192 protein-coding genes, 4 tRNA genes, 1 other RNA gene and 3 pseudogenes are annotated in these 187,039 nt (G+C 30.5%); 105 read left to right on the top strand and 95 right to left on the bottom strand.

Annotated elements, in window-relative coordinates:
* On the bottom strand, positions 1 to 4,030 hold a 4,030-nt coding region (locus UEQ13_RS05165; protein ID WP_329805300.1), incomplete at its 3' end, for a beta strand repeat-containing protein.
* Between the two features lie 576 nt (positions 4,031 to 4,606).
* On the opposite strand from UEQ13_RS05165, the gene UEQ13_RS05160 reads away from it, so the two are divergent.
* The 38 genes from UEQ13_RS05160 to UEQ13_RS04975 all read left to right on the top strand — a co-directional run bounded on the left by UEQ13_RS05160 (position 4,607) and on the right by UEQ13_RS04975 (position 35,555).
* Complete coding sequence (locus UEQ13_RS05160) at positions 4,607 to 4,948, top strand: cupin domain-containing protein (RefSeq protein WP_329805299.1); 342 nt, start codon at positions 4,607 to 4,609, stop codon at positions 4,946 to 4,948.
* A 42-nt stretch (positions 4,949 to 4,990) separates the two neighbouring features.
* The gene (locus UEQ13_RS05155) at positions 4,991 to 5,551 is read left to right on the top strand and encodes a helix-turn-helix domain-containing protein (protein ID WP_329805298.1); all 561 of its coding nucleotides are present in this window, start codon (positions 4,991 to 4,993) and stop codon (positions 5,549 to 5,551) included.
* A gap of 104 nt (positions 5,552 to 5,655) precedes the next feature.
* Positions 5,656 to 6,201: a helix-turn-helix domain-containing protein gene (locus UEQ13_RS05150; RefSeq protein WP_329805305.1), complete on the top strand. Its 546-nt coding sequence runs from the start codon at positions 5,656 to 5,658 to the stop codon at positions 6,199 to 6,201.
* Between the two features lie 15 nt (positions 6,202 to 6,216).
* Positions 6,217 to 9,147: a response regulator gene (locus UEQ13_RS05145; protein WP_329805297.1), complete on the top strand. Its 2,931-nt coding sequence runs from the start codon at positions 6,217 to 6,219 to the stop codon at positions 9,145 to 9,147.
* Positions 9,134 to 9,568, top strand: coding sequence for a response regulator (locus tag UEQ13_RS05140; protein WP_329805296.1), 435 nt, complete (start codon positions 9,134 to 9,136; stop codon positions 9,566 to 9,568). The genes UEQ13_RS05145 and UEQ13_RS05140 overlap by 14 nt, the downstream gene beginning before the upstream one ends.
* A 126-nt stretch (positions 9,569 to 9,694) precedes the next feature.
* Positions 9,695 to 12,187, top strand: coding sequence for a cation-translocating P-type ATPase (locus UEQ13_RS05135; RefSeq protein ID WP_329805295.1), 2,493 nt, complete (start codon positions 9,695 to 9,697; stop codon positions 12,185 to 12,187).
* The gene (locus UEQ13_RS05130; RefSeq protein WP_329805294.1) at positions 12,153 to 13,271 is read left to right on the top strand and encodes an AI-2E family transporter; all 1,119 of its coding nucleotides are present in this window, start codon (positions 12,153 to 12,155) and stop codon (positions 13,269 to 13,271) included. Before UEQ13_RS05135 ends, UEQ13_RS05130 begins: the two co-directional genes overlap by 35 nt.
* A 106-nt stretch (positions 13,272 to 13,377) precedes the next feature.
* Positions 13,378 to 14,850 carry an OmpA family protein gene (locus UEQ13_RS05125; RefSeq protein ID WP_329805293.1) on the top strand — a complete coding sequence of 491 codons (1,473 nt, stop codon included), beginning with the start codon at positions 13,378 to 13,380 and terminating at the stop codon, positions 14,848 to 14,850.
* A 174-nt stretch (positions 14,851 to 15,024) separates the two neighbouring features.
* Entirely contained in the window at positions 15,025 to 15,726 is a 702-nt protein-coding gene (locus UEQ13_RS05120) for a hypothetical protein (RefSeq protein ID WP_329805292.1), read from the top strand.
* Between the two features lie 184 nt (positions 15,727 to 15,910).
* Positions 15,911 to 16,948 (top strand): glycoside hydrolase family 130 protein, encoded by a 1,038-nt coding sequence (locus UEQ13_RS05115; protein ID WP_329805291.1) that lies wholly within the window; start codon positions 15,911 to 15,913, stop codon positions 16,946 to 16,948.
* A gap of 1 nt (position 16,949) precedes the next feature.
* On the top strand, positions 16,950 to 19,307 hold the full coding sequence (locus tag UEQ13_RS05110; protein WP_329805290.1) for a glycosyltransferase: 2,358 nt from the start codon (positions 16,950 to 16,952) through the stop codon (positions 19,305 to 19,307).
* An 11-nt stretch (positions 19,308 to 19,318) separates the two neighbouring features.
* Positions 19,319 to 19,465 (top strand): hypothetical protein, encoded by a 147-nt coding sequence (locus UEQ13_RS05105; protein WP_329805289.1) that lies wholly within the window; start codon positions 19,319 to 19,321, stop codon positions 19,463 to 19,465.
* Between the two features lie 12 nt (positions 19,466 to 19,477).
* The gene (locus tag UEQ13_RS05100) at positions 19,478 to 19,966 is read left to right on the top strand and encodes a response regulator (RefSeq protein WP_329805288.1); all 489 of its coding nucleotides are present in this window, start codon (positions 19,478 to 19,480) and stop codon (positions 19,964 to 19,966) included.
* 87 nt (positions 19,967 to 20,053) lie between these two features.
* Positions 20,054 to 20,269 (top strand): BON domain-containing protein, encoded by a 216-nt coding sequence (locus UEQ13_RS05095; protein ID WP_329805287.1) that lies wholly within the window; start codon positions 20,054 to 20,056, stop codon positions 20,267 to 20,269.
* A 5-nt stretch (positions 20,270 to 20,274) separates the two neighbouring features.
* Complete coding sequence (locus UEQ13_RS05090) at positions 20,275 to 20,748, top strand: Dps family protein (RefSeq protein ID WP_329805286.1); 474 nt, start codon at positions 20,275 to 20,277, stop codon at positions 20,746 to 20,748.
* A 32-nt stretch (positions 20,749 to 20,780) separates the two neighbouring features.
* On the top strand, positions 20,781 to 21,005 hold the full coding sequence (locus UEQ13_RS05085; RefSeq protein ID WP_329805285.1) for an SHOCT domain-containing protein: 225 nt from the start codon (positions 20,781 to 20,783) through the stop codon (positions 21,003 to 21,005).
* Between the two features lie 10 nt (positions 21,006 to 21,015).
* A complete protein-coding gene (locus UEQ13_RS05080) occupies positions 21,016 to 21,360 on the top strand; it encodes a hypothetical protein (protein WP_329805284.1) in 345 nt (114 codons plus the stop codon).
* Positions 21,361 to 21,381: 21 nt separating this feature from the next.
* On the top strand, positions 21,382 to 21,807 hold the full coding sequence (locus UEQ13_RS05075) for an OsmC family protein (RefSeq protein WP_329805283.1): 426 nt from the start codon (positions 21,382 to 21,384) through the stop codon (positions 21,805 to 21,807).
* 98 nt (positions 21,808 to 21,905) lie between these two features.
* On the top strand, positions 21,906 to 23,165 hold the full coding sequence (locus UEQ13_RS05070; RefSeq protein ID WP_329805282.1) for a L,D-transpeptidase scaffold domain-containing protein: 1,260 nt from the start codon (positions 21,906 to 21,908) through the stop codon (positions 23,163 to 23,165).
* A 5-nt stretch (positions 23,166 to 23,170) separates the two neighbouring features.
* Positions 23,171 to 23,512, top strand: coding sequence for a L,D-transpeptidase family protein (locus UEQ13_RS05065; RefSeq protein WP_329805281.1), 342 nt, complete (start codon positions 23,171 to 23,173; stop codon positions 23,510 to 23,512).
* 107 nt (positions 23,513 to 23,619) lie between these two features.
* A complete protein-coding gene (locus UEQ13_RS05060; protein ID WP_329805280.1) occupies positions 23,620 to 24,084 on the top strand; it encodes a ferritin-like domain-containing protein in 465 nt (154 codons plus the stop codon).
* A gap of 136 nt (positions 24,085 to 24,220) precedes the next feature.
* A complete protein-coding gene (locus tag UEQ13_RS05055; RefSeq protein ID WP_329805304.1) occupies positions 24,221 to 24,979 on the top strand; it encodes an MlaE family ABC transporter permease in 759 nt (252 codons plus the stop codon).
* Positions 24,980 to 24,984: 5 nt separating this feature from the next.
* Complete coding sequence (locus tag UEQ13_RS05050; protein WP_329805279.1) at positions 24,985 to 25,719, top strand: ABC transporter ATP-binding protein; 735 nt, start codon at positions 24,985 to 24,987, stop codon at positions 25,717 to 25,719.
* A gap of 15 nt (positions 25,720 to 25,734) precedes the next feature.
* Positions 25,735 to 26,685 carry an MlaD family protein gene (locus tag UEQ13_RS05045; protein ID WP_329805278.1) on the top strand — a complete coding sequence of 317 codons (951 nt, stop codon included), beginning with the start codon at positions 25,735 to 25,737 and terminating at the stop codon, positions 26,683 to 26,685.
* 97 nt (positions 26,686 to 26,782) lie between these two features.
* On the top strand, positions 26,783 to 28,483 hold the full coding sequence (locus UEQ13_RS05040; protein WP_329805277.1) for an Ig-like domain-containing protein: 1,701 nt from the start codon (positions 26,783 to 26,785) through the stop codon (positions 28,481 to 28,483).
* Between the two features lie 11 nt (positions 28,484 to 28,494).
* Positions 28,495 to 30,507 (top strand): outer membrane beta-barrel protein, encoded by a 2,013-nt coding sequence (locus tag UEQ13_RS05035; RefSeq protein WP_329805276.1) that lies wholly within the window; start codon positions 28,495 to 28,497, stop codon positions 30,505 to 30,507.
* A gap of 300 nt (positions 30,508 to 30,807) precedes the next feature.
* Positions 30,808 to 31,032, top strand: coding sequence for a hypothetical protein (locus tag UEQ13_RS05030; protein ID WP_329805275.1), 225 nt, complete (start codon positions 30,808 to 30,810; stop codon positions 31,030 to 31,032).
* A gap of 11 nt (positions 31,033 to 31,043) precedes the next feature.
* Positions 31,044 to 31,427, top strand: a complete 384-nt coding sequence (locus tag UEQ13_RS05025; RefSeq protein WP_329805274.1) for a hypothetical protein — start codon at positions 31,044 to 31,046, stop codon at positions 31,425 to 31,427.
* A 2-nt stretch (positions 31,428 to 31,429) separates the two neighbouring features.
* Positions 31,430 to 31,861 carry a low affinity iron permease family protein gene (locus tag UEQ13_RS05020; protein ID WP_329805273.1) on the top strand — a complete coding sequence of 144 codons (432 nt, stop codon included), beginning with the start codon at positions 31,430 to 31,432 and terminating at the stop codon, positions 31,859 to 31,861.
* A gap of 97 nt (positions 31,862 to 31,958) precedes the next feature.
* Positions 31,959 to 32,471 (top strand): hypothetical protein, encoded by a 513-nt coding sequence (locus UEQ13_RS05015; protein WP_329805272.1) that lies wholly within the window; start codon positions 31,959 to 31,961, stop codon positions 32,469 to 32,471.
* A gap of 73 nt (positions 32,472 to 32,544) precedes the next feature.
* Positions 32,545 to 32,730: a CsbD family protein gene (locus tag UEQ13_RS05010; RefSeq protein WP_329805271.1), complete on the top strand. Its 186-nt coding sequence runs from the start codon at positions 32,545 to 32,547 to the stop codon at positions 32,728 to 32,730.
* Between the two features lie 17 nt (positions 32,731 to 32,747).
* Positions 32,748 to 33,212, top strand: a complete 465-nt coding sequence (locus UEQ13_RS05005) for a hypothetical protein (protein ID WP_329805270.1) — start codon at positions 32,748 to 32,750, stop codon at positions 33,210 to 33,212.
* A gap of 193 nt (positions 33,213 to 33,405) precedes the next feature.
* Positions 33,406 to 34,053, top strand: a complete 648-nt coding sequence (locus UEQ13_RS05000; RefSeq protein ID WP_329805269.1) for a porin family protein — start codon at positions 33,406 to 33,408, stop codon at positions 34,051 to 34,053.
* A 16-nt stretch (positions 34,054 to 34,069) separates the two neighbouring features.
* Positions 34,070 to 34,222, top strand: coding sequence for a lmo0937 family membrane protein (locus tag UEQ13_RS04995; RefSeq protein WP_329805268.1), 153 nt, complete (start codon positions 34,070 to 34,072; stop codon positions 34,220 to 34,222).
* 22 nt (positions 34,223 to 34,244) lie between these two features.
* On the top strand, positions 34,245 to 34,475 hold the full coding sequence (locus UEQ13_RS04990) for a YtxH domain-containing protein (RefSeq protein WP_329805267.1): 231 nt from the start codon (positions 34,245 to 34,247) through the stop codon (positions 34,473 to 34,475).
* Between the two features lie 11 nt (positions 34,476 to 34,486).
* Positions 34,487 to 34,840: a hypothetical protein gene (locus UEQ13_RS04985; RefSeq protein ID WP_329805266.1), complete on the top strand. Its 354-nt coding sequence runs from the start codon at positions 34,487 to 34,489 to the stop codon at positions 34,838 to 34,840.
* Positions 34,837 to 35,157, top strand: coding sequence for a hypothetical protein (locus UEQ13_RS04980; protein ID WP_329805265.1), 321 nt, complete (start codon positions 34,837 to 34,839; stop codon positions 35,155 to 35,157). Before UEQ13_RS04985 ends, UEQ13_RS04980 begins: the two co-directional genes overlap by 4 nt.
* A 23-nt stretch (positions 35,158 to 35,180) precedes the next feature.
* Positions 35,181 to 35,555 (top strand): SpoIIAA family protein, encoded by a 375-nt coding sequence (locus UEQ13_RS04975; RefSeq protein WP_329805264.1) that lies wholly within the window; start codon positions 35,181 to 35,183, stop codon positions 35,553 to 35,555.
* A 162-nt stretch (positions 35,556 to 35,717) separates the two neighbouring features.
* On the opposite strand, the gene UEQ13_RS04970 is transcribed toward UEQ13_RS04975, so the two are convergent.
* Entirely contained in the window at positions 35,718 to 37,508 is a 1,791-nt protein-coding gene (locus tag UEQ13_RS04970; RefSeq protein ID WP_329805263.1) for a BamA/TamA family outer membrane protein, read from the bottom strand.
* Between the two features lie 180 nt (positions 37,509 to 37,688).
* Here UEQ13_RS04970 and UEQ13_RS04965 point away from each other — a divergent pair, with 180 nt between their 5' ends.
* The 6 genes from UEQ13_RS04965 (at position 37,689) to fsa (ending at position 42,762) form a co-directional block, all read left to right on the top strand.
* Positions 37,689 to 38,219: a hypothetical protein gene (locus UEQ13_RS04965; RefSeq protein WP_329805262.1), complete on the top strand. Its 531-nt coding sequence runs from the start codon at positions 37,689 to 37,691 to the stop codon at positions 38,217 to 38,219.
* Positions 38,220 to 38,340: 121 nt separating this feature from the next.
* Positions 38,341 to 38,730 carry a DUF983 domain-containing protein gene (locus tag UEQ13_RS04960; protein WP_329805261.1) on the top strand — a complete coding sequence of 130 codons (390 nt, stop codon included), beginning with the start codon at positions 38,341 to 38,343 and terminating at the stop codon, positions 38,728 to 38,730.
* A gap of 73 nt (positions 38,731 to 38,803) precedes the next feature.
* Complete coding sequence (locus UEQ13_RS04955) at positions 38,804 to 40,219, top strand: MBL fold metallo-hydrolase (RefSeq protein WP_329805260.1); 1,416 nt, start codon at positions 38,804 to 38,806, stop codon at positions 40,217 to 40,219.
* 91 nt (positions 40,220 to 40,310) lie between these two features.
* Positions 40,311 to 41,222, top strand: coding sequence for a DUF3667 domain-containing protein (locus tag UEQ13_RS04950; protein ID WP_329805259.1), 912 nt, complete (start codon positions 40,311 to 40,313; stop codon positions 41,220 to 41,222).
* A 3-nt stretch (positions 41,223 to 41,225) separates the two neighbouring features.
* Positions 41,226 to 42,029 (top strand): SDR family oxidoreductase, encoded by an 804-nt coding sequence (locus UEQ13_RS04945; RefSeq protein WP_329805258.1) that lies wholly within the window; start codon positions 41,226 to 41,228, stop codon positions 42,027 to 42,029.
* A gap of 76 nt (positions 42,030 to 42,105) precedes the next feature.
* A complete protein-coding gene (gene fsa / locus UEQ13_RS04940) occupies positions 42,106 to 42,762 on the top strand; it encodes a fructose-6-phosphate aldolase (RefSeq protein ID WP_166125065.1) in 657 nt (218 codons plus the stop codon).
* Positions 42,763 to 42,844: 82 nt separating this feature from the next.
* Here the strand turns inward: fsa and UEQ13_RS04935 are convergent, their stop codons facing one another.
* A complete protein-coding gene (locus UEQ13_RS04935) occupies positions 42,845 to 44,248 on the bottom strand; it encodes a TlpA family protein disulfide reductase (protein ID WP_329805257.1) in 1,404 nt (467 codons plus the stop codon).
* Between the two features lie 154 nt (positions 44,249 to 44,402).
* On the opposite strand from UEQ13_RS04935, the gene UEQ13_RS04930 reads away from it, so the two are divergent.
* Positions 44,403 to 46,022 (top strand): ABC-F family ATP-binding cassette domain-containing protein, encoded by a 1,620-nt coding sequence (locus tag UEQ13_RS04930; protein ID WP_329805256.1) that lies wholly within the window; start codon positions 44,403 to 44,405, stop codon positions 46,020 to 46,022.
* A gap of 101 nt (positions 46,023 to 46,123) precedes the next feature.
* On the opposite strand, the gene trmD is transcribed toward UEQ13_RS04930, so the two are convergent.
* The 3 genes from trmD to UEQ13_RS04915 all read right to left on the bottom strand — a co-directional run bounded on the left by trmD (position 46,124) and on the right by UEQ13_RS04915 (position 48,138).
* Entirely contained in the window at positions 46,124 to 46,801 is a 678-nt protein-coding gene (gene trmD / locus UEQ13_RS04925; protein WP_329805255.1) for a tRNA (guanosine(37)-N1)-methyltransferase TrmD, read from the bottom strand.
* Between the two features lie 84 nt (positions 46,802 to 46,885).
* A complete protein-coding gene (locus tag UEQ13_RS04920) occupies positions 46,886 to 47,332 on the bottom strand; it encodes a DUF1569 domain-containing protein (protein WP_329805254.1) in 447 nt (148 codons plus the stop codon).
* Complete coding sequence (locus UEQ13_RS04915; RefSeq protein WP_329805253.1) at positions 47,329 to 48,138, bottom strand: class I SAM-dependent methyltransferase; 810 nt, start codon at positions 48,136 to 48,138, stop codon at positions 47,329 to 47,331. The genes UEQ13_RS04920 and UEQ13_RS04915 overlap by 4 nt, the downstream gene beginning before the upstream one ends.
* A gap of 86 nt (positions 48,139 to 48,224) precedes the next feature.
* On the opposite strand from UEQ13_RS04915, the gene UEQ13_RS04910 reads away from it, so the two are divergent.
* The 3 genes from UEQ13_RS04910 to UEQ13_RS04900 all read left to right on the top strand — a co-directional run bounded on the left by UEQ13_RS04910 (position 48,225) and on the right by UEQ13_RS04900 (position 50,205).
* Positions 48,225 to 49,157, top strand: a complete 933-nt coding sequence (locus UEQ13_RS04910; protein ID WP_329805252.1) for a peptidylprolyl isomerase — start codon at positions 48,225 to 48,227, stop codon at positions 49,155 to 49,157.
* A gap of 122 nt (positions 49,158 to 49,279) precedes the next feature.
* The gene (locus UEQ13_RS04905) at positions 49,280 to 49,645 is read left to right on the top strand and encodes a c-type cytochrome (protein WP_329805251.1); all 366 of its coding nucleotides are present in this window, start codon (positions 49,280 to 49,282) and stop codon (positions 49,643 to 49,645) included.
* 62 nt (positions 49,646 to 49,707) lie between these two features.
* Positions 49,708 to 50,205 carry a hypothetical protein gene (locus tag UEQ13_RS04900; protein ID WP_329805250.1) on the top strand — a complete coding sequence of 166 codons (498 nt, stop codon included), beginning with the start codon at positions 49,708 to 49,710 and terminating at the stop codon, positions 50,203 to 50,205.
* A 117-nt stretch (positions 50,206 to 50,322) separates the two neighbouring features.
* Here the strand turns inward: UEQ13_RS04900 and UEQ13_RS04895 are convergent, their stop codons facing one another.
* Together UEQ13_RS04895 and UEQ13_RS04890 are read right to left on the bottom strand one after the other, a co-directional pair.
* Positions 50,323 to 51,390: a GyrI-like domain-containing protein gene (locus tag UEQ13_RS04895; RefSeq protein ID WP_329805249.1), complete on the bottom strand. Its 1,068-nt coding sequence runs from the start codon at positions 51,388 to 51,390 to the stop codon at positions 50,323 to 50,325.
* 33 nt (positions 51,391 to 51,423) lie between these two features.
* On the bottom strand, positions 51,424 to 51,612 hold the full coding sequence (locus UEQ13_RS04890; RefSeq protein WP_166125080.1) for a hypothetical protein: 189 nt from the start codon (positions 51,610 to 51,612) through the stop codon (positions 51,424 to 51,426).
* Positions 51,613 to 51,834: 222 nt separating this feature from the next.
* On the opposite strand from UEQ13_RS04890, the gene UEQ13_RS04885 reads away from it, so the two are divergent.
* Positions 51,835 to 52,218 carry a nucleoside triphosphate pyrophosphohydrolase family protein gene (locus UEQ13_RS04885; protein ID WP_329805248.1) on the top strand — a complete coding sequence of 128 codons (384 nt, stop codon included), beginning with the start codon at positions 51,835 to 51,837 and terminating at the stop codon, positions 52,216 to 52,218.
* Positions 52,219 to 52,268: 50 nt separating this feature from the next.
* Here UEQ13_RS04885 and UEQ13_RS04880 read toward each other — a convergent pair whose 3' ends face one another.
* Positions 52,269 to 53,333 carry a branched-chain amino acid aminotransferase gene (locus UEQ13_RS04880; RefSeq protein ID WP_407934647.1) on the bottom strand — a complete coding sequence of 355 codons (1,065 nt, stop codon included), beginning with the start codon at positions 53,331 to 53,333 and terminating at the stop codon, positions 52,269 to 52,271.
* A gap of 148 nt (positions 53,334 to 53,481) precedes the next feature.
* On the opposite strand from UEQ13_RS04880, the gene UEQ13_RS04875 reads away from it, so the two are divergent.
* From UEQ13_RS04875 to UEQ13_RS04840, 8 genes are all read left to right on the top strand, one after another.
* Positions 53,482 to 53,976, top strand: a complete 495-nt coding sequence (locus UEQ13_RS04875; RefSeq protein ID WP_329805247.1) for a DUF4920 domain-containing protein — start codon at positions 53,482 to 53,484, stop codon at positions 53,974 to 53,976.
* A complete protein-coding gene (locus UEQ13_RS04870; RefSeq protein WP_329805246.1) occupies positions 53,976 to 54,407 on the top strand; it encodes a hypothetical protein in 432 nt (143 codons plus the stop codon). The genes UEQ13_RS04875 and UEQ13_RS04870 overlap by 1 nt, the downstream gene beginning before the upstream one ends.
* Positions 54,408 to 54,566: 159 nt before the next feature.
* On the top strand, positions 54,567 to 55,094 hold the full coding sequence (gene msrB / locus UEQ13_RS04865) for a peptide-methionine (R)-S-oxide reductase MsrB (protein WP_329805245.1): 528 nt from the start codon (positions 54,567 to 54,569) through the stop codon (positions 55,092 to 55,094).
* 132 nt (positions 55,095 to 55,226) lie between these two features.
* Positions 55,227 to 56,243 carry a type IX secretion system protein PorQ gene (porQ, locus tag UEQ13_RS04860; RefSeq protein ID WP_329805244.1) on the top strand — a complete coding sequence of 339 codons (1,017 nt, stop codon included), beginning with the start codon at positions 55,227 to 55,229 and terminating at the stop codon, positions 56,241 to 56,243.
* 130 nt (positions 56,244 to 56,373) lie between these two features.
* Positions 56,374 to 57,075 (top strand): (d)CMP kinase, encoded by a 702-nt coding sequence (gene cmk, locus UEQ13_RS04855; protein ID WP_329805243.1) that lies wholly within the window; start codon positions 56,374 to 56,376, stop codon positions 57,073 to 57,075.
* Positions 57,076 to 57,435: 360 nt separating this feature from the next.
* On the top strand, positions 57,436 to 59,220 hold the full coding sequence (rpsA, locus tag UEQ13_RS04850; RefSeq protein WP_329805242.1) for a 30S ribosomal protein S1: 1,785 nt from the start codon (positions 57,436 to 57,438) through the stop codon (positions 59,218 to 59,220).
* A gap of 122 nt (positions 59,221 to 59,342) precedes the next feature.
* Positions 59,343 to 59,909: a fasciclin domain-containing protein gene (locus UEQ13_RS04845; RefSeq protein ID WP_329805241.1), complete on the top strand. Its 567-nt coding sequence runs from the start codon at positions 59,343 to 59,345 to the stop codon at positions 59,907 to 59,909.
* A gap of 122 nt (positions 59,910 to 60,031) precedes the next feature.
* Positions 60,032 to 60,661, top strand: coding sequence for a hypothetical protein (locus UEQ13_RS04840; RefSeq protein WP_329805240.1), 630 nt, complete (start codon positions 60,032 to 60,034; stop codon positions 60,659 to 60,661).
* A gap of 123 nt (positions 60,662 to 60,784) precedes the next feature.
* On the opposite strand, the gene pheT is transcribed toward UEQ13_RS04840, so the two are convergent.
* Positions 60,785 to 63,214: a phenylalanine--tRNA ligase subunit beta gene (gene pheT, locus UEQ13_RS04835; RefSeq protein WP_329805239.1), complete on the bottom strand. Its 2,430-nt coding sequence runs from the start codon at positions 63,212 to 63,214 to the stop codon at positions 60,785 to 60,787.
* 160 nt (positions 63,215 to 63,374) lie between these two features.
* On the opposite strand from pheT, the gene UEQ13_RS04830 reads away from it, so the two are divergent.
* On the top strand, positions 63,375 to 65,333 hold the full coding sequence (locus tag UEQ13_RS04830) for a KUP/HAK/KT family potassium transporter (protein WP_329805238.1): 1,959 nt from the start codon (positions 63,375 to 63,377) through the stop codon (positions 65,331 to 65,333).
* A 106-nt stretch (positions 65,334 to 65,439) separates the two neighbouring features.
* The gene (locus UEQ13_RS04825) at positions 65,440 to 65,592 is read left to right on the top strand and encodes a hypothetical protein (RefSeq protein WP_329805237.1); all 153 of its coding nucleotides are present in this window, start codon (positions 65,440 to 65,442) and stop codon (positions 65,590 to 65,592) included.
* Between the two features lie 57 nt (positions 65,593 to 65,649).
* On the opposite strand, the gene UEQ13_RS04820 is transcribed toward UEQ13_RS04825, so the two are convergent.
* Together UEQ13_RS04820 and UEQ13_RS04815 are read right to left on the bottom strand one after the other, a co-directional pair.
* Entirely contained in the window at positions 65,650 to 66,411 is a 762-nt protein-coding gene (locus UEQ13_RS04820; protein WP_329805236.1) for a C40 family peptidase, read from the bottom strand.
* Positions 66,412 to 66,487: 76 nt separating this feature from the next.
* Positions 66,488 to 67,666, bottom strand: coding sequence for an acetyl-CoA C-acyltransferase (locus tag UEQ13_RS04815; protein ID WP_329805235.1), 1,179 nt, complete (start codon positions 67,664 to 67,666; stop codon positions 66,488 to 66,490).
* A 407-nt stretch (positions 67,667 to 68,073) separates the two neighbouring features.
* Here UEQ13_RS04815 and UEQ13_RS04810 point away from each other — a divergent pair.
* From UEQ13_RS04810 to UEQ13_RS04800, 3 genes are all read left to right on the top strand, one after another.
* A tRNA-Ser gene (locus UEQ13_RS04810) sits at positions 68,074 to 68,157 on the top strand.
* 10 nt (positions 68,158 to 68,167) lie between these two features.
* Positions 68,168 to 68,242 (top strand) — tRNA-Pro (locus UEQ13_RS04805).
* A 31-nt stretch (positions 68,243 to 68,273) separates the two neighbouring features.
* Positions 68,274 to 68,347: transfer RNA gene (locus tag UEQ13_RS04800), tRNA-Arg, on the top strand.
* Between the two features lie 462 nt (positions 68,348 to 68,809).
* Here the strand turns inward: UEQ13_RS04800 and UEQ13_RS04795 are convergent.
* The 9 genes from UEQ13_RS04795 to UEQ13_RS04755 all read right to left on the bottom strand — a co-directional run bounded on the left by UEQ13_RS04795 (position 68,810) and on the right by UEQ13_RS04755 (position 74,947).
* Positions 68,810 to 69,289: a hypothetical protein gene (locus UEQ13_RS04795; protein ID WP_329805234.1), complete on the bottom strand. Its 480-nt coding sequence runs from the start codon at positions 69,287 to 69,289 to the stop codon at positions 68,810 to 68,812.
* Between the two features lie 57 nt (positions 69,290 to 69,346).
* A complete protein-coding gene (locus UEQ13_RS04790; protein ID WP_329805233.1) occupies positions 69,347 to 69,736 on the bottom strand; it encodes a nuclear transport factor 2 family protein in 390 nt (129 codons plus the stop codon).
* Positions 69,737 to 69,801: 65 nt separating this feature from the next.
* On the bottom strand, positions 69,802 to 70,641 hold the full coding sequence (locus tag UEQ13_RS04785) for an MBL fold metallo-hydrolase (RefSeq protein WP_329805232.1): 840 nt from the start codon (positions 70,639 to 70,641) through the stop codon (positions 69,802 to 69,804).
* A gap of 138 nt (positions 70,642 to 70,779) precedes the next feature.
* Positions 70,780 to 71,361 carry a Crp/Fnr family transcriptional regulator gene (locus UEQ13_RS04780; RefSeq protein WP_329805231.1) on the bottom strand — a complete coding sequence of 194 codons (582 nt, stop codon included), beginning with the start codon at positions 71,359 to 71,361 and terminating at the stop codon, positions 70,780 to 70,782.
* 131 nt (positions 71,362 to 71,492) lie between these two features.
* Positions 71,493 to 72,047: a glycosyl-4,4'-diaponeurosporenoate acyltransferase CrtO family protein gene (locus UEQ13_RS04775; RefSeq protein ID WP_329805230.1), complete on the bottom strand. Its 555-nt coding sequence runs from the start codon at positions 72,045 to 72,047 to the stop codon at positions 71,493 to 71,495.
* 11 nt (positions 72,048 to 72,058) lie between these two features.
* Positions 72,059 to 72,676: a hypothetical protein gene (locus UEQ13_RS04770; RefSeq protein ID WP_329805229.1), complete on the bottom strand. Its 618-nt coding sequence runs from the start codon at positions 72,674 to 72,676 to the stop codon at positions 72,059 to 72,061.
* 40 nt (positions 72,677 to 72,716) lie between these two features.
* Complete coding sequence (locus UEQ13_RS04765) at positions 72,717 to 73,160, bottom strand: GNAT family N-acetyltransferase (protein WP_329805228.1); 444 nt, start codon at positions 73,158 to 73,160, stop codon at positions 72,717 to 72,719.
* 118 nt (positions 73,161 to 73,278) lie between these two features.
* Positions 73,279 to 74,142 carry a KPN_02809 family neutral zinc metallopeptidase gene (ypfJ, locus tag UEQ13_RS04760; protein ID WP_329805227.1) on the bottom strand — a complete coding sequence of 288 codons (864 nt, stop codon included), beginning with the start codon at positions 74,140 to 74,142 and terminating at the stop codon, positions 73,279 to 73,281.
* A gap of 31 nt (positions 74,143 to 74,173) precedes the next feature.
* A complete protein-coding gene (locus tag UEQ13_RS04755; protein WP_329805226.1) occupies positions 74,174 to 74,947 on the bottom strand; it encodes a hypothetical protein in 774 nt (257 codons plus the stop codon).
* A 144-nt stretch (positions 74,948 to 75,091) separates the two neighbouring features.
* Between UEQ13_RS04755 and UEQ13_RS04750 the strand changes: the two genes are divergently transcribed.
* Positions 75,092 to 75,307 carry a hypothetical protein gene (locus UEQ13_RS04750; RefSeq protein ID WP_329805306.1) on the top strand — a complete coding sequence of 72 codons (216 nt, stop codon included), beginning with the start codon at positions 75,092 to 75,094 and terminating at the stop codon, positions 75,305 to 75,307.
* Between the two features lie 105 nt (positions 75,308 to 75,412).
* On the opposite strand, the gene UEQ13_RS04745 is transcribed toward UEQ13_RS04750, so the two are convergent.
* A complete protein-coding gene (locus UEQ13_RS04745; RefSeq protein WP_329805225.1) occupies positions 75,413 to 77,869 on the bottom strand; it encodes an outer membrane beta-barrel family protein in 2,457 nt (818 codons plus the stop codon).
* A 206-nt stretch (positions 77,870 to 78,075) separates the two neighbouring features.
* Here UEQ13_RS04745 and UEQ13_RS04740 point away from each other — a divergent pair, with 206 nt between their 5' ends.
* Positions 78,076 to 78,783, top strand: a complete 708-nt coding sequence (locus tag UEQ13_RS04740) for a YoaK family protein (protein ID WP_329805224.1) — start codon at positions 78,076 to 78,078, stop codon at positions 78,781 to 78,783.
* On the opposite strand, the gene arsC is transcribed toward UEQ13_RS04740, so the two are convergent.
* Complete coding sequence (gene arsC, locus UEQ13_RS04735) at positions 78,784 to 79,125, bottom strand: arsenate reductase (glutaredoxin) (RefSeq protein WP_329805223.1); 342 nt, start codon at positions 79,123 to 79,125, stop codon at positions 78,784 to 78,786.
* Positions 79,126 to 79,184: 59 nt separating this feature from the next.
* Between arsC and UEQ13_RS04730 the strand changes: the two genes are divergently transcribed.
* Together UEQ13_RS04730 and UEQ13_RS04725 are read left to right on the top strand one after the other, a co-directional pair.
* Positions 79,185 to 80,105 carry a CPBP family intramembrane glutamic endopeptidase gene (locus UEQ13_RS04730; RefSeq protein ID WP_329805222.1) on the top strand — a complete coding sequence of 307 codons (921 nt, stop codon included), beginning with the start codon at positions 79,185 to 79,187 and terminating at the stop codon, positions 80,103 to 80,105.
* Between the two features lies 1 nt (position 80,106).
* A complete protein-coding gene (locus UEQ13_RS04725; RefSeq protein WP_329805221.1) occupies positions 80,107 to 81,138 on the top strand; it encodes an AMP-binding protein in 1,032 nt (343 codons plus the stop codon).
* Positions 81,139 to 81,313: 175 nt separating this feature from the next.
* Here UEQ13_RS04725 and UEQ13_RS04720 read toward each other — a convergent pair whose 3' ends face one another.
* The 6 genes from UEQ13_RS04720 to dnaX form a co-directional block, all read right to left on the bottom strand.
* On the bottom strand, positions 81,314 to 81,739 hold the full coding sequence (locus tag UEQ13_RS04720; RefSeq protein ID WP_329805220.1) for a DoxX family protein: 426 nt from the start codon (positions 81,737 to 81,739) through the stop codon (positions 81,314 to 81,316).
* A 62-nt stretch (positions 81,740 to 81,801) separates the two neighbouring features.
* Positions 81,802 to 83,427 (bottom strand): M1 family metallopeptidase, encoded by a 1,626-nt coding sequence (locus UEQ13_RS04715; protein ID WP_329805219.1) that lies wholly within the window; start codon positions 83,425 to 83,427, stop codon positions 81,802 to 81,804.
* A 186-nt stretch (positions 83,428 to 83,613) separates the two neighbouring features.
* Positions 83,614 to 84,060, bottom strand: a complete 447-nt coding sequence (locus UEQ13_RS04710; protein ID WP_329805218.1) for a DUF2059 domain-containing protein — start codon at positions 84,058 to 84,060, stop codon at positions 83,614 to 83,616.
* A gap of 54 nt (positions 84,061 to 84,114) precedes the next feature.
* A complete protein-coding gene (locus UEQ13_RS04705; protein WP_329805217.1) occupies positions 84,115 to 85,743 on the bottom strand; it encodes an acyl-CoA carboxylase subunit beta in 1,629 nt (542 codons plus the stop codon).
* Between the two features lie 4 nt (positions 85,744 to 85,747).
* On the bottom strand, positions 85,748 to 85,993 hold the full coding sequence (locus UEQ13_RS04700) for a DNA polymerase III (RefSeq protein ID WP_166125112.1): 246 nt from the start codon (positions 85,991 to 85,993) through the stop codon (positions 85,748 to 85,750).
* A gap of 404 nt (positions 85,994 to 86,397) precedes the next feature.
* The gene (gene dnaX, locus UEQ13_RS04695) at positions 86,398 to 87,483 is read right to left on the bottom strand and encodes a DNA polymerase III subunit gamma/tau (RefSeq protein ID WP_329805216.1); all 1,086 of its coding nucleotides are present in this window, start codon (positions 87,481 to 87,483) and stop codon (positions 86,398 to 86,400) included.
* Positions 87,484 to 87,696: 213 nt separating this feature from the next.
* Here dnaX and rnpB point away from each other — a divergent pair.
* The 8 genes from rnpB (at position 87,697) to UEQ13_RS04655 (ending at position 95,786) form a co-directional block, all read left to right on the top strand.
* Positions 87,697 to 88,025, top strand: an RNA gene (rnpB, locus tag UEQ13_RS04690) — RNase P RNA component class A.
* A gap of 113 nt (positions 88,026 to 88,138) precedes the next feature.
* Positions 88,139 to 88,783 carry a DUF47 domain-containing protein gene (locus tag UEQ13_RS04685; protein ID WP_329805215.1) on the top strand — a complete coding sequence of 215 codons (645 nt, stop codon included), beginning with the start codon at positions 88,139 to 88,141 and terminating at the stop codon, positions 88,781 to 88,783.
* A 9-nt stretch (positions 88,784 to 88,792) separates the two neighbouring features.
* Complete coding sequence (locus tag UEQ13_RS04680; protein WP_329805214.1) at positions 88,793 to 90,424, top strand: inorganic phosphate transporter; 1,632 nt, start codon at positions 88,793 to 88,795, stop codon at positions 90,422 to 90,424.
* A 213-nt stretch (positions 90,425 to 90,637) separates the two neighbouring features.
* Positions 90,638 to 91,483 (top strand): DUF2490 domain-containing protein, encoded by an 846-nt coding sequence (locus UEQ13_RS04675; RefSeq protein WP_329805213.1) that lies wholly within the window; start codon positions 90,638 to 90,640, stop codon positions 91,481 to 91,483.
* Positions 91,484 to 91,643: 160 nt separating this feature from the next.
* Positions 91,644 to 94,184 (top strand): zinc-dependent metalloprotease, encoded by a 2,541-nt coding sequence (locus tag UEQ13_RS04670; protein ID WP_329805212.1) that lies wholly within the window; start codon positions 91,644 to 91,646, stop codon positions 94,182 to 94,184.
* A 286-nt stretch (positions 94,185 to 94,470) separates the two neighbouring features.
* Entirely contained in the window at positions 94,471 to 94,845 is a 375-nt protein-coding gene (locus UEQ13_RS04665) for a hypothetical protein (protein ID WP_329805211.1), read from the top strand.
* Positions 94,823 to 95,302 (top strand): helix-turn-helix domain-containing protein, encoded by a 480-nt coding sequence (locus UEQ13_RS04660; RefSeq protein ID WP_329805210.1) that lies wholly within the window; start codon positions 94,823 to 94,825, stop codon positions 95,300 to 95,302. Before UEQ13_RS04665 ends, UEQ13_RS04660 begins: the two co-directional genes overlap by 23 nt.
* Positions 95,295 to 95,786 carry a hypothetical protein gene (locus tag UEQ13_RS04655; RefSeq protein ID WP_329805209.1) on the top strand — a complete coding sequence of 164 codons (492 nt, stop codon included), beginning with the start codon at positions 95,295 to 95,297 and terminating at the stop codon, positions 95,784 to 95,786. Before UEQ13_RS04660 ends, UEQ13_RS04655 begins: the two co-directional genes overlap by 8 nt.
* Positions 95,787 to 95,869: 83 nt before the next feature.
* On the opposite strand, the gene prfB is transcribed toward UEQ13_RS04655, so the two are convergent.
* A protein-coding gene (gene prfB / locus UEQ13_RS04650) for a peptide chain release factor 2 (RefSeq protein ID WP_329805208.1) occupies positions 95,870 to 96,968 on the bottom strand; the annotation gives its coding sequence in 2 pieces (ribosomal slippage) (positions 95,870 to 96,904 and positions 96,906 to 96,968; 1,098 coding nt in all).
* A 46-nt stretch (positions 96,969 to 97,014) separates the two neighbouring features.
* Between prfB and UEQ13_RS04645 the strand changes: the two genes are divergently transcribed.
* Positions 97,015 to 98,043 (top strand): threonine aldolase family protein, encoded by a 1,029-nt coding sequence (locus UEQ13_RS04645; protein ID WP_329805207.1) that lies wholly within the window; start codon positions 97,015 to 97,017, stop codon positions 98,041 to 98,043.
* An 18-nt stretch (positions 98,044 to 98,061) separates the two neighbouring features.
* A complete protein-coding gene (locus UEQ13_RS04640; protein ID WP_329805206.1) occupies positions 98,062 to 98,517 on the top strand; it encodes a hypothetical protein in 456 nt (151 codons plus the stop codon).
* A gap of 36 nt (positions 98,518 to 98,553) precedes the next feature.
* Here the strand turns inward: UEQ13_RS04640 and UEQ13_RS04635 are convergent, their stop codons facing one another.
* From UEQ13_RS04635 to UEQ13_RS04595, 9 genes are all read right to left on the bottom strand, one after another.
* Positions 98,554 to 99,360, bottom strand: coding sequence for an acyl-[acyl-carrier-protein] thioesterase (locus UEQ13_RS04635; protein WP_329805205.1), 807 nt, complete (start codon positions 99,358 to 99,360; stop codon positions 98,554 to 98,556).
* Complete coding sequence (gene miaA, locus UEQ13_RS04630) at positions 99,317 to 100,249, bottom strand: tRNA (adenosine(37)-N6)-dimethylallyltransferase MiaA (protein ID WP_329805204.1); 933 nt, start codon at positions 100,247 to 100,249, stop codon at positions 99,317 to 99,319. Before miaA ends, UEQ13_RS04635 begins: the two co-directional genes overlap by 44 nt.
* Before the next feature lie 83 nt (positions 100,250 to 100,332).
* Positions 100,333 to 101,694, bottom strand: coding sequence for an exonuclease domain-containing protein (locus UEQ13_RS04625; protein ID WP_329805203.1), 1,362 nt, complete (start codon positions 101,692 to 101,694; stop codon positions 100,333 to 100,335).
* A 42-nt stretch (positions 101,695 to 101,736) separates the two neighbouring features.
* Positions 101,737 to 102,405: a YggS family pyridoxal phosphate-dependent enzyme gene (locus UEQ13_RS04620; RefSeq protein WP_329805202.1), complete on the bottom strand. Its 669-nt coding sequence runs from the start codon at positions 102,403 to 102,405 to the stop codon at positions 101,737 to 101,739.
* A 7-nt stretch (positions 102,406 to 102,412) separates the two neighbouring features.
* Positions 102,413 to 103,465 carry a hypothetical protein gene (locus UEQ13_RS04615; protein ID WP_329805201.1) on the bottom strand — a complete coding sequence of 351 codons (1,053 nt, stop codon included), beginning with the start codon at positions 103,463 to 103,465 and terminating at the stop codon, positions 102,413 to 102,415.
* Between the two features lie 78 nt (positions 103,466 to 103,543).
* The gene (locus tag UEQ13_RS04610; protein ID WP_329805200.1) at positions 103,544 to 104,761 is read right to left on the bottom strand and encodes a DUF1015 domain-containing protein; all 1,218 of its coding nucleotides are present in this window, start codon (positions 104,759 to 104,761) and stop codon (positions 103,544 to 103,546) included.
* Positions 104,762 to 104,835: 74 nt separating this feature from the next.
* Positions 104,836 to 105,726 (bottom strand): 3-hydroxyacyl-CoA dehydrogenase family protein, encoded by an 891-nt coding sequence (locus UEQ13_RS04605; RefSeq protein ID WP_329805199.1) that lies wholly within the window; start codon positions 105,724 to 105,726, stop codon positions 104,836 to 104,838.
* A 30-nt stretch (positions 105,727 to 105,756) separates the two neighbouring features.
* Positions 105,757 to 106,203, bottom strand: a complete 447-nt coding sequence (locus UEQ13_RS04600; protein WP_329805198.1) for a hypothetical protein — start codon at positions 106,201 to 106,203, stop codon at positions 105,757 to 105,759.
* A 34-nt stretch (positions 106,204 to 106,237) separates the two neighbouring features.
* Positions 106,238 to 107,203: a Gfo/Idh/MocA family protein gene (locus UEQ13_RS04595; RefSeq protein WP_329805197.1), complete on the bottom strand. Its 966-nt coding sequence runs from the start codon at positions 107,201 to 107,203 to the stop codon at positions 106,238 to 106,240.
* A 100-nt stretch (positions 107,204 to 107,303) separates the two neighbouring features.
* Here UEQ13_RS04595 and UEQ13_RS04590 point away from each other — a divergent pair, with 100 nt between their 5' ends.
* Together UEQ13_RS04590 and pafA are read left to right on the top strand one after the other, a co-directional pair.
* Positions 107,304 to 107,945 carry a protein-L-isoaspartate(D-aspartate) O-methyltransferase gene (locus UEQ13_RS04590; RefSeq protein WP_329805196.1) on the top strand — a complete coding sequence of 214 codons (642 nt, stop codon included), beginning with the start codon at positions 107,304 to 107,306 and terminating at the stop codon, positions 107,943 to 107,945.
* 19 nt (positions 107,946 to 107,964) lie between these two features.
* Positions 107,965 to 109,572 (top strand): alkaline phosphatase PafA, encoded by a 1,608-nt coding sequence (pafA, locus tag UEQ13_RS04585; RefSeq protein WP_329805195.1) that lies wholly within the window; start codon positions 107,965 to 107,967, stop codon positions 109,570 to 109,572.
* Positions 109,573 to 109,642: 70 nt separating this feature from the next.
* Here pafA and lysA read toward each other — a convergent pair.
* Positions 109,643 to 110,848 (bottom strand): annotated as a pseudogene (lysA, locus tag UEQ13_RS04580) (diaminopimelate decarboxylase).
* Positions 110,849 to 111,058: 210 nt separating this feature from the next.
* Between lysA and sucC the strand changes: the two are divergent.
* Positions 111,059 to 112,255, top strand: coding sequence for an ADP-forming succinate--CoA ligase subunit beta (gene sucC, locus UEQ13_RS04575; RefSeq protein WP_329805194.1), 1,197 nt, complete (start codon positions 111,059 to 111,061; stop codon positions 112,253 to 112,255).
* A gap of 375 nt (positions 112,256 to 112,630) precedes the next feature.
* The gene (locus UEQ13_RS04570; RefSeq protein WP_329805193.1) at positions 112,631 to 112,978 is read left to right on the top strand and encodes a hypothetical protein; all 348 of its coding nucleotides are present in this window, start codon (positions 112,631 to 112,633) and stop codon (positions 112,976 to 112,978) included.
* A gap of 51 nt (positions 112,979 to 113,029) precedes the next feature.
* Here the strand turns inward: UEQ13_RS04570 and UEQ13_RS04565 are convergent, their stop codons facing one another.
* A complete protein-coding gene (locus tag UEQ13_RS04565; protein WP_329805192.1) occupies positions 113,030 to 113,794 on the bottom strand; it encodes a TIGR02757 family protein in 765 nt (254 codons plus the stop codon).
* A gap of 165 nt (positions 113,795 to 113,959) precedes the next feature.
* On the bottom strand, positions 113,960 to 114,628 hold the full coding sequence (locus UEQ13_RS04560) for an ABC transporter ATP-binding protein (protein WP_329805191.1): 669 nt from the start codon (positions 114,626 to 114,628) through the stop codon (positions 113,960 to 113,962).
* A 383-nt stretch (positions 114,629 to 115,011) separates the two neighbouring features.
* On the opposite strand from UEQ13_RS04560, the gene msrA reads away from it, so the two are divergent.
* Both msrA and UEQ13_RS04550 read left to right on the top strand, forming a co-directional pair.
* The gene (msrA, locus tag UEQ13_RS04555; RefSeq protein ID WP_329805190.1) at positions 115,012 to 115,662 is read left to right on the top strand and encodes a peptide-methionine (S)-S-oxide reductase MsrA; all 651 of its coding nucleotides are present in this window, start codon (positions 115,012 to 115,014) and stop codon (positions 115,660 to 115,662) included.
* 111 nt (positions 115,663 to 115,773) lie between these two features.
* The gene (locus tag UEQ13_RS04550) at positions 115,774 to 116,073 is read left to right on the top strand and encodes a hypothetical protein (protein ID WP_329805189.1); all 300 of its coding nucleotides are present in this window, start codon (positions 115,774 to 115,776) and stop codon (positions 116,071 to 116,073) included.
* Positions 116,074 to 116,127: 54 nt separating this feature from the next.
* On the opposite strand, the gene UEQ13_RS04545 is transcribed toward UEQ13_RS04550, so the two are convergent.
* The gene (locus tag UEQ13_RS04545) at positions 116,128 to 116,511 is read right to left on the bottom strand and encodes a hypothetical protein (RefSeq protein ID WP_329805188.1); all 384 of its coding nucleotides are present in this window, start codon (positions 116,509 to 116,511) and stop codon (positions 116,128 to 116,130) included.
* A 3-nt stretch (positions 116,512 to 116,514) separates the two neighbouring features.
* Complete coding sequence (locus tag UEQ13_RS04540) at positions 116,515 to 117,705, bottom strand: pyridoxal phosphate-dependent aminotransferase (protein WP_329805187.1); 1,191 nt, start codon at positions 117,703 to 117,705, stop codon at positions 116,515 to 116,517.
* A gap of 116 nt (positions 117,706 to 117,821) precedes the next feature.
* Between UEQ13_RS04540 and UEQ13_RS04535 the strand changes: the two genes are divergently transcribed.
* Positions 117,822 to 119,141, top strand: coding sequence for a PDZ domain-containing protein (locus tag UEQ13_RS04535; RefSeq protein ID WP_329805186.1), 1,320 nt, complete (start codon positions 117,822 to 117,824; stop codon positions 119,139 to 119,141).
* Positions 119,142 to 119,200: 59 nt separating this feature from the next.
* Here UEQ13_RS04535 and UEQ13_RS04530 read toward each other — a convergent pair.
* Positions 119,201 to 119,274, bottom strand: a tRNA-Met gene (locus UEQ13_RS04530).
* Between the two features lie 170 nt (positions 119,275 to 119,444).
* Between UEQ13_RS04530 and UEQ13_RS04525 the strand changes: the two genes are divergently transcribed.
* Together UEQ13_RS04525 and UEQ13_RS04520 are read left to right on the top strand one after the other, a co-directional pair.
* Positions 119,445 to 119,837, top strand: coding sequence for an START-like domain-containing protein (locus tag UEQ13_RS04525; RefSeq protein WP_329805185.1), 393 nt, complete (start codon positions 119,445 to 119,447; stop codon positions 119,835 to 119,837).
* 50 nt (positions 119,838 to 119,887) lie between these two features.
* Positions 119,888 to 120,721 carry an aminotransferase class IV gene (locus tag UEQ13_RS04520; protein ID WP_329805184.1) on the top strand — a complete coding sequence of 278 codons (834 nt, stop codon included), beginning with the start codon at positions 119,888 to 119,890 and terminating at the stop codon, positions 120,719 to 120,721.
* Here UEQ13_RS04520 and UEQ13_RS04515 read toward each other — a convergent pair.
* From UEQ13_RS04515 to UEQ13_RS04495, 5 genes are all read right to left on the bottom strand, one after another.
* Positions 120,714 to 121,274, bottom strand: a complete 561-nt coding sequence (locus UEQ13_RS04515; protein WP_329805183.1) for a YqgE/AlgH family protein — start codon at positions 121,272 to 121,274, stop codon at positions 120,714 to 120,716. The two genes, UEQ13_RS04520 and UEQ13_RS04515, sit on opposite strands and share 8 nt — an antisense overlap.
* Positions 121,275 to 121,422: 148 nt before the next feature.
* Positions 121,423 to 121,698, bottom strand: coding sequence for an HU family DNA-binding protein (locus UEQ13_RS04510; protein ID WP_329805182.1), 276 nt, complete (start codon positions 121,696 to 121,698; stop codon positions 121,423 to 121,425).
* Between the two features lie 161 nt (positions 121,699 to 121,859).
* The gene (fmt, locus tag UEQ13_RS04505; RefSeq protein WP_329805181.1) at positions 121,860 to 122,807 is read right to left on the bottom strand and encodes a methionyl-tRNA formyltransferase; all 948 of its coding nucleotides are present in this window, start codon (positions 122,805 to 122,807) and stop codon (positions 121,860 to 121,862) included.
* A gap of 65 nt (positions 122,808 to 122,872) precedes the next feature.
* Positions 122,873 to 124,756, bottom strand: a complete 1,884-nt coding sequence (locus UEQ13_RS04500; protein ID WP_329805180.1) for a RecQ family ATP-dependent DNA helicase — start codon at positions 124,754 to 124,756, stop codon at positions 122,873 to 122,875.
* Positions 124,757 to 124,765: 9 nt separating this feature from the next.
* Positions 124,766 to 125,302: an ATP-binding protein gene (locus tag UEQ13_RS04495; protein ID WP_329805179.1), complete on the bottom strand. Its 537-nt coding sequence runs from the start codon at positions 125,300 to 125,302 to the stop codon at positions 124,766 to 124,768.
* A 119-nt stretch (positions 125,303 to 125,421) separates the two neighbouring features.
* On the opposite strand from UEQ13_RS04495, the gene UEQ13_RS04490 reads away from it, so the two are divergent.
* Genes UEQ13_RS04490 through murA form a run of 3 tightly spaced genes read left to right on the top strand, consistent with a single transcriptional unit; the run spans position 125,422 to position 127,856 of the window.
* Positions 125,422 to 125,706, top strand: a complete 285-nt coding sequence (locus UEQ13_RS04490) for a DUF493 family protein (protein WP_329805178.1) — start codon at positions 125,422 to 125,424, stop codon at positions 125,704 to 125,706.
* A gap of 2 nt (positions 125,707 to 125,708) precedes the next feature.
* On the top strand, positions 125,709 to 126,545 hold the full coding sequence (locus tag UEQ13_RS04485; protein ID WP_407934646.1) for a DUF4290 domain-containing protein: 837 nt from the start codon (positions 125,709 to 125,711) through the stop codon (positions 126,543 to 126,545).
* Positions 126,546 to 127,856, top strand: a complete 1,311-nt coding sequence (murA, locus tag UEQ13_RS04480) for a UDP-N-acetylglucosamine 1-carboxyvinyltransferase (protein ID WP_329805177.1) — start codon at positions 126,546 to 126,548, stop codon at positions 127,854 to 127,856.
* Positions 127,857 to 127,952: 96 nt separating this feature from the next.
* Here murA and UEQ13_RS04475 read toward each other — a convergent pair whose 3' ends face one another.
* On the bottom strand, positions 127,953 to 128,309 hold the full coding sequence (locus UEQ13_RS04475) for a helix-turn-helix domain-containing protein (RefSeq protein ID WP_329805176.1): 357 nt from the start codon (positions 128,307 to 128,309) through the stop codon (positions 127,953 to 127,955).
* Between the two features lie 133 nt (positions 128,310 to 128,442).
* Between UEQ13_RS04475 and UEQ13_RS04470 the strand changes: the two genes are divergently transcribed.
* The gene (locus UEQ13_RS04470; RefSeq protein WP_329805175.1) at positions 128,443 to 128,610 is read left to right on the top strand and encodes a hypothetical protein; all 168 of its coding nucleotides are present in this window, start codon (positions 128,443 to 128,445) and stop codon (positions 128,608 to 128,610) included.
* 317 nt (positions 128,611 to 128,927) lie between these two features.
* Here the strand turns inward: UEQ13_RS04470 and UEQ13_RS04465 are convergent, their stop codons facing one another.
* From UEQ13_RS04465 to UEQ13_RS04420, 10 genes and pseudogenes are all read right to left on the bottom strand, one after another.
* The gene (locus UEQ13_RS04465; protein ID WP_329805174.1) at positions 128,928 to 129,449 is read right to left on the bottom strand and encodes a hypothetical protein; all 522 of its coding nucleotides are present in this window, start codon (positions 129,447 to 129,449) and stop codon (positions 128,928 to 128,930) included.
* A 162-nt stretch (positions 129,450 to 129,611) separates the two neighbouring features.
* Positions 129,612 to 129,932 carry a hypothetical protein gene (locus UEQ13_RS04460; RefSeq protein ID WP_329805173.1) on the bottom strand — a complete coding sequence of 107 codons (321 nt, stop codon included), beginning with the start codon at positions 129,930 to 129,932 and terminating at the stop codon, positions 129,612 to 129,614.
* A gap of 382 nt (positions 129,933 to 130,314) precedes the next feature.
* The gene (locus UEQ13_RS04455) at positions 130,315 to 131,136 is read right to left on the bottom strand and encodes a carboxypeptidase-like regulatory domain-containing protein (protein WP_329805172.1); all 822 of its coding nucleotides are present in this window, start codon (positions 131,134 to 131,136) and stop codon (positions 130,315 to 130,317) included.
* A 443-nt stretch (positions 131,137 to 131,579) separates the two neighbouring features.
* Positions 131,580 to 133,556 (bottom strand): tail fiber domain-containing protein, encoded by a 1,977-nt coding sequence (locus tag UEQ13_RS04450; protein WP_329805171.1) that lies wholly within the window; start codon positions 133,554 to 133,556, stop codon positions 131,580 to 131,582.
* 298 nt (positions 133,557 to 133,854) lie between these two features.
* Positions 133,855 to 134,367 (bottom strand): hypothetical protein, encoded by a 513-nt coding sequence (locus UEQ13_RS04445; RefSeq protein ID WP_329805170.1) that lies wholly within the window; start codon positions 134,365 to 134,367, stop codon positions 133,855 to 133,857.
* Between the two features lie 94 nt (positions 134,368 to 134,461).
* Positions 134,462 to 134,791 carry a LytR/AlgR family response regulator transcription factor gene (locus tag UEQ13_RS04440; RefSeq protein ID WP_329805169.1) on the bottom strand — a complete coding sequence of 110 codons (330 nt, stop codon included), beginning with the start codon at positions 134,789 to 134,791 and terminating at the stop codon, positions 134,462 to 134,464.
* Between the two features lie 167 nt (positions 134,792 to 134,958).
* Positions 134,959 to 135,504, bottom strand: a complete 546-nt coding sequence (locus UEQ13_RS04435; protein ID WP_329805168.1) for a GNAT family N-acetyltransferase — start codon at positions 135,502 to 135,504, stop codon at positions 134,959 to 134,961.
* A gap of 68 nt (positions 135,505 to 135,572) precedes the next feature.
* Positions 135,573 to 136,021, bottom strand: a pseudogene (locus UEQ13_RS04430) (GyrI-like domain-containing protein).
* On the bottom strand, positions 136,018 to 136,272 hold the full coding sequence (locus UEQ13_RS04425) for a DUF3781 domain-containing protein (protein WP_329805167.1): 255 nt from the start codon (positions 136,270 to 136,272) through the stop codon (positions 136,018 to 136,020). The pseudogene UEQ13_RS04430 and the gene UEQ13_RS04425 overlap by 4 nt, the downstream one beginning before the upstream one ends.
* A 56-nt stretch (positions 136,273 to 136,328) precedes the next feature.
* Positions 136,329 to 137,465, bottom strand: a complete 1,137-nt coding sequence (locus UEQ13_RS04420) for a hypothetical protein (RefSeq protein WP_329805166.1) — start codon at positions 137,463 to 137,465, stop codon at positions 136,329 to 136,331.
* A gap of 371 nt (positions 137,466 to 137,836) precedes the next feature.
* Between UEQ13_RS04420 and UEQ13_RS04415 the strand changes: the two genes are divergently transcribed.
* Positions 137,837 to 138,199 (top strand): cupin domain-containing protein, encoded by a 363-nt coding sequence (locus UEQ13_RS04415; protein WP_329805165.1) that lies wholly within the window; start codon positions 137,837 to 137,839, stop codon positions 138,197 to 138,199.
* A 120-nt stretch (positions 138,200 to 138,319) separates the two neighbouring features.
* Here UEQ13_RS04415 and UEQ13_RS04410 read toward each other — a convergent pair whose 3' ends face one another.
* The 8 genes from UEQ13_RS04410 to UEQ13_RS04375 all read right to left on the bottom strand — a co-directional run bounded on the left by UEQ13_RS04410 (position 138,320) and on the right by UEQ13_RS04375 (position 144,870).
* The gene (locus tag UEQ13_RS04410; RefSeq protein WP_329805164.1) at positions 138,320 to 139,078 is read right to left on the bottom strand and encodes a hypothetical protein; all 759 of its coding nucleotides are present in this window, start codon (positions 139,076 to 139,078) and stop codon (positions 138,320 to 138,322) included.
* A gap of 176 nt (positions 139,079 to 139,254) precedes the next feature.
* Positions 139,255 to 139,800 carry a GNAT family N-acetyltransferase gene (locus UEQ13_RS04405; RefSeq protein WP_329805163.1) on the bottom strand — a complete coding sequence of 182 codons (546 nt, stop codon included), beginning with the start codon at positions 139,798 to 139,800 and terminating at the stop codon, positions 139,255 to 139,257.
* A 132-nt stretch (positions 139,801 to 139,932) separates the two neighbouring features.
* Positions 139,933 to 140,346 (bottom strand): hypothetical protein, encoded by a 414-nt coding sequence (locus UEQ13_RS04400; protein WP_329805162.1) that lies wholly within the window; start codon positions 140,344 to 140,346, stop codon positions 139,933 to 139,935.
* A gap of 162 nt (positions 140,347 to 140,508) precedes the next feature.
* Positions 140,509 to 141,042: a hypothetical protein gene (locus UEQ13_RS04395; protein ID WP_329805161.1), complete on the bottom strand. Its 534-nt coding sequence runs from the start codon at positions 141,040 to 141,042 to the stop codon at positions 140,509 to 140,511.
* A 186-nt stretch (positions 141,043 to 141,228) separates the two neighbouring features.
* Positions 141,229 to 141,672, bottom strand: a complete 444-nt coding sequence (locus UEQ13_RS04390) for a DoxX family protein (RefSeq protein ID WP_329805160.1) — start codon at positions 141,670 to 141,672, stop codon at positions 141,229 to 141,231.
* A 54-nt stretch (positions 141,673 to 141,726) separates the two neighbouring features.
* Positions 141,727 to 143,526, bottom strand: coding sequence for a chloride channel protein (locus tag UEQ13_RS04385; RefSeq protein WP_329805159.1), 1,800 nt, complete (start codon positions 143,524 to 143,526; stop codon positions 141,727 to 141,729).
* Positions 143,527 to 143,615: 89 nt separating this feature from the next.
* Positions 143,616 to 144,284, bottom strand: coding sequence for a DNA alkylation repair protein (locus UEQ13_RS04380; protein WP_329805158.1), 669 nt, complete (start codon positions 144,282 to 144,284; stop codon positions 143,616 to 143,618).
* The gene (locus UEQ13_RS04375; RefSeq protein WP_329805157.1) at positions 144,262 to 144,870 is read right to left on the bottom strand and encodes an acyl carrier protein phosphodiesterase; all 609 of its coding nucleotides are present in this window, start codon (positions 144,868 to 144,870) and stop codon (positions 144,262 to 144,264) included. The genes UEQ13_RS04380 and UEQ13_RS04375 overlap by 23 nt, the downstream gene beginning before the upstream one ends.
* 136 nt (positions 144,871 to 145,006) lie before the next feature.
* On the opposite strand from UEQ13_RS04375, the gene glmM reads away from it, so the two are divergent.
* Both glmM and UEQ13_RS04365 read left to right on the top strand, forming a co-directional pair.
* The gene (glmM, locus tag UEQ13_RS04370; protein ID WP_329805156.1) at positions 145,007 to 146,407 is read left to right on the top strand and encodes a phosphoglucosamine mutase; all 1,401 of its coding nucleotides are present in this window, start codon (positions 145,007 to 145,009) and stop codon (positions 146,405 to 146,407) included.
* On the top strand, positions 146,407 to 147,234 hold the full coding sequence (locus UEQ13_RS04365; protein ID WP_329805155.1) for a hypothetical protein: 828 nt from the start codon (positions 146,407 to 146,409) through the stop codon (positions 147,232 to 147,234). The genes glmM and UEQ13_RS04365 overlap by 1 nt, the downstream gene beginning before the upstream one ends.
* Before the next feature lie 189 nt (positions 147,235 to 147,423).
* On the opposite strand, the gene UEQ13_RS04360 is transcribed toward UEQ13_RS04365, so the two are convergent.
* The 8 genes from UEQ13_RS04360 to truA all read right to left on the bottom strand — a co-directional run bounded on the left by UEQ13_RS04360 (position 147,424) and on the right by truA (position 157,053).
* On the bottom strand, positions 147,424 to 147,852 hold the full coding sequence (locus UEQ13_RS04360; RefSeq protein ID WP_329805154.1) for a VOC family protein: 429 nt from the start codon (positions 147,850 to 147,852) through the stop codon (positions 147,424 to 147,426).
* 88 nt (positions 147,853 to 147,940) lie between these two features.
* Positions 147,941 to 148,426: a hypothetical protein gene (locus UEQ13_RS04355; RefSeq protein WP_329805153.1), complete on the bottom strand. Its 486-nt coding sequence runs from the start codon at positions 148,424 to 148,426 to the stop codon at positions 147,941 to 147,943.
* 61 nt (positions 148,427 to 148,487) lie between these two features.
* A complete protein-coding gene (locus UEQ13_RS04350; RefSeq protein ID WP_329805152.1) occupies positions 148,488 to 149,942 on the bottom strand; it encodes an FAD-dependent oxidoreductase in 1,455 nt (484 codons plus the stop codon).
* 121 nt (positions 149,943 to 150,063) lie between these two features.
* Positions 150,064 to 151,962, bottom strand: coding sequence for an SPFH domain-containing protein (locus UEQ13_RS04345; RefSeq protein WP_329805151.1), 1,899 nt, complete (start codon positions 151,960 to 151,962; stop codon positions 150,064 to 150,066).
* A 331-nt stretch (positions 151,963 to 152,293) separates the two neighbouring features.
* Positions 152,294 to 152,785, bottom strand: a complete 492-nt coding sequence (locus tag UEQ13_RS04340; protein WP_329805150.1) for a hypothetical protein — start codon at positions 152,783 to 152,785, stop codon at positions 152,294 to 152,296.
* Positions 152,786 to 152,967: 182 nt separating this feature from the next.
* On the bottom strand, positions 152,968 to 154,356 hold the full coding sequence (lpdA, locus tag UEQ13_RS04335; protein WP_329805149.1) for a dihydrolipoyl dehydrogenase: 1,389 nt from the start codon (positions 154,354 to 154,356) through the stop codon (positions 152,968 to 152,970).
* 112 nt (positions 154,357 to 154,468) lie between these two features.
* On the bottom strand, positions 154,469 to 156,295 hold the full coding sequence (locus UEQ13_RS04330) for an ABC transporter ATP-binding protein (protein WP_329805148.1): 1,827 nt from the start codon (positions 156,293 to 156,295) through the stop codon (positions 154,469 to 154,471).
* Between the two features lie 23 nt (positions 156,296 to 156,318).
* Entirely contained in the window at positions 156,319 to 157,053 is a 735-nt protein-coding gene (truA, locus tag UEQ13_RS04325) for a tRNA pseudouridine(38-40) synthase TruA (protein WP_329805147.1), read from the bottom strand.
* Between the two features lie 223 nt (positions 157,054 to 157,276).
* On the opposite strand from truA, the gene UEQ13_RS04320 reads away from it, so the two are divergent.
* A complete protein-coding gene (locus UEQ13_RS04320) occupies positions 157,277 to 157,771 on the top strand; it encodes a metallophosphoesterase family protein (RefSeq protein ID WP_091315974.1) in 495 nt (164 codons plus the stop codon).
* Positions 157,772 to 157,897: 126 nt separating this feature from the next.
* On the opposite strand, the gene UEQ13_RS04315 is transcribed toward UEQ13_RS04320, so the two are convergent.
* Positions 157,898 to 158,308, bottom strand: a complete 411-nt coding sequence (locus UEQ13_RS04315) for a DUF4293 domain-containing protein (RefSeq protein WP_329805146.1) — start codon at positions 158,306 to 158,308, stop codon at positions 157,898 to 157,900.
* Positions 158,309 to 158,511: 203 nt separating this feature from the next.
* Here UEQ13_RS04315 and rho point away from each other — a divergent pair, with 203 nt between their 5' ends.
* Complete coding sequence (gene rho, locus UEQ13_RS04310) at positions 158,512 to 160,224, top strand: transcription termination factor Rho (RefSeq protein ID WP_329805145.1); 1,713 nt, start codon at positions 158,512 to 158,514, stop codon at positions 160,222 to 160,224.
* Positions 160,225 to 160,274: 50 nt separating this feature from the next.
* On the opposite strand, the gene UEQ13_RS04305 is transcribed toward rho, so the two are convergent.
* Positions 160,275 to 160,634: a winged helix-turn-helix transcriptional regulator gene (locus tag UEQ13_RS04305; RefSeq protein WP_329805144.1), complete on the bottom strand. Its 360-nt coding sequence runs from the start codon at positions 160,632 to 160,634 to the stop codon at positions 160,275 to 160,277.
* A 121-nt stretch (positions 160,635 to 160,755) separates the two neighbouring features.
* Between UEQ13_RS04305 and UEQ13_RS04300 the strand changes: the two genes are divergently transcribed.
* A complete protein-coding gene (locus tag UEQ13_RS04300; RefSeq protein WP_329805143.1) occupies positions 160,756 to 161,619 on the top strand; it encodes an SDR family oxidoreductase in 864 nt (287 codons plus the stop codon).
* Between the two features lie 61 nt (positions 161,620 to 161,680).
* Here UEQ13_RS04300 and UEQ13_RS04295 read toward each other — a convergent pair whose 3' ends face one another.
* On the bottom strand, positions 161,681 to 164,311 hold the full coding sequence (locus UEQ13_RS04295) for a valine--tRNA ligase (protein ID WP_329805142.1): 2,631 nt from the start codon (positions 164,309 to 164,311) through the stop codon (positions 161,681 to 161,683).
* Between the two features lie 157 nt (positions 164,312 to 164,468).
* Here UEQ13_RS04295 and UEQ13_RS04290 point away from each other — a divergent pair, with 157 nt between their 5' ends.
* On the top strand, positions 164,469 to 164,900 hold the full coding sequence (locus tag UEQ13_RS04290; protein ID WP_329805141.1) for a DUF1573 domain-containing protein: 432 nt from the start codon (positions 164,469 to 164,471) through the stop codon (positions 164,898 to 164,900).
* Positions 164,901 to 164,965: 65 nt separating this feature from the next.
* On the opposite strand, the gene UEQ13_RS04285 is transcribed toward UEQ13_RS04290, so the two are convergent.
* From UEQ13_RS04285 to UEQ13_RS04275, 3 genes and pseudogenes are all read right to left on the bottom strand, one after another.
* Complete coding sequence (locus UEQ13_RS04285) at positions 164,966 to 165,532, bottom strand: YceI family protein (RefSeq protein ID WP_329805140.1); 567 nt, start codon at positions 165,530 to 165,532, stop codon at positions 164,966 to 164,968.
* Positions 165,533 to 165,552: 20 nt separating this feature from the next.
* Positions 165,553 to 166,185, bottom strand: a pseudogene (locus UEQ13_RS04280) (NAD(P)H-dependent oxidoreductase).
* Positions 166,186 to 166,187: 2 nt separating this feature from the next.
* Entirely contained in the window at positions 166,188 to 166,640 is a 453-nt protein-coding gene (locus tag UEQ13_RS04275) for a MarR family winged helix-turn-helix transcriptional regulator (protein ID WP_329805139.1), read from the bottom strand.
* A gap of 178 nt (positions 166,641 to 166,818) precedes the next feature.
* On the opposite strand from UEQ13_RS04275, the gene UEQ13_RS04270 reads away from it, so the two are divergent.
* From UEQ13_RS04270 to UEQ13_RS04260, 3 genes are read left to right on the top strand one after another with little or no spacing between them, the layout of a single operon-like run.
* Entirely contained in the window at positions 166,819 to 167,127 is a 309-nt protein-coding gene (locus UEQ13_RS04270; protein WP_329805138.1) for a rhodanese-like domain-containing protein, read from the top strand.
* An 18-nt stretch (positions 167,128 to 167,145) separates the two neighbouring features.
* The gene (locus UEQ13_RS04265) at positions 167,146 to 169,383 is read left to right on the top strand and encodes a cation:proton antiporter (protein ID WP_329805137.1); all 2,238 of its coding nucleotides are present in this window, start codon (positions 167,146 to 167,148) and stop codon (positions 169,381 to 169,383) included.
* 1 nt (position 169,384) lies between these two features.
* On the top strand, positions 169,385 to 170,212 hold the full coding sequence (locus tag UEQ13_RS04260; protein WP_329805136.1) for a CvfB family protein: 828 nt from the start codon (positions 169,385 to 169,387) through the stop codon (positions 170,210 to 170,212).
* A gap of 90 nt (positions 170,213 to 170,302) precedes the next feature.
* Here the strand turns inward: UEQ13_RS04260 and pyrE are convergent, their stop codons facing one another.
* Positions 170,303 to 170,944, bottom strand: a complete 642-nt coding sequence (gene pyrE / locus UEQ13_RS04255) for an orotate phosphoribosyltransferase (protein WP_329805135.1) — start codon at positions 170,942 to 170,944, stop codon at positions 170,303 to 170,305.
* A 7-nt stretch (positions 170,945 to 170,951) separates the two neighbouring features.
* Here pyrE and UEQ13_RS04250 point away from each other — a divergent pair, with 7 nt between their 5' ends.
* Positions 170,952 to 171,566, top strand: a complete 615-nt coding sequence (locus tag UEQ13_RS04250) for an NUDIX hydrolase (protein WP_329805134.1) — start codon at positions 170,952 to 170,954, stop codon at positions 171,564 to 171,566.
* 70 nt (positions 171,567 to 171,636) lie between these two features.
* On the opposite strand, the gene UEQ13_RS04245 is transcribed toward UEQ13_RS04250, so the two are convergent.
* Positions 171,637 to 173,346 carry a M14 family zinc carboxypeptidase gene (locus UEQ13_RS04245; protein WP_329805133.1) on the bottom strand — a complete coding sequence of 570 codons (1,710 nt, stop codon included), beginning with the start codon at positions 173,344 to 173,346 and terminating at the stop codon, positions 171,637 to 171,639.
* A 137-nt stretch (positions 173,347 to 173,483) separates the two neighbouring features.
* Between UEQ13_RS04245 and UEQ13_RS04240 the strand changes: the two genes are divergently transcribed.
* Positions 173,484 to 174,833, top strand: coding sequence for a DEAD/DEAH box helicase (locus UEQ13_RS04240; RefSeq protein ID WP_329805132.1), 1,350 nt, complete (start codon positions 173,484 to 173,486; stop codon positions 174,831 to 174,833).
* Positions 174,834 to 174,882: 49 nt separating this feature from the next.
* Here UEQ13_RS04240 and coaD read toward each other — a convergent pair whose 3' ends face one another.
* Entirely contained in the window at positions 174,883 to 175,341 is a 459-nt protein-coding gene (gene coaD, locus UEQ13_RS04235) for a pantetheine-phosphate adenylyltransferase (protein WP_166125201.1), read from the bottom strand.
* Positions 175,342 to 175,404: 63 nt separating this feature from the next.
* Complete coding sequence (locus UEQ13_RS04230; protein WP_329805131.1) at positions 175,405 to 176,391, bottom strand: D-alanine--D-alanine ligase; 987 nt, start codon at positions 176,389 to 176,391, stop codon at positions 175,405 to 175,407.
* Positions 176,392 to 176,470: 79 nt separating this feature from the next.
* On the opposite strand from UEQ13_RS04230, the gene UEQ13_RS04225 reads away from it, so the two are divergent.
* Together UEQ13_RS04225 and UEQ13_RS04220 are read left to right on the top strand one after the other, a co-directional pair.
* Positions 176,471 to 177,091, top strand: coding sequence for a PASTA domain-containing protein (locus UEQ13_RS04225; RefSeq protein WP_329805130.1), 621 nt, complete (start codon positions 176,471 to 176,473; stop codon positions 177,089 to 177,091).
* A complete protein-coding gene (locus tag UEQ13_RS04220; protein WP_329805129.1) occupies positions 177,091 to 178,134 on the top strand; it encodes an RluA family pseudouridine synthase in 1,044 nt (347 codons plus the stop codon). Before UEQ13_RS04225 ends, UEQ13_RS04220 begins: the two co-directional genes overlap by 1 nt.
* A gap of 65 nt (positions 178,135 to 178,199) precedes the next feature.
* On the opposite strand, the gene UEQ13_RS04215 is transcribed toward UEQ13_RS04220, so the two are convergent.
* The 5 genes from UEQ13_RS04215 to UEQ13_RS04195 all read right to left on the bottom strand — a co-directional run bounded on the left by UEQ13_RS04215 (position 178,200) and on the right by UEQ13_RS04195 (position 183,337).
* A complete protein-coding gene (locus tag UEQ13_RS04215) occupies positions 178,200 to 178,796 on the bottom strand; it encodes a YkgJ family cysteine cluster protein (protein ID WP_329805128.1) in 597 nt (198 codons plus the stop codon).
* A 178-nt stretch (positions 178,797 to 178,974) separates the two neighbouring features.
* Positions 178,975 to 179,583, bottom strand: a complete 609-nt coding sequence (locus UEQ13_RS04210; RefSeq protein ID WP_329805127.1) for a YkgJ family cysteine cluster protein — start codon at positions 179,581 to 179,583, stop codon at positions 178,975 to 178,977.
* Positions 179,584 to 179,705: 122 nt separating this feature from the next.
* Positions 179,706 to 180,845 carry an endonuclease gene (locus UEQ13_RS04205; protein WP_329805126.1) on the bottom strand — a complete coding sequence of 380 codons (1,140 nt, stop codon included), beginning with the start codon at positions 180,843 to 180,845 and terminating at the stop codon, positions 179,706 to 179,708.
* Positions 180,846 to 180,857: 12 nt separating this feature from the next.
* Positions 180,858 to 182,075: an RsmB/NOP family class I SAM-dependent RNA methyltransferase gene (locus UEQ13_RS04200; RefSeq protein ID WP_329805125.1), complete on the bottom strand. Its 1,218-nt coding sequence runs from the start codon at positions 182,073 to 182,075 to the stop codon at positions 180,858 to 180,860.
* A 119-nt stretch (positions 182,076 to 182,194) separates the two neighbouring features.
* Complete coding sequence (locus UEQ13_RS04195; RefSeq protein ID WP_329805124.1) at positions 182,195 to 183,337, bottom strand: hypothetical protein; 1,143 nt, start codon at positions 183,335 to 183,337, stop codon at positions 182,195 to 182,197.
* A 118-nt stretch (positions 183,338 to 183,455) separates the two neighbouring features.
* Here UEQ13_RS04195 and UEQ13_RS04190 point away from each other — a divergent pair, with 118 nt between their 5' ends.
* A complete protein-coding gene (locus UEQ13_RS04190; protein ID WP_329805123.1) occupies positions 183,456 to 184,478 on the top strand; it encodes a WD40/YVTN/BNR-like repeat-containing protein in 1,023 nt (340 codons plus the stop codon).
* 55 nt (positions 184,479 to 184,533) lie between these two features.
* On the opposite strand, the gene UEQ13_RS04185 is transcribed toward UEQ13_RS04190, so the two are convergent.
* Genes UEQ13_RS04185 through UEQ13_RS04175 form a run of 3 tightly spaced genes read right to left on the bottom strand, consistent with a single transcriptional unit; the run spans position 184,534 to position 186,220 of the window.
* Positions 184,534 to 185,145 (bottom strand): hypothetical protein, encoded by a 612-nt coding sequence (locus UEQ13_RS04185; RefSeq protein WP_329805122.1) that lies wholly within the window; start codon positions 185,143 to 185,145, stop codon positions 184,534 to 184,536.
* 21 nt (positions 185,146 to 185,166) lie between these two features.
* Positions 185,167 to 185,625: a hypothetical protein gene (locus UEQ13_RS04180; protein WP_329805121.1), complete on the bottom strand. Its 459-nt coding sequence runs from the start codon at positions 185,623 to 185,625 to the stop codon at positions 185,167 to 185,169.
* A gap of 52 nt (positions 185,626 to 185,677) precedes the next feature.
* On the bottom strand, positions 185,678 to 186,220 hold the full coding sequence (locus UEQ13_RS04175) for an RNA polymerase sigma factor (protein ID WP_329805120.1): 543 nt from the start codon (positions 186,218 to 186,220) through the stop codon (positions 185,678 to 185,680).
* Between the two features lie 89 nt (positions 186,221 to 186,309).
* On the opposite strand from UEQ13_RS04175, the gene UEQ13_RS04170 reads away from it, so the two are divergent.
* The gene (locus UEQ13_RS04170; RefSeq protein ID WP_329805119.1) at positions 186,310 to 186,960 is read left to right on the top strand and encodes an HAD family hydrolase; all 651 of its coding nucleotides are present in this window, start codon (positions 186,310 to 186,312) and stop codon (positions 186,958 to 186,960) included.
* Positions 186,961 to 187,039 lie beyond the last annotated feature (79 nt).

Raw genomic sequence — 187,039 nt, 5'->3', positions numbered from 1 at the left:
AATAGTAGTACAAAGTACCCACTGTTGTTGAAGGTGGGCTATAAGAAGCAGAAGTTGCTCCAGAGATAGCAGTTCCACCAATAGTGCTATTAGTTGTATTACTAAACCATTGGTAAGTAGGCGTTCCAGTTCCGTTTGTGTAAGCTACAGTTAATTGCGTAGGTGTTCCATTTTCACAAACCGAGCTAGAAGCAGGTTGTGTAGTAATAGCGGGAGCAGCTACAATGATTACTTGAGATACGGCACTAGTTACACTACAACCGACACCGCTTTGCGTAACAATGCAATAATAGTAACGAGTTCCTACAGTTGTAGTAGGAGGTGTGTAAGTACTATTAGTTGCACTGGCGATTATAGTACCTCCCGTATTGCTATTAGTTGTATTGCTATACCATTGATAAGAGATTGTTCCAATACCACCAGAAACACTAATGGTTAAATTAGTTGGCGTACTACTTTGACACAGTGTTTGAGTAGCTATGGCTTGTGTAGTTATAATAGGGTCAGTTACTACAACTACTTCAGCCGTGTTTGAAGTCGTGCTACCACAACCGTTACCACTAAGAGTAATAGTTGCATAGTAATAATACGTTCCAGCAGAAGTAAATGCAGCAGGAGTATACGAACTGTTAGTAGCTCCAGCAATAAGAGTACCACCTGAGTTAGAGTTAGTAGTGATGCTATACCATTGGTAGGTAGCAGTTCCCACACCACCTGTGTAAGCCACATTTAAAGGCGCAATAGTTCCTCCGACACAAATAGATTGTGTAGTTGTTGGCTGAGTAGATATTGTTGGAAGTGAATTGACAATTATAGCGACACATGAATTACTAGTATTCAAACATGAAGATGTACTGGAATCCACAACACCTAATAGGCAATAGTTAAATGTGCCTAAAGTTGAAGTTGGTGCAATTAAAGTAACTGAGCTTCCAGAGGTTGTACTAATAGTTTGATTACTCCCTCCATTTATAGAATATGTAAATGTGTAAGGTGCAACACCATTAAGGCCTGTAAATGTAATAACAGCTGCATTAGAGTTTTGACAAATACTTGCATTCCCTGAAATAGTTGCACTTGGTGCAGGGTTTACTGTTACAGTCAGATTAAAATTACTAGTACAAGTATTTATTCCTACTCCAGAAGTTGCTGTAATTGTATAAATTACATTTATAGGATTACTAGTTGAATTAAGTAATGTTTGACCTATTATATTAACAGGATTAATTTGATTAGAAGCACCTGTGATTCCTGCAGGAGCAGAAACTGTCCAAGTGTAAGTGGTTCCTGATGGTAGAATTATACTTGGTGGATTATTACTTAAGGAAAGATTAAAAGCATTTCCAGAACAAATAGATGATGTTTGATTAGGAATTTGAGGTCTAGGATTAACTGTTACGGTCAATGTAAAGTTGCTAGTGCAAGTAGAAGGAGCTGTACCAGTACTTGCTGTAATTGTGTAGATTACATCGATAGGAGCATTAGTTGTATTAACTAATGTTTGTCCTATAGAACTAACAGGTGTAGTTTGATTTGAAGCACCTGTAATTCCAACAGGACTTGAAACCGTCCATGTAAAAGTGGTACCCAAAGGTATAATTACACTTGGAGGAGTATTGCTTAAAGAAACTGTAAAAGCATTTCCTGAACAAGCTATAAATGTTTGAGTAGGTACAAGTGGAGCCGGATTTACGGTTATCACAAAATTAACAGGAGTACCAACGCATCCGTTATTCGATGGAGTAACAGTATAGGTTACAGTCCCAAATGTATTACTTGGATTGATTAAAGTATTGGCTGGAATGACAGTGCTATTTCCAGGAGTTGTAAAACCAGTAATTCCATTTGTAGCTGTCACAAACCAGTTAAAAATAGTTCCAGAAGCCATACTTGAAGTAAGATTTATAGGAGAAGTTGTTCCCCCTGTACAAATCGTTTGTGTCAAGTTTGAATTCGAGATAGCAGGCATTTCTTTTAAAATAAATGTAAACGATGCTTGATTAGAGCCAGCACAATTACCATTTACTTGTACAGTGATAATATATGTTTTATAAGCTGTAAAATTAATTTGAGGATATTGGCTATTGGCATTTGTTCCACCAACAAAAGAATAATCAGCGGGTGTTACTCCCGGCCCCGAAACTGTCCATGTAAAATTTGTTGGGGCATATGGAGCTACACTATAAGTTGGAGTTGTACTTACTTGATTAAAGTTTATAGTATGACCAGCAGGTGCCGCATCACAAATGGTCAAGGTATTAGGATTAAAACTAACTGTAGGATCTCCAAAAACTTCTATTATTCGAGGAGTAGAAGCGAATGTTCCACAAGAATTGGTGACATTTAAAACAACAGAATAGGATCCAGGTTGCGTAAATAAAATATTAGCGTTTGGTGAAGAGGCAGTTGAAGGAGCAATAAATTGATAACCAGTACTTGTAGCAGGCGTTCCTGATACAGGTGTAACCGTCCATGAATAAACTGGTTCTTGACAAGTGATATTTAAAACATTAGAAGTATTGGTAAATAAAACCGAAGTACCAGCACAAATAGGTGATTGAGGTGAATTTGTAAATGAAGGTGTAGGGGTTGCTTCAATTTTGATGGTTTTGATCATTTCAGTTGTAGTAATACAACCAGCTTCATTTTTAGCTTGTAATTTAATTTGCCAACATCCAACAATATTAACCGCTGATGCAGGAATAACTAAATTGTTACCAACTAGCCAGCTTGGATTAAAAAAGGTATCAATTATATTGTAATCTGTATCATTAGGTCTTTTAACAGACCAAGTGTATTTAGGAGTTGTTAAACAAATACTAGTTCCATATTGTCCAAGAGTTGTTGTGTTTGTTGCTGTTATTGAAGTATTAACACATTGCTTAGCCGGAAGAGTAAAATTAGCGACCGGAGCTCTGCTAGTATTAACTTGTTTTTCTATACCATTTCCATTTTTATAATATTCATTACAATAATTAAGATTAATCCCGGAATTAAAAACTCCTTTATTTAATAAATTTAACTTCACAATAAAGTAACCGCTATTAGGTGCTGTTCCAGTATTACATGAAACATCATTAAATCTATGTGGAATTGTTAAATTATTAGCATACAAATTTAATAATTGAGCATGTGTATAGGTTTCTATGTTAGTTCCATCACCAAAAGTTATAGTATACTTTGAACCCATATAATTTCTAAGAATACCATTCGCATCTGCAGCTATTGAAAAATTAACATTATTTCCAATACAAACTGTTTCACCAGTTGAATTACTTAAAGTAGTTGCACTACCATGAAAAATAAAAATATTTGTAAAGATTGATAAATTATTTGATTGTTTTTTTTCAATCTCAATTCCATAAGTACCAATGGGTAAATTATCTGGAATAACAAATTGACCATTAGAATTATTAATAGGTAAGTTTGTAATTGTAGAATTTGATATATTTATAAGATTAATTTGGTAAGAAAGATTACTGTCATAATTACAAATTACTCCTCTACGTTCACTTGATGAAATTATGCTAGATAATTCTCCAGTAGCTGCATCTATTTTTCCAAAAATATTATTTAATTGTGTACAACTTGATAAACAGTTAAATGTACTTGATCCAACATTTAGCAAAGTAGATTGGAAATTTGGTACTCCAATTCCACCACCACTAATAACAGTAAAAGGATCTGTTATAATCTCCAAAACTGGATTTGTTGATCGAACTCGTAACTTATAAGTTCCAGCAGCTAAACCATTAGGTAATACTCCATTTATGACTGGTACATAAAACTCATTCAAAGTGTTTAACACAGTTGGAGAAGTGAATGCACCTCCAGGATTGGACAATTCTAAAACAAACTGGTTATTCAAATCAAAAACTCCAGTTGGGTTAATAATTACAGAAACACCTGAACCAGAAGTGTAGCTTGCCGAGTTATTAAAACGAATAAAATTAATTTGTTGCGAATAAAGATTAAAGCTAGTTAAAGCAAAAAAGCAGCTTAAAATAATAATCTTGTAAAATTTCCCCATAATGTATGTATTAATTCAAAAATAAAAAGCAAACATTCATATGTTAGAATGTTTTCTAAAAGTCTAGAAATATATATTTCTTTCACCCAAAATTTAGGCGTCTGTAAAAATATGGTGAATAGGAGAGTATTTAATACGGAAATCCGTAAAGACCTGTTTTATTTACATAAAAATAATTTAAAAATGAATTTTCATAACATTGAATACTCTTTGTTAAGTTGGAGTAGCTTATGTAAAATAATAAAGTTATGGTGGTTTAAAATAGGATATGATTGTTTAATTAAAATGGAGCATTCTCAAAAATCAAATCGACAAAATTTGAGCTCTTTTTTCATGCCCGCCATTTAGATCGATGTTTTTTTAAAAGAAAACTAAAAGTAACTTAAAAGTGTTTTTCAGATTAGATTACAATTTATCACAACCCATTTCTATAACTTTAAATTCATTGTCAAATATAAATTTTAACAAGTGTTGAGCATTTAACCAATTATAATCACCACCTTTGTAAGTAGTCAACTCTTTTTCAATACAATCGCTTATTGCGGAATTTGAATTTTAAGAAAAGACTAAAACAAAATGGAAACTTCAGAAGTTGAAAAAGAAAAAGCACATATCATTGTTGAAATCATTCAGTATATACCGAATGCTGTTTTAAGCAAAACTATTTTAAAAAAACTAACGGGAAATATAACCGTTTCTTCCTTTGATGCTGGCGAAGAACTTGCCGAAAAAACATCCCCATTTGATAATTATATTCAAATAATTGACGGCGCCGCTGAAATTATAATTAATGATATAATTCATAAACTTACTCTTGGTCAAGGAATTATTATTCCTGCACATGCTACTCATTGCTTTAACGCAAATGTTCAGTTCAAAATGTTGTCTACCATTATTAAAAGTGGCTACGAAGACTAAAAATTCAATTCGTTACTTGTTAATCCTAATTACAGAAGATAAATGAAACTTTATATCAAATATATGGTAAGTCTCCGCTGTAAAATGGTGGTTAAAGAAGCTTTAGAGAAATTAGGGTTGCACTATGTTATTTTAGATTTAGGAACTGTAGAAGTGATGAAAGACTTAACAGAAGTGGAACGTGAAAAATTGCGTAAAATGCTTTTATTGTCCGGATTAGAACTTATGGATGATAAAAAAGCGATGCTCATTGAGAAAATAAAAAACGTGATCATTGAAATGGTTCATTATACAGATGAACTTCCTAAAGTAAATTATTCCGAATATATCAGTGAAAAATTAGGTTTAGATTACACACATATTTCTAAAATATTTTCCGAAGTTAAAGGTATTACTATTGAGCAATTTATTATCGCTCATAAAATTGAACGTGTAAAAGAATTACTGCTTTATGACGAACTAAATCTTACACAAATCTCCTACATAATGAATTACAGTAGCGTTTCGCATTTGTCTAAACAATTCAAAAAAGTTACGGGTTTAACGCCAAGTTTCTTCAAACAATTGAAAGATAAAAAAAGAATTGCGCTAGAAAATGTCTGAATTGTACAACTTCTTTTAACTTAAGTATAACTATAATCAGTGTAAAAAGTTCAACTTTGAATTAATCAATAAATTAATTTCATTTGAAACTATATATTAAATACATGGTTAGTAACCGCTGCAAAATAGCGGTAAGAGACGAATTGAAAAAATTGGGTCTGCATTTTATTGTCGTAGATTTAGGTGTCGTTGAAATCATGGAAAATATTACCATGGAAAAACGACTGTTGCTAAAACAAGGTTTACTTATTTCTGGTTTGGAATTAATGGATGATAAAAAAGCCATTCTAATCGAAAAAATTAAAAATATAATTATCGAAATGATTCATCATTCAGATGAAGTTATTAAAGTGAATTTTTCGGATTTTTTAGCAGAAAAACTAGATCATAATTATACATATTTAGCCAATTTATTTTCCGAAGTGCAAGGTACAACTATAGAACAATTTATTATTTCGCACAAAATTGAGCGCATTAAAGAATTGATGATTTATGGCGAATTAAATATTACAGAAATTGCTTGGAAAATGAATTACAGTAGTGTAGCGCATTTGTCGAGTCAATTTAAAAAAGTTACCGGACTTTCTCCTTCTCATTTCAAAAATATGAAAGATAAAAGACGAAATCCAATTGAAGATATTGGTGAATAATATTATAAATATAACATGGAAAAAATAAAAAAATCAGAAAGCATCTTGCACAAATCAGACGATTTGTTTTTTGATATGTTTGAAAATAGCGCAATTGGAATGGTTGTTTTTGACGTTGAAACTGAAAAATTTCAATTTGTTAATGCATCATTTCTTAATTTTTTCGGCTATGTTGAAAAAGATATTATTGGAAAAACTTCCTCTGAAATAAGTATTATTACGCCAGAATTTTGCGAAAAAATACTGATGCAAATTGGAAAAAAAGAAGGTGTTAATAATAAAGAGATTGTTTTAAAAAATAAAAATGGAGAAGAATTCTGGTTTTTAGTTTCTGTTCAAATGATTCAATTTCAAGAGAAAAAATGTTCTTTATCTTCGTTTATCAATATTTCAAAATCTAAAAAATATGAGGATGAATTAGTAATTGCTAATAAAAAACTCGCCATTCAATATGAAGAAAAAGAAAAACGAGCCAACGAATTATTAATTGCGAATAAAGAATTAAAACTTAATAATAAACATAAAGAAAAACGTGCGGCTGAGCTAATTATAGCTAATAAAGAATTGTTGTTTCAAACAAATGAAAAACAAAATCGAGCAGATGAATTAGTAATTGCCAATAAAGAATTAGTATTTCAAACAGGTGAAAAACAAAATCGTGCAGATGAATTAGTGATTGCCAACAAAGAATTATTATTTCAAATACGAGAAAAACAAAATCGAGCTGATGAATTAGTAATTGCTAACAAAGAATTAGTATTTCAAACTGGTGAAAAGCAAGATCGTGCAGATGAATTAGTAATTGCCAACAAAGAATTATTATTTCAAACGGGTGAAAAGCAAGATCGTGCAGATGAATTAGTGATTGCTGATATTGAATTGGCTTTTCAAAATGATGAAAAGGAAAAAAGATATATTGAGAATAAAGAATTAGAAGATTATAATAATTCACTAGAAATGGCTTCTCAATATTCATTAAGTATTATTGAAGCTAGTCGCGATCCATTATTTGCCATTAGTCCAGAAGGTAAAATTACAGACACAAATGAAGCAACTGTTCAAGCAACAGACGTTCCAAAAGAAAAATTAATTGGTTCTGATTTTATCAATTATTTCACGGATAAATGTAAAGCAAAAGTAAGTTATGAAGAAGTTTTTTCTAAAGGCTTTATAGCTGATTTTCCGTTAACAATTAAAGACCATAAACTTACAGATGTTTTGTTTAACGGCTCTACTTATAAATCTGCAAATGGGAAAGTTATTGGAGCTGTTCTAGTTGCTAGAGATATTACAGAACAAAAACAATTAGAAAAAGAATTAATTGAAGCCAAAATATTTGCAGAATTAGCCACAAGTATTGCTGAAGATGCTAAATTATCTGCCGAAAAAGCTACACATAAAGCAGAAGAAGCCGTAAAATCTAAACAACAATTTTTGTCTAATATGAGTCACGAAATTCGTACTCCTATGAATGCTATTATTGGGTTTACAAAAGTGGTACTTAAAACAGAACTTACAGCCAAACAAAAAGAATATCTAACTGCCATAAAAATGAGTGGTGATGCTTTAATTGTTTTAATCAATGATATTTTAGATTTGGCAAAAGTAGATGCGGGAAAAATGACTTTTGAAAGAACACCATTCAAATTGAATTTATCAATTAAGGCCATGTTGCATCTTTTTGAGACCAAAATTCAAGAAAAAAACCTGAAATTAATCACACATTACGATAAAAATATACCTGAAGTTTTAGTTGGAGATCCTGTCCGTTTACATCAAATTATTTTGAATTTATTAAGTAACGCCATCAAATTCACTAATAAAGGAAAAATTACGGTTAGTGTTAAATTAATGGAAGAAAATGAGGAGAAAGTTTCTATTAAATTTTCGGTTGCTGATACAGGAATAGGAATTAAAGACACCAAAATTGAAAAAGTTTTCGAAAACTTTCAACAAGCAACCAGCGGAACTTCCAGAATTTTTGGAGGAACCGGTTTGGGTTTAGCCATCGTAAAACAACTAGTAGAAGGTCAAAAAGGAAAAATATTTGTAGAAAGTGTTCTTGATTTGGGAACTACTTTTAGTTTCGTTTTAGACTTTAAAAAAACCAGTGTCGAAGCCGTTTTAGAACCAGAAATTTTAGATTTAAATACGGATGTAAAAGATATTAAAATTCTTGTGGTGGAAGATATGGAACTGAATCAGTTACTTATGAAAACCTTATTAGACGATTTTGGTTTTGAATGTGAAATTGCTTCTAATGGAAAAATTGCCGTCGAAAAATTAAAAGAAAAATCATTTGATATTATTCTAATGGATTTACAAATGCCTGAAATGAATGGTTTTGAAGCGACAGAATTTATCAGAAAAAAAATGAAATTAACACTTCCTATTATTGCTCTTACCGCAGATGTTACTACTATTGATGTGGCCAAATGTAAAGAAGTAGGAATGGATGATTATATTTCAAAACCTGTTGATGAACGATTGTTATATAGTAAATTGATTAGTATTATAAAAAAACCAGTGCTTATTATAGAGCATGAAGTTGGTAAAAGTGCTAAATCAGATACAATCAAATATGTAGATATGAGCTATTTGATTAAATTAACTAAATCTAATCCGAAATTGATGGCAGAAATTATTACTGTATATTTAAAACAAACTCCACCATTAATAATAACTATGAAGAAAAGTTTTTCAGATAGAAACTGGAGTGTTTTAGAAGCAACCGTACATAAAATGATTCCCTCATTTGCTATAATGGGAATAAATCCTGAAATTACCAGTGTTGCAATGAAAATTCAAGAATATGCTCGCAGATTAGAACTTTCTGAAGATTTAGATAAATTGATTTTAAATGTAGAAAATGTTTGTAACCAGGCTTGTATAGAACTTGAATTAGAATTAATTAACCTAAATAACCCCAATGATGAAAAACGATAACAAAATAAAATTATTTCTTGTAGATGACGATGCGGTATTCCTGAAATCTTTAGAAATTCAATTTTTAGATCACGCCGATTTTGAAATTGAAACTTTTGCAACAGGAGAACTTTGTATTGCCAATATATCAAAAAAACCAGATGTTGTTATTTTAGATTTTCATTTGAATGGAATAGATAAAACGGCCATAAACGGACTACAAACATTAGATGAAATCAAAAAAATAGATGCTGATATTCCAGTAATTATTCTTTCTAGTCAAGATAAAATTGATGTAGCCGTACAATGTATACATCACAATGCTTTTGATTATGTTGTAAAAAGTGAAACAGCCTTCGTACGTTTACAAAAAATTATTTCTTCAATATTTGAACTGAAACAAATTAAAAAAGAATTAAATTGGTATATGGACAGAATGTAAGGAACATTATTTTTGAAGTTTAAAAAAAAATAAGAATTTTACAACTTTAAATTAAAATTGTACAAGTAATTTTATGTACTTTTAATAAAATTTGTTTTAATAAAAAAAAGACAAAGTACTACAATTATGTCTGTGAAAAATTTCAATATTAAAGGGTTATCAACTGCTGAAGTAACTGCATCAAGAAGCAAATACGGAAGTAATACAGCTGAGTTTAAAAAAGAAAATATTCTTCTAAAAGCTATTTTGAATTTCCTGCAAGATCCAATGGTTATTTTGCTTTTGGTTGCTTCCGCTATTTATTTTATTAGTGGAAAAATATCAGATGGATTTTTTTTAGCCTCTGCGATTATATTAATTTCTTTAATTTCTTCGTATCAAAATGCCCGAAGTCGTAATGCTTTACAAAAGTTAAAAGACTTTACAAAACCCAATTGTAAAGTCATCAGAAACGGTAAAGTGGTTGAAATTAAAACAGAAGATTTGGTAATAGGCGATAGTTTAATGGTGGAAGAAGGCACTTCTATTTCTGCAGATGGAACTATCGAACATTCTAATGATTTTTCGGTCAATGAATCCATTCTTACTGGAGAATCATTATCCGTTTCGAAAGACAAATCAAGTGACAATAATTTAATTTTTCAAGGCACAACCGTTTCTAGTGGATTAGCCATTGCTACAATTACAGCTATCGGTAGTACTACCAAATTAGGTAAAATTGGAAAAAGTCTCGAAAACATTAAAGAAGAAAAAACGCCTTTAGAAATTCAAATTGGTAACTTCGTTAAAAAGATGGCTATTGTTGGCGCCATCATTTTTTTGATAGTTTGGAGTATCAATTTTTATCATTCCAAAAATATTTTTGATAGTTTATTAAAAGCTCTAACGTTGGCAATGAGTATTTTGCCGGAAGAAATTCCAATTGCCTTTACCACTTTTATGGCTCTTGGAGCATATAAAATGTTCCAAAATGGAATTATCGTAAAACAAATGAAAACGGTTGAAACACTTGGAAGTGCAACGGTTATTTGTATTGATAAAACAGGAACAATCACCGAAAACACCATGAGTTTAGCGAAAATATTTTCGTTAGAATCTAATAAAATAACGGATTTAGAATCAGATTTAAATGAAGAAGAAAAAGCATTAATCACGACTTCAATGTGGGCGAGTGAGCCCATTGCGTTCGATCCAATGGAAGTGGCTTTGCATAAAGTATATGCTAAAATCGTTAAAAAAGATGAGCGTTCAAATTATAAAATGATTCACGAATATCCGCTTTCAGGGAAACCACCTATGATGACGCATATTTTTGAAAGTAAGGATGCAACTATTATTGCTGCAAAAGGTGCTCCAGAAGCATTACTAAATATTTGCAAACTTTCAGATTTAGAAAAAAATCAAATTCAAAATGCAATTAAAGAATTAACGAATGAAGGTTATCGCATTTTGGCTGTTGCCGAAGCTAATTTCGAAGGCAAAAATTTTCCAAAAACCCAACAAGAATTTCAGTTTAATTTTAAAGGTTTAGTCGCTTTTTACGATCCACCAAAAGCGAATATTAATTCGGTTTTAGAACATTTTTATAAAGCTGGAATTTCCGTAAAAATTATTACTGGCGATAATGCGGAAACCACAACTTCAATTGCCAAACAAATTGGTTTTGTTGGATATGAAAACAGTATTTCTGGTGATGAATTAATGAAATTATCAGATGCTGAACTTAAAAAAAGGGTTTCAGAAACAAACTTATTTACCAGAATGTTTCCAGATGCCAAATTAAGAATCATAAATGCCTTAAAATCAAACAACGAAATTGTTGCCATGACAGGTGATGGTGTAAATGATGGTCCGGCCTTAAAATCCGCTCACATTGGAATTGCAATGGGTAAAAAAGGGACAGAAATTGCCAAAGAAGCAGCTTCATTGATTTTAACTAAAGATGATTTATTAAATATGGTGGATGCCATTGCAATGGGTAGAAAAATTTATAGCAATCTTAAAAAAGCCATTCAATTTATCATTTCTATCCATATTCCAATTATTCTAACTGTTTTTATTCCGTTAGTTTTAGGTTGGATGTATCCCTCAATTTTTTCACCTATTCATATTATTTTCTTAGAATTAATCATGGGGCCAACTTGTTCCATCGTATATGAAAATGAACCTATGGAAAAAAACACCATGTCGCAAAAACCAAGACCTTTTACAGATACCTTTTTCAACTGGAAAGAACTTTCTACAAGTATTGTTCAAGGTTTAGTGATCACATTAGGTACTTTATTCGTTTATCAATATGGTGTTCACGCTAATTATAACGAAGCAATTACTCGAACTATGGTTTTCACTTGTTTAGTTACGGCTAATATCTTTTTAACTTTATCTAACCGCTCTTTTTATTATTCTATACTAACAACCATTCAATATAAAAATAATTTAATTCCAATTATTACTTCAATTACTGTTTTTATTACAGCTCTATTATTATATGTGCCACCATTAACAAAGTTTTTCAATTTTGAACATCTAAACGGATTTCAATTGGTACTAGCTGTTAGTGTTGGTTTTGTAGTAGTAATTTGGTATGAAGTTGTTAAAATATGGAAACGAAATTTATAATACTATGACAACTCATTCCTCTTCTTTTTTACAAAAATTAGCACTTGTTTTCTTAATTGTTTTAGGATTATATTTTGCTAAAGATTTTCTGATTCCATTATGTATCGGTGGCATTTTAGCCACACTTTTTCTACCTTTTTGTAATTGGATGCAAGGAAAAAAAATCCCTAATGGATTGGCGGTATTTATTTGCTTTTTTTCTTTACTGTTTATAATTTCAGTATTGATTTCTCTTTTAGGTTGGAAACTTTCTGAATTTTTAGACGATTTTACTTTAATAAAACAAAAATCAGTAGAAATGGGAAATCATTTACAGAAATATGTTTTTGATCATTTAAATATTACCGCTGAGGAACAATTCAACATATTAAAAAATGAGCAGCCTTCTTACTCTAATATTTTTCAACTTATTTTTGGTTCAGTAACTTCCGTTTTTGCATCTCTTATTTTGGTTTTAGTCTATTTCGCCTTTCTATTATATTACAGAAATCACATTAAAAATTTCTTATTGAAATTAGCAAAACCAGATAGACGAGATGAAATGGAGCAAGTTATTTATAATGCCACAAGAGTTTCCCAACAATATTTATTAGGTTTATCTAAAATGATTGTGCTTTTATGGATTATGTATGCCATTGGTTTTGGGATTATTGGTGTAGAAAATGCCATCTTCTTTGCAATACTTTGCGGCATGTTAGAAATTGTACCTTATGTAGGAAATATTACCGGAACCATTTTGACAGTTTTAGTAGCTGCCATAAACGGCGGCAATCCAACTTTGCTTGGCGGAATTGTTGTAGTATACGGAATTGTACAACTTATTCAAGGTTGGATTTTGGAACCATTAATTCTCGGTCCACAAGTAAAAATAAATCCACTTTTTACCATTATCGTTTTGGTAATTGGTCAACTTCTATGGGGAATTCCAGGAATAATTTTAGCCATTCCATTAACAGCCATTTTTAAAATTATCTGCGACCACATTGAATCTCTAAAACCATATGGATTCTTAATTGGCGAAATTTCTGTTCCTAAAAAAAGAGAAGATATCCTACAAAGTTTGAAAAGCTATATAAAGCAATAGTCTTTAAAAATACCTATGAATATCACAACTTTTGATAAAAGTTGTATAACAGAATTGTAAGAGAACCGAATGATATTTGTATAAATAATTTTAAACAAATTTCATTATGAAAAAAGTACTATTTCTTTGTATATGTATGATATATACATTTACATTAAATGCACAAACAGAAGACAAAAAATGGAATATTGGTGTGCATGGTGGTGTTACTCAATATACTGGTGATTTAGGAAGAGATTGGTATCAAACAGACAATACAATGTATGGTTTTGGTGGACTTTCAGTTTCTAGATATTTAGGGAAACATTTTGATGCCAATTTATTACTAACTAAAGGAACAATAGGTTATAATAACGGAACAACAGCTGGTTTTAAATCAGATTTTAATGCCGCAACTTTAAACTTACGTTTCAATGTTTTAACATCAGAATATATAGTTAGACCTTATGTATTTGCTGGAGCAGGTTTCTTTATTTTCGGTAATCAATTGAATTTCCACACAGAAAATTACGACTATATTTTGCCAAGTGCGGGTGGAGGATTTAATTTCAGATTAACTCCAACAGTGAATTTAAACTTACAAGAGTCGTTTTTGTTCTCTAATAAAGACAGAAGAGATGGTGTAGACAATGCTAATGGAGATCTTAAGAAAAAAGATTCTTATTTAACTCACATGGTTGGTCTTACTTTTAATTTAGGTGATACTAAAGATACAGATGGTGATGGTGTTTCAGATAAGAAAGATCAATGTCCAGATACTCCAACTGAAGTAAAAGTTGATAAATTAGGTTGTCCACTTGATAGAGATAAAGATGGAATTGCAGATTATTTAGATGCTTGTCCAGATACTGCAGGTTCAGCACTACTTAATGGTTGTCCAGATAGAGATAATGATGGAGTAGAAGATGCTAAAGATCGTTGTCCTGATCAAGCTGGTACAATTGCTTTATTAGGTTGTCCAGATGCTGATAAAGATGGTGTTGCCGATATGGATGACAAATGTGCTAATACTAAACCAGGTACAAAAGTAGATACTAAAGGTTGTCCAATGGATAGCGATAATGATGGTGTAACTGATGATTTAGATCGTTGCCCAGATGTTGCTGGTGTTGCAAGTTTAAAAGGTTGTCCTGATGCTGATGGTGATGGAATTGCCGACTTAGATGACAAATGTCCAAATGCAAAAGGAACTTTAGCTAACAAAGGTTGTCCAGAAATTGCAAAAGCAGATATTGTTAGAATTACCTATATCGGAAGTAAAATTTTCTTCGAAAATAATTCTGATAAATTAAAAGTAGCTTCTTTATCTCAATTAGATGAATTGTCTAAAATATTATACAAATATGATGGTGCAACTTTAACTATTGAAGGACATACAGATAGTGTTGGTAAAGATGATTTCAACATGACTTTATCTCAAAAACGTTCTGAATCAGTTAGACAATATTTAATTGGAAAAGGTATTTCAGATGCAAGATTAATATCAGTTGGATATGGTGAAACAAAACCAATTGCTACAAACAATACTACGTTAGGAAAAGCTAAAAATAGAAGAGTTGAATTGAAAACAAATTATTAGATATAAAGGTTAAGTTAGGTTTTGTTTTTTGGGAAAGTGGCTGTCAGTTTTGACAGCCATTTTTTTATTCTCATTAAAAATTCAAACAGAAACATGTAACAAATACAAAGAATTATGTAACAAGTAAAAGTTGTAATTCGAGTATTTTTATATAAATATTTAAACATACTTATTATGAAAAAAAATGTATTAAAAGCTGGATTATTTTCAATAATTCTATTAGGAATGGTTTCTTGTGTTAATAAAGAAAAGGAATTAGCTGATAAAAGAATTAATGAATTAGAAAGTTACGTAGATTCTTTAAAAGCAGTATCTGCGGAAGAACGTCAAGCGAATTGGGATCAAATTACTGCTGATTATGAGGCTAAAAATGCAAGTGCCAACGAGGCTTTATTAAGTTTAGAGGAAACGGAGAAAATTGCATCTCAAGAAAAACTTAACGCATCAAATGCAAAATATGATGAAATTAAAGTTACTGTTATTACTAAAAACGAAACAGAAACTGCTACATCAAATGACCCTACAAAACCAGTAAAAGTAAGTCCTTCTCAATTGTTAAGAGACCGTTTATTTGGAGCAGGTAAAATTGGTTCGGACATGAATTTTTCTTGGGTAAATAAAGATAATATTCTTGCTGTATATGATAATTATTTTCAATCATATAAAGCGAATAAAGGTAATTTTACCAGAGAAGATTATGATGAAGCAAAACTATTGTTTGAAGCTTTAGATGCAAGAAAAAACACTGTTGAAAAAGAAGGATTGTCTTCGTCAGATAACGGAAAAATTGCTTCAATTAAAGTGAAATTATCTCCTATGTTTAAATTTAACAGAATGGGTGCAAAAAGTAGAGAAAATTCAGAAGCCAAAGAATAATTTTTATTAAAAAAATAAAGTTATAAAGCTAAAATGTCAATCAGAAATGGTTGGCATTTTTTGTATAAAGAATCTTAAAATATCTGAATTATATAAGTTAATACCATAGTTATATAACTTTTACCATTTTATTTTAAGGAACTTTAATATCTCAAAATATGTAGGAACCACTAAAAAAACAATCATGTTAAACGTTAGAAAAGAAGGAATTATTTTAGAGAAAACAACTTTAGATTTTGAAAACGAAGGTGTGCTCAACCCAGCGGCTATTAAAGAAGGAAATTTTGTCCATTTATTTTATAGAGCTGTACATGAAGGAAATCATTCTAGTATTGGATATTGTTTGTTAAATGGTCCAATTCAAATTGAAGACCGTCATTACAAACCTATTTTAGTTCCGGAATTTGATTATGAATTACATGGTATTGAAGATCCGCGAATAGTAAAAATAGAAGAAACTTATTATTTAACATATACTGCTTTTGATGGCGTAAATGCACTAGGTTGTTTAGCAACTTCAACCGATTTAGTGCATTTCGAAAAAAAGGGAATTATTGTTCCACAAATTACTTATGAAGAATTTAATAAATTGTCAAACCCCGATCCTTCTGTAGATTCAAAATATTTTAGATACAATCAACACAATGGAATTTTAGAAAAAGATGGAATAGAAATACTTGTTTGGGATAAAAACGTAATTTTTTTCCCAAGAAAAATAAACAACAAATTTTATTTTATGCATCGAATTCGTCCAGAAATTGAAATTGTGGTCGCTATTGATAATTTAACTGATTTAACTCCAGAATTTTGGAAAAATTATTTTCTAAATTTTAGTGATTTCGTATTGCTTTCTCCAAAATTTGATCATGAAATAAGTTATATCGGAGGCGGTTGTCCACCAATTGAAACAGAATTTGGTTGGTTGCTTATTTATCACGGAGTTAAAGATAGTTTAAAAGGTTATGTGTATTCCGCATGTGCTGCACTTTTAGATTTAGAAAATCCTCAAAAAGAAATTGCCCGATTGCCTTTTCCGTTATTTAAACCCGAATATGTTTGGGAATTAAAAGGTGAAGTGAATAATGTTTGTTTTCCAACAGGAGCAGTTGTTTTTGACGACTTACTTTATATTTATTATGGTGCTGCTGATGAACGAATTGCTTGTGCTTCTGTTTCATTAAGCGAATTACTAAAAGAATTATTAAATCATAAAGTTATATAGGATGAAAAATATGTATCCAACTACGAATCTAAACAATGATTTCATAAGTACTCTTCAGCTTTCCAAAAAAGAAGAATCTTTACCTGGAATCTTAATTATCACTTCTTATCCACCAAGAGAATGTGGAATTGCGACCTATTCACAAGATTTAATTTTTGCTCTAAACAACAAATTTACAAAGTCATTTGATATCACTATTTGTGCTTTAGAATCGGAATTTGAAAAGCATAAGTATTCCAAAGAAGTAAAATACATTTTAGATACGGATAATCAAAAATCCTATATAAAATTAGCGGAAAATATCAATCAGAATGAAACGCTTTCAATGGTTTTAATTCAGCATGAATTCGGACTTTTTAAAACGAATGAAACAGATTTTATTCAACTAATTCAAACCATAAATAAACCTATAATTGTTGTTTTTCATACGGTTTTACCCAATCCTAATGATGCACTTCAATCAATGATTCAACATATAAATGATAATGTGAATTCGTTTATAGTGATGACCAATAACTCTTCAAAAATATTACAAGAAGAATATCAAATTGATGCGAATAAAATTTCTGTAATTCCTCACGGAACGCATTTGGTAGAACATTCTAATAAAGATGTTTTAAAAGAAAAATATAATGTGGCTGGCAGAAAAGTAATTTCAACTTTCGGATTATTAAGTTCTGGAAAATGTATTGAAACGTCTATTAATGCCTTGCGAACAATTGTAAACAAACACCCCGAAGTTTTATTTTTAGTGATTGGAAAAACGCATCCTAGTGTGGTGAAAAATGAAGGTGAAAAATATCGTAAAGATTTGGAAGACAGAATTACCGCTTTGCAATTAAACAACAATGTTCAGTTTATCAATCAATATTTACCTCTTTCTGAATTGTTAGAATATTTACAATTAACGGATATTTACTTATTCACTTCAAAAGATAGAAACCAAGCCGTTTCAGGTACTTTTTCCTATGCTATTAGTTGTGGTTGTCCGATTATTTCTACTCCAATTCCGCACGCACTTGAAGTGTTAAATGGCGGAACTGGAATAATTATCGATTTTGAAAATGCCCAACAATTAGCGGAACAAGTCAATATTTTATTAGACGATGAGGAATTACGAAAAACTATTTCATCTAACGGAATTCATAAATTAGCACCAACGGCTTGGGAAAATTCAGCAATTGCTCACGCTATTTTATTTGAAGAAATTTGTAATGAAGAAGTGGAATTACATTATAAAATTCCACCTATAAATTTAAATCACTTTAAGAATTTAACGACTGATTTCGCCATGATTCAGTTTTCAATTATCAATCAACCCGACATCAATTCAGGTTATACTTTAGATGATAATTCTAGAGCTTTAGTCGCAATTTGTCAACATTATGAGCTAAAAAAAGAAAGCAACGACTTAGATTATATATATAAGTATTTCGATTTTATAAAATATTGTTTACAACCTGAAAGCTATTTTCTAAACTATGTGGATGTTCACAAAAAATTCACAAAACAAAATTCTGAAAACTTAGCTGATTCTAATGGTAGAGCCATTTGGGCTTTGGGATATTTAATTTCAATAAGCGATATTTTACCTGTCGAATTAATAGAAAAGGCTAAAAAAACCATGCAATTGGCTTTAGTAAATGTTTGTAAAATTCATTCACCAAGAGCTATGGCATTTATCATTAAAGGAATTTATTATAGTAATTTAAAATCCCCTTCAGAAGATAATATTTTGATTTTAAAACATTTGGCTGATAAATTAGTACAAATGTACAAACACGAAAATGATGAAAATTGGCATTGGTACGAAAGCTATTTAACGTATGGAAACAGTATTTTACCAGAAGCTATGTTGTGTGCCTTTTTAGCAACAGATAATGAAAAATATAAAAGCATTGCTAAAACTTCCTTTGATTTTTTATTATCAAAAATCTTCATTAATGAGGTTATAAAAGTGGTTTCTAATAAAGGATGGTTGCAAAATAATAATGATTCCGCAAATGAACAAATTGGTGGAGAACAACCTATTGATGTGTCATATACTATAATTGCTTTAAGTAAATTTTATGATGTTTTTCAAGAAGATGCGTATCTGCAAAATATGGAAATTGGATTCAATTGGTTCTTAGGAAAAAATCATTTGCATCAAATTGTGTATAATCCTTGTACTGGTGGTTGTTATGATGGATTAGAAGATACATATATCAATTTAAATCAAGGCGCAGAATCAACAGTAAGTTATTTAATGGCAAGATTAACAATTGAAAAATATTTTCTAAAAAATGAGAAAGCGATTAAATTATTAAATGCGAATTATATTAAAAAATCGAAAAAAAATAAAAGTATTGAAATTTAAAAATCAAAATTATGGCAACTAAAAAACAACACACTTTCGCACCTAAAAAAAGCGATAAGAAAAAAAATGAAGCAGCGAGTTCTAAAGAAAATTCTGCAAAATCTAAGCAATCGATTAAAAAGAAAATGAATGAATTTGGTGATAACGATTCACTTTAAAAATATACGATCATGACAAATCAAACACAAAATCTATTTATAGTGGAAGACAATCCTGAAAACGCACTGAAATTACATCAGTTTTTAGATACACGATTTGGAACCGTTTTCAATATTTCAACTTTTACGGATGCCGTTACAGCTTTATCAAAAGTGGATGAAAACACAAGCGTTGTCGTTTTAGATTACGACTATTTTGGAGTGGAAGGCAATAAAATTGTTGAGTTCATTAAAAACATCAACAAAAAAACAAAAGTCATTATTCTGTCCAATAACGAAGAAATTTTTACAGCTATCGATTCTCACAGAAATGAAGCGGATAATTATTTACTTAAAGAAAAAGGAGTGAAAAAGAAATTAAGCACCACGCTTTTTGAAATCGTAACCTATCCGGCTAACTATTTGCAAATGAAATATAGCGTCAGTCAGTTTTTTGTTTATCTCGTCTTTTTATTTATCGTAGTTGGCTTTTTAGTTTTTATAGGAATGATTTCTATCTAGGAATTTTAAAACTTTTCAAATAAATTCTATAACATTTTAACCTTGAAAAAGAGGCAACTTTATATTTATAATAATTCTATAAATACGATGAATTTCAATACTGTTTTAAGAGATAAGTTAGCAAACAAATTAAAGGAAAATTTAATTATCGAAAACATCATAATTGAAGTTATTGGTAATGAAGTTAGCCTAAAAGGAATTGTTACTTCTTATGAAGTGAAAGATAAAATTGAACAACTTATTGTAAGTTTTTCAGAAGTTCAAGCTGTAAATAATGAATTAGCCATATTTAACGAAAATTAAAAGAAATGATACCAAAAATTGGATTATCCGAAGAAAATTTAGAAAAAAGCATCAATTTATTAGGTGTTGTTTTATCTGATGAAATGACACTTTACATAAAAACTAGAAAGTTTCATTGGAATGTTGCTGGTCAAAGTTTTATGGAATTGCATAAATTATTTGAATCGCAATATTCAGAATTAGAACAACTTATAGATAATGTAGCAGAACGAATTGGTAAACTAGGCGGAAAAACGATTGGTACAATGAATGAATTTTCATTGCTAACGCGAATTGTAGAACATCCAAATAAATATCCTGTTCAAAATGCCATGTTAACAGAATTATTAAATGATCATAAAACAATAATTTACGAATTAAGAAAAGACATTGACATCTGTAATAATGAATGTCACGATGTTGGAACCGCTGATATGCTAACTGGAATTTTACAACAACATGAAACGATTGCTTGGATATTACGAAGATATTTAAGCTAAAAATTATACCTCAACCATAAAAAATAAAAGAGATGAACTACGAAAATTATTATTACGGAATGAACATTATTTGGTGGGCAATTTGGGTGGTTTTATTGTTTTGGATTTTTGCTATTCCATACGATATTCCCGGACAACGACGTAAAAAAGATTCGGCATTTGATATTTTGAAAAAAAGATATGCAAATGGAAGTATAACCGAATCGGAATACAAAGACAAGAAAGAAATTTTAGAGCAAGAATTTAAAAGATCTTAAATAATTAAAAATGAGCAAGAAAGAACATTTTCCGAAAGCCGCAAACGAACAATTAGATAAAAAAGACGGCTACCCAACTTATCCAGTTGATGAAGATATTTACAATAAATTCAATAAATTCAATAAAGAATTTGATATTGATCCTGAAAATATTTCAAAAAAGAAAGAAATTATCAAAATTGTAAAACATTCTATTTGGAATGAGAAAAATTTCAATCAAGATAAAACGGGAAGCGATTTAGACGTTCCTGGGTCAGAATTAGATGACGAGCAGGAAAATATTGGAAGTGAAGATGAAGAAAATAATCTTTATAGCGGAAGTGACAATCAAACAGATTTAGATGATATCAAATAATAAATTTTAAAAAGCATAACCATGATACGAACTGCAAATGCCCATTGGGAAGGAAATTTAAAAGAAGGAAATGGAACGTTATCAACACAAAGTGGCGTTTTAGAAAATACAAATTATAGCTTTAAAACGCGTTTTGAAGTTGGTGTAAAAGGCACCAATCCAGAAGAATTATTAGCGGCTGCACACGCAGGTTGTTTCACAATGGCCGTTTCTGCAAAACTAAACGCAAAAGGGTTTACGCCAACCAGATTAGATACAGAAGCAACCTTAACTATGAACGATTTAGGAATAGTAAGCATGCATTTAAAAATTTCTGGATCTGTTCCAAATATAAGTGCCGAAGAATTTGCAACCATTACAAAAGATGCAGAACAAAACTGTTTTGTATCTAAAGCATTGAGCATCCCAATTTCTTCAGAAGTGCATTTTGAATTTGAAAATCTATAAACTCAAATGAAATCGCCATAAACCAACTCGTTTGCTTGCAAACACCAATGAAAATAAAGCGATACCATATGACCTTAAAAAACAATAAATATCTACATATGAAAAATATATGTTTACTTTTAACCGTTTTATTTCTATTTGTCAGTTGTAAAAAAGAAACAGCTGACGAAAAATATACGGATTTAATTTTAGAAGATGCCACAATACAAGCCTTTTTTAAAGCCAATCCTGAAACTGAAAAAATAAAAAAAGAAGTAAAATTATTCTATAAAAATAGAGATTTTCAATACGCTTGGTTCACCAAAAACGGAATGACACAAGCCGTGCCCAACTTTCAAAATCAATTGCAAAATTATACGAATGCTTTTAACGACAAATCATTTAAAAACGCGCAATTAGATACTTTAATTACCATTATTAAAATGAGTAATAATGAATCAAAAATTGATGAAAAACAAAGAGAAAATTTAGAATTACTCTTAACCACAACCTTTTTTAAATATTCTGACAAAGCATTTTCTGGAATTAATAAAACACCACGTCAATTAGAATGGTTTATTCCAAGAAGTAAAAAGAATTATCAAGTGATGTTGGAATCTTTAATTTTAAAAGATGCAAACGATACAAATTATGAACCTGTAAATAGTTACTATTCTAAATTAAAAGAAAAGCTTTTATTGTATCGAGAAATCAAGAAAAAAGGCGGATTTCCAACCATTAAAACAGATAAAAAAACAATAGCGATTTCCGAGTCAGATTCGTGCTTACTTCAAGTGAAGCAACGTTTGTTTTTGTCAAAAGACTTAAAAGTAAATGACAAATCCATCCTTTTTACAGAAAGTTTAAAAACAGCCATTTCTAATTTTCAACAACGTTTGGGTTTACCAGAAACTGGAATTTTAAATGTGAATACGATTGTTGAAATGAATAAAACTGTCGATTTTCGAATCAAACAAATGTTGGTAAATTTAGAACGTTTACGATGGGTTCCTATTGAAATTGAAAACGATTATTTATTGGTTAACATTCCAGAATATAAATTACACATTTTTAAAGACAAAAAAATACTTTGGGAAACGAATGTAGTCGTTGGTAAAGAAGCTAAACAAACCACCATTTTTAAGGGACAAATTTCCAGAATTATGTTAAATCCTTATTGGAATGTTCCAAACAGCATTATCAATAGCGAAATTATACCAGGAATAAAGAGAGATAGAAATTATCTGTCTAAAAATAATATGGAAGTCGTTTCATTTAAGGGTGAAGCTATGAATGAATCCAATATCAATTGGAATAATTATACCACAAAGAAAGTTCCTTTTATCATCAGACAAAAGCCTGGAAAAATAACGCTTTAGGCGAAATGAAGTTTCTTTTTCCAAATAGTTATAGTATTTATTTGCATGACACGCCTTCAAAAGGGTTATTTGATAGAAACGAAAGAGATTTCAGTCATGGTTGTATTCGAGTAGAAAATCCAAAAAAATTAATGTTGTATTTGTTGGAAAATGACAAAACCTGGAACAAACAAAAAATAGATAAAATATTAAAAACAGATACCGAAACTGGAATTTCTGTTAAGCCAAATATGCCCGTTTATATCGCCTATTTTACAGCTTGGGTGGATTATAAAGGAAACTTAAATTTCAGAAATGATGTTTACAATTTAGATGAAGAATTAGCCAAAGAAATTTTTGTAGAATAATATATCTATGAATATTACAACTTCTTAATAGAGTTATATAACACTTTAATTGCCCATTATTAAGAATTTTACAATATGAAAAATCATTAGCAATAAAATTTTATATAATGGAAAACGTAACAGAATACAATACAATTAAAGTGTTAAATTCATTAGTAATCATAAATAATGATAGAATTGAAGGTTACAAAACGGCTAGTAATGAAACACGAGAAAGCGACTTAAAAACCTTGTTTTTTGATTTTATTAAAACTAGCGAACATTGTAGAAAAGAATTAATTGCAGAAGTAATTAAACTTGGTGGATTACCAAATGAAGGCACCAGAATAACTGGAAAGTTTTTCCGAGTTTGGATGGAAGTTAAAGTTGCATTAACATGTAACAATAGAAAAGCAATTTTAGATTCCTGTAAATATGGTGAAGATGTGGCGTTAGAAACGTATAAAAATGTACTCATTCAAGAGGTTAATGCAATCAATTCTATAGAGCAGAATATGCTAAACAAACATTATGAGATTTTAAAATCAGATTACGATAAAATTAATGAATTACGAAATAATAGAACAGAGTAAATGTGTTTTTGTAAAGAGAAGAAGTAACTAAAATACTCACCAAAATTTAGTTTTTGGTACTATCAGAAAGCATTTTTTTAACCTACAAGATTTCTAAAAAAGCTTGTAGGTTTTTCTTAATTAAAATAAATAAATGATGCAAACCTACCTTAAAAATATATTTGAAGACACTGGAAATGTAGCTTTGTTTACAGGGAGATTTTTTAAAGAAATAGTAAAACCGCCTTTTCAAATCAACGAATTTTTCAGACAATGTTATGCTATTGGCTATAAATCATTGCCTTTGGTTTCCATTACCGCTTTTATTATGGGTTTGGTTTTAACGATACAATCTCGACCAACAATGATTCAATTTGGAGCTGAAAGTTGGTTACCAAGTATGGTTTCCTTATCGTTAGTTAGAGAAATTGCTCCAGTAATTACAGCATTAATTTGTGCAGGAAAAATTGCATCCGGAATTGGTGCCGAATTAGGTTCCATGAAAGTTACCGAACAAATTGACGCTATGGAAGTTTCGGCTATAAATCCATATAAATATTTAGTAGTTACCCGAATTTTAGCCACCACAATAATGCTCCCAATTTTGGTAATTTATGCCGATTTAGTTGGGGTTTTTGGCGGTTATGTTGGTTTTAATGTTCGCGGAAGCATGAATTTATATCGTTATTTTTCTGAAGTAATTGAACATTTGGAGTTTTTAGATTTGATTCCAGCCGTAATTAAAACATTTTTCTTCGGATTTTTTATTGGATTAATTGGCTGTTATAAAGGATTTAACGCTTCAAGCGGAACAGCAAGTGTTGGAATTGCAGCGAATGAAGCTGTTGTGGCGGCATCACTTTCTATTTTTATTATTGATATGTTGGCGGTTCAAATAACCGATTTATTCTTTTAGAAATCATGGATAGTAAAGAAATTATTTCGATTAAAAATTTATGTAAATCATTTGGAGAAAATGACGTGCTTAAAGATGTAAACTTGACAGTAAATAAAGGGGAAGATTTAGTGGTGTTAGGTCGTTCTGGTTCTGGAAAATCGGTAACGATAAAATGTTTAGTTGGATTAGTGCAAGCCGATAAAGGGGAAATAAAGGTTTTTGATGTCGATATTACGAAATTAAAAAATGAAGAACTTAATAAAATTAGATCAAGAATTGGATTTATGTTTCAAAATGGCGCTTTGTATGATTCTATGTCGGTACGACAAAACTTGGCGTTTACTTTAAAACATCATACAAAAGAAGTAACGGATGATGAAATTGAAAAACAAATCATTGAAGCTTTAACTAATGTTGGTTTAGAAGAATCTATTGATAAAATGCCGTCAGAATTATCAGGTGGAATGCGAAAACGAATTGCATTAGCCAGAACACTAATTATTCAACCAGAAATTATTTTATACGACGAACCTACATCAGGTTTAGATACTATAACTTCCAGAGAAATTAGCGAATTAATTTTGTCTGTTCAAAAAAAATATAAAACCACATCCATCATTATTACACATGATATGGCGTGTGCTAAACTTACAGGAAACAGAATTATGATTCTTAAAGATGGCGTAATTCATGCAGAAGGTACCTACGAAGCACTAGAAAACAGTACGGACGAATGGGTGCGTTCTTTTTTCATTTAATTAAAAAATAATAATATGACACAGAATTCAAATTATACATGGAAGTTAGGAATGTTTGTCATTTTAGGCTTGGCCTTGTTTATGATTACCATTTATTTTATAGGAAGTAACAAAAATTTATTTGGTTCTACTTTTCATTTAAAATCGCAGTTTAAAAATGTAAGCGGTTTAAAAGAAGGAAATAATGTTCGCTTTTCAGGAATTAATGTTGGAACAGTAAAAGATATTGAATTCATTTCAGATTCTGCAGTAGTGGTTAATTTAATTATAAAAGAAGAAGTTCAAAAATATATTAAAACAGATGCAATTGCTAGTATTGGTTCAGACGGATTAATGGGTGATAAAGTTTTGACTATTTCTCCCGGAACTTCATCTAATAAAATAGTAAGTGATAATTCAACAATACGTTCCGTAAAAGCTGTAGAAATTGAAGATTTGATGAAAGGTTTACGAAAAAGTGTTGATAATGCAGAAATCATAACCTTGCAACTTTCCGAATTTAGTACGAAAATAAATAAAGGAAAAGGCGCCTTAAACAAGGTTTTAACAGATGAAGAATTTGCGAAAAGTATCGATAAAATGGTATTGAATTTAAAATTAAGTTCAGATGAATTTCTTGTTTTTACCACAAATATGAATGATAAAAACGGAACATTATCTAAATTAATGAACGATCCAAAATATACTAATTCCATTGAAAAAACATTAAATAATTTAGAAAAAAGCTCTAACGAATTTAATGTCTTTACCAAAAAATTAAATAATGATAAAGGTATTTTGTCAAAATTAGTTGGTGATCAACGATTGGCAACTTCTTTAGATTCTTCTCTTATAAATATCGAAAAAGCTTCTAAAAATATAATCGAAATTGAAGAAGCAGCCAAAAATAACTTTTTGCTTCGTGGTTATTTTAAGAAAAAAGACAAAGCATTAGAAAAGCAAAAAGTCCTACTAAATAAAAATTAAACCTATGAATTACATAAGTTTTTAATGTAATACTACAACAGTAAAAACTACTTTTCGCACCAACTTTGTTTCATATTAATTACTAAAATTAAAAAAAATGAAACAAAAAATATTCTTATCAGCAATTGTGTTATCAATTGTTGGTTTATTTGGAGCTTGTTCAGAAGATGATTTTCAAGAAACTATAGGTATTTGCCCAGAAGTTATAGCTACTAGTCCAACAAACGGAGAAACTAGTGTTGCTTTAAATAAAGTAATTACAGTTACCTTCAATGAAGAAATGAATCCTGCAACAATTAACGCATCATCATTTACAATCGTAAATGGAACTACAAGTATTCCTGGAATCATTACGTATTCTGGAAATACAGCATCTTTTACTCCAACTGGAAATCTAGTGGCTAACAAAACCTATATTGGTAAAGTTTCAACAGCTGTAAAAGATTTAAGGGGAAACGCATTGCAAGAAAACTATATCTGGACATTTAGTACAGGTACAAGTTTACAACCATTAGTAATTTCAACTGATCCTGACAATAATGAAACAGGTGTAGTTTTAAATAAAATTATTACGGCAACTTTCAATACAGCAATGAATCCTACAACTATTAACGGAACATCATTCACATTAAAACAAGGTGTGACTGCAATTGCAGGTGTCGTTTCTTATTCTGGTACAACAGCCTCTTTTGTTCCAACATTGCCTTTAACAGCAAATACACTTTATACAGCAACAATTACAACAGGTGCAAAAAATCTTGCTGGAGTGGCTCTTTTAAGTGATTATGTTTGGAACTTTACTACAGGAATTTTAACAGCTCCTATTGTATTGTCAACAGATCCTTTTAATACGGAAAGTGGTGTTGTTTTAAACAAAATTTTTAATGCTTCATTTAATATGCCAATGGATCCATTGACTATTTCTGGAACTACTTTTACAGTAAAAATTGGAACAACAGCTGTACTAGGTGCTGTAACTTATATTGGTACAACGGCAACGTTTACTCCTTCAACTAATCTTAATAGTAATACTACTTATACGGCTACAATTACAACTGGTGCTAAAAATTTAGCTGGAGTTGCATTAGCCAATAATTATGTTTGGACTTTTAATACGAATACCTCTTTAAATCCACCATTTGTTGATTTAAATTCTGCAGATAGATTTGGAATTTTAGCAGGTGTTGGAATTAGCAATAACGCCGGTTTTAGCGAAATTCACAATATGGATGTTGGAATTAGCCCAGGTGTACGTTCTTCTGTTACTGGATTTCCACCAGCCATTATAGTTAATGGTGCAATTTATGCATCAGATGATGTAGCTCCAGCAGGTGTAGCCGCTATGTTAATTCAAGCAAAACAAGATTTAACAAATGCTTATTTATTCGCTGAAGCAGCAACATCTCCTGCACCAGCTACAGTTTCTGGTGACCAAGGTGGTTTAACTCTTGCTCCTGGAATATATAAATCAACTTCTACATTATTAATTCAATCAGGTGATTTAACACTTGATGCACAAGGTGATGCTAATGCGGTATGGATTTTCCAAATTGCCTCTGACTTTACAACAGTTGGTGGTGCAGGTGGAAGTGTGATTTTAAGTGGTGGTGCTCAAGCTAAAAATGTATTTTGGCAAGTAGGTAGTTCTGCAACTATCGGTAACGGAACTGCATTTAAAGGAAATGTATTAGCCTTAACTTCAATTACGATGGGACCTAACGCAACAGCTGTAGGAAGAATGTTAGCAAGAAACGGTGCTGTAGTAATGACAAGTACTAATATAATTGACAAACCTTAATTCATACCATTATGAAATCAAATTTTAAATTATCAACAGGACCATGCCAAGCGTGGTCCTTAAATAAATTGCCATTGAAAAATTTTATCTTAACAGTTTCGTTGTTTTTAACAACTTTAACGTCAGTTCAAGCACAAGAAGTTCAGTATTCTAATCCCTCATGGTGGTTTGGAGCAGCAGCAGGAGCAAATTTTAATTTTTATAGAGGTTCCACACAAGTTCTGAATGAAAATTTTACACCTCCAACTGCATTTCATGATGGTTTTGGAGCAGGTTTATATTTAGCGCCACTTTTAGAATACCATCGTCCAAATTCAGCTTGGGGATTTATGTTCCAAGCCGGATATGATAGCAGAAGAGGAAAATTCGACCAAGTTATTACGCCATGTAATTGCCCAGCGGATTTATCAACTAAATTAAGTTATTTGACTATCGAACCAAGTATTAGATTGGCTCCATTTAAATCTAACTTTTATTTATATGGTGGACCAAGATTGGCTTTCAATTTAGATAAATCATTTGTGTACGAACAAGGAATTAATCCTAATTTTCCAGCACAAACTCCAAATCCAGATGTAACTGGTGATTTTAGTGAAGTGGAAAAAACCATTTTATCGATGCAAATTGGTATGGGTTACGATATTCCATTATCGTCAGCCAACAGAAAAACTAAGTTTGTTCTTTCTCCTTTCGTTACTTTTCAACCTTATTTCGGACAAAATCCAAGAGCTAATGAAACTTGGAATTTAACAACCGTTAGAGCAGGAGTAGCCTTGAAATTAGGTGGTGGTAAAGCAATTGAAAATGCAAATATTGTTGATGGTGAAGTTCAGTTTTCCGTTAATCAACCAGAAAATGTGTTGGTTGAAAACAGAGTTAGAGAAGTTTTTCCATTAAGAAATTATATCTTTTTCAATGTAGGTTCAACTGAAATCCCTAGTCGATATGTACTTTTAAACAAGGATCAAGTTAAAGATTTTAAAGAAGATCAAGTTCAATTTTCTACTTCAAATACAGTTTCTGGTCGTTCAGAACGACAAATGGCAGTCTACTATAATGTAATTAATATTTTAGGGGATAGAATGCAAAAAAATCCTTCATCAACTATAAAATTAGTAGGTTCTTCTCAGAAAGGTCCAGATGACGGTCGTGCAATGGCTCAAAGTGTAAAAGATTATTTAACTACGGTTTTTGGTATTAATGCTTCTAGAATTGCTGTTGAAGGAAGAACAAAACCTGTTGTAGCTTCAGAACAACCAGGAGGAACTAATGAGTTACTTTTACTTCGTGAAGGGGATCAAAGAGTTACTATTGAAAGTAATTCACCAGAATTGTTAATGGAATTTCAAAGTGGTGATGCACCCTTGAAACCTATCGAAATTTATACAACTCCACAAAACTCAAATCCAGATGATATTGTTATTAATGTGGCTGGTTCAAAAGAAGTTTTTTCAACTTGGTTCTTAGAATTGAAAGATGAAAATGGTAAAGTGAAAAAATTCGGACCATATACTGAAGATAAAGTAATTATTTCGAGAAAATTAATCTTGCAAAGTCAAAAACAAGGTAACTTTAATGTAAAAATGACGGGAACAACTTTAACTGGTAAAACAGTCGTAAAAGATGCAACAGTTTATATTTTACCTTATGTAGCGCCAAAAGTGCAAGAAAGTATTAGATTTAGTGTGATTTATGAATTCAATGAATCAAAATCAATTGCAATTTATGATAAATATTTAACTGAAATTGTAACTCCAAAAATTCCAATTGGTGGAACACTAATCATCAAAGGATATACAGATATTATTGGTGAAGAAAGTTATAACAAGAACTTATCTTTAGCCAGAGCGAATGATGTGAAAAATATCATTGAAAAAAGTTTAGCTAAATCGGGCAGAAATGATGTGAAGTTTGAAGTTTATGGTAGTGGAGAAGACGAAAGTAAAGCACCATTTGAAAACAAATATCCAGAAGAACGTTTTTATAATAGAACAGTTGTGATTGACATACTTCCAGCACAATAAGCGTTTTTAAATTAATAAATTAAAAAGAACAACTAATTAAAGTTGTTCTTTTTTTTGTTTAAAACCTATGAATTTTGCAATATTTCAAATCAATTCTATAACAGTTAGGCTCTTTAATTAAGGTAAATTTGAGATATATAAAAAGAGATAGTCTTAAAGTTTTCAATATCTAAAAAGGAAACAAAACTGTGTAATAATATAGGTTGTTATCAAAAATCAACTGTGTGTTATCTTGACAAATGAGTTTTTAAATTTAGGTATTTAGCTTTTCGACTTTCTCCTTTTTTAATTTCTTAACCTATGAAAACAGAAGCCGAATTAAACAAAAACATTGTTAAAATAACAATGACCATTCGAAATGAATTTCCTGAATTAATGAAATTTATTAACGAAATGCCTGTTACAATTCCAAATTTGGAAAACCCCGAAATAAATAACAAAATTCTTCAAGATTATTTTGATTCTTTAGAAGATTTACTTCGAAAATACGCACCCAATCATAACGGATTTATCAATAATTTTTAAAACTTCAAACAATGGAAACCACAAAAAAAATAGCAATTTATATGGATCATTTTGTAGCAAATATATTTGAGTATAACAATTCAGCTGAAGCTATAAAAACAATAAAATCAGATTTCAATCATTTTGAAAAAGAAAAAATATTACAAAAAGGAGAAAGTCATTTGCATAATAAAGAACAAGATATGCAACAAGTTTTTTATTCCAAACTTAGAGATGAACTTTTAAGTTATAATTCTGTTTTGTTATTCGGAGCTACTAATGCTAAAACCGAATTATTAAATATTTTACAAGCAGATGCTAAGTTTTTGAATGTAGAATTTACTTTAAAAAACACTGATAAACTTACAGAAAATCAACAAATTGCATTTGTAAATGATTGTTTTTATATCAATTAAAAATGAAAGAGATTTATTTCAGCCTGGAAAGAAATTTCGAAGCACTAGTAGCATTAGCCACAAAAGTTTTGGGGAACTCTATAACTTTTATTTTAGCTTGCTGTTTGGTGTTATTTTGGTGGATTAACACCTTATTAAATTCAACAAATTTGCATCAAAATATAGGGGATTTCATCTTCGGGACAACTTTCTTAAGTTTATTCATTATTCAAAAATCATTTAATAAATATTCGGCATTATTGCATTTGAAAGTAAATGAATTAATTTCTTCTCACGAAACGGCAAATAATTCAGTTATGGATACCAATGAGAAAACAGAAAAAGAAATTACAGAATTAGCTAAAGAATATATTGAAAAGGAAGAAGCTTTCGAAATTGCCAATAAAAAGCTAATCGATAAAATTGAAGAAGCCAATACAGATAATCAAATTTAAAACTAGGAATAATATAAGTTTTGTATCAAATTCTGTAACAAGAATAAGTGGTTTAAACCGCACCTTTACATTAATAAAATAACAATATACTTTACTTATGAAAAAAATCATTTTAGTAGCTAGTATGATAATCGGATTATCATTTAGCGCACAAGCACAAAATACTTCAAAAAATGCATTGGGTTTGCGTTTAGGTGATAATGACGGATTTGGAGGAGAACTTTCTTATCAAAGAAAATTAGCTAAAAACAATAGGTTAGAATTTGATTTAGGTTGGAGAAACAGTAATAATGTGGATGCTATTAAATTAGTGGGTTTATACCAATGGGTTTGGAATATTGACGGTGGATTCAACTGGTATGCAGGAGTTGGAGCTGGAGTAGGAACATGGAGTTATGACAATAACTATAACAACAATAATTTTTATTATGGAGATAATGATAATGGAGCATTTGCTTTAATTGCTGGAGACATTGGTATTGAATATAATTTTGATGTGCCAATTCAACTTTCATTAGATTTCAGACCAGAAATGTATTTTAATTCAGATGCTTATAGAGAAAATAGTTTCGGACCAGACATCGCTTTGGGAATTAGATTTCGTTTCTAATACTTATCAAAATAAAAAATCAGAATACGCTTTCAAATTAAGAAAATTCATTCTTAATGTAAAACTTATAAACATGAATACAACAGAATTAAAAGGAGATTGGGAAGTACAAAAAGGGAAACTCAAACAAAAATTTGCTCAACTAACAGATAATGATTTGTTATTTGTAGAAGGTAAAAAAGATGAAATGTTAGGAAAACTTCAAATCACTTTAGGGAAATCTAAAGAAGAATTGCAAAAGTTAATTGAAAAGTTATAATTTCTAAATCATTACTAATGAAGAAATCAATTTTAGTTCTTGCTGTTACTACGTTTCTAGTAGGAAATGTATTTACAAGTTGTAAATCAAATACTGATAAAGAAGAAGATGCCATTGAAAATGTTGAAAATGCAGAGCAAAATTTAGAAGATGTTACAGAAGACATTAATAACGATGCGATCACTAAAGCTAACGATGAAGAATGGCAAACCTATAAAGATGAAGCCAATACAACTATTGCTGACAATGAAAAACGTATAGCTGATTTAAAAATAGCTATGAAAAAGCCAGGTACAACTTTTGATGCTACTTACAAAAAAAACATCGAATCGTTAGAAGATAGAAACGCGGCTTTAAAAACTAAAATTTCAGATTATGAAAATAATCAAACGGATTGGGCTTCATTTAAACGTGAGTTTAGTTCTGATATGAATGAACTTGGTGCTGCGTTGAAAGATTTAACGGTGAATAATAAAAAGTAACTTTCGTTTATCTGAAAATTTCAGAATCAATTATACTTAAAATCTATCCTTCTGTACACTTCAGAAAGATAGGTTTTCTTATTTACTTTCTAAGGTGGGAATTCTATAAATTTTCTGACAAATAGTGTAACACAATTATGTACAAATAAAGCAATCTTTGTGTATAATAATTTAACAATCAAATAAAAAAAAAATGAAAAAATTAAAATCAATAGTAGCCTTAGTCCTTTTAACAAGTTTCTCTCAAGTAGCGTTTTCTCAAACAACAGATTCAGCTAAACTGAAATTTGGAGTTAAAGGTGGTGTGAATTTTTCAAATCTATATACTGAAGATGTGGATGATAGTAATTTATTAACTGGCTTTAATTTAGGTTTATTTGCAAGATTACCAATTACACAAACTTTTGCCATTCAGCCAGAATTATCATACACTACAAAAGGAGCAGAATTAGAATACAATAATGCATTTGTTAATGGAACTTCTACTTTTAAATTAAACTATTTAGAATTACCTGTTTTGTTAGTAATTAATTTAAGTGAAAACTTTAGTGTTCACGGTGGTCCTTACGTTGCATATTTAATAGATGGCGAAGCTACTAACAATTCTCAAGGTACTTTATTTGATGTAGAAAATAATTTAGATAACGATGATTATAACAAGTTTGATACAGGACTTTCTGTTGGTATCGGTTATGATACAAATAAAATTGGATTTGGAGTGCGTTACAATTATGGATTACAGAAAGTAGGTAAAGAAAGAAATTTCAATGGTACAAATTACACCTTTCCTAACGGAAAAAACAGTGCAGTAAATTTATATCTCTCTTACTCAATATTATAAACTAAAATCAAACATTATGAGCAATTTATTATACACAATCGCAATTATTTTGATCATTTTTTGGGCAATAGGCTTTTTTGCTTATAGTGCAGGATCTATCATTCACATCTTATTAGTTATAGCAATTATAGCAATTCTATTAAGACTTATTCAAGGAAGAAAATTATAAATAATCATTTAAATTTAAAATTATGGAAACAGGAAAAACAGCTTTAGGTATTTTATTAGGTATTGGAGCAGGAGCTTTATTAGGTGTATTATTTGCACCAGCTAAAGGATCAAAAACAAGAAGAAGAATTATGGATAAAGGTCAAGGTTATGCTGATGATTTTAAAGGTAAATTAGAAGGTATGTATCAAGATGCTTCTGGTAAATACGATGCTTTATTAGAAGATGCCAAAGAGGCAGTTAATTCAAAATAAAAAAAAGTAAAATGGAAAACAATGCAACAACAATAGAAAAACTGATTGAAAAAGCAGAAATTTATAGCAAAACAACGCTTGAATTATGTAAATCTGAAGCGCTTTATAAATCCGCTGATTTATTTTCTAATTTGGCAGTAAAATTAGCCATAACTATTGTTGTTGTTGTGTTTTTACTGTTTACAAACATCGGATTAGCATTTTATCTTGGCGAATATTTAGGCAAAATTTGTTATGGTTTTTTTCTTATTGGAATAAGCTATTTACTTATTGGAATTATACTTTATATTTTTAAAGATGAATGGATTAAAAATCCTGTTAGTAACTTCATTATCAGTAAAATGAATAATAAAGATATCCTATGAAAATCATAAATCAGAAAGATCAATTGGCTACAAAAATTGCTCTTTTACGCAGTAAACAGACATCAGATTTTTTGCATCTGAAAAACCAATATCACAGTACTATTGATAGTTTTAAACCGATTAATTTAATCAAAAATTCTATTGAGGAAGCTATTACAACTCCAAGTATCACAGCAAGTTTAGTTAAAGGCACTGTTGGTTTCGGAATTAATTACTTGTCTAATAATTTTTTAAATCCACATTCAAGTAATAAAAAAAATACGATTTTAGGAAATGTCTTAAAATTTGTAGTTAAAAATTTTATTGGTAGAAAGTAAAAAAATAATTTAAAAGAATTGGTATGATACAATATTTGCAAAATTTACCTGAAAACATTGTAGGTTTTAAAGCTGTTGGAGAAATTACAGAAAAAGATTTTAGCGATACTGTAATGCCAAAAGTAAAAGAATTAATCGATAAAACAGATAAATTAAATTACCTCTTAATACTTGAAACGGAATTAAATAATTTTACAATTGGAGCTTGGATGAAAGACGTTATGATGGGGATTAAACATCTCACAAAATGGAACAGAGCTGCCATAGTTTCTGATGTTGAAGCCGTACGAAATTTCACAGACTTCTTTAGTTATTTAATGCCAGGAGAATTTAAAGGTTTTGACCACAAAGAAATACAAGAAGCTATTGATTGGGTTTCTGAAAAAAATAAAGAATAAACGCAAAAGAATATTTTTTAAAACATATTTAAATTTTATTGAAAGAAATATTAAATTCTAGTGCTATAGATTGAAATCTTTATTGCAATAAACTTAAAAACCGATTCGGGGGAAATCGGTTTTTTTTGTGCTTATATTTTGGCAATTTCAAATTTGATTTCTTTAATATACAATAAGACTTGGTTTTGCAATTTCAAAATTTTGCAATCCAAAATCGGATGTTGAGATAGAATTAGTTTGAAATATAGAATTTCCAGCTGTAATATTCGGATAATAGGACATTGAAAACTGAAATGAGCTGAATATCAAATAGTCATTACTAATAATTACTCCTAAGCTAATTTGCGAATATAGTTTACTTCTGCTAAAATTAATATCTTTCTGTCCTAACATTCCTGCTGTATAACTTACATACGGATTCAATCTAAAGCCAATAAGTCGCCATGGTGAATAGCCTTGAGATTGAACAGTCATTAATAATTTCTTCGTTCCAAATAATGATGGACTATTAAATCCATCAATTCCATTATTAGCTCCATTTAAAGTAAGTTTATCATAATTCGAATCTAAACGATTGTTTCCTATAATTAATTGTGGTTTAACAAATTGTCGGAACTTCCACTTACCAATTTCTTGCAAATTAGTAAAATACACCAATCGTAAACTAGTTGTAGTTTGATTGGTTTTTCCCATTTCTAAAAAAGTACCAAATTCTAAATTCCCACTCAAATATCCAAATTTAAAATAGTCACCAAGCGCAATTCTGCCACCAGTATAAAATTTATAATCCTCGTATTTTTTTTGATAACCGGTTGTTAAATTATAAACAAATCCTGATGCTACATCTTCCACAATGTTGAAATTAAATATGTATTTGTCTTGTGTGAATTTTCTGGAAGTAATTCCTAAACTTATTAAATATAATTTTTCACTTGAATAAATGTTTAAACTATCTAAATTAATAAATGGTGTTTCAGTAAAATTTCTATTGAAAAATCGGGCACTTGTTACAAAATTTGTAGTTCTACTGTATTCGGAATTTCCTTTAAAAATCTGAAAGGCATGTCCAGCCCAATAATCTTGATAATTAAATTTAGAATTTTGTACCACTTCCACTTGGTTTACATCTAAAGATACATTTTTATTCAAATTTTGACCTAAAGTAACTCCAGCTGCCCATCGTGCAAAAGCAGAAAAAAAAGGTCGTTCAATATTTATAAATTTGGAATAATTTCTATTTAAATCAATTTCATAATTTAATCGGGTACTGATAAATGTATTTCGAATTGTTGGAATAAAATAATTAATACTATAACCATTTTCTTGGCTAGTGAGGCTTTTTGTATAGGAGTTTGAAAATTCGTGACCTAAACCAAAAATATTTTTTTCCTTGAGATAAAATTTCGATTTGCTTGTAGAAGAAGAAACATCAGGAACTAAACTCCAAGAATCTAAAACACGAATAAATACATCTACAGAATCTTCGGAAACTATTTTCATTTCTGTAGACACACTTCTAGTAAATCGTTGACTTCTAACCAATCTTTCCGATTCTTTCACTAAAAGCGTATCTAATGGTTTGTTTTTTTTAAGTAAAAGTAAATTCCTTATGGCTAAGTTTTTAGTTTTTAGATGTAAAAAATTCCCTGCTTTTTGAACAAATATTTTTGGTTTTTGTGTTGAATCACTATCCGAATATCCAAAAGGATCTAAAGTTGTAATTTCAATGTTTCTAATTATTTTTCCTTCGTATTTACTATAATTTTGAGGTTTTATTTTCTTTGGTCTTTGTTTTTTCGGAGCCTTTTTCGCAACTGGATTAAAGATAAGCTTATGAATAAATTTGGTAAACTTTCTTTTTTTAGAATATTTTTCAATATCCCGATATCCTTTTGAAGAATCTTTTTTAATCTCATTTTCTTGCGCACAAGAAAGTTGATAACAAAAAAGCATCAAAATAAGATATAGATATTGGTGTTTAAGAGACATTAAAATTTTAATTGATAAAATTACTGCATAAATATTTAAATTACTATTTTTATGTGAATTATGAAACTTATAAAGGGAATTGTGAAAGTTTAAATTTTGTAAGTCTTTGTAAATTTGTACTATAACAATCTAACAAAATAAGATATGAAATTAGTACTAGTAACTGCAATAACATTTTTGTTTTCAATGCAAATTGAAGCTCAAAATACACAAACTGAAACAAAGACAAAAACTACAACGGTAAAGGATTCAGATGGAACTCATAAAACAGTTAAAACTCAAGTGATTAAAAAAGATCAAAAAGTTGTTTTAGGTGAAGAAAAATCAAATACAATTAATATTCCTACAGTTAATTCTCCTGTAACTGTAACAACTACAACTAAAATAACTAATCCTGACGGAACTACAAGAACAGTAGATGTTGATAGAAGTTCGTATTACGAATCTAATGGAAAAATTTACAAATTAGATCTTGATCCTGCAGGTTATGTTATTACGCATGGTGAAATGAAACCAGCATTATTAAGAAAAACATCTACTAATAGTTATATATTCCGATCTGAAAATAGAACTGCTATTGGTTATTTTGATACAGAAGGAAATTTAGTTGTTGAGTTTTATGACGAAAAGTTAGATATAGTAAATATTGAAAAATACGCAGTGATTAAAAAGTAAGTAAAATTAATTAAAGGTTAGTTTAAAATCGGCTCATTTATTTGAGTCGATTTTTTTTTATTTGTAACAAATGTAACCGTTCTATTTTTTTATATCTGCTATCTTTGTAAGAAAAATAATTATGTTTAAATTCTTTAAAAATTTGTTATCATTCAAATGTCCACGTTGTCACGAAGGAAATTTGTTTATTAATAAATGGTATAATTTTCCAAACGGAAATAAAATGGTTGAGAGATGTAGTGTGTGCGGACAAAGAACAGAAATTGAACCTGGTTTTTTTCAAGGAACAGGTTATGTAAGTTACGGTTTAACAGTAGGTTTTTCTTTAATAACATTTGCAATTTGGGTTTTTGTCACGGGGTATACGCTACAAAATAAAGAGATTTTTTGGTGGTTGCCAATCAATATTTTTTTCTTAATTATTTTGCAACCTTGGATTATGCGTTTGTCAAGAATAATTTGGTTAACTGCTTTTTTTCATAGTGACGATGAATTTTTTGAGAAAAAATAAACTTATGATAATTATCACAATTTTATAAAAAATTACAACTAAATTTGTATTTGATTTTAATTGAAAAATACAAATGAATATAGAACAAATTTATACAGGATGTTTGGCTCAAGGTGCTTATTATATTACTTCAAATGGTGAAGCAGTTATTATTGATCCACTTCGTGAAACGTCTCCTTATATTACAAGGCTGTTAAACGATAATGTGAAACTAAAATATATTTTTGAAACCCATTTTCATGCCGATTTTGTTTCTGGACATTTAGATTTAAGCAAACAAACTGGAGCAAAAATTGTATACGGACCAACCGCAAAACCTGAATTCGACATTATAACTGCTGAAGATAATCAAATTTTTGAAGTTGGAAATATTAAAATAAAAGTATTACATACGCCTGGTCATACTATGGAAAGTACGTGTTACTTACTTATTGATGAAAATGGTAAAGATCACGCCTTGTTTTCTGGAGATACTTTGTTTATTGGAGATGTAGGTCGTCCAGATTTAGCTCAAAAAGCAGCATCTATGACACAGGATCAATTGGCCGGCATTTTATTTCACTCGTTACGAGATAAAGTAATGACTTTAGCTGATGATGTAATTGTTTATCCAGCTCACGGAGCAGGTTCAGCTTGTGGAAAAAACATGAGTAAAGAAACAGTTTCCACAATTGGAGAACAAAAAGAAAAAAATTATGCTTTACGTGCGAATATGACTGAAGCAGAATTTATTTCAGAAGTTACAGACGGTTTATTGGCACCACCAGCTTATTTTGGTATGAATGTAGCCATGAACAAAAAAGGAATACCAAGTTTTTCTTCTATTTTAAATAGCGGAATGAAAGAAATTAACGCTAATGAATTTGAAGTAATTGTTGAAGATTCAGGTGCATTAATTTTAGATACAAGAAATAATGGCGAATTTGCTAAAGGATTTGTTCCTCAATCTATCAATATTGGAGTTAATGGAGATTTTGCTCCATGGGTTGGTGCTTTAATTGCTGATGTAAATCAACCAATTGTTTTAGTTACAGATTTAGGAAAAGAAGAGGAAACTGTTACTAGGTTATCTCGTGTAGGTTTTGATCATATTTTAGGACATCTAAAAGGAGGTTTTGAAGCATGGAAAGCTGCTGGTTTTGATGTGGATTCGGTGAATAGAATTTCTGCGGAACAATTTGAAAAAGAAGTCAAAATTGGTGAAAGTAAAGTCATAGATATCAGAAAAGAAAGTGAATACGAAGCAGAACATTTAGAAGACGCTTTCAGTAAACCTTTAGCATACATAAATGATTGGGTGAAAGATATCAATCCAAAGGAACACTTTTTCTTGCATTGCGCTGGAGGATATCGTAGTATGATTGCCGCATCTATTTTACAAGCGCGCGGTTATAGAAATTTCTCAGAAATTGATGGCGGATTTAATTCAATAGCTAAAACTACAGAATTACCCAGAACAAATTTTATCTGTCAAAGTAAAACGATGTAAAAATTTTACGACAATTATACGTTTACCAAACCGATTCTATTTCTTGAATCGGTTTTTTTTATTTAGTTTTACATCATCTAAATAAAAAGGAATGAGTCACGGTAAATTAAGAGAAGATACAACTTGCCAAAATTGTGGAGATGAAGTAAAAGTACGTTTTTGCCCATCATGCGGACAAGAAAATACTGAAACTAAAAAGTCTTTTCATTATTTGTTTACGCACTTTCTAGAGGATTTAGTACACTACGATAACAGTTTTTGGAAAGCCATAAAGTATTTATTGTATACGCCAGCAACTTTGTCTATGGTTTATCTTAGCGGAAAGAGAAAGCAATTTATGGCGCCAGTTAAGCTTTTTATTTTTATCAACTTTTTCGCTTTTTTTGTTTTTAATGCCTTTGTTTTCCATGATATGGAGAAAGTTGTAACAGAAGAAACAGAAACTAGAAATAGTGATTTTGATAAAAAAAACATATTCAATGATAAAGTAAGATTTGTTGGAAATAGCCCACAAAAAGGTGAAGAAAAATCTTGGATTGATAAAAATATTAATGATAAAATAGCAAAATTAAATAAAGATTATACGCTTCGTCAAATTTATAAAATGATGTTTAATAAAGCTATTGCTAATATTCCCAAATGGATTTTCTTATTTATGCCTTTTTTTGCTTTTGGTTTATGGCTCACACATGATAAAAAGAAATGGTGGTTTTTTGATCATGGTATTTTTACTTTTCACTTTTTCTCTACCTTTCTTTTATTGCTTTCCGTTACTACATTAATTTCTGTTTTAGTTGGATTTATAGGTTATGAATTTAGAGAATGGTATGATTCTATAATATTTATACTTTTACAAGTTATATTTTATAAATCGTATCGAAAATTTTATCAAGAATCTAGAATTAAAACGATTTTGAAACTTAGTTTCTTTTATTTCTTTAATCTGATAATGTTAATTTTTATCATGTTTTTAGCTTTATTACATACTGTATATACCTTATAAAAAATGAAAAAAGTCATACTTATAACTGGTGGTTCATCCGGAATTGGAAAAGCTATCGGAGAATTCTTATTAGATAAAGGATTCATTGTTTATGGAACAAGCAGGAATGCTTCGGCAATCTCAAATTCAAAAATAAAATTAGTCGATTTAGATGTACGAAATTCAGATTCAATAAATGCTTGTATTGCAAAAGTTTTAGAATTTGAAGGAAGAATCGATGTGTTAATCAATAACGCCGGAGTAGGAATTACTGGACCTTTAGAAGAAATTCCGTTAGAAGAAATCAAAAATAATTTTGAAACCAACGTTTTCGGACCTATAGAAACCATGAAAGCGGTTTTACCTCAAATGCGCATTCAAAAAAGTGGTTTAATTATCAATATAACTTCCATTGCAGGTTATATGGGATTGCCTTTCAGAAGCATTTATTCTTCATCAAAAGGCGCTTTAGAATTAATTACGGAATCGTTACGAATGGAAACCAAAACTTTTGGCGTTCATATTACTAACGTAGCTCCAGGAGATTTTGCTACAGATATAGCTTCAAGAAGATTTCATGCACCCGTTATCAAAGGTTCTGCTTACGAGAAAGTTTATCAAACGCAATTAGATATGATGAATGAACACGTTACTGGCGGAAGTAATCCAATTGAAATGGCCATTGCCATTCATAAAATTATCGAAACTAAAAACCCAGAAATTCATTATAAAGTTGGAGCTTTTATGCAGAAATTCTCCATCGTTTTAAAAAGAATTCTTCCCGATAAAATGTATGAGAAAATATTAATGAACCATTATAAATTATAATTGAAACTTGATATTGAAGTTTTAAATCGTAATTTTGTAAAAAGAATACAAGTCAACTTAATTAAATATACAGAAAATGAAATTTTTTATAGATACAGCAAATTTAAAAGACATCGCAGAAGCTCAAGCCTTAGGGATTTTAGATGGTGTAACAACCAATCCATCATTAATGGCTAAAGAAGGCATTACTGGAAAAAACAATATCTTAAAACATTATGTAGATATTTGTAATTTAGTGGATGGCGATGTAAGTGCAGAAGTAAATGCACTTGATTTTGAAGGCATGATTAAAGAAGGAGAAGAGTTGGCAGATTTACACGAACAAATCGTAGTGAAATTACCAATGACTAAAGAAGGAATTAAAGCTTGTAAATATTTTTCAGATAGAGAAATCAAAACGAATGTAACTTTAATATTTTCTGCTGGACAAGCTTTGTTAGCTGCTAAAGCAGGTGCAACTTATTGTTCTCCATTTTTAGGTCGTTTAGATGATGTTTCAACAGATGGTTTAAATTTAATTGATGAAATTCGTCAAATTTATGACAACTATGGTTTCGAAACTCAAATTTTAGCGGCTTCTGTACGTCACACCATGCACGTTGTAAACTGTGCGAAAATTGGTGCAGATGTTATGACCGGACCATTGTCATCAATTATGGGATTATTAAAACATCCCTTAACAGATATCGGAATTGCTCAGTTTGTAGCAGATTACGAAAAAGGGAATAAATAATAATAGTTCTCAATTCAACAAAAAAGGCTCCCGATTTATCGGGAGCCTTTTTTGTTTTATCCTATTGAACTCGTTTCAGTTTCTATTTTAAATTATTTTCAAAATTAACATCAAACATACTTACAAAAGCATCATTTATAGTCCCATTTTTATTTATAATTATGGTTCGATATACTCTGTTGATTACCCATTTTTCTTTTAATTCTTCAAAATCTGTCGCTCGTAATTCAATTGAATTATTATAGTTTTTAGCTTTAATTTCTTTTGTCCAATCTTCTTGTGAATTATGAATATTAATAGCAATGAATTGAATATCTGGATACTTTGCTTTAAGTTCATCTACTTTTTTATGAGAATAAATAGCATGCGTTTCAGCTTGCTTCGTCCAAAAATAAATAATCGTTTTCTTAGTAAGTAAGTCTTTAATTTTAACTTGCTTTTTATTCACATCTAATAAAGTCACATTAGGTAGCACATTATTAGTTTTAAGTTTTTTAATGTTTTCAGCTGTTTGCATTACTTTTGATTTCATTTTTTCATCTGAAACCATCTTAGAATATAAATTAAAAAATTTACCATTATTCACAGAACATTGATCGGATAACAAATACATATTAGCCACGTTATTCATTACTAAATTTTTAACGTATTTGTCTTTAATTAAAGTATCTGCAATTTGTAGTTTTTTAATATTGTTTTCTAAACTCATATCATCTAAATGACCTTTACAGTCTGTCAAAACAATATTGTTTAACATGCTTGTCATGTAGTTTATAAATGGCGAATAATGTAATAAATTTGGTTTGTTTACATCAATTTTACTTCTGTAGCTATAATATGATTTTGGTAATTTTGTTTTGATGCTGTTACCTGTTTTATACTCATGTACAATTGGGAAAACTTCTTTTTTATAAGCATAGTTTAGTTCAATATTTGCTTTTGCAATTTCATCAAATTCTTCAGACCAATTGATGAAAGATTTTCTTTTGTTATATAATTTAGTCGTATTTTGATACGATGAATCTATATATTTTGAAAAAACTTTTTCGTCTTTTTCATAAACGTCAAACATATTGTTTTTCAAATCAATGTCTTTTAAAAACAATTCCATCATGAAATTATTTTTTTCATCACCTCTTCCACAAAACATTAAAGTATTGTCAAAATCATTACAATTTAAACGAACCATAATGCTGTCGTTCTTATCAAAAAATACATATTGATATTCTGGATCATGTTTAAAACTGTATAATCCGGGTGTTAATGAATCGAATTTATGAAAAAACCGATTGTCTTTATCTAAATAAAAAGTATCCATAACTTTATCATTTTTCATAAAAACAACAAAATTATTTTTTGGATTTTCAATTTCACCACCAAAGTAGGCTACATGATTGCTACCTATCATACCATCTTTACATGAGGTCATTGATGTAAGCAAAAAGGAGAGTAAAATAAAATTAATATAAGAGTATTTTTTTAACATAGAGGGTTCTTTTATCATCGTAACAAATATATTTGTTTCAAAATAGTATTCATGTTAACGTAGCGTTAAAAATAGGTAATAGAATAATAAAAATAAAAACTGTGAAAACTCGTTGGTTTTTGTTAATTTTGCCGCAAATTAAAACATAAAATACATGCTTACAATTTCTAATTTATCGGTACAATTTGGTAAAAGAATTTTATTCGACGAAGTAAATACTACTTTCACGCAAGGAAACTGTTACGGAATTATTGGTGCTAATGGTGCTGGAAAATCAACATTTCTAAAAATAATTGCTGGTGAAATGGATCCTACTGCGGGTAGAGTAATTTTAGAACCAGGAAAACGTATGTCGGTTTTAAACCAAAACCACAATATGTTTGATGAATACACGGTTTTAGATACGGTATTGATTGGAAATAAAACATTACACGCCATAAAATCTGAAATGGATGCATTGTATGCAGATTATGATGATAAAAATGCCGATAGAATAGGTGAGTTGCAATTGAAATTTGATGAAATGAACGGTTGGAATGCCGAAAGTGATGCCGCTTCCTTATTGTCAAATTTAGAAATTGGAGCAGAACACCATTATACTGCAATGGGAGAATTAGAAGGAAAACTAAAAGTTCGTGTGTTATTAGCGCAAGCTCTATTTGGTAATCCTGATGTGTTGATTATGGATGAGCCTACCAACGATTTGGATTTTGAAACCATCGGTTGGTTAGAAAATTTCTTAGCAAATTATGAAAATACTGTATTAGTTGTATCGCATGACCGTCACTTTTTAGATGCGGTTTGTACGCATATTTCTGATATTGACTTTGCGAAAATTACACACTATTCTGGAAACTATACATTCTGGTACGAAAGTAGTCAGTTAGCGGCTCGTCAGAAAGCACAACAAAACAAAAAAGCAGAAGAGAAAAAGGCTGAATTAGAAGAATTTATTCGTCGTTTTAGTGCCAATGTTGCGAAATCAAAACAAGCCACTTCTCGTAAGAAAATGATTGAAAAATTAAACTTAGATGAAATTAAACCATCAAGTAGAAGATATCCTGCTATTATTTTTGAAACCGAGCGTGAAGCAGGTGATCAAATTTTAAATGTGCAAAATTTATCAGCGACTCAAGATGGAGAATTGTTATTTAAAGATGTGCATTTAAATATGGCGAAAGGCGATAAAATTGTCGTTTTTTCTAAAGATTCTCGTGCTACAACTGCTTTTTACGATATTTTAAACGGATTGAAAAAACAAGATTCAGGAACCTTCGATTGGGGAGTGACTACAACACAATCCTATTTACCAGTTGAAAATCACAGCTTTTTTGATCACGTTGATTTAAATTTAGTAGATTGGTTACGTCAATGGGTGAAGACTGAAGAAGAACGCGATGAAGTTTACGTTCGTGGTTTCTTAGGAAAAATGATTTTCTCTGGTGAAGAAGCGTTAAAAAAATGTAACGTCCTTTCTGGAGGAGAAAAAGTGCGTTGTATGTTATCTCGAATGATGATGATTAGAGCTAACGTTTTAATGTTAGACGAACCAACAAACCACTTAGACTTAGAATCAATTACAGCATTTAACAACTCTTTAAATAACTTTAAAGGTTCGATTTTATTAACCACTCATGACCACGAATTCGCTCAAACTGTTGGAAATAGAATTTTAGAAATTACTCCAAATGGTGTAATTGACCGTTACATGACGTTTGACGAATATTTAGAAGACGATAAAATTAAAGAATTACGTGCTAAAATGTATTCTTAATTACGATTACAGATTTTAGATTTACGAGTTTAATAGTATAGAAAATCCCGAGTTTTGCTCGGGATTTTTCGTAAATTTAAAATCGTAAATCGTAAATATCTTTATTCTTCCAACAAATCTGGTCGTCTTGCCATTGTATGTTCGTAGGCTTTTTGTTCGCGCCATTTTTCAATTTCTGGGAAATTACCGCTCAATAAAATATCTGGAATTTTCATACCTTTATATTCCGCTGGACGTGTATAAATTGGTGGTGATAATAAGTTATCTTGAAAACTATCGGTTAAGGCAGAAGTTTCATTACTCAACACACCTGGAATCAATCGGAATAAGGCATCGCATAAAATTACTGCACCTAATTCGCCACCAGATAAAACATAATCACCAATTGAAATTTCTTTGGTAATATGCATATCTCGAACACGTTGATCCACACCTTTATAATGTCCGCACAAAATAATTAAATTGCCTAACATCGACATGGAATTTGCCATTTTCTGGTTTAAAGTTTCTCCGTCTGGCGTCATGTATATAATTTCGTCGTATTCACGTTCGCATTTTAGTTGGGTAATGCAATCATCAATGGGTTGAATATTCATTACCATTCCAGCGCCACCGCCAAATTGGTAATCGTCCACACTTTTTTGTTTATTCGTGCTATAATCGCGTAAATTATGAAAGTGAACTTCTACCAAGCCTTTATCAATAGCTCTTTTCATCATCGAACCTTCAAACGGACTTCTTATTAATTCTGGTAAAACGGTAATGATATCTACGCGCATAGTGATTTTGTTTTCTTTGTTTCAGGTTTCAAGTTACAAAGATAAACAACTAAAACCTGAAACTTTAGACTTGAAACAAATAAATTAAACTCCAAATTGTCTTAAATGATGGTCTACATGTTTCCATTGCAAATTATTCCAATCTTCGCCATTCATTTTTCCCCAAAAAGGATGGTTTTTGCATGTTATAGCTTGTTCACCTTGTTGAAATCTTGAAAAATTAGAAATCAATTCGTTTTTAATGGTTTCAAAATCAAAGTTTTCTTCATATTTGAATTCTTTTGCTGTTGGACTGTTTTTAGTAAATTCAGGTTTCTTGAGAACAGAGCCTTTCATTAATCGCCCTAAAATTTTAAAAACAAAAGGTACTTTTAAAGGTTTTTCATTAAACGAAACGAGTATCGCATCATTTATGTGTTTCAACATTTGATCTACACTCATTTTTCCCCATAGCGCTTTTGAGTGCGGAGTTAAAGTGTTTATTCTAGTTAAAATTTCTTGATTGTCAGCTTTGTTGAATATTGATTTCATATTATATATTTTTCTAATTCCCCAACAATTCCATACATCATTGGAATTTTATTTCCTAATTTTTGTATGCGAAATTTGCCTGTTTCATATTCTTCAGTATGACTAAAACAGTTGTAATTTGAATAGTCGAACTCTTGAAAATATTTTATATTAATGTTCTGTTTAAGAAGAGATTGAAATACTTCGCTTAAACTATGATTCCAAGTGATAGTTTTGTATTCAACTTCAGCAGTTCTATCTGCATAAGTTCCTGTTTCTTCTTCAAGAATTGGTTCTGATTTAAAGTAATTATAGAAGACTTCATTAAAATCATTATCGAACATCCAAACGACAGGATGAAATTCAAAAAACACCAATTTACCATTTGGTTTTAAAGCACCTGCAATTACGGAAGCCCATTTATCTAAATCGGGTAACCAGCCAATTGTGCCATAACTGGTATAAACTAGATCATATTTTTCTGTAATGTGTTGCAAAGTATCGTACACATCACAACAAATAAATTCAGCATCTAAACCTAATGTTTCATTTAAAGTCTTGGCTTTTGTAATGGCTTCTTCTGAAAAATCAATTCCAGTAACTTTTGCACCTAATCGAGCTAAAGACAAACTATCTTGTCCAAAATGACATTGCAAGTGTAAAATTCTTTTACCGTTTACATCGCCAAGTGCTTCTAAATCGGTTTGTGGTAACGTGATTTTTCCGTTAATAAATTTTTCTTGTTCGTAAAAATCGGAAGCAACATGAATGGTAACTTTACTGTTCCATGTCTGTTTATTAATTTGAACGTAGTTTTCTGAATTCATTTTGAGATGTTATTTTTTGGTTAAAAACCAATCAAATATAGGTAAAAAAGTAGTAAATTTGCACTTTAATTTAAAAATAAAAAGCAATGCAAGACGGAATTTACGCTAAATTTAATACAGCAAAAGGTGCCATTTTAGTAAAGTTAACTCACGATAAAACACCAGGAACAGTTGGAAACTTTGTAGGTTTGGCTGAAGGTCAATTAGAAAACAAATCAAAACCAATGGGACAACCTTTTTATAATGGTTTGAAATTCCATAGAGTTATTCCTGATTTCATGATCCAAGGTGGTTGCCCTCAAGGACAAGGAACTGGTGGACCAGGTTACCAATTTGATGATGAATTTCACCCAGAATTAAAACATGACAAACCAGGAGTGTTGTCTATGGCAAATTCAGGACCAGGTTCAAATGGTTCTCAGTTTTTCATTACTCATGTTCCAACAAATTGGTTAGACGGTAAACATACTGTTTTTGGTCACGTTGTAGAAGGTCAAGATGTAGTTGATGCAGTAGCTGGAAATGATGCTTTAGATTCTATTGAAATTATTAGAGTAGGTGCTGAAGCTGAAAAATGGAATGCTATTGAAGCGTTTATTTCTTTTAAAGGTGGACGTGAAAAAAGAATGTCATTAGAAAAACAAGCTGCGGAAGATGCAATGGAAAAATTAGCTGCTGGTTTTGAAAAAACAGAAAGTGGTTTACGTTACCAAATTATCCAAAAAGGTAGTGGAGTACAAGCTGAAAAAGGTAAAAAAGTCTCTGTACACTATCAAGGAGCTTTAGAAAATGGTCAAGTATTTGATTCATCATACAAAAGAAAACAGCCAATTGATTTTCAATTAGGAGTTGGACAAGTTATTGAAGGCTGGGACGAAGGAATCGCTTTGTTGAAAGTTGGAGATAAAGCTCGTTTTGTTATTCCATCTTACTTAGGATACGGAAGTAGTGGTGCTGGAGGAGTAATTCCACCTAATGCTACTTTAGTATTTGACGTAGAATTAATGGACGTGAAATAATAGTTAGCAGTATTCAGTTTTTAGTATTCAGTAAGAATTGAGTAAAAAATAAATGTTAAAATCCGTTTCGATACTAAATCGGAACGGATTTTTTTTATATTTGAAAAACTAAAAACTTTAAAATGAAAACAAAATTTATAACTGGCTTATTTGCACTTGTTGTTGCTTATGGATGCACCGCTAAAAAATCAGCTGTTGCTCCTGTTCCTGAAGTAAAGGAAGCGATGGGTATTTCTAAAAATTCTGAAAGCACCGTTGCTGTTATGGTTAAGCCTGTCAATGAAAGTCCGAAAATTACAGCAGAAGTTTTAGCAGAAGGAAAAAGCTTATACGGTATGAATTGTGCAAAATGCCACGAATTATACAATGCAAATAGTTATACTGCCGAAGAATGGACACCAATTGTATTACGTATGCAAAAGAAAGCCAGAATTTCTGATGAACAACGTGAAAAAATATATGCGTATTTAACAACGCCTCAAATGTAATAATTTGTGTTTGAAGGTAATTTAAATTAACTTTGGCTCGTATTTTGCGAGCCATTTTTTATATGAAGAAATTAATTCTACTTTTATTATTTACTACTTTTAGTTTTTCACAAGATGGCTTGCCACATTGTGGTTACGACTTTACAACTTATTTAGTAGCGAATCCTATTGATGCCATCTCAAAAAAAATCATTGATGGGTTACAAATTACTTTAGTTGATAGTAATGGAATGGAAGTGCTAAATACGAATAACGAGTTCAGTTTGATTAATAAAGATAAATCCTTATCGTTTGCAAAAAATTACAAAGTAACTTTAGCAAATTCAGAAGTTAGATGGTTTTATAACATTTGTGAAGATCAATATTTATTACAATTGAAAGCCAATTTCATTCCAGAAGATAATGGTTATGCTGTTAAAATTTCAGATTCTTTAAACCGATATCCCACTACAATTGTTCCTGTTTTCAACAATAATCTATATGTTTTGTGTACGACTAAAGTGAAAAGCTTTGGACCAAAAATGACAAACAATATGATTACTGTGGAGATGAGTAAGTAGTTTTAAACTCTTATAAAGAAGATAATTTGTTCAATTCTTTACGTGAAAATTTTATCTTGGTATCTGTTATTGCGGAATAAAAATGTAAATCATTATTAATGTCAATTTCATCATAAATTATTCCACTGGTTTCTCAACTGGAACAGCAGTACTATCTGTTGCAACTTTTCTTCTTGGTTTTGGTTTTTTCTTTACAATTGGAATGTAAATTTCAGTTTCCCATTTAGAAGGTTCGTTTACTTCTGGTGCCGATTTCTTATAAATTCCCATATAAACAGAAGCTTTGTCTTCTGTGAACTTATTTTCTGCAATATAATTTCTTGCTTTTGACCAAGCATTTTTCATGTGCGAATAATCTCCTTTTAAAATGGTTTTAACAGCTAAAAAGGAATCAAAACTATTGCCTTTAATTTGACTTTCCGGAGTTGTTAAAATCTCATCTCTTACAGGGACACACATCGAATATTTCATCATATTTCCACTTGGACTGTTGTAAAAAATTACAAATGGAACACCTAAAGTTTCAATAGCATTTGTCTTAATAAAGGTTTTCATTGTTTTTAATAAAGCCTTAGATTTTTTAGGAAAATCTTTGACCAAACAAGAATCTTTTTGTTCAATAAATATCGTTTCTGGTCGGTTTACTAAACCTTGTACTTTTATGTCGAAATTACCTAATTCATTAACTAAATAATTATCAATTTTTATTAAACTTTCTTCAATTTGAGGTCCAACATAACTGGTAATACCACCATTTAAAACTGAATATATTTTTTCTTTGAAGGTTAAATCTCCTTTAATAGTTACTAAAGCTAAAGTTCCTGTTTTAGTTTTTTTGAATTTCCAGTGTAAGGTTTGTTTATTGGTACTTTCAATGTAGTCTTGAACAATCGAATCTTTTTGTGCGAAAGTAGTTGCGATTTTGTTATTAGTATCCCATTTTACGAATGATTTTTCTCCAATCGCATTTTCTGAAGTGGTAAATTTTAAATTATCTTCTTTATTAAACTGTTGCCAATCGTTCCAATTTGAAAAATCGTTAACATATTCAAAAACAACTTCTGATGGCGAATTAATTTCTTTTTGTTTGGTAATTTGATAAGTTGCTGGTTGTGTGGCAACAAATACTACAAATGCCAAAAGGAAAAGTAGAAATAAAAGCGTTAAATATTTAAAAATTTTCATTTACCCTGATTCTAAAAATCAAATATAAATAAATTATTCTTTTATGTAGCCTTTAATTAAAAATAAGAATAAAATAAATAGTAAAAATCCTAATAACACCCATTTCACACCTTTATATTGTTGTTTGTGAATGCTTTTGTCTTTTAGATACATAAAAACGATGATTATGATAAAAGCAATTGCAAATAAAATGGCGAAAATAGTTTGTCCTTGTGAAAACATGTTGATAAAATTTTCAACAAATTTAAGGATTACAATATTTAAAATATAATTTTATGGCATTAATATAATAAAAAAGTTTGCCACGAATTTTCGAATCTTAAATTTAAATTAAATGTTAGTTTCGACTAAGTCGTAAATTTATTTGAATAAAATTTTTAAATGTTTTATGAGTTTTTATTCGAGAATTCGTGGCAAAAAAATATAACACAAAAAATAAATGATATGCAAAAACAATTAGATGCTGTAAAATTATTTCATACAACTTATGGATTAGGAGTAAGTACTGATATTAAAGCCGATTTAGGGGAACAAAAAAATAACCTTCGTTTTGAATTGATGAAGGAAGAAAATGAAGAATATTTAGAGGCGGTTCAAAACAATGATATTGTTGAAATTGCTGATGCTTTAGGCGATATGTTGTATATTTTATGCGGTACGATTTTAGAACACGGATTACAACATAAAATTGAATCTGTTTTTGATGAAATTCAGAGAAGTAATATGAGTAAACTTGGCGAAGATGGAAAACCTATTTATCGTGAAGATGGTAAAGTAATGAAAGGTCCAAATTACTTTAAACCCAATTTTGAAGAAATATTGAAATAAAAAAAATGCCTTTGATTGTCAAAGGCATTTTTTATTTTATAAAAGTTGAATTAAACCTTAACAGTCCAGTTGAAAGTGTCTTCAGCTAATTTGTACTGAATATTATTTAATTTTTCTTTAATTTCTAAAGCAAAAGAATCTTCTAATTTTGGTAATTCGAAATATTCATCTCTGAATGAAAAACCAATAATTGGATTAATTACAGCTGCCGTTCCAGCTCCAAAAATTTCTTTTAATGTTCCGTTTTTCGCAGCAGCTACTAATTCTTCTACTAAAACCGGACGAACTTCCGTTTTAATATTATCTCTTTTAGCAATATCTAAAACGGATTTTCTAGTTACACCATCTAAAATTCTTTCAGAAGTTGGCGCTGTTAATAACGTATCTCCAATTCTGAAAAACACATTCATTGTTCCGGCTTCTTCTAATTTTGTATGTGTAGCATCATCAGTCCAAATAATTTGTTGGAAACCTTGATCGTTAGCTAATTTTGTTGGATAAAACTGAGCTGAATAATTTCCAGCCGCTTTTGCAGCACCAATTCCACCATTTGCAGCACGACTAAAATGTTCCGCAATAATTACTTTCACTTCTCCAGAATAATAAGATTTTGCTGGCGAAAGAATTACCATAAAACGATATTGAGAAGAAGGTTGTGCAATTACACCGCTTCCAATCGCAATCATAAATGGTCTAATATATAAAGAGTTTCCTTTTCCGAATTTTACCCAATCTTTCTCAATATTTAATAACGTTTTTAATCCGTCAATAAAGATACTCTCAGGAATTTCTGGCATAGCCATACGAACCGCACTTTTATTAAAACGAGAATGATTTTCATCTGGACGAAATAACCAAACATCATCATTTTCATCTTTGTATGCTTTCATGCCTTCAAAAATAGCTTGTCCGTAATGGAATACTTTTGCGGATGGATCAATCATGAAAGGCTCGTATGCCTTAATTACAGGTTGTTCCCAAGCACCATTTTTAAAATCACAAATCAACATATGATCTGTAAAAGTGTTTCCGAAAGTTAAGTTTTCAAAATCAACTTCATTAATTTTTGAAGTTTCATTTTTAATAATTTTGATATCGTTTGTAATACTATTCATTATTTATAGGTGTGTGTTGTGTTTTTGAAAATTTTTACAAATTTATTAAATAAATTATTCTTGAAGATTCATTTTTTGAATAATTATTAACAAAGTTTACCTTAAATAATTAAATTTGTTTTTTAAAACACTATAAAAATATAAAAAAATGAAAAAAATTATTCTAATTGCTACATTATCAGTTGCTTTAGTTTCTTGTAATAAAAAAGAAGAAACGGTAGTAAAATCAGAATCAAAAATGACTTATGCCTCTTTTGGAGAAAAAATCACAGAAGAAAATGCTGTCACAAAAGACGAAATGTTAGCCAAATATAAATCGTTAAAATCGGGTGATACTTTAAATGTAAAAGTAGCCACTAAAATTAATGAAATTTGCCAAAATAAAGGTTGTTGGATGACATTAGATTTAGGTGAAAACGAAAAAGCATTTGTGAAATTTAAAGGATATAGTTTTTTCGTACCGATGAATGCTCAAAAAAGAGCATCTGTTGTAGAAGGTAAAGCATTTGTAGAAGAAACTTCAGTTGCAGAATTAAAACATTACGCAGAAGATGAAGGAAAATCTGCGGATGAAATTGCAAAAATTACTGCACCAAAAACAGAATATAAATTTTTAGCGCATGGCGTTTTAATTGCGAAATAATGAAGTATTTAGTGTTTGTTATTTCGGTTATGTTTTTGAGTTGTAACTCGAATAAATCGGAAGAGAAAAAAGAAAATTGCGAAAAACCTAAAGAAGAATTTCAAATGTATGAAGCTTCTGAAATGGCGACATTAATGGAACAAATGTATGTTCATAATGCGCAACTTCGTGAAAAAATTATTAAAAATGATTCGCTAGGTAATTTACCTGAATATTTTTCAAAAATCTCTAAAGCTACCATGACAAAAGGTAAAGAAAGAGATGCTTTTTTCAATGAAAAAGCAGCTGTTTTTATCAAAGCGCAATCTGAAATTTATACTTCAAAAAACACCAAAGAAAGCTTCAATGCAATGGTAAATGCTTGTATAAGTTGTCACGAAGTAAAATGTGGCGGACCAATTGAAAGAATTAAAACGTTATACATTAAGTAAGATTTATTTCAAAATCATAATCAAAACCAGAATTCATCTTCTGGTTTTTTTTTATTTCCTATTTTTGTAAAGGCTAACAAAAGTTATAAATTACTTAAAATTTACGGTTTTAAAACCAAGAGCGGAACTTTTTCGTAATTTTATATAAATAACGAAATCATGAGAAATTATTTTATCATTTTATTAGCTTTTAGTTTTGTTTCTTGCAACAGTCAAAATAAAAATGTTGATAAAGCAAAAGAACCTACTAAAGAAATTACTAAAAAATCGGAAACTAAAAAAGACACTATGGATTTTAAAATCGTAAAAACAGATGCGGAATGGAAAGCGCAACTTACACCAGAAGAATATACTGTTTTAAGAGAAAAAGGAACGGAAAGACCTTATACAGGTGAATATGACAAGCATTTTGAAAAAGGAATGTATGTATGTGCGGCTTGCGAAAACCCGTTGTTTACATCTGATACAAAATTCGATTCTCATTGTGGATGGCCTTCTTTTGACGAAGCGATTAAAGGTTCAACGGTGTATCATAAAGATTCTTCTTTTGGTATGATTCGTACAGAAGTAATGTGTGCCAAATGTGGCGGACATTTAGGTCATGTTTTTGATGATGGTCCGAAAGAAACAACAGGTCAACGTTATTGTACGAATTCGGTTTCAATAAAATTCTTACCCGCAAAATAAAATTTTACAAGGCATTTTAATTCATTTGAAATGCCTTTTTTGTTTTACTTTAAAAACAAATAAAACTAAATTTTCTCATTCTAATATATAATTTTATCTTCGCAACTGCGTTATTATAGAATAACTGAAAAAATGCTAAGAAAACTTTTGCTATTATTTATTGTCTTTGTTACGCCTATTTATGCGCAAGTAGGAGGGCAATCGGTATATCAGTTTTTGAATTTAGTACAATCTCCAAGACAAGCAGCATTAGGTGGAAAGACGGTTACTATTGTTGATTATGATGTAAATCAAGCTTTTTTTAATCCAGCTACCATTAATGCAAAAATGCACAATCAATTAGCAACCAGTTATAGTAATTATTTCGGTGAAGTGACTTACGGAACTGCTGCTTATGCCTATACGTGGGACAGACATGTGCAAACTTTTCATGTAGGTGCAAATTATGTGAACTATGGAAATTTTGATGGTTATGATGAATTTGGAAATCAAACCAACAACTTTACAGGTTCAGAAGGTGCTTTGTCTTTTGGATATTCTTATAATATTCCTTGGACTAATTTTTACGCTGGAGCAAATGTAAAATTGATTACTTCAGCTTTGGAATCTTATAATTCATTTGGTGTCGCTTCAGATATTGGTTTTTTATATATTGATGATAAGAATGATGTGAATTATGGTTTGTCATTCAGAAATATAGGTTATCAAATCAAACCTTATGAAACCACAAGAGAAAAGTTGCCTTTTGAAGTTACTGCAGGAATTTCACAATTAGTGGAAAATGTTCCCATTCGTTGGCATTTAACTTTTGAAAATTTACAGCAATGGAAAATTGCTTTCTCCAATCCAAATAGAGCAGAAGGAAGTTTAGATGGAACTACTACAGAAGAAAAAGTTGGCTTTTTAAATAATGCGTTACGACATGTTATAATAGGAGCAGAGTTATTTCCAGAAAAAGCATTTAATATAAGATTGGGATATAATTTCCGTCGCGGACAAGAATTAAATATCATTGATCAAAGAAATTTCTCAGGAATTGCAGCTGGTTTCAGTTTGCGATTTAATAAAGTCCGATTCGATTTTTCTCATTCTCGTTATACTGTAGCCGCTAATTCAAGTGTTTTTGGCGTAATGATTAATTTGGATTAAAAGGGTAAAAGTAAAATTCAAAATGATTCCAGTGGAATCAAATATTTAATAGATAAAATAAAAAATAATAATGATTCCAGCGGAATCAAATATTTATAGTGAGATTCCAGCGGAATCAAATGTTTATAGTATGAAAAAAATTACCATTGCCATAGACGGATTTTCGTCAACAGGAAAAAGTACGTTAGCCAAACAAATTGCCAAACAATTGGGCTATATTTATGTCGATACCGGTGCGATGTATCGAGCCGTAACGTATTTTGCGATGCAACATAATTTTGTTTCAGAAAATAATTTAGATGTTGAAGGATTAAACAAGAATTTATCTAACATCACGTTACAATTTCATTTTAATGAAGATTTAGGTTTTGCAGAAATGTATTTAAATGGTGAAAATATTGAGCAACCTATTCGTACTATAGATGTGTCGCGTTTGGTGAGTAAAATTGCAGAAATATCTGAAGTTCGTGCTAAATTAGTGGAGCAACAACAGCAAATGGGACAAAATAAAGGCATCGTTATGGATGGTCGAGATATTGGAACGGTTGTTTTTCCTGATGCCGATTTGAAATTGTTTATGACAGCAAGTCCACAAACCAAAGCCCAACGTCGTTTTGATGAATTAATTGAAAAAGGACAACAAGTTACTTTTGAAGAAGTACTACAAAACGTTCAAGAACGCGATTATATTGACACACACAGAGAAGATTCTCCATTAGTAAAAGCCGAAGATGCTATTGAAATTGATAATTCTTATTTATCCAAAAAAGAACAATTTGAATTGGTGATGGAGTTGGTGAATGAGGAATTACAAGAGCCAAGTGAAAAGTAAAAAGAGCCAAGTAAAAAGAGCCAAGTAAAAAGAGCCAAGTAAAAAGAGCCAAGTAAAAAGAATCAAGTAAAAAGAGCCAAGGAAAAAGTTAAAAGTGCTAAAAAAAGTAAAAACAGAGCTTTCAATTTCAAACACTTCTCACTAAAATACTATACTGATTTAAAAACTTTATTCTTTTTGCTTTTTCCTTGGCTCTTTTTACTTCAAAATATTTGTATTTCCCAAAAAAGTAGTATCTTTGCGCACCTTTTGGTGGAGTAGAGTTTTCAATTGGTAATCAAATATTTACATAAACACTGTTGTTGTTTTAATCTGCATGAAATAAACTCGAACAAACACAACATACAAAATAATAAACGCATGTCTGAATTAAACAAAGAACAAGAGTCGTTTTTAGCAGATTTCAACTGGCATAACTATGCTGAAGGAATTGATCCTATTGACGCAAACAATCTTCAAGAATTTGAAGATTTAGTAACAAAAACTTTCATTTCAACTTCTGATGAAGAAGTAGTAGAAGGAGTAGTTGTAAGAATCACTGACAGAGATGTTATTGTTGATATCAACGCTAAATCTGAAGGAGTTATTTCTTTAAATGAATTCCGTTACAATCCATCTTTAAAAGTGGGTGACAAAGTAGAAGTATTAATTGATATCCGTGAGGATAAAACAGGTCAATTAGTATTATCTCACAAAAAAGCAAGAACAATCAAAGCATGGGATAGAGTTATTTCTGCTAACGAAACTGGAGAAATTGTTAACGGTTTTGTTAAATGTAGAACTAAAGGTGGAATGATTGTTGACGTATTTGGTATTGAAGCTTTCTTACCAGGTTCTCAAATTGATGTGAAACCAATCCGTGATTACGATCAATACGTAAACAAAACTATGGAATTTAAAGTTGTGAAAATTAATCACGAATTTAAAAACGTAGTAGTTTCTCATAAAGCACTTATCGAAGCTGATATCGAAGTTCAGAAAAAAGAAATCATCGGTCAATTAGAAAAAGGACAAGTATTAGAAGGTGTTGTTAAAAACATTACTTCTTATGGTGTGTTCATTGACTTAGGTGGTGTAGATGGATTAATCCATATTACAGACTTATCTTGGTCTCGTATCAATCACCCAAGTGAAGTGTTAGAATTAGACCAAAAATTAAATGTTGTAATCTTAGATTTCGATGACGAGAAAACAAGAATTCAATTAGGTTTAAAACAATTAAACGCTCATCCATGGGATGCTTTATCTGCTGAATTAAATGTTGGTGATAAAGTAAAAGGTAAAGTAGTTGTTTTAGCTGATTATGGTGCTTTCATTGAAGTAGCTGAAGGAGTTGAAGGATTAATTCACGTTTCTGAAATGTCTTGGTCTACGCATTTACGTTCTGCTCAAGATTTCGTTAAAGTTGGTGATGTTGTTGATGCAGTTATCTTAACTTTAGATAGAGATGATAGAAAAATGTCATTAGGTATCAAACAATTAACTACTGATCCTTGGAATGGAATTACTGAGAAATATCCAGTTGGTTCTCGTCATACAGGTATCGTTAGAAACTTTACTAACTTCGGAATTTTCGTAGAATTAGAAGAAGGAATTGACGGTTTAGTTTATATTTCTGATTTATCTTGGACTAAAAAAATCAAACATCCATCAGAATTTGTTAACGTTGGTGACAAATTAGATGTTGTAGTTTTAGAATTAGATGTTGAAGCTCGTAAATTATCTTTAGGTCATAAACAAACTTTAGACAATCCTTGGGACAAACATGAAGCTGCTTATGCAGTAGGTACAGTTCATACTGGTACTGTTTCTGAAATTGTTGACAAAGGTGCTACTGTAGAATTTTCTGAAGACGTTCAAGGATTCGTTCCAACTCGTCATTTAGAAAAAGAAGATGGTAAAAAATTGAAAAAAGGAGATGCTATTGAATTTAAAGTTATCGAATTTAACAAAGAATTCAAAAGAATCGTTGCTTCACATACTGCTACTTTCAGAGAAGAAGAAGAGAAAAACTTCAAATCTGCTTCTAACGAATCTAGCAATAACAATGTAGCTTCATCTTCAAACAATGCTGAAAAATCTACTTTAGGTGATATCGATGCATTAATGGAATTAAAAGCAAGAATGGAAAAAGGAGGAAACTAATTTTTCAAATTCTTAATCATACTAAATCCCAATCAGAAATGATTGGGATTTTTTTTTTGTCTTATTTAAAACCAATCGAATTGTTTTCTCGTAAATGACTATATAACTTTAAAATCATAAACATGAAAACGAACAAAATTTTATCAGTAGTAGCCTTCACATTTGTATTATTAACTAGTGGAAATGCATTAGCACAAAAAGAAAAAACAGTAATGGTTGGTGGTGCTGCGATGTATCCTTCTAAAAACATTGTAGAAAATGCGGTGAATTCAAAAGATCACACCACTTTAGTAGCAGCAGTAGAAGCAGCAGATTTAGTAGAAACATTAATGACAGCAGGTCCATTCACCGTTTTTGCCCCAACAAATGCAGCTTTTGAAAAATTACCTGCAGGAACTGTTGAAACATTAGTAAAACCTGAAAACAAAAAAGTATTGCAAACCATTTTAACATACCATGTTGTAGCTGGTAAAATGAATGCAAAAGATATAGTTGCAGCTATTAAAAAAGGAAACGGAAAAGCAGTTTTAACAACCGTAAGTGGTGGTAAATTAATAGCTTGGATGCAAGGAAGTGATGTATATATTACTGACGAAAATGGTGGTTCTGCAAAAGTAACAATTGCTGATGTGAACCAATCTAACGGAGTTATTCACGTGATTGACACCGTTGTTACCCCGAAAATGTAATCCTCCCATAGTTTTTATTTAGTTGGAAATTCCATTTTAGTTCATTCTAAAGTGGGATTTTTTTGGTATTTATGGGAAGTTTAAAATTTCAATCCTTAATTTTACAAATAAATAAATTTAGTATGTTTAAAGATATAGAGTTCAAAAAAGCACTTCAAGAATTACCTGAAAAAGAAAAAGACAAACTTATTCTAAGATTGTTGCGAAGAGATATGGATTTGGCAGAAAAATTATTTTTCGAATTGGTAGATACTGATTCTATTGAAGACAAACGCCGTATAATGGAAACAACTATTTCCAAATACATCAAACGTTTTTCTGAAAATTATCATTCTTTGGATTATATAGCTGTGGAACTGCGAAGCATCAGTGGAAAAATTTCGCATCACGTAAAAATAACTAAAGATAAATTTGGAGAAATCAGTCTGAATTTGCAAATGCTAAATGAAACAATTGAGCAAAATTCTTTTTCGTTATCACATTCTAAACCACAGAAATCAACTAAGTTTTATAATTATGTAATTGTACGAGCTTTTAAAATTTTACTTTTAATTCATGCACTTCACGAAGATTTTTTGTTAGATTTTAAAGAAGATTTGGAAAGGCTAGGAGCAAACATCTCTAAAAATGCAATGCTTTTGAAAACGGCAAATTATAATAGTTTAGATGTAAATTGGATGATAGATGCAGAAATTCCTGAAAACATTATTCAAATACATAAAGAAATAAAAGCCGCTGGTTTTTTGAAATAATAAGTTGCGCAAAGATTCACAGAGAAAACGCAGAGATTCGCAAAGTCTTTATAAAATAAAAATCCTTTTAATTTACTTGAAATAGAAGCAAACTAAAAGGATTTTAAAATTTATATATTTCTTTTATCTTAAGACAGCTTCAAACTGAGCTTCAAAATTACTTTGCAATTTGCTCATGATTTTATCAATTTGAACATCGGTTAAAGTCTTTGAAGTGTCTTGAATAATGAAACTTAATGCATAAGATTTCTTTCCTTCAGGAAGATTTTTTCCTTCGTATACATCAAATAAATTTATATCTTTTAATAACGCTTTTTCTGTTTGTTTTGCTACTAAATATAGTTGTTCAAAAGTCACCGTGTCATTCACTAAAAGCGCTAAATCTCTTCTCACTTCTGGGAATTTCGGAATATCAACTAATTTAATTTTGTTTGAAACGTATTTCTGAATCGCATCCCAATTTAAATCAGCAAAAAACACATCTTGTTTCACGTCAAAATGTTTTAATACTGTTTTTTTAATCGTACCGAATTCGGCAATAATTTCGTTACCAATAGCAAAACCAATACCTTCGGCAAAAACATCGTGTGTTACAGGAACCGTTTTTACTTTCGCATCAATGTTTAATTTTGATAAGATGGCAGTAATATATCCTTTAAATAAAAAGAAATCACTTGGTTTTTGAGCCACATTCCAATTTTCAGAAGATGCATTTCCAGTCATAGTGATTGTTAAATGTTTTCTTTCTGTATATTTTCCTTCAATTGAGTGATAAGTTTTACCAAATTCGAATAATTTTAAATCTGAATTTCTTCTGTTTACATTATACGAAACCGCTTCCAAAGCAGAAAACAACATCGATTGACGCATTACAGATAAATCGTTACTTAACGGATTTAACATCGTAACTGTTTCTTCTGAACTTACTTGCTCAGAAAAAGCTACATAATTTGAATTCGTTAACGAATTTGCCATCATTTCATTAAAACCTAAGGAACACAATTGATTCGCAATTATATTTTGTACTTTAAATTCTTCCGTTCTTGATGAATTAGAAACTGAAGCATTAATTTTACTTGGAATTTTAATGTTGTTATATCCGTAAACTCTTAAAATTTCTTCAATAACATCTACTTCTCTTTGAACATCCACTCTGTATGAAGGAATATTTAAACCTAAACCAGCATCAGAAATGCTATTAATTTTGATATCTAAAGACGCTAAAATGTTTTTAATCGTTTCTTTTTTAAGTTCTTCACCAATTACTTTATTAACTTTTTCAAAGTTTAAAACGACTTTAAAATCTTCAATTTTCTTTGGATAAATGTCAACTACATCTGAAGTAATTTCTCCACCAGCTACTTCTTGAATCAACAAAGCAGCACGTTTTAAGGCGTAAGCTGTGATTTCAGGATCAATTCCTCTTTCAAAACGGAAAGATGCATCTGTTGATAGTGTATGACGTTTCGCTGTTTTTCTAATAGAAACTGGATTGAAATATGCACTTTCTAAGAAAATATTTGTTGTAGAATCCGTTACGCCAGAATTAGCACCACCAAAAACTCCAGCAATACACATTGGACCATTTTCATCACAAATCATTACATCTTCTTCGTGTAGTGTTCTTTCTATATTATCTAAAGTTGTAAATTTTGTACCTGCGGCAACTGTTTTTACAATGATTTTATTTCCTTTAATTTTATTCGCATCAAAAGCGTGTAAAGGTTGACCTAATTCGTGTAACACATAATTTGTAACGTCAACAATATTGTTTTTTGGAGTTAATCCAATAGATTTCAATCTGTTTTGTAACCAACTTGGAGAAGCTTTTACAGTAATTCCTGAAATAGTTACACCTGCATAACGAGGGGCTAATTTGGCATCTTCAACATTTACGTCAATTTTTAAAGTTCTTTTATCAACTTTAAATTTACTAACTGATGGTGTAATGAATTCAGTTGTTACATTAGATTGTAATAAACCGGCTTTTAAATCACGAGCAACACCCATATGACTCATAGCATCTGCACGATTTGGTGTTAAACCAATTTCGAAAACTTCGTCTACTTCTATGTTGAAAACTTTACTTGCTGGCGTTCCTGGAACTAAATCGTCAGATAAAACCATAATTCCGTCATGACTTTCACCTAAACCAATTTCGTCTTCGGCGCAAATCATACCATGACTTTCTTGTCCTCTGATTTTACCTTTTTTAATTTCGAAAGCGTTTCCGTCTTTGTCGTATAATTTCGTACCGATAGTCGCAACAGGTACTTTTTGCCCAGCTGCAACGTTACTTGCACCACAAACAATTTGTACAGGAGCATTTCCATCACCTAAATCAACAGTTGTAATTTTTAATTTATCTGCATCAGGATGTTTTTCGCAGGTTAAAACGTGACCTACTACAATACCTTTCAGTCCGCCAGTTACACTTTCAAACGCTTCAACTACTTCTACTTCCAAACCTAAATCGGTAAGTAAAGCAGCTGTTTCATCTGATTTCCAGTCTATTTTAATAAATTGTTTTAACCAATTGTAAGAAATACGCATTTTTCAAAATTTTAATAAGATTGCAAAGATAAGTAATTGATTAGAATTTGAAAGAAATATTGTATACTAGATATTAATATTTTGTTAAAATATTTTTCATTAAAATTGATTTTTAAACTTTTAGTTTTTGTAATTTTGTATTTCGTTTATAAATTTCAAAATGGAAAAAGGTCATCATGGCTTGCACAAACTTTCTGCAGCCGGTTTACTAGTTACGCTAGGTATTATTTATGGAGATATTGGAACTTCTCCTTTGTATGTTCTTAATGCGATTATTGGAAAAAATCCTATTGATTCAGATATAATTAAAGGAGCTATTTCATGTATTTTTTGGACATTAACACTTCAAACTACAATTAAATATGTAATTATTACCTTAAGGGCTGATAATAATGGTGAAGGAGGAATTTTTTCTCTATATGCTCTTATTAGAAAAACTAAAATTAAATGGCTTTTATTTCCTGCAATTATTGGTGGTTGTACCCTTTTAGCTGATGGAATTATTACGCCGCCAATTTCAGTTTCCTCAGCAATTGAAGGAGTAAAAACAATGTATCCAAGCTTTGAAGAAAAGTACATCATGTACATTGTAATTATTGTTTTAACTTTTTTATTCGCTATTCAGCAGTTTGGAACAAAATTTATTGGGAAGTTTTTCGGACCAGTAATGTTTGTTTGGTTTGCAATGTTAGGTGGATTGGGAGTAGCACAATTATTTTCGAATTTAGATATTCTAACGGCTTTAAACCCTTATTATGCTTATAAATTGCTTTCTATTCATGGTGGATATTTGTACTTAGGTGCTGTATTTTTATGTACAACAGGAGCAGAGGCATTGTATTCTGATTTAGGACATTGTGGAAGACAAAATATTAGAATCAGTTGGATTTTTGTAAAAACAACTTTGATTTTAAACTATTTAGGTCAAGGTGCTTGGTTGATTCAACATGATGGACAAACTTTAACGGAAGCAGGAATTACAAATCCATTTTATGGTGTAATGCCAGATTGGTTTTTACCTTTCGGAATTGCTATTGCAACGTTAGCAGCAATTGTAGCTTCACAAGCTTTAATTAGTGGTTCGTTTACCTTAATCAATGAGGCGATTCGATTAAATTTTTGGCCAAAAGTTAAGATTAAATATCCAACCGAATTAAAAGGTCAATTGTATATTCCTTCATTAAACTGGTTACTTTGGGCAGGTTGTATTTTCATTGTAATATACTTCCAAAAGGCAGCAGCAATGGAAGCAGCATACGGTTTAGCAATTGTGTTAACCATGTTAATGACAACTACTTTGTTGAACTTTTACATGATTTTAAAACGATATAATAAGTATTTCATTTTTACAATTATTTCTACTTATGTTATTATTGAAATGGCCTTTTTATATGCTTGTTTGCACAAATTTGGAGAAGGTGGTTACATTACTTTAATTATTGCTTTTGTATTATTTGCTGTAATGACTTGTTGGTATTTCGCTAGAAAAATTAGAAATAGATTCGTTGAATTTGTTAAATTAGATAAATACTTACCTGTTTTAGAAGATTTAAGTAGAGATGAATCTATTGCAAAATATGCTACTAACTTAGTATATTTAACAAGTGCAGATAATAGATACGAAATAGAATCGAAAATTATTTATTCGATTATTAATAATAGCCCGAAGCGTGCTGATATTTATTGGTTTGCTCACGTACATGTTGTAGATGAGCCTTATACAATGGAATACAGAGTTTGTGAATTTATTCATGATGATGTAATTCGTGTAGATTTTAGATTAGGTTTTAGAGTTGCTCCAAAATTCAATAAAATGTTTGCTCAGGTTGTAAAAGACATGCAAAAAAGAGGAGAAGTTGATTTAATAAGTCGATATACTTCTTTAAATAAGCACAAAGTAATTAGCGACTTCAGATTTGTATTAATTGAGAAATTCATGTCTTATGACAATGCATTACCATTTTATGAAAAACTAATTTTAGATGGTTATAACTTATTGAAAAAAATGGGCTTATCTGAAGAAAAAGCCTTTGGATTGGATCCAGGTTCTGTAACAATTGAAAAGTTTCCATTAAAAATTTCGGAAACGAAAGCATTAAAATTAACCAGAATAGATTAAGAATATAAATGAAAAGCCAGAATGTGAGTTCTGGCTTTTTTTATGATTTGTTTTGTTTAAAATAGTAATTAGTTTAAAAATTGATTAATTTTATAAAAAAGAAATCATGGAAAATTCTGTACTAATAATTGGTGTTGTTGTTTTTTTAGTATTTTTTTTAATACTATATTTTGTAAAGCAAAATAAAAAAGATAAAAAGGAATTGGAAAAAAAATTAAACAATGATTACAAAAAAATCGATTATTCTGATGAAGATTAGATTTGTAATATAAATAAAAAAGCCAGAATTTACGTTCTGGCTTTTTTGTATTTTGTTTTATATCACTTTCTTAATCACTCTCAATTTGTGAGTATGTCTTCCAGTATCTACGTTGTAAATTCCTAAGTGGTCAATTCTGTCAATTCTAACTTTTCCTGAAGCGTGAATGATGTAATTGTTTTCCATCATAATTCCAACATGGATGATGTTTCCTTCATCGTTATCAAAAAAGGCTAAATCTCCGGGTTCACTTTCTTCAATAAAACTTAACGCTTCACCTTGTTTGGCTTGTTGCGAAGCATCTCTTAAAAGAGTATAACCGTTTAATTTATACACCATTTGTGTAAATCCAGAACAGTCAATTCCAAAAGGCGTTTTTCCACCCCATAAATAGGGAGCGTTTAAATATAGAAATGCTGTTTTAAGAAGATTTTCTTTTGGTTTTACACCACATTCTTTTTTACCTTCAAACTGAAAATTGGCTGTATTTACTTCATTGATATCTAAGAAATTCAACGAACTTCCTAACGGAATTGGCATGAGTTGATTGGTTTCGTACGAAATGAAATCAATTAGTTCCCCATTTAATACAATCTCTGAATTTTCTAATAAATTGTATTGATTTTCGGTAATTTCTTGAAATTGTTTGTTGTCAATCCAACCTTCGTAAGTATCGAAAGCGGTTTGAATTTTGGTCCATTTAGGAGACGTTTCAATTATTTTAAAAGCATCACCAAATAACAATTGAGAAACCATTTCACTTCTGTCACTGGCTTCACTTCTTATCGGTACAATTCCTAAATTACAAATTCCAAACATGTATAGAAAAATAGAAAATAGAAAATAGAAGTTAGAAAATGAATATATTTCTAACTTCTATTTCTAATTATTAAAATTATGCTCTTTCAATAACAATTGCAGAAGCACCACCACCACCGTTACAGATAGCTGCAGCACCAATTTTTGCATTGTTTTGTGCTAAAACATTAATTAAAGTTACAATAATTCTGGCTCCAGAACAACCAAGAGGATGTCCTAAAGAAACCGCTCCACCATTTACGTTTACTTTATCGTTATCTAAACCTAAGATTTTTGCATTGGCTAAACCAACTACTGAAAAGGCTTCGTTAAATTCGAAGAAGTCTACATCAGCAACTGATAAACCAGCTTTGTCTAATGCTTTTGGTAAGGCTTTAGCAGGAGCAGTTGTAAACCATTTTGGTTCTTGAGCTGCATCTGCGTAAGATTTGATATATGCTAAAGGTTTTAAACCTAATTCGTTTGCTTTTTCTTCGCTCATTAATACTAATGCTGCAGCACCATCATTAATTGTTGAAGCGTTTGCCGCCGTTACAGTACCTTCTTTTGTAAAAACTGCTGCAAGAGTAGGGATACGGTCTAATTTTACATTGGTGTACTCTTCGTCCTTAGAAACGATAATTGGATCACCTTTTCTTTGTGGTACTTCAACAGGAACAATTTCTGCATCAAATTTACCAGCGTCCCAAGCATTTGCTGAACGAGTATAAGATTGAATAGCAAAATTATCTTGGTCTTCACGAGAGATATTATATTCCGTAGCACATAAATCTGCAGAAACCCCCATGGCGTTACCATCGTAAGCATCTGTAAGTCCGTCTTTTTGCATTCCATCTACGAAAATAGTTGGACCGAATTTTACTCCATTTCTTAAATGTGCGTAATGTGGAATTAAACTCATGTTTTCCATTCCACCAGCAACCACAATTTCTGCATCACCAGCCATGATAGCTTGAGCGCCTTGCATTACTGCTTTCATTCCTGAAGCACAAACTTTATTTATTGTAGTACAAACTACATCATTTGATAAACCTGCAAACAAAGCTGCCTGACGAGCTGGAGCCTGACCGTTTCCAGCCTGAACTACGTTCCCCATTAACACTTCGTCAACTAAAGAAGGGTTTAAATTTATTTTATTTAAAGCGCCTTTAATAGCTGCTGCTCCTAATTTAGTTGCTGGTACACTTGATAATGCGCCCATAAAACTACCAATTGGAGTTCTAACAGCTGATACGATAACTACTTTTTTGCTCATTGTGATTTGTTTTATTTTTTGCGAAAGTAACTAATTTTTAGCAAATTTTAAAGGTTTTATTGCTTTTTTAACGTGACAAATGTCCGATTTAAAACGTTGGGTAGCTTGTGATTTTTTCTTTTATTTTGTAAACTAGAGAAATTATTTTGAAGTGTAGGGAGTATCGATAATCGAATTTAATATGTTTTATTCCTATTCTAGTTGTTATTTGCTGTGGCGTTTTGAAAGAAATTGAGGTGAATTGACAAAATTCTGATAACTTAATTAAATTATTAATTTATCTATAATGTTGATATTTAGTAAGTTTGTTTTTTATTTAAAAATATTACATTTTTTTTCTTGTGAATTACAAATTTTGTTCTACATTTGCAATCGCAAAAAAGGATAAGTTCTTTGCAGAATTAATAGGAGAGGTGCCAGAGTGGTAATGGAGCAGTTTGCTAAACTGTCGACGGGTAACTGTCGCCTGGGTTCGAGTCCCTGTCTCTCCGCAATTATCCTCGGGGTGTAGCGTAGCCCGGTTATCGCGCCTGCTTTGGGAGCAGGAGGCCGCAGGTTCGAATCCTGCCACCCCGACAACATTTGGTTGTCAAATGAATAATTTTAAGGTTGCGTAGCTCAGCTGGATAGAGCAACTCACTTCTAATGAGTAGGTCCCAGGTTCGAATCCTGGCGCGATCACAAAGAGTCCCGATAGTTTTATCGGGACTTTTTTGTTTTTATTAAGTTTGAAGTGGGAAGCTGGGAGCGGGGAGCGGGAAGATGGAAGTAGGAAGTAGGAAGTGTTTTGCGTGAGATGCTTTAACTTCGTTGAATCTTCGATTTCAGCATGACAAACTAAGCGGATATATTAAAACGCAGTTGCGAGATATCAAAACGCAGTAAGGAGTTTTACATCTGCAGTAGCGAGATATCAAAACGCAGTAAGGAGTTTTACATCCGCAGAAGCGAGATATCTAAACGCAGTAAGGAGTTTTCTATCCGCAGTAGCGAGATATCTAAATGCAGTAAGGAGTTTTCTATTCGCAGTAACTAAATATCTAAACGCAGTAAGGAGTTTTCTTCGTGCGGAAGCAAGATATCTTCGTGCGGAAGCGAGTTTTACATCTGCAGTAGCGAGATATCAAAACGCAGTAAGGAGTTTTACATCCGCAGTAGCGAGATATCTAAACGCAGTAAGGAGTTTTCTCTCCGCAGTAGCGAGATATCTAAACGCAGTAAGGAGTTTTCTATCCGCAGTAGCGAGATATCTAAATGCAGTAAGGAGTTTTCTATTCGCAGTAACGAAATATCTAAACGCAGTAAGGAGTTTTCTTCGTGCGGAAGCAAGATATCTTCGTGCGGAAGCGAGTTTTCTTCGTACGGAAGCAAGTTTTCTTCGTGCGGAAGCAAGATATCTTCGTGCGGAAGCGAGTTTTCTTCGTGCGGAAACAAGTTTTCTTCGTGCGGAAGCGAGTTTTCTTCGTGCGGAAACAAGTTTTCTTCGTGCGGAAGCGAGTTTTCTTCGTGCGGAAGCGAGTTTTCTTCGTACGGAAGCAAGATATCTTCGTACGGAAGCAAGTTTTCTTCGTGCGGAAGCAAGATATCTTCGTACGGAAGCAAGTTTTCTTCGTACGGAAGCAAGATATCTAAATGGAGTAGGGTATTTTCTTTCCGCAGTAGCGGTTTTAGTAGCGATTTTTATTTAATGGCATTATTTACAGGTTGACTATCTACAAACTGTTCAAAACTAATAATTTTACTATTTTTCAATTTCCAGACATGAGCTACTCTGGCTTCAAATGATTTGCCCGTTTGTTTATATGTTCCGGTATAGGCGCCATAAGCAACGACTTTATCATCACTGGAAATATAATCTTCTGGAGTAAATTTATAATCCATCCATTCACTTCCTAATCTGCTAAAAACATTTTTGGTTATGTTTTCTAAACCAATATAAGTTCCTGCATATGGAAAGCCTTTGGCTTCTGTCCAAGATATATCTTCAGCAACATATTTTGCCAAATTTTCACCGTTTTCTTCCGAAGTTTTTCCTTCGTAAGTGCTTTTTATTATTTCAAGATTTGTCATTGCCTTTTTATTTAAAGAACAGCCTGACAACAGAAAAAGTAGTGTCAGGCTGTAAAAGATTGATTTTACCATTTCATTTCTCCAGTATTTACTTTTGCACCAATTTGTAGTGCTGTTTCAAAAGTAAGTGTTGGATATTTTGTTTTCAAAGCTGTAATTAAAGTTTCTGATGTTTTGTTGTTTTTCAAAGCTTCTTCGTAGAATTGAATATAGCTTTTGGTATGATTTACCGCTGCAATATCAAATGGGGAATTTGAATTGGCGTGAGCAGGAATAACGATTTCAGGGTTTAAAGCAGTAATTTTATCTAAAACTGAAATCCAGCTTTTTCGAGCTTCAGCAGTTTGTGCATCTGCCATCCAAAGATGAAAAGTTGTTCCGAAAATATTGATTCCGCCTACAACTGCTTTGATTGAAGGTATCCATAAAAAAGTTTTATTTGGGAATTCTTCTAAGCCAATAATTTCTAATTTCTGACCTTCCAAATCAATACTATTTCCTTTTAAAACTTGAGGTAAAATTACATTTGACGTAATGTTTTTGCCTAATCTTTCTCCCCAAACTTCTAATTTCTTTTGAGCCGTAGCTTTAATATGTTCTACTGTTGCAGGAGAAGCGTAAGCGGTAACTTCAGGGAAATATTTTTTAAATACTTCCAATCCAAAGTAAAAATCAGGATCGCCATGAGATACAAAAATAGTGGTTAGTTTTTTGCCACTGGCTTTAATTTCTTGTGCTACTTTTTCGGCATCTGCCAAGGTAAATTGTGTGTCAATTAAAACGGCATCTGTTTTTCTTGATACAAGAACTGATGCTACACCAAAACTGTTTTCTGATGCGTTGTAGACTTGAAGTTTTAAATCTTTTGTTTCAATTGTTTTAAAAGTTTGTGCTTGTGATTCCATGTTGAATAAAATTAAGATTGTTAAAAATACTTTTGAAATATTGTTTTTCATATTTTGAAAATTTTCTTATTAATGATACAAAGGTGCGATCATTAAGTATTCAAAAACATTGAACAAGTTCAATAAATGAAATTCAACTTATTTTTTAGTGGAAATTTTTTTTCTGATTTTACTTAAAAATTCATGGCTGATACCAAGATAAGCTGCTATTTGAAGATTGGTAAGTCGTTGGTAAAGTTCTGGATATTTTTCGATAAATTCTGAGTAGCGTTGGTCGGCTGTTTTACTTAAATTATCAATCATTCTGCGTTGTAAAGCGATATGTGTTTTTTGAGTCATTACCCTAAATAGTTTTTCTATTTTTGAAATATTAGTATAGGCAAACTCTTTGTCTTGTTTTGAAATTAGCAGCACTTCACTGTCTTCCAAAGCTTCAATGTATAGATGTGACGGTTTTTCGTTGGTAAAACTATCTATATCAGTAATCCACCAATTTTCCATAGCGAAATAAAGCACTTGTTCCAAGCCGTTATTGTTGATATGATACACTCGAAAAAGTCCTTTGACTACAATACCTTCAAATTTGCAAATTTCTCCTTCCCGTAATAAAAAGTTTTTCTTTTGGATTGTTTTGCTTTGAAATAAACTACAAAAGTCTGTTAATTCTTTGTCTGAAAGAGAGATGTGTTTGGTAATGTTTTGTTTTAAAAATTCTATCATATTGTAGGGGCTTTAAATCGTCACTAACGTTCCTCTTCACTTTATGGTGGTTATGTAAATTTATGACAAAAGATGGCAAGCACAAGAAAAAAACATATAAAATTTGAGATAGTAATGAGTTTTCTTTTTGTTTAAGAAACTCTTCTTTCTTCTCTGTATTTACTTAAAATGATGGCTCTTTGTAATCTTGGTCTGTTGTAGCGTTGCAATAAAACAGGATAAACATTCAATAGAATATTTAAAATTACTAATGATAGAGATTCTTTAATTCCGAAAGTAATCGCCACATAAATAGTGAAGGCTAAAACAATGAAAAAGATGATGATATGGCCTAATTCTGATTGTTTGGTGCGGTATTCTAAATGAACTAACGCTTGTAAATTCTTTTCAACCGGATTGGCTTTTTTATTTAGTTTTTCCCAACCAATTATAACCAATAATTTTCTAAACCAATTGATACCAAAAGCTTCGTATATTTTTCCTTTCTTTTCCCAAGTTTTTTCTAAATAATACGCTGATTTAAATTCTGATTTTAGGGTTTCTGTAAAAAAGAAAACACACATCATTAATACAAAATTCAATATCCAAGCAAATAGAAATCCAAGCATTCCAACTTTGTAAACGAGTCCGTAAACTAATAAAATGGTGATAATTACAGTAAGAGATAGTAGAATATATTTGCGCATTTTTTGATGTTTTAGGAATAAACGTCGAGTATAATTTGTATTTTTCCACTTTCTGATTTATAGACTTCGATTGAACTCAAGTCTAAATCTTCAATATCATGACCCCAAATTCCGTAGTTGCCATTCGTTTCATTTCTGTTCATGATTCCTTCTCTTTTATCAGAAGGAATAGTTTTTATTGTGGCAGTAGTTTCTTCTACAGTGAATATTTCATGATATTTTTTACTAATTTCAAGAATCAATTCTTTTTTTGTAAACCCATTTTTTGAGTTTGTTAAAACTAAGCTTGTAGGTTTATTTAAAGGATAGTCAATAATTATGGTAATTTCTGAATATGGAATAACTATTTCATCGGAATCTATTAGTCTGTCCATTTCACTTTCAGGATTTTCGATACTAATCCAAGGAATAATTCCATCTTCAAAATCCTCTAATTCATCTTCAGATGCTTGAACTCCAAATTCGATTGTTGCTATTAAAGTACCGAGATTATTTTGTTTTTTATTTACTGCTTCAGATTCTTTTTTAGATAAAACAGCATCATAATTTTCTTTTGAATTGAAAAATGGTAAATGTTTACAACTTATCAAAGAAAAACAAGTTAGAAAAATAATTAAAATTGTTTTCATTCAGTATCGTTTTTTAATGGATTATGATGTTTTGGAATTACTAACTATTTGAGATACTTTCCCATTCTTTTTTTGACATTTCGAATTTCACTTCATTTCCGTACATGCCGTTTTTTGTCCAGCCGGATTTGGTGTAAAATTTTTCTGCTCTTGTATTAGGAGAAGTTCCTAACCAAACCTGTTCTTTACCTGTAGAAAAATACCAATCTAGCATTATTTTATGAAGTTGGGTTCCAATGCCTTTGCCTTCAAATTCTGGATCTAAAAACAATGCCCAGATGTTATTTTCTTTTAAGTCGGCAATAGCAAAACCCACAATTTGATTGTCAATTTCGCAAACCCAACCTTTTCCTCGTTCAAACATAAATTCTTCACAATCTTTATCTGTAACCAAATCTGGATTGGATAACATATTTTCCTTTACAGTATTTCTAACAATTTGTATTTGTTTTATATCTTCAATTTTTGCTTCTCTGAATGTCATGTTTTTATTTTTGCAAGGATTACAAATCCACGTTATCGAGTATTATTCTATTACAAAAAAGCGCATAAACTTCTCTATTAAGATGAATATGCGCTATTTTATTATTTAACATTTCTTTTTACAATTCTTCAGCGAATGTATCGTGTTGTTTGAAATCACCCGATTGAAAACCTTTGGTAAACCATTTTTTTCGTTGTGCTGACGTTCCATGTGTGAATTTTTCTGGTTGTACGTGACCTTGCATTTTAGATTGAATGGCATCATCACCTACAGCGTGAGCGGCATCAATAGCTTCTTCTAAATCGCCCACTTCAATTCGGTCTTGGTTGTATTTTGCCCATAAACCGGCATAAAAATCGGCTTGTAATTCTTGACAAACAGATAATTTATTGGCATCTTCTTCACTTTTGTTTTGTTGTGCTTGACGCACTTTTGCCGACGTTCCTAAAACTGTTTGTACGTGGTGACCGACTTCGTGTGCGATTACGTAAGCTATGGCAAAATCGCCACCTTTTGCACCAAAACGAGTTTTTAATTCTTCAAAAAAGTCTAAATCCATATACACTTTATTATCTGCTGGACAATAAAATGGTCCAGAAGCTGAAGTTGCGCTTCCGCATGCAGTTTCTACACTTCCAGAAAACAATCTCATTTTTGGTAAAGGAAATTCACCTAAACCTTCTTCTTTAAAAATTTTAGTCCAGGTGTCTTCATTCATGGCAAACATTGTTTTTGCAAAATCGCCAATTTCTTGTTGTTCTGGAGTTAAATTTTGTTCACCTTCAACAGTAGTTTCTTGCTGTGCAGGTTGCATTTGATTGATTACATTTCCAATTTGCTGCCCTTGTTCGCCACCAAAAGTCATCAATAAAAAGGCAATAATCCCAATTAATCCCCCACCGCCTAAAACGGCTTTTCCTGTTCCGCTCATGCCACGTGTATCTTCTACGTTGTCACTTTTTCTATAATCTCTCCATTTCATAATGTGAAAATTTTAATTTATACTATATATTTTATTCTTGACCAATTTCATCAAAAGCATTTTTGTTTTCAATTGGAATTATTTCATTGTATAACGTGTAATTCATCGTATAGAAATATCCAATAGTAAAGAAAATTCCAATACAAATAGCAAATATTCCTAACATTGCGATTATTAGTGCAAATAGAATACTTAATATTATGGTGAAAGGATGTTTTACAGCTATTTTTGAACTGTTTGCCATGGCATCAGTTGCATTTTGATTTTCGAAAATAATTAACGGAATGGTAAAAATAAATAGAAGTGAAATAAAGGCTTGCATGATACTTCCCACAAGAGGTAAGTTTAAATATATTAAAAGTAAACCAATAATGTTTGAATAAAGTGTTGCTAAGATAGAACTTAATGCAATTGGTTGAAAATAGGGGCTTTTGTAATAATCGAATAAATTATTTATACCAAATTCTTTATTAAGTTTGGCTAAGTGGTTAATTTTATAGAAACCAGCCATAACTGGCGCCATAAGAGCCGCTAAAACAATTCCAATTAATGCGTTCATTACTAAATAGGTGAAATCTGATTCTAAAGTTTGACTTTTTTGTACAAAATCTTCCATTGATGAAATTCCCATGTAGGTAAAAATGGCGAAAAAGGTGATAGGAAGGGCTAATAAAAGCATTAAAATTATTCCAACTCCAGAAACCCAGATGGTTTTTTTGAAAGTTGTAAAACTTTCATCAATAATTCTACCAATGTCTGGTGAGTTGTTTTGTCTGAATTTAGTTTCGAAATTTGAGTTCATCATTTTAGAATATGTTAAATTCAAATTTAGTTTTTTAAAATTAAATAGCAAATGGAAATGTTAATTATCTTGTTTTTCTTTTAGTTTGTGGTTTTGAACAAAAGAATTTTACTTAAATAAAATATATTATTTGTTAAAAATAAATTTATGATTTATCTTTGGACAGAATTCACAAATAAAATTCCGGAAAACATGTTTGAATTTCAACAGTATTTAGGCTTTATACTTTTCTTAACCATTTTAACTATAGGTTTTTGGTTAATGTTTTTTCTTGTAGGATTTGTTCAATATTGGATTGGCGGATCATTAATAGAATTGTACAAAGAAAAGAAAGCAAAAAGATTAGCTGAACAAGAAAAGTAATTTTCTTAGCTTAATAAAAAATCCCGATTCGTACGAATCGGGATTTTTTTATGACCTTTAAAAAAAAACTCCTTCATGAAAGAAGGAGTTAGTTAGGATTATTTTTTAAAATTCACCACCATTTTCTTGATCTTGAGACTTTGGTTTTGGTTCTTTATCACTTTTTTGTTTATTAAAACGATAGGTAAATGATAAAGTAATTTGTCTTTTTCTCCATTGCATTTCTGAATCTGAATCAATTTTTCCTGGAATATAAGTTTCAGATCTTCTAATTCTTGAATTAAAAACATCATTCACATTTAAAGCCACTGTAGCTTTATCTTTAAGTACATCTTTACTAAATCCTAAATTCATACCAAACATTCCTTTTGTGCTACCTTGAGCGTTATTTTGAGGCCCATTATACGTAACATTTGTTTGCCAATCAATTTTTGATGGTAAGGTAATTTTTGAATTTATTCGAGCAAACCAACTTGAAGCAATATTATCAAAGTTTTGTGATTCTTGAATTAAATTATTAGAAATATCATAATAAGAATAATTAAAATTACCTTTAGTTTGTACTCTGAATAAATTGAAATTACTGTTTAATTTCCACCATTTATAAGGTGTGTAATTTAAAGTAAATTCGAAACCTGTTCTGTTTTCTTCTCCAATATTTACAAAACTTGAAGTAGTTATTGGTACACCATCAGGATTTAAGCCTTGAACAAAACGCACCATTTGGAAAGAGTTTTTCGTATAATTATAATAAACAGAAGAACTTAATGTAAATTTCCCCAATTTAGTTAGAAAACCTAAATCAACTGCATCTGTTAATGTTGGATTTAAATCAGGATTTCCTTTAAAGATATTAATATTACTTGAATAGGTGCTAAAAGGATTTAATTGTCTTCCTCTTGGTCTGTTAATTCTTTTACTATAATTTAATGATAAATTGGTGTTATCTGTTAATTCATAAGTAAAGAAGGCACTCGGGAAGAAGTTGTTGTATTTTTTGTTTTTATAAATTGAGCTCGTAATTTGATTTACATCTATATCTGAATCTTCGAAACGTAAACCATAAAGCATACTTAATTTGCTGAATTTCATACCAAATTGAGAGTAGAAAGCATTTACTTTTTCTGTATATTCTAACACATTTGTAAAGTCATAGTTCACTACACCATTATTTAATACGGCATAATCAGTACTCATATTTACAAAATTTCCACGGTATCCAGCTTCAAATTGATATTTAGTTCCAATTGGTAAAACATAATCTGCTTGAATTAAGTTTCTATTTTGCTTTTGATTGTTTTTAGTTAAGTCTGTATTAGTTGTAGAACTTAATGTAGAATTATCTAAAATAGTAGAGTTGCTATAGTTTTTACTGTCTGAAAAAGAAGCATCCACTGTTAATTTATGACCTGTTTTTTTGAAGTTCTTAACTAAATTTGAGTTATACTCTATATTTTCTTCTTTTTGATCTTCAAGGTTTAAACGATTTCTATAAAACGTAAAATTTCTATTGCTATCATAATTGTTAAAATTAACATCTTCTTCGTTATCACCTGAGTTCTTTCTATAGTTTACACTATTTGTCCATGTTGTAGATTTATCTAAATACCAATCGAATCCAAATCCACCATTATAACCTTTATTAATTCTAGAGTTTTCTCTATGTTCTTCAATAAAACTATTTGTGGAGTTATCTGCGTTTAAATATCTTGTATTTACTTTAGTAAATCCAGGATTACTTCTGTAGTTATAACCTTGAGTTGTAAATAAATTAAATTGATTAGTTTTATAATTTAATGTACCATTAACTCCATGATTATCAGGATTTCCTGTAGTTGCCATTAAGGTTCCGTTAACGCCATTGTTTTTTCCTTTTTTCAAAACAATATTCAAGATTCCAGCACCACCTTCAGCATCGTAACGTGCAGAAGGATTGGTAATAACTTCTACTTTATCAACCGCATCTGCAGGTAACATTTTTAAAGCATCGTTTATACTAATTGCATTAGAAGGCTTTCCGTCAATTAAAACTTTAACATTTTCATTTCCTCTTAAGCTAATTGTACCTTCTGGATCTACGGTAACACTCGGAATGTTGCCTAAAACATCACTTACCGTTCCGCCTTTTACCATTAAATCCTGACCAACATTGTAAACTTTTTTGTCTAATTTAATGTCAACTGTAGTTTTTTCGCTACGAATCACAACAGTTTCAATTTGGCTGGATTCCGTTTCGAATAGAATGTTACCTAAATTCGTATCTACAGAAATGTTTTGGTTTAATTTTTCTTGAGTTTTATAACCTGGAAATTCAAACTTGATGTCGTAATTTCCGTTATTTAATTCGATGTTAAAATTTCCATTAGCATCAGCAGTTCCACCATTAACAACTTTTTTGGTGTCTGACTTTGAAACTGTAATAATTGTGAATTCGACAGGTACTGAAGTTTCTTTGTCGATAATTTTACCTGTTAGATTTACTTTTTTTAAGGAAACTTGTGAAAAAGCAGTTGTACTAACTACTAATAAAGTTAAAAATAGAATAGTTTTTTTGAATAACATAGTGTATAATATTTTGCAGCACAAATGTACAGTTAGACATAACAAATAATTATTAAAACTATGTTAAATGATTTTATAAAATTTTCTTTACAAATTGTGAGTTGTAGTTTTAAAATAGATCTAAAATTCCTGAAAAAAATGATTTATTAGTAGTGGAATAATTTACACTATCTTTAAGTATTATTTAAGTAAATAAAAGAAAATAAATGTTCAGACATAAAGGAAAAACCAGAAATTTAAAACACAACATTGGAATAGCTTCTTTGTTGTCTTTTGTGGCTGGAATTGTTAATGTTGTTGGTTTTTTAGCGGTTCAGAAATTAACTACTAACGTTACTGGACATTTTGCATTTATGGTTGATGCAGCTTTTTCATTTCATTTTAATCAAGCACTTTTTTATTTTATTTATATTTTCTTCTTTTTATTTGGTGCTTTTTTTTCCAATTTTATTATTGAAATCACTCAAAAAGTCACTGATAAAAATATTTTTGTAATTCCCGTTTTCATTGAAGCAATACTTTTATTAATTATTGCTTTATTGAATTTTAACTATATTGTTGAACATCCAAATTTAATTGCTTGTTGTTTGCTATTTTCGATGGGATTGCAAAATTCTTTGGTGACAACTATTTCCAATTCAGTGGTAAGAACAACACATTTAACGGGATTATTCACGGATTTAGGAATTGAAATATCTCAGTTATTTTTTTATAAAACAGAAGAACAACGCTTAAAGCTTTTTTCTTCAATTAAGTTAAGAATAACGATTATAACCACATTTTTTATAGGTGGAATTTTAGCTGGATTATTTTTTTTATCCTATAAAATGAAAACCTTATTGATAGCTTCTCTGATACTTATAATTGGCTTAATTGTAGATTATATTAACGTTAAACTTGACGAAACGAAATAATTATAAAACTTTATTAATCAATTCCGTTGGTCTGGCAACTACAGCTTTTTCACCATTGATAACAATTGGTCGTTCTATTAATTTAGGAAATTGAATCATAGCTTCAATAATTTCTTTATCCGATAAGGTTTTTCCTTTGAAGTTTTCTGTCCAATCTTTTTCCTTAATTCGCACCAATTCAATCGGTTTGATATTTAGTTTTTTTATGATGGCTTCTAATTCCTTATAAGAAGGAACGTTATCTAAATAATTGATCACTTCAAAAGGTTGCTTTAAGTTTTCTAAAAAACAAATTCCTTCTCTCGATTTAGAACATCGGTTATTATGATAAATGGTTAACATAAAATATTTTTTTTGCAAAGGTAATAATTGTATTTTAGTGCACTTTAAAAAATCAAAAAATGTATATAGAACAATTACAGAAATTCAAGATTAATTTATGGACGTATTTAGTTATTCCAGTTCTTTTTTTAAGCTTAATGGTTTATAATTATATTTCTACAAAAGGCTTAGATACTGCTGCTATGATGAAAGATATGATTAAATTGATTGGTGTAAATGGTACATTTGTGGCATTGGTTGGTCCACTTTCTTTAATGTTGATAGTGGTTTTCTTTTACAATAAATTTATTCAAAATAATACGATTCGAATTTTAACGACTTCCCGACCAAAAATAGATTGGAAACGAGTATTTTTCTCTTTTGGACTTTGGAGTTTGATTACAATTATTACTACAGTTGTGAGTTATTACAATACTCCAGAAGATTTTGTACTTAATTTCAAACCAAAAGAATTTGCTGTTTTTGTCATTTTAGCCGTGCTTTTTATTCCTTTACAAACCAGTTTTGAAGAATATTTGTTTCGTGCACATATGATGCAAGGTTTAGGTTTGGCCACAAAAACAAGGTGGATTCCGTTAGTTGTGACTTCATTTTTATTTGGAATTATGCATATTGCGAATCCAGAAGTAGAAAAATTAGGAATGGTAATTATGTTCTATTACATTGGAACGGGTTTGTTTTTAGGAATTTTGACATTAATGGATGAAGGTTTAGAATTAGCTTTAGGATTTCACGCGGCTAATAATTTAGTTGGTGCTTTGTTAATCACATCAGATTGGTCGGCTTTTCAAACACATTCTATTTTAAAAGATGTTTCTGAACCCAATGCGAACATTCAAATTTTTATTCCGATTTTGGTGATTTTCCCAATTCTGTTATGCATTTTCGCTATAAAATACAAATGGAGCAATTGGAAAGAAAAACTATTCGGAACTATAAAACCAATTGAAGCGGAAGAATTTGAAACGATTGGAAAGTAATATGAATCAGATTATTCATCCCGATTTTAAATTAAATGGAAAGAGTTTTTCCTATATCGAACTTTTAGCAGAAGCTTTGTATTTAAAAGAAAACGGACAATTATTTGAAAAAAATATTGGCAAATTTCTTTTAGAATGGCTTAATAACGAATCGTTTGTTTTGGTGCACACTTCGGGTTCAACTGGAAAACCGAAACAAATAGTATTGCAAAAAGAAGCGATGATTGCTTCGGCGAAAGCCACAGGAACATTTTTTAATTTACAACCAAAAAATACTGCTTTATTGTGTTTGTCGGCAGATTATATTGCTGGTAAAATGATGTTGGTTCGAGCTATAACTTTAGGATTACATTTAGATGCTGTTGAACCAAATAGCTATCCACTAGAAAATATTAAGTACGATTTTGCAGCAATGGTTCCGATGCAAGTTGCGAATTCTTTAGAAAAACTTCATTTGGTTGAAACCTTGCTTATCGGTGGTACAAAAGTAAGCTATCAATTGGCGGAAAGTATTTTAAAAGCTAATTGTAAAGCTTTTGAATCGTATGGTATGACAGAAACCATTTCGCACATTGCTATAAAACCAATAGGAGAAAAGGAGTTTACGGTTTTGCCGAATGTAAACATTTCCTTAGATGAAAGAAATTGTTTGGTGATTGAAGCTTTAGAATTAGCATCAGATAAAATTATCACGAATGATATTGTAGAAATTTTAAATGAAACCCAATTTATATTAAAAGGAAGAATTGATAATGTAATTAATTCTGGTGGTGTGAAAATTTTCCCTGAAGAAGTAGAGGAGAAGTTAGCCAAATTTATTTCTGTTCGATTTTTTATTGCAAGTTTACCTGATGAGAAATTAGGAGAAAAAGTAATCTTAGTTGTAGAAGGGAATCCTTTTAAAATCGAAAATACACTATTTTCAAACTTATCAAAATATCAAAATCCTAAGGAAATCGTATTTATAGAAAATTTTGTGGAAACGGAAACAAATAAAATAAATAGAAAGAAAACCCTTGAGAATAGGGCATAAAAAAAGTGTCACACTAATAAAAAATCTTGTTTTGTAATTAAATTCTTCTTTTGCAGATTTTTTTCCAGTATGACACTAATAAATACTTTATAACTAATTAATAGTTTAAGTTGATTCGAAAAGTATAGTAAATGTATAAATTAATTATTAAATACACAAACTTTTCGTTAATTTTTTAATGTTCCATTTTAAAATTGTAATCTAATGAGTGTTTTCCGCTTCCATAAAAGGAGAAAAAGACACATAATAAAAGGGCAACACTTGATTGTATGAAGTTCGAAAGAACAAATTCTCCGAAAAAATTAATTAGTAAGGCACATAAAATAATTGGCAATTGAAACCAAATGGACCATCGGGTAAAGAAGCCAAGTATAATCATGAACCCACCAATCATATGAGCCGTAGCTACGTAATGAATAATCATCATTTCGCTTCCATAACCTCTAAACGCGCTTAAAATTTCGCTTAGATACTGCTTGTTGGTAATAAAGGTGGCGCCTTTAATAAATAAAAACACACCTAATGCAATTCTGACAAAATCTAATGGGTAAGACGTGTGTGCGTTTGCCCATTTGTTCAAATGTTTAATAGTAGTAGCCATAGATAATTGATTTAAAATTACAATCTAAGTTACTAAAAATTAATTGATTACGATTTATTTTTTTATTTTTTTTCTACTTTAATAAAAAATTGGTTGGTTTTAACTTCGATGTTTTCCAATTCAATTTTCTTATCAATTTTCATTACTTGTTTCGAATTTGTGGGTTGTAAACGGATTGTTTTTTCATTAACCACAATATCTACAGGCATTTTGAAATCTGAATTTACATTTAGCCATTCGTAACTTAATTTGCTTCCTGATTTAGATAAAACCAGTTTTGGGATTTTTGTAGTGGTTAAATACTGATTAAAAACAGAAGTTAAATCGATACCACTTTCTTTGTTAAAGTATTCGATTACTGTTTTTGTGTCAATGATTTGTTTTTTATAGGTTTCTGAATAATTATATAATAATTTCCACCATTTTACATCATCATTAATAATGTGACGGATTGTATTTAGCATTAATGCGCCTTTATAATACATATCGCCGCTCCCTTCTTTGTTTACGCCAAATTGCGCAATAATTGGTCGATCGTTTCTAACACTTCTAGATTGTCCGTTTACGTATTTTATTGCTTCATCATAACCTTTCACACATTCGATAAAAACGGTTTCAGTATACGTTGTAAAACTTTCGTGAATCCACATATCGGCAATATCTTTACTGGTAATACTATTCCCAAACCATTCGTGACCTGTTTCGTGAATCGTAATATAATCGAAAAACATACCAGCGCCAGTTCCAGATAAATCAGCACCTAAATATCCTTTTTTGTACTTATTTCCGTAAGCTACAGCACTTTGATGTTCCATACCTAAATATGGAGTTTCAACTAATTTATAACCATCTTCGTGAAATGGATATTTTCCAAATTTCGATTGAAAGCAATTCATCATCGGTTTTACATCATTGTCAAAATGTTTTCTGGCAGTTTCTTCATTATAACGTAATACATAATAATCTAAATCTAATCCTTCATGATTGTCGTGAATATGCACATAATCGGCAATATTTACAGTAATATCATAATTGTTGATTGGATTTTTCACTTCCCAATCCCAACGCGTATAACCATCTTTTAAATCGGTTGAACCTAAAAATCTTCCGTTAGACACATTCATTAAACCGTTTGGAACAGCTACCTTTATACTGGCTCCATTATCAGGTTCATCGGTTTGAGAATCTTTACACGGATACCATAAACTTGCGCCAGTTCCTTGTACGGCAACACCAATCCATGGATTTTGTTTTTTGTCTTTTGTAAATACGAAACCACCATCCCAAGGTGCATTTTTAGCAATAATTGGATTTCCAGAATAATTGAAGGTAATGGTTTGAGTGGTTCCTTTTTTTAATTCTTCGGGAAACTCAATGAAAACTGCACCAAAATCTCTTTTATAATCTAATTTTTTGTTCTTCCAAACGATAGATTCAATTTTCATGTTTTCAAACAAATCCACTTGAATTTTAGAGGTGTTATCATCCACTTTAAAAATGATTTCGTTGTATCCAACAATTGATTTTTCATTAGGATTAATTTTGATATCTAAGTTATATTGCAATACATCATAACACGTGCGTTCTTCACGTAAACCACCTTGTAAAGAATCTTTACGAGAAAAATTTTGCGCATCAATTTGATTGAAACCCAAAAGAACTAGGGAAAATATTAGTGTTTTTTTCATTTTAAAAATATTTAAAGTACAAGTCTCTTAAAAAGAATTTCCAAATTAAAATTATAATTAATAGAAAAAAAGAAAAAGCTCTCGGATGTGAAAGCCATTCGAATTTATTTGGTTTGTTTTCTGTTTTCATAAAAAAAAATCTACTAATAAGTAGTAGATTTTTCTATTTTGTTACGTTTGTAAAATTTATTCTTCAATCAATCCTTTTTCTTTAAGTTTTTTAATTACTTTGTCACCTATTGATCTTCCCCAAATTTGTCCAACAGTCATTGATTCTTGTGCTATTGAAGGTAAAGATGCTGTCATTTTTTTTCCAACAGGAGTATTATAGAATGCTATTAATTCATCAATTTCATTTTCTGTGAAATATTTATCATAAATTGGAGTTATTAAATTAACAATATCCTCTGCTTTGACTTCCTTTTTAAATTCATTCCAAAATTCATCAGTTACTTGCGGCATTGATTTTTTGAAAGAACCAATCATAGTATCTAGCATTGAAATTCCTAAATTGGCTGAACCAGTTAGGTTCATTAAATTTTTGATTTTTTCGTTTTTAGAAGCAATATTATCTTGCGAATAAGAGAAAATGGTAAAGATTATTAATATAATTGTGATGAAGTTTTTTTTCATTATTATTAAAATTAATTATTTTTTTGATTGATAATATGAGATGTTTGCAAAAAACTACACTTGTATCACACCTAAATTAAATTTCTTTTCAATAGGCGAGTGGTTCGCTGCTTCAATTCCCATAGAAATCCAAGTTCTGGTATCTAAAGGATCAATGATGGCATCTGTCCATAAACGAGAAGCTGCATAATAAGGTGAAACTTGCGCGTCATATTTAGCTTTTATTTTATCGAATAATTCTTTTTCTTTGGCTTCATCAACTACTTCACCTTTGTTTTTTAAAGAAGCTGCTTCAATTTGTGCCAATACTTTTGCAGCTTGTGTTCCTCCCATAACGGCTAATTCGGCACTTGGCCAAGCAAATATTAATCGAGGATCATATGCTTTTCCACACATGGCGTAATTTCCTGCTCCGTATGAATTTCCTACTACTACTGTAAATTTCGGAACCACTGAATTCGCCACTGCATTTACCATTTTGGCACCGTCTTTAATTATGCCACCATGTTCGGATTTACTTCCTACCATAAACCCAGTAACGTCTTGTAAAAAGACTAATGGAATTTTCTTTTGGTTACAATTCGCAATAAAACGAGTCGCTTTATCGGCACTTTCAGAATAAATTACACCACCAAACTGAATTTCTCCTTTTTTAGTTTTAGAAACTAAACGTTGATTGGCGACAATTCCTACTGCCCAACCATCAATTCTGGCATAACCCGTAATAATCGTTTGACCGTAACCCGCTTTGTATTCGTCAAATTCTGAATTATCCACCAAACGTTTAATAATTTCGTTCATATCGTACTGATCTGTTCGTAATTTTGGTAAAATTCCGTAAATATCTTTTGGTTCTAACGCTGGTTTTACTGGGGTTTCTCTATTGAAACCTGCTTTATCGTAATCTCCAATTTTAGAAACAATACTTTTAATTCTGTCTAAAGCTGCGGCATCATCTTTTGCTTTAAAATCGGTAACTCCCGAAATTTCACAATGTGTTGTGGCACCGCCAAGTGTTTCATTGTCAATTGTTTCACCAATAGCCGCTTTTACTAAATAACTTCCTGCTAAGAAAATACTTCCAGTTTTATCTACGATTAAAGCTTCGTCACTCATAATTGGTAAATATGCTCCACCAGCAACACAACTTCCCATTACTGCAGCAATTTGAGTAATTCCCATACTGCTCATAATAGCATTGTTACGGAAAATTCTTCCGAAATGTTCTTTATCTGGGAAAATTTCATCTTGCATCGGTAAATATACACCAGCAGAATCTACCAAATAAATAATAGGTAAACGGTTATCCATGGCAATTTCTTGCGCTCTTAAGTTCTTTTTTCCTGTAATAGGAAACCAAGCTCCAGCTTTTACTGTGGCATCATTAGCTACAACAATACATTGTTTTCCTTTGATGTATCCAATTTTAATAACCACACCACCAGAAGGACAACCGCCATGTTCTTCGTACATTCCATCTCCAACGAAACCGCCAATTTCAATACTTTTGGCATTTTCATCTAATAAATAATCAATACGTTCACGAGCTGTCATTTTACCTTCAGCGTGTAATTTATCGATACGTTTTTGTCCGCCACCTAATTTTACTTTCGCAAATTTTTGTAGCATGTCTGAAACTAATAATTTGTTATGATCTTCGTTTTTGTTGAAATTAATGTCCATGTTGTTATAAATCTAATTCAAAGGTTTGTCTAAATAATTCTATTGTTGGGTTTAACTCTAAAAAATGTTTGTATTTTTCTTCGTTGGTATAAATTACTTTTGGTTTATAGGTTTCTATAACCGTAATTTTAATTTTGATATCGTAATTACGTAAATTTGTTTTTAAGTAACCAATTAAATCGGAATTGGTGTTTTCAAAATCTTCTTTCGAACCTTGATTTGGGAATTCTAACAATATATTTGTTCCCATTAAAACAGGTTTACTTAATCTCATGTAACTACAAAATAGCTTTTTTCCTTTAGCTTCTAAAATTTCGATATAATCGTTCCAGTGTTTTATGGCGTCTTCTTGCGTGAATGGATCTGCTAAATGTTCGCCAATTGCTACGCTTTCCGTTTTGTTTTGATTCGAAATATCCGCTTTTTGCTTTAATCCTTTTATAGATAAAGAAGAAACTCTTTTACTTGGATTAATAGAAATAGTAGGAGGAAGTTTTTGCTGAATTTGTTCGATTTTCTCCTCAACTTTTTCTTCAATTTTTTGAATGGTTTCTGCAGGAACAACTTTCGCTACAGTTTGTGAAACGATTTCTGTTTGAATTGTACTTGTTGAAGGTTGAATTTCTTTCGCTTTATGGAAGAAATTTGAAGGAATTATAAAGTATTTAGCTTTTTTTTTTCGGCATCATGTGTTAATGAAGCCAATTGCATTAAAGTTAATTCTACAAAAAGTCGTTGATTTTGACTGACTTTGTATTTTAAATCACAATCATTTGCGGTTTCAATTCCAGCTAATAAAAACGCTTGAGAAGCTTTTTGTGCTTGAATAGCAAATTCTTGTTGCGTTTGTTCGCTTACTTCTAATAACTTAAGTGTTGTGGGATTTTTACAAACCAATAAATCTCTAAAATGTGACGCTAAACCAGCAATAAAATGATGTCCGTCAAATCCTTTAGCTAAAATATCATTATAAGTTAACAGTAATTCTGGAATGTTATTTTCTAAAATTAAATCGGTAACTTTAATATAGTAATCGTAATCTAACACGTTTAAGTTTTCGGCAACAGCCTGACGTGTTAAGTTATTTCCACAATAGGAAACCACTCTGTCAAAAATTGACAACGCGTCACGCATGGCACCATCTGCTTTTTGAGAAATAATACGTAAAGCTTCTTCTTCAAATTGCACATTTTGATTTTCGGCAATTCCCATTAAATAGTCTTTCGTATCGTTAATCGTAATTCGTTTAAAATCGAATATTTGACAACGAGACAAAATCGTAGGAAGAATTTTGTGTTTTTCCGTAGTTGCTAAAATAAAAATAGCGTGTTTTGGTGGTTCTTCTAAAGTTTTCAAAAACGCATTAAATGCTGATGTTGAAAGCATGTGAACCTCGTCAATAATATATACTTTATATTTTCCGGTTTGTGGTGGGATTCGAACTTGGTCGATAATACTTCTAATATCATCTACACCATTATTTGATGCGGCATCTAATTCGAAAACATTGAAAGAAAAATCTTCATTTGGGTCGTCATAACCTTCTTGATTAATTTTTCGAGCTAAAATTCTAGCACAAGTTGTTTTTCCAACACCACGAGGTCCTGTAAAAAGTAAGGCTTGGGCTAAGTGATTATTATCTATGGCGTGTAGTAAAGTATTTGTAATGGCCTGTTGCCCAATCACATCTTTAAATGTTTGAGGTCTGTATTTTCGGGCTGATACTATAAATTGTTCCATAGGTAATTCTCGATAGCAAATATAGATTTTAAAAGTAAAAAGTCAAAAGTAAAAAGATAAAAGTTATTAATAAATTTAAAAAAATCAATTTCAACTATTTTTTCAACACAGAATTGAGAAATTAAAGAAATATTAAAAATCAGTTCAAACTGTGTTCTCATAAAAAAAACTTCCAACTTCCAGCTTCCAACTCCTAACTTTAGTTATCTTTGCCGCGCAGACCGCCTTATCGTCCGTATTTATATGGGAGGAAAGTCCGGACACCAAAGAGAAGCATAGCGGGTAACGCCCGTCACTCTGTCTCGTTTTTAGGAACGAAATGGGGGAGGACAAGTGCAACAGAAAGTATGTACAGGTTATGCTGTAGTGAAACCAGGTAAACTCTATGCGGTGAAATTTCAAGTATATCAGCATTTAAGGGTTTCTCGTCCGTTGCTGAAGGGTAGAAAGATGGATTCCGAGAGTAATTTCGGAACTAGATAAATGATAAGGGCTCCGATTCTATCGGAGTACAGAATCCGGCTTACAGGTCTGCATTTTTTTCTTCACGTTTTATTAATAATATGTTAACAATTAATCTACTATTATTAATTACTTAACATTAACTTAACATTGGGTTTCTACTTTTGCAGCGTAATTTAAACAAAACTAAAAGATGGCCTTTAAAAACATTTTAAATTTTTTCTCTCCAAAAGACAAAACTTTTTTCCCATTATTTGAGGAAGCAACAAACAAGTTAACAAAAATGTCTGACGCTTTACATGAAGGTGTAAATGCTTCTAAAGCAGATAGAGAAAGTTATTTTAAAAAGATTGATGAGTTATTTGAAAGCATTGAAAAGATTTCTCACAAGATGAATATTGAATTAAGTAAAAACTTTATTACTCCATTTGATAGAGAAGATATTCATGCATTAATGACTACAATTGAAGATGTAGCAAGTAATTTACAAGAAGCTTCTAATAGAATTAGAATGTATCAAGTTGAAAAAATTACTAAATCTATCAGAAAAATTACTGAAATTAATTTAGAAGCTTGTGGTCACATTGCAAAATCTGTAATGGAATTAAAAGATATGAAAAATTTCAAAAATATTTTTGATTCTGTTAAGAAAATCAACAAATTAGATAGAAAATCGGATTCCGTTTTTGAAAAAGCTGTAGCTGATATTTTCGAAAATGAAACAGATGCTAAAAATATCATTAAATATAAAGAAGTTTTAGCGTCATTAGATAAAGCATCAGATAAATGTAAATCTGTTGCAAGAGTATTAGAAGCAGTAGCTGTTAAACATTCTTAATTAAGTACTATGTTTACATTATTAATAGTAATTATAGTAATTGCATTGTTGTTTGACTTGGTAAACGGATTTCATGACGCTGCCAACTCAATTGCAACAGTAGTTTCTACAAAGGTGTTAACACCAACACAAGCTGTAATTTGGGCAGCATTTTTCAACTTTATCGCCTATTGGGTTTTTGATATGAGTGTTGGAAATACAGTTGCCAAAACAGTAGATGGTTCTGTAATTAATCTTTGGGTAATTTTATCTGGATTATTAGCAGCAACTATTTGGAATTTATTAACATGGAAATTAGGTATTCCTTCGTCATCTTCACATACTTTAATTGGAGGTTTTGCTGGAGCAGCTGTGGCACATGCCGGTTTTGGTGTATTAAATTTAGAATCTATTGGACTTACCGTTTTATTTATCTTTTTAGCACCATTTATTGGAGGTATTATTTCTTTCTTTATTGCCATGGTGACTATACAAAGAAATTTCGCAAAGAAAATAAGTATTTCTATAGCTATTTCAGTATTAACTGTTTATGTTACTTATGCTTTAAAAGACAGTTTAGATATTAAACCAATTATGATTTGGATTATCGGTGTACTTTTAGGTTTATTTATTGTAGTATACTGTTGGTACGAATTAGTACATGGGAAAAATCCTTCGCATACTAAAGAAGGAAATATGTACAAAAAATTACAATTGTTATCTTCTGCTGCCTTTTCATTAGGACATGGTGGTGCCGATTCTCAAAAAGTAATGGGTATTATTTGCGCAGCTTGTATTGTTTACGCTAACGGATACAGAACGAGCCCTGATAAAAACATGCCTGAATTTGTAAAAGAATATAACTTGTTAAATACTACAGAAGTACTTCAAGTAGTTTACAAAAATGACGAAGGTAATATTAAGAAATTCAAACCATCTGTTGGTGTTTTCGGAAAAGACACTTTGTTTTTAGATGGTAAGAAAATTATAGATGTAACTACTGGTGAGAAAATTTATGATGATGAAAAATTAAACGAAAAAGTAGCTAAAACAAATCCGTTTTTAGTTTCTTTAATTAAAGATAAAGTAGATTTAAATAACTTTGAAAAAGCATCTAAAAAACTAACTAAACTTGAAGTTTATTCAGATAAAAAAGAAGTCAAAGATGTTCTTACTAATGAAGTAATTTTTAATGATAAAAATATAAATCATAAGTATAGATATGCTAAAATTTTCGCTAAGTATACTGACAAAGAAGGAAAATTATTAGAAGGTCATAAATTAGAAACGAAAGTAACTAAAGATACTATGCCAACCTGGATTGCTTTCGGATGTTACTTAATGATTGGAATGGGAACTTTAATGGGCGGTTGGAAAATCGTAAAAACAATGGGAACTAAAATTACCAAAGTAACACCATTAGAAGGAGTTTGTTCTGAAACAGCTGGAGCTTTAACTTTATTTACAGTTTCGCAAATGGGAGTACCAGTTTCTACAACTCACACGATTACAGGATCAATTATTGGAGTAGGAGCAACGAAGCGTTTAAGTGCAGTTCGTTGGGGAGTAACTATTAGCTTGTTATGGGCTTGGGTTTTAACAATTCCAGTATCAGCAATTATTGCAGCAATATTATATTACGTAACAACTTTGTTCGTGTAAAAATATAAATCATAAAAAATTTGAATCCGTCCCGAGATAATTGGGACGGATTTTTTTTGTTAAAATTTCTATTGTTAAGAAATTGTAAATTTTATTCTAAAATACTTAAAGATAACTTAATATAAATTATATTATTACTCTAGTTGTTAACATTAAATTTGCACAAATAAAACAATACAACAACTAATTCTTAACACAACAACACAAGTACTAATGAAAAAATTAATTTATCTTAATCTATTTGTTTTTTTTATTTCAAATTTAGGCTATTCTCAAACAGATCCTAAAGCTGATCAATTTAATGGTTGGATTTTTTACACTGGAAATCATAAATTAACTGAAAAATGGGGTTTACATACTGAATATCAATTTAGACGTAGTGATGGATTCTCTAAACCAATGCAAAATCAAATTAGATTAGGAATTGATTATAATTTTACAAAACAAGTTTCTGCTACAATTGGATGGTCATATATTGAAACATCTGCATATGGCGATTTTGCTGATGAAATTCCTGTAAAATACAATAATTACAAATTTAACGAGCAACGTATTTGGGAACAATTTATTATTAAACATGAACATCAAGGTAGATTTCATTTTGATAGTAGATTCAGATTAGAGCAACGTTGGATCGCAAATTTTGTTAAAGAAAACGGAGTAGATTTTACAAGACCTTCTGATGCGTATTTAGCTGCAAATCCAACTATTGAAGACTGGAGATACAGACAAAGAGCTCGTTACCGTTTTAGAGTTCAAGTTCCATTAACAAATTCTGAAATGAAAGATAATACTTTATTCTTTGTAGCGGCAGATGAAATTTTTGCAAATTTCGGAAAGCATATTACAGCAAATGTATTTGATCAAAACAGATTATACTTAGCATTAGGATGGAGATTTACAAAAGATACTAATATTCAATTAGGATATATGAATCAATTTATTGAAAAAGGAGACGGACTTCATAAAGAAAACAATCATACAATGCAAGTTGCGTTAACTCATAATATTGATTTTTCGAAAATGTTTAAATCAGAAAAAAAAGAAGATAAAAAATAATCGTTAATTCAGTTATACAAATAAAAACGCCGATTTCAAATTGAAATCGGCGTTTTTGTATTTAATCAATTGTTAAAATAAACCTAAAATTTTCAATTTGGAGTAACATAAAATTATTTTTTAGACAGATTAGTTAATCATTAACTAACTTTTAAATTTTATGCTTAAAAAATCTCTACAGATTCTTTTTTGTTTTTTCCTTTTAGCAAGTGCAGAAAGTTTCGCACAAAAGAAAGACAAAAAGAACAAGAAAAATGCACCTCCAGCTGCAGCTGAAGCCAAAAAACCAGATTCAAAAAAAGAACCAAAACCGTACAAAAAAGTAATTGATTCTACTGCAGTAACGCAAAAAGGATTAATTGATGTGCACAAAGTTGCCGACAAATATTTATTTGAAGTTTCGGAATCATTAATTGGTAAAGAAATTATGACCATCACAAGATATTCTAAAACACCAGCTGGTGGAGGAATTTTTGGTGGTGAAGAAGTAAATCGTCAAGTGGTTCGTTTTGAAAAAGGAATGAACAATACAATGATTTTGCGTTCTATTACGTATGTAATTATGACGCCAGATGAAAACAAACCCATAACAAAATCAGTTAAAAATTCTAGTGCCGATCCAATTATCGGTATTTATGATATTTTAGCTTATAAAAAAGACGAAGCTGGAAAAGAAAATGTAGCAAGTGTTATTGATATGACAGCGGCTTTCGATTCTGATTTACAAACGTTTTCTTTAAATTCGGTAAGCAAACAATTATTAAGTATTCAAGCTTTTCAAAAAGATAAATCGTTTATCCAATTTGTAAAAAGTTTCCCAATCAATACCGAAATTAGAACAACTAAAACATTTACAACAGTTTCTCCACAAATTTCTAGAAATCCAATGCCAAAAATCGGAGTAGATTTACCTGCTGGTTTAGATGCTGGTGTGGTAACAATGGAATTGAATACTTCATTTATTTTATTACCTGAAAACCCAATGCGTAAACGTACTTTCGATAAAAGAGTAGGTTATTTCGCAAATGGATATGATGTTTTTACTGAAGATTCTCAAAAATCTGAAACAGATATTTTTGCTGTAAGATGGCGTTTAGAACCAAAAAACGCAGAAGATGCAGAAAAACAAAAAAGAGGTGAATTAATCGAACCTAAAAAACCAATTGTATACTATTTAGATCCAGCAACTCCAGATAAATGGAAACCTTTCATCAAACAAGGTATTGACGATTGGCAAGTGGCTTTCGAATTTGCAGGTTGGAAAAATGCTATTCGTGGTGAATATTGGCCCGAAAATGATCCAACAATGAGTTTAGAAGATGCTCGTTTTTCGGTTTTAAGATATTTCGCTGCTGAAATTCAAAATGCATACGGACCAAACGTTCATGATCCAAGAACTGGGGAAATTATGGAATCTCACATCGGTTGGTACCATAATATCATGAGTTTATTACGCGATTGGTATTTAATTCAAACCGCTGCTGTTGATCCAAAAGCAAGAAATAAAAAATTAGACGATAAATTAATGGGCGAATTAATTCGTTTTGTTGCGGCTCACGAAGTTGGTCATACCTTAGGTTTACGTCACAACATGGGTGCTAGTAACGCTACTCCAGTTGAAATGTTGAGAAATCCTGAGTTCCAAAAGAAAAACGGACATACTTCTTCAATCATGGATTATGCACGTTTCAATTATGTAGCACAACCAGAAGATGGTGTAACTGATTTATTCCCAAGAATTGGAGATTACGACAAATGGGCCATCAAATGGGGTTATGCTTATTTTAATGATGCGAAATCTGAAGATGCAGAAAAAGCGTTATTAAATGAAATGACTAAAGAAGCATACAAAAATAAAAGATTACATTTTGGAACAGAAACTAGTCCTTATGATCCTCGTTTTCAAACGGAAGATTTAGGAGATAATTCAATGAAAGCTTCTGAATATGGTATTAAAAACTTAAAAAGAATTTTGCCAAATTTAATTGAATGGAGTAAAGAAAAAGGTGAAGATTATTCTGAATTAGAAGGTTTATACAATTCTTTAGTAGGGCAATTCCGAAGATATATGGGTCACGTGACTAAAAACGTTGGTGGTATTTATGAAAATCCTAAAACGTATGACATGGAAGGAAATGAATATGAAATTGTTCCTTCTGCGATTCAAAATGAAGCAGTTGCTTTCTTAAACGAACAATTATTTAAAACACCAACTTGGTTATTAGATCAAAATGTTTTGGCTAAAATTAATCCAGATAATGGAGTGGAATTAATGAAAGGTATTCAAGATGGAACGTTATCTAATTTGTTATCTTTAGACAGAATGGCACGTTTAATGGAAACTTCTTCTATGAATAAAGCTAACTATTCTATTGATGAGTTAATGAGCGATTTAAAACGCGGAATCTTCTCTGAATTAAAAACTAATACTGCAATTGATGTGTACAGAAGAAATTTACAAAAAGCTTTCGTATCGAAATTAATTGATGCCATTAGTTTAGATAAAAATGCTGTAGCAAATTTTAATGGAAGAAGAATCGTTATCGCAGATACTGATTTACCTTCAATTGCACGTGGACATTTAATTGAATTAAGAAGTCAGTTAAAAGCAGCTAATGCTTTAGCAACAGATAGATTAAGCAAATTTCATATGGCTGATTTAGTAGCTAGAATTGACAAAGCTTTAAATCCGAATAGATAATATTTTATAAAAGCAAAAAGCCGATTTTCTATTGAAAATCGGCTTTTTTATTCATTCTACAATTAGATAAAATAATAATTCCCAACAAAAATTATTAAGTTAATGATTAACTATTTGATATTTTGTAAGAAAATTTCAATATATTTGGAAAGTATTATATTGTAAAAATAATATCTTAGATGGATGTAATTATTATGAAATCCTATGTGTATATTGTTTAAAAGTTAAAAGTAGAGTTAAAATAGTAAAATAAATTTTGATTTTATAACTTATAGGTTATATTTGTATGAAAAAAGCAGTAGTATTGATGAGTGGAAAAAAATACAATTTATGTTGTGATGTAGAATTTTTAGAAGAATTTACTTCATATATATTATTGGATGCTAGTCACTCAAAGGAGTTAAAATTAATTTTTCATCAAATTTGTGAGGGTTTAAAAAGTAAAAAATACGGAGATGAACCATATTCAACTAAAGCATTGAAACCTTTTATGAATAGAGAAAATGATAGAATAATTTGTCATGTAAAAAAACCGAAAAATGAAAAGCAACACATTATAATGGCCGAATTATATTTACATAAGACGACAAATGATGTTAATAAAAAATTAAAAGGTAGATACGAAATAGTCTCAAAATATGAATACGAAATTATTAAATAAGATAAAAAGTGAGTTAAATAATAACTGCTTTGATATTGTTTTTGAATCACAAATGGTTCAAAGTAGAATTATTAGTTCTTTTTTGGAAGTAATTGAAAGTAAGAATTTTACTCAAAAAGATTTGGAGGACCTTACAGGGCTTACACAACCTTTTTTAAGTGGACTTTTCAATAATAGGAAAAAGTTAAATGTAGAACATATTGCTAGACTTCAAAACGCACTAAATATTGTATTACAACCACCAAAATATCTATCTGTTGAAGAACATCATAATACTTATTATCAAGAAGATGAATATTTAGGTTTAAGTAAAATGAATGAATTTTTCAAAAAGGAAATTGAATCAATTTGTCGTAATAGACACTTAATAAATGATAATAATTCATATTCTAAAGAGAAAATTTTTCAAACAAAAAAAACAAGTGTAAAAAAAACTGAACAATATGACTATGCATAAAATATTTAAAAATCAATTATTCAAATCAGACATTATTGTTGAGAGTCAATTCGTAAAAATAATACAGTTTTTCACTCCGCTTGGACAAGATTTTGATTATAGTTCAGAAAATCTAAAACTTGATTATAAATATAATTTATTAGATAGTAAAGATAATAAAAAAGACTTTATAGTACTTTTAGAATTTAGCATTATTGAGAATAATTTTGAAAATGAAGAGGAAAATTGTGTTTTAAATATTGTTGTTGAAGGAATCTATCAACTAAGCGAGAGTGTAATTAGTGACGAAGAAATTGAAATAGCAAAACATTTTGGAAGTTTAAATTTATTAATAAACTTTCTAAGGACTGTGATTTTCAATATCACATCATTTACAGCTAATGGCGGTATTTTCTTGCCTTTAATAAATGTAAAAGAATTTCATCTTAAAAATGCAAAAGATAATAAAGCAAAAAGAAATAAAAATATTAATAGGAAAAAATAATTACATTGACAACGGTTATGTTACAATAACTACATTTATAAAAAAAAGCCGATTTTCAATTGAAAATCGGCTTTTTTTATTTTTTAATCTTCTTCTTTTTGCCCCATCATCATTAGATAAGCTTTTAGAAAACCATCAATTTCTCCATTTAAAACGGCTTCAGAATCAGAAGTTTCAAATCCGGAACGTACATCTTTAATTAATTTATAAGGATGTAATACGTAATTTCTAATTTGTGAACCCCATTCAATTTTCATTTTTCCAGCTTCAATATCTTCACGTTGTGCCAATTGTTTTTTCAATTCAATTTCGTACAATTGTGACTTTAACATTTGCAAAGCCCGACTTCTATTATCATGCTGAGAACGCGTTTCCGAACACTGAATTTGAATTCCTGATGGTTTGTGAAATAATTGAACCTTAGTTTCTACTTTATTCACATTTTGTCCACCAGCACCACTTGAGCGAGCCGTTGTGATTTCAATATCTGCAGGATTAATTTCAATTTCAATCGTATCATCCACCAACGGATACACATAAACGGAAGCAAATGAAGTATGACGTTTGGCATTACTATCAAAAGGGGAAATTCGTACCAAACGATGTACACCATTTTCTCCTTTCAAATAGCCAAAAGCAAAATCTCCTTCAATTTCTAGCGTTACGGTTTTAATTCCAGCCGCATCACCTTCCTGGTAATTCAGTTCTTTGACTTTGTATCCTTGCTTTTCGGCCCACATCAAATACATTCGCATCATCATGCTCGCCCAATCGCAACTTTCTGTTCCACCAGCACCAGCCGTAATTTGAAGTACAGCACTTAGATTATCACCTTCTTCCGAAAGCATATTTCTAAATTCTAAATCTTCAATATTGGTTATGGTTGTATCAAAAATGGCATCTAATTCTTCTTCAGAAACCGCATCTTCTTTATAAAATTCATAAGTCAGTTGCAATTCTTCCGCTAAATCTTCACAACGGGTATAATCATCTACCCATTTTTTTATCGAACGTAAATTTCGTACGATAATTTCTGCTTGCTTCGCATTGTTCCAAAAGTCTGGTGCAAAGGTCTTTTCTTCTTGATTGGTTATTTCGACAAGCTTGGCATTAACGTCAAAGATACCTCCTTAACGCACCAAGGCGATTAATAATGTCTTTAATTTGTTCGGTATTTACCATTTTATTTGTAGTTTTACACAACAAAAATAGACTATTAAAACGATTTATGGAAATTAATTTATTCAGCGATACGGTTACCAAACCTACTCAAGAAATGTTGCAATTTATGTTTAATGCCAAAGTAGGCGATGATGTATTTAAACAAGATCCAACAGTTAATGAATTAGAAGAAACGCTTGCCGATTTATTTGGTAAAGAGGCGGCTTTGTTTTTTCCATCAGGAACTATGGCGAATCAAACGGCTATAAAATTACATACCAATCCAGGTGATGAATTAATTTGCGATAAATGGGGACACGTTTTTTTATATGAAGCGGGTGGAGTAGCCTTTAATAGTGGCGTTTCGTGTAATTTAATTGACGGAAACCGCGGAATGATTACAGCGGAACAAGTCGAAAAAGCTATAAATGATCCAGAGTTTTACCATGCACCTATGACCAAGTTAGTTTGTGTAGAAAATACAACAAACAAAGGTGGTGGCGCTTGTTATGACATGGAAGAATTAAAAAAAATTGCAGCCGTTTGTACCAAGCACAATTTAAAATACCATTTAGATGGTGCTCGATTATGGAATGCTTTAGTAGCTAAAAAACAACATCCAAAAGTTTACGGAGAATTGTTTGATACGATTTCAGTTTGTTTGTCAAAAGGTTTAGGTGCACCAGTTGGTTCCGTTTTGTTAGGTACGAAAGAAGATATGAAACGTGCTTTACGAATTCGAAAAATATTTGGTGGCGGAATGCGTCAAGCTGGATATTTAGCAGCAGCAGGAATGTATGCGTTACAAAATAATATTTCTCGTTTAGAAGAAGACCATAAAAAAGCAAAAGAATTAGGTGAAATTTTAGCCACTTTACCTTTCATATATAAAGTAGAACCAATTGAAACTAATATTGTGATTTTTACTTTAAAATCTGATTTGAATGAAACCGTGTTTATTGATAAATTGAAAGAGAAAAACATCAATATTAGCAATATGGGTCAAGGTAAATTACGAATGGTTACTCACTTGGATTACAAGCAAGTAATGCACGATTATGTAATGGAAACTTTAAGTAAAATTAGTTTTTATTAATCAGTATTTTTTAATTTAATGGAGAATAAAATAATTGCTAAATCAATAAGAAGTAAATCAAATTTCATTACAGTTTTATTTGGTGTAGGGTTTTTTATTTTCTTGATATTTTTATTAGAAAATAATAGTGTTTTAAAAAATGATTACGAGAAAAATATCAGAACAATAGGATTAATATTTATTGTTTTAATAATTTTATATTGTATTTATTATTTACTAAATCATAAAAGAATTTACGTTTATAAAAACTATTTTGAAATAAAAGAATTACTTCGAAAAAGAAAAATTTATTTTTCAAAAATTAAAAAATATTCTTCTGAATATATAGAAGGAGAAGATTTTACTTGGACTGAGCATTATATAATTTTAGATACAGAAGAAAAAATAACTTTAAAAGATTTTGATTATTCTAATTTTAATTATTTTTTCTCTTTTATTGAAAAGAGATTTAAGAAATATATTAAAACAAATTAATCTGAATAAATCTGTTGAATCTGTGTTGCCATCTTTTTACATCTCAACTTCCAAAGCAAAACAACTTTTTCCTTCTTTAGTAATTAAAAATGAAGTTGTTGTATGATGAATTTCAATGGCATCATTATAATTTAATTCTTGTAAATAATTTAAGTTTAGTGCTTTAATTTTATTACTTAAAACAGTTTCTACATTAGTAACATCTAAACACCATTCTAAATATTTGACATTATTAGCGTGATTTACAATATCAACATCAGATAATTGAATTTTTCTTTCGTTTTTAAAAGTAAATTCTTCAGGAATATTTATTTTCTGAATCGGGTTTAAAATACTATCTGTATCAAATTTTTCAAAATGAGTATGCGGCAAAGCTAAAATATCTGGTCTTCTAGTTTTCGTATTAATTACGACCCAAAAGGTTTCGCAACCTACAATTTTCTCCTCATTCAAATACATTTCTAAACAACGAACTGAACGAGAGTTTTCTAAGGTTTTTATCCAAGTTTTAATCGTAATGACATCTTTCCATTTCGGTAATTTCGTAATTTCAATTCGCATTCTACTCAACACCCAAGCTTGATGATGTTGCTGCATGTCTAAATAACTAATCCCACCTAAATCGGCGTGATTTCCAGCAACAATTTGAAATAAATTACAAATTTCCGTATGTTTCAAAAAGCCATTTGAATAGCAATGCTGAAAACCAATTTCGAAATTTTGTTGGTAAATAGAAGTGAAGTCTGGAGAAACGGGCATTTGATTTATGATTTGAGATTTACGATTTACGAATTGGGATTTACGAATTTTGGATTTTTGAATTGATTTCTTGAATGATTTCATTTCTGTCAGTTTCAAAATCAAACCATGTAGCATTTTCAGTTCGTTTGAACCAAGTCATTTGACGTTTCGCAAATCGGCGTGTGTTTTGTTTGATTTGTTCTATGGCAAATTCAAAAGTGGTTTTGTCTTCAAAAAAGTCAAATAATTCTCGGTAACCTACAGTTTGCAAAGCGTTTAGTTCTTTGTGTGGAAATAAATTTTCAACTTCATGAAGTAAACCTTGTTCCAACATAATATCAACTCGTTGATTAATTCGGTTGTACATAATTTCTCTGTCTGCTTCTAATCCAATAACAATAGAAGTAAAATTGCGTTTGTTTTTACGTTTGCCGATAAAGCTAGAATAGGGAAGACCAGAACCGATACAAACTTCTACAAAGCGTTTCATACGTTGCGGATTCTGTAGTGTTTGCGGATTTTCAGTTTCTAGTTTTTTATAATATTCGAAGTCTAATTCTTGTAATTTTTGTTGTAGAAATTCGATACCTAATGCTTCAAATTTTGAATTGATTTCTGTTCGAACATTTTCATCAATATCTGGAAATTCGTCGAAACCTTTTAAAACAGCATCTACATATAATCCAGAACCGCCAACCATAATTTGGATGTTGTTTTTAGCAAAAAGTTCGTCTAATTTTTCCAAAGCTTCTTTTTCAAAATCACCTACCGAATAATTTTCAAAAATCGATTTATTTTGAATGAAATGATGTGGTGCTGCAGCCAATTCTTCTTCAGACGGAACTGCAGTTCCAATAGCCATTTCCTTAAAAAACTGCCGACTATCGCATGAAATAATATCACAACCAAAATGTTGCGCCAAAGCAATACTTAAGGAAGTTTTTCCTATGGCTGTTGGTCCGATAATGGTAATTAAAAAATTTGGTTTCAAGTTTCAGGTTTAAAGTTTAAAAATTTGTTGTTCAAAATTCATTTTTCAGCTTCCAGCTTCCAGCTTCAATCTTCTAGCTCAAATTAAAACTTCATAATTCGCATCACTCTATGTTTTCGGATATAACTTTTGATAATATTGGTGGTATCGCGGTTATTTTGCATCGGAATTAGAATGTTTTTCAGAATTTCGATATTCGTAATTTGATAATTTAAATCGAAAAAACAATAACCTTTATAAACGCCGTTTTCAATGACAACTGCGCTGCGTTCTTCAATAGTTCTACCTTTGTCAACCACAATCATATTGTCGTTTTCAAAACGAGCATCTTTGATGAAGTTTAGTACGCGAGCATTATATATTTCTGGACTTTCTTCTTGAATACAAGCGCCATTACATTCTTTAATTTTATGTTGAAAACAAGCTGTTTTCGTATCGTATAAACCGTTAATTTTCTGACATAAAGTATGATCAGATGTAATTTTAAACAATAAATTTTTTCCTTCTTGCAAGCTTACAAATGAAGTAATTTCTTTCTTTCTACCATCTGCTTTTTCAATGGATAAAGCCAAATAGCCTTGTTCATCCATATGAGAATACATGGCAAAATTGAAAATGCTTTTTCGTTGTGCTCGGTTATAAATAGGTTTGTTGATTTTTATTTCTTCAGATTCTTTCAATAAAGCAATTAATTCCGAACCAGTTTCTTCAAAAGTAACAGCATAAACATCACGTTGAATTTTTTTACTTTTCGAATTGACACCCGTAAAATGTTGGTTCACACGCTTTTTAATGTTTTTACTTTTTCCAATATATATAATATCTCCTTTTTCGTTATGAATGTAGTATATTCCCGTTTTTGAAGGTGTCATTTCTACAATATCCATCAACTTTGGAGATAATCCAGCTTTGATTTCTGTTTTTATGAAGCTTTTTACGATTTCTTTAGTCAAATCTTTCGCCATTAACATTTTCAACAACTTCACTGTTGCTAATGCATCACCACTTGCTCGGTGTCTGTCAGCCATAGGAATTCCTAACGAACGTACTAATTTCCCTAAACTATATGATGGTAAATCTGGTATGATTTTTTTTGCTAATTCCACCGTACAAAGTGTAGGCTTTTTGAAATCGAAACCTAATCTTCTAAATTCTGTTTGCAAAATTCGGTAATCGAAACTAGCGTTATGTGCTACTAAAATGGTGCCTTCGGTAATTTCAATAATACGCTTAGCCACTTCGTAAAACTTAGGCGCGCTACGAAGCATGGCACTATTAATACCTGTCAATTTTACCACAAAAGGCTGAATGGGTTTTTCCGGATTCACCAAACTAATAAATTGGTCAACGACTTCATGACCATCAAATTTATAAATGGCAATTTCGGTAATACCTTCTTCATTGTATTGTCCGCCCGTGGTTTCTATGTCGATTATTGTGTACAAATCAGTATTCAGTTTAATGTTTTTGGGACATTGAAAATTGTCTTATTGATAATTTCTGTTACCAAAGATACTACTTCCAATTCGAACCATTGTACTTCCGCATGAAATTGCGAGTTGATAATCGCCAGACATTCCCATAGAAAGGGTTTGAAGTTTCAAGTTAGAAGTTTCAAGTTGACTATGTTTATCAAAAATGGATTTCAAATGCATGAATTCTTTTTCAATTTGCGCTGTGTTTTCTGTAAATGTTGCCATTCCCATCAAACCAATAATTTTGATATTTTCTAAATTTTTAAAATCTTCGGAAGATAAAATGGTATCTAATTCTTCTTCATTTAATCCGAATTTGGTTTCTTCTTCTGCGATATGAATTTGTAGTAAACAATTAATAACTCGATTTTGTTTTTTAGCTTGTTTGTTGATTTCTTCTAACAATTTAAAACTATCGACACCATGAACTAAACTCACGTATTCCGCCATAAATTTGACTTTATTGGTTTGTACGTGACCAATCATATGCCATTCGATATCTTTTGGCATTTGTTCCCATTTCTCGGTCATTTCTTGGATTTTGTTTTCTCCAAAAATACGTTGACCAGCATTGTAAGCTTCCATCAAATCAGAAACAGGTTTGGTTTTTGAAACCGCAACCAAAGTCACATGAGCTGGAAGTTGGGGTTTTATTTCGGTAAGGTTTTGAGCTATTGACATTATTTTGTTATAAAGTTATTTGATACTCTTTCTCAATATCATTATTAATTCTATTTATATATTCTTTTAAATCTATATCAAGTTCCTTTAATTCAATTTTTTTATTTTCAAATTCTGATTTACTAAATGATAATGTCTCTAAAATTATAGGATTACCTTTTTCGTCATAATCAATAATTTCAATTTTATAATTAACAATCTTATGATTAACGAAGTTAAAAAAAACATTTATTACTCTTGAATATTCATCTATTTGTTTGCCATTTTTATCTTTAACTGTAAAATTAAAGGTTTGATGAGTTGTTGCACTAATTATTTTAGGATTTCTTTCTATTAAATAATCAATAGTTCTTCTTTCTTTAGTTGTTAATGTGTTATATTCTAATAAGTCAATATTTGATCCAAAATTAATATTTAAATTATTACCATCTTTTGTAATATGTTCAAAATAAATTTTTTCATTTTCTTTACTTTTATTAAAAAGTAATTTATGAATAGATTGATTATAAGATATAAAATATAGTTTATTAAAATTCTCAAGAGTATAAACCTTTTGATCATAAAAATCAAAATTCGAAACTCGAAATTTAAAAGTATAATCTAATTCTTTTAAATATATGTTGTAAATAAAATTACCTAATTCTGAAGATTTAGATTCTATTTTATCAACATTATTAAATGAATTAATGACTTTGTCTTTACCATATTTTAAAAATAGAATTTCTACTTTTAAGGAATCTTCTTTTTGAATTTCCTCTGAAAACATGGATTCCTTTTGATCAATTAAAGTCAATGCATCATTAAATTTTTTCAAACCTAAATAATTTTTCAGTTTTAAATCAAAAATACTCTTTTCAAAAATAAAATAACTTGAGCCACAAAAACCTGGAAGTGACTTTTCGTACTTATTTAGATAAAACAAAGATTTTTCAAATTCATTTTTCTGGTAAAATTTTTCGGATTTTGATAAAAACTTAAGACCTTTTTTATAGCTATGTTTTTGCTGACCAATTACTGAAATTGATACTGTTAGAAATAGTAATAAAAGTAATTTTTTCATTTTCATAAATTGAAAGATTCTGAAACAAGTTCAGAATGACAAGATTGTACTTAAACTTCGTAAATCAAAAATCATAAATTACAACTCATAAACCACCAAACCACTTCTAAACTTAGGTTCAATATAAGTTGATTTTGGAGGCATAATTAGATTATTGTCGGCAATGGTTTTAATTTCTGAAATGTTTGTAGGGTAGAGCATGAAACCGACTTCATATTCGCCTTCGTCAATTAAATCTTTAATTACAGAAACGCTTTGTTTTCCTGGAATATAATCGATGCGTTCGTCGTTACGTAAATCTTCTATTCCTAATAGTGGATTTAGAACCGTATCGTACAAAATTTGTGCATCTAAATTTTCTAAAACAGATGTTTCTTTTTGATTTTGTTTATAGAATAACGCATAAAAACTACCATCTAAATACATTCCAAATTCGAACTTGTTTTGTGGTTTCCACAATTCTTGATCTTTAGTTTTGATGATGAAATTATCGGCTAATTTTTTAATGAAATCGTCTTTGGTTAAACCGTTTAAATCGCGAATAATTCTATTGAATTCATAAATTTTCACATTGCTTTCGGCAATTAAAAAACTCATAAAATAATTTAGGTTTTTGTTTCCTAAATGTTTGTCTTGTTCGAATAATAATTCTGCTGAAGCGGAACGATGATGTCCGTCTGCAATATATAGATTCGGAATGTTTTCAAAATGTTCTTGTAACCAATCTATTTCCGATTGTGTATCGATTTTCCAAAGTATGTGTTTTTCTTTATTTGGAGTAGAAAAAGCATAAATAGGTTCGCTCTTTTTTCGTAAAGAAATAAACGTATTAATTTCTACAGAATCTGGATAAGTAATCAAAACTGGCTCGGTATTAAAACCCGTTTGATGTAAATAATCTTTAAATAATTCTACACGATATTGCAACGTATCTTCGTGTTTTTTGATGATATTTTGCTGATAATCTTCCACAGAAGTTCCAGCAATAATTCCTGTAAAAGTCTTGTTTTTAGACTGAATTTCGTATAAATAGAACACTGGATGTTCTTCGGAAATTAAAACATTTTCGTTTTTAAAATCTTGATATTTATGTAAAACCCCTTTAAAACGTTTGTCGATTGTAATTTTTTGAGCATTCGCATACGCAGGATGAATCACGTGTAAAAACGAATACGGATTAAAGTTTAACCAAGCTGCAAGCTCCGCCGAACTATAATCGTCATATGTTCTACAAGTCACCAACGCCACTTTATCTGCTGTGGGACGAACCGCTTTAAAAGGGATTATTTTTGACATATTTTGAGTTGAAAAGGGATAAGTTGAAAGGCAGAAGTCAATAAAACTTATGCCTTTTCTCTTATGCCTTATTACTATTTACTAAATTGAGAAGATATTTTCTCTGCTTTTTTGCTTTCTGAATAATCGTAGAAACCTTCACCAGATTTCACACCTAATTTTCCAGCCATCACCATATTCACTAATAACGGACATGGTGCATATTTTGGATTTTTGAACCCATCGTACATTACGTTTAAGATAGATAAACAAACGTCAAGTCCAATAAAATCGGCTAATTGTAATGGTCCCATTGGATGTGCCATTCCTAATTTCATAACTGTATCAATTTCAGCCACACCAGCTACACCATTATATAACGTTTCGATAGATTCGTTAATCATTGGCATTAATATTCTGTTCGCTACGAAACCTGGATAATCGTTAACTTCTGTAGGTGTTTTTCCTAATTTTACAGATAAATCCATGATGATTTTAGTGACTTCATCAGATGTAGAATACCCACGGATAATTTCAACCAATTTCATAATCGGCACTGGATTCATAAAGTGCATTCCAATAACTCTTTCTGGATGAACAACTTGAGCACCAATTTGAGTAATAGAAATTGAAGAAGTATTACTTGCTAAAATTACGTTATGATCACAAATATCGCTTAATTGTTTGAAGATATTCATTTTTAAAGCTACGTTTTCTGTCGCAGCTTCCACTACTAAATCGCAACCCACAACACCATCTTTCACATCAGTATATGTGATAATATTAGAAATCGTTTTGTGTTTGTCTTCTTCAGTGATACTTCCTTTAGTTACCATTCTGTCTAAGTTAGCGGCAATTGTAGCCATTCCTTTTTCTAATGATTTTTCAGAAATATCAATTAATTTTACTGTGAATCCTGCTTGTGCAAATGTATGAGCAATTCCATTACCCATTGTTCCTGATCCTATTACGGCAATTTGTTTCATTTTTTGTATATATGTTTGTTGTTATTTTGTCTAATTAATAAGGTCTTTAATTTCTGAAATGAAACTTGATTTTATGAACCCTAAATCTTTATATTTATTTTCAATTTCTTGTTTTAATTCTTTAAAATTTGAATGATATTGATTTGATATTTTTGCAATTTTCTTATTACCTTTCATTAAATAAATATACTGATAAGTTCCATATTTTGTTGAAACTTCTGAATTGTGAAAGCCGGTAATTTCTGAATGCTTTAATATTATTGAATCGAATAATCCAAAATATCTATTGATAGTAATGTAATTATTATTAAAAGATATTTTTATTACTTTATGTTTTATCTCGAAAAAAACTACAATTAATCCAATAAGGAGTGAAACGTTCACGAAAATTGCCGCGTTAAAACTTGAAATGCCTTCTCCGAAATTAATTGCAAAATATACTAAAATAGCACAATATGCAAAAAAAAATATAGTCATAAAATATGACATTATTTTAAATTTCGAGTTCATATTATTTCCCAATGCAATCAATAATCTGATAGGCTACTCGCAATGCTTCTGTTCCGTCTTCCAAAGTTACAATTGGAGTGGTGTTATTATTGATGGCATCTGCAAACGCTTCTAATTCGTCTAAAATGGCGTTATTCGGATTTACATTTGGATTATCGAAATAAATTTGCTTTTTCACACCTTCTGCATTTTGTAAAATCATATCGAAATCACCAGGAATTTCTGGTGCATCTTGCATACGAACTACTTCGCAAATTTTATCTAAATAATCGACAGAAATGTAAGCGTCTTTTTGAAAAAATCGACTTTTACGCATGTTTTTCATAGAAATTCTACTCGCCGTAATATTGGCTACACAACCGTTTTCAAATTCTAAACGTGCATTGGTAATATCTGGAGAATCAGAAATAACGGCAACACTACTCGCATTAACTGTTTTTACTTTAGATTTTACCACGCTTAAAATCGCATCGATATCGTGAATCATTAAATCTAAAACCACAGGAACATCTGTACCTCGCGGATTAAATTCTGCCAATCGATGTGTTTCAATAAACATAGGTTTATCAATCATATCTTTCACAGCTGTAAAAGCTGGATTGAAACGTTCTACGTGTCCAACTTGACCTTTAACATTATATTTAATTGCCAAAGCCACAATTTCTTCAGCTTCTTCAACTGTTGTAGCGATTGGTTTTTCAATGAAAATATGTTTTCCAGCTTCGATTACCATTTTGGCACATTCGAAATGTTGAATCGTTGGTGTTACAATATCTACAACATCAACTTCAGCAATTAAACTTTCTATAGAATCGAATTTTTTATAACCGAATTCAGCAGCAACTTTAGTAGCATTTTCTTCAAAAGGATCAAAAAAACCAACTAATTCGTATTTTTCTGACTGATTTAATAAGCGTAAATGTATTTTTCCTAAGTGACCTGCACCTAAAACTCCGACTTTTAACATAAAAATAAATTTCATCAAAAATAGTAATTAAATAATAAAAATTTCGATTTGCTTTTTGAAATTTTAAATCTAATTTTACATCAATAATTTACAACTACAATTGAAAGATACTAACAAACATCAAGGGCTTAGAAATCAGCTTGCAAAGCAATTACAAGAAAAAGGAATTACTGATAAAAACGTGTTAGATGCTATTAAAAAAATACCTCGACATTTGTTTTTGAATTCTAGTTTTGAGGATTTTGCTTATCAAGATAAAGCGTTTCCTATTGGAGCTGGTCAGACGATTTCTCAACCTTATACTGTAGCTTTTCAGAGTGAATTATTACAAATAGAAAAAGATCATAAAGTTTTAGAAATCGGTACAGGTAGTGGTTATCAAACGGCTGTTTTAGTAACTTTAGGTGCGAAAGTATTTACTATTGAAAGACAAAACGAGTTGTTTAAAAAAACATCACGATTGTTACCAACTTTAGGTTTCAGACCGAAATTATTTGTTTTTGGCGATGGTTATATTGGTTTAGAAAAAGAAGCACCTTTTGATAGTATCATTGTAACAGCTGGAGCGCCAATTATTCCACAAGCTTTGTTATCTCAGTTGAAAATAGGAGGAAGATTGGTAATTCCTGTTGGAGATGATGTTCAAATTATGACTTTATTAATCAGAAAAAATGAAACACAATTTGAAAAAACCGAATTTGGTGATTTCAGATTCGTGCCACTTTTAGAAAATAAAAATTAACCATTCAATAAATAAATTAATGAAAAAACTGATTGTAGGATTTTTAGTTTTTAGTACCTTTTTAAACGCGCAAGAAAAACCAAAATTAGTGGTGGGAATTGTGGTAGATCAAATGAAAATGGAGTATTTGTATCGTTTTGCCAATGATTTTTCAGACAATGGTTTTAAGAAATTAATGAAAAAAGGCTTTACGTTTCATAACATGCATTATAATTATATGCCAACGTACACAGCTCCTGGTCATGCCGCAATTTTTACAGGTGCATTACCAAATGTAAACGGAATTGTTGGTAATGATTGGTTTAATAAAGCAATTGGAAAAGAAATGTATTGTACAGATGATGAGTCTGTTACAACTTTGGTAGAAGGAACTGAATCTGAAGGGAAAATGTCTCCGAAAAACCTTTTTAGTACTACAATTACAGACGAATTGAAATTGTCAACCAACTTTAAAAGCAAAGTAATTGGAATTAGTATAAAAGATAGAGGTGCGATTTTACCCGCTGGACATTTTGCAGATTGGGCATTTTGGTATACGAAAACAGGAGATTTTATTTCAAGTTCTTTTTACGGTCAGAAATTACCGGATTGGGCGATTCAATTTAATGGAGAAAAAAACTATTTAAAATATGTTGAAAAAGGTTGGGATTTATTTAAATCGAAAGAAACATATAACGAAAGTTTAAACGACAATAATCCATACGAAGGAAAGTTATTTAAGAAAACGCCATTCTTTCCATATGATATGAAGGAAATGTTTAATAATAATGATGCAGGAGTTTTAAGAACAACACCTTACGGAAATAATTTAGTTGCTGATTTCGCTAAAAAAGCCATCGAAAATGAGAAAATGGGAGCAGATGAAATTACCGATTTTCTTACTATGAGTTTTTCTTCAACAGATTATGTGGGTCACGTTTTAGGACCACGTTCTATTGAATTGCAAGATACTTATTTAAGATTAGACGAAACAATTGCTGATTTATTAACGTATTTAGATAATAAAGTAGGTAAAGGTCAGTATTTAGTTTTCTTAACGGCTGATCACGCTGGTGCTGAAAATGCTACTTATTTAAAAGATAATAAATATGCAGTTGAAAGTTTGAATTCTAAAAATTTACAACAAAGTATAATAGAATTCTCTCAAAAGACTTTCGGTGAAAATGTATTGTTAGATTATTCGAATTTTAATGTGTTTATCAACAAAGAAAAAGTAAAACAAAAAGGATTAGAATTGAATAAGGTGAAACAGCAATTAAAAGAGTTTTTAATGTCACAACACTTTATAAGTAATGCGTTTACAGAAGAAGAAATTCAAAATTCGGGTACCAATAATTCGATGCTACAATTTGTTGCAAACGGTTACGATCCAAAGCAAAACGGAGAATTAGTCTTATTATTCAAACCTGGATTTATGGAATATTCTTCAACAGGAACTACACATGGTTCGCCTTATTCTTATGATACGCACGTTCCTTGTTTGTTTTATGGTTGGAAAATTAAAAAAGGAGAATCTTACAATAAGAAAACCATCACACAAATTGCTCCAACTTTGGCACAGAAACTTAAAATTACGATGCCAAACGGTACACAGTCAGAGGTTTTAGAAGAAGTTTTAACCAAATAATAAAGCAAAAAGCTCATCATATCGATGAGCTTTTCTTTTACTACTAAACAAAAAATATTTAATGAATATATTAAATATTAATCTCTACTTGATTTCTCAATATATCTTCAAAAGTTTCCCTTTCTCGTATTAATACAGCTGCTCCGTTTCTCCATAAAACTTCTGCAGGTTTTGTTCTCGAATTATAGTTCGAAGCCATTGAAAAACAATAGGCTCCAGCATTTTTAAAACTCAAAATATCACCTTCATGAATTTCAGAAATTCTTCTGTTGGTGGCGAAAGTATCGGTTTCGCAAATATATCCTACAACAGAATAATAACGTTCTTTTCCTTTTATATTAGATATGTTTTCAATATGATGTTCAGCGCCATAAAGCATTGGTCGAATTAAATGGTTAAAACCTGTATCAACTCCAGCAAAAACTGTTGATGTAGTTTGTTTTACCACATTTACTTTTGCTAAAAACTGACCAGCTTCACTCACTAAGAATTTTCCAGGTTCAAATACTAAAGTTAGCGTTCTACCATATTCTTTTTCGAATGCTAAAAATCGTTTGCTTAATTTTCTTCCAAATTCTTCAATATCCGTTTCAATATCATCTTTTTTGTAAGGTACTTTGAAACCACTTCCGAAGTCAATAAAATCAAGTGTTTTGAATTGTTTTGCCGATTCAAATAAGATTTCTGCTGCATATAAAAATACTTCCACATCTAAAATGTCTGAACCTGTGTGCATATGAATTCCGTTAATATGCATTTTCGTATTTTCAACAATTCTCAAAATATGAGGCAATTGATGAATGGAAATTCCGAATTTACTATCAATATGTCCAACTGAAATATTAGCATTTCCTCCAGCCATTACATGCGGATTGACTCTAATACAAACTGGAATAGTTGGATATTTCGTGCCAAAATGTTCTAAAACAGATAAGTTATCTATGTTTATTTGTACACCTAATTCAGCTACTTTTTCTATTTCTTCAAATGAAACACCGTTTGGTGTATACATAATTTCTGAAGGAGCAAAACCAGCGTGTAAACCTAGCTGAACTTCTTCTATTGAAACGGTATCCAAACCACAACCTTCGTTTTTTAAGAGCTTTAAAATATTTATATTAGAAAGCGCTTTAACCGCATAATGGATTTTAAAATTTTCAATTTTGCTAAACGCCTTTACTAATCTATTGTATTGTGATACAATTTTGTCTGCATCATTAACTTATAACGGACAACCATAATTTTGTGCTACTTGAACTAAATCTGAATTTTGCATTTAACTTTTTTTTGCAAATGTATTTTAGAATTCCTTCGTAACGAAATAATACCACAAATTAAATTATAAATAAACAAAATGTATTATTTATAACAATAACTATACTAAATTATCAACTTTAGATTTAAAAAGAGCAGTAAAAATTAGTCATTTAAGAATTACTTTATTATTTTTGTCCCACTTTTAAACAAGATTAACTCATACTTAATTATGAACGTACACGAATATCAAGGTAAAGAAATATTAGCAAGCTATGGCGTGCGCATACAACGTGGTCATGTTGCAAACAATGCTGAAGAAGCTGTTGAAAAAGCAAAACAATTAACTGCTGAAACTGGTACAGGTTGGCATGTTATAAAAGCTCAAGTTCACGCAGGTGGTCGTGGAAAAGGTGGTGGAGTTAAATTAGCTAAAAATTTAGATCAAGTAAAAGAAATTGCGGGTCAAATTATTGGAATGGATTTAGTTACTCCTCAAACTTCTGCTGAAGGAAAAAGAGTTCATAAAGTTTTAATTGCTGAAGATGTATATTATCCAGGTGAATCTGAAACTAAAGAATTTTATGTTTCTGTTTTATTAAATAGAGGTAAAGGTCGTAATATGATTATGTATTCTACTGAAGGTGGAATGGATATTGAAGAAGTGGCTGAACATACTCCACATTTAATTTTTACTGAAGAAATTGATCCTTCTGTTGGATTACAAGGATTTCAAGCAAGACAAATTGCTTTTAATTTAGGTTTATCAGGTGAAGCATTTAAAGAAATGGTAAAATTTATTGATTCTTTATATAAAGCTTACATTGGTTCAGACGCTACAATGTTTGAAATTAATCCAGTATTAAAAACTTCAGACAATAAAATTATTGCAGTTGATGCTAAAGTTGATTTAGATGATAATGCATTATTCCGTCATAAAGATTTAGCTGAAATGCGTGATGTTCGTGAAGAAAATCCTATTGAAGTAGAAGCTAAAGAAGTTGGTTTAAACTATGTTGATTTAGATGGAACTGTTGGATGTATGGTAAACGGTGCTGGTTTAGCAATGGCTACTATGGATTTAATTAAATATGCTGGTTTTGAACCTGCTAACTTCTTAGACGTTGGTGGAACTGCAGATGCTAAGCGTGTTGAAACAGCTTTCCGTATTATCTTAAAAGATCAAAATGTAAAAGCCATTTTAATTAACATTTTTGGTGGAATTGTACGTTGCGATAGAGTAGCACAAGGAGTTGTTGACGCTTATAAAAATATGGGTGACGCAATTAAAGTGCCTATCATTGTTCGTTTACAAGGAACAAATGCAGAAATTGCTAAAGAATTAATTGATAATTCTGGAATGCCAATTTTATCAGCGGTTCAGTTTCAAGAAGCTGCAGACCAAGTTAAAGCTGCATTATCAAAATAAGAAAATAAAATATTTTATATATTTGAATCCCGGCTTTGGTCGGGATTTTTTGTTTTTTATTATATGATTTTATAAATCGTATTAATTCGATTAATTTTAGTAAATACTATTCGATGAATCTCTATTTTACTGATTGATAAATTGTTAATTGAAAGTATATTATTCATCCAATGTAAATTTACCAAATAATGCTATTTTTCAATTTTGCATATTTTTTTCTCAATATTTTAATTAAATGCAATTTTATACATCATTTAATTGGAATTTAGTAATTCCATCAATTGCCAATTTTAAATGATAGTTAAGGTTATTTATTTACTTTATTTTAAATGAATTCCGACATAGATTTGTCATGTAAAATTTAAAAATCAAAAAATGAAAAAAATCATCAATTTAGTATTAGTTGTTTTCGTATTAACAACTTTTAATGTGTCTGCAAATAATGTAGCTTCTTTTGAAGAAGATTTACCAAAAGCAGTGAAGGTCATGTCAGAAATGATAAAAAAGAATTTGGAGAATTTCGAATTTGAAAATGAAGCTTTGGTTGATGTTGTTTTTACTGTAAATTCAGATGATGAATTGGTAATATTAAATGTAAAAACAAATGATTTGGAGATTAAAGAATATATAAAATCAACTTTAAACTCAATAAAAATTGAAGATGCAAATTTATACGTTGGTAAAAATTACTCTATCAAAATAAATTTTACAAAAAGTAATTAATATTATTCCTAAATAATAAAGAAAAGAGCTTATTTTGGGCTCTTTTTTTATTTAAAATCCTTCAAAAACACCCAACCCGAAAAGTGCAAAATCATATTTAACAGGATCATTTGCATCTAGAAGTCGTAAGTTAGAATCTAATTCAAACAAAGCTTTGGCGTCATTTTGTTTTCTAGTTAAAAGTAATAATTTACGAGCTACATTTCCTGAATGCACATCTAACGGACAAGATAGTGCAGAAGTAGGAATGGATTTCCAAATTCCTAAATCGACACCATTATTGTCATCTCGAACCATCCAACGTAGAAACATATTGATTCTTTTGGCTGCGGAACCATTTAAAGGATCGGAAATGTGTTTTTGAGTTCTTTGTAAATGTGGAATTTTAAAAAAGGTTTTCTTAAATTCTGAAATACTTTTTTGAGTCGAGTTATTTTCAATATGTTTTGAAAATACGCTTTCTAAATCTGGATTGTTTTTATAAATATGTTGTAAAGCCTTTATGAAAGTAACTGCATCATTGGCATTAAAAGTTCTATGTACAAAATTGGATAGTTTTTCTAAATGAATTTCTTTATGATTCATCACGAAATCATAAGGCGAGTTGCCCATAATTTGCATTAATTTATGCGAATTATTAATAATCATTTTTCTGTTTCCCCATGCGATTGTTGCCGCTAAAAATCCAGCAATTTCAATATCTTTTTTTTGGGAATACAAATGCGGAATTTGAACAGGATCCGAATCAATAAAATTCTTATTGTTGTATAAAATAACCTTTTCGTCTAAAAATTCTTTTAATTCTGATGGGTTCATTTGAAAATAAGTTGGTGAATTTTAGCCCAGATTACCTCACATAACAACAATTTATATAGGTGTTCGGTGAACACTTCGTGTTTGTCAGTGGCATCTCCCGATTTTTCTTCGGGAATATAACGGAAAGCGGGACTATTAGTGTACTGAAAAACGATTTATCTGCTTCTAATTTTGCAAAACACCATCAATCATCACTAATTTTCTGTCAGCCATATTAGCCAATTCTTCGTTATGAGTTACAATTACGAACGTTTGTCCGAATTCGTCACGCAATTTAAAAAATAATTGGTGTAAATTTTCGGCTGTTGTATGATCTAAATTTCCAGAAGGTTCATCCGCAAAAATTACTGCTGGCTTATTGATTAAAGCTCTTGCCACGGCAACACGTTGTTGTTCACCGCCAGAAAGTTCGCTTGGTTTGTGATTGATTCGGTGCGATAATCCTAAATAATCTAATAATTTTTTAGCTTCAATTTCTACTTCATTTTTTGGTTTATTTGCAATGAAAGCTGGAATACAAACGTTCTCTAAAGCTGTAAATTCGGGTAATAATTGATGAAATTGAAAGATAAATCCTAAATTCAAATTTCTAAATTTTGATAATTCTTTATCTTTTAAATCAATAATAGAAGTATCATTAATAATTAATGAACTCGAAACATTATCTTTTTTATCTAATAAATCTAAGGTTCCTAAAATTTGTAAAAGTGTAGTTTTTCCAGCACCAGAAGCGCCAACTATGGAAACAATTTCGCCTTTATTGATTTGTAGACTTACGTTTTTTAAAACCTGTAAATCGCCATAATGTTTATTTATATTGGTCGCTCTAATCATCTGTGAATTTTTATTGATTTTAAAAGGTCATATGGTATCGCATTATTTTAAAGGTGTTTGTTTACACAAACAAATGTATGTTGCGATTTCATAATATCAATTTGTACAAAGAAACAAAGAAATAGTGAATATTAAAACGTTTGAAACACAAATGAAAGTTAAATAAAATATTTTTTTGCCACGAATTAACGAATTAAAAATTGTTCTGTATTTTACTCTAATTTATCCGCCTAAGGCGGAATCGAATTCGTATAATTTAATAAAGAAATTAAAATAAATGGGAATTCGTGAATTCGTGGCAAACTTAACGTGAATGCACAAATCTAAAAGTAAAGTTAAAACGTATATGAATGAAATAATATTAACTAAATTTGATAAAAAAGATGAACTACATTATAGTATTAAGCTCGTTTTTAAGTTTGTTTTCTTGTGGAAACAAAGCGCAAACTGTTGAAAAAAAATCAGAAAATAAAATAGAAAATAAAAAGGTAATTATGAATGATAGCGTACAATTGGCAACATTTGCCGGAGGTTGTTTTTGGTGTACAGAAGCAGTTTTTTTAGAAGTAAAAGGAGTAGAAAAAGTAGTTTCTGGTTTCACAGGCGGATTCATTAAAAATCCTGCTTATCGCGAAGTTTGTAACGGAACGACTGGTCATGCTGAAGGAATTCAAATTACTTTTAATCCGAAAGAAGTGGCATACGAAGATTTATTAGAAATATTTTTCGCCACACACGACCCAACAACATTAAACAAACAAGGAGCTGACGTTGGAACACAATATAGAAGTGCCATTTTTTATCATTCGCCAGAACAAAAAACAAAAGCGGAGAATTATATCCAATTAATTGAGAAAGAAAAATTATATCCAAATCCGGTTATAACACAAATTGAAGAAGCGGGTGTTTTTTATTTAGCAGAAGATTATCATCAAAATTATTACAATCAGAATAAAGAACAAGGCTATTGTGAATATGTAATTGCTCCGAAATTAGATAAATTGAGAAAGTATTATAAGAGTAAGTTGAAGTAGGTTTTTAAATAACACAGATTTGAGAAATTTGATTAATTTGAGAAATCTTTAAAAAGAAACTTGGCATTTAATTTGTATATTAGTATTCCAAATAATTTAAATTACAAGTAAATGAATCAAGAACCACAACCAATTGTTGTAAAGAAAAGTGATAAAAAGACTAAACTTTTATTGAGTCTGATATTTGATGGTATTGGAATGTTGTCTTATGTTGCACCAATTTTTGGAGAATTTACAGATACATTTTGGGCGCCAGTTTCCGGATTACTTTTAGTACTTATGTATAAAGGAACGGTTGGTAAAATTGCAGGATTATTTGGAACTATAGAAGAATTATTTCCATTTACAGATGTAATTCCGACTTTTACAATTACATGGTTTTATACGTATGTTATTAGAAGAGAAGAATAAATAGAAAATCCCGTTTCGATTAATCGGAACGGGATTTTAGTTTGATAAAAAGTTTTAATTTACTTTCTTTATTTTACAATCTATAACTAATTCATCTAAGTTAGAACTTACTCTTAGGAAAAAAACATTTCCTTCAATTTTATAAATTTTAGATTTTACTTTTATAGAACTGTTCGTATCAATCTTATCTCCAATTTGAATTTTTTCATTGCTTAATTCATAAGTACAATCATCTTTCCAAACCAAATCAAAAGAGGCTTTGTAATTCATTTCTTTGCAATATTCAACTTGAGAAGTTTCAGTTCTGGTAATGATTATTTTTCCAAATTCAGAATCCATTTCAAATTTTCCAATATGAAAATCTTTACAGTTCAAATCCTGCGAAGAAACAAAACTTGAAGTTAAGCAAACAAAAAGTATTAAAATAAACTTTTTCATTTTTTAGTTCTTATAAACTTTTAATGCTTCTTTTAATATTTCTACAGATTTAATTAAATCTTCTTTTTTCAAGACATAAGCAATACGGATTTCGTCTAAACCAACACCTGGAGTAGAGTAGAAGCCTGCAGCTGGAGCAACCATTACGGTTTCGCCATTGAAATCATATTCTTCTAAAAGCCATTGTGCGAAATCATCTGCGTTTTTCACAGGTAATTTAGCGATACAATAAAAGGCACCTTTTGGCTTAGCTATCTTAACACCTTCAATTTTTTCCATTTCTTCTACCAAAGTATTTCTTCTGTCTACATATTCTGTAATCACTTCGTCAAAATAACTTTGTGGTGTGTCTAAAGCGGCTTCACTTGCTACTTGCGCATACGTTGGTGGACTCAAACGTGCTTGTGCGAATTTCATAGCAGTTGCCATAAATTCAGCATTTTTTGAAACTACACAACCAATTCTAGCACCACACATACTGAATCTTTTCGAAACCGAATCAATCATAATAGCGTGTTGCTCTAAACCAGGAACGTTTAATACTGAATAATGTTTTAAACCATCGTAAGCAAATTCTCTATACACTTCATCAGCAATTAAAAACAAATCGTGTTTTTTTACAATTTCAGCTAATTTGTTAATTTCTGCTTCAGAATATAAATATCCAGTTGGATTACCTGGATTACAAATCATGATAGCTTTTGTTTTTGGCGTAATTAGTTTTTCAAAAGCTTCCATTGGAGGCAATGCAAAGCCAGTTTCAATTCCAGAAATAACAGGAACAACTGTTACACCACTTGCCGTTGCAAAACCATTATAATTTGCGTAAAAGGGTTCAGGTATAATCACTTCGTCACCGTTATCTAAAGTAGAACCTAAAGCAAACATAAGTGCTTCAGAACCTCCAGTTGTAATAATAATGTCTTTTGTGTCAACAGGTAAACCTTGATTTTTGTAGTAAGCGGAAAGCTTGTTTCTATAGCTTTCGAAACCAGCACTATGACTGTATTCTAAAACCTTAATATCGAAATCTTTCACAGCCTGTAAAGCTACTTCAGGCGTTTTAATATCGGGTTGACCAATGTTTAAGTGATACACTTTTGTACCACGTTTTTTGGCTCCTTCAGCGTAAGGAACTAATTTTCTAATTGGCGACTCGGGCATTTGAATCCCTTTATTTGAAATTTTTGGCATAACTTAAATTTTTGCTATGCAAAAGTGCAAAAAAATAAGGATTAAGTAATAATAATTAGATAAAAAAATACAGGCAAATATTAAAATTCGTACATTTATGTAAATCTTTATAAATTATGAATCTAATTTTAAGATGTTTTCTTCTTTTGTTTCTGAGTTTAAATGTTTTTTCTCAGAATATTTGGGACTATTCTCAAAATAAAAATAAAATTGTAATTCCATTTCAGTTACTTAATAATAGTATCATTGTTCAGCCTAGAATCAATGATATTCAATTGAATTTAATTTTAGATACAGGTTCTGGTTATAATATTCTTTTTGCATTTCCTGAAAAAGATAGTATAGCTTTTAATAATACTTCGAAAATAAAAATTACTGGTCCAGGAATGAACGATCCCATTGATGCATATATTTCGAAAAATAATACAATTGAATTTAAAAACATTTCTTCAAAAAAGTTAGATTTAATTTTAATGTTGGAAGATGAATATAGTTTTACTACGTCTATTGGAATTCCTATTCATGGTATTTTAGGAGCTGATTTTTTCATGGATAATGTTGTAGAAGTTCAATATGACACCAAAAGAATTATTATTTACAGAAAAGAAACCAAAAGATTTTCTAATAAAATTTTGAATTATAAAAAAATACCTTTTGTTCTTAAAGATAAAAAACCATTTATACCTGTAACTATTAATATAGAAGATAAAGAAGCTCAAAATTTGGAACTGTTAGTTGATACTGGATTATCAGATGGATTGTGGATCTTTGAAAAAGAATTAGATATTAAAAACAAGAAAAATATTTCTGATTATTTAGGTGCAGGAATTGGCGGAAATGTTTATGGAAAGAGAGTGAGATTTAAAAACATAAATTTCTCAGATTTTGAATTTAAAGAGCCAATAATTTCTATGCCTGATACTATTTCATTTCTTAAAAAAAACATATTAAATCAACGTGATGGTTCTGTAGGTGGCGAAATTTTAAAACGATTTAATGTTGTTTTTAATTATAAAAAACAAATAATGTTTCTAGATAAAAATAGTAATTTTAATAATAAGTTCTATTATAACATGGCTGGATTTGATATTCATCATAGCGGAGTTGAAGTTGTTGAGGAAAAAATTAATTCTGATTTACCTTTTGGAGGAAAAAATATAACGGATTTAATTTATGATGATCCGAGAGTAAATTTTAAATATTTATTAAAGCCAAGTATAGAAATTTCTTACATTAGAAATAATTCAATTGCAGATATAGCAGGATTAAAAGTAGATGATAAAATTATTTCCTTTAATGGAAAAAAAGCTGTAACCTATAAATTAACAGATATTATGGAGATTCTTCAAACAAGTATAAACAAAACAATTACAATTGAAGTAGAACGAAAAGGAAAAAAAATAATGGTAGAATTACTTTTAAAAGAGGAAATTTGACAATTAAAATCAAATAAAAAACCCTAACATCTTGAATATAAGAAGTTAGGGTTTTAATGTAGCGAAAACGGGAGTTGAACCCGTGACCTCAGGGTTATGAATCCTGCGCTCTAACCAACTGAGCTATCTCGCCATTAATTAGTTTTGCATCTCTCAATGCGGGTGCAAATATATAAATAAATACTTTCTTTCCAAAAAAAATAATAAAAAAAATCAACTATTTTTAATTTGTAAAAAAATCAAAAAAAAAAGACTGCAATTAAAAGTTTTTTTATATTTTGCTGAAAATTTATAAACACATCTATGAAGCCAAAAGTTAAGTACGAACTAGAGTTTCCCATCCACTCTTCGCCACAATTATTGTATCAATATATAATTACTCCATCTGGTTTGTCAGAATGGTTTGCAGATAACGTGAATTCTCGTGGAGAGTATTATACGTTTATCTGGGATGATTCAGAGGAAAATGCCAAACTGGCTTCTAAGAAATCCGGAGAAAAAGTAAAATTTAAATGGTTAGATGAAAATAATAAAGAGACAGAGTATTACTTTGAACTAAAAATTCAAGTAGATGAAATTACGAATGATGTTTCATTAATTGTTACCGACTTTTCTGAAGAAAATGAATTACCCGAAAATAAATTATTGTGGGAAAGTTTAGTTTCCGATTTAAAACACGTAATTGGTTCGGTTTAATTTTAATAAATAAGTATATTTGCCTTGAATAAATTTCAGGGCATTTTTTTATGATTAATTTCGACGGAAACATACAAGACACTAGCAATTTTGCTATCGAAAACAACAGAGGCTTTCTTTTTGGCGATGCCATTTTTGAAACTATTAAAGTAAATGGAAGTAAAATTCTATTTTTAGAAGAACATTATTTACGCTTAATGGCTTCGATGAGAATTTGTAGAATGGAAATTCCTATGAATTTTACCATGGAATTCATGGAGGAAGAAATTCTGAAACTAATTGAATTACAAACAACTAAAGTAAGTAATAGAATTCGTTTTACTGTTTATAGAAATGCAGAAGGATTTTATAATCCAACTTCAAATGATGTGCAGTTTATTATTACTTGTTCGGATTTGCCTTCCGAAAAATATTCCTTTTCTACATCAAATTATGAAGTAGAATTATTTAAAGATTTTCACGTTTCAAAGCATTTATTGTCGACATTAAAAACCAATAATAAGATGATTAATGTGGTAGCAAGCGTTTTTGCTAAGGAAAACGGATTTGAGAACTGCCTTTTAATTAATGACGATAAAAATGTTGTGGAAGCCATAAATGGCAATATTTTTATGAAAATGGGTAATCAATTGATTACACCACCAACTTCAGATGGTTGCTTAAACGGAATTATGCGCAAGCAAATCATTGCCATTGCAAGTAAAATCGAAAATATAGAAATGATTGAAAGAAGTATTTCTCCTTTTGATCTACAAAAAGCTGATGAATTGTTTATTTCGAATGTAATTACTGGAATTCAACCAATTACAAAATATAGAAAAAAGGAATTTACTTCAGAAGTATCTAAAGAAATTACAGAATTACTGAATAATTTAATTAATTAAGCGTAGGATTTTCTGGCGAGTTCGAAAAGTAAATGTATTCGCCACCAATTTCGTTAAGTTTCTCTTTCCAAAAGTTTTGGCTGTTTTTGCCAATGATTTTATTTTGTAGTTCGTTTTCCACAATTATCCATGAATTTTCATTCAATTCATCTTCTAATTGATTGGTATCCCAACCACTATAACCTAAGAAAAAACGAATATTTTCTTTAGAAATTTTACCTTCATTGATTAAATCTTTTGTAGTTTCAAAATCACCGCCCCAATATAAACCATAAGATATTTCTACACTTTCCGGAATTAATTCTGGTACATTGTGTAAAAAGTACAAATTATCTTGTTCAACGGGTCCGCCATTGTATACTAAAAAGTTAGCATCAATTTCAGGAATTAATTCATTGATAGAATAGGTTAGTGGTTTGTTTAAAATAAACCCTACACTTCCTTCTTTAGTATGTTCAGTTAATAAAATAACGGATCTATTAAAAGACATATCATTTAAGATGGTTGGTTCTGCTACGAGTAAACAACCTTTTTTAGGTAACATTGATATCATAAGCCAACTAATTTTAATTCAATTTAAAAAAAATAATTTTACTGAGCAAATAAAATCATTAAAATGTTAATATTTTCATAAATCGATACTGTTTGTCATAAAAAAAGCCTCTTACTAGAAGAGGCTTTTTAAATAAATCAAATATATATTATTTGTTTACAGCTCCGTCTAATTCAGCACCAGCTTTAAATTTTACTACATTTTTAGCAGCAATTTGGATAGTTTTTCCAGTTTGAGGATTTCTTCCATCTCTAGCCGCTCTTTTTGAGATTGACCATGATCCAAAACCTACTAAAGAAACTCTTCCACCTTTTTGTAATGTACCTTCTACACTTCCTAAAAATGACTCTAAAGCTAATTTAGCTGCTGCTTTAGTAATTCCTGAAGCTGCTGCCATTGCATCGATTAATTCTGATTTGTTCATAATTGATAGTTATTAATTGATTAAACATATTTTTCTTAATACAAATTTATACGTATCCTTGAACTGTGCAAGTATTTCCTACTATTTTTGTTAAAAATGTTGATAAATCGGCTGAAATGTTAATAAAGTACCTTTTTAAAGGCGACTTTTTGCTTAGATTGTTATTTTACAAAGGCTTCCGAGCTAATTTGTGTTCCATTTAATAGTTCATGAATTTGCATTTTCTTTTTACCAGGAAACTGTAAACTCTCTATTTGTATGAATCCATTCGCTACAGCAATCTTCATTTCTTTTTTTCCTGAAATTATTGTTCCTATAGAATACGCGTGTGTTTCTTCAATATATTTAGAATCGTAAATTTTTACGTTCCATTCATTTTCGCCATCTTTAATAAAGGTCCAAGCTGCTGGATAAGGACATAAACCTCTAATTTGATTGTGAATTTCTATTCCCGATTTGGTCCAATCAATTTTACAATTGTCTTTATTTAATTTGTAAGCTGTTTTTAAATCCGAATTTTCAGTTTGTATTGTTGTAGTAATATTTCCTTTTTCAATCAACTCTAACGTTTCAAGAACAGTTTCTGAGCCTAAAACCATCAACTTATCGTGAAGTTGTCCAACATTTTCATTTGGATCAATAGCCATTTTCTTATTTAAAATCATGGCACCAGTATCAATCTTATCATCAATAAAGAAAGTAGTTACACCAGTTTCTGTTTCTCCATTAATAATGGCCCAGTTAATAGGAGCAGCACCTCTATAATTAGGTAACAAAGAAGCATGAAGGTTAAACGTTCCTAGTTTCGGCATTTTCCAAACCACTTCTGGCAACATTCTAAAAGCTACTACGATTTGTAAATTCGCATTATAGCTGGCTAATTCCGCTAAAAATTCTTCGTTTTTTAAATTTGTAGGTTGTAAAATAGGTAAGTTTTTTTCTAAAGCGTAATTCTTTACCGCACTCACAGAAACTTTTTGTCCACGACCAGCTGGTTTATCTGGCGCAGTAATGACTGCAGCAATTTCAAACTGACTATTATATATGGTGTCGAGAATACCAACTGCAAAGTCGGGAGTTCCCATAAATACGATTCTTAATTTTTCCATTTTGTGTAAGTTGCTAAGCATTTTTTTGCCACGAAGGCACTAAGACACTAAGATTTTTAATTGTTTTACTTAATTTGATACTTATTAGAAGCGTTTAAAAAGATAAAATCGTTATCTAATAAGTTTTGTAGGGCAAAGATAATTTCTTCTGTTGAAAATGTGAGTGTATTTTCTATTTCATTTGAAGATAAAGCGCCAATTTTTAACAGCTTTTGAATACTTTCTGAAACAGATTTGGGTTTCGATTTATTTTTAGAGGAACAATACGAACAAATTCCGCAAGCTGAAGCATTCTCTTCTCCGAAATAATTCGAAATTAAAAACGATTTACATTTCGAATTATCTGAAACGAAATTGAGCATTTGACGGTATTGTTCGACTTTAATTTGATTCTGATTTTCTAAAACTTTTACAACTCGATTGATGGTATAACTGTCTTCTCGAGGTTCATTATATAAAATCGAAATATCGTTGCTTTGTAATTTTAATTCAATGATTTCTTGCGCATGTAATTTATTCAAGACTTTAATCACTTTATCTTCCGAAGTACCTGATTTTGTTGCGATTAATGCGGTGTTGATAATCGTAACTTGTTCAAAAACACCTGTATAATTTCGTAAAATAATTTCAATAACTGCAGCGTCTTTTACATTCAAACTGCAATATCTAATTACTTCTCTACTTTCTATTAAAAACTGTAAACTCGCTTTGTTACTAATTAAGTTGTTTAGAGTGATAATTCCTTGTCGGTCTAAAAACTGTAAACAAGCAAATGTTTTCATGACAGATAAATTAAACTTCGCACAAAACTGATTCAAATTCAAATAGAAAAGTTCTTGAAAACCTTCACCATAAGCAATTTGAAAATGATTGTTCAAATTTTTATAAACCAAATGCAGAAATTCTTTATTTGGCAAATTCGATATAAAATAATTCTTTAAATTTTCTGTGTTTATTTCTGGAGTCAATAATAAAGCAAACGATTTATTCCCATTTCTTCCCGCTCTTCCGGCTTCTTGGTAATAGTTTTCGATATTATCTGGAATTTGTAAATGCACAACCGTTTTCACATTCGGTTTGTCAATTCCCATTCCGAAAGCGTTGGTGGCGACAATTATTTGTGCTTTTTCTTCCAACCAAAGCTTCATGTTTTTATCTTTTTCCTTATTTGATAATCCGCCGTGATAATAAGTGGAAGTGAAACCTAAATCATTAAAAGTTTGACTATAATCCACACAAGCTTTTCTGTTTTTCACATAAACTATCGAAGGTTCTGGATTTCTTAAGAAAATTTGTTTCAGTTTTCCGAGTTTATCTTCGGTTTTGATAATGTGATAACCCAAGTTTTCTCTTGCAAATGAATTCTTAAAAATCACAGGATTTTCAAGTTGTAGTAAGCTACAAATATCGGATTGAACTCGTGAAGTCGCTGTAGCTGTCAAAGCAATAAAAGGTACGTGAAAGTGTTCTTTTAAAGCGGCGATTTTTAAATAGGCTGGTCGGAAATCGTGTCCCCATTGACTGATACAATGTGCTTCGTCAATAGCGACTAAATTTACGTTTAAGTTTTTTATGCGTTCTAAAACCCAATCTTGTTGCAAGCGTTCAGGAGAAACATATAGAAATTTATAACCGCCAAAAGCACAATTATCTAATAAATTATTGGTTTCTTCGAAAGAAATTCCGCCCGTTAAAGCAATGGCTTTGATGTTTTTATTTTTTAGATTCTCAACTTGATCTTTCATTAATGCTACAAGAGGAGAAATTACTAAGCAAATTCCAGGTTTAATAAGCGCTGGGATTTGAAAACAAATAGATTTTCCACCACCAGTTGGCAACAAGGCAAACGTATCTTTTCCGGATAAAACGGTGTTGATAATTTCCTCTTGAGTAGGTCTAAAAGCGTCATGTTTCCAGTGCGCTTTTAATACATCTAGTGGTTGATTCATTAAAGCGAATTAGTCTTTTAAGCGATTGATAATGAATGCATATCTTTCTTCTACAGAAGTTTTTGGCACTTCATGTAAATCGTATCCGTATTTCATATACGTATCAACTAAAAATTGGTGAATTTTACTGGCTTCTTCATACGTTTCATAACGTGTTTCATCGCTAGTATAAATTTCTTCCCAAGGTGGTAATAAGAAAATTTTATCGTATTTGTATTTTTCGCAAGCTTCAATAAATTTTTCTGGATAAGTATCTCCAATAAAATCCATATACGCTACAACATCTGGAATACCTCTATCTATGAAAACAGGTTTTTCTTCGTTTGTTGCATTTTCATATTGTCTGATTCTTCCTTCTAAAAGTCTTTCGCTAAATAGCATTGGGTTTTCTAAAAATAAGAATTCGGCACCTTCTGCACGAGCTTCTAAGATTACTTCTCTAGAAATTTCCGGATAACAAATATGTCCTTCGTTTTCTAAATGATTAATTAAAGTCGTTTTTCCAGAACTTGGTCCGCCAATTAGCAGTATAATTTTTTTGTTCATTTTGTGTCTTAAAAGTTCAAATGTACTATCATTTTTTTTATTTTGAAAATCTTAATTATTTATATTTTTAAATGAAACATTATAAATGTATATTTGTTCTTTTATTAGCTTAAATTTACATGGATAAAGAGACAGAAGATTTTTACGTTAGATTGAAATCAGAATTAGAAGAATCAACAACTTGGCCAGCCATTTACTTATATAAATTTATTGTTCCAACTAGTGATACCAACATTAATTTAGTTGAAAACACGTTCAATAATTTGGGTGCCGTTATAAAAACTCATTCTTCTAAAACAGGAAAATATACTAGTATTTCTATAAACGTTACGATGCAAGATGCAGATAAAGTTATTGAAAAATACCAAGAATTATCAACTATAGAAGGAATTATTTCATTATAAATATGTCATATAGAAACGAAGACGCCATTAATTATTTAGAATATAACTCGCAAAGGGAACACTTGATTATTCCTGAATACGGGAGATATGTTCAAAAATTAATCGATCAAATTACAGTTATTGAAGATAGAGATAGACGCAATAAAGGGGCGAGATATGTAATTTCTGTATTAGGAAATTTGAATCCGCATTTGCGTGATGTACCTGATTTTCAGCATAAACTTTGGGATCAATTGTTTATCATGTCTGATTTTAAATTAGATATTGATTCTCCGTACCCAATTCCGACAAGAGAAGTGGTGCAATTGAAACCAGATCGTTTAGCTTATCCACAGAATTTTCCTAAATATAGATTTTACGGGAACAACATCAAGTATATGATTGATGTAGCTCGTAAATGGGAAGAAGGTGAATTGAAAAATGCGTTGATTATTGTCATTGCGAATCACATGAAAAAGTGTTTCTTAAGTTGGAATAAAGATACGGTTACGGATGAAGTTATTTTCAATCATTTGTTAGAATTGTCTAATGGTGAATTGAACTTAACGGCAATGAAAGAAGAGCTTTCTACGTCGCATAATTTATTGAAAGTGAACAAAAAACAGTCGAATAAGACGCAGTTTTTTACTAAAAATGATACGACTAATACGAATAGAAATCCAAACAGACCGCCGTTAAACCAAAACAGACCACAACAGAATACCAATAGGAATCCGAATGCACCTATAACTGCAAAACCGAATTCGCCAGATAATACTAAAGCCAATTTAAATAATCCAAATTATAAAGGCGGCAAGAATTTCAAACCAAAAAATAATCCAAATAATAATACAATATAAATGGGAACATTCAAAATTGAAGGCGGTAAGCCCTTAAAAGGAAATGTGCAACCACAAGGTGCAAAAAATGAGGCGTTACAGGTTTTATGTCCTGTTTTATTAACTTCAGAAAAAGTTAGAGTTACGAATATTCCTGACATTATTGATGTGAATAAACTAATTACTTTGTTAGGTAATTTAGGTGTAAAGATTCAGAAAAATGGTCCTGGAGATTATACGTTTCAAGCGGATGAAGTTAATGTGGGTTATTTAGAAACAGAAGCTTTCAAAAAAGAGGGTGGAAGTTTACGTGGTTCTATTATGATTGTTGGACCGTTATTGGCCCGTTTTGGAAAAGGATTTATTCCGAAACCAGGTGGTGATAAAATTGGAAGACGTCGTTTAGATACGCATTTTGAAGGTTTCATTAATTTAGGTGCGAAATTCAGATACAATAGAGAAGACCATTTTTATGGTGTAGAAAATGAAGGTCGTTTAAAAGGGGCTTACATGTTATTAGACGAAGCTTCTGTTACAGGAACGGCTAATATTGTTATGGCTGCTGTTTTAGCGGAAGGAATTACTACTATATATAATGCAGCTTGTGAACCTTACTTACAACAATTATGTAAGATGTTGAATTCAATGGGTGCGAAGATTACAGGAATTGGTTCTAACTTATTGACTATTGAAGGAGTAGAATCTTTAGGTGGTTGCGAGCATAGAATTTTACCTGATATGGTTGAAATTGGTTCTTGGATTGGTTTAGCGGCTATGACTAAGAGTGAAATTACAATCAAAAATGTGAGTTGGGACAATTTAGGACAAATTCCAAACGTGTTTAGAAAGCTTGGAATTACTTTAGAACAAAAAGGTGACGATATTTACATTCCTGCTCATAAAGATGGATATGAAATTAAAACCGACATTGATGGTTCTATTTTAACGGTTTCTGATGCACCATGGCCAGGATTTACGCCTGATTTGTTAAGTATCATTTTAGTTGTGGCCACACAAGCAAAAGGAGATGTTTTAATTCACCAAAAAATGTTTGAAAGCCGTTTGTTCTTCGTGGATAAATTGATTGATATGGGTGCGAAAATTATGTTATGTGATCCGCACAGAGCTGTGGTTATGGGACATAACTTTGAATCGCAATTAAAAGCTACAACGATGAGTTCACCAGATATTAGAGCCGGAATTTCGTTATTAATTGCAGCACTTTCTGCAAAAGGAACAAGTACCATTCAAAATATCGAACAAATTGATAGAGGGTATGAAAGAATAGACGAACGATTAAGAGCGTTAGGCGCGAATATCGTAAGAGTATAAATAAAAAAGCGACAGTGATGTCGCTTTTTTTGTATAGACCTGACAAGTTTTTGAAACCTGTCAGGTCTTTTTATTAGATATACTTTGTATAAAACGCTATTTGATTTCTTCTTGAGTTTGATTGATTTGTTTGGCCAGTTCTTTCAATTGTTTATAGGGCATGGATGTGATGGTGTCATTGATTGATATACTAGATTCTGGTTGTATCAAGTTGTTTAAGGGATGGTCTTCTGAAATTTTATGGTTTGGATTTTCTTTGTAGGTTAAGATGTCGCTTGGTTCGCAAATAAGTACTCTGCATAATATTTCGACGTGATCTAAACGGAATGTTCTAGATTGACTATTTAATATGTTTTGAGCAGAATGAGATGATATACCAGCTTTTACTAAAAAGTTGTGAGGTCTCTCGATTCCGCGGGCTTTAAATATGGGTGCTAAGTTGAAATAAAGCATATAAGTTATGTTAGTTAGATTAATAGTACTGCTAAAATATAAAAATATTTTACAAATACTACCAATAATTTTTATAAAAGTGGGAATAAAGTAGTTAAAAGTGGAAATATTTACTCAATAAATAGAAATATCGGTGCAATTAATAGAAATATCGGTGCATTTAACGGAAATATCGGTTCATTTAATGGAAATGTCGGTGCATTTAACGGAAATGTCGGTGCATTTAATGGAAATATCGGTCCATTTAATGGAAATATCGGTGCATTTAACGGAAATGTCGGTGCATTTAATGGAAATATAGGTCCATTTAATGGAAATGTCGGTTCAATAAATGGAAATAACGATGCATTTAACGGAAATATCTGTGCATTAAATGGAAATAACTATTCAATAAATAAAAATGAAATTATAAAAAACGGAAATGGAATTGCATTTTACTCGATTGTAAATTGCAAATTTTTATAGTTAAAGAACGAACGCGAAAGGATTCGCGCACGAGCGGGAGGGAAAAGCTCAAAGTCAGGAGACTTTGCGCAGCGGAAATCGGTGCAATCAGTTTTTTAATATAGGAATGGGCACGAGCAAGATACTCGCGCTAGCGAGGGCTGTTTTTTTATATCATAAACCAAAACCTTCATTAAAACAATCAACTTCTTTTAAATCATGAATTGGAAATATTTTTCCAGTTTTTGGGTCCGCTTTCCATGCTTTTACAACGTTTTTAAAATATTCTTCATCATTATTATAACTATTTTTAATAACAGCAATAATTTGACTATTATGTATGTCATTTATGCAACATTCACCCAACACAATGTTTTCATTTTTTTTTAAATGGTTAATCAAGATAGTATCTACTATTTTGCTTGATATTTTTTTACCATTTTTTAGTTTCTCTTCTAGTATTATAAGATATTTATTTTTGTCAAAATATTGAGAAACTGCGAATTTATATTCATGTGAAGATTTTCCTTCATAATCTATCATTGATTCCGCTTGATATTCAAAATCTTCTAATTCAGGAATTTCATTAATTTGATTATAAATTTTTCCTTTGAGTAAATTTGTGTCTTTCTGAATTTCATTTTTACAACCCAAAATAATAATTGTATAAAAAAATAATGTAAGTGTTTTAGTCATAGTTTTTTTTAAATTGCTGATAATGTTCCGCCGTTTGCAAAGGTTGAGAAGTTAGGAAACTATTATTTTCCGTTAAAGATAAAATTTCTTGTGAAAAGTAAATGTGAATTCACTACAAAATTTGGAATCTTGCCAGACGCCTGTTAGTGGCTGGGCTTGTTTTTACAATATTTTTCTATTCTCGTTTATTGCTTCATTATATTTTTCAGAATTAAATTCTGCTAATTGATTTACAAGTTCTTTAACATAATCTTTTCCATTTTCAATGAACTTTTTAATTTGTGAATCACTCAATTTTATTTCTCTACAAATATCTGCAATACCTCCAACATAGATCCACAAAAAATAATCATTATTTAATTTTGAAAATGTCCAATTCCATTCTTCCCAAAATATTAACTCATTTTTTTCTTTTAGTATGTTACTTATCTTTTTTACTTCAACAATTTTACTTTCCTTACCAACTAAATCAACTAAAAACATTTCTGTATAAGGATCGATTAGTAAAATATTAATTTTTTCTAATTCGATTTCCGTTAATTTGTAACGAACTTTTATGTAGTCGAGTATTTCAATAATATTTCCAAAAGTAAGACTGGATTTATAATAGAATAATTTACTTTGCCATATTTTCTAATCTGCAGTAATTTTTGAAATTAACATTTCTTCATTAAAATAAACTATATCAATTTCCATAATTTGTTTTCGGTTTTTTTCGGTAGCCTTGCCACTAAAGAGCCGCGGCTTGGCGAGGTTGTGAACTTCGGAGCCGATAATTTTCTATCAAAGATAAAATTTCTTGCGAAATGTAAACATGTATTTACTACAAAATTTGTAATCTTGCCAGACGCCTGATGTAGGCTGGCTATTGTTTAACTGTAACATACAATGCCATTGTTAATCCGCTCTTTGAGTTCCATATTCCTAAACTTGATGAGCGAGTTATTGATTCTCCAAATAATTGTCCACTATATCTAAATGGTTCTTCTTCATCCATTTTTTTTGGTAAATATTCAATAGTTATGAAAATTGGCACATTATATTTTAAATTAAAGTTTTGTAAGTCAAATTTATTCCATCCATTTTCTACCTTCTTTTTTACGATTATGTTTTCTATATTAATCTTTTCATTTGGCAAATCATTTTCTATGTTATAAATATTAATTCTAAAGTTTGCTGTATCAGTTTTCACATTGAATAAATTAATGTTAACATCTAATAAAACTGATGGCTTTTTAAGTTTAATTTTTTTTGCAAACTCTTGAATGTCATTGTTTTTGTCATTATTAGCTCTTACATAACCAGCAACCATTGAACTATATGACTTTGTTCCAATTTTTAATTCTGATGCTTTTTTTGAAATTATTAAAACTTCTTCTATTTGAATTATTTTCTCTTTAAGAATAATTTCTTGGGATTTTAACTTAATTATATCTTCAATCCTTACTGTTTTTTCTTCAAAGCCTAAATATGAAAAAGTTAATAATTCATTTATTCTTGTATTATCAATATTTATTGAAAAATTTCCTTTCTCGTCTGAAATAGTACCAATATTTTTATTCTTAATTCCAATATTTACATATTGCAAAGGAATATTTGCTTCAGATTTCACAATTCCATTTATTGTAATTTGACTAAAAGTAAAGTTTAAAAATAAGAAACAAATTGCTAAAAATATTTTTTTCATAATAGTGTTTAATGTGGATTTTTTCTGGTTAGCTTGCCTACAACTCATAAATAGGCGAACATTCCGTTTACAACTCTTTATAAGTAAATATTTTGGTTTGTAAATATACTAAAAATCTTACTCAAACTACATTTTTACAATGTGTTGCGTAAGATTTTATTTTGTGTTTTATTAGGGGAAACTCTTATATATCAAAAAACTTGGTGTCTATATTTCATCTATGTGAAAGTATTTGCGCAGGAGTAGATAGGGAAGGGACGGAATGGAAATCCGTGCAATCATTTTTTTAATATAGGAATGGGCACGAGTAAGGTGCTCGTGCTAGAGGGGGATGTTTTTAGGATAGTGTCTTAAAAAAAGGGTTCAACTTTAATCAAAAAGTTAAACCCCTATATTTTTTTACTGACACACTTATTAGAATAGTGCCTTTAGAATTAATTATCTTACTTTTTTAATAACTCTTTTAAGGTTTTTAATTCATTTTCAAAATAAGATAATTTTGATTCTAAATCTTTAATCTCTATATTTTGTTGTTTTGTAATTTGTGTTAAGATTTCTATTTCTTTAACTTGATTTTGTACCGCATAAATTGTAGGAGCTATTAAAGCTTGATAATTCATTCCTATAATTCCATTTGGATCTGAAGTTTGAGTGACGATACTAGGAAACAATTCTCTAACTTCTTGTGCAATAAATCCATAATGTAATCCTTTAGTTTCAGTAAGTTCCTCTTTCATATAATAAGTAACGGGTCTTAATTGCATGAAGTTTGTTAGTAATTTATCATCTATAGATTTAATATCTCTTTTCAAGTTTCTATCTGATCTAGTTACATATGTATTAAAAAAGGTAGAAGCACCTACAATATCATAAGTACTTAATCCACCTCCCCATCCTGAAGGCCAGTCATTAAACCTTGATGTTCCGTTGCTTCCTCCAGTAATTATAGCTTGTGTGGGTGCATCATTTCCTACACCAGTTCCTACACCAGCTCCCGAAGATTTTATACCGGTAAGGTCTAATTTTGTAATAGGTGAATTTCCAATCCCTACAAATCCGTTGCCTTGAACCCGCATAAGTTCATTTGATGTTGTAGCGCTGGTGGCTGCATAAAAAACGTGATTATTGGTTGTGGTTGATACCTGGTAACGAAGTATATTAGAATTGATTCCTAAACCAAAAAACTGATGATCATTATTAAAATCTTCCCATAATACTATTTTTCTGTTAACTATAGTATTTGGAAATTGTAAGGGTGCATTTGGAGTAGAAGTTCCTATTCCTAGATTACCTGAATTGGTAAGACGCATTCTTTCATTAAAAAAAGGAGTTGTCGCTCTACCTGTTGAAAAAATTATTGATTTTGTATTGTTTGCATTGGCGATATGCATATCTTGACCACTTCCTACATAACTTACATCATTTGCTACACCAATATTATAAGCTGTAGGAAAATTAAAAGCAGAGTTGTTAATACCAATCCAAGCAAAGCCTGTAGTTGCCGTTCCGTTATTTGCCGTTGCAGAATAACCACTTTGTGCTTGTATTCCTGCACTTGTATTTTGAACGTTAAATTGTAAATAATCATTAATACTTCCTGTAGCATTTACAATAGAATTAGTAGTGGTTACTGTTGCCGCAATATCTAATTTTGCTACTGGGGCTGTAGTTCCAATTCCTAAATTTCCTGATGGCATTAATGCAATGTCGTCTTGAAATGTACCTCCAACGACATCATTCTGAACACCAATTTCTAATAATGAGTTTTCGTTAGTTGAGCCATTACCACTACCATCATCAGAATATTTGATATAGCCATAATCACTCCCTTTATTTACGTTACTTGGAAATAAAATAGAACTTTGTCCTCCTGAATTTCCGTGCTCTAATACAAGAGTACCTGCTGTCGAACTTAAAGTTGTTCCTGTTGGCTCATATAAATGCAATCTACCAGTTGGATTGGTGATTCCTAATCCCACATTACCAGCAGCGGTAATTCTCATTCTTTCTGCATTATTTGTTTTGGTTACAAGATCTACAGCATCTGTAGTCCCTATAAAATTTGTTACTGGGGTTGTTCCTGTATTTCCTGTTAATGACCAATCAGAAAGGTTTCCTGTCGAGAAAGGTACCCATAAGGTTCCGTTCCAATAATAATAACCGGGAGCTACCTGATTGGGACCTAAGGCTGAAGTGAAAGTATTATAAACAAGTTCAGACACTGTTGGTGTCAAAACGGTAGCCACATTTGTAGCTGACAACGCTATTCTGGGGATTAAAAGACCATCATTTGTAGAGGTTATATCCAGACTACCTGAAGGAGTTACAGTTCCTATTCCTACTTGCGCATTACAAATACTATTACCTAAAACAGAAATAAACAGCGCTAAAAATGCTGATTTAATAGTAAATCTTTTCATAATCAATTATTTAGGGGGTTGAAACAAAATTAATGATTAAAAAAAACAAAATAAAATTAAAAAGCTTTTTTAACATTTGTTTAAGGATAGTGGTGTTTAGTATTTAAACATTAATCTCTGCTAACGCTCGCTTTTTAGGCTTACCCACAAACTAAAGAAAGTAAAACAGATAAAAACGGTTAGACAAATAGGGAATATAATTGGAATGGGTATGAGCTATATGCTGGCATTAGAGTGGGGTGCACAAACTCTTATCTTTTTTTACTTAGACACTTTTAGTATGGTACCAGTAGTTTTTTTAATTTCTGTCAAATGTTTTCGGAATTACATTTTTTTCAGTTTCTCCACAAAATATCCAAGAAATAATATACCAACGATTATTTTCAAAGATTAACTGAATGCTATTTATTCCTCTTCTTTCAACTTTTCCGTCTTTTTCTAATTTCGTTTCATAAGTACTCCAAACGTGTGCAATATTGCCAAAAATTCTAACTTCTCGATTAACTTCGCTTTCATAAAAAGCGGTGTTAAAAACCATTTCATCAGTTTCTTTATGAAATTCTTGCAGTGTCATAGTCACTTGTTCTTGCTTTTTTCTGTCAAAATAAGAATATACTGCTTTTTGATGGTGCAAATAATTGTCTCTTTCCCATTGTCTTTTTGCACCTTTTTCGCCTGAAACAACCTCGTAACTTGCTTTCATTAATGCGTCAATTGTTTTTGCATCATTCTCAAATGATTTGTTTTGTGCTTTTAAATTCCCTGTTGTCATAAATACCATAGTTGTTAAGTAAAATAAAAATTGTTTCATAATCTTTTTTTACAAAGCAAGTCCAATAATTTTGTCCAAAAAAATAAGTTATTTACTTCGTTTAGGTTTTTATGTAATCTATCAGGTTTCTTATTTAGAGTAGCAATTTGTCAATACTATTTAACAGACAATCTTTGTAACTTTTTGCTATTGTGATTTTATGTTCGCCAATACTTAAATGATTATCTTCTATATATTCCACATTTTTCAAATTTACGATGTTTGAATTATGAACCCTCATAAATTCATCAGGCAATTTGTCAATAAGATCTTTTAATGTTTTGTAATACACATATTTTTTGTTGTTTTTGACAAAGATTTCAACATAATTCCCCAATCCTTTTACAAATAAAATGTCGTCAAAACTTAATTTGATTAATTTTCTGTCAGTTTTAATAAAAGTGAAATTTTGTTGATTTGTCATTTTATGGTCGTTTCGTTAAAATTGTTACTAACGTTTCTCGGATATAAGAAGTTGCGAGCTTCGGAACTGATTATTTTCTGTTAAAGATAAAATTTCATGTGAAATGTAAACTTGAATTTACTATAAATATCGGAATTTTGCTAAATGCTTTTTGTGCGATGTTTTTGTTATTTTCTTTTATCTGTTGATAAAATTGCATATCCATAGTTGTCAGACCAACCAGATTTTAATGGCAGTAATTTTCGTGTATGTGCTTCTCGAAGCATACCAACTTTTTCTAAAACACTGATTGAACTGATATTTTCAACTGCACAACCCGCTTCAATTCTATGCAGTTTTAAGTTTTCAAATCCAAAATCTATTATTTTTCTTAAACTTTCTGTTGCATAACCTTTATTCCAAAATTGATAATCATATTGAAACCAAACTTCTGCATTTTTATAATGTTCTTTTCCTAAATTAATTCCGATTAAGCCGATAAACTGATTTATTTCATTTAGTTCAACTCTAAAAATAAGTTGTTTGATATTTTCTTTATTGTTTTCTAGTATCCAATTTTCGACAGTTGATTTCGTTTCATCTATATTTTTTGGAATTCCTGAAGTATTAAATTTAGCAGTTTCTTCTAAACTTTGTAAATTAAAAATATCTATAATATCATTTTCAGAAATGGGTTTTAAATTCAGTCTTTCCGTTTTTAAATTTAGATTCATTGTTGTTTTTTTTTCGTTTTACACAATGTTGGGATAAAATGTTGCCAAACCGATGTTGGTGGGAGAAGTTATTTTCTCGCTATATAAATTTCTACTTCCGAATTTTCTCCATTTTGAGATTTTTGTCCGTAAACTTCAAAATCATACGAATATTTTCGGTCTAATTCTTCGTCTCTTTTCCAAATGTCAAGCCAAACGTTTACTACTGCATTTGGCATTTCTCCTTTAGCAACAATTTTTTGAAAATTGTCAGCACTAAATTCTCGTCCAATAAGTTCTGTAGGAATTTCGTCAAGTGTAGAAACAGGTACACCAATTATTGTTGTGTATTCGTCTGTAAAGTCACTTTTGTAGTCTGTATAAATCGAAAGCACATTGTCAGAAACTTTGTTTGGAATTTTGTCAAATATATTATGGCGTAAAACTGTCCCCAAAGATTTGTTAAATCTTGTTGAGACTGATTGTTTTTATTTGTTGTTCTTGTCGAAATTCCAATTATTTTAAATCCGTTTGTCATATTTTATTTACTGTAATTATTCTGTAATTGTTTGAATTTATGGTTATTATTATTTGTTTGTCAGTATTTGTTATGTAATAGTTTTTTCCAATTTTTATAAATCTACTTTCATCAGTTTCCGAAAGTATTTGGTAAATCATTTTCTCAATTTCACTTTTTGAAAATGTTGATTTTAGTTTTTTATTTATTCGTCCATAGACAAGTTCAGTGTAGCAAATGTTGTCTAAAATTTTTGATTTGTCTATGTCCATTATATGTCTTTATTGTTAACGGTCGTTTTGGTACACTTGCACTAGCGAGGGCGTTGTTATTCTATTGAAATCTCTTTACTTTTAGTCAGTTCAGGAATATAAATAAGATAATCATAACCCTTTATAACTCTCGATAGGTATACATCATCAACTTTTAGTTTGTTTTGTAAAATAAATTTCTTTAAAGGTCTTAAATCAAAACAGTACCATTGTTCGTCTTTTGCCACATTTATAAAAGATTTAAAAGTAGTTTTATCATCTTCGTCTTCTCCATTACCAATAAGCATTATATGTAGTGATTTCCTATAATTTGCCTCTTCAATATTAGAAATTAAATTGCCTATATCATAGATATCCGTTTTTGTTAATATGGTTTCACCTTTTGGTAGATGAACCGCACCGAATTTAAAAAGATTTTTTTTGTTTTTCCAATCGGACATTTGGTTTAGCAAGATGCTTTTCAGCAATTGAATCCTTAACGGATGATTTCTGTTAGTATAAATCGTTCTACTTAACTTTAATGCTTCAATTTGTTTTCTTTCATTGTCAGAAAGTTTTAACTTTAGTAACAAATCTATGTTTTGAAGGCAATCATCAGATAACAGGTAGAATTTTTCTAAACCTTCTTTAGACGCAAGTTGTTTGGAATTATGAAGCATTTGCTCATATATTTCAATCACTTTTTTATTTTTTGAAGTTTCTTTTAAACTTGAAATTATCATTTGATCTGCAAAAATGCTAATTTGTTCGGCACCATATATTTTGGTATTGTTTTTAACTAAATTCTCTAACAAAGCAAATTCGGGTTCATACTCCAAAAAAGAAAAGTTTGTACTATATTCTTTAACAAAAGAATTAAGTTGTTCAGCAGATAGTGATTTAATTTTTTTTTCGATTATAGCTACTGAATAAGGATCAACCTCAAGAAAATAGTTGTCAAACTTCACCTCATTGATAATAGCATTTGTAAAATAAGGAATTTCGTTTGTAAAATGAGTTTCTCCCAACAAAATAGAATTTGATTGTTTTATTTCGTCTAGCAAAACATTCCATCCTTTTCCTTGAAATGAAATGTTTTTATCACTTTGGAAAGGAAAACCATTCTTTAGAACTAAACTGTCAAGTACTATGTTTTGGGCATAGTTAAATTTTGTAATGAATAATGTAAGAAGTAAGAATGTTATTTTTTTCATTTTTTTTTATTTTGTGTTTTCGAAGTTGTATTATAATTACCCACAACTCATAATTAGGTGAATATTCCGTTTACAACTATTTATAATTAAGTATTATAGTTTGTAAATATATTAAAAATCTTACTTAAATCTGATTTTTTCAATACATTGAGTAAGATTTTATTTTGTGTTTATAGTTTCGAGAACGTTTTTTTGTCAAACAGCTTAGTACATGTATTTGTTATTTATTAAGCATATGAAATAGGAATAGTTTTTATGACACAGATTACAAAACCTTGACATAAATTGTACAACTTTTTTACTAAATAATGTAACAAGGTATTCAAGTAATTGTCTGAATTTTATATAGAATTTATTAAAGATTAGAAATTATGGAGACTAAAGCATTGGAGAAATTGCCAACTAAGGATGGAGAAATTGAAAAAGGAACTACTCATATTGTTATTGAGTTAATAGAATACGAGCATAACGCTACAGTTAGTAAGTCAATAATGAAGAAGGCGACAGGATCAATTGATGCACTATCTTTTGAAAGTGGTGAAGGATTGAATGAAAAAATTTCTCCTTTTGACACTTTTGTACAAATTATTGATGGCAGTGCTATTATTGAGATTGATGGTAAGGCAACTAAACTTAAAACGGGTAATGGTATACTTATTCCGGCACATAAACCAAGTCATATTAAGCCAAATGGCAGATTTAAATTAATATTAACGGTTATTAAAAGTGACTAGGAATTGAAATCAATTTGTTTATAAAAAAGTTGTTTGTCATTTGTGTGGCTATTACACTATCATCTGGATTTTTAAATTTGGATAGTTTCGATGTTGGGAGAGATTATGGAACGTGGAATATTAATTATTTGCTTTGGATTTCCAATATACTTTTTCTAATTCAAATTTTTTCGATTCAGGGTTAAAACGGTAGAGTAGTGCATTTCCAATTAAGCAATTTTCATATTCTTCTTTAATTAGATACCAAGAACTTTCAATTTCAATTTTATTTTTGTTTGTAAAGTCGAATTCAAAAATTGGGTCATTTAGTTCATTGAATTTCTCTTCACAATTTTTATTCTTTTCTTTCTTCTTCAGTTGTTCTTTGAAGTCTGAAAACAAGGTTTTTTCATCTGAAAATTGTTTTAAAATATTAGATTTTACTTCGTAAATATTTAAGGTATTACCGTCTCCAACAATGTCATCTGTAATAACAACATATGAGTTTTCAATAGTTTTATATATGTTAATAGACCAAAAACCGTCAACAATTGAGAAACCTGCTTTATTTTGTGCGAAATATTTTTGATTAAAATAATCTGGAGTGTCATCCGTATAAAAATTATTTTCTTTTATTTCATTATACCACTTTATTCTATCTTTTAATTTCCATTCCCAACTTGCAAAAACACTATCAGGCAAGAGTAAGATAATGTCAAGTAAGTCTTTGTTTTTTTCAAAGTTTATTTTAACAATATTTATTGAATCTGTTTTTTTGTTATTTTCAAAATGTTCAACTTTCACAGTGTCTCTAGACTTTGAATCAATTGAAATGGTCTCTTGATTATTATTCTTACAAGAAATAGCTATCAAAGTTATTATAATAAATAAATGTTTCATTTTAGAAGTTTCTGTTGTCAAAAAAGTGTTATATAAAGTTCTTCAGGTTCATACAATTGCAAAGTTCAGAACTGATTATTTTCTGTTAAAGATAATTTTTTTTGCGAAATGTAAACGTGTATATACTACAAATTTGAAATTTTTTCTAACGGCTGTTAGCGGATGGTTTTTATAGATTATTTTCTTTCATCAGTCGACAAAATTGCATATCCATAGTTGTCTGACCAGCCAGACTTTAAAGGCAATAATTTTCGTGTATGAGCTTCTCTAAGCATACCAACTTTTTCTAAAACACTGATTGAACCGATATTTTCAACAGCACAACCAGCTTCAATTCTGTGTAGTTTCAAGTTTTCAAATCCAAAATCAATAATTTTTCTTAAACTTTCTGTAGCATAACCTTTATTCCAAAATTTATAATCATATTGAAACCAAACTTCAGCATTTTTATAATGTTCTTTTCCTAAATTCATTCCAATCAAACCGATAAATTCATTTCCATCAATTAATTCAACTGAAAAGGTGAATCGTTTGGTGTTTTCTTTAGCATTTTCGATAATCCAATTTTCAACAGTAATTTTTGTTTCGTTTATATTTTTGGGAATTCCTGATGTGTTATATTTTGCCGTTTCTTCTAATGATTGCAGCTTATAAACGTCTTCAATATTTAGTATAGAAATTGGTCTTATATTTAATCTTTCAGTATTTAAAAGTATGTTCATATTTTATAATTAATTTTATAATTAATTTTATAACTCGAATTTAGGGTAAAATGTCGAAAAACGTTCTGGAGATTATATATGTTGCGAAATAAAGTCGTGAATTTACTTCAATATACCAGTTTGTGTTTAGTTTTAATTTTTCCTGTTTTTAATTTCAGGCATAATTCCATAATAAATAATGCAAAAATTGAAGAAAGCTCCTAATAATATTATTGAAAATGATTCCGCTTCAGACCAATCATTATAACTATCGTTAGCAAAAACAATATTTTCGTCTTGGTCAATTTTTAATCCAATTTCAGTCTTTGTTTTTAATTCGTTGCACTCCTCATTTGACAGGTATATTCGTTTTCCAATTTCCTTACCTTGATGAATAAATTGTATAAAACCGCGTTTTCCACAACTTAATTCAAGGATTTTAGCATAAACTATTTCGCCCGATTTTCTCAATTCCCTTTCATTCTTTTCTTGTTCGTAAGAAATAAAAGAAAAATATGTAACTATAATAATTGCACATATTGAAAGGATTAATTTACTAAAATTCATATATCATTTTTGGTCAAACAATTACTGTAAACGTTCTGTGTCTTGTCGCAGTAGTGGATGTGTGAACGATTAATTCTTGCTAAGATAAATTTTATTGCGGTAAATGAAGGTTTATTTATTACAAAATTCGGAATCTTGCTAAACGGGTGTCGGCTGTAGTTTTTATTTTATGTATTTATATTTCCGTTTGTATATTTTCTCAAATTCGAATTGTTCTTTACCTAAATATGTAATTTCAGTTTTCTTCAACGCCTTTTCAAAATTGTTAAAGTTTAAATTAAATATTTTAATTATTTCAAATTGATTATTTTCTGCCGAATATATTATTAACGCTTTTGAGCAATAGTTTAATGGAACTCTACCATATGACATTTCAGATTTTGAGTAACCATAAATTTCTGTAAAATTTAATTTTCTAATTTTAACTTTTAGTAATTGAAATATAATTATTTCGTCTGAACCTATTTTTGCAAAAGTGAATTGACTCGCAAGTTGATAATAAAAATACATAAAAACAGAACTTACGAACAAAAGCAAACATAACATTCCAATTTTATTTTCGCTACTATTTTTAAAATATCCAATAAATTCAAAAATCCACTCCAGACAAACTAAAATCAAAATTCCAAAAATTGAAAGAAATATTAAAATTATTACCAACCAAAGTATGTTTGGATATGTTTTTACTGATTTCATTTAGTCTGTTTCTATTTCGTTCATTCTGCGGTAAAATTACTGCCAACTCATAAATATCTGAACATCTGTTTCTATTTATTTATAAGTGTTTATAATCGCTTGTAAATATACTAAAAATCTTACTAAAACTACATTTATTCAATGAGTTGAGTAAGATTTTGTTTTTTATTTTTTTATGGAAAACGCTTATTTATCAAACAACTTAGCGTCTAAACTGTATTTGCCAACGCCTGTAAAAAGTAAGCCAACATATATGATAAAGTAAGTGAAAGCTGAGTTAAATTCATGTCCGTTTTGACCTTTTGAAAGAATTTCCATTGGGAAAACTACTAGGAAAATATAGGCCATACAAAACGCTAATACGATAAGGCTAAAGCGAGAAAATAAACCTACAATTAGTAATAAACTACAGAAAAATTCGGCAAAAACGGTTAAGGCTAATGGCACAGCACCAGTCATTCCTAAGAAACTAATATTTTTAGCCCAAAAATCAGAAGCTGCCATTTCGTTAAAATGCATTAGTTTTTCGTAGCCGTAAAAAGCCATTAAAATCCCAAGCATTACACGGATAAGTAGTAAGCCTAAATCTAAATTGAAGCCGTCTCCGTTGTTTAAAAGTAATTTTTTCATAATTTGTATTTTTAGTTTTTGGTTGAATATCAAATATATGGAAAAAAAAATAACTTACTCAATCACTAATTCTTTCAGTTGTTCTCTATATTTTTCTAAAATATCAGATTTAGAAATAAAGCCAATGAAAATTTTATCTTGTACAACTGGTAAAATAATTTGATGTGTGGTTTCAAATTTGTTCATAATGGTTTCGATACTATCTTCAATATCTACTACATCTTTGTTTTTTACAGGTTGCAAAACTTCCGTAATTGAAGTATATTTTACTTTAAATGATGAAAATATAATTGGACGAATATCATCTAAATAGATCAGCCCAATTAGTTTTTTATCGTCATTTAAAACGGGGAAAATAACATCATCTGAAGTTGCGATTTTTTCTATTAATGCTTCTAAGGTTTTAGATTCGGTAACTGGATTGAAATTGTTGTTAATCAGTTTTTTAACATCAATTGATTGTAGGATGTTTTTGTCTTTATCATCGGTAAAAACTTCTCCTTTATCGGCTAAATTTTTAATATCAAAGGAATACGGTTCAAAGTGTTTTGAAATCGCAAAACTAATAGAAGATACCAACATCAATGGTACCATTAAACTGTATCCACCCGTAATTTCCGCTATCAAGAAAATCGCGGTTAAAGGCGAGTGAAACAAACCACTCAAAACACCCGACATTCCCACCAAAGTAAAATTACTAATTGGTAAATTTGTAATCTTTAGCATATTGAAAAAGTATGCAGTGGAGAATCCTAAATAGGAACCCACAAATAGAGAAGGAGCGAAGTTACCTCCATTTCCACCAGCACCTAAGGTAATTCCGGTTGCGAAAACTTTGAATAAAAGAGTTAGTGTGATGAATCCAAAAATGACCCATTTGTTGTTTTCAAAACGTTCTATAAGTGTATTGTCTAATAATTTTTCTGGTTGATTGGCTGCTAAAAGTTTAATTCCTTCGTAGCCTTCACCAAATAAACTTGGGAAAATAAAAATCAATATGCCTAGAATAATAGCTCCAAATAGGGCTTTTCGGTAGGAATTCTTACTTCTTGTGGAAAAAAAATGTTCAACCCTTCTGAAGTTTCTTGCGTAATGAATAGACACAAATCCAGACAGAATTCCTAAAACAATATAAAATGGAATATTTTTAGAATCAAAATCTTGAATCGATTTAAAACTAAACAAAGCATCTTCATTTAATAATAACATAGAAACAATGGAACCTGTTGCGGCACTGATTATCAAAGGCGTAAAGGCCGTAATACTGATTTCTGCTAAAACTACCTCAATAGCAAATAAAACACCCGCAATTGGTGCGTTAAAGGCTGCTCCAATCCCAGCTGCGACACCACAAGCTAAAAGTAAGGTTCTGTCTTTATAACTTAATCTGTATTTTAAGGCATAATTACTTCCAAATGCGGCACCTGTAATAGTAATTGGCGACTCCAAACCCGCGCTTCCTCCCATACCAACAGTTAACGAACTTGTGATAATTTGCGCATACATTTGTTTGTCTGGAATAACGCTACGTTTTTTAGCGACAGCATACATAATTTGTGATGTTCCTTTTTCGATGTTACCGTTTAAAAAGTTCTTAATCACAAAAACAGTCAATAAAATCCCGATAATTGGTAACGTACTATTGCTATACGGCAAATCAAATTCTCTATTTAAATATTGAGAAAATAAAAAGACATTATGTGCGAAAGTTTTCAAAACAATTACCGCTAAAGCAGCTGATAATCCAACTAATACACTTGAAACGTATAAAAATTGACGCGGCTCTAAAACGGATTTTAGTTTAGAAAAATATTGTTCGAAAAAATGCGCTATTTTTTGTATTAGTTTTAACACAGAGAATTTTTATTTGGAATGGCTAAAATACGGTAATTTTAATTGAGAAACAAAAAAATTGGTATATTGACAAATTGAAAATTGACAAATTAAATAATCTTTCTAATCGCTACTTTTCTGCTCAAGGGTTTTAAATTAGTGCTATTTACATACTCTAAAACACCACTTGGATTTACAGAACTGTATTCGCGCAAAGCCCAACCAATGGCTTTTTGGATAAAAAACTCATTAGAATGTTTGTGTTTTTCGCATTCGGAAATTAAGATATCAAAATCGGTTTTTTCTTTATAACCCAATTGAAAAATAATGGCTGTTCGGTTCAACCATATGTTGTCTGAATTGGAAAATTCTTCAATAATTGAATAGGTTTTTTCTGGAAATGTTTCTAAATATCCACCAACTGCATATTTGGCTAAAGTATCAACACTGTCCCACCACGAATTGGTTATGATAAGTTTTTTAATTAATACAATATCTTCAACTTGGTAGTTTTTCTTGATTTTTTTAATGAAAATGTCAATAGCTGCTTGATGCATTTCTCGATGTTGAAATTGATACAATTCCCAACAAATAGTTCTGAAATTAGTTTTGATTTCTTCTTTATAAAGAGGGGAACAATTTTTTAGAATCTCACGTCTAGCTTTTGTTTGAATGCCATAACACGGGAAATTATTTTTTAAATAATCACTTTGTTTTTGTCCGTAAGCAACATCTTCATTGGCTTCAAATAACTTTTTAATTGTAGTAACAAAACTCATCTCTTAATTTTAGTAATTCTACTTTACACTGTTGTTCTAATTCTGTAAAAAAAATAAAAAATTCTTGTTCAATTTCTGAGTAAAATTGTTTGATATCTTCCATTGAAGCAGGCATATTTACTCGGTTTTTGGTTCTGTGATCCATTTGAAATAAAATCAATTCCAAACCAGCTAAACTTTTATAACAGACTAACCAATTGGTTTGCATCATATAGGGTAAGGCATTCTGAGTTTTCTCCGTTAAAATATCGTAATTATCTTGTAATAATTTATAAAAGTCATCTGCATACTTTTCTAGTTTAGTAGTCGAAAATTGTTTCCAATTCTTAGCTAAAAAATGATCATAAACGATGTCCATAATCACACCTGAATAATGTCCGAATTTTTCATGTAAACGATGTTTGCTTTGTCGGTAAACAGGGTGAGAATCGGTAAAACTATCAATGAAACGGTGCAATCTAATTCCAATTTGAATCCCAACTGGGTATTGCTCATAATGATTTCCTTTTACCGCATCAGCCATAAAATTTCCAATTTTGATAAAATCATCTTCGTCTGAAAGATATATGTGAGCGAGATAGTTCAAGGTTCTTGTTTATTTTGTTTCAAGTTTAAGGTTTCAAGTTGGTTCATATCGTAAATATATAAAATTCTTTTTCTAAATATGAAAATGCTTGTTGGAACTTTTTATATTTGTATTTCAAACAAAAAAACTAAAATAAATGACATTAATAAAATCTATATCAGGAATTCGTGGAACTATTGGTGGAAAAGTTGGCGATAACCTAACTCCAGTTGATGCCGTGAAATTTGCTTCGGCTTATGGAACTTTTTTAAAAGCGGGAAGCGGGAAATTGGAAGATGGAAGAAAGCTGAAAGTAGTTATTGGTCGCGATGCTCGTATTTCTGGACCGATGATTCATAATTTAGTTCAAAATACACTTTTAGGTTTAGGAATTGATGTAATTGATTTAGGTTTATCAACAACGCCAACAGTTGAAGTAGCTGTGCCAATGGAAAATGCTGATGGAGGAATTATTTTAACCGCTTCGCACAATCCGAAACAATGGAATGCTTTGAAATTATTGAATGCTAAAGGAGAATTTTTAAGTGGAGCAGATGGTGCTAAAATTTTAGAGATTGCCGATGCAGAAACGTTTGATTTTGTGGATGTTGATTCTTTAGGAGAAGTTACAATTAACGATTCTTACATGGATATTCATATTGATGAAGTATTGGAATTACCTTTAGTAGATGCGGATTTAGTAAAAACTAAGAAATATAAAGTAGTTGTTGATGGTGTAAATTCTACTGGTGGAATTATTATTCCGAATTTATTAGAGCAAATGGGAGTAGAAGTTGTGAAATTATACTGCGAACCAAACGGACATTTCCCTCACAATCCAGAACCTTTGAAAGAACATTTAGGTGATATTTGCAAATTGGTTATAGATGAAAAAGCTGATTTTGGTATTGTTGTGGATCCAGATGTAGACCGTTTAGCGTTTATTTCTAATGATGGAGAAATGTTTGGTGAAGAATATACTTTGGTGGCTGTGGCCGATTATGTATTGAGTAAAACACCAGGAAATACGGTTTCTAATATGAGTTCGTCTCGTGCTTTACGTGATATTACTGAAAAACATAATGGAAGTTACCAAGCGAGTGCAGTAGGCGAGGTGAATGTGGTAGAATTAATGAAGAAAACCAACGCAATTATTGGTGGTGAAGGAAATGGCGGAATTATTTATCCAGAATTACATTACGGAAGAGATAGTTTAGTTGGAGTCGCTTTATTTTTAACGTATTTGGCGGGTCAAGATAAAACGGTTGCCGAATTACGTGCGAGTTATCCGCAATATTACATGAGTAAAAATAAGATTGAATTGACACCACAAATTGATGTTGATGCGATTTTAGAATCATTAACTGCGACCTATAAAAACGAACAAATTTCTACGATTGACGGTGTTAAAATTGATTTCGCTACAGAATGGGTGCATTTAAGAAAATCGAACACAGAACCAATTATCAGAATTTATACAGAAGCTCCAACACAAAACGAAGCTGATGTTTTGGCTGAACGATTTGTAAAAGAGTTGAAGATTATTGCTGGGATTTAATGAGAATAATTTTTTCGATATTAATTATTCTATTTCTATTTAGCTGTGGAAAATCAAAAATTGTAGACTTAGACAATGTTAATTATTTAAAAAGAGGAAACAATTTAGATTCTTTGTGCAAAGTTGAAACCGAAAGAGCTGAAAATGATATTAAGAATCGTAAAATAGTATATTTTCATTTTATTGGAATGGTTGCTAAATATGACAGTGATTTGGAATTCAATGAATTATTGTTAAAAAATAATATTAAGATTGATTCTGCAATGTATTATTGTACAGCAGATGAATTAGAATATTGTTATTCGAATAGAATGTATCGAGAAATAGAAAATCATTATGGAAAAAATTTCATAGATTCTTTAAGGAATATTGCTGATAAACAATTTATTACAAAACATCCAAATAAAATTTATGATTATTTTGTTTGTGATCAAAATTCGTTATATCCAAATGATAAAAGCTATTATGATTTTGTAAGACGAGACACAGTTCCTATATTTTTGAATAATAAAAATTATACTCGTTACTCTCAAAATTATGAGAATGATTTTTTGAAATCTGTAGAGTATCCAAATGATTTTGTTTTTAAAAAAGAAAATGACACTCTTGTATCTCGAATATCTGCTGAATTTACCTTGTTTAAAAATGGCAATATTAAGAATGTTGAAATACAGACATATTTTTACAATAAAATAAATGAAAAACATTCTTCTTATTATTCAGAAAAAATGAAAGAGTTTATTTTAAAAACCAAATGGGTTCCTGCAAGAAATAAAGATGTTACAGTTAATTGTAATGTGTCATTATTAATTTTTTTAGATAAATAAGTTACTAATCAAAATTTACTATCCAATTATCAGAATTTATACTGAAGCTCCAACACAATACGAAGCTGATTTTTGGCGGAACGATTTGTAAATGAGTTAAAGGTTATTGCTGGGATTTAATCTGAATTTATTTCTGATTCTAATATTTTAAACCAGACAAGTTTCAAAAACTTGTCTGGTTTTTATATTTTATTGTGGTGGTTCATCAAAATTTACCATCCAATTGATTCCGAATTTATCGGTAAACATTCCGAAATAAGCGCCCCAAAAAGTATCTTGTAAAGGCATTGTAATTTTGCCTTCTGAAGATAATCCATTAAAAAGTTTTTCCGTTTCTTCTCTGCTTCCTGCATTTATTGAAATTGAAAAATTATTTCCAAAAACCACATCGCTACTTTGTGAATTACTATCACTTCCCATTAATATAGAATTTCCAATATTGAAAGAAACGTGCATGACACGGTTTTTATCTTCATCTGATAAAGGCATTTCTTCAGAAGAGGGCATATCGCCAAATTTACTGATTTGTTCAAATTCGCCACCAAAAACAGATTTATAAAAAAGAAAAGCAGCTTCGCAAGTTCCGTTAAAAATTAAGTAAGTATTTATTGCGGCCATAGTTTATTGTTTTAGTTAAATAAAAAGTAAATATAAAAAAAAATCTGCTAAAATTAATTAGCAGATTCCATTCTTATTAGTTTAAACACTAGTCATCATGGTGTTTTTTTTCTTTTCCTTTTCCGTGTTTGTTTCCATGGCCATGACCTTTTCCATGACCTTTTCCATGATTTTCTTTGACGTAAATAACTTGATGTTTTGGCTGTTTGTATACTTTTACTTTTTTATATCTGGTACAATGATCTGTATTGTATCTGTAAGGCGCATTTCCTGTAAAATCTAATTGAACTTGTACAGATCTAGAAAGATTAATGTTAATAAAAGGTCTTGGAACCGCAATACTTACTGACCAGTTTCCATTATTCAAATACAAATAATTATTGGTTTGAATGTCGTAATAAAAATTATGATCAGGAAAATAAATATGTCTAGTTTTTGCTCTATATCCATGAGCTGGCGCCCATTTTGGAGGTTTTCCATGTGCAAATGTAGCTTCTGGAAAAATAAATAAACTTAATAATATGACTATTACAAAGATTTTAAAACTTTTGGTTGTTACTGTTTGTGTTTTCATAATTACTAATTTTAATTAAACTAAGAAGTAAATTACAAATACCATACCAAACTAGCTTTATTTATTCTTTTGATTTTTTTATCCAACTTCCTCTAGTTTCATTTCCTTCAAACAGTGCAACTTCAGTATGAAGAAACTCTGCAGCATCTGCTGAATCGGTTACTTTTGACGCGCTTCTTTTTAACATTTCTGATTCAAATGCAGTCAGAACACTTTTTCTAATTCCGGTTTCTTTCCATTGTGATGAAGGTTTGCATCCTTTTGATATTCCTCTGGCTAAAGCTAAAGCATCTAGCAAAGCTTGATTAGCACCTTGTCCTTTGAAAGGACTCATGGGATGAGCTGCATCACCAATCAAAGTAATTTGTTTTCCTTTTTCTAATAATTCTGGTAGAAGTAATTCTCGGTCATAAACTGGATAACCAGAAATTTGAGTTTCTAATGTAGCTAATAAAATTTGTGGAATAGGGTTGTGCCATTGCGTTCTTCTACAAGCTTCTTCTTTGAGTGCTTTTGTTCCTTGCTTATTTAACGCTATTGCTTTTTCTTCAGAAATTGGAAAACTTAATTGCCACATTATTGTATCCGAAGTATAAGGCATCATATAAATGCGCTCAATACCATTTGCTGTTTGAAAAACCGTAGCAGAATCTAGTAAATTACTTTCAATTCCTTCAAGTGCATCCAAATTACAAATTCCTAATATTACCATACAACCTAAGTATCGTAAAGGACTAATTTCTTCACTGATTAGTAATTTTCTAACAGCACTACGAATACCATCGGCACCAACTACAAGATCAGCATTAACTGTTTTAGATTCTCCATTAACAAGAAAGTTTAAGGTTACACCTTGGTCTTCACTTTCTTTAAAATCGACTAATTGATGATTCCAATTTATGGCATTATTTGTATGAAGTTGCTCAAGTAGAGCTAAACGTAAGGATTGTCTAGGGATATGAATATTAGTTCGTTTTGAATTTGTTTTCGAATTAGGATCTAACCATTTTCGCATTCCCCATTCTCCAATTATCTTTCCATCAGAAGTGTGAACAATATGTTTTGTTGAAATTACAGCATCTTTTAAGGATAAGATACCAAATTCTTTCATGGCTTTACTAGCTTGTTGCAAAGTAAGTCCATAGCCTTGCGATCTAGTATTAAAATTAGAATCTCGCTCATAAAGAGTGAAAGGAATACCACGATGAAAACATGCTACAGCTAAAGCTACTCCAGCTATTCCACCACCAATTATAGCAACATTTGGATAATTATTATCAGAAATTGGAAGTTTTTCAGAAAGTTGCAAACCAGATCCATCACAACATTTACAAGAATAAAGTTGACCAATTGGACGAACTGGAATATTTAAATTTCCATTTGATTTGTCAAATTGCTCTACTGCTATTTGATAGCGAAGTCGGGATTTTTTGGATACTTTCTTGCTTTTTTTGCCAAGTCCTTTACAATCAGAACAAGTTATCCAGATTTTCTCTTCTTTTTTGGTATTATTCACTTCTTGATTATGTAATTTTAAAGTACAAATATATCACGATTAATTGAAAGTTTATAACTGTCGATTAATTTATAAAATTATAAAAAAATCCGTCCCGAATTATCGAGACGGATTGAAATTATTACTTTTTATCCTCATTTTTGGTATCCATCATTTCCATGAGTTTCATACCTAATAAACCACTGATACCACCTTCAGAACCATTCGTTCCAGAGATTAAAACATCAGGAATCACTTTAATATTTCCTTTACCTATTTCTTCGGTAATTTTATATTTTGTAAAGTTATCACCACCCATTGCAGAAACTTGTAATTGATACGATTCAGCAGTTGATTTACCAATTGCCATAATTTTTTCAGCTTCAGCTAAACCTGTTTTTGATATTTTTTCAGCTTCAGCGCTTGCGTTTAATTTGGTAGCTTCTGCTTGAGCACCAGCTCTTGCTTTTGTAGCTTCAGCTTCTGCATTAGCTCTCATTTTTGTAGCTTCAGCTTCTGCATTTACGTTTAATTTTAAACTAGTTGCATCTCCTTCAGCTTTCTTAACGGTTGCATCTGCTGTACGTTGTGCAATTTCAACACTTTGAGATGCACGAACAATTTCTTTTTGCATATCGGCAATCGCAGTTTCTTTTTCCATACCTTGACGTTGTTCTTGCGCCATTTTTTGGGTTTGATATGTTTTTTGTTCTTCTTCCGCTAATTTTCTGTCTGTTAGCGTTTTCATTAATGAATCAGGTGGTACAATGTCTCCAATTAACGTATCAACAGCATTTACGTTATACTCATCTAAAACCGTTTTGATGTGATTTTTAGCTGATTCTTGTCTTTCTTTACGAGTACTTAAGAAGGAAATTACGTCGCTATCTTGAGCGGAGTTTCTGAAATAATTTCCAATTGTTGGCTCTAAAACCTGAGAAACTAAATTCGTCATACTTCCAAAACGAGCAATTACTTTTGGCGCTTCGTTAGCAGGAACGTGAATAATTTGTGCTACATCTAAATTAAATGGGAAACCATCTTTTGATCGTACCGTAATTGTAGATAAATTTTTATCTAAATCGTGTGATTCACTTCTTGCATTTGCCCAGTTTAAAACCAAGTTTGTGGTTGGAACAGGTTCTAATTTTGTGGTATATTTATTTAACGCATATTTACCTGGTCCAAGTGGTTCCATCCAAACACCTCGTTGTCCTTTTGAAACGATATTTCCATGTTTAAATGTATCGCCAGTTACATCCTTACCATCTTCACCAATGTATGAAATCACCACACCTACATAACCGATTGGCACATCTGTCATCGGATTTTGTTCAATTTGAAAGGCCCAAGTATTGATGTAATACGAACCAGCCAACATAACTTGTGGTTGTAAACCTCTATTTCCTCCAATTTCTAAAAAGGTATCACCATCTTGAAAATTATTATGTCCTTCTACGTTTTTACCAGCAATTTGACCTTGTTGAATCGGTTCACCATCCAAGGCGGTAACTATTCCAATCATATTTTCATAGATTTTAACTTGATCTATAATTACGATTTCAAATAAATACGTATTGATACGATACGAACCACTCGTAATGAAAGCGGTTTGACGTCCTTTTTGACCACCATTGTCTAAGAAAGCTTTGGCATCTTGAAAATTATCAGATTCTACTTTTCGTGCTAAAATTCTACCTGTTGGAATTTCTTTTCCATCTTTACTTAAAACCAACCCAATTTTACCTTCTGGAATAATGGTAAAAGAAGTCATATCTACTGCATATTGCCAAATCCACATACCCCAATATAAACCTGGAGCTAAAGATTGTGCTTGAAAACCTGCTTCACCTTTAGTCGCTATAATTCTACTATCTGGTAAAGATTTGTCGGCTCCGAAAAGCACGAATTTTTTGGTAACTAAACCAATTTTGTCTTCCGGAACAATAACCATTCCGAAGAATACACGTAAAACAAATTTGTAAAAAATAATAGTAAGTACTAGTAATAGCACCCACCAAAAATCGAAAATTGATGTCATAATAAAATAGTAAAGTTGATAACTGTTTTTTGATTTTTATTCTAAACTGAGATTAAAATGCGGTTAATCTGAGATTGTGCAGTTTCAAATTCTGTAATAAGAATTGTTTTTTGAAAAGTAAGTATTAACACCTATGTGCCATTTGAAGGTCGTTTAAAATAAAAATCTATTATTATACGTAGGTGTAAATAATAAGTTACAAATTTTTTAATATTTATTTTTAGTGAATTTGTAAGTAGTTCTTAATTAATAAATTGTGCTTTTCTGAATAATAAATAAAAAAAACCGTCAAGTTTAGATACAAGACGGTTTTTAAGATGCTTAATAAAAGCTATTTGTTTTTTCCATTTCCTTTTCCTTTTCCATTGCTGTGGCCATTTCCATTTCCTCTGTTACTATTAACTTTATTGTTATTTCGATTATTGTTTCCTTGAATTATGACAACTTTTTTAGGACTCATTTTTTTTGCCTTAACCGCTTTATATTTTACACGATGGTTGGAATTGTAATAATATGGATAAGCTCCATAATAATCTAATTGAATTTGGGGTGCACTTCCTAAGTTTATACTTATGAAAGGAGCAGGAATTGCAACACTTACCAACCAATTACCATTATTTAAATATAAATAATGATGTGTTTGAATATCATAATAAAAATTTTGTTGTGGAAAATAAATATGTCTAGTTTTTGCTCTGTATCCATGAGCTGGCGCCCATTTTGGAGGTTGTGCAAAAGTTGATTCTGGAAGTAAAAATGTAACTAATAATACAAGTATTACGACTATTTTTAAAATTTTTGAGTTAAATGTCTTATTTTTCATAATGTTTAAGTTTTATGATTTAGGATATAAAATTAGTTGATTTGTTGTCAATAGTATTTATATAATATTCAGAAAAACTTATATAATTATTCGTAAAAATTATCCACAAAAAAACCGTCAAGTTTTGCAACAAGACGGTTTTGGTATTTATATAATTCTTCGTAAATCTAAATTCGTAAATCTTAAATATGAATTACTTCATCATAAGCAGCAGCAACAGCTTCCATAACCGCTTCACTCATAGTAGGGTGAGGGTGAACTGCTTTTAATATTTCATGACCAGTAGTTTCTAATTTTCTTGCTACAACTGCTTCAGCAATCATATCTGTAACACCAGCACCAATCATATGGCAACCTAACCATTCACCGTATTTGGCATCGAAAATTACTTTTACGAATCCGTCTGTAGTTCCAGCAGCAGTTGCTTTTCCTGAAGCTGAGAATGGGAATTTACCTACTTTGATATCGTAACCTTTTTCTCTAGCTGCTTTTTCAGTTAAACCTACAGAAGCAATTTCTGGAGTAGCGTATGTACAACCTGGGATGTTTCCGTAATCTAATGGCTCCACGTGTAAACCAGCGATTTTTTCCACACATAAAATTCCTTCAGCAGAAGCCACGTGAGCTAAAGCTTGACCTGGAGTGATATCTCCAATCGCATAATATCCTGGAACATTAGTTTGGTAGAAATCGTTTACTAAGATTTTATCTCTATCAGTTGCAATTCCAACTTCTTCTAAACCAATATTTTCAATGTTAGTTTTAATTCCAACGGCAGAAAGTAAAATTTCAGCTTCTAAAGTTTCTTCTCCTTTAGCTGTTTTTACAGTAGCTTTTACACCATTTCCTGTAGTATCAATTTTCTCTACAGAAGAATTAGTCATAATTTTTACACCCGCTTTTTTCATTGAACGCTCCATTTGTTTAGAAATGTCTTCGTCTTCAACAGGTACAATATTTGGCATAAATTCAACAATCGTAACATCAGTTCCCATTGAGTTATAGAAATGAGCAAATTCCACCCCAATTGCTCCAGAACCTACAATAATCATAGATTTTGGTTGTGTTGGTAAAGTCATTGCTTGTCTGTATCCAATTACTTTTACACCATCTTGTGGTAAGTTTGGTAATTCACGAGAACGAGCTCCAGTAGCAATAATAATGTTGTCAGCTGAATATTCAGTAACTTTTCCGTCAGCGGCAGTCACGTCAATTTTCTTACCTGGTTTTACTTTTCCAAAACCATCGATAACATCAATTTTATTTTTTTTCATTAAGAATTGAACACCTTTGCTCATTCCACCAGCCACATTACGTGAACGGGCAACAACTGCGTTAAAATCTTTATCTACATTATCTACTTTTAATCCGTAGTCAGCAGCATGTTTTAAATAATCGAAAACTTGAGCTGATTTTAGTAATGCTTTTGTTGGAATACAACCCCAATTTAAACAAACGCCACCTAAATTTTCTTTTTCAATAACGGCAACTTTAAATCCTAATTGTGAGGCTCTAATTGCTGTAACATATCCACCAGGACCACTTCCTAAAACTATAATATCGTATTTCATATTTTATTGTGTTTATTTATTATTGTAAAATATGCAGTCGCTTACGCTCGTGTCATAATGTGTGTTTTTCTTGTTTTTTCTGATTGCGAAATTAGTAAATATTTATTTATTTTTACGATACAACTTCGGGTTTTTCAAATTGTGCTTCGTATAATTTTTTATAGTATCCGTTTTCTAGTTTTAATAATTCTTTGTGTTTACCTTTTTCAACGATTAAACCTTTGTCCATCACAATAATAGTATCTGCATTTACGATGGTTGCCAAACGATGCGCGATGATTATTGAAGTTCTTCCTTCAGTTAATGTTTTGGTGGCTTTTTGAATTAATTCTTCTGAATGGGAATCGATAGAAGATGTCGCCTCATCCAAAATCAAAATACTTGGATTACTAATATATGCGCGTAAAAAGGCAATTAATTGGCGTTGTCCAGAAGATAACATCACACCACGTTCTTTTACATCATAATCGTATCCGTTGGGTAAAGACATTAAGAAATCGTGAATTCCGATTTTCTTCGCAGCTTCATAAACATCTTCTCTTTTAATGTTTTCATCGAAAAGGGTAATATTATTGTAAATGGAATCGGCAAACAAGAAAACATCTTGTAAAACCATGGCAATTTCTTTTCGAAGAGTTTCTAAAGTATAATCGTTAATATTAATGTTGTCGATTAAAATTTTCCCCGAATCTATTTCGTAAAAACGATTTAATAAATTGATGATAGTCGATTTTCCCGCACCAGTAGCACCAACAATAGCAACGGTTTCGGCTTCTTTGACTTCAAGATTGATACCTTTTAGAATTTCTTCATTTTTAAGATAACTGAATCGTACGTTTTCAATTTTGATATTACCATTGAATTTTTCAGTATGAATCGTTCCATCATTTTGAACTTCTACATCCGATTCTAAAATTTCAAAAACTCTATCCGCCGCAACAATTCCCATTTGCATCACGTTGAATTTATCCGCAATTTGACGTAATGGATTGTACAACATGGAAATGTACATATTGAACGAAATTAGTTGTCCAACACTAGTTTCTGTATCGCCGTTAATGATAAATAACGCACCGAAATAGACTACTAAACCTAAAGTAATACTTGAAATAATATCAGCAATAGGGAAGAAGATACTATTGTATAAAATATTCTTCAACCAAGCTTTATTGTGCTTATGGTTAATTTCTTTAAATTTCTCTAATTCAATTTGCTCTCTATTAAACAATTGAACAATTTTCATTCCGGTTAATCGCTCTTGAATAAAGGTATTTAAATTGGCCACTTCATTACGTACTTCGTTAAAAGCTACTTTCATTTTTTTGTTGAAAATGTTTGTCGCAATTAAAATAACGGGCATAATTAATAGAACAATAGCTGTAATTTTCCAGTTGATAATCAGCATAAAAGCTAAGACGATAATCATTTTTAAAAAATCACTGACAATCATAAACAAACCTTGACTGAAAATACTGGCAATATTTTCCATATCGGAAACACAACGCGTAATAAGTTTTCCAACGGGTTCATTGTCAAAATATTTGGTTTTGAAACTGGCTAAATGTGCGAAAAGTTTTTCTCTAATGACTTTAACAATATCTTGTCCTAACCAACTTGAAACATAAACGAAGAAATATTGCGCGACAACCTCTAAAATCAGTATAAAAAGCATTAATGCTACCAATATTTTAATGTTGTAAGCGTTATTGCCATCTTGAAGAATAAAACTCATTACATTTAGAAAATAATCCTGAATTACATTGGTTTCTTTACCTGAATTTACGAAGTATTTATCGATAGTAATATTTAAAACCAAAGGTCTTAATGCGGCAACAATAGCCAAAAAAATAGCCCAAAAAGCAACGCTAACTAGTTTGCTTTTAAATGGCTTGGCATATTGTAATACTTTTTTAAAAGAGGATGATTTTAAAACGCTCATTTGGCTTATATGATTTTTAAAGGCTAAAGATAAGGATATTTTACTTTTGTTAGATATAATCCGTGAGCAGGAACTGAAAAACCGGCTTTATTTCTGCTTTTGCTTTCAATAATGTTTCTGAAATCTGACAAAGATGTTTTGTGAATACCAACATTTATTAGTGTTCCCACGATGGCACGAACCATATTTCGCAAAAATCTATCAGCCGTGATTGTAAAAATAATTTGATTTTCATTTTGTTGCCAATGTGCTTCTGTAATTTTACAATTGAAGGTTCTTACATCGGTATGAATTTTAGAAAAGCATTCAAAATCAATGTATTCGAAAAGTATTTTACTCGCTTCATTCATTAAATCTAAATCTAATTTATGATGCACTTTCCAACTTCCTTCAGAATTAAAAACATCTTTAAAGGTGTTGATGTGATATTCGTAGGTTCTACTCGTAGCATCAAAACGGGCATGAGCATCAGATTTTACTTCGATAATATTGAAAATGGCAATATCTTTTGGTAAAAACGAGTTTAATTTCTGAATCGTATTTGTAACATCAAACTCAACTTCTGTATCAAAATGCGCGAACATTTGTTTGGCGTGAACACCAGAATCAGTACGTCCAGCACCAACAATTTCAATCTTTTCTCTAAGTAATAAAGATAAAGATTTATCTAAAGTTTCCTGAATTGAAATGGCATTCGGTTGCACTTGAAACCCAAAATATTCTTTTCCGTTATAGGCAAATTCGATGAAGTATCTCAATTCTTATAATTTAGTTTGGCAAAAATAATGTTTTTCAATGGCAATATCAAATTCATTTTTTTTAACACAGATTGGAGAAATTATAAAAATTATTAAAATTTCTTTAATCTGTGTTAAAAAGTTTAAATATCATTCTTGTCTTAGTTTCTTAGTGGTAAAACTTTTTTACAACTTTATTACTTTTGCCTTTTTACTTGGCTCTTTAAAATCTTACTTTTGTCTTATGAAAAAAATACTCTTACTTTCAGATACGCACAGTCACATTGACGCAACCATTTTAAAATACGTAAAATTAGCAGATGAAGTTTGGCATGCGGGTGATATTGGCGATTTAAAAGTTACAGATACGATTAAAAAACTAAAACCTTTACGTGCTGTTTTTGGTAACATTGACAATCATGAAGCGCGTTTAGAATTCCCTTTAAACAATCGTTTTTTCTGCGAAGGTGTAGAGGTTTTGATTACTCATATTGGCGGTTATCCAGGAAAATATAGTCCTGCAATTAGAGAAGAGATAACTAAAAATCCACCAAAATTATTTATTTGTGGCCATTCACATATATTAAAAGTGATGTTCGATAAGAAACTAAACTGTTTACATATGAATCCTGGTGCAGCAGGAATTTCCGGTTTTCATCAAAAAAGAACCATGTTACGATTTGAAATTGATGGCGATAAAATTCAGAGTTTAGAGATTATTGAAATAGGAGACAAGTAAATAAAATTTACGATTTCAGATTTTTGATTTACGAAGTTGAAAGATACAAAACTGAACTAAAAACGAAAATCCGCTTAGTTTTCACTAAACGGATTTTCTACGCACTAATAAGCTAAGATGATAGGTTTATCGTATTCTGTCCACAGATTTTACGAGATCTTCGTCCCTTTTAATTGCCTTGTTGGCCAAAGCAAGAAAAAAGATAGAAAAAATGGGTAGAAGCATCCCAATACCTTTCTCAGAAACTTGCGCTTCTCCAGATAGAGTTAGTGAATGATATACTAATAATCCTATTATAATAAAGTTTAATATCATATTCAGTCTGTTTATCACAAACTGGTTTTGTCTTTTCTTGAAACTAAAAATACTAATAGCAGCTAAAACTGCCGAAATTAAAAATAAACCAATATATAATTTATTGTCTGCTGCAAAAATAGCTGACTTATTTGCAACGGTCCATATATTAATAAAAAAAGGTAAAACACCTGATAGTAAGATACAGATAAATAAATAAACCGATTGAATTCTTTGTAACATTTTTACTTTTTATAGTCACAAAAATATGTTTTCTTTTTTTAAAAAACTATTGTTTTATAATAAAATATTCGTAATATTGCATAGAATAATCGTAAGTACTTCATTATACGATACTTTAAAAGTAAAAAATTCTCATCACAATTTTTTTATTTTATTATCACATTTTTTTCATTTTATTAAGATTAAAAAATCCGTAAACATTTATGTTTGATACATCTACATTAAAAGGGATGAAACTCTCTGATTTGCAAGAAATTGCCAAAGTAGCTAATATTCAAAAATTCAAAACTTTAAAAAAAGATGAATTAATTACTCAGATATTAGACTTACAAAATACTCCTGAACCAAAACCAAAAGCAGAAAAACCTGCAAAAAAAGCACCAGTTGCAAAAGTAGTTAAGGAAGTCAAAGAGGTTCAGGAAGTTCAAGAAATTACTCCAGTTTCTGAGGAAAGTGAAGCGAAAACGCAACGTGCCAGAATCAAGAAACCTACAGCTAAACAAGCCAGTAAAGCTCAAGAAACTTTATCTTTTGAATTAGATGCGGAAATGAAATCAGAAGCTTACAGTCAGCAGCCAAAGAAAGTTGTTGAAGATAAAACCGAAAAAAATGGAAATTCTGACGCTAATGAGAATGCAGAAAATGTTGTAGCAGAACCTTCTAACGAAGAAAAAGCGGAAACAGCTGAACAAGAAAAAAACAATCCCAATCCAAATTTTAAGAAAAATAATAACCAAAATAACAATCCAAAATTTAATAAGAACAACGGAAATAAAAACTTCCGCGAATCTGATTTTGAATTTGACGGAATTATTGAAAGTGAAGGGGTTTTAGAAATGATGCCAGATGGTTATGGTTTCTTACGTTCTTCGGATTATAATTATTTAGCTTCTCCTGACGATATTTATTTATCACAATCTCAAGTTCGTTTATTCGGATTAAAAACAGGAGATACCGTTAAAGGTGTGGTTCGACCTCCAAAAGAAGGAGAGAAATTTTTCCCTTTAGTTAGAGTATTAAAAATCAACGGTCACGATCCACAAGTGATTCGTGATAGAGTTTCTTTCGAACATTTAACACCACTTTTCCCTGAAGAAAGATTCAATTTATCAGGAAAAAACACCTCTATATCTACAAGAATTATCGATATGTTCTCGCCAATTGGTAAAGGACAACGTGCCATGATTGTAGCACAACCAAAAACAGGTAAAACCATGCTATTAAAGGATATTGCCAATTCAATTGCAGCAAACCATCCTGAAGTATATTTAATTGTTTTATTAATTGATGAAAGACCGGAAGAGGTTACCGATATGCAGCGTAGTGTGCGTGCCGAAGTCATTGCTTCTACTTTCGATGAACCTGCAGACCGTCACGTAAAAGTAGCAAACATTGTTTTAGAAAAAGCAAAACGTTTGGTAGAATGCGGACACGATGTAGTGATTTTATTAGATTCAATTACACGTTTGGCAAGAGCTTATAACACAGTTCAACCCGCATCTGGAAAGGTGTTGAGTGGAGGAGTAGATGCCAACGCGTTACAAAAACCAAAACGTTTCTTTGGAGCCGCTCGTAATATTGAAAACGGTGGTTCATTAAGTATTATCGCAACAGCATTAACAGAAACAGGTTCTAAAATGGACGAAGTTATCTTCGAAGAATTTAAAGGAACTGGTAACATGGAATTACAATTAGATAGAAAAATATCTAACAAACGTATTTTCCCAGCTATCGATTTGGTTTCTTCAAGTACGCGTCGTGACGACTTATTATTAGACAAATCAACATTACAACATATGTGGATTTTACGTAAATACTTAGCTGATATGAACCCAGTAGAAGCTATGGAATTTATTGAATCTCGTATCAAAAGAACAAAAAATAACGAAGAGTTTTTAATTTCTATGAATGACTAGAAATTGAAATAATCATATAAAAAAGACCATCAATTTGATGGTCTTTTTTTTTAACTAAATAAACTTGTTCTATGTTGCAAGCCCCAATCTACCATTTTATCCAACACTTCACTTAATCTTTTAGCGGATTCTGTAAGTTCATATTCTACTAAAACGGGTGTGGCATCATAGACTTTTCGAGTAATGACACCATTTAATTCTAATTCTTTCAATTCTTTTGAAAGCATACGTGGTGTTATTTTTCCAATATTTTTCTGAATTTCAGTAAAACGTTTCTTTTCGTACAACAAAGTTCCAATAATAGGTAACTTCCATTTTCCACTTATCACATTCATGGTGTCATTAATTGCCAATACATAATTTATTGGGCAAGCCTTTATTTCACTGATACTTAACTGTTCTAATTTCATAACATTTGATTTAGTGGTATACCAAAGTATAGCACTATACTTTAAGATACTAGTATATTTTGTATAGCAAATATAAGTACTTTTGTTGTAGTAAAATAATAAACTTAAAAATATAATAATTATGATTTTAGTTACAGGAGCCACAGGACAATTAGGAAGTCAAATCGTAGAGCATTTGTTAACACAGATTTCTCCAAGTGAAATTGCGGTTTTAGTCAGAAGTGAAGAAAAAGCAAAAGAATTAAAAGAAAAAGGCGTTCAAATTAGAGTAGGAGATTATACCAATCCCAATTCGTTAGTGGAAGCTTTTAAAGAGGTAGAAAAGCTAATTTTAATTTCATCAAATGATTTTAATGACAGAATTGGACAGCACAAAAATGCGATTGATGCAGCAAAAAAAGCAGGAGTAGAGCATATTTTGTACACAAGTATGTCAATGAATGATATCGAAACTTCACCATTAAAAGGGTTTTTAGAAGATCATTACCAAACGGAAGATTACATCAAACAAAATGGTTTTACTTATACGATGTTGCAACATTCGTTATATGCAGATGTCATTCCAATGTTTATTGGTGAACAAGTTTTAGATACAGGTGTCTTTTTCCCAGCGGGTGAGGGTAGAGTAGCCTATGCTTCAAGAACGGATTTAGCGGAAGCGATTTCAAAAATAGTTGTATCAGTTGCATTTGATAATCAGAGTTTACCTTTAACAAACACAGAAAATTATTCTTATACTGATGTAGCAGAAATTTTAACTGAAGTATCAGGAAAAGAAGTCACATACGTGAGTCCAACTCCTGAAGTTTTTGCAGAAACCTTAAAAGGATTTGGTTTACCAGAACCTATTATTCAAATGTCGTTAGGATTTGCAGCCGGAATTAAAAATAACGATTTTGATAAACCCTTCCCAAATTTAGAAACCATTTTAGGAAGAAAACCTCAAACATTGAAAGAGTATTTAAAATCTGTTTATATCAAGTAATAAATCAAAAAAAAAGCCGATTTCACTAAGAAAATCGGCTTTTTACTTTAAAAATATATTGTTACTTCAATCCAGCGATACTTTGCTCGATTGTTGCAATTTTTGCTAAAGCATCTGCTTCTTTTTTGCGTTCGTTTTCAATGATTTCTGGTTTTGCGTTGGCTACAAACTTTTCATTAGATAATTTAACTTGTACCGATTTCAAGAAACCATTAATATAATTTAATTCTTCAGTTAATTTTGCAATTTCTGCTTCCACATCAATGTTTCCAGTAATTGGAATGAAATATTCGTTAGATTTTACTCTATACGATAAAGCACCGTCTACTTTTTCAGTCACGTACATTAAATCTACAATGTTTCCTAATTTCATGATGATAGCATCGAAATAAGAAGAAGCTTTTTCATTATTCACGACTCTTAATTCGATAACATCTTTGAAAGGAATATTTTTATCTTTTCTAATTGTTCTAATTCCAGAAATTACATCCGTTGCGAAATCGAAATCAGCAATTAAAGCTGTATTTACTGAAGTCATTTTCGGATATTCTGCTACAATTAAAGCTTGTTCTGGCGTTCTTTCTGCAATGTGTTGCCAAATTTCTTCCGTTAAGAAAGGCATAAATGGATGTAATAATTTTAAATTATTTTCTAACATTTCAATCGCTTTCTCAAAAGTCGCTTTGTCAATTGGTTGTTGGTATCCAGGCTTAATCATTTCTAAGAACCAAGAACAGAAATCGTCCCAAACTAATTTATAAGTCGCCATTAAAGCTTCCGATAATCTGTATTTTTCGAAATTATCTTCAATTTCTAATAAGGTTTGTTGCAGTTTTGCTTCGTACCATTCAATCGCTACTTTTGAAGATTCAGGTTGTGGAATCGTTTCAGAAACTTCCCAACCTTTAATCAATTTAAACGCATTCCAAATTTTATTCGTAAACGCTTTTCCTTGATTACATAATTCTTCATCAAATAAAATATCATTTCCAGCAGAAGCACTTAATAATAATCCTACACGAACACCATCTGCACCAAATTTCTCAATTAAACCTAATGGTTCAGGAGAATTCCCTAATGATTTAGACATTTTTCGACCTTGACTATCACGAACTAATCCTGTTAAATATATGTTTTTGAAAGGTTTTGCATCAGCATATTCGTAGCCTGCAATAATCATACGCGCTACCCAGAAGAATAAAATATCCGGTCCAGTAACTAAATCGTTTGTTGGATAATAATATTTAAAATCTTCGTTTTCTGGATCCATAATTCCACCAAAAACCGACATTGGCCATAACCATGAAGAGAACCAAGTGTCAAGTGCGTCAGCGTCTTGACGTAAGTCTGAAGTCTGAAGTTGGGAGTTGGAAGTTCTTTCTTTAGCTAAAACTAAAGCCTCTTCAATGTTTTCAGCTACAACGAAATCTTCTTTTCCATCACCGTAGAAATAGGCTGGAATTTGTTGTCCCCACCATAATTGACGAGAAATGTTCCAATCGCGAATATTATTTAACCAATGCGCATACGTATTATTAAAACGACTTGGGTATAATTTGATTTCATCAGATTCTAAAACGGCATGAATTGCTGGTTTTACTAAATCTTCCATTTTTAGGAACCATTGATCTGATAAACGAGGTTCAATTACACATTTTGTTCTTTCAGAAGTTCCAACATTATTAGTGTATGGCTCTACTTTATCTAAAGCATTAATTGAAGTCAATTCTGCTTCAATTTCTTTACGAACTACGAATCTATCTTTACCTTCATAATGTAATCCGAACGAGTTTAAAGTCGCATCTTCATTAAAAATATCAATGATTTCTAAATTGTGCTTGTCACCTAAAGTTTTATCATTAACATCGTGAGCTGGAGTTACTTTTAAACATCCAGTACCGAATTCTAAATCCACATATTCATCTTCAATAATAGGAATAATCTTTCCAGAAATAGGTACGATTGCTTTTTTTCCTTTTAAATTGAAATGTCTTTCATCATTTGGATTGATACAAATAGCAGTATCACCGAAAATAGTTTCAGGTCGAGTAGTGGCAACCACTAAATAATCTGAAGAATTTTCGATTTGATATTTGATATAATATAGTTTTCCTTGGCGTTCTTCAAAAATTACTTCTTCGTCAGATAAAGTAGTTTTCGCTTCAGGATCCCAGTTTACCATTCTGTAACCTCTGTAAATCATACCTTTATTGTATAAATCTACAAACGAACGAATTACAGATGCAGACATGTCAGGATCCATTGTAAATTTAGTTCTGTCCCAATCACAAGAACAACCTAATTGTTTTAGTTGCTCTAAAATGGTTCCACCGTATTTATCTGTCCAATCGTAGGCATGTTTTAAAAACTCTTCACGAGTTAAATCGAATTTATCAATGCCTTCCGATTTTAATTTTGCAACAACTTTAGCTTCAGTAGCAATAGAAGCGTGATCTGTACCAGGAACCCAACACGCATTGAAACCTTTTAAACGCGCACGACGAATTAACACATCTTGAATCGTATTGTTCAACATATGTCCCATGTGTAAAACTCCAGTAACATTTGGTGGAGGAATTACAATAGTATATGGCGTTCTATGATCTGGAGTAGAATGAAAATAATTGTTTTTCATCCAGTACTCGTACCATTTTTGTTCTACGGCTTTGGCATCAAATTGGGCTGGTATCATTTATATCTTGATTTTTGTAAATAAATAAGTCTCTTTGGTATAATTTTTGAATTATATCTGCAAAAGTAATTATATAAAACAGAATAAAAAAAATGTATTTACTTTTTGTTAGTTAGTTTAAATAACATATTTTTACAAATCTCAAATTAATATAAAAATGAAAAAATTAGTACTTATTTTAGGTTTAATGGTAACAGGTTTATCAGCTAATGCACAAAATGGTGCAAAAATTGAATTTAAAGAAGAAACCATTAATTATGGTGAAGTTTATAAAGGTGTTGATTCTGGTAAAAGAACTTTTGAGTTTCAAAACATTGGAAATGAGCCTTTAGTTATCAAAGATGCGAAAAGTAGCTGTGGTTGTACAGTTCCAAGTTTTTCGAAAGAACCAATTGCGCCAGGTAAAACAGGAGTTATTGAAGTACAATACAACATGAATCCAGGACCAATTAGTAAAACCATAACAGTTGAAACTAATGCAGTAAACAAAGATAATGGAATGGTCGCTTTAAGAATTAAAGGTACTGTTTTAGTAAAAGAAGAAAAAAATATTTTAGAAAAAAAGCCTGCTGGGCCAGTTTCTAAATAAAAAAAAAATGATATAAAAAAAGTCCCGAGAAATCGGGACTTTTTTGTTTTACTATAGTTTGATAATTACCAAGCTAAGTTAACTTTTAATTCAAATTCGTCGTTAATTGTTTTGTCTCCTAAGTCAGAGAAAAATGAACCTGAGCCATATTTAATATCATATTTAGTTCTATCAACTTTTAAAGTTGTAGTTGCAGTGTTTCCTTTAACTGTAATATCAAAAGTAATTGGTTTAGTAATTCCTTTGATTGTTAAATCAGCAGTTACAGTATATAAACCTTTTCCTTTTCCGCTAATATTTTTGAAAACTAAGTTGGCTGTTTTGTGTTTTTCAACACCAAAGAAATCTTCAGCTTTTAAATGTCCATCTAAATTTTCTTTACCTTGACCAGCTTTTAAATCGGTAGTATTAATAGTTGTCATGTCAACATTAAAAGTTCCACCTTTTAAAACTTTTCCTTTGAATACTAAAGCACCATCTTGTAAATTGATTGTTCCAGTATGTGAACCCGTTACTTTTTTACCTGTCCAAACGATACCACTTTTTGATACGTTGATTTTTTTTGTTTGTGCATTTGCTGTAAAAGATACTAAAGCTACTAATGCTACTGCAATTGTTTTTAAATTTTTCATTTTTGTTAGATATTTAGTTATTAAATTGTTTCGAATAATTCTGATTTTGGTTTTCTTACTTTAATATAATGTTGAGTGTCATCTTCATCATGTCTGTAACCAACTGTTGCTACTAAAGTGGCATGTAAGCCTTTTTCTTTTAAGCCTAAGATTTCGTCGTATTGATCTGGTACAAAACCTTCCATTGGCGTCACGTCAATTTTTAATTCAGCTGCAGCGTTTAATAAATTCCCTAAAGCTAAATACGTTTGTTTTGCTGTCCAAATATTTTGTTGTTCTGGAGTTAAATTAGTAATATTTCCAATCATAAAATCAGCATAACCTTTTACACTTTCCAATGGAATATTTCAAGTTGTTGCCATATTTTCTGCATAATTATTAATGTAATCTGCATCAATATTTGTAATATTAGCGAAAACTAATAGGTGAGAAGCGTCTACAATTTGACTTTGTCCCCAAGATGCTGGTTGCAATTGTTTTCTAATTTCCTCGTTTTCAATTATTAAAACTTTATACGGTTGTAAACCATATGAAGATGATGATAATTGTATAGCGTCTTTTAAAATTTCTAAATCTGATTCAGATACTTTTTTCTCGCTATTAAATTTTTTTGTGGCATAACGCCAATTCTGATTTTCAATAAATGTGCTCATAATTAATTTCTGTATTTTTCTAATAAATAATTAAGTTGTTCTAATTCTTCTTCTGTTAAATTGCTTGCTAAGCTATTTTCGTGTTCAATTACAATTGGATCTAAAGTTTCTAAAACTTCTAAACCTTTTTCTGTAATTGTAATTTCCATTTTTCTTTTGTTAGATGGACAAACTTTTCGAATTACTAATTCTTTTAGTACCAATTTGTCTACCAATCTAGTCGTATTACTATTTTTAGAAATCATTCTTTCTTGTATAACCGACATGTTTGCAGGTTTTCCTTTCTGACCTCTTAATATTCGTAATACATTATATTGTTCACTTGATAAATCGAAAGGTTTTAATATTTCCAAAAACTTATCACCAATAATACTTCTCGAAAAAGATAAATTCAAGATGACTTTTTTGGCCAATGATAATTCTACTGTACTTTTTATTTCTTCTTCGATTTTCATAACAGTTGTTATTTGTAAGTACAAATGTACTGCTTTTATTTTATTTGTATATACAAATGTTATTAATTTTTTGTTAAATTTAAATTAGAGCTATAAAATAAAGAGAATCAGATGTACAATAGAAAATAAATTTTTATATCTGAATTCTTGTTGTAAATTTGAGCAAAATATAAAATAGATGAATTTAGACCAAAAAGAGTGGTGGGAAGGTTTTTTAGCCACTGAAAACGCAGTAATTTTAGATGTAAGAACAGAAGATGAAGTAGCAAACGGAATTATTCCAGGCGCTATTAATATAGATATTTACAAAGGACAAGGTTTTATTTACCAAGTAGAAGAATTAGATAAAGACAAAACTTATTTTGTATATTGTCTTGCTGGTGGTAGAAGCGCTCAAGCTTGTGGCATTATGAAACAATTAGGTTTTGAAAAAACATACAACCTTGTTGGTGGTATTTCACAATGGGAAGGACCTATTGAAAACTAAATTTAGTCATTTTCCTTAATGAAGAATTATAAAAATTCATTTTTCTATATTACAATTCTAATAGTTTTCTCTAGTATTATTTATTCTATATTACTAAGAGGAAAGGCATTAGAATTTGGCAAAGTTTCTAATGAAATAGTTGTCAAGCATAAATATTTTGATGAATTTGTAAGCTCTATTTTGCATAATATTTTTCATCCATTAGCAATTTTATTAGCACAAATTGTTACTATTATTTTTGTAGCACGTTTTTTTGGTTGGATTTGTCGAAAAATTGGTCAACCTACAGTTATTGGTGAAATGTTAGCAGGTATTGCTTTAGGACCCTCTTTATTTGGAGCTTATTTCCCTGATTTATTTCCAGTTTTATTTCCGCAAGAATCAATTGTGAATTTAAAATTTTTAAGCCAAATTGGTTTAATATTCTTTATGTTCGTAGTAGGAATGGAGCTTGATTTGAAAGTGCTTAGAACAAAAGTAAAAGAGGCTTTTATTATTAGTCATACAAGTATAATTATTTCTTATGCATTAGGATTAGGCTTAGCTACTTTTTTATATAAAGAATTTGCTCCAAAAGGTGTACATTTTATGTCTTTTGGTTTATTTATGGGTGTAGCAATGAGTATTGCTGCATTTCCTGTTTTAGCCAGAATTGTTCAAGAAAGAGGCTTACAAAAAACAAAAATCGGTGCTTTAGTTATTACATGTGCTGCCATTGACGACATAACAGCTTGGTGTTTATTAGCAGCAGTGATTGCTATTGTGAAAGCTGGTTCTGTAGCAAGTTCATTATACATTATCGCAATGGCGATTGGTTATATTGCCTTAATGTTAGTATTGGTTAGACCCTTTTTAAAACATATTGGAGATTTATATAATTCTGCTGAGAAAATTACTAAACCTGTTGTTGCAATTTTCTTTGTAACCTTATTAATTTCTTCTTATTTAACTGAGATTATTGGTATTCACGCTTTGGTTGGTGCTTTTGTAGCTGGTGTAATTATGCCAGATAATATGAAATTTCGAAATATATTTATAGAAAAAGTTGAAGATGTTTCGTTGGTTGTACTTTTGCCCTTGTTTTTTGTTGTAACGGGTTTAAATACTAAAATTGGGTTGCTAAATACTGAATATTTATGGAAAACTACAGGTATAATTGTTTTAGTAGCGGTTGGAGCTAAGTTTTTAAGCAGTACTTTAACAGCTAAATTTGTGGGACAAAATTGGAGAGATAGTTTAACTTTAGGTGCGTTAATGAACACACGTGGTTTAATGGAACTTATCGTTTTAAATATTGGTTTAGAATTAGGAGTGCTTTCACCAAAAATATTTGCAATGATGGTGATTATGGCGCTTTCCACAACTTTTATGACGGGCCCAGCTTTAAATTTAATTGATTTTATCTTTAAAAAACGTAAAAATCTTATTCCAACTAATTCTGATAATTTAGAATATAAAGTTTTAGTTTCATTCGAAAATCCAGAAGATGGTAAGCATTTGTTGAAAGTTGCAAATAATTTTATCAGTATAGATAAGGAAAAACAATCAATTACTGCCATGTACATTTCTTCTACTAATGAAGTTAATCCTTATAAAATTGAAGAATACGAGAGAGAAAGTTTCAAACCCGTATTAAAAGAAGCCAATAAATTAAACCGTAAAGTGGAAACACTTTTTAAAGCTTCTCGCGATATTGATTCAGATATAGTAGAAGTAGGTAATAAAGGAGAATTCGATTTAGTGTTAATCAACATTGGTTCTTCTATCTTTGAAGGAACGCTTTTAGGAAAAGTATTAGGAATTACATCTAAATTCATCAACCCTGAAAATTTATTAAACACGTTTACAAGAAAAGAAAAGTTGTTTGAAATCAATTATTTTGATGACAAAACACAAGCAATCATTAATAAGACAGAAGTGCCATTAGGAATTTATGTCGATAAGAATTTAATTAAAACCGAGAATATTTCCGTAATTTTATTCAATGAAGCAGATCAATTTTTACTAGATTACGTAAAATTACTAAAGAAGAATTCTCAAGCTAAGATTTCAATTTTCGATACGTATGATATTGTAAATGAAGAGAATAAAATCACACATGAAAATGTAAAAGTCATACATTCTTCAAAATTAGAAAAAGATTTCTTAAAAGAACAAGATTTATTAATCATGAGTATTGATAGTTGGAAAAAACTAATTGATACAAGAAGTGTTTGGTTAAACAATACACCATCACTTTTAATAATAAAACCATAATATGTTACAAATAGGTGTTTACCACACATTAAAAATAGATAGAGAAACAAAAGTTGGATTGTTTTTAGTTAACGCGACAGACGATGTTTTGTTGCCAAATAAATACGTGCCAAACGATTTCACTATTGGCGATGACATTACCGTTTTCGTATATTTAGATCACGAAGAGCGTCCAGTTGCTACGACAATTAAACCATTAATTTCATTAAATTCGTTTGCGGTTTTAAAAGTAAATTACATCAATAAGTTTGGTGCCTTTTTAAATTGGGGAATGGAAAAAGATTTGTTTGTTCCCTTCAAAGAACAAGCGCGTCCAATGGAAAAAGACAAGCGTTATATTGTAACGATGTATTTAGACAAACAAACGGGTAGGTTAGCAGCATCGAGCAAAATCAACCAGTTTTTAGATAAAGAGCCTTTAGATATTGAAGTGGGTCAAGAAGTAGATTTAATGGTTTCTCATATTACTGAAATCGGAATCAATGTAATTATCAACGGAAAATTTAGAGGATTGGCGTATCAAAATGAAGTTTTTGAAACGGTTTCTCCAGGATATAAAACCAAAGGTTATATTAAAACGATTCGTCCTGACGGAAAAATTGATGTTTCTTTCCAAAAACAAGGCTTTGAAGCAATTGACGATTCTGCACAACAAGTTTTAGAAGAATTAAAACAAAACGACGGCGTTTTACGTTTGAATGACAACAGTCATCCGGAAGAAATAAAATCGGTTATGAAAATGAGTAAAAAAACATTCAAAAAAGCGATTGGAAGTTTATACAAACAAAAACTAATTGATATCAATAATGAAGGAATTCAGTTGGTGTAATTTCAAAATAAAAAAAACGTCTCGAAATATCGGGACGTTTTTTGTTTTTAATAATTCGTAAATCTAAATTCGTAAATAGTAAATCAAAAACTATTTTCCCCACTCACTCGGATTGCTATTCCAAGATTGTAGGGTTTCTAATTCTTCTTCCGAAACATATTTTTTCTCAACGGCTTTCTCAATTAAGTTTTCGTAATTACTTAACGTGTAAACCTCTAATTTTGCTTCCGAAATCTTTTCTTCAGAAATAGGAAAACCATACGTAAAAATCGCTGCCATACCTTTAACATTAGCGCCTTCATTACGTAAAGCTTCTACTGCCATTAAACTACTTCCACCAGTTGAAATTAAATCTTCTACGACAATTACGGTCTGACCTTTTTGTAAAAAACCTTCCACTTGATTTTGTCTTCCATGCTTTTTAGCTTCTGGTCGAACATACACAAAAGGCAATCCCATAGCTTCTGCTACTAAGATTCCGATACCAATTGCGCCTGTTGCCACACCTGCAATGACGTCTGGACGACCAAATTTGTCTTCAATTTGCTTTACAAATTCATCTCTAATATAATTTCTAACCGCTGGAAACGAAAGCGTTATACGGTTATCACAATAAATTGGACTTTTCCAGCCAGAAGCCCAAGTAAAAGGATTTTTAGAATTCAATTTAATTGCGTTTATTTGTAAAAGCAATTCGGCTGTTTGTTGTGCTGTGTTGTTGTTAAATATCATATTGCAAATGTATAAAGTTTTTGTAAACGAGAAACCACTTTTTTTAACAAATAAGTTTGAAAAGGAAACAAATTTTAAAATTTATTTGTTGGAAACGGTAAATATTCCAAAAGTAATCTCAGAATTATTTTTGAATAAAATACAAAGTGCCTACTTATATCATTCCGATGAAAAGTTGATTATGAAGACTTTGAAATCGAAAATCCCTGTGGCAAAAGCTGGTGGTGGATTGGTATTTAACGCCAATGGAGAAGTTTTGTTTATTTTCAGAAATGGAAAATGGGATTTACCAAAAGGCGGAATCGAAAAAGAGGAAACCATGGAAAACGCAGCCATGCGTGAAGTAGAAGAAGAAACCGGAGTTTCAGGATTAAAAATCACAGAAAAATTACAAAAAACATACCATGTATTTAAACGTAACGGAGTTTTTAAATTAAAAATCACCTATTGGTTCAAAATGGAAACCAATTACACAGGACCAACTTGTCCGCAAGAAAAAGAAGGAATCTCAAAAGCCGTTTGGCTAAAACCCTCAGAAATTGAAGCCGCTTTAGGTAATTCTTACGAAAATATCAAGTTGTTGTTTGAAAATAAAAATGCTAATGTGTCAATTGTAAAATAAGACAATGATGTGCCAATTAAAATACTATTTTAGAATATTGGTACATTGATAATTGAAAATTTTCAAATTATCAATTCACTCTAAAAACAGGATACATCATATACGCTTTTTCAAAGTATTTCGAATGTTTGTACACCCAATATAATTGATCTCCGCCGTTTTCTGCAAAAGCTTTATCCGTTTGTTTTTTAGTTTCGAATTCTTGTTTTAAAGTTGGGTTTTCGTCTAAAATTTGTTTCGCTAAATCTTCAAAAACATAACTAGAATAGCCTTCTTTTTGTTGCAAAATCGTATCGAAGAAATTCCAATTGAAATACGAATCAACCGCTTCTGGTTCTAAAGTTTCTAACAAATATTTCACACCTAATTGATTGGTAGAAATTTTATAATCACCCGCTCTAAATTCCATCTTTTCAGTACTTTTTGTGACAGTAGTATTATAATGTCCATAATGACCTTCATAGGCATTTTTAGAAGTTTGATATGTGTCAATTTTATAAATTTCGACTTCAATTATTTCATTTTTAGAAACTTGTGTCATTTCTATGTTGTTCAATTTCAATAACTCAATAATTTGCCATTGACTTTGTGGCACTACATAATATTTCGGTATAGTTACAAATTTCGTGGGTTTGTAATTTCCATAAAACGGAATTTTTTTGGTAAAAGGTTTATTTTTATCATAAAACAATCTGTCTTTTCCAGAGATTTCACTTGGTTTGTAACCGCCTTCAAAACCTTTAAAATCTATATAAGATACTTTTGTAGAATCAATCGCCCAATGTAATGGATATTGGTTTCCAGCTTTAAAACTTTCTAAATTGTCTTTTCTTACTTGTTTGATTTTTTCCCAATTCGCATCGGTATAATTAATCGCCGTTACCATAAATTCATAAGTCGTTTTCACTCGGTCTTTATAAGGCTTTAACATATGCGTTTCTGGTACAAATCCTAAAGTATTAAATAGAGTAGTGTAGCCAGTGGCATAACGTGGAGTATCAGTAAATTGTTCGTAACCTAAATCAGGTTTTGCGCCGTGAATATTTACATATGGAACCACATCAATTTTCTTTTTCTGCATGTCTTTTACCATTTCTGGATACATTTCATTTTTGAAAAAGTTACCTAATTTCTCGCCTAAACGTTCGTGCTGAGTAGCAATACAAGTAAAAGTATATTGGTAATCAGCGCCATTTGACACGTGATTGTCTAAAAAAACATCCGGTTTAACTGTATGAAATAATTCTTGAAAACTTCTAGAATTTCGAGTGTCAGATTTAATAAAATCTCTATTTAAATCGTAATTTCTACCATTTCCTCTAAATCCGTAGGCTTCTGGTCCATTTTGATTGGCTCTTGAAAACGAATTTCTATTCAACATTCCGTCAATATTATATACTGGAATTGCTACAACGATAGTGTTTTTAGGCACTTTTATTTTTGAATTGGCTAAATCTCGCATCAACATCATTGTGGCATCAATTCCGTCTGGTTCGCCAGGATGAATCCCATTGTTGACTAATATAACCACTTTGTTTTGGTTGAAAGTAAAGTTTTTATTCTCAGAAAAAACCACAATATGTAATGGTTTTCCACTATCGGTTAAACCCATGGTTTTCATTTCAATTTTATCTGAATTTGTATCTAACAATTGATAAAACGAAACACATTCTTCATACGTTGTAGATTGATTTTTATTCCCTTTTTCGAATGGTGTAAGTTGGTTATTTTGAGCGTTTACTAACAGTGAAGCAAACATAAATAGAACAATAAAACGCATAGTTATATATTTGAATTCCAAAAGTAAGAATTATAAATGGCAATTTCAAAGGCAAAAATCAAATTCAAATATTTATAATAACATATAATTGAACATTGAGAAATTGAATATTGGCAAATTAAAATTATCTTTGCCCCATGAATAAAAATTTACATTCCAATAATATACTTTCGAATTTAGGTATCGAAAGTTTAAATAAAATGCAAGTTGCTGCAGAAACATCAATATTGATTGATTCTGACGTAGTATTGCTTTCGCCAACAGGTTCAGGAAAAACATTAGCTTTTTTATTACCCGTTTTTCAACTTTTAGAAGAAGACAATAATAAAGTACAGTGTTTAATTATTGTGCCTTCGCGTGAATTAGGTCTACAAATTGAACAAGTTTGGAAAAAAATGGCGACTACTTTTAAAGTCAATATTTGCTATGGCGGCCATTCTATCGAAACAGAAATAAAAAATTTAAGCAATCCACCAGCAGTTTTAATTGGAACTCCAGGAAGATTAGCTGATCATTTAGAAAGAGAAACGTTTGATCCAAAAAGCATTAAAACGTTAATCTTAGACGAATTTGATAAATCGTTACAATTAGGATTTCATGAAGAAATGCGATACATTATTGGAAAATTAACCAATTTAGAAAAACGTGTTTTAGTTTCTGCAACGGATGGAGTAGAAGTTCCAAAATATACGAGAATTGAAAAACCTAATGTTTTAAATTATATCGATAAGAAAAAGACTGAAACTAATTTAGATTTTAAATTAGTGATTTCTAAAGAGAAAGATAAGGTTAATTCATTATTTCATTTAATCTGCTCGTTGAAATCTCAGAATGCAATTATTTTCTGTAATCATCGTGAAGCGGTAGAAAGAATTAGCGATTATTTGAACGATAAAGGTATTTTCTCTGTTTTTTATCATGGTGGTTTAGAACAAGAAGAACGAGAACGCGCTTTAATTCAATTTAGAAACGGAAGTATTTCGTATTTAATCACAACCGATTTAGGGGCTCGTGGATTAGATATTCCAGAAATGAAAAATGTAATTCATTATCATTTACCTTCAAAAGTGGATGAATTTACACATAGAAATGGTCGTACCGCTCGTATGATGGCTTCTGGAACGGCTTATATTATCATTCACGAAAGTGAGAAAAAAGTCGATTATATCGATTATGATATGAAAAAAATTGACGTATCCAATTATAGTGTCATTCCGAAACCGCCAGAATATAAAACCATTTATATTAGTGGTGGAAAGAAAAACAAACTAAACAAAATTGATATTGTAGGTTTCTTTTCTCAAAAAGGAAAATTAGAAAAAGGTGATTTAGGTTTAATTGAAGTTAAAGATTTCGTATCGTTTGCAGCAGTAAAATATGCTAAAGTGGCGCCATTACTTCAAAATATTAAGGACGAAAAAATGAAAGGCAAAAAATATAAAATAGAAGTTGCCCGAGACGTTGTTAAAAACGCATTAGAAGATTAAATAAAATAAAAAACCTTCAAGAAGATAAACTTGAAGGTTTTTTTATGCTTTATATTTTGCAAACTACCGAATCTGGTACAAAAGGCGAAGCATCGCCACCATTTCTTAACACATCACGAACAATACTTGATGAAATATAAGACGTATTTGCTGCTGTTAATAAAAACACAGTTTCAATTTTAGACAAACGTCTGTTCGTATGTGCGATGGCTTTTTCGAATTCAAAATCGGCTGGATTTCGTAAACCACGTAAAATAAATTGTGCTTTTTCTTTTTTACATAAATCGATGGTTAAACCCGTGTAAGTGATTACTCGAACTTTTGGTTCGTCTTTAAATGTTTCTTCGATAAAACGTTTTCTATCTTCTAAAGCGAACATGTATTTCTTCTCGGCATTTACACCAATTGCGACAATTACTTCATCAAATAATGAAATACCGCGTTTAATAATATCGTAATGTCCGTTTGTAATAGGGTCAAACGAACCAGGGAATATTGCTTTTCTCATAATAAATATTTGATTCCGCTGGAATCTGAAATGATTGATTTTCTGTTTTTTATTCTCTATATTCTATTTTTTCCAAATTGGTTTTCTTTCCAAAGCCAATTTAATTTCGTTATCTAATAAATCCGAAAAGTTTAAATTCGCATACGCCGCTTGTTGCGGAAAAATACTTTGCGGACTCAATCCTGGATTGGTATTAATTTCAATAAAATGAGGAATATCGTTCATCACAATAAAATCGATACGAGAAAAACCTTGCATTCCTAAGGCTTCATAAATTTTTGCGGTAGATTCAAATACTTTATTTTCAACTTCTTTAGATAATCTAGCTGGAGTAATTTCGTTTGATTTTCCTAAATATTTGGCTTCGTAATCAAAAAAATCATTTTCTGAAATAATTTCTGTTGTTCCTAAAACTTTAGTAACTCCGTTTAATTTCATCACACCAACTGAAATCTCCGTTCCTTTTAACTGTGATTCTATTAAAATATCTTTGTCTTCCGCAAATGCAAATTCCAAGGCTTTATCTAATTCTGATAGTTCTTTTACCATTGAAACTCCTAAACTACTTCCAGATTGATTTGGTTTCACAAAAAATGGAAAACCTAATGTATCAGCAATTTTTTGACCATCAATTTGTTGTCCTTTCGATAAATAAATCGAATTTGCTTTCGGAATATCGAATTTTCCTAATACTGAAAGCGTATCACGTTTGCTAAAAGTAAGCGCACTTTGGTAAAATCCACAACCAGTATAAGGTAAATCAATCAATTCCCAATACGATTGTAAATGTCCATCTTCTCCTGGAGTTCCGTGAATGGTGTTTACGGCAACATCAAACTTAATGGTATTTCCATTGTTCTCAAATGAAAAATCAGCTCGATTAATTGGAAATTTTTTATCCTCTATTTTCACATACCAACCTTCATTTAAGATGTGTACTTCAAAAACTTGGTATTTATCTTTATTTAAGTTATTCAAAATAAGTTGTCCGCTTCTTAAAGAAATTACAGATTCGTCTGAATATCCGCCCATTACAACTGCTACGTTCATAAAAAAATATTTGTTTCGGTTTTATACAAAATTATCATAAAATGTTTTACTTTTCTTATATTTGCCAAAATATATTTCAATGAGTTTAAGAAAGTTTTTAACCAGTTTTGCCTTTTTCAAAAATTTATTTTTTGCATTAGTTATAGTTGTCGTGTTTTTAGTGGTGTTTGTGAAGTTTTTAGACTTCAGTACGAACCACGGAGAAGAAATTACAGTAGCTAATTTATCTAAAATGAAATTAGAAGTTGCAGAAGAAAAACTAGACGAAGAAGGATTAGAAGTCTTTTTATTAGACACTGTCGAATTTCGTCCAGAATTTCCACCTTATACAATTGTGGAACAAGATCCAATTGCTGGTTCTAAAGTGAAAGATGGTCGTAAAATTTACGTAAAATTAAATGCTGGTGGTTATGCTATGATAACTTTCCCAGATTTAAAAAACAAAACATTCCGCCAAGCCACAAATGCATTAAGAGCTTTAGGTTTAGTGGAAGGTGAATTAAAATATGTTCCAGATTTAGCAAAAGATATTGTTTTAGAAGTTTCTTATAATGGAAAACCTGTAAAAGCAGGAGATAAGTTAATGAAAAATTCTAAAATTGATTTTGTTTTAGGTGATGGAAAAGACATGTTTAATGATGCAGATTTAGATTCTTTAAACGTTGAAGAACAAAATATAGAAATTGATACTACGAAATAATGCAAGAATTTATAGATGAGAATGAAACGGCTGATGAAGATTTATATGAACACCATCGGTTTGAAATAGCAAAAGGACAACAAGCTACGCGTATTGATGTTTTTTTGATGAATAGCATTGAAAATACAACAAGAAGTAAAATACAAAAAGCGGCAGAATCAGGAAATATTTTCGTGAACGATGTGGCTGTAAAATCGAATTATAAAGTCAAACCAGACGATATAATCCGTGTGATGTTAGAACATCCACCGTATGAACATTTACTGAAAGGTGAAAATATTCCAATTGATATTGTTTATGAAGATGAACAAGTATTAGTAGTAAACAAACCTGCAGGAATGGTAGTACATCCTGGACATGGTAATTACTCTGGAACTTTAGTGAATGCTTTGGCATATCATTTTGATAATTTACCAATGAACAGTAGCGAAAGACCTGGATTAGTTCATAGAATTGATAAAGATACTTCTGGACTTTTAGTCGTTGCCAAAACAGAAGAAGCCATGTTGCATTTGACGAAACAATTTGCTGCAAAAACTTCAGAACGTGAATATTACGCAATTGTTTGGGGAAATATTGAAGAAGATGAAGGTACAATTGAAGGAAACATTGACCGTCATCCCATAAACAGAATGCAAATGCACGTTTTTCCAGAAGGCGAACAAGGAAAACCAGCGATTACTCATTTTAAAGTTTTGGAACGTTTTGGATATGTAACTGTAGTTTCTTGCCAATTAGAAACGGGAAGAACACACCAAATTCGTGTACACATGAAATATATTGGACATACTCTTTTTAATGATGAACGATATGGTGGTGATAAAATTTTAAAAGGAACAACTTTTACGAAGTACAAACAATTTATAGATAATTGCTTCAAAACCTTACCAAGACAAGCACTTCATGCGAGAACATTAGGTTTTGAACATCCTGTAACTGGAGAATTTTTACGTTTTACAAGTGAAATTCCTGAAGAAATAACGTCTTGTATTGAAAAATGGAGAAATTATAGTAAAGCGGTTCAGTTTGATGATGAAAATTAGAATGTAAAATGTTTTAAATATAGAAACCCTCCAAGAGTTCCAAACTCTTGGAGGGTTTTCATTTATTATTCAACCTCAGGAAAATCTCTATACGCGTAATATTGTAACACTTCTTCAATCGCTAATTGTAAAGCTTTATTAATATGTACATAAACATTTCCTAATCGAAAATCTATTTGAGATAAATTCATGTAATAATCTGTGAAAATTGGAACAGATAAACCGTTATTAATCGCTTCGTTGGTTTTGTTGTAATTATCGGTTTGTTGTTCTTTAATGATGGAACAAGTTGCCAATCGTAGTTGCGCAAATTTATCTTTAGTCGCACCATAACCAAATAATCTACAAACTAAACCTCTATATTTATAGGTATTGCAACTTCCGTTTTGTAAATCTAAATCGGAAATCGGATTGTAATTATAGCAAATAGGGTTGGAGTGATTGTTTAATTTTTCGAGAATGTTTTCTGCTTCACCCGTTTTAAACAAGTGAAAAGCCCACGGTAAAAATTCTAAAGGAGAAGCTTCCATAGTTGGATTCGTACAACACTTTCCGCAACCTGCGTTGCAAAATAAATGAGTTGTGGCGGTAAAGGTTTTTAATTCTTCTTCCAAGCGACTGAATAAAACTTCAATTTCTTGGACTTTACTTTCTATGGACATTCTTTTTTTGGCGAATTTACGTTTAAAATAAATTGCTCACAAATATTAAAAACGTCAATTCGAGTGTTTTTTGTGTAGAGTATCGCAACAGAAAATGTATCGAGAATCGTTTTTATTGATTTTTTTTATTTTCGAACAAAAACGATAAATAAGAATCACTAGAATTAACTAAAATTATCTAAGCAATATTTTTATATCCATTTGGTAATGGTCGGTACGCATAATATTGCAAAACTTCTTCAATTGCGTATTTCAAAGCTTTATTTATAGGTAAAATAATATTTCCTAAATGATGGTCAATTTGCGATAAATTCATGTAATAATCTGTAAAAATTGGAACGGGAAGTCCTTTGTTTATCGAGTCTGTTGAATTTTCGAAATTTTCGGCTTGTTCATTTTTAATTATTGAACAAGTCGCTAAACGCAATTGTCCGTATTTATCTTTTGTGGCACCATACCCAAATAATCTGCAAATTAATCCGCGATAAGGGTAATTACTACAACTACCGTTGACTTTATCTAACAAAGTTAATGGGTTATAAATAAGACAAATTGTGGAAGATTTTATTTCTAATTCGGCTAACACTTTTTCAGCATCACCATTTAAAAATATATGAAAAGCCCAAGGTAAAAATTCTAAAGGCGAAGCTTCTATGTCGAGTTTAGTACAGCATTTTCCACAACCTGCATTACAATGCAACTTGGTTTCAGATTGAAACGTGTTTATTTCAACATCTAACTGACTAAACAAGTTTTCAACAGCGGCAACCTTAATTTCAATGGACATTATTTTTTTACGAATGTACGCTTTAATACTGCCGAAACAGGTTTATATTCCGTTTATTTCAAAAATAAAAAATCCCTAACTACAAAGTAATTAGGGATTTGATATAAATATTAAAAACTAAATTAATTCACAATGATTTTTTTAGTTAAACTTCCGTTTTCTGCAGAAATTTGTAAGAAATAAAACCCTTGAGGTAAATTGTTTAATTTATAGGTGTTTTGATTGAAAATTGGATTTTCAATATCTTTAATTATTTGCCCATTGATATTTACTAAAGTTAATTTAGTGATACTTTCTGTTGTGAAAATTTCAACTTCATTAGTATTTGTTGGGTTAGGGTAGATGCTTACAGCGTTATCAGCTAAGAAAGATTCAGAAGATAGAGCTGCACATTGAGTAGGATATATTTGACATAAATATTCTGGATGATCAATGTATGGATTCCTGTTATTTTGTCTAGCATATATTGCGTTATTTCTTTCTATTTCTCTAGAACTAACAGGATCTTGCATGTGCCATTTTAATAGAATATTTATAAATGTATTTGAATAGACTTGATCAGAAGTACCATTAAACATAGAATACGTAAAACCAGTTACTTGAGTTTCATATCTTGTTCCAAAATACAGTAGCATTCTTGCAATATCGCCTTTAAATTCATTTATTGGTTCAAAAACAGTTCCAACATAACCTGCTGAATAACCTGAATTTAAATTACTTCCTCTTTTTGTACCATTTGTATAAGTATTTGTTGCAGTGCCTACAACCCCAAAAGGTAAATCTCCACGTTGTCCATTCACATATTTATCTGATGGAGCAACAAAATGAGCATCTGAATACATTGGAGTAGCAGAACTAAAAGCTGATTGTGGAATAGTATGTTCTCTATTATATTTATCACATTCTACCGTTCCTCCAGTTCCATTATCTTGATTAATACCGTAAGTGAATGCACATTCAGGACCTGTAGGGTTTTCAGTATACATATCTAACATCGTACCATCGTTTTCATAAAAAGAATCAACATCTGAAGTAGTATAAGTTACATATAAACCTGAATATCCTTGATCTGTAGAGATATGTTCAGAAGCTAAACCATCATTAATATTATCAATAATTTTTCTTAATTGAGTTTTTAATGCATAACCGCTTCCTGTAGCAGAAATATAATAATTAGTTGGTATTGTATTTACTGAATTTACAGACGGAGCCTGCCCAAAACTAAATTGAGCAACTAATAGTAATAGTAGATATTTTTTCATAATTTAGGGGTATTAATTATTTCGAGTTAATAAAGCCATATAAAAACCGTCATAGCCAGATTCATGCGCTAATACTTTTTTATCTTGTACAAAGGTAAAGTTTTTTCCGGTTTCTGTTGTTAAGAATTTTTTTACTTGTTCTTGATTTTCAGATGGTAAGACACTGCAAGTGGCATAAACTAGTTTTCCACCAGGTTTTACAATTGGTGCATAACTTTCTAAAACTTCAGCCTGAACTTTACGAATATTATCAATAAATTCTGGTTTTAGTTTCCATTTGGCATCTGGGTTTCTTTTCAAAACACCTAAACCACTACAAGGCGCATCAATCAGCACTCTATCGGCTTGACCGTGAAGTTTTTTAATGACTTTAGTTGTGTCAATAACACGGTATTCGATATTATGAATTCCGTTTCGTTTCGCACGAATTTTTAATTGTTTTAGTTTGCTTTCATACAAATCCATAGCAATAATTTGCCCTTTGTTTTGCATTAAACAAGCCATGTGAAGTGTTTTTCCACCAGCTCCAGCACAAGTATCCACAACGCGCATTCCTGGCTGAATGTCTAACATATGCGCTACCATTTGAGAAGAAGCGTCTTGTACTTCAAACATTCCGTTTTTAAAAATGTCTGTCATAAAAACATTCGCTCTTTCATCCAATACCAAAGCTTCTGGATAATTTTCTATTGCTTGCGTATGAATGTCTAATTTTAGTAATTCTAACTTTAATGCTTCTTTTGTAGTATTAAGAGTATTAGTACGTAAAATTACTTTTGCAGGTTCATTTTGTGCCTTAATTTCTTTAGACCAAACCGCTTCACCTAATTCTTTTACACCAATTTCATCCATCCAATCTGGAATAGATTCTTTGAATTTTCTGTCTTTTGATAATTCGTCAAATTTACCTTTGATTTTTCTAACTGGTGTACCTTCAAAGTATTTCCAATCAGGTAAAGTATAACCTTTCAATGTTGCCCAAACCGCGAACATTCTCCAAATACCATCTCTATCGAATGGTTCTTTTTTAATCTCAGCAATCTCTGCGTATAAACGTTTCCAACGTACAATATCGTAAATGGTTTCCGCTACGAACTTTCTATCGCTGCTTCCCCATCTTTTGTCTAATTTTAAGGCTCTCGCCACAACTTTATCAGCATATTCTCCTTCATTGAAGATCGCCATTAAAGCGTCTATTACTGCAAAACTAATGTTTCTGTGAAATCTCATGTATTTTAAAAATAAAAAATGCCTGCAAAGATAGTAATTTTATACTAGCAACAAGCGTTTATTGAATCAAATAATAGTTATTAAAAACAAAAAAGCCGACAATTAAGTCGGCTTTTAATTTATCTTCTTCCTCTTCCTGAACTTTCACTATTTCCTCTCGGTTGAGAATTTCCTCTTGGAGCTTCCATTCTTGGTTGAGAACCGCCACCTCTAGGAGATTCCATTCTCGGTTGAGAGTTTCCTCTTGGACTTGAAAAATCCCTTGGAGTATCATTTCCTCTTGGAGTAATTGTTCTGGGTTCCGATTCATTTCTAGGAGTTCCAACATTTGAATTTCCTCTCGGATTATTATTTCCTTTTGGAGTAATTGATCTCGGTTCCGATTCACTTCTAGGAGTTCCAACATTTGAATTTCCTCTAGGTTGTGATTCATTTCTTGGTGTTCCTACCACTGCATTTCCTCTCGGCGTTCCAGTGTTTGTATTTAAATTCCTTGTACCAGGAGTTCGTGTTTTAATTTCTCTATGGTTATCCATTTCATATCTGTTCGAATAACCACTATTTCTGTGAGAGAACGAACGATTTGGGTGATTTCTTTCGTAACCATTTCCTCTTCTGCCATAATAAGCATTGTAAGCCGAATGACATCTTCTGTACGAAACATAATTATAGGAATGTCCGAAATTGATATGAATGGAAATATTGTTTCTATATCTGAAAATAGGATAGGGCGACCAGTAAGAATAATAGGATGGATAATAATCCCAATACCAAGAAGAACAATATGGTCGATAATGATTTACCCAAAACGTGTTATAAATTACTGGAGTATGAACATAAATAGGCTCATATATATAGTCATTCCCATACATATAAACATCTCCAACTACTTGAATTTGAACTCGATTATTACTATCTTTTTCAATTTCAACTGTAGCAACATCTTGAAAAACATCTTTTTCTAAAACGGCTTGAATTACGACAATATGCGCTCTTCCTTCAACAGATTCTACAACACGTAAATAATCTACTTGATTATCATTGTTTAAATCTAAATTCGAAATTTGCGATTTTGGATCGTTTATTCTTCTTTCAAAATCTTCTAAATTGGAAGCATCTCCAAAAATAGAAGCAACTGCTTTTAAATCTAAATTGTCACTTATATCACTGTTGTTTGCAGTCACGGTAGTTTTATCCTGTGCAAATGTAGGAAGGGCTAGTAGTAGTGAGCCTATGACCGAAGTAAATAATCTTGTTTTCATAATATTTAGTATTAAGTTACTTTTCTTTCAATTGTAATTCCAATTATTGTGCCAAAGTTGATTTTATACATTTTGTAATATTCTAAATTATTGTACATTAGCCTAAAATATAGTGTTTATGAGAATTTTAGTTTTGCTTTCATCAATAGTTTTCATTTCGTGTAAATCAACTTTTAAGGTTACGGAGCGAAAAGATATCATTTTAGATTCAGTTTCAATAAGAGCAATTATGCCTATGGATGGTGGCGTTTGGTTTGGAGGAACAAATTCTAAAGCAGGTTTTGTGAGTTTTAATAACGATTCGGAAACTAAAATAGTAAAACTTCAAAAAGAGAAAACCGATTTTAGAAGTATTGGAGCAGATGGTTCCATTTATTTTTTAAATGCTGGAACGCCTGCGAATATGTATCAAATGAGTTTATTTAGACCTAACTACGTTCCAAGTTTAGTTTATTCCGAACAAGGTGAAAAAATTTTTTATGATAGTATGCACATATCTGGCGAATTAGGAGCAATTGTTGGTGATCCTACTGAAAACTGTTTGTCGATATTAATTAAAAGAAAATATAAAGACAAATGGCACAAAATTCCTTGTGACAGCTTACCCAAAACAGTTGAAGGGGAAGCCGCATTTGCAGCTAGTGATACGAATGTTAAAATCTTTGGCGATGAAATTTTTATAATTTCTGGAGGAAAAAAATCAAGGCTATTTAAAAGTGCAGATAAAGGTAAAACTTGGGAAGTATTTGATACACCAATTATTCAAGGGGAAGCTATGACTGGCGCATTTTCTATGGATTTTTTCAATGCCAAAAAAGGAATTATTGTTGGTGGAAATTATGAGAATCAAAAAGACAATTCATCAAATAAAGCGATCACTAAAAATGGTGGAAAAACTTGGAAGTTAGTTGCAGAAAACAAATCGTTTGGCTATGCGAGTTGTGTGCAATACGCACCTTCCAAAAACGGAAAACTTGTTTTTAGTTGTGGAACAAGCGGTGTTTTTTATTCGAATAATGGTGGGAAAAAATGGTTTAAGTTCTTAGAAGATTCTGATTATTACACCATGCGATTCTCTGCACAAGATGTATTAATTTTAGCAGGTAAAAACAAAGTAACCAAAATAAAAATAAGCCATTAATACAAAATCAATGGCTTAAATTGGGTTCAAAATAAAACTAACTTATAATCAGTTTTTATCGTCTTGGTGGAGGAGGATTTCCTCTGCGGTCTTTTAATTTTTCTAATAATTTTCTATGAAATTCTTGTTCTAATTGTTCTAATTTTAAAACCTTTTCTGCTGAAATGACTGGAATTAATTCGGCACGCATTTTCTTTTTTAAAGCCATTACTTCCGCTTCTTTTTCTTCTGCTTCTTCAATTTTTTTTAAAGCTTCTTCATCCGTTCCGTTTCGTTTTTGATGACGAAGTTTCATCTGTGCTTCTTTTAAATTCATTATTTTGCCATCGTACTTATTATAAATAGGCCAAAACTTTTCAGCTTCTTCAGAAGTCAAGGCTAATTTTTGTGAAATAAAAGCAATTTTTAAAGATTTAATTCTTTCTTTTCTATCTTGAAAAGCTTCTTTTCTTGCTTCTAATAATTGAGCTCTTTTTTCAATCATTTCTGCTTTTTTCTTATCAAAAGCAATGGATCTAACTTCAGGATTTAAATTTCTCTTCCCTTTTTTAACTTCAACTAATTGCGCTCTTCTTTTTTCTAATTCAGCCATTTTATTATCCGAATTGTCTTGAGCAAAATTACTAAAACTTAAAAGTAATGAAAATAGTATAATTATTTTTTTCATAATTTAATTTATATTATTTATTTAATTAATAGTTGTTAAATCATTATAAATCAATTCATTTTCTAATTCTGATATATCATTATTATCTAACATTGAACCTACTTCATAGATACCTAATTCTTCTGAATGTATTTCTAGATAACTCATTTCTGCCAACTCATTCTTTTTAGTTTCTACCGAATTATAAAACAATGGCGAAACTATAGTTAGCAATAAAATAGCAGCAATTCCACTTACTTTATACAACGTAGCTTTTAAACTAATTACTTTTGTTTTAGAATGATTTAGTTTACTTAATAATTCTACTTCATTCTTAGCAAAATAATTTTCAGGTACAATAAAACCACTCGTTTCAGGAAGCAAGTTTGCAGTTACTTCACCACTTATTTTTTCGAATAATTTATCTGAAAAAGTATCGAAATAATCAGTTGGAGTCGTAAATCCATTTTTAATTTTATTATTTTCTAAATTTGTTTTCATTTTTGCTGAATTTATTTCAGTTACCTATTAGACCATTTAATTCATAAAAGGTTTAATTCGTTTTTAAATATTCTTCAATTTTTTTTACCGCGTGGTGATAATTTGCTTTTAATCCGCCAACAGATATATCAAGAATTTCACTCATTTTTTCATATTTCATTTCTTCAAAATACTTCATTTTAAACACAAGTTGTTGTTTTTCAGGTAAAATTGCAATCGCTTTTTGTAATTTCAATTGAATTTCATTTCCTTCAAAATACACATCTGATTCTAAATTCATAATGGCTTTTTGTTGCACTTCTTCATTAGAAATCCCTTGTTTTTTGGCGCGTTGTTCAATAAAAGTCAACGATTCGTTTGTGGCAATTCTGTAAATCCAAGAAAACAATTTACTTTCTCCTTTAAAATTTTTAATATTCGAAAAAACTTTAATAAACGTATTTTGTAGCACATCATCAGCATCATCATGATTTAAAACAATATTTCTAATGTGAAAATACAAGGGTTTCTGAAATTGTTGTACCAATTGCTTAAACGCACTATTTTGCGTTTTCGGGTTAATTAAAGCTTCTATAAATAGTTTCTCTTCTTGCAAAATTACAACGGATTTTATTATTTGACTAAAGTTATACAAAAAGGTTTAATTACGAAGTAATTTTTTTAAATTCGCAAAAAATTTAAATCATGCTACAAACGGTTATTTTTGATATGGATGGTGTAATTGTGGATACTGAACCTGTTCATCATTATGCTTATTTTCAACATTTTAAAGAATTGAATATTGAAGTTACGGCAGAAATGTTTTCTACTTTTACAGGAAATTCTACTAAAAATGTTTTTCAAAAAATTAAAGATAATTTCGGAATCACTACAGATACAGAGACTTTAGTACAACGAAAAAGAACTATTTTTAATGAAGCTTTTGATACGAAAGAAGATTTATTTTTATTAGAAGGCGTAGAAGATTTAATTAAAATTTTACACCTTAGAGGTATTCAAATGGTTTTAGCTTCTTCCGCTTCTAAAGTAACGATTGAAAGAGTTTTTAATAGATTTAATTTGAATCAATATTTTTCTCATATTGTTTCTGGTGAAGATTTCCCACAATCGAAACCCAATCCAGCTATTTTTATTGAAGCCGTACGATTATCAAATACACCAAAAGAAAATTGCATTATCATTGAAGATAGTACGAACGGAATTAAAGCAGCACATGCTTCTGGAGTATTTTGCGTTGGATATAAAAGCGTAAATACAAAGAAACAAGACTATAGTTTAGCCAATATCGTAATTGACAGATTTGAAGAATTGGATATAGAGAATGTGTTGGGATAACTAAACACAAACTTACCTCGTTTCAATTCCCCTCCTTTGGAGGGGTGCCCGTAGGGTGGGGTGGTTAAAATGTTGTATA

This window comes from Flavobacterium facile, assembly GCF_036321945.1.
GTDB classification, from domain to species: Bacteria; Bacteroidota; Bacteroidia; order Flavobacteriales; family Flavobacteriaceae; genus Flavobacterium; species Flavobacterium facile.
The sequence above is the reverse complement of the archived record's forward strand: the minus strand, read 5'-3'. Positions and strand labels throughout refer to the sequence as shown.

What these genes read in the sequence shown, in the direction of transcription:
- UEQ13_RS05160 (WP_329805299.1), top strand. Translation starts at nt 4,607, where the DNA reads ATGGAAACTTCAGAAGTTGAAAAAGAAAAAGCACATATCATTGTTGAA.
- UEQ13_RS05155 (WP_329805298.1), top strand. Translation starts at nt 4,991, where the DNA reads ATGAAACTTTATATCAAATATATGGTAAGTCTCCGCTGTAAAATGGTG.
- UEQ13_RS05150 (WP_329805305.1), top strand. Translation starts at nt 5,656, where the DNA reads ATGGTTAGTAACCGCTGCAAAATAGCGGTAAGAGACGAATTGAAAAAA.
- UEQ13_RS05145 (WP_329805297.1), top strand. Translation starts at nt 6,217, where the DNA reads ATGGAAAAAATAAAAAAATCAGAAAGCATCTTGCACAAATCAGACGAT.
- UEQ13_RS05140 (WP_329805296.1), top strand. Translation starts at nt 9,134, where the DNA reads ATGAAAAACGATAACAAAATAAAATTATTTCTTGTAGATGACGATGCG.
- UEQ13_RS05135 (WP_329805295.1), top strand. Translation starts at nt 9,695, where the DNA reads ATGTCTGTGAAAAATTTCAATATTAAAGGGTTATCAACTGCTGAAGTA.
- UEQ13_RS05130 (WP_329805294.1), top strand. Translation starts at nt 12,153, where the DNA reads ATGAAGTTGTTAAAATATGGAAACGAAATTTATAATACTATGACAACT.
- UEQ13_RS05125 (WP_329805293.1), top strand. Translation starts at nt 13,378, where the DNA reads ATGAAAAAAGTACTATTTCTTTGTATATGTATGATATATACATTTACA.
- UEQ13_RS05120 (WP_329805292.1), top strand. Translation starts at nt 15,025, where the DNA reads ATGAAAAAAAATGTATTAAAAGCTGGATTATTTTCAATAATTCTATTA.
- UEQ13_RS05115 (WP_329805291.1), top strand. Translation starts at nt 15,911, where the DNA reads ATGTTAAACGTTAGAAAAGAAGGAATTATTTTAGAGAAAACAACTTTA.
- UEQ13_RS05110 (WP_329805290.1), top strand. Translation starts at nt 16,950, where the DNA reads ATGAAAAATATGTATCCAACTACGAATCTAAACAATGATTTCATAAGT.
- UEQ13_RS05105 (WP_329805289.1), top strand. Translation starts at nt 19,319, where the DNA reads ATGGCAACTAAAAAACAACACACTTTCGCACCTAAAAAAAGCGATAAG.
- UEQ13_RS05100 (WP_329805288.1), top strand. Translation starts at nt 19,478, where the DNA reads ATGACAAATCAAACACAAAATCTATTTATAGTGGAAGACAATCCTGAA.
- UEQ13_RS05095 (WP_329805287.1), top strand. Translation starts at nt 20,054, where the DNA reads ATGAATTTCAATACTGTTTTAAGAGATAAGTTAGCAAACAAATTAAAG.
- UEQ13_RS05090 (WP_329805286.1), top strand. Translation starts at nt 20,275, where the DNA reads ATGATACCAAAAATTGGATTATCCGAAGAAAATTTAGAAAAAAGCATC.
- UEQ13_RS05085 (WP_329805285.1), top strand. Translation starts at nt 20,781, where the DNA reads ATGAACTACGAAAATTATTATTACGGAATGAACATTATTTGGTGGGCA.
- UEQ13_RS05080 (WP_329805284.1), top strand. Translation starts at nt 21,016, where the DNA reads ATGAGCAAGAAAGAACATTTTCCGAAAGCCGCAAACGAACAATTAGAT.
- UEQ13_RS05075 (WP_329805283.1), top strand. Translation starts at nt 21,382, where the DNA reads ATGATACGAACTGCAAATGCCCATTGGGAAGGAAATTTAAAAGAAGGA.
- UEQ13_RS05070 (WP_329805282.1), top strand. Translation starts at nt 21,906, where the DNA reads ATGAAAAATATATGTTTACTTTTAACCGTTTTATTTCTATTTGTCAGT.
- UEQ13_RS05065 (WP_329805281.1), top strand. Translation starts at nt 23,171, where the DNA reads ATGAAGTTTCTTTTTCCAAATAGTTATAGTATTTATTTGCATGACACG.
- UEQ13_RS05060 (WP_329805280.1), top strand. Translation starts at nt 23,620, where the DNA reads ATGGAAAACGTAACAGAATACAATACAATTAAAGTGTTAAATTCATTA.
- UEQ13_RS05055 (WP_329805304.1), top strand. Translation starts at nt 24,221, where the DNA reads ATGCAAACCTACCTTAAAAATATATTTGAAGACACTGGAAATGTAGCT.
- UEQ13_RS05050 (WP_329805279.1), top strand. Translation starts at nt 24,985, where the DNA reads ATGGATAGTAAAGAAATTATTTCGATTAAAAATTTATGTAAATCATTT.
- UEQ13_RS05045 (WP_329805278.1), top strand. Translation starts at nt 25,735, where the DNA reads ATGACACAGAATTCAAATTATACATGGAAGTTAGGAATGTTTGTCATT.
- UEQ13_RS05040 (WP_329805277.1), top strand. Translation starts at nt 26,783, where the DNA reads ATGAAACAAAAAATATTCTTATCAGCAATTGTGTTATCAATTGTTGGT.
- UEQ13_RS05035 (WP_329805276.1), top strand. Translation starts at nt 28,495, where the DNA reads ATGAAATCAAATTTTAAATTATCAACAGGACCATGCCAAGCGTGGTCC.
- UEQ13_RS05030 (WP_329805275.1), top strand. Translation starts at nt 30,808, where the DNA reads ATGAAAACAGAAGCCGAATTAAACAAAAACATTGTTAAAATAACAATG.
- UEQ13_RS05025 (WP_329805274.1), top strand. Translation starts at nt 31,044, where the DNA reads ATGGAAACCACAAAAAAAATAGCAATTTATATGGATCATTTTGTAGCA.
- UEQ13_RS05020 (WP_329805273.1), top strand. Translation starts at nt 31,430, where the DNA reads ATGAAAGAGATTTATTTCAGCCTGGAAAGAAATTTCGAAGCACTAGTA.
- UEQ13_RS05015 (WP_329805272.1), top strand. Translation starts at nt 31,959, where the DNA reads ATGAAAAAAATCATTTTAGTAGCTAGTATGATAATCGGATTATCATTT.
- UEQ13_RS05010 (WP_329805271.1), top strand. Translation starts at nt 32,545, where the DNA reads ATGAATACAACAGAATTAAAAGGAGATTGGGAAGTACAAAAAGGGAAA.
- UEQ13_RS05005 (WP_329805270.1), top strand. Translation starts at nt 32,748, where the DNA reads ATGAAGAAATCAATTTTAGTTCTTGCTGTTACTACGTTTCTAGTAGGA.
- UEQ13_RS05000 (WP_329805269.1), top strand. Translation starts at nt 33,406, where the DNA reads ATGAAAAAATTAAAATCAATAGTAGCCTTAGTCCTTTTAACAAGTTTC.
- UEQ13_RS04995 (WP_329805268.1), top strand. Translation starts at nt 34,070, where the DNA reads ATGAGCAATTTATTATACACAATCGCAATTATTTTGATCATTTTTTGG.
- UEQ13_RS04990 (WP_329805267.1), top strand. Translation starts at nt 34,245, where the DNA reads ATGGAAACAGGAAAAACAGCTTTAGGTATTTTATTAGGTATTGGAGCA.
- UEQ13_RS04985 (WP_329805266.1), top strand. Translation starts at nt 34,487, where the DNA reads ATGGAAAACAATGCAACAACAATAGAAAAACTGATTGAAAAAGCAGAA.
- UEQ13_RS04980 (WP_329805265.1), top strand. Translation starts at nt 34,837, where the DNA reads ATGAAAATCATAAATCAGAAAGATCAATTGGCTACAAAAATTGCTCTT.
- UEQ13_RS04975 (WP_329805264.1), top strand. Translation starts at nt 35,181, where the DNA reads ATGATACAATATTTGCAAAATTTACCTGAAAACATTGTAGGTTTTAAA.
- UEQ13_RS04970 (WP_329805263.1), bottom strand. Translation starts at nt 37,508, where the DNA reads ATGCTTTTTTGTTATCAACTTTCTTGTGCGCAAGAAAATGAGATTAAA.
- UEQ13_RS04965 (WP_329805262.1), top strand. Translation starts at nt 37,689, where the DNA reads ATGAAATTAGTACTAGTAACTGCAATAACATTTTTGTTTTCAATGCAA.
- UEQ13_RS04960 (WP_329805261.1), top strand. Translation starts at nt 38,341, where the DNA reads ATGTTTAAATTCTTTAAAAATTTGTTATCATTCAAATGTCCACGTTGT.
- UEQ13_RS04955 (WP_329805260.1), top strand. Translation starts at nt 38,804, where the DNA reads ATGAATATAGAACAAATTTATACAGGATGTTTGGCTCAAGGTGCTTAT.
- UEQ13_RS04950 (WP_329805259.1), top strand. Translation starts at nt 40,311, where the DNA reads ATGAGTCACGGTAAATTAAGAGAAGATACAACTTGCCAAAATTGTGGA.
- UEQ13_RS04945 (WP_329805258.1), top strand. Translation starts at nt 41,226, where the DNA reads ATGAAAAAAGTCATACTTATAACTGGTGGTTCATCCGGAATTGGAAAA.
- fsa (WP_166125065.1), top strand. Translation starts at nt 42,106, where the DNA reads ATGAAATTTTTTATAGATACAGCAAATTTAAAAGACATCGCAGAAGCT.
- UEQ13_RS04935 (WP_329805257.1), bottom strand. Translation starts at nt 44,248, where the DNA reads ATGTTAAAAAAATACTCTTATATTAATTTTATTTTACTCTCCTTTTTG.
- UEQ13_RS04930 (WP_329805256.1), top strand. Translation starts at nt 44,403, where the DNA reads ATGCTTACAATTTCTAATTTATCGGTACAATTTGGTAAAAGAATTTTA.
- trmD (WP_329805255.1), bottom strand. Translation starts at nt 46,801, where the DNA reads ATGCGCGTAGATATCATTACCGTTTTACCAGAATTAATAAGAAGTCCG.
- UEQ13_RS04920 (WP_329805254.1), bottom strand. Translation starts at nt 47,332, where the DNA reads ATGAAATCAATATTCAACAAAGCTGACAATCAAGAAATTTTAACTAGA.
- UEQ13_RS04915 (WP_329805253.1), bottom strand. Translation starts at nt 48,138, where the DNA reads ATGAATTCAGAAAACTACGTTCAAATTAATAAACAGACATGGAACAGT.
- UEQ13_RS04910 (WP_329805252.1), top strand. Translation starts at nt 48,225, where the DNA reads ATGCAAGACGGAATTTACGCTAAATTTAATACAGCAAAAGGTGCCATT.
- UEQ13_RS04905 (WP_329805251.1), top strand. Translation starts at nt 49,280, where the DNA reads ATGAAAACAAAATTTATAACTGGCTTATTTGCACTTGTTGTTGCTTAT.
- UEQ13_RS04900 (WP_329805250.1), top strand. Translation starts at nt 49,708, where the DNA reads ATGAAGAAATTAATTCTACTTTTATTATTTACTACTTTTAGTTTTTCA.
- UEQ13_RS04895 (WP_329805249.1), bottom strand. Translation starts at nt 51,390, where the DNA reads ATGAAAATTTTTAAATATTTAACGCTTTTATTTCTACTTTTCCTTTTG.
- UEQ13_RS04890 (WP_166125080.1), bottom strand. Translation starts at nt 51,612, where the DNA reads ATGTTTTCACAAGGACAAACTATTTTCGCCATTTTATTTGCAATTGCT.
- UEQ13_RS04885 (WP_329805248.1), top strand. Translation starts at nt 51,835, where the DNA reads ATGCAAAAACAATTAGATGCTGTAAAATTATTTCATACAACTTATGGA.
- UEQ13_RS04880 (WP_407934647.1), bottom strand. Translation starts at nt 53,333, where the DNA reads ATGAATAGTATTACAAACGATATCAAAATTATTAAAAATGAAACTTCA.
- UEQ13_RS04875 (WP_329805247.1), top strand. Translation starts at nt 53,482, where the DNA reads ATGAAAAAAATTATTCTAATTGCTACATTATCAGTTGCTTTAGTTTCT.
- UEQ13_RS04870 (WP_329805246.1), top strand. Translation starts at nt 53,976, where the DNA reads ATGAAGTATTTAGTGTTTGTTATTTCGGTTATGTTTTTGAGTTGTAAC.
- msrB (WP_329805245.1), top strand. Translation starts at nt 54,567, where the DNA reads ATGAGAAATTATTTTATCATTTTATTAGCTTTTAGTTTTGTTTCTTGC.
- porQ (WP_329805244.1), top strand. Translation starts at nt 55,227, where the DNA reads ATGCTAAGAAAACTTTTGCTATTATTTATTGTCTTTGTTACGCCTATT.
- cmk (WP_329805243.1), top strand. Translation starts at nt 56,374, where the DNA reads ATGAAAAAAATTACCATTGCCATAGACGGATTTTCGTCAACAGGAAAA.
- rpsA (WP_329805242.1), top strand. Translation starts at nt 57,436, where the DNA reads ATGTCTGAATTAAACAAAGAACAAGAGTCGTTTTTAGCAGATTTCAAC.
- UEQ13_RS04845 (WP_329805241.1), top strand. Translation starts at nt 59,343, where the DNA reads ATGAAAACGAACAAAATTTTATCAGTAGTAGCCTTCACATTTGTATTA.
- UEQ13_RS04840 (WP_329805240.1), top strand. Translation starts at nt 60,032, where the DNA reads ATGTTTAAAGATATAGAGTTCAAAAAAGCACTTCAAGAATTACCTGAA.
- pheT (WP_329805239.1), bottom strand. Translation starts at nt 63,214, where the DNA reads ATGCGTATTTCTTACAATTGGTTAAAACAATTTATTAAAATAGACTGG.
- UEQ13_RS04830 (WP_329805238.1), top strand. Translation starts at nt 63,375, where the DNA reads ATGGAAAAAGGTCATCATGGCTTGCACAAACTTTCTGCAGCCGGTTTA.
- UEQ13_RS04825 (WP_329805237.1), top strand. Translation starts at nt 65,440, where the DNA reads ATGGAAAATTCTGTACTAATAATTGGTGTTGTTGTTTTTTTAGTATTT.
- UEQ13_RS04820 (WP_329805236.1), bottom strand. Translation starts at nt 66,411, where the DNA reads ATGTTTGGAATTTGTAATTTAGGAATTGTACCGATAAGAAGTGAAGCC.
- UEQ13_RS04815 (WP_329805235.1), bottom strand. Translation starts at nt 67,666, where the DNA reads ATGAGCAAAAAAGTAGTTATCGTATCAGCTGTTAGAACTCCAATTGGT.
- UEQ13_RS04790 (WP_329805233.1), bottom strand. Translation starts at nt 69,736, where the DNA reads ATGACAAATCTTGAAATAATAAAAAGCACTTACGAAGGAAAAACTTCG.
- UEQ13_RS04785 (WP_329805232.1), bottom strand. Translation starts at nt 70,641, where the DNA reads ATGGAATCACAAGCACAAACTTTTAAAACAATTGAAACAAAAGATTTA.
- UEQ13_RS04780 (WP_329805231.1), bottom strand. Translation starts at nt 71,361, where the DNA reads ATGATAGAATTTTTAAAACAAAACATTACCAAACACATCTCTCTTTCA.
- UEQ13_RS04775 (WP_329805230.1), bottom strand. Translation starts at nt 72,047, where the DNA reads ATGCGCAAATATATTCTACTATCTCTTACTGTAATTATCACCATTTTA.
- UEQ13_RS04770 (WP_329805229.1), bottom strand. Translation starts at nt 72,676, where the DNA reads ATGAAAACAATTTTAATTATTTTTCTAACTTGTTTTTCTTTGATAAGT.
- UEQ13_RS04765 (WP_329805228.1), bottom strand. Translation starts at nt 73,160, where the DNA reads ATGACATTCAGAGAAGCAAAAATTGAAGATATAAAACAAATACAAATT.
- ypfJ (WP_329805227.1), bottom strand. Translation starts at nt 74,142, where the DNA reads ATGAAATGGAGAGATTATAGAAAAAGTGACAACGTAGAAGATACACGT.
- UEQ13_RS04755 (WP_329805226.1), bottom strand. Translation starts at nt 74,947, where the DNA reads ATGATGAACTCAAATTTCGAAACTAAATTCAGACAAAACAACTCACCA.
- UEQ13_RS04750 (WP_329805306.1), top strand. Translation starts at nt 75,092, where the DNA reads ATGATTTATCTTTGGACAGAATTCACAAATAAAATTCCGGAAAACATG.
- UEQ13_RS04745 (WP_329805225.1), bottom strand. Translation starts at nt 77,869, where the DNA reads ATGTTATTCAAAAAAACTATTCTATTTTTAACTTTATTAGTAGTTAGT.
- UEQ13_RS04740 (WP_329805224.1), top strand. Translation starts at nt 78,076, where the DNA reads ATGTTCAGACATAAAGGAAAAACCAGAAATTTAAAACACAACATTGGA.
- arsC (WP_329805223.1), bottom strand. Translation starts at nt 79,125, where the DNA reads ATGTTAACCATTTATCATAATAACCGATGTTCTAAATCGAGAGAAGGA.
- UEQ13_RS04730 (WP_329805222.1), top strand. Translation starts at nt 79,185, where the DNA reads ATGTATATAGAACAATTACAGAAATTCAAGATTAATTTATGGACGTAT.
- UEQ13_RS04725 (WP_329805221.1), top strand. Translation starts at nt 80,107, where the DNA reads ATGAATCAGATTATTCATCCCGATTTTAAATTAAATGGAAAGAGTTTT.
- UEQ13_RS04720 (WP_329805220.1), bottom strand. Translation starts at nt 81,739, where the DNA reads ATGGCTACTACTATTAAACATTTGAACAAATGGGCAAACGCACACACG.
- UEQ13_RS04715 (WP_329805219.1), bottom strand. Translation starts at nt 83,427, where the DNA reads ATGAAAAAAACACTAATATTTTCCCTAGTTCTTTTGGGTTTCAATCAA.
- UEQ13_RS04710 (WP_329805218.1), bottom strand. Translation starts at nt 84,060, where the DNA reads ATGAAAAAAAACTTCATCACAATTATATTAATAATCTTTACCATTTTC.
- UEQ13_RS04705 (WP_329805217.1), bottom strand. Translation starts at nt 85,743, where the DNA reads ATGGACATTAATTTCAACAAAAACGAAGATCATAACAAATTATTAGTT.
- UEQ13_RS04700 (WP_166125112.1), bottom strand. Translation starts at nt 85,993, where the DNA reads ATGGGAACAAATATATTGTTAGAATTCCCAAATCAAGGTTCGAAAGAA.
- dnaX (WP_329805216.1), bottom strand. Translation starts at nt 87,483, where the DNA reads ATGGAACAATTTATAGTATCAGCCCGAAAATACAGACCTCAAACATTT.
- UEQ13_RS04685 (WP_329805215.1), top strand. Translation starts at nt 88,139, where the DNA reads ATGGCCTTTAAAAACATTTTAAATTTTTTCTCTCCAAAAGACAAAACT.
- UEQ13_RS04680 (WP_329805214.1), top strand. Translation starts at nt 88,793, where the DNA reads ATGTTTACATTATTAATAGTAATTATAGTAATTGCATTGTTGTTTGAC.
- UEQ13_RS04675 (WP_329805213.1), top strand. Translation starts at nt 90,638, where the DNA reads ATGAAAAAATTAATTTATCTTAATCTATTTGTTTTTTTTATTTCAAAT.
- UEQ13_RS04670 (WP_329805212.1), top strand. Translation starts at nt 91,644, where the DNA reads ATGCTTAAAAAATCTCTACAGATTCTTTTTTGTTTTTTCCTTTTAGCA.
- UEQ13_RS04665 (WP_329805211.1), top strand. Translation starts at nt 94,471, where the DNA reads ATGAAAAAAGCAGTAGTATTGATGAGTGGAAAAAAATACAATTTATGT.
- UEQ13_RS04660 (WP_329805210.1), top strand. Translation starts at nt 94,823, where the DNA reads ATGAATACGAAATTATTAAATAAGATAAAAAGTGAGTTAAATAATAAC.
- UEQ13_RS04655 (WP_329805209.1), top strand. Translation starts at nt 95,295, where the DNA reads ATGCATAAAATATTTAAAAATCAATTATTCAAATCAGACATTATTGTT.
- UEQ13_RS04645 (WP_329805207.1), top strand. Translation starts at nt 97,015, where the DNA reads ATGGAAATTAATTTATTCAGCGATACGGTTACCAAACCTACTCAAGAA.
- UEQ13_RS04640 (WP_329805206.1), top strand. Translation starts at nt 98,062, where the DNA reads ATGGAGAATAAAATAATTGCTAAATCAATAAGAAGTAAATCAAATTTC.
- UEQ13_RS04635 (WP_329805205.1), bottom strand. Translation starts at nt 99,360, where the DNA reads ATGAAATCATTCAAGAAATCAATTCAAAAATCCAAAATTCGTAAATCC.
- UEQ13_RS04620 (WP_329805202.1), bottom strand. Translation starts at nt 102,405, where the DNA reads ATGTCAATAGCTCAAAACCTTACCGAAATAAAACCCCAACTTCCAGCT.
- UEQ13_RS04615 (WP_329805201.1), bottom strand. Translation starts at nt 103,465, where the DNA reads ATGAAAAAATTACTTTTATTACTATTTCTAACAGTATCAATTTCAGTA.
- UEQ13_RS04610 (WP_329805200.1), bottom strand. Translation starts at nt 104,761, where the DNA reads ATGTCAAAAATAATCCCTTTTAAAGCGGTTCGTCCCACAGCAGATAAA.
- UEQ13_RS04605 (WP_329805199.1), bottom strand. Translation starts at nt 105,726, where the DNA reads ATGAAACAAATTGCCGTAATAGGATCAGGAACAATGGGTAATGGAATT.
- UEQ13_RS04600 (WP_329805198.1), bottom strand. Translation starts at nt 106,203, where the DNA reads ATGACTATATTTTTTTTTGCATATTGTGCTATTTTAGTATATTTTGCA.
- UEQ13_RS04595 (WP_329805197.1), bottom strand. Translation starts at nt 107,203, where the DNA reads ATGTTAAAAGTCGGAGTTTTAGGTGCAGGTCACTTAGGAAAAATACAT.
- pafA (WP_329805195.1), top strand. Translation starts at nt 107,965, where the DNA reads ATGAAAAAACTGATTGTAGGATTTTTAGTTTTTAGTACCTTTTTAAAC.
- sucC (WP_329805194.1), top strand. Translation starts at nt 111,059, where the DNA reads ATGAACGTACACGAATATCAAGGTAAAGAAATATTAGCAAGCTATGGC.
- UEQ13_RS04570 (WP_329805193.1), top strand. Translation starts at nt 112,631, where the DNA reads ATGAAAAAAATCATCAATTTAGTATTAGTTGTTTTCGTATTAACAACT.
- UEQ13_RS04565 (WP_329805192.1), bottom strand. Translation starts at nt 113,794, where the DNA reads ATGAACCCATCAGAATTAAAAGAATTTTTAGACGAAAAGGTTATTTTA.
- UEQ13_RS04560 (WP_329805191.1), bottom strand. Translation starts at nt 114,628, where the DNA reads ATGATTAGAGCGACCAATATAAATAAACATTATGGCGATTTACAGGTT.
- msrA (WP_329805190.1), top strand. Translation starts at nt 115,012, where the DNA reads ATGAACTACATTATAGTATTAAGCTCGTTTTTAAGTTTGTTTTCTTGT.
- UEQ13_RS04550 (WP_329805189.1), top strand. Translation starts at nt 115,774, where the DNA reads ATGAATCAAGAACCACAACCAATTGTTGTAAAGAAAAGTGATAAAAAG.
- UEQ13_RS04545 (WP_329805188.1), bottom strand. Translation starts at nt 116,511, where the DNA reads ATGAAAAAGTTTATTTTAATACTTTTTGTTTGCTTAACTTCAAGTTTT.
- UEQ13_RS04540 (WP_329805187.1), bottom strand. Translation starts at nt 117,705, where the DNA reads ATGCCAAAAATTTCAAATAAAGGGATTCAAATGCCCGAGTCGCCAATT.
- UEQ13_RS04535 (WP_329805186.1), top strand. Translation starts at nt 117,822, where the DNA reads ATGAATCTAATTTTAAGATGTTTTCTTCTTTTGTTTCTGAGTTTAAAT.
- UEQ13_RS04525 (WP_329805185.1), top strand. Translation starts at nt 119,445, where the DNA reads ATGAAGCCAAAAGTTAAGTACGAACTAGAGTTTCCCATCCACTCTTCG.
- UEQ13_RS04520 (WP_329805184.1), top strand. Translation starts at nt 119,888, where the DNA reads ATGATTAATTTCGACGGAAACATACAAGACACTAGCAATTTTGCTATC.
- UEQ13_RS04515 (WP_329805183.1), bottom strand. Translation starts at nt 121,274, where the DNA reads ATGATATCAATGTTACCTAAAAAAGGTTGTTTACTCGTAGCAGAACCA.
- UEQ13_RS04510 (WP_329805182.1), bottom strand. Translation starts at nt 121,698, where the DNA reads ATGAACAAATCAGAATTAATCGATGCAATGGCAGCAGCTTCAGGAATT.
- fmt (WP_329805181.1), bottom strand. Translation starts at nt 122,807, where the DNA reads ATGGAAAAATTAAGAATCGTATTTATGGGAACTCCCGACTTTGCAGTT.
- UEQ13_RS04500 (WP_329805180.1), bottom strand. Translation starts at nt 124,756, where the DNA reads ATGAATCAACCACTAGATGTATTAAAAGCGCACTGGAAACATGACGCT.
- UEQ13_RS04495 (WP_329805179.1), bottom strand. Translation starts at nt 125,302, where the DNA reads ATGAACAAAAAAATTATACTGCTAATTGGCGGACCAAGTTCTGGAAAA.
- UEQ13_RS04490 (WP_329805178.1), top strand. Translation starts at nt 125,422, where the DNA reads ATGGATAAAGAGACAGAAGATTTTTACGTTAGATTGAAATCAGAATTA.
- UEQ13_RS04485 (WP_407934646.1), top strand. Translation starts at nt 125,709, where the DNA reads ATGTCATATAGAAACGAAGACGCCATTAATTATTTAGAATATAACTCG.
- murA (WP_329805177.1), top strand. Translation starts at nt 126,546, where the DNA reads ATGGGAACATTCAAAATTGAAGGCGGTAAGCCCTTAAAAGGAAATGTG.
- UEQ13_RS04475 (WP_329805176.1), bottom strand. Translation starts at nt 128,309, where the DNA reads ATGCTTTATTTCAACTTAGCACCCATATTTAAAGCCCGCGGAATCGAG.
- UEQ13_RS04465 (WP_329805174.1), bottom strand. Translation starts at nt 129,449, where the DNA reads ATGACTAAAACACTTACATTATTTTTTTATACAATTATTATTTTGGGT.
- UEQ13_RS04460 (WP_329805173.1), bottom strand. Translation starts at nt 129,932, where the DNA reads ATGTTTTTAGTTGATTTAGTTGGTAAGGAAAGTAAAATTGTTGAAGTA.
- UEQ13_RS04455 (WP_329805172.1), bottom strand. Translation starts at nt 131,136, where the DNA reads ATGAAAAAAATATTTTTAGCAATTTGTTTCTTATTTTTAAACTTTACT.
- UEQ13_RS04450 (WP_329805171.1), bottom strand. Translation starts at nt 133,556, where the DNA reads ATGAAAAGATTTACTATTAAATCAGCATTTTTAGCGCTGTTTATTTCT.
- UEQ13_RS04445 (WP_329805170.1), bottom strand. Translation starts at nt 134,367, where the DNA reads ATGAAACAATTTTTATTTTACTTAACAACTATGGTATTTATGACAACA.
- UEQ13_RS04440 (WP_329805169.1), bottom strand. Translation starts at nt 134,791, where the DNA reads ATGACAAATCAACAAAATTTCACTTTTATTAAAACTGACAGAAAATTA.
- UEQ13_RS04435 (WP_329805168.1), bottom strand. Translation starts at nt 135,504, where the DNA reads ATGAATCTAAATTTAAAAACGGAAAGACTGAATTTAAAACCCATTTCT.
- UEQ13_RS04425 (WP_329805167.1), bottom strand. Translation starts at nt 136,272, where the DNA reads ATGGACATAGACAAATCAAAAATTTTAGACAACATTTGCTACACTGAA.
- UEQ13_RS04420 (WP_329805166.1), bottom strand. Translation starts at nt 137,465, where the DNA reads ATGAAAAAAATAACATTCTTACTTCTTACATTATTCATTACAAAATTT.
- UEQ13_RS04415 (WP_329805165.1), top strand. Translation starts at nt 137,837, where the DNA reads ATGGAGACTAAAGCATTGGAGAAATTGCCAACTAAGGATGGAGAAATT.
- UEQ13_RS04410 (WP_329805164.1), bottom strand. Translation starts at nt 139,078, where the DNA reads ATGAAACATTTATTTATTATAATAACTTTGATAGCTATTTCTTGTAAG.
- UEQ13_RS04405 (WP_329805163.1), bottom strand. Translation starts at nt 139,800, where the DNA reads ATGAACATACTTTTAAATACTGAAAGATTAAATATAAGACCAATTTCT.
- UEQ13_RS04400 (WP_329805162.1), bottom strand. Translation starts at nt 140,346, where the DNA reads ATGAATTTTAGTAAATTAATCCTTTCAATATGTGCAATTATTATAGTT.
- UEQ13_RS04395 (WP_329805161.1), bottom strand. Translation starts at nt 141,042, where the DNA reads ATGAAATCAGTAAAAACATATCCAAACATACTTTGGTTGGTAATAATT.
- UEQ13_RS04390 (WP_329805160.1), bottom strand. Translation starts at nt 141,672, where the DNA reads ATGAAAAAATTACTTTTAAACAACGGAGACGGCTTCAATTTAGATTTA.
- UEQ13_RS04380 (WP_329805158.1), bottom strand. Translation starts at nt 144,284, where the DNA reads ATGAGTTTTGTTACTACAATTAAAAAGTTATTTGAAGCCAATGAAGAT.
- glmM (WP_329805156.1), top strand. Translation starts at nt 145,007, where the DNA reads ATGACATTAATAAAATCTATATCAGGAATTCGTGGAACTATTGGTGGA.
- UEQ13_RS04365 (WP_329805155.1), top strand. Translation starts at nt 146,407, where the DNA reads ATGAGAATAATTTTTTCGATATTAATTATTCTATTTCTATTTAGCTGT.
- UEQ13_RS04360 (WP_329805154.1), bottom strand. Translation starts at nt 147,852, where the DNA reads ATGGCCGCAATAAATACTTACTTAATTTTTAACGGAACTTGCGAAGCT.
- UEQ13_RS04355 (WP_329805153.1), bottom strand. Translation starts at nt 148,426, where the DNA reads ATGAAAACACAAACAGTAACAACCAAAAGTTTTAAAATCTTTGTAATA.
- UEQ13_RS04345 (WP_329805151.1), bottom strand. Translation starts at nt 151,962, where the DNA reads ATGACATCAATTTTCGATTTTTGGTGGGTGCTATTACTAGTACTTACT.
- UEQ13_RS04340 (WP_329805150.1), bottom strand. Translation starts at nt 152,785, where the DNA reads ATGAAAAATAAGACATTTAACTCAAAAATTTTAAAAATAGTCGTAATA.
- lpdA (WP_329805149.1), bottom strand. Translation starts at nt 154,356, where the DNA reads ATGAAATACGATATTATAGTTTTAGGAAGTGGTCCTGGTGGATATGTT.
- UEQ13_RS04330 (WP_329805148.1), bottom strand. Translation starts at nt 156,295, where the DNA reads ATGAGCGTTTTAAAATCATCCTCTTTTAAAAAAGTATTACAATATGCC.
- UEQ13_RS04320 (WP_091315974.1), top strand. Translation starts at nt 157,277, where the DNA reads ATGAAAAAAATACTCTTACTTTCAGATACGCACAGTCACATTGACGCA.
- UEQ13_RS04315 (WP_329805146.1), bottom strand. Translation starts at nt 158,308, where the DNA reads ATGTTACAAAGAATTCAATCGGTTTATTTATTTATCTGTATCTTACTA.
- rho (WP_329805145.1), top strand. Translation starts at nt 158,512, where the DNA reads ATGTTTGATACATCTACATTAAAAGGGATGAAACTCTCTGATTTGCAA.
- UEQ13_RS04305 (WP_329805144.1), bottom strand. Translation starts at nt 160,634, where the DNA reads ATGAAATTAGAACAGTTAAGTATCAGTGAAATAAAGGCTTGCCCAATA.
- UEQ13_RS04300 (WP_329805143.1), top strand. Translation starts at nt 160,756, where the DNA reads ATGATTTTAGTTACAGGAGCCACAGGACAATTAGGAAGTCAAATCGTA.
- UEQ13_RS04295 (WP_329805142.1), bottom strand. Translation starts at nt 164,311, where the DNA reads ATGATACCAGCCCAATTTGATGCCAAAGCCGTAGAACAAAAATGGTAC.
- UEQ13_RS04290 (WP_329805141.1), top strand. Translation starts at nt 164,469, where the DNA reads ATGAAAAAATTAGTACTTATTTTAGGTTTAATGGTAACAGGTTTATCA.
- UEQ13_RS04285 (WP_329805140.1), bottom strand. Translation starts at nt 165,532, where the DNA reads ATGAAAAATTTAAAAACAATTGCAGTAGCATTAGTAGCTTTAGTATCT.
- UEQ13_RS04275 (WP_329805139.1), bottom strand. Translation starts at nt 166,640, where the DNA reads ATGAAAATCGAAGAAGAAATAAAAAGTACAGTAGAATTATCATTGGCC.
- UEQ13_RS04270 (WP_329805138.1), top strand. Translation starts at nt 166,819, where the DNA reads ATGAATTTAGACCAAAAAGAGTGGTGGGAAGGTTTTTTAGCCACTGAA.
- UEQ13_RS04265 (WP_329805137.1), top strand. Translation starts at nt 167,146, where the DNA reads ATGAAGAATTATAAAAATTCATTTTTCTATATTACAATTCTAATAGTT.
- UEQ13_RS04260 (WP_329805136.1), top strand. Translation starts at nt 169,385, where the DNA reads ATGTTACAAATAGGTGTTTACCACACATTAAAAATAGATAGAGAAACA.
- pyrE (WP_329805135.1), bottom strand. Translation starts at nt 170,944, where the DNA reads ATGATATTTAACAACAACACAGCACAACAAACAGCCGAATTGCTTTTA.
- UEQ13_RS04250 (WP_329805134.1), top strand. Translation starts at nt 170,952, where the DNA reads ATGTATAAAGTTTTTGTAAACGAGAAACCACTTTTTTTAACAAATAAG.
- UEQ13_RS04245 (WP_329805133.1), bottom strand. Translation starts at nt 173,346, where the DNA reads ATGCGTTTTATTGTTCTATTTATGTTTGCTTCACTGTTAGTAAACGCT.
- UEQ13_RS04240 (WP_329805132.1), top strand. Translation starts at nt 173,484, where the DNA reads ATGAATAAAAATTTACATTCCAATAATATACTTTCGAATTTAGGTATC.
- coaD (WP_166125201.1), bottom strand. Translation starts at nt 175,341, where the DNA reads ATGAGAAAAGCAATATTCCCTGGTTCGTTTGACCCTATTACAAACGGA.
- UEQ13_RS04230 (WP_329805131.1), bottom strand. Translation starts at nt 176,391, where the DNA reads ATGAACGTAGCAGTTGTAATGGGCGGATATTCAGACGAATCTGTAATT.
- UEQ13_RS04225 (WP_329805130.1), top strand. Translation starts at nt 176,471, where the DNA reads ATGAGTTTAAGAAAGTTTTTAACCAGTTTTGCCTTTTTCAAAAATTTA.
- UEQ13_RS04220 (WP_329805129.1), top strand. Translation starts at nt 177,091, where the DNA reads ATGCAAGAATTTATAGATGAGAATGAAACGGCTGATGAAGATTTATAT.
- UEQ13_RS04215 (WP_329805128.1), bottom strand. Translation starts at nt 178,796, where the DNA reads ATGTCCATAGAAAGTAAAGTCCAAGAAATTGAAGTTTTATTCAGTCGC.
- UEQ13_RS04210 (WP_329805127.1), bottom strand. Translation starts at nt 179,583, where the DNA reads ATGTCCATTGAAATTAAGGTTGCCGCTGTTGAAAACTTGTTTAGTCAG.
- UEQ13_RS04205 (WP_329805126.1), bottom strand. Translation starts at nt 180,845, where the DNA reads ATGAAAAAATATCTACTATTACTATTAGTTGCTCAATTTAGTTTTGGG.
- UEQ13_RS04200 (WP_329805125.1), bottom strand. Translation starts at nt 182,075, where the DNA reads ATGAGATTTCACAGAAACATTAGTTTTGCAGTAATAGACGCTTTAATG.
- UEQ13_RS04195 (WP_329805124.1), bottom strand. Translation starts at nt 183,337, where the DNA reads ATGAAAACAAGATTATTTACTTCGGTCATAGGCTCACTACTACTAGCC.
- UEQ13_RS04190 (WP_329805123.1), top strand. Translation starts at nt 183,456, where the DNA reads ATGAGAATTTTAGTTTTGCTTTCATCAATAGTTTTCATTTCGTGTAAA.
- UEQ13_RS04185 (WP_329805122.1), bottom strand. Translation starts at nt 185,145, where the DNA reads ATGAAAAAAATAATTATACTATTTTCATTACTTTTAAGTTTTAGTAAT.
- UEQ13_RS04180 (WP_329805121.1), bottom strand. Translation starts at nt 185,625, where the DNA reads ATGAAAACAAATTTAGAAAATAATAAAATTAAAAATGGATTTACGACT.
- UEQ13_RS04170 (WP_329805119.1), top strand. Translation starts at nt 186,310, where the DNA reads ATGCTACAAACGGTTATTTTTGATATGGATGGTGTAATTGTGGATACT.